209 protein-coding genes, 7 tRNA genes, 2 other RNA genes and 5 pseudogenes (2 of these 223 only partly in view) are annotated in these 230686 nt (G+C 55.0%); 130 read left to right on the forward strand and 93 right to left on the reverse strand.

All coding sequences use genetic code 11. The features are described 5' to 3' along the window. From O3S68_RS00495 to O3S68_RS00535, 9 genes are all read right to left on the reverse strand, one after another. Nucleotides 1-1040, reverse strand: the 5' portion of a protein-coding gene (locus O3S68_RS00495; protein ID WP_097407693.1) for a hydrogenase large subunit. The gene continues 670 nt to the left of window position 1, outside the view; 1040 of the gene's 1710 nt are visible here — the first part of the coding sequence; the start codon lies at nt 1038-1040; the stop codon falls past the left edge of the window. A gap of 20 nt (nt 1041-1060) precedes the next feature. Further along, on the reverse strand, nt 1061-2644 hold the full coding sequence (gene hyfF / locus O3S68_RS00500) for a hydrogenase 4 subunit F (protein ID WP_269230582.1): 1584 nt from the start codon (nt 2642-2644) through the stop codon (nt 1061-1063). 4 nt (nt 2645-2648) lie between these two features. Then, complete coding sequence (hyfE, locus tag O3S68_RS00505) at nt 2649-3299, reverse strand: hydrogenase 4 membrane subunit (RefSeq protein WP_017458953.1); 651 nt, start codon at nt 3297-3299, stop codon at nt 2649-2651. An 11-nt stretch (nt 3300-3310) separates the two neighbouring features. Beyond that, nucleotides 3311-4750: a hydrogenase 4 subunit D gene (locus O3S68_RS00510; protein WP_269230583.1), complete on the reverse strand. Its 1440-nt coding sequence runs from the start codon at nt 4748-4750 to the stop codon at nt 3311-3313. A gap of 16 nt (nt 4751-4766) precedes the next feature. Beyond that, nucleotides 4767-5714 (reverse strand): respiratory chain complex I subunit 1 family protein, encoded by a 948-nt coding sequence (locus tag O3S68_RS00515; RefSeq protein WP_044489443.1) that lies wholly within the window; start codon nt 5712-5714, stop codon nt 4767-4769. Between the two features lie 13 nt (nt 5715-5727). Next, a complete protein-coding gene (gene hyfB / locus O3S68_RS00520) occupies nt 5728-7749 on the reverse strand; it encodes a hydrogenase 4 subunit B (RefSeq protein ID WP_269230584.1) in 2022 nt (673 codons plus the stop codon). Continuing rightward, nucleotides 7749-8369, reverse strand: coding sequence for a 4Fe-4S dicluster domain-containing protein (locus O3S68_RS00525; RefSeq protein ID WP_269230585.1), 621 nt, complete (start codon nt 8367-8369; stop codon nt 7749-7751). Before O3S68_RS00525 ends, hyfB begins: the two co-directional genes overlap by 1 nt. A 268-nt stretch (nt 8370-8637) precedes the next feature. Beyond that, nucleotides 8638-9108: a thioredoxin-dependent thiol peroxidase gene (gene bcp, locus O3S68_RS00530; protein ID WP_020454679.1), complete on the reverse strand. Its 471-nt coding sequence runs from the start codon at nt 9106-9108 to the stop codon at nt 8638-8640. Next, nucleotides 9108-9680: a glycine cleavage system transcriptional repressor gene (locus O3S68_RS00535; RefSeq protein WP_017458947.1), complete on the reverse strand. Its 573-nt coding sequence runs from the start codon at nt 9678-9680 to the stop codon at nt 9108-9110. The genes bcp and O3S68_RS00535 overlap by 1 nt, the downstream gene beginning before the upstream one ends. Before the next feature lie 145 nt (nt 9681-9825). Here O3S68_RS00535 and dapA point away from each other — a divergent pair, with 145 nt between their 5' ends. The 6 genes from dapA (at nt 9826) to ypfH (ending at nt 16385) form a co-directional block, all read left to right on the forward strand. After that, entirely contained in the window at nt 9826-10704 is an 879-nt protein-coding gene (dapA, locus tag O3S68_RS00540) for a 4-hydroxy-tetrahydrodipicolinate synthase (protein WP_045510336.1), read from the forward strand. Nucleotides 10705-10720: 16 nt separating this feature from the next. Continuing rightward, nucleotides 10721-11755, forward strand: coding sequence for an outer membrane protein assembly factor BamC (gene bamC / locus O3S68_RS00545; protein ID WP_020454676.1), 1035 nt, complete (start codon nt 10721-10723; stop codon nt 11753-11755). Nucleotides 11756-11861: 106 nt separating this feature from the next. Then, complete coding sequence (purC, locus tag O3S68_RS00550) at nt 11862-12575, forward strand: phosphoribosylaminoimidazolesuccinocarboxamide synthase (RefSeq protein WP_017458944.1); 714 nt, start codon at nt 11862-11864, stop codon at nt 12573-12575. Nucleotides 12576-12707: 132 nt separating this feature from the next. Beyond that, nucleotides 12708-13574 (forward strand): KPN_02809 family neutral zinc metallopeptidase, encoded by an 867-nt coding sequence (gene ypfJ, locus O3S68_RS00555; protein ID WP_269230586.1) that lies wholly within the window; start codon nt 12708-12710, stop codon nt 13572-13574. Nucleotides 13575-13584: 10 nt separating this feature from the next. Beyond that, nucleotides 13585-15609: a tRNA(Met) cytidine acetyltransferase TmcA gene (locus tag O3S68_RS00560; protein ID WP_269231643.1), complete on the forward strand. Its 2025-nt coding sequence runs from the start codon at nt 13585-13587 to the stop codon at nt 15607-15609. A 77-nt stretch (nt 15610-15686) separates the two neighbouring features. After that, on the forward strand, nt 15687-16385 hold the full coding sequence (ypfH, locus tag O3S68_RS00565; protein ID WP_269230587.1) for an esterase: 699 nt from the start codon (nt 15687-15689) through the stop codon (nt 16383-16385). Nucleotides 16386-16427: 42 nt separating this feature from the next. Here the strand turns inward: ypfH and O3S68_RS00570 are convergent, their stop codons facing one another. The 4 genes from O3S68_RS00570 to O3S68_RS00585 form a co-directional block, all read right to left on the reverse strand. Then, nucleotides 16428-16628 carry a YpfN family protein gene (locus O3S68_RS00570; protein WP_017458940.1) on the reverse strand — a complete coding sequence of 67 codons (201 nt, stop codon included), beginning with the start codon at nt 16626-16628 and terminating at the stop codon, nt 16428-16430. 16 nt (nt 16629-16644) lie between these two features. Further along, on the reverse strand, nt 16645-17772 hold the full coding sequence (gene dapE / locus O3S68_RS00575; protein WP_017458939.1) for a succinyl-diaminopimelate desuccinylase: 1128 nt from the start codon (nt 17770-17772) through the stop codon (nt 16645-16647). Nucleotides 17773-17775: 3 nt separating this feature from the next. Further along, the gene (locus O3S68_RS00580; RefSeq protein WP_269230588.1) at nt 17776-18132 is read right to left on the reverse strand and encodes an ArsC family reductase; all 357 of its coding nucleotides are present in this window, start codon (nt 18130-18132) and stop codon (nt 17776-17778) included. A gap of 91 nt (nt 18133-18223) precedes the next feature. After that, nucleotides 18224-18661, reverse strand: a complete 438-nt coding sequence (locus O3S68_RS00585) for a GNAT family N-acetyltransferase (protein WP_269230589.1) — start codon at nt 18659-18661, stop codon at nt 18224-18226. A gap of 184 nt (nt 18662-18845) precedes the next feature. Here O3S68_RS00585 and ypfM point away from each other — a divergent pair, with 184 nt between their 5' ends. Then, on the forward strand, nt 18846-18905 hold the full coding sequence (ypfM, locus tag O3S68_RS00590) for a protein YpfM (RefSeq protein WP_100181659.1): 60 nt from the start codon (nt 18846-18848) through the stop codon (nt 18903-18905). Between the two features lie 100 nt (nt 18906-19005). Here ypfM and acrD read toward each other — a convergent pair whose 3' ends face one another. Together acrD and narQ are read right to left on the reverse strand one after the other, a co-directional pair. Then, nucleotides 19006-22119 (reverse strand): multidrug efflux RND transporter permease AcrD, encoded by a 3114-nt coding sequence (acrD, locus tag O3S68_RS00595; protein WP_269230590.1) that lies wholly within the window; start codon nt 22117-22119, stop codon nt 19006-19008. A 199-nt stretch (nt 22120-22318) separates the two neighbouring features. After that, nucleotides 22319-24013, reverse strand: a complete 1695-nt coding sequence (narQ, locus tag O3S68_RS00600) for a nitrate/nitrite two-component system sensor histidine kinase NarQ (protein WP_269230591.1) — start codon at nt 24011-24013, stop codon at nt 22319-22321. 223 nt (nt 24014-24236) lie between these two features. On the opposite strand from narQ, the gene aegA reads away from it, so the two are divergent. The 4 genes from aegA (at nt 24237) to O3S68_RS00620 (ending at nt 29028) form a co-directional block, all read left to right on the forward strand. After that, nucleotides 24237-26216 (forward strand): formate-dependent uric acid utilization protein AegA, encoded by a 1980-nt coding sequence (gene aegA / locus O3S68_RS00605; protein WP_269230592.1) that lies wholly within the window; start codon nt 24237-24239, stop codon nt 26214-26216. Nucleotides 26217-26298: 82 nt separating this feature from the next. After that, complete coding sequence (nudK, locus tag O3S68_RS00610) at nt 26299-26874, forward strand: GDP-mannose pyrophosphatase NudK (protein WP_097407651.1); 576 nt, start codon at nt 26299-26301, stop codon at nt 26872-26874. A gap of 122 nt (nt 26875-26996) precedes the next feature. Beyond that, nucleotides 26997-28040 carry a DUF1176 domain-containing protein gene (locus tag O3S68_RS00615; protein WP_269230593.1) on the forward strand — a complete coding sequence of 348 codons (1044 nt, stop codon included), beginning with the start codon at nt 26997-26999 and terminating at the stop codon, nt 28038-28040. A gap of 49 nt (nt 28041-28089) precedes the next feature. Next, nucleotides 28090-29028 (forward strand): hypothetical protein, encoded by a 939-nt coding sequence (locus O3S68_RS00620; RefSeq protein ID WP_269230594.1) that lies wholly within the window; start codon nt 28090-28092, stop codon nt 29026-29028. Nucleotides 29029-29066: 38 nt separating this feature from the next. Here the strand turns inward: O3S68_RS00620 and tkt are convergent, their stop codons facing one another. Both tkt and tal read right to left on the reverse strand, forming a co-directional pair. Further along, nucleotides 29067-31061, reverse strand: coding sequence for a transketolase (gene tkt / locus O3S68_RS00625; RefSeq protein ID WP_269230595.1), 1995 nt, complete (start codon nt 31059-31061; stop codon nt 29067-29069). Nucleotides 31062-31081: 20 nt separating this feature from the next. Further along, nucleotides 31082-32032, reverse strand: a complete 951-nt coding sequence (gene tal / locus O3S68_RS00630; RefSeq protein ID WP_045510301.1) for a transaldolase — start codon at nt 32030-32032, stop codon at nt 31082-31084. A 280-nt stretch (nt 32033-32312) separates the two neighbouring features. On the opposite strand from tal, the gene maeB reads away from it, so the two are divergent. Next, a complete protein-coding gene (maeB, locus tag O3S68_RS00635) occupies nt 32313-34592 on the forward strand; it encodes an NADP-dependent oxaloacetate-decarboxylating malate dehydrogenase (protein ID WP_045510298.1) in 2280 nt (759 codons plus the stop codon). 476 nt (nt 34593-35068) lie between these two features. On the opposite strand, the gene hemF is transcribed toward maeB, so the two are convergent. Together hemF and amiA are read right to left on the reverse strand one after the other, a co-directional pair. Continuing rightward, a complete protein-coding gene (gene hemF, locus O3S68_RS00640; RefSeq protein WP_269230596.1) occupies nt 35069-35971 on the reverse strand; it encodes an oxygen-dependent coproporphyrinogen oxidase in 903 nt (300 codons plus the stop codon). Further along, nucleotides 35968-36843, reverse strand: coding sequence for an N-acetylmuramoyl-L-alanine amidase AmiA (gene amiA, locus O3S68_RS00645; protein ID WP_097407664.1), 876 nt, complete (start codon nt 36841-36843; stop codon nt 35968-35970). The genes hemF and amiA overlap by 4 nt, the downstream gene beginning before the upstream one ends. A 213-nt stretch (nt 36844-37056) precedes the next feature. On the opposite strand from amiA, the gene O3S68_RS00650 reads away from it, so the two are divergent. From O3S68_RS00650 to pdxK, 10 genes are all read left to right on the forward strand, one after another. Beyond that, a complete protein-coding gene (locus O3S68_RS00650) occupies nt 37057-37482 on the forward strand; it encodes a GNAT family acetyltransferase (protein WP_017458925.1) in 426 nt (141 codons plus the stop codon). Then, nucleotides 37469-37918, forward strand: coding sequence for a DUF2919 domain-containing protein (locus O3S68_RS00655; RefSeq protein WP_020454659.1), 450 nt, complete (start codon nt 37469-37471; stop codon nt 37916-37918). Before O3S68_RS00650 ends, O3S68_RS00655 begins: the two co-directional genes overlap by 14 nt. A 60-nt stretch (nt 37919-37978) precedes the next feature. Continuing rightward, nucleotides 37979-38554: an RpoE-regulated lipoprotein gene (locus O3S68_RS00660; RefSeq protein ID WP_269230597.1), complete on the forward strand. Its 576-nt coding sequence runs from the start codon at nt 37979-37981 to the stop codon at nt 38552-38554. Between the two features lie 93 nt (nt 38555-38647). Next, the gene (locus O3S68_RS00665) at nt 38648-39547 is read left to right on the forward strand and encodes a Dyp-type peroxidase (protein ID WP_269230598.1); all 900 of its coding nucleotides are present in this window, start codon (nt 38648-38650) and stop codon (nt 39545-39547) included. Nucleotides 39548-39709: 162 nt separating this feature from the next. Then, nucleotides 39710-40726, forward strand: a complete 1017-nt coding sequence (locus O3S68_RS00670) for a sulfate ABC transporter substrate-binding protein (RefSeq protein ID WP_269230599.1) — start codon at nt 39710-39712, stop codon at nt 40724-40726. Next, on the forward strand, nt 40726-41556 hold the full coding sequence (gene cysT, locus O3S68_RS00675; RefSeq protein WP_017458920.1) for a sulfate/thiosulfate ABC transporter permease CysT: 831 nt from the start codon (nt 40726-40728) through the stop codon (nt 41554-41556). The genes O3S68_RS00670 and cysT overlap by 1 nt, the downstream gene beginning before the upstream one ends. Further along, complete coding sequence (gene cysW / locus O3S68_RS00680; RefSeq protein ID WP_269230600.1) at nt 41556-42431, forward strand: sulfate/thiosulfate ABC transporter permease CysW; 876 nt, start codon at nt 41556-41558, stop codon at nt 42429-42431. The genes cysT and cysW overlap by 1 nt, the downstream gene beginning before the upstream one ends. Continuing rightward, nucleotides 42421-43515, forward strand: a complete 1095-nt coding sequence (gene cysA, locus O3S68_RS00685; RefSeq protein ID WP_269230601.1) for a sulfate/thiosulfate ABC transporter ATP-binding protein CysA — start codon at nt 42421-42423, stop codon at nt 43513-43515. The genes cysW and cysA overlap by 11 nt, the downstream gene beginning before the upstream one ends. A gap of 101 nt (nt 43516-43616) precedes the next feature. Next, the gene (gene cysM, locus O3S68_RS00690; protein ID WP_045510281.1) at nt 43617-44528 is read left to right on the forward strand and encodes a cysteine synthase CysM; all 912 of its coding nucleotides are present in this window, start codon (nt 43617-43619) and stop codon (nt 44526-44528) included. Nucleotides 44529-44545: 17 nt separating this feature from the next. Then, complete coding sequence (gene pdxK / locus O3S68_RS00695; protein ID WP_269230602.1) at nt 44546-45385, forward strand: pyridoxine/pyridoxal/pyridoxamine kinase; 840 nt, start codon at nt 44546-44548, stop codon at nt 45383-45385. Between the two features lie 45 nt (nt 45386-45430). On the opposite strand, the gene crr is transcribed toward pdxK, so the two are convergent. The 5 genes from crr to cysZ form a co-directional block, all read right to left on the reverse strand. Then, nucleotides 45431-45940 carry a PTS glucose transporter subunit IIA gene (gene crr / locus O3S68_RS00700; RefSeq protein WP_020454651.1) on the reverse strand — a complete coding sequence of 170 codons (510 nt, stop codon included), beginning with the start codon at nt 45938-45940 and terminating at the stop codon, nt 45431-45433. 39 nt (nt 45941-45979) lie between these two features. Further along, entirely contained in the window at nt 45980-47707 is a 1728-nt protein-coding gene (gene ptsI, locus O3S68_RS00705; RefSeq protein WP_020454650.1) for a phosphoenolpyruvate-protein phosphotransferase PtsI, read from the reverse strand. Nucleotides 47708-47757: 50 nt separating this feature from the next. After that, nucleotides 47758-48015 (reverse strand): phosphocarrier protein Hpr, encoded by a 258-nt coding sequence (ptsH, locus tag O3S68_RS00710; RefSeq protein ID WP_007370907.1) that lies wholly within the window; start codon nt 48013-48015, stop codon nt 47758-47760. A 383-nt stretch (nt 48016-48398) separates the two neighbouring features. Further along, nucleotides 48399-49370 carry a cysteine synthase A gene (cysK, locus tag O3S68_RS00715; RefSeq protein WP_017458913.1) on the reverse strand — a complete coding sequence of 324 codons (972 nt, stop codon included), beginning with the start codon at nt 49368-49370 and terminating at the stop codon, nt 48399-48401. A 140-nt stretch (nt 49371-49510) separates the two neighbouring features. Beyond that, complete coding sequence (gene cysZ / locus O3S68_RS00720) at nt 49511-50272, reverse strand: sulfate transporter CysZ (RefSeq protein ID WP_045510272.1); 762 nt, start codon at nt 50270-50272, stop codon at nt 49511-49513. Between the two features lie 226 nt (nt 50273-50498). Here cysZ and zipA point away from each other — a divergent pair, with 226 nt between their 5' ends. The 3 genes from zipA (at nt 50499) to O3S68_RS00735 (ending at nt 53799) form a co-directional block, all read left to right on the forward strand. Next, entirely contained in the window at nt 50499-51494 is a 996-nt protein-coding gene (gene zipA / locus O3S68_RS00725) for a cell division protein ZipA (RefSeq protein ID WP_269230603.1), read from the forward strand. 70 nt (nt 51495-51564) lie between these two features. Further along, a complete protein-coding gene (gene ligA, locus O3S68_RS00730) occupies nt 51565-53583 on the forward strand; it encodes an NAD-dependent DNA ligase LigA (RefSeq protein ID WP_269230604.1) in 2019 nt (672 codons plus the stop codon). Continuing rightward, nucleotides 53584-53799, forward strand: coding sequence for a DUF3820 family protein (locus O3S68_RS00735; protein ID WP_045510265.1), 216 nt, complete (start codon nt 53584-53586; stop codon nt 53797-53799). On the opposite strand, the gene O3S68_RS00740 is transcribed toward O3S68_RS00735, so the two are convergent. Next, nucleotides 53796-54785, reverse strand: a complete 990-nt coding sequence (locus O3S68_RS00740) for a bile acid:sodium symporter family protein (protein WP_020454645.1) — start codon at nt 54783-54785, stop codon at nt 53796-53798. The genes O3S68_RS00735 and O3S68_RS00740 overlap by 4 nt on opposite strands. 89 nt (nt 54786-54874) lie before the next feature. On the opposite strand from O3S68_RS00740, the gene O3S68_RS00745 reads away from it, so the two are divergent. Further along, nucleotides 54875-55804 carry a LysR family transcriptional regulator gene (locus O3S68_RS00745; protein WP_045510263.1) on the forward strand — a complete coding sequence of 310 codons (930 nt, stop codon included), beginning with the start codon at nt 54875-54877 and terminating at the stop codon, nt 55802-55804. On the opposite strand, the gene O3S68_RS00750 is transcribed toward O3S68_RS00745, so the two are convergent. From O3S68_RS00750 to O3S68_RS00780, 7 genes are all read right to left on the reverse strand, one after another. Next, nucleotides 55795-56142, reverse strand: a complete 348-nt coding sequence (locus tag O3S68_RS00750) for a FlxA-like family protein (protein ID WP_020454643.1) — start codon at nt 56140-56142, stop codon at nt 55795-55797. The two genes, O3S68_RS00745 and O3S68_RS00750, sit on opposite strands and share 10 nt — an antisense overlap. Nucleotides 56143-56537: 395 nt before the next feature. Then, a non-coding RNA gene (locus tag O3S68_RS00755) (RtT sRNA) lies at nt 56538-56669 on the reverse strand. Between the two features lie 23 nt (nt 56670-56692). Continuing rightward, nucleotides 56693-56823, reverse strand: a non-coding RNA gene (locus tag O3S68_RS00760) — RtT sRNA. Nucleotides 56824-56847: 24 nt separating this feature from the next. Then, nucleotides 56848-56923 (reverse strand) — tRNA-Lys (locus tag O3S68_RS00765). 4 nt (nt 56924-56927) lie between these two features. Beyond that, a tRNA-Val gene (locus tag O3S68_RS00770) sits at nt 56928-57003 on the reverse strand. A gap of 41 nt (nt 57004-57044) precedes the next feature. Continuing rightward, a tRNA-Val gene (locus O3S68_RS00775) sits at nt 57045-57120 on the reverse strand. Nucleotides 57121-57160: 40 nt separating this feature from the next. Next, nucleotides 57161-57236, reverse strand: a tRNA-Val gene (locus O3S68_RS00780). Nucleotides 57237-57492: 256 nt separating this feature from the next. Between O3S68_RS00780 and gltX the strand changes: the two genes are divergently transcribed. Beyond that, nucleotides 57493-58908, forward strand: a complete 1416-nt coding sequence (gene gltX / locus O3S68_RS00785; protein WP_045513842.1) for a glutamate--tRNA ligase — start codon at nt 57493-57495, stop codon at nt 58906-58908. Between the two features lie 89 nt (nt 58909-58997). On the opposite strand, the gene O3S68_RS00790 is transcribed toward gltX, so the two are convergent. The 5 genes from O3S68_RS00790 to pdxR all read right to left on the reverse strand — a co-directional run bounded on the left by O3S68_RS00790 (nt 58998) and on the right by pdxR (nt 65033). Further along, complete coding sequence (locus O3S68_RS00790) at nt 58998-59597, reverse strand: nitroreductase family protein (RefSeq protein ID WP_020454640.1); 600 nt, start codon at nt 59595-59597, stop codon at nt 58998-59000. A 332-nt stretch (nt 59598-59929) separates the two neighbouring features. Then, complete coding sequence (locus tag O3S68_RS00795) at nt 59930-60172, reverse strand: DUF1158 family protein (protein ID WP_017458712.1); 243 nt, start codon at nt 60170-60172, stop codon at nt 59930-59932. A 73-nt stretch (nt 60173-60245) separates the two neighbouring features. Then, a complete protein-coding gene (locus O3S68_RS00800; RefSeq protein ID WP_045513846.1) occupies nt 60246-62153 on the reverse strand; it encodes a methyl-accepting chemotaxis protein in 1908 nt (635 codons plus the stop codon). A 212-nt stretch (nt 62154-62365) separates the two neighbouring features. Next, nucleotides 62366-63484 carry a YbdK family carboxylate-amine ligase gene (locus O3S68_RS00805; protein ID WP_045513850.1) on the reverse strand — a complete coding sequence of 373 codons (1119 nt, stop codon included), beginning with the start codon at nt 63482-63484 and terminating at the stop codon, nt 62366-62368. 85 nt (nt 63485-63569) lie between these two features. Further along, a complete protein-coding gene (gene pdxR, locus O3S68_RS00810; protein ID WP_269230605.1) occupies nt 63570-65033 on the reverse strand; it encodes a MocR-like pyridoxine biosynthesis transcription factor PdxR in 1464 nt (487 codons plus the stop codon). Between the two features lie 232 nt (nt 65034-65265). Here pdxR and O3S68_RS00815 point away from each other — a divergent pair, with 232 nt between their 5' ends. The 5 genes from O3S68_RS00815 to O3S68_RS00835 all read left to right on the forward strand — a co-directional run bounded on the left by O3S68_RS00815 (nt 65266) and on the right by O3S68_RS00835 (nt 69023). After that, nucleotides 65266-66114, forward strand: a complete 849-nt coding sequence (locus O3S68_RS00815; RefSeq protein WP_020454636.1) for a transporter substrate-binding domain-containing protein — start codon at nt 65266-65268, stop codon at nt 66112-66114. 45 nt (nt 66115-66159) lie between these two features. Further along, nucleotides 66160-66801, forward strand: coding sequence for an amino acid ABC transporter permease (locus O3S68_RS00820; protein ID WP_045513856.1), 642 nt, complete (start codon nt 66160-66162; stop codon nt 66799-66801). Nucleotides 66802-66815: 14 nt separating this feature from the next. After that, entirely contained in the window at nt 66816-67481 is a 666-nt protein-coding gene (locus tag O3S68_RS00825) for an amino acid ABC transporter permease (protein ID WP_045513859.1), read from the forward strand. After that, nucleotides 67474-68235 (forward strand): amino acid ABC transporter ATP-binding protein, encoded by a 762-nt coding sequence (locus O3S68_RS00830; RefSeq protein ID WP_020454633.1) that lies wholly within the window; start codon nt 67474-67476, stop codon nt 68233-68235. The genes O3S68_RS00825 and O3S68_RS00830 overlap by 8 nt, the downstream gene beginning before the upstream one ends. A gap of 281 nt (nt 68236-68516) precedes the next feature. Next, complete coding sequence (locus O3S68_RS00835) at nt 68517-69023, forward strand: DUF4760 domain-containing protein (RefSeq protein ID WP_045513866.1); 507 nt, start codon at nt 68517-68519, stop codon at nt 69021-69023. Between the two features lie 192 nt (nt 69024-69215). On the opposite strand, the gene O3S68_RS00840 is transcribed toward O3S68_RS00835, so the two are convergent. Genes O3S68_RS00840 through O3S68_RS00855 form a run of 4 tightly spaced genes read right to left on the reverse strand, consistent with a single transcriptional unit; the run spans nt 69216 to nt 72181 of the window. Continuing rightward, a complete protein-coding gene (locus O3S68_RS00840) occupies nt 69216-69983 on the reverse strand; it encodes a GGDEF domain-containing protein (protein ID WP_045513869.1) in 768 nt (255 codons plus the stop codon). After that, entirely contained in the window at nt 69977-70393 is a 417-nt protein-coding gene (locus tag O3S68_RS00845) for a DUF1987 domain-containing protein (protein WP_269230606.1), read from the reverse strand. Before O3S68_RS00845 ends, O3S68_RS00840 begins: the two co-directional genes overlap by 7 nt. Then, nucleotides 70386-70961, reverse strand: coding sequence for a SiaB family protein kinase (locus tag O3S68_RS00850; protein WP_331275948.1), 576 nt, complete (start codon nt 70959-70961; stop codon nt 70386-70388). The genes O3S68_RS00845 and O3S68_RS00850 overlap by 8 nt, the downstream gene beginning before the upstream one ends. An 11-nt stretch (nt 70962-70972) precedes the next feature. After that, nucleotides 70973-72181 carry a SpoIIE family protein phosphatase gene (locus tag O3S68_RS00855; RefSeq protein WP_269230607.1) on the reverse strand — a complete coding sequence of 403 codons (1209 nt, stop codon included), beginning with the start codon at nt 72179-72181 and terminating at the stop codon, nt 70973-70975. Between the two features lie 517 nt (nt 72182-72698). Here O3S68_RS00855 and O3S68_RS00860 point away from each other — a divergent pair. The 3 genes from O3S68_RS00860 (at nt 72699) to O3S68_RS00870 (ending at nt 76900) form a co-directional block, all read left to right on the forward strand. After that, the gene (locus O3S68_RS00860) at nt 72699-73085 is read left to right on the forward strand and encodes a hypothetical protein (protein WP_097407698.1); all 387 of its coding nucleotides are present in this window, start codon (nt 72699-72701) and stop codon (nt 73083-73085) included. A 465-nt stretch (nt 73086-73550) separates the two neighbouring features. Beyond that, entirely contained in the window at nt 73551-74636 is a 1086-nt protein-coding gene (locus O3S68_RS00865) for a YncE family protein (RefSeq protein ID WP_269230608.1), read from the forward strand. Nucleotides 74637-74686: 50 nt separating this feature from the next. Further along, nucleotides 74687-76900 carry a TonB-dependent receptor gene (locus O3S68_RS00870; protein WP_269230609.1) on the forward strand — a complete coding sequence of 738 codons (2214 nt, stop codon included), beginning with the start codon at nt 74687-74689 and terminating at the stop codon, nt 76898-76900. Nucleotides 76901-76908: 8 nt separating this feature from the next. Here O3S68_RS00870 and O3S68_RS00875 read toward each other — a convergent pair whose 3' ends face one another. Further along, nucleotides 76909-77805: a LysR family transcriptional regulator gene (locus O3S68_RS00875; protein ID WP_269230610.1), complete on the reverse strand. Its 897-nt coding sequence runs from the start codon at nt 77803-77805 to the stop codon at nt 76909-76911. Nucleotides 77806-77901: 96 nt separating this feature from the next. Between O3S68_RS00875 and O3S68_RS00880 the strand changes: the two genes are divergently transcribed. Then, nucleotides 77902-78426, forward strand: a complete 525-nt coding sequence (locus tag O3S68_RS00880) for a GNAT family N-acetyltransferase (protein ID WP_269230611.1) — start codon at nt 77902-77904, stop codon at nt 78424-78426. A 23-nt stretch (nt 78427-78449) separates the two neighbouring features. Here the strand turns inward: O3S68_RS00880 and O3S68_RS00885 are convergent. From O3S68_RS00885 to O3S68_RS00900, 4 genes and pseudogenes are all read right to left on the reverse strand, one after another. Next, nucleotides 78450-78737, reverse strand: a pseudogene (locus tag O3S68_RS00885) (type II toxin-antitoxin system RelE family toxin). Nucleotides 78738-78798: 61 nt separating this feature from the next. Further along, complete coding sequence (locus O3S68_RS00890; protein ID WP_269230612.1) at nt 78799-79038, reverse strand: type II toxin-antitoxin system RelB/DinJ family antitoxin; 240 nt, start codon at nt 79036-79038, stop codon at nt 78799-78801. A 76-nt stretch (nt 79039-79114) separates the two neighbouring features. Then, nucleotides 79115-80524, reverse strand: coding sequence for a glutamine synthetase family protein (locus O3S68_RS00895; RefSeq protein WP_269230613.1), 1410 nt, complete (start codon nt 80522-80524; stop codon nt 79115-79117). Nucleotides 80525-80648: 124 nt separating this feature from the next. Then, nucleotides 80649-81122 carry an NUDIX hydrolase gene (locus tag O3S68_RS00900; RefSeq protein WP_020454620.1) on the reverse strand — a complete coding sequence of 158 codons (474 nt, stop codon included), beginning with the start codon at nt 81120-81122 and terminating at the stop codon, nt 80649-80651. 158 nt (nt 81123-81280) lie between these two features. On the opposite strand from O3S68_RS00900, the gene O3S68_RS00905 reads away from it, so the two are divergent. Both O3S68_RS00905 and O3S68_RS00910 read left to right on the forward strand, forming a co-directional pair. Further along, nucleotides 81281-81541: a DUF2534 family protein gene (locus O3S68_RS00905; protein ID WP_269230614.1), complete on the forward strand. Its 261-nt coding sequence runs from the start codon at nt 81281-81283 to the stop codon at nt 81539-81541. A 294-nt stretch (nt 81542-81835) separates the two neighbouring features. Next, nucleotides 81836-83776: a methyl-accepting chemotaxis protein gene (locus tag O3S68_RS00910; RefSeq protein ID WP_045513896.1), complete on the forward strand. Its 1941-nt coding sequence runs from the start codon at nt 81836-81838 to the stop codon at nt 83774-83776. 38 nt (nt 83777-83814) lie between these two features. Here O3S68_RS00910 and O3S68_RS00915 read toward each other — a convergent pair whose 3' ends face one another. Further along, the gene (locus tag O3S68_RS00915; protein ID WP_269230615.1) at nt 83815-84201 is read right to left on the reverse strand and encodes a VOC family protein; all 387 of its coding nucleotides are present in this window, start codon (nt 84199-84201) and stop codon (nt 83815-83817) included. 97 nt (nt 84202-84298) lie between these two features. Here O3S68_RS00915 and O3S68_RS00920 point away from each other — a divergent pair, with 97 nt between their 5' ends. From O3S68_RS00920 to O3S68_RS00935, 4 genes are all read left to right on the forward strand, one after another. Beyond that, nucleotides 84299-85069, forward strand: a complete 771-nt coding sequence (locus O3S68_RS00920; protein ID WP_269230616.1) for a DeoR/GlpR family DNA-binding transcription regulator — start codon at nt 84299-84301, stop codon at nt 85067-85069. 107 nt (nt 85070-85176) lie between these two features. Continuing rightward, nucleotides 85177-86574 (forward strand): phenylalanine transporter, encoded by a 1398-nt coding sequence (gene pheP, locus O3S68_RS00925; protein ID WP_020454616.1) that lies wholly within the window; start codon nt 85177-85179, stop codon nt 86572-86574. 117 nt (nt 86575-86691) lie between these two features. Next, nucleotides 86692-87672 (forward strand): LacI family DNA-binding transcriptional regulator, encoded by a 981-nt coding sequence (locus O3S68_RS00930; protein ID WP_269230617.1) that lies wholly within the window; start codon nt 86692-86694, stop codon nt 87670-87672. Between the two features lie 74 nt (nt 87673-87746). Then, the gene (locus O3S68_RS00935) at nt 87747-88616 is read left to right on the forward strand and encodes a DMT family transporter (RefSeq protein ID WP_020454614.1); all 870 of its coding nucleotides are present in this window, start codon (nt 87747-87749) and stop codon (nt 88614-88616) included. Here O3S68_RS00935 and O3S68_RS00940 read toward each other — a convergent pair. Beyond that, nucleotides 88605-89402 (reverse strand): PhzF family phenazine biosynthesis protein, encoded by a 798-nt coding sequence (locus O3S68_RS00940; protein ID WP_269230618.1) that lies wholly within the window; start codon nt 89400-89402, stop codon nt 88605-88607. The genes O3S68_RS00935 and O3S68_RS00940 overlap by 12 nt on opposite strands. 66 nt (nt 89403-89468) lie before the next feature. Beyond that, on the reverse strand, nt 89469-90893 hold the full coding sequence (locus tag O3S68_RS00945; protein ID WP_269230619.1) for an MFS transporter: 1425 nt from the start codon (nt 90891-90893) through the stop codon (nt 89469-89471). A gap of 117 nt (nt 90894-91010) precedes the next feature. On the opposite strand from O3S68_RS00945, the gene O3S68_RS00950 reads away from it, so the two are divergent. Next, on the forward strand, nt 91011-91874 hold the full coding sequence (locus O3S68_RS00950; protein ID WP_370447818.1) for a helix-turn-helix transcriptional regulator: 864 nt from the start codon (nt 91011-91013) through the stop codon (nt 91872-91874). Here O3S68_RS00950 and O3S68_RS00955 read toward each other — a convergent pair. Together O3S68_RS00955 and O3S68_RS00960 are read right to left on the reverse strand one after the other, a co-directional pair. Next, nucleotides 91871-92236 (reverse strand): MmcQ/YjbR family DNA-binding protein, encoded by a 366-nt coding sequence (locus O3S68_RS00955; RefSeq protein WP_020454610.1) that lies wholly within the window; start codon nt 92234-92236, stop codon nt 91871-91873. The genes O3S68_RS00950 and O3S68_RS00955 overlap by 4 nt on opposite strands. After that, on the reverse strand, nt 92226-92816 hold the full coding sequence (locus O3S68_RS00960) for a TetR/AcrR family transcriptional regulator (protein ID WP_045513910.1): 591 nt from the start codon (nt 92814-92816) through the stop codon (nt 92226-92228). Before O3S68_RS00960 ends, O3S68_RS00955 begins: the two co-directional genes overlap by 11 nt. 176 nt (nt 92817-92992) lie before the next feature. On the opposite strand from O3S68_RS00960, the gene O3S68_RS00965 reads away from it, so the two are divergent. Then, nucleotides 92993-94108: an MBL fold metallo-hydrolase gene (locus tag O3S68_RS00965; RefSeq protein WP_170956388.1), complete on the forward strand. Its 1116-nt coding sequence runs from the start codon at nt 92993-92995 to the stop codon at nt 94106-94108. Nucleotides 94109-94146: 38 nt separating this feature from the next. Beyond that, the gene (locus tag O3S68_RS00970) at nt 94147-94488 is read left to right on the forward strand and encodes a RamA family antibiotic efflux transcriptional regulator (protein WP_045513916.1); all 342 of its coding nucleotides are present in this window, start codon (nt 94147-94149) and stop codon (nt 94486-94488) included. A gap of 43 nt (nt 94489-94531) precedes the next feature. On the opposite strand, the gene O3S68_RS00975 is transcribed toward O3S68_RS00970, so the two are convergent. Then, the gene (locus O3S68_RS00975) at nt 94532-94924 is read right to left on the reverse strand and encodes a YfeC-like transcriptional regulator (protein ID WP_020454606.1); all 393 of its coding nucleotides are present in this window, start codon (nt 94922-94924) and stop codon (nt 94532-94534) included. Nucleotide 94925: 1 nt separating this feature from the next. Further along, nucleotides 94926-95285, reverse strand: coding sequence for a YfeC-like transcriptional regulator (locus O3S68_RS00980; protein WP_044489437.1), 360 nt, complete (start codon nt 95283-95285; stop codon nt 94926-94928). A 220-nt stretch (nt 95286-95505) separates the two neighbouring features. Between O3S68_RS00980 and O3S68_RS00985 the strand changes: the two genes are divergently transcribed. The 3 genes and pseudogenes from O3S68_RS00985 to O3S68_RS00995 all read left to right on the forward strand — a co-directional run bounded on the left by O3S68_RS00985 (nt 95506) and on the right by O3S68_RS00995 (nt 98101). After that, nucleotides 95506-95581: transfer RNA gene (locus O3S68_RS00985), tRNA-Ala, on the forward strand. 40 nt (nt 95582-95621) lie between these two features. Then, nucleotides 95622-95697: transfer RNA gene (locus O3S68_RS00990), tRNA-Ala, on the forward strand. A 208-nt stretch (nt 95698-95905) separates the two neighbouring features. Then, nucleotides 95906-98101, forward strand: a pseudogene (locus O3S68_RS00995) (EAL domain-containing protein). Between the two features lie 39 nt (nt 98102-98140). Here O3S68_RS00995 and O3S68_RS01000 read toward each other — a convergent pair. Continuing rightward, nucleotides 98141-99328 (reverse strand): NupC/NupG family nucleoside CNT transporter, encoded by a 1188-nt coding sequence (locus tag O3S68_RS01000; RefSeq protein WP_020454603.1) that lies wholly within the window; start codon nt 99326-99328, stop codon nt 98141-98143. A 353-nt stretch (nt 99329-99681) separates the two neighbouring features. On the opposite strand from O3S68_RS01000, the gene O3S68_RS01005 reads away from it, so the two are divergent. Further along, nucleotides 99682-100920 carry an Nramp family divalent metal transporter gene (locus O3S68_RS01005; protein ID WP_044489435.1) on the forward strand — a complete coding sequence of 413 codons (1239 nt, stop codon included), beginning with the start codon at nt 99682-99684 and terminating at the stop codon, nt 100918-100920. Nucleotides 100921-100961: 41 nt separating this feature from the next. Here the strand turns inward: O3S68_RS01005 and ypeC are convergent, their stop codons facing one another. Both ypeC and mgrA read right to left on the reverse strand, forming a co-directional pair. Further along, nucleotides 100962-101282, reverse strand: a complete 321-nt coding sequence (gene ypeC, locus O3S68_RS01010) for a DUF2502 domain-containing protein YpeC (protein ID WP_017458671.1) — start codon at nt 101280-101282, stop codon at nt 100962-100964. Nucleotides 101283-101405: 123 nt separating this feature from the next. Next, nucleotides 101406-102404, reverse strand: a complete 999-nt coding sequence (gene mgrA, locus O3S68_RS01015) for an L-glyceraldehyde 3-phosphate reductase (RefSeq protein ID WP_020454601.1) — start codon at nt 102402-102404, stop codon at nt 101406-101408. A gap of 172 nt (nt 102405-102576) precedes the next feature. On the opposite strand from mgrA, the gene O3S68_RS01020 reads away from it, so the two are divergent. After that, on the forward strand, nt 102577-104235 hold the full coding sequence (locus tag O3S68_RS01020) for an alpha-keto acid decarboxylase family protein (RefSeq protein WP_269230620.1): 1659 nt from the start codon (nt 102577-102579) through the stop codon (nt 104233-104235). Here O3S68_RS01020 and O3S68_RS01025 read toward each other — a convergent pair whose 3' ends face one another. Then, a complete protein-coding gene (locus O3S68_RS01025) occupies nt 104236-105471 on the reverse strand; it encodes an ion channel protein (RefSeq protein WP_097407730.1) in 1236 nt (411 codons plus the stop codon). It lies immediately after the preceding gene. A gap of 179 nt (nt 105472-105650) precedes the next feature. On the opposite strand from O3S68_RS01025, the gene glk reads away from it, so the two are divergent. Then, nucleotides 105651-106616 (forward strand): glucokinase, encoded by a 966-nt coding sequence (gene glk, locus O3S68_RS01030; RefSeq protein WP_020454598.1) that lies wholly within the window; start codon nt 105651-105653, stop codon nt 106614-106616. Here the strand turns inward: glk and O3S68_RS01035 are convergent. Together O3S68_RS01035 and O3S68_RS01040 are read right to left on the reverse strand one after the other, a co-directional pair. Further along, nucleotides 106613-107341, reverse strand: a complete 729-nt coding sequence (locus O3S68_RS01035; RefSeq protein ID WP_020454597.1) for a LytR/AlgR family response regulator transcription factor — start codon at nt 107339-107341, stop codon at nt 106613-106615. The two genes, glk and O3S68_RS01035, sit on opposite strands and share 4 nt — an antisense overlap. Before the next feature lie 12 nt (nt 107342-107353). Further along, nucleotides 107354-109039 (reverse strand): sensor histidine kinase, encoded by a 1686-nt coding sequence (locus O3S68_RS01040; RefSeq protein ID WP_071925212.1) that lies wholly within the window; start codon nt 109037-109039, stop codon nt 107354-107356. A gap of 390 nt (nt 109040-109429) precedes the next feature. On the opposite strand from O3S68_RS01040, the gene alaC reads away from it, so the two are divergent. Further along, nucleotides 109430-110671: an alanine transaminase gene (gene alaC / locus O3S68_RS01045; RefSeq protein WP_045513945.1), complete on the forward strand. Its 1242-nt coding sequence runs from the start codon at nt 109430-109432 to the stop codon at nt 110669-110671. Nucleotides 110672-110745: 74 nt separating this feature from the next. Here the strand turns inward: alaC and ypdK are convergent, their stop codons facing one another. Together ypdK and O3S68_RS01055 are read right to left on the reverse strand one after the other, a co-directional pair. Next, the gene (gene ypdK, locus O3S68_RS01050; RefSeq protein ID WP_099458783.1) at nt 110746-110817 is read right to left on the reverse strand and encodes a membrane protein YpdK; all 72 of its coding nucleotides are present in this window, start codon (nt 110815-110817) and stop codon (nt 110746-110748) included. A 211-nt stretch (nt 110818-111028) separates the two neighbouring features. Then, on the reverse strand, nt 111029-111397 hold the full coding sequence (locus O3S68_RS01055; protein WP_269231692.1) for a hypothetical protein: 369 nt from the start codon (nt 111395-111397) through the stop codon (nt 111029-111031). Nucleotides 111398-111663: 266 nt separating this feature from the next. Here O3S68_RS01055 and O3S68_RS24190 point away from each other — a divergent pair. The 3 genes and pseudogenes from O3S68_RS24190 to hutH form a co-directional block, all read left to right on the forward strand. After that, a pseudogene (locus O3S68_RS24190) lies at nt 111664-111720 on the forward strand (hypothetical protein); the annotation flags it as partial. A gap of 45 nt (nt 111721-111765) precedes the next feature. Then, a pseudogene (locus O3S68_RS01065) lies at nt 111766-112130 on the forward strand (hypothetical protein); the annotation flags it as partial. Next, on the forward strand, nt 112127-113653 hold the full coding sequence (gene hutH / locus O3S68_RS01070; protein WP_020454592.1) for a histidine ammonia-lyase: 1527 nt from the start codon (nt 112127-112129) through the stop codon (nt 113651-113653). The pseudogene O3S68_RS01065 and the gene hutH, both read left to right, overlap by 4 nt. A 236-nt stretch (nt 113654-113889) precedes the next feature. Here hutH and hutG read toward each other — a convergent pair whose 3' ends face one another. The 3 genes from hutG to hutU are packed head-to-tail and all read right to left on the reverse strand — an operon-like array spanning nt 113890 to nt 117617. Continuing rightward, nucleotides 113890-114690 carry an N-formylglutamate deformylase gene (gene hutG, locus O3S68_RS01075; RefSeq protein WP_097407733.1) on the reverse strand — a complete coding sequence of 267 codons (801 nt, stop codon included), beginning with the start codon at nt 114688-114690 and terminating at the stop codon, nt 113890-113892. Continuing rightward, nucleotides 114683-115891, reverse strand: a complete 1209-nt coding sequence (hutI, locus tag O3S68_RS01080) for an imidazolonepropionase (protein ID WP_269230621.1) — start codon at nt 115889-115891, stop codon at nt 114683-114685. Before hutI ends, hutG begins: the two co-directional genes overlap by 8 nt. A gap of 49 nt (nt 115892-115940) precedes the next feature. Then, a complete protein-coding gene (hutU, locus tag O3S68_RS01085; RefSeq protein WP_269230622.1) occupies nt 115941-117617 on the reverse strand; it encodes a urocanate hydratase in 1677 nt (558 codons plus the stop codon). A 483-nt stretch (nt 117618-118100) separates the two neighbouring features. Here hutU and O3S68_RS01090 point away from each other — a divergent pair, with 483 nt between their 5' ends. The 5 genes from O3S68_RS01090 to O3S68_RS01110 are packed head-to-tail and all read left to right on the forward strand — an operon-like array spanning nt 118101 to nt 123012. Next, complete coding sequence (locus O3S68_RS01090) at nt 118101-119198, forward strand: ABC transporter ATP-binding protein (RefSeq protein ID WP_269230623.1); 1098 nt, start codon at nt 118101-118103, stop codon at nt 119196-119198. Next, nucleotides 119195-119839 carry an ABC transporter permease gene (locus O3S68_RS01095; protein WP_097407738.1) on the forward strand — a complete coding sequence of 215 codons (645 nt, stop codon included), beginning with the start codon at nt 119195-119197 and terminating at the stop codon, nt 119837-119839. Before O3S68_RS01090 ends, O3S68_RS01095 begins: the two co-directional genes overlap by 4 nt. A 3-nt stretch (nt 119840-119842) precedes the next feature. Next, the gene (locus tag O3S68_RS01100) at nt 119843-120523 is read left to right on the forward strand and encodes an ABC transporter permease (protein ID WP_020454586.1); all 681 of its coding nucleotides are present in this window, start codon (nt 119843-119845) and stop codon (nt 120521-120523) included. Nucleotides 120524-120556: 33 nt separating this feature from the next. Then, nucleotides 120557-121438, forward strand: a complete 882-nt coding sequence (locus O3S68_RS01105) for an ABC transporter substrate-binding protein (protein ID WP_045513091.1) — start codon at nt 120557-120559, stop codon at nt 121436-121438. A gap of 14 nt (nt 121439-121452) precedes the next feature. After that, the gene (locus tag O3S68_RS01110) at nt 121453-123012 is read left to right on the forward strand and encodes an HAL/PAL/TAL family ammonia-lyase (RefSeq protein WP_269230624.1); all 1560 of its coding nucleotides are present in this window, start codon (nt 121453-121455) and stop codon (nt 123010-123012) included. A 377-nt stretch (nt 123013-123389) separates the two neighbouring features. Here the strand turns inward: O3S68_RS01110 and O3S68_RS01115 are convergent, their stop codons facing one another. Both O3S68_RS01115 and hutC read right to left on the reverse strand, forming a co-directional pair. Beyond that, nucleotides 123390-123944 carry a HutD/Ves family protein gene (locus tag O3S68_RS01115; protein WP_269230625.1) on the reverse strand — a complete coding sequence of 185 codons (555 nt, stop codon included), beginning with the start codon at nt 123942-123944 and terminating at the stop codon, nt 123390-123392. After that, nucleotides 123941-124702 carry a histidine utilization repressor gene (hutC, locus tag O3S68_RS01120; protein WP_269230626.1) on the reverse strand — a complete coding sequence of 254 codons (762 nt, stop codon included), beginning with the start codon at nt 124700-124702 and terminating at the stop codon, nt 123941-123943. Before hutC ends, O3S68_RS01115 begins: the two co-directional genes overlap by 4 nt. A 110-nt stretch (nt 124703-124812) precedes the next feature. Here hutC and O3S68_RS01125 point away from each other — a divergent pair, with 110 nt between their 5' ends. Next, nucleotides 124813-126180 carry a formimidoylglutamate deiminase gene (locus tag O3S68_RS01125; protein WP_269230627.1) on the forward strand — a complete coding sequence of 456 codons (1368 nt, stop codon included), beginning with the start codon at nt 124813-124815 and terminating at the stop codon, nt 126178-126180. A 120-nt stretch (nt 126181-126300) separates the two neighbouring features. On the opposite strand, the gene O3S68_RS01130 is transcribed toward O3S68_RS01125, so the two are convergent. Both O3S68_RS01130 and O3S68_RS01135 read right to left on the reverse strand, forming a co-directional pair. After that, nucleotides 126301-126372 (reverse strand) — tRNA-Arg (locus O3S68_RS01130). Nucleotides 126373-126447: 75 nt separating this feature from the next. Continuing rightward, nucleotides 126448-127389 carry a formate/nitrite transporter family protein gene (locus tag O3S68_RS01135; RefSeq protein WP_269230628.1) on the reverse strand — a complete coding sequence of 314 codons (942 nt, stop codon included), beginning with the start codon at nt 127387-127389 and terminating at the stop codon, nt 126448-126450. 306 nt (nt 127390-127695) lie between these two features. Here O3S68_RS01135 and mlaA point away from each other — a divergent pair, with 306 nt between their 5' ends. Further along, nucleotides 127696-128451 carry a phospholipid-binding lipoprotein MlaA gene (gene mlaA, locus O3S68_RS01140; protein ID WP_017458648.1) on the forward strand — a complete coding sequence of 252 codons (756 nt, stop codon included), beginning with the start codon at nt 127696-127698 and terminating at the stop codon, nt 128449-128451. A 63-nt stretch (nt 128452-128514) separates the two neighbouring features. On the opposite strand, the gene fadL is transcribed toward mlaA, so the two are convergent. Beyond that, a complete protein-coding gene (fadL, locus tag O3S68_RS01145) occupies nt 128515-129876 on the reverse strand; it encodes a long-chain fatty acid transporter FadL (RefSeq protein WP_269230629.1) in 1362 nt (453 codons plus the stop codon). Nucleotides 129877-130254: 378 nt separating this feature from the next. On the opposite strand from fadL, the gene O3S68_RS01150 reads away from it, so the two are divergent. From O3S68_RS01150 to sixA, 4 genes are all read left to right on the forward strand, one after another. Next, nucleotides 130255-130539: a YfcZ/YiiS family protein gene (locus O3S68_RS01150; protein WP_020454578.1), complete on the forward strand. Its 285-nt coding sequence runs from the start codon at nt 130255-130257 to the stop codon at nt 130537-130539. A gap of 162 nt (nt 130540-130701) precedes the next feature. Continuing rightward, the gene (gene fadI, locus O3S68_RS01155; RefSeq protein ID WP_269230630.1) at nt 130702-132009 is read left to right on the forward strand and encodes an acetyl-CoA C-acyltransferase FadI; all 1308 of its coding nucleotides are present in this window, start codon (nt 130702-130704) and stop codon (nt 132007-132009) included. Further along, nucleotides 132009-134156, forward strand: coding sequence for a fatty acid oxidation complex subunit alpha FadJ (fadJ, locus tag O3S68_RS01160; protein ID WP_269230631.1), 2148 nt, complete (start codon nt 132009-132011; stop codon nt 134154-134156). The genes fadI and fadJ overlap by 1 nt, the downstream gene beginning before the upstream one ends. 209 nt (nt 134157-134365) lie before the next feature. Next, on the forward strand, nt 134366-134851 hold the full coding sequence (sixA, locus tag O3S68_RS01165; RefSeq protein ID WP_020454575.1) for a phosphohistidine phosphatase SixA: 486 nt from the start codon (nt 134366-134368) through the stop codon (nt 134849-134851). Between the two features lie 58 nt (nt 134852-134909). Here sixA and smrB read toward each other — a convergent pair whose 3' ends face one another. Then, on the reverse strand, nt 134910-135461 hold the full coding sequence (smrB, locus tag O3S68_RS01170) for an endonuclease SmrB (protein WP_045513070.1): 552 nt from the start codon (nt 135459-135461) through the stop codon (nt 134910-134912). Between the two features lie 166 nt (nt 135462-135627). Between smrB and prmB the strand changes: the two genes are divergently transcribed. From prmB to O3S68_RS01200, 6 genes are read left to right on the forward strand one after another with little or no spacing between them, the layout of a single operon-like run. Next, the gene (gene prmB / locus O3S68_RS01175) at nt 135628-136560 is read left to right on the forward strand and encodes a 50S ribosomal protein L3 N(5)-glutamine methyltransferase (protein ID WP_269231645.1); all 933 of its coding nucleotides are present in this window, start codon (nt 135628-135630) and stop codon (nt 136558-136560) included. 37 nt (nt 136561-136597) lie between these two features. After that, nucleotides 136598-137683 carry a chorismate synthase gene (gene aroC, locus O3S68_RS01180; protein ID WP_160269323.1) on the forward strand — a complete coding sequence of 362 codons (1086 nt, stop codon included), beginning with the start codon at nt 136598-136600 and terminating at the stop codon, nt 137681-137683. Between the two features lie 2 nt (nt 137684-137685). Then, nucleotides 137686-138510, forward strand: coding sequence for a penicillin-insensitive murein endopeptidase (gene mepA, locus O3S68_RS01185; RefSeq protein WP_045513066.1), 825 nt, complete (start codon nt 137686-137688; stop codon nt 138508-138510). Further along, on the forward strand, nt 138510-139322 hold the full coding sequence (locus tag O3S68_RS01190) for a sulfite exporter TauE/SafE family protein (RefSeq protein ID WP_020454570.1): 813 nt from the start codon (nt 138510-138512) through the stop codon (nt 139320-139322). The genes mepA and O3S68_RS01190 overlap by 1 nt, the downstream gene beginning before the upstream one ends. Then, entirely contained in the window at nt 139319-139858 is a 540-nt protein-coding gene (locus O3S68_RS01195; protein ID WP_020454569.1) for an elongation factor P hydroxylase, read from the forward strand. The genes O3S68_RS01190 and O3S68_RS01195 overlap by 4 nt, the downstream gene beginning before the upstream one ends. 27 nt (nt 139859-139885) lie before the next feature. Beyond that, nucleotides 139886-140164, forward strand: coding sequence for a YfcL family protein (locus tag O3S68_RS01200; RefSeq protein WP_020454568.1), 279 nt, complete (start codon nt 139886-139888; stop codon nt 140162-140164). A 43-nt stretch (nt 140165-140207) separates the two neighbouring features. Here O3S68_RS01200 and mnmC read toward each other — a convergent pair whose 3' ends face one another. Continuing rightward, nucleotides 140208-142208: a bifunctional tRNA (5-methylaminomethyl-2-thiouridine)(34)-methyltransferase MnmD/FAD-dependent 5-carboxymethylaminomethyl-2-thiouridine(34) oxidoreductase MnmC gene (gene mnmC / locus O3S68_RS01205; protein WP_269230632.1), complete on the reverse strand. Its 2001-nt coding sequence runs from the start codon at nt 142206-142208 to the stop codon at nt 140208-140210. Between the two features lie 156 nt (nt 142209-142364). On the opposite strand from mnmC, the gene fabB reads away from it, so the two are divergent. From fabB to O3S68_RS01220, 3 genes and pseudogenes are all read left to right on the forward strand, one after another. Further along, complete coding sequence (gene fabB, locus O3S68_RS01210; protein ID WP_020454566.1) at nt 142365-143579, forward strand: beta-ketoacyl-ACP synthase I; 1215 nt, start codon at nt 142365-142367, stop codon at nt 143577-143579. Between the two features lie 371 nt (nt 143580-143950). Continuing rightward, nucleotides 143951-145130: pseudogene (locus O3S68_RS01215) on the forward strand (MFS transporter). Nucleotides 145131-145250: 120 nt separating this feature from the next. After that, nucleotides 145251-146681, forward strand: a complete 1431-nt coding sequence (locus tag O3S68_RS01220; RefSeq protein ID WP_269230633.1) for a 6-phospho-beta-glucosidase — start codon at nt 145251-145253, stop codon at nt 146679-146681. A gap of 31 nt (nt 146682-146712) precedes the next feature. Here the strand turns inward: O3S68_RS01220 and flk are convergent, their stop codons facing one another. Continuing rightward, a complete protein-coding gene (gene flk, locus O3S68_RS01225) occupies nt 146713-147720 on the reverse strand; it encodes a flagella biosynthesis regulator Flk (RefSeq protein ID WP_072051661.1) in 1008 nt (335 codons plus the stop codon). 111 nt (nt 147721-147831) lie between these two features. Here flk and pdxB point away from each other — a divergent pair, with 111 nt between their 5' ends. The 15 genes from pdxB (at nt 147832) to hisP (ending at nt 162038) form a co-directional block, all read left to right on the forward strand. Next, entirely contained in the window at nt 147832-148968 is a 1137-nt protein-coding gene (gene pdxB, locus O3S68_RS01230) for a 4-phosphoerythronate dehydrogenase PdxB (RefSeq protein ID WP_269230634.1), read from the forward strand. Nucleotides 148969-149033: 65 nt separating this feature from the next. Beyond that, nucleotides 149034-150047, forward strand: coding sequence for an aspartate-semialdehyde dehydrogenase (locus O3S68_RS01235; RefSeq protein WP_020454561.1), 1014 nt, complete (start codon nt 149034-149036; stop codon nt 150045-150047). Further along, nucleotides 150047-150859, forward strand: a complete 813-nt coding sequence (truA, locus tag O3S68_RS01240; RefSeq protein WP_131406794.1) for a tRNA pseudouridine(38-40) synthase TruA — start codon at nt 150047-150049, stop codon at nt 150857-150859. Before O3S68_RS01235 ends, truA begins: the two co-directional genes overlap by 1 nt. A gap of 27 nt (nt 150860-150886) precedes the next feature. Continuing rightward, nucleotides 150887-151546, forward strand: a complete 660-nt coding sequence (locus tag O3S68_RS01245) for a DedA family protein (RefSeq protein ID WP_020454559.1) — start codon at nt 150887-150889, stop codon at nt 151544-151546. A 103-nt stretch (nt 151547-151649) separates the two neighbouring features. After that, nucleotides 151650-152564, forward strand: a complete 915-nt coding sequence (accD, locus tag O3S68_RS01250) for an acetyl-CoA carboxylase, carboxyltransferase subunit beta (protein WP_020454558.1) — start codon at nt 151650-151652, stop codon at nt 152562-152564. A gap of 70 nt (nt 152565-152634) precedes the next feature. Then, nucleotides 152635-153906, forward strand: a complete 1272-nt coding sequence (folC, locus tag O3S68_RS01255; RefSeq protein ID WP_160269337.1) for a bifunctional tetrahydrofolate synthase/dihydrofolate synthase — start codon at nt 152635-152637, stop codon at nt 153904-153906. Next, nucleotides 153896-154597 (forward strand): cell division protein DedD, encoded by a 702-nt coding sequence (dedD, locus tag O3S68_RS01260; protein WP_020454556.1) that lies wholly within the window; start codon nt 153896-153898, stop codon nt 154595-154597. The genes folC and dedD overlap by 11 nt, the downstream gene beginning before the upstream one ends. A 210-nt stretch (nt 154598-154807) precedes the next feature. After that, complete coding sequence (cvpA, locus tag O3S68_RS01265; protein ID WP_020454555.1) at nt 154808-155296, forward strand: colicin V production protein; 489 nt, start codon at nt 154808-154810, stop codon at nt 155294-155296. Between the two features lie 180 nt (nt 155297-155476). After that, the gene (gene purF / locus O3S68_RS01270; protein WP_017458622.1) at nt 155477-156994 is read left to right on the forward strand and encodes an amidophosphoribosyltransferase; all 1518 of its coding nucleotides are present in this window, start codon (nt 155477-155479) and stop codon (nt 156992-156994) included. Nucleotides 156995-157086: 92 nt separating this feature from the next. Beyond that, nucleotides 157087-157668 carry a UbiX family flavin prenyltransferase gene (locus O3S68_RS01275; protein ID WP_017458621.1) on the forward strand — a complete coding sequence of 194 codons (582 nt, stop codon included), beginning with the start codon at nt 157087-157089 and terminating at the stop codon, nt 157666-157668. Nucleotides 157669-157942: 274 nt separating this feature from the next. Continuing rightward, a complete protein-coding gene (argT, locus tag O3S68_RS01280) occupies nt 157943-158725 on the forward strand; it encodes a lysine/arginine/ornithine ABC transporter substrate-binding protein ArgT (protein ID WP_017458620.1) in 783 nt (260 codons plus the stop codon). 266 nt (nt 158726-158991) lie between these two features. Continuing rightward, on the forward strand, nt 158992-159774 hold the full coding sequence (gene hisJ / locus O3S68_RS01285; RefSeq protein ID WP_017458619.1) for a histidine ABC transporter substrate-binding protein HisJ: 783 nt from the start codon (nt 158992-158994) through the stop codon (nt 159772-159774). A gap of 83 nt (nt 159775-159857) precedes the next feature. Then, nucleotides 159858-160544 (forward strand): histidine ABC transporter permease HisQ, encoded by a 687-nt coding sequence (locus O3S68_RS01290; RefSeq protein WP_097400372.1) that lies wholly within the window; start codon nt 159858-159860, stop codon nt 160542-160544. Further along, nucleotides 160541-161257 carry an ABC transporter permease gene (locus tag O3S68_RS01295; RefSeq protein ID WP_020454550.1) on the forward strand — a complete coding sequence of 239 codons (717 nt, stop codon included), beginning with the start codon at nt 160541-160543 and terminating at the stop codon, nt 161255-161257. The genes O3S68_RS01290 and O3S68_RS01295 overlap by 4 nt, the downstream gene beginning before the upstream one ends. 7 nt (nt 161258-161264) lie before the next feature. Beyond that, nucleotides 161265-162038 carry a histidine ABC transporter ATP-binding protein HisP gene (gene hisP / locus O3S68_RS01300; protein ID WP_017458616.1) on the forward strand — a complete coding sequence of 258 codons (774 nt, stop codon included), beginning with the start codon at nt 161265-161267 and terminating at the stop codon, nt 162036-162038. Nucleotides 162039-162044: 6 nt separating this feature from the next. On the opposite strand, the gene O3S68_RS01305 is transcribed toward hisP, so the two are convergent. The 4 genes from O3S68_RS01305 to yfcG all read right to left on the reverse strand — a co-directional run bounded on the left by O3S68_RS01305 (nt 162045) and on the right by yfcG (nt 164869). Next, nucleotides 162045-162611: a hypothetical protein gene (locus O3S68_RS01305; RefSeq protein ID WP_020454549.1), complete on the reverse strand. Its 567-nt coding sequence runs from the start codon at nt 162609-162611 to the stop codon at nt 162045-162047. Nucleotides 162612-162662: 51 nt separating this feature from the next. Beyond that, complete coding sequence (locus O3S68_RS01310) at nt 162663-163154, reverse strand: GNAT family N-acetyltransferase (RefSeq protein ID WP_045513033.1); 492 nt, start codon at nt 163152-163154, stop codon at nt 162663-162665. Nucleotides 163155-163222: 68 nt separating this feature from the next. After that, the gene (locus tag O3S68_RS01315) at nt 163223-164119 is read right to left on the reverse strand and encodes a TIGR01777 family oxidoreductase (protein ID WP_269230635.1); all 897 of its coding nucleotides are present in this window, start codon (nt 164117-164119) and stop codon (nt 163223-163225) included. Nucleotides 164120-164239: 120 nt separating this feature from the next. Next, nucleotides 164240-164869, reverse strand: a complete 630-nt coding sequence (gene yfcG, locus O3S68_RS01320; RefSeq protein WP_097407092.1) for a GSH-dependent disulfide bond oxidoreductase — start codon at nt 164867-164869, stop codon at nt 164240-164242. Between the two features lie 139 nt (nt 164870-165008). On the opposite strand from yfcG, the gene yfcF reads away from it, so the two are divergent. The 3 genes from yfcF to yfcD are packed head-to-tail and all read left to right on the forward strand — an operon-like array spanning nt 165009 to nt 166860. Next, a complete protein-coding gene (yfcF, locus tag O3S68_RS01325) occupies nt 165009-165653 on the forward strand; it encodes a glutathione transferase (protein WP_097407093.1) in 645 nt (214 codons plus the stop codon). 55 nt (nt 165654-165708) lie between these two features. Continuing rightward, nucleotides 165709-166260 carry a phosphodiesterase gene (gene yfcE / locus O3S68_RS01330; protein WP_269230636.1) on the forward strand — a complete coding sequence of 184 codons (552 nt, stop codon included), beginning with the start codon at nt 165709-165711 and terminating at the stop codon, nt 166258-166260. A gap of 54 nt (nt 166261-166314) precedes the next feature. Next, nucleotides 166315-166860, forward strand: a complete 546-nt coding sequence (gene yfcD, locus O3S68_RS01335; protein ID WP_020454543.1) for an NUDIX hydrolase YfcD — start codon at nt 166315-166317, stop codon at nt 166858-166860. Here yfcD and O3S68_RS01340 read toward each other — a convergent pair whose 3' ends face one another. Beyond that, nucleotides 166861-167880, reverse strand: a complete 1020-nt coding sequence (locus tag O3S68_RS01340) for a LacI family DNA-binding transcriptional regulator (protein ID WP_020454542.1) — start codon at nt 167878-167880, stop codon at nt 166861-166863. Between the two features lie 233 nt (nt 167881-168113). On the opposite strand from O3S68_RS01340, the gene O3S68_RS01345 reads away from it, so the two are divergent. From O3S68_RS01345 to O3S68_RS01365, 5 genes are all read left to right on the forward strand, one after another. Continuing rightward, the gene (locus O3S68_RS01345; protein WP_269230637.1) at nt 168114-168557 is read left to right on the forward strand and encodes a PTS sugar transporter subunit IIA; all 444 of its coding nucleotides are present in this window, start codon (nt 168114-168116) and stop codon (nt 168555-168557) included. 81 nt (nt 168558-168638) lie between these two features. Further along, nucleotides 168639-168911, forward strand: a complete 273-nt coding sequence (locus O3S68_RS01350) for a PTS sugar transporter subunit IIB (protein WP_020454540.1) — start codon at nt 168639-168641, stop codon at nt 168909-168911. 52 nt (nt 168912-168963) lie between these two features. Then, nucleotides 168964-170355 carry a PTS ascorbate transporter subunit IIC gene (locus tag O3S68_RS01355; RefSeq protein ID WP_020454539.1) on the forward strand — a complete coding sequence of 464 codons (1392 nt, stop codon included), beginning with the start codon at nt 168964-168966 and terminating at the stop codon, nt 170353-170355. Beyond that, a complete protein-coding gene (locus O3S68_RS01360; protein WP_269230638.1) occupies nt 170352-171185 on the forward strand; it encodes a transketolase in 834 nt (277 codons plus the stop codon). Before O3S68_RS01355 ends, O3S68_RS01360 begins: the two co-directional genes overlap by 4 nt. After that, nucleotides 171178-172131 carry a transketolase family protein gene (locus O3S68_RS01365; RefSeq protein ID WP_269230639.1) on the forward strand — a complete coding sequence of 318 codons (954 nt, stop codon included), beginning with the start codon at nt 171178-171180 and terminating at the stop codon, nt 172129-172131. Before O3S68_RS01360 ends, O3S68_RS01365 begins: the two co-directional genes overlap by 8 nt. Before the next feature lie 63 nt (nt 172132-172194). Here the strand turns inward: O3S68_RS01365 and pta are convergent, their stop codons facing one another. Continuing rightward, nucleotides 172195-174333: a phosphate acetyltransferase gene (pta, locus tag O3S68_RS01370; protein WP_017458608.1), complete on the reverse strand. Its 2139-nt coding sequence runs from the start codon at nt 174331-174333 to the stop codon at nt 172195-172197. 78 nt (nt 174334-174411) lie between these two features. Beyond that, nucleotides 174412-175614 (reverse strand): acetate kinase, encoded by a 1203-nt coding sequence (gene ackA, locus O3S68_RS01375; RefSeq protein ID WP_020454536.1) that lies wholly within the window; start codon nt 175612-175614, stop codon nt 174412-174414. 336 nt (nt 175615-175950) lie between these two features. Between ackA and yfbV the strand changes: the two genes are divergently transcribed. The 4 genes from yfbV (at nt 175951) to O3S68_RS01395 (ending at nt 179651) form a co-directional block, all read left to right on the forward strand. After that, on the forward strand, nt 175951-176406 hold the full coding sequence (gene yfbV / locus O3S68_RS01380; RefSeq protein WP_044489434.1) for a terminus macrodomain insulation protein YfbV: 456 nt from the start codon (nt 175951-175953) through the stop codon (nt 176404-176406). Between the two features lie 172 nt (nt 176407-176578). Beyond that, nucleotides 176579-177073, forward strand: coding sequence for a YfbU family protein (locus O3S68_RS01385; RefSeq protein WP_020454534.1), 495 nt, complete (start codon nt 176579-176581; stop codon nt 177071-177073). Between the two features lie 10 nt (nt 177074-177083). Further along, nucleotides 177084-177743, forward strand: a complete 660-nt coding sequence (locus tag O3S68_RS01390) for a sugar phosphatase (RefSeq protein WP_160269354.1) — start codon at nt 177084-177086, stop codon at nt 177741-177743. A 75-nt stretch (nt 177744-177818) separates the two neighbouring features. Next, nucleotides 177819-179651: an SLC13 family permease gene (locus tag O3S68_RS01395; RefSeq protein ID WP_020454532.1), complete on the forward strand. Its 1833-nt coding sequence runs from the start codon at nt 177819-177821 to the stop codon at nt 179649-179651. 31 nt (nt 179652-179682) lie between these two features. Here O3S68_RS01395 and yfbR read toward each other — a convergent pair whose 3' ends face one another. After that, the gene (gene yfbR / locus O3S68_RS01400; RefSeq protein ID WP_020454531.1) at nt 179683-180282 is read right to left on the reverse strand and encodes a 5'-deoxynucleotidase; all 600 of its coding nucleotides are present in this window, start codon (nt 180280-180282) and stop codon (nt 179683-179685) included. Between the two features lie 79 nt (nt 180283-180361). Next, nucleotides 180362-181576 carry a pyridoxal phosphate-dependent aminotransferase gene (locus O3S68_RS01405; RefSeq protein ID WP_020454530.1) on the reverse strand — a complete coding sequence of 405 codons (1215 nt, stop codon included), beginning with the start codon at nt 181574-181576 and terminating at the stop codon, nt 180362-180364. A gap of 947 nt (nt 181577-182523) precedes the next feature. On the opposite strand from O3S68_RS01405, the gene lrhA reads away from it, so the two are divergent. The 14 genes from lrhA to nuoN all read left to right on the forward strand — a co-directional run bounded on the left by lrhA (nt 182524) and on the right by nuoN (nt 199228). After that, nucleotides 182524-183462, forward strand: a complete 939-nt coding sequence (gene lrhA, locus O3S68_RS01410) for a transcriptional regulator LrhA (protein ID WP_045512998.1) — start codon at nt 182524-182526, stop codon at nt 183460-183462. A 624-nt stretch (nt 183463-184086) separates the two neighbouring features. After that, on the forward strand, nt 184087-184530 hold the full coding sequence (gene nuoA, locus O3S68_RS01415; RefSeq protein WP_017458599.1) for an NADH-quinone oxidoreductase subunit NuoA: 444 nt from the start codon (nt 184087-184089) through the stop codon (nt 184528-184530). Nucleotides 184531-184545: 15 nt separating this feature from the next. After that, nucleotides 184546-185220: an NADH-quinone oxidoreductase subunit NuoB gene (gene nuoB, locus O3S68_RS01420; RefSeq protein WP_007371088.1), complete on the forward strand. Its 675-nt coding sequence runs from the start codon at nt 184546-184548 to the stop codon at nt 185218-185220. Between the two features lie 89 nt (nt 185221-185309). After that, nucleotides 185310-187112 (forward strand): NADH-quinone oxidoreductase subunit C/D, encoded by a 1803-nt coding sequence (nuoC, locus tag O3S68_RS01425; protein WP_269230640.1) that lies wholly within the window; start codon nt 185310-185312, stop codon nt 187110-187112. Between the two features lie 2 nt (nt 187113-187114). Beyond that, nucleotides 187115-187615, forward strand: a complete 501-nt coding sequence (gene nuoE, locus O3S68_RS01430; RefSeq protein ID WP_017458597.1) for an NADH-quinone oxidoreductase subunit NuoE — start codon at nt 187115-187117, stop codon at nt 187613-187615. Further along, nucleotides 187612-188949, forward strand: a complete 1338-nt coding sequence (nuoF, locus tag O3S68_RS01435) for an NADH-quinone oxidoreductase subunit NuoF (protein ID WP_269230641.1) — start codon at nt 187612-187614, stop codon at nt 188947-188949. The genes nuoE and nuoF overlap by 4 nt, the downstream gene beginning before the upstream one ends. 90 nt (nt 188950-189039) lie before the next feature. Continuing rightward, the gene (gene nuoG / locus O3S68_RS01440) at nt 189040-191766 is read left to right on the forward strand and encodes an NADH-quinone oxidoreductase subunit NuoG (RefSeq protein WP_020454524.1); all 2727 of its coding nucleotides are present in this window, start codon (nt 189040-189042) and stop codon (nt 191764-191766) included. Then, nucleotides 191763-192740, forward strand: coding sequence for an NADH-quinone oxidoreductase subunit NuoH (gene nuoH / locus O3S68_RS01445; protein WP_017458594.1), 978 nt, complete (start codon nt 191763-191765; stop codon nt 192738-192740). The genes nuoG and nuoH overlap by 4 nt, the downstream gene beginning before the upstream one ends. A gap of 14 nt (nt 192741-192754) precedes the next feature. Continuing rightward, complete coding sequence (nuoI, locus tag O3S68_RS01450; RefSeq protein WP_017458593.1) at nt 192755-193297, forward strand: NADH-quinone oxidoreductase subunit NuoI; 543 nt, start codon at nt 192755-192757, stop codon at nt 193295-193297. Nucleotides 193298-193308: 11 nt separating this feature from the next. Continuing rightward, the gene (nuoJ, locus tag O3S68_RS01455) at nt 193309-193863 is read left to right on the forward strand and encodes an NADH-quinone oxidoreductase subunit J (protein WP_017458592.1); all 555 of its coding nucleotides are present in this window, start codon (nt 193309-193311) and stop codon (nt 193861-193863) included. Next, the gene (nuoK, locus tag O3S68_RS01460; protein ID WP_002463445.1) at nt 193860-194162 is read left to right on the forward strand and encodes an NADH-quinone oxidoreductase subunit NuoK; all 303 of its coding nucleotides are present in this window, start codon (nt 193860-193862) and stop codon (nt 194160-194162) included. Before nuoJ ends, nuoK begins: the two co-directional genes overlap by 4 nt. Further along, nucleotides 194159-196000, forward strand: a complete 1842-nt coding sequence (gene nuoL / locus O3S68_RS01465) for an NADH-quinone oxidoreductase subunit L (protein WP_020454523.1) — start codon at nt 194159-194161, stop codon at nt 195998-196000. The genes nuoK and nuoL overlap by 4 nt, the downstream gene beginning before the upstream one ends. Before the next feature lie 234 nt (nt 196001-196234). After that, nucleotides 196235-197764 (forward strand): NADH-quinone oxidoreductase subunit M, encoded by a 1530-nt coding sequence (gene nuoM, locus O3S68_RS01470; protein ID WP_020454522.1) that lies wholly within the window; start codon nt 196235-196237, stop codon nt 197762-197764. A gap of 6 nt (nt 197765-197770) precedes the next feature. Then, nucleotides 197771-199228, forward strand: a complete 1458-nt coding sequence (nuoN, locus tag O3S68_RS01475; protein ID WP_020454521.1) for an NADH-quinone oxidoreductase subunit NuoN — start codon at nt 197771-197773, stop codon at nt 199226-199228. Between the two features lie 74 nt (nt 199229-199302). Here nuoN and O3S68_RS01480 read toward each other — a convergent pair whose 3' ends face one another. Both O3S68_RS01480 and rnz read right to left on the reverse strand, forming a co-directional pair. After that, entirely contained in the window at nt 199303-200328 is a 1026-nt protein-coding gene (locus O3S68_RS01480) for a chemotaxis protein (protein ID WP_044489694.1), read from the reverse strand. Between the two features lie 77 nt (nt 200329-200405). After that, a complete protein-coding gene (gene rnz / locus O3S68_RS01485) occupies nt 200406-201323 on the reverse strand; it encodes a ribonuclease Z (protein ID WP_269230642.1) in 918 nt (305 codons plus the stop codon). A 62-nt stretch (nt 201324-201385) separates the two neighbouring features. Here rnz and O3S68_RS01490 point away from each other — a divergent pair, with 62 nt between their 5' ends. The 8 genes from O3S68_RS01490 (at nt 201386) to menE (ending at nt 209281) form a co-directional block, all read left to right on the forward strand. Beyond that, nucleotides 201386-201847: a GNAT family N-acetyltransferase gene (locus O3S68_RS01490; RefSeq protein ID WP_269230643.1), complete on the forward strand. Its 462-nt coding sequence runs from the start codon at nt 201386-201388 to the stop codon at nt 201845-201847. A 53-nt stretch (nt 201848-201900) separates the two neighbouring features. Continuing rightward, nucleotides 201901-202206 carry a stress response protein ElaB gene (gene elaB, locus O3S68_RS01495; protein WP_020454517.1) on the forward strand — a complete coding sequence of 102 codons (306 nt, stop codon included), beginning with the start codon at nt 201901-201903 and terminating at the stop codon, nt 202204-202206. An 87-nt stretch (nt 202207-202293) separates the two neighbouring features. Continuing rightward, on the forward strand, nt 202294-203589 hold the full coding sequence (gene menF / locus O3S68_RS01500; RefSeq protein ID WP_045514213.1) for an isochorismate synthase MenF: 1296 nt from the start codon (nt 202294-202296) through the stop codon (nt 203587-203589). 71 nt (nt 203590-203660) lie between these two features. Continuing rightward, nucleotides 203661-205331 carry a 2-succinyl-5-enolpyruvyl-6-hydroxy-3-cyclohexene-1-carboxylic-acid synthase gene (gene menD / locus O3S68_RS01505; RefSeq protein ID WP_269230644.1) on the forward strand — a complete coding sequence of 557 codons (1671 nt, stop codon included), beginning with the start codon at nt 203661-203663 and terminating at the stop codon, nt 205329-205331. After that, the gene (gene menH / locus O3S68_RS01510) at nt 205328-206104 is read left to right on the forward strand and encodes a 2-succinyl-6-hydroxy-2,4-cyclohexadiene-1-carboxylate synthase (RefSeq protein WP_269230645.1); all 777 of its coding nucleotides are present in this window, start codon (nt 205328-205330) and stop codon (nt 206102-206104) included. The genes menD and menH overlap by 4 nt, the downstream gene beginning before the upstream one ends. Beyond that, nucleotides 206101-206958: a 1,4-dihydroxy-2-naphthoyl-CoA synthase gene (gene menB, locus O3S68_RS01515; RefSeq protein ID WP_269230646.1), complete on the forward strand. Its 858-nt coding sequence runs from the start codon at nt 206101-206103 to the stop codon at nt 206956-206958. Before menH ends, menB begins: the two co-directional genes overlap by 4 nt. After that, nucleotides 206958-207923, forward strand: coding sequence for an o-succinylbenzoate synthase (gene menC / locus O3S68_RS01520; RefSeq protein WP_160269372.1), 966 nt, complete (start codon nt 206958-206960; stop codon nt 207921-207923). The genes menB and menC overlap by 1 nt, the downstream gene beginning before the upstream one ends. Further along, complete coding sequence (gene menE, locus O3S68_RS01525) at nt 207920-209281, forward strand: o-succinylbenzoate--CoA ligase (protein ID WP_269230647.1); 1362 nt, start codon at nt 207920-207922, stop codon at nt 209279-209281. The genes menC and menE overlap by 4 nt, the downstream gene beginning before the upstream one ends. Here menE and nudI read toward each other — a convergent pair. Continuing rightward, nucleotides 209278-209703 (reverse strand): nucleoside triphosphatase NudI, encoded by a 426-nt coding sequence (nudI, locus tag O3S68_RS01530; protein WP_269230648.1) that lies wholly within the window; start codon nt 209701-209703, stop codon nt 209278-209280. The two genes, menE and nudI, sit on opposite strands and share 4 nt — an antisense overlap. Nucleotides 209704-209875: 172 nt before the next feature. Here nudI and O3S68_RS01535 point away from each other — a divergent pair, with 172 nt between their 5' ends. Continuing rightward, nucleotides 209876-210418 (forward strand): YfaZ family outer membrane protein, encoded by a 543-nt coding sequence (locus O3S68_RS01535; protein ID WP_097407112.1) that lies wholly within the window; start codon nt 209876-209878, stop codon nt 210416-210418. A 93-nt stretch (nt 210419-210511) separates the two neighbouring features. Further along, nucleotides 210512-211711, forward strand: a complete 1200-nt coding sequence (locus tag O3S68_RS01540; protein ID WP_020454508.1) for a nicotinamide mononucleotide deamidase-related protein YfaY — start codon at nt 210512-210514, stop codon at nt 211709-211711. A 23-nt stretch (nt 211712-211734) separates the two neighbouring features. Here the strand turns inward: O3S68_RS01540 and glpC are convergent, their stop codons facing one another. Genes glpC through glpA form a run of 3 tightly spaced genes read right to left on the reverse strand, consistent with a single transcriptional unit; the run spans nt 211735 to nt 215790 of the window. Next, entirely contained in the window at nt 211735-212925 is a 1191-nt protein-coding gene (gene glpC, locus O3S68_RS01545; protein ID WP_269230649.1) for an anaerobic glycerol-3-phosphate dehydrogenase subunit GlpC, read from the reverse strand. After that, complete coding sequence (gene glpB / locus O3S68_RS01550; protein ID WP_269230650.1) at nt 212922-214178, reverse strand: glycerol-3-phosphate dehydrogenase subunit GlpB; 1257 nt, start codon at nt 214176-214178, stop codon at nt 212922-212924. Before glpB ends, glpC begins: the two co-directional genes overlap by 4 nt. Further along, on the reverse strand, nt 214168-215790 hold the full coding sequence (gene glpA, locus O3S68_RS01555) for an anaerobic glycerol-3-phosphate dehydrogenase subunit A (RefSeq protein WP_020454505.1): 1623 nt from the start codon (nt 215788-215790) through the stop codon (nt 214168-214170). The genes glpB and glpA overlap by 11 nt, the downstream gene beginning before the upstream one ends. Before the next feature lie 273 nt (nt 215791-216063). Between glpA and glpT the strand changes: the two genes are divergently transcribed. Both glpT and glpQ read left to right on the forward strand, forming a co-directional pair. After that, on the forward strand, nt 216064-217416 hold the full coding sequence (gene glpT, locus O3S68_RS01560; RefSeq protein ID WP_269230651.1) for a glycerol-3-phosphate transporter: 1353 nt from the start codon (nt 216064-216066) through the stop codon (nt 217414-217416). A 12-nt stretch (nt 217417-217428) separates the two neighbouring features. Continuing rightward, nucleotides 217429-218493, forward strand: a complete 1065-nt coding sequence (glpQ, locus tag O3S68_RS01565; protein WP_097407115.1) for a glycerophosphodiester phosphodiesterase — start codon at nt 217429-217431, stop codon at nt 218491-218493. 27 nt (nt 218494-218520) lie between these two features. On the opposite strand, the gene yfaE is transcribed toward glpQ, so the two are convergent. From yfaE to ubiG, 4 genes are all read right to left on the reverse strand, one after another. Then, complete coding sequence (gene yfaE, locus O3S68_RS01570) at nt 218521-218775, reverse strand: class I ribonucleotide reductase maintenance protein YfaE (protein WP_017458569.1); 255 nt, start codon at nt 218773-218775, stop codon at nt 218521-218523. Then, a complete protein-coding gene (gene nrdB, locus O3S68_RS01575; RefSeq protein WP_017458568.1) occupies nt 218775-219905 on the reverse strand; it encodes a class Ia ribonucleoside-diphosphate reductase subunit beta in 1131 nt (376 codons plus the stop codon). The genes yfaE and nrdB overlap by 1 nt, the downstream gene beginning before the upstream one ends. 53 nt (nt 219906-219958) lie before the next feature. Next, nucleotides 219959-222244, reverse strand: a complete 2286-nt coding sequence (nrdA, locus tag O3S68_RS01580) for a class 1a ribonucleoside-diphosphate reductase subunit alpha (RefSeq protein ID WP_020454502.1) — start codon at nt 222242-222244, stop codon at nt 219959-219961. A 344-nt stretch (nt 222245-222588) separates the two neighbouring features. Then, nucleotides 222589-223317 (reverse strand): bifunctional 2-polyprenyl-6-hydroxyphenol methylase/3-demethylubiquinol 3-O-methyltransferase UbiG, encoded by a 729-nt coding sequence (gene ubiG, locus O3S68_RS01585; protein WP_269230652.1) that lies wholly within the window; start codon nt 223315-223317, stop codon nt 222589-222591. 158 nt (nt 223318-223475) lie between these two features. Here ubiG and gyrA point away from each other — a divergent pair, with 158 nt between their 5' ends. Further along, on the forward strand, nt 223476-226118 hold the full coding sequence (gyrA, locus tag O3S68_RS01590) for a DNA topoisomerase (ATP-hydrolyzing) subunit A (protein ID WP_020454500.1): 2643 nt from the start codon (nt 223476-223478) through the stop codon (nt 226116-226118). 113 nt (nt 226119-226231) lie between these two features. Then, nucleotides 226232-229078, forward strand: coding sequence for a two-component system sensor histidine kinase RcsC (gene rcsC, locus O3S68_RS01595; protein ID WP_097407117.1), 2847 nt, complete (start codon nt 226232-226234; stop codon nt 229076-229078). Between the two features lie 33 nt (nt 229079-229111). Here the strand turns inward: rcsC and rcsB are convergent, their stop codons facing one another. After that, nucleotides 229112-229762, reverse strand: coding sequence for a response regulator transcription factor RcsB (gene rcsB, locus O3S68_RS01600; protein ID WP_017458563.1), 651 nt, complete (start codon nt 229760-229762; stop codon nt 229112-229114). A 16-nt stretch (nt 229763-229778) separates the two neighbouring features. Further along, nucleotides 229779-230686: the end of a phosphotransferase RcsD gene (gene rcsD, locus O3S68_RS01605; protein WP_269230653.1), read on the reverse strand. Its footprint extends 1762 nt past the window's final position; the window shows 908 of its 2670 coding nt (coding positions 1763-2670); its start codon lies beyond the right edge, outside the window; it ends in the stop codon at nt 229779-229781.

A 230686-nucleotide genomic window follows, 5' to 3' on the forward strand; every position in this document is an offset into this window, starting at 1 on the left:
TGAATGGTTTTGACGCGTTGCTCTTTGAGAATGTCGCGGCGGATACCGCCAATCAGATTCAGACCATAGGTTTTGCGCGAACCGGTGAGCAACTCAGCCATGGTCATCGATTTTTCGCGGATGCGGAAAAACTGCATAAAACCGGTATCAAAACCGACAAAGTGGCTGGAAAGACCGATGTTGAGCAGATGGCTGTGCAGCCGTTCCACTTCCAGCAGCACTGAACGGATGGTGTGCGCCCGCTGCGGCACCACAATGCCGAGCGCGTTTTCCACCGAGGTGGTGTAAGCCACGCTGTGGGCAAAGCCGCAAATGCCGCAAACCCTGTCCGACAGGAATGTCACTTCGTTGTAGCCCATGCGGGTTTCCGCCAGCTTCTCCATGCCGCGATGGACATAAAACAAGCGGTAATCGGCATCGACAATCCGTTCACCATCGACAAACAAGCGGAAATGCCCCGGTTCATCCGAAGTGATATGCAGCGGGCCTATCGGCACAATGCGCGCCGAATTGCCGCCATCGTTGATAAAGGTGTAGTTTTCCGTGTCGCTGGTAGGTTCCGGGCGCAGACGGTAATCCATGGTGTCTTTGCGCAGCGGGTGCAGATCGTCCGGCCAGTCATCCGGTAGCACCAGGCGGCGCTGATCCGGCAAACCAACCGGGATCAGACCGTACATATCGCGGATCTCACGTTCGCCCCATACCGCGGCGGGTACGCGCGGCGTCACCGACGGGAACTCGCGCGTGTCGGCATCGACCAGCGCTTTCACCACAATCCAGCACTTTTCCGCACCTTCCATCGACAGCGCGTAGTAGACCGCGTAATGACCATTCAGGGTACGTTCATCGTTGCCGAACAGCACCGGTAACCAGCCGTCATGCTGGTAATAGAGGTAGTGCACGATGTCCGGCAACAGATTGATTTTGACCGTTATAGTGACTTGTTCGAAGGTCTGGCGCTCCTCGTCCAGCACCGCGCCGGGAAACTGCGCCTTCAATGCAGCAAGACAGGCGTTGCCGCGAGGTTGCTGGAGATTCACGCTTGCTAAGTAACTCACTTTCACTCTCCCTGACGATGCGACGGCGTTGCCGATGCGGCGGTGGTATCAAAATTGGCCCACAGCCAGCTAAGCTGGGTGGGATGATCATCATTGTTTTGCTGCACGATGGTGGCAGCGCTGGCCAGTAACCGGCTGACCGGCTGAGGAATATGCGTACCCATCACCAGCATCATCACCAGTAAAATCACCATCGGCGCGGTAGTGAGCCAGCCCAGCTCGCCGGTTGCCACCTGCTGCGGCGGCGTGGCGAACAGCACTTTCGCCACCATGCGCACCAGCCCGCCGAGCACCAGCGTCAGTAACACCAGCAGCAGGATGGTGACGGCGAGATGTTCCGCCGCCAGCCCGGCGGTGACGGTCATAAACTCACTGAGGAAAATATTGAATGGCGGCATACCGCCCAGCGCCAGCGCGCCGCCGCCGAGCAGCACGGCGGTAAACGGCATCACTTTCAGCATCCCGCACACCACATCCATATTGCGGGTGCCGTACTTCAGCAGCACATTGCCGGAGCCGCAGAACAGCAGCGTTTTCGCCAGACTATGATTGAGCGTGTGCAGCAGCGCCGCCAGAATACCAAGCGGGCCGCCGATGCCGAGCGCAACGGCCACCAGCCCCATGTTTTCCACGCTGGAATAAGCCAGCAGGCGTTTCATATCCTGCTGCACCAGAATGAAGAACGCGGCGACGCCCACCGACAGCAGACCAAAAATCAGCAGTAGCCGGTTGGGGAAACTGTCCCCGATGGCATGACAAATAATGATGTAGTAGCGGATCAGCACCAGCAGGGCGCAGTTGAGCAGCACCGCCGAGAGCAGGGCGCTCACCGGGCTCGGCGCTTCGCTGTGCGCGTCCGGCAGCCACGCGTGCATCGGGAACAGCCCGGTTTTAGTACCAAAACCAATCAGCACAAACACAAACGCCAGCACCATCAGCGTCGGGTCGAGCTGGTTGCTCTCTTTCAGCACTTCGGTCCAGAAAATGGCGTGATCAGGCTGCGCCATAAAACTGGCGGCATTGGCGTACACCAGCACCGTACCGAACAGGCCAAACGCCACGCCAACGGTACAGATGATGATGTATTTCCATGCCGCTTCCAGCGACGAGCGCTGCCCGTAAATACCGACCAGAAAAGCGGAACTGAGCGTAGTGGCTTCGATCGCCGCCCACATCACAATCAGGTTATTGCTGGTGACCACCAGCAGCATGGTGAACAGGAACAGGTGAAAAAAACCGTAGTAGTAACAGAGCGTCGGTACGCTGATTTCACCGTGATCAACTTCATGGCGCATATAGCCAATCGAGTAGAGGCCGGTGATAAAACCGATAACGCCCAGCAGCGACAGGAACAGCCCGCTCAGGCTGTCGATATGCAACCAGCGGCTGGCGGCGAAAATTTCCCCTTCGCGCACCGCTTCCGCGACCGTCCACAGGGCGATAACCAGCAGCAGCGCAATCCCCAGCGTATGCACCACCGTAACCAGCGTGCGCGCGGCATTGCCGCTCAGGCGGCAGGCGAAGCACAGCGCAGAAACCAGCAGCGGCGTCAGCAGTAACAACGTGAACATCAAGGTATGGCTCATGGTGTTACCCCTTCAGCGCCGTCAGCGTGTTGACATCCAGCGTGCCGTGGGTGCGCCAGATTTTCCGTGCCAGTAGCACCATCACAATCACCGCGAAAATGGCGTCGGTGGCGATGCCAATCTCCACCAGCTCCGGCGCGCGCCAGGCGAGCAGCGCCAGCACCAGGTGCGAGCCGTTCTCCATCAGGCAGTAGCCGAAGATCTGCCGCAAAATATTGCGCTGGCTGATAATGCACAGCAGCCCAAGCAGGAAGTGACCGAGCGCAACGGCGAGCGCCGGTTTGAGCTGGGCGATCATCGGTAATTGCACCGGGCGCACCACAAACCAGCACAGCAGCACAATTGCCGCCGCCATCAGCACCAGCGTGGCCGGGCCAAACAGCCGTTCTCCAACGCCGGATTGCGCCATCTTGCGAAAGGCGTAGCCCATGATCAGCGGCACCAGCAGCACTTTGGTGAAGAACGCGCTGAACGACCACATCAGCAACTGTTCGGCGTCCAGCAACTGCGACAGGGTAAAAAAGATAGAGACCAGCACCAGCGATTGCAGGGCATACAACCAGCAGGAGACGGAGTAGCGTCTGGCGCAGGTGACCAGCAGCGAGGTGAACATCATCAGCCCCGCCAGGTTGTTAACAAGCAGTGTTCCCGTCATTATCGACTCCCTTATCCAAGCCACGCCGCAGCGATCACGCTTGAGCACAGCGACATCACAATCAGAATCACCAGCACCAGTTTCATCGCGTACGGCAGCGGTGCGGCCTGCGCCACTTCTTCGCTCGGCTCACCTGGCACCACGCGCCCGAACCAGTAAATAAACCAGCCGAAGCTGGCAACGGACTCCACCAGCGCCAGAATCATCACCGCCAGTAAAATCGGGGCGTCATTCGACAGGGCAAACCCGGCGGCGAAGAGAGGGAATTTACTGAAGAAACCGTTAAACGGCGGCACGCCGGTGATCGCCAGCGCGGCAACGCAAAAGCCAATGCCCGCCAGCGGCAATGTCTTCATTACCCCGCGCAAGCGCGGCAACAGACGCGTACCGCAGCTGTAGCTGAGTGCGCCCGCCACGAGGAAAAACAGGCTTTTGGCAAAGGCGTGGTTGAAGATGTAAACAATCCCCGCTTTGAAGGCCAGCGGTGAACCGAAGGTCGACAGCGACAGGGCGAGGAAGATCCATGCCAGTTGCGAGATGGTCGACCAGGCCAGCAGCCGTTTCATATCTTTTTGCGGCAGGTACATCAAAAAGCCGTATACCAGCGTCAGCGTCGCCATGCCGACACCAATCCAGCTGATGGTGTGAGGAATGTGCCCGCCTTCGGCGATTGCGCGGGCAAAAATGTAGACACCCACTTTCACCATTGACGCAGCGTGCAAGTAAGCGCTCACCGGGGTTGGTGCTTCCATCGCATCCGGCAGCCAGGCTTGTAACGGCAACTGGGCGGATTTGCCCCACGCGGCAAACAGAATGCCGCCATACACCAGATAGGCCGCCGGGCCTTGTAGCTGACTGATGGCGCTCAGGGCAAAAGTGTGGGTATGCAAAAACAGCGTGGCCGCCGCCAGATAAAGGCCAAGCGAACCGACGTGCGTAATAAGCAGCGCTTTCATCGCCGCGCGCTGGGATTTTTCGCTCTGGTAATAACTAATCAGCGCCCAGGAACAGCCGCCGGTGATCTCGAAAAACAGCAGTTGCCCGAGCAGCGTGGAGGAGAGCACTAAACCGGACATCGCGCCGATAAACACCAGCAGGAACGCGTAATAACGGTTGCTGCCGTCGTGCGGATGCTCGCGGTTGCTGCGCGTCAGGTAACCGGTCGAATAGAGCGCCACCAGCAGGCCAAGAAACACCACCGCAAACAGGATCAGGGTGCTGATGCGGTCGACTAACAGACCAAACAGCACCACCTGACCCGCCGCCAGCAGCGGCATATCCGCGGTTTCACTGCCTGCCTGGTAAAAGCGCCAGGCCAGCAGCACGGTGGCAAGCGTTGCCAGAAGCGCGAAGAGCGTGGCAAGCTGCGGCGCGGTTTTCCGTGGGCAAAGCGAGACGACCAGCGCGCCGATAAAGGGCAGTAGCAGCGTCGTCAGAGCAAGAGTTTCCATTATTTTTCCGCGCTCCTTACAAACCGGTTAACCAGAGGACATAGGACAGCGCAGCCAGACTGAAGCCGAGCCAGGTCAGGCGGTGCGTCAGCAAAAAGCGCCCGCGCGCCAGCGAGTTTTCCACCACCGAGGCCAGCACAAACACCACCAGCAGTTTCAGCAGCGTGATCACCAGCGACAGCGCCATCGCGCCCACGCTGAGCGTGACGGCATTGCCGAAGGGGAAAAACAGCGCCAGCAACAGCGAGGCCATTACGACCTGTTTCAGACCGACGCCCCATTTCACCAGTGCCAGACCCGCGCCGGAGTATTCGGTCAGTGGACCTTCCTGCAACTCCTGCTCCGCTTCCGCGACGTCGAACGGGATTTTGCCCATCTCAATAAAGCAGGCGAACCCGCAAGCCAGCAGCGCTAAAAAGGTGGCGACCGGTGACATCCAGCCCGCCGCCAGCGTGTTGCTGATGGCGCTGATTTGGGTGGAACCCGCCAGTAACGCCAGCACCAGCAGCGAAAGGATCAGCATCGGCTCCACCAGGATTCCCAGCGTCAGCTCGCGGCTGGCGCCGAGGCCGGAGAAGGGGCTGCCGGTATCCAGCCCGGAAAGGGCAAAGAAGAAACGGAACAGGGCAAAGAGATAAATCAGGGTGATTAAGTCGCCCGCTCCGGCAAACGGCGCGGTACGGATAAACAGCGGCAGCGTCATCGCCACCAGCAGCATGCTGCTGAGCAACACCCACGGCATGGCGCGAAACATCAGGCCGGAGGAAGCCGGTGCGACAGCCTGGCGTTTCAGCAGCTTTTGTAAGTCGCGGTAATCCTGCCAGATCCCCGGCCCTTTTCGGGAGTGCATGCGGGCGCGGATTTGCCGGGAAACCCCGGTAAACAGCGGCGTCAGCGCCAGCAATAGGGCTGCCTGGCAGAGGGCAAATAGCCCGAGTGACCACGCAGATGTCTGTTCTAACATTGTTGTCTCCTCCTCACAGCGCGATCGTCAGCAGCAGGATCACCAGCGCGGCAATCACATACAGGCAGTAGAGCCGGAAATCGCCGCTTTGCAGGTACTGCACCACGCGGGCCACGCGCTGCGTTGCGCTGACCAGCGGGCGAATAATTTTCTCGTCCCAGAACGGCTCTGTGCGCGTTGCCGCCTGCGTAATACCGCCCAGGCTGCGCTGTAAGGGCTGAGCCGGATCGAGCTGTTTACGCAGCTGGTAAAGCGGGCCGAACATCACACGCAGCGGCTGGGTAAAGCTGCCTGCGGAAGGAGCCATGCCTTTTTCCCACGCGTAACCGCAGGCCCAGGCATCGCCGCTGCGGCGAAACGCGCCGCGCGTCTGGTGGTTGAGAAACCACAGCACGCCGGGCAGCAGGGGCAAAAGCAGTAACAGCAGGAACACGGTGGAAGGCGTCAGCATCGCTTGCTGCGCATCTCCGGGGATAAGCGTTGCGCCTTCGGCGGCGGCAAGCATTGCTGGTGGCGTTAAGCTCAGCGCGATATGCATTAATTGCGGGGCCACCCAGCTTGCGCCCACGCCGAGCACGACGCACAGCAGCGCCAGCACGGACATGGCGGCAACCATCGGCCACGGCACTTCGCGTGCCTGATCGGCTTTTTCACTGCGCGCATTGCCGCAAAAACTGACGCCGTAAACTTTCACAAAACACATTGCCGCCAGCGCACCGGTGATCGCCAGCATCACAATGGCAATGGGGCCGGCGAGGCGCGGGATGATGGCGTCAATGCGGGTCAGGGAGAACAACGACTGATAGGTATACCACTCGCTGATAAAGCCGTTCAGCGGCGGCATCGCGGAAATGGCGAGACAGCCCACCAGAAATGCGCCGGCTGTCCACGGCATCCGTTTACCGAGCGCCCCCATTTTTTCCATATCGCGGGTATGCAGACGAAAGATGATTGCGCCTGCGCCCAGAAACAGCAGGCCTTTAAACAGCGCGTGGTTAAGCAGGTGGAACAGCGCGCCGAGCAGGCCGACAGCGGCAATCACCGGTTGATGTAAAGCGATGCCCGCCATGCCGACGCCGACGCCCAGCAAAATGATGCCGATGTTCTCGACGGTGTGCCATGCCAGCAGGCGTTTGATGTCGTGCTCTGCCAGCGCGTAGAGCACGCCAAGCACCGACGACACCGCGCCAAAAGCCAGCACCACTACGCCCCACCATAACGGAATACCGCTGTGACCGAGCAGGTCGATACCGACTTTGATAATGCCGAAGATACCAATTTTCACCATCACGCCCGACATCAGCGCCGAGGCGTGCGATGGTGCAGCCGGGTGGGCGCGCGGCAGCCAACTGTGCAGCGGTAACATCCCGGCTTTGGCGCCAAAACCGAAAAAGGCCAGCAGGAAGACCGCTGACGCGGTGCCCGGTTCAAGTGTGAGCGTGCGGAAACTGGCGAAATCGAGGCTGCCGCTCTGCCGCCACATCAGGAAGAAGGCGATCATAATCAGTACCGACCCGGCGTGGGCGATAAAGAAGTAGAGCATCCCGGCGCGGATCGACTCTTCATCCTGGTCAGTGATAACCAAAAACCACGAGGCGAGGGACATCATTTCAAACAGCACGATGAACCAGAACGCGTTATCCATCACCACCAGACCGACCATTGAGGCGATAAACAGGTTCATAAAAAAGCCCATCGCCCCGGCACCCTTGCCGATGTATTCCCGCACATAGGCCAGTGAATAGAGCCCGCACAGCGTGACCAGTAGTGAGATAACGAGCACCATAAAGGCGCTCAGGTTATCCATGCGCACCACGAAATGGGCGAAATCAAACGGGCCAATGGCCTGAAAACTCAGCGGCACGCCGCCGTGCCATGCGCTCAGGGCGCTGGCGATCCCCAGCACGCCGCCAATCATGGCGGCGATCCCGGCGACGTTGATCGCCAGTTCCTGACTACGGGCAAGCAACAACGACAGGAAGCCTCCGGCGACGTACACCACGATTGACCACATCAATAATTGCAGGGCATCCATTAGCGTTGCTCCGGCGAAGAGGGAAGAGGAGGGAAGGTCACATCGGTTGAACTCAGCGCGGCCAGCTCCCGACGGGCCTTGAGCTGTTTATGCAGTGTGTTTTCCGTTTCCAGATGCAGCGCCTGCGTGGGGCAAGCCCGAACACAGGCAGGGCCTTCGGGCAGAAAGTCGCAGAGATCGCATTTCACTGCGATGGTTTGCACCCCCGCGTTCCAGCGTAAAAAGGGGTGATCGTTGGGTGCACTGCCGGGTACATCGCGCAGTTGTTCTTCGGCAATGTGATGCTCGTAACGGGCGGGAATATTAAGCGGGCGGCTGCCGGCGGGCGTGATCGCCCCGAACGGACACACCAGCCCACACAGTTTGCAGCCAATGCACAGCGTTTCGTTGAGATAAACGGCATCATCCCGAAACGAAATGGCATTAACCGGACACACCTGTTTGCATGGCGCGTCGTCACAGTGGCGGCACAGTATCGGCGCGCTTTTGGTGGGGGTGCGCACGAGTGTCAGCCGGGGATGGTGTTGCAGTCCCTGGCTTTTATGCACATCCGAGCAGGCGGCAAGGCAGGTATTGCATCCTATACACCACTCGGGATCGGCAATCACAAAGCGGTTCATTTCGGCTCCCTGGAATCGAGGTAAAAACATTGAGCCTGCTTTAGCATAACCTGTGCCAAAGTTATAAATGGTTAAATTTCAAGTGGTTGTGAATTTTTGAGGATCAAGGGGCGAACAAAAGTGATGGTCAGCGTAGAGCGAAAATTAACCTGTCGGCACAAGTGTCGACATCAGGGTGGGAAGTGTGATCGCGGTCAACTATTTGCAGGGGAGCGGCAAAGGAAAGGGCGTACCCGATAGGGCCGCCCTGAGAAAAGGTGCGTTGCTGTCAGGCGTTCTCTTTCAGCCAGTTAACCACGATGTCGTGGTGATTGCTGGTTTTGAAGTCATCAAACACATGTTCAACTTTACCGTCAGCATCCACGAGGAAGCTGATACGGTGGATGCCGTCGTAGGTTTTACCCATAAAGGTTTTTTCACCCCAGACGCCAAACTGCTCGCAGACCTGGTGGTCTTCATCAGAGAGCAGCGTAAAGTTGAGCAGCTCTTTTTCGGCAAAGCGGGAAAGTTTCTCTGGTTTGTCGGTGCTGATACCCAGCACTTCCACACCCGCTTTCTTTAACTCATCCATGTTATCGCGCAGGCCACAGGCCTGGACAGTACAGCCTGGTGTCATGGCTTTCGGGTAGAAATAGACCAGAACACGCTGTCCCTGGAAGTCGGCCAAATTTACTTGTTCACCGTCTTGATCGGGCAAGCTAAATTTCGGTGCGATATCACCGGCTTTCAGTGGATTCATTACTTAACTCCATCCTGTTCATCATGCTGGGAATAGTTGACGATGTTTATACTGCCTTGCGCGTTCAATTCTGTACATAGGGCTTTGAACGCCTGCTCAATATTTGACGCGTCCTGTGACGCGGGGCTATGAGCGGTTATCTGGATAAATAACGTTGGCGCAACGGTAAGATTACCGGGCTGTGTACGGGAGACTAACTCCGCAATATTCATTTCGTGTGCGTCGAAAAGCGCAGTGAAACGCTCAATCAGGTGGGGCGAATCGGGGACTTCAACCTGCACCCACACGGTGGCTGGCATATCAGGACGCGGACGGGCATCGGTACGTTTCATCACAATCAGCAAATCCAGCTCGGCGCCTTTCAGCGGCAACGTCGATTCGATAAGGGTGATGGCGTTCCACGAACCCGATAGCAGCATTATAAACGTGAACTCTTCCCCCAGCATCGCCAGACGGCTGTCTTCGATATTACAGCCGCAGCTGCTGACGTGGCGTGTGATCGTGTTCACAATGCCAGGCCGGTCGGCCCCCAGCGCAGTGATAACCAAAAAGTGTTGTGATGAGGTTGTCAAACCTGAGCTTCCTGTCAAACATGAGGTAATCATAAGGAAAGCATAAAAAAAACCGGCATACAACCGCCACAGAGCCTCAGGTCTCTTGCTTTTCTGACGGCACCGCACGTACCATTGAGAATCTTGTTCGCACAGAGGATGGCCCATGTTCACGGGAAGTATTGTCGCGCTTATCACGCCGATGGATTCGCAAGGTAAAGTCTGCCGGTCAAGCCTGAAAAAACTGATTGATTACCATGTCGCCAACGGAACCACGGCGATCGTTTCGGTAGGGACTACCGGTGAATCCGCCACGCTGAGCCATGATGAACATGCCGACGTGGTGAAGATGACGGTTGAACTGGCCGACGGGCGCATCCCTGTGATTGCCGGGACAGGCGCGAACGCTACCGCAGAAGCCATCAGCCTGACCCAGTGTTTCAACGACAGCGGTGTGGTGGGTTGCCTGACCGTTACGCCTTACTACAACCGCCCGACTCAGGAAGGGCTGTTCCAGCATTTTAAAGCCATCGCCGAACATACTGACCTGCCGCAAATTCTGTATAATGTGCCGTCGCGTACCGGCTGCGATATGCTGCCGGAAACCGTGGGTCGCCTGGCGAAAATTAAAAATATTATCGGTATTAAGGAAGCGACCGGGAACTTAAGTCGTGTTCACCAGATCAAAGAGCTGGTTTCAGACGACTTTATTCTGCTGAGCGGCGACGATGCCACCGCGCTGGACTTTATGCAGCTCGGCGGTGATGGTGTGATTTCCGTGACCAGCAACGTGGCGGCGCGTGATATGGCTGACATGTGCAAACTGGCGGCCGAGGGGAATTACGCCGAAGCACGCGTGATCAACCAGCGTTTGATGCCGTTACACAACAAACTATTTGTCGAACCCAATCCGATCCCAGTCAAATGGGCATGTATGGAGTTGGGGCTTGTAGCAACCGACACGCTGCGTCTGCCGATGACGCCCATCACCGACCACGGTCGTGACGTTGTCCGCACTGCGCTTAAGCATGCCGGTCTGCTGTAAAGTTTAGGGAGATTTGATGGCTTACTCAGTACAGAAGTCGCGCCTGGCGAAGGTAGCGGGTGTTTCACTTGTGATGTTGCTCGCCGCCTGTAGTTCCGATTCACGTTATAAGCGTCAGGTTAGCGGTGACGAATCCTATCTGGATGCGGCTCCGCTTGCTGAACTTCACGCGCCCGCAGGGATGATCCTCCCGGTGCAAAACGGTGATTACACCATTCCTGTTGCTAACGGCAGTGGCGCTGTAGGTAAAGCGCTGGACATTCGTCCGCCAGCTCAGCCGCTGGCGCTGGTGAGCGGTGCGCGCACCCAGTTTACCGGTGACACCGCGACGCTGATGGTCGAAAACGGCCGCAACAGCACGCTGTGGCCGCAGGTCGTCAGCATTCTTCAGGGGAAAAACTACAGCATCGACAAACGTGACGATGCTACGCAAACCCTGACCACCGGTTGGGTTGACTGGAACCGTCTGGATGAAGATCAGCAGTATCGTGGTCGTTATCAAATCTCGGTGAAACCGCAGGGTTACCAGCAGGCGGTTGTCGTCAAGCTGGTGAATCTGGAACAGGCGGGCAAACCGGTTGCGGACGCCGCGTCGCTGCAGCGTTACAGCACCGAAATGCTGAACGTTATCTCCTCCGGTCTGGATAAAACCGCAACTGACGCGCAGAACGCGGCGGAAAACCGCAGCGTCTCTACGCTGAATGTCCAGAGCGCTGCCGATGATACCGGTCTGCCGATGCTGGTGGTGCGTGGTCCGTTTAACGTGGTGTGGCAGCGTCTGCCGTCCGTGCTGGAAAAAGTGGGCATGAAAGTGACCGACAGCACCCGCTCAACGGGCAGCATTGCCGTGACCTACAAGCCGCTGTCTGACAGCAGCTGGCAGGAGCTGGGCGCGCGCGATCCGGGTCTGGCCTCCGGCGACTATAAACTGCAGGTCGGCGATCTGGATAACCGCAGCAGCCTCCAGTTCATCGATCCGAAAGGTCACACGCTGACACAATCGCAGAACGACGCGTTAGTCGCAGCCTTCCAGGCGGCGTTTAACCGATAATCCTCAGGGCCGGATCTTCCGGCCTTTTTTTATTATGGTGACGCAAACGTGTGCGTCAGCGTAAAATAGCCAAATTAGCCTTGTAATCACACCTGGAGTAATGAAGATGCAAAAGCAAGCTGAGTTGTATCGCGGCAAAGCGAAGACCGTGTACAGTACGGAAAACCCGGACCTGTTGGTGCTCGAATTCCGTAACGATACGTCAGCAGGGGATGGCGCGCGCATTGAACAGTTCGATCGTAAGGGCATGGTGAACAACAAGTTCAACCATTTCATTATGACCAAGCTGCAAGAAGCGGGTATCCCGACCCAGATGGAAGCGCTGCTTTCAGATACCGAATGTCTGGTGAAAAAACTGGATATGGTGCCGGTAGAGTGCGTGATTCGTAACCGTGCGGCAGGCTCGCTGGTGAAACGTCTGGGCATTGAAGAGGGCATTGAGCTGAATCCGCCGCTGTTCGATATGTTCCTCAAAAACGATGCGATGCACGATCCGATGGTGAACGAATCCTACTGCGAAACCTTCGGCTGGGTGAATAAAGAAAATCTGGCGCGCATGAAAGAGCTGACCTACAAAGCCAACGACGTGCTGAGCAAACTGTTTGATGATGCTGGTTTGATCCTCGTTGATTTCAAACTGGAATTTGGCCTGTTTAAAGGTGAAGTGGTACTCGGCGACGAGTTCTCCCCGGACGGCAGCCGCCTGTGGGACAAAGAGACGCTGGATAAAATGGACAAAGACCGTTTCCGTCAGAGCCTTGGCGGCCTGATTGAAGCCTATGAAGCCGTGGCGCACCGTCTTGGCGTGAAACTGGACTGATTTTCACCCCGTCTGACCTCCGGAGGGTGCCTGCATCCTCCGGATTTCCTCACTTTTTTCCTGTGCTAATCCTTCCCTCTGCGCCTACGATCATATATACACTGAGTCCATCATTGGGATAGTGAGGTAGTTATGCGCTGGCAAGGCCGTCGAGAGAGTGACAACGTAGAAGACCGACGTAATGAGTCGGGTGGGCCGTCGATGCGCGGGCCGGGGTTTCGTTTACCGGGTGGCAAGGGTGGGATAATCCTACTGTTTGTGGTGATCGTCGCGAGCTATTACGGTGTTGATCTCACCAGTTTACTGACCGGGCAACCGGTTAGCCCACCCACGCAACAACAGCGCGCCGCGAACCCGCACGAGGATGAGTCTGCGCATTTTACCCGCGTCATTTTCGCCACTACCGAAGAGACCTGGGGCCAGCTGTTTGAAAAAATGGGGCGACATTATCAGCAGCCGACGCTGGTGATGTACCGTGGCAGCACCCATACCGGTTGCGGTACCGGGCAATCCATCATGGGGCCGTTTTACTGCCCGGCAGACAGCAAAATTTATATCGATCTCTCTTTTTACGATGAGATGAAAAACAAGCTCGGCGCGGGCGGTGATTTCGCTCAGGGCTACGTGATTGCCCATGAAGTCGGTCATCACGTGCAAAAACTTCTGGGAACGGAAGCTAAAGTGCGCGGCCTGCAACAAAACGCCACGCAACAGCAGGCAAATGCCTTGTCGGTACGCATGGAGTTGCAGGCAGATTGCTATGCAGGCGTCTGGGGGCACAGCATGGAGCAGCAGGGCGTGCTGGAACCGGGCGATGTCGAAGAGGCGTTAAACGCTGCGCAAGCCATTGGTGATGACCGCTTACAGCAGCGCAGCCAGGGCGTCGTATTCCCGGATAGCTTTACGCATGGCACCTCGACACAGCGTTACACCTGGTTCAAACGCGGAATGGACAGCGGCGATCCGGCGCAGTGCAATACATTCAGCGGGCAGCTGTAATCACCTCGTGATGCAACAACTGATTGAACTGAGCGCCCGCATGGCGCAGGAAGGGATCCGTCGCTTGCTGGTCATTGCCGGTCAGCCTGTGTGGAGTGAAGCGCAGGCGAGCACACTGCGCGACTCCCTTCCCGGCGACTGGCTGTGGGTGGGTGAAAACAGCGGCTGGCCACAACACATTCAACCCCGTGCATTAACCACCCTGCTCGGACGGGAATTCCGTCATGCGGTGTTCGATGCGCGTGAAGGATTTGATGTCGCCGCGTTCGCCGCGCTTGGCGGGACGCTCACGACCGGTAGCTGGCTGGTGTTACTCACTCCGCCGTTCGCGCTGTGGCCGCAGCAGCCGGATGCAGACAGCCTGCGCTGGAGCGACACCGCCGAGCCGATCCCAACCCCGGTTTTTGTTGATCACTTTTGCCGTACGCTTCGTAATGATCCACAAACCGTGGTGTGGCAGCAAACATCCCCTTTTTCTCTTCCGGACTTTTTTCCCCTGGCTGCCCGGGCTGAATGGTACGCGGCAACCGGTGCACCCGAGCGCGAGCAGGCGCAGATCCTCGCGCAACTTCAGCACATGCCACCAGGTGTCGCGGTGGTAACGGCACCGCGCGGGCGAGGAAAATCAGCGCTGTCAGGGATGCATATTGCCCGCATATCTGAGCCTGTCACGGTTACCGCACCTGCGCGCGCCGCCACCGATGTGCTGGCGCACTACGCCGGGGAGCGGTTCAACTTTATCGCCCCGGATGCGTTACTCCAGCAAATAACGGCGCAGGGAGCGCAGCCCGGCTGGCTGGTGGTCGATGAAGCCGCCGCCATGCCTGGCCCGCTGCTGCATGCGCTGGTTTCTGCTTTCCCCCGTGTATTGCTCACCACCACTGTTCAGGGTTATGAAGGCACCGGGCAGGGTTTTTTGCTGAAGTTCTGCGCTGGGTTTCCGCAGTTACGCCATTACACGCTCTCCACGCCGCTGCGCTGGGCGCCGGGCTGCCCGCTGGAGCAGGTGATTAGCGCTCTGTTGTTGTTTGACGATGAATCTGTCGCGGAACCGCCGACAGGTGACATCACCATGCAACCGCTACCGGCGCAGGCCTGGCGAGAGGCACCGGCGATCCCGGCGGCGATTTATCGTCTGCTGGCGAGCGCCCATTACCGCACGTCACCGCTCGATCTGCGACGCATGATGGATGCGCCAGGGCAGCATTTCTGGCAGGCTTGCCGGGCAAAAACGACCGTTGCCGCGCTCTGGCTGGTGGAAGAGGGTGGGTTAAGTGCCGGGCTTAGCCAGGCGGTGTGGGCGGGTTTTCGTCGCCCGCGTGGTAACCTGGTCGCGCAATCGCTGGCCGCGCACGGTGGTAGCCCGCTGGCGGCAACCCTGCGCGGGCGGCGCATCAGCCGCATTGCTGTGCATCCTTTTTGCCAGCGGACAGGGATTGGCAGTGCGCTCATCGCCCATGCGCGGGCGCAAACAACGGCGTGTGATTACCTCTCCGTCAGTTTTGGCTATACGCCAGAGTTATGGCGCTTCTGGCAGCGCTGCGGTTTTTCACTGGTGCGCCTTGGCAGCCATCGCGAAGCGAGCAGCGGCTGTTTTACCGCCATGGCGATACTCCCGCTGACGGCGGCTGGCGAAGCCTTGCGGGTGCGGGAACAGACCCGACTGGCGCGCGATCTGCCCTGGCTTGCCGACTGGCGCGAGGAAACGTTATCTCTGCCTGTTGTCCAGTCGACTACGCTTAGTGAAGAGGACTGGCTGGAGCTGGCCGGTTTTGCTTTCGCACATCGACCATTTTCGGCGGCTTTTGGCGCGTTATGTCGTCTGCTGGCGCAAACGCATTTGCCTTTGTCGGCATTGCGAGGGCGGGTAAGCGATGGCGAAAGCGAACAGGCGTTATGTCAGCGTTTATCGCTGAGCGGGCGTAAAGCGCTGCTGTTATCTCAGCGCCAGGAGTGTGAACAGGCGCTCTTTAACCTGGATGCTGATCGCGCGCTCAATCTGAAAACACAGGTGCAGAAACTGCAATTTTTTTAACTAACTCATTCAGTTAAATGGCATGGTCATTATGGCTCCCGGGCGTAAACTGCACTCAATGATTTAAGGAGACAACCATGAAACATGACCATTTCGTTGTACAAAGTCCGCCATCCCCGGCAAAACAATTACTGCTGTTGTTTCATGGCGTTGGCGATAACCCGGTCTCCATGGGACAAATCGGCAGCTGGTTTGCACCGCACTTTCCCGATGCGCTGATCGTCAGTATTGGCGGTGTGGAAGCCTGCGGTGCACCACCGGCCCGCCAGTGGTTTTCCGTGGCAGGCGTGACGGAAGAAAATCGTCAGCAACGTATCGACGTTGTAATGCCGCAATTTATTGACATTGTGCGCTGCTGGCAGCAGCAAAGCGGTGTAAACGCATTAGCCACGGCGCTGATTGGCTTTTCGCAGGGGGCGATTATGGCGCTGGAAGGGCTGAAGGCGCAGCCGGATCTGGCCTCGCGTGTCATTGCTTTCAACGGGCGTTATGCCACGCTGCCGCAGGCGGTTTCCACGACACAAACCATTCACCTGATTCACGGCGGTGAAGACCGGGTTATCGATCTGGCCTGGGCGGTGAAGGCCCAGGAAGCGGTGCAAACGTTAGGCGGCGATATCACGCTGGATATTGTCGATGATTTGGGCCATGCCATTGATGATCGCAGTATTGAGCTGGCGCTCAAACATTTGCGCTACACCGTGCCGAAGCACTATTTCGATGAAGCGTTAAGCGGTGGCAAGCCGAATGACGACAATATTGTCGAATTTTTATGAGTAAAAAAATTCACCCCCGAAAGGGGGTGAATAATGTGAGGCTTACTTTTTCGGCTGATCCTGCTTCGGCCAGTCGTCGTCATCGTCCCACTTGTCGTTGAAATCACGATGCGGCGGCAGATCCGGTTTGTTAGCGAGGAATTTTTTGTGATCGACCCGGCTCAGGTCTTTGATCACATTAATCAGTACGCCAAGTAAAAACACCAGCACCAGAATCCACCAATATTTTGCCAGCCAGTCCATGTCATCCTCCAGGCCATCAGGCGATGAGTTGTTCCATAATGCGTTGATACATACGGGCAAGCAGTTGCAAATCCGCCGCGTTCACACATTCGTTGATCTTGTGAATGGTGGCGTTCACCGGCCCGAGTTCAACCACTTGCGCGCCCATACGCGCGATAAAACGGCCATCTGACGTGCCGCCAGTGGTTAACAACTGCGGTTTGATCTCATTATAGTGCTCAATAGCATTGACCACCGCATCCACCAGCTTGCCGCGCCCTGTCAGGAAAGGCTGCCCGGAAACCCACCACTCCACGCTGTAACGCAACTGATGTTTATCCAGCAGCGCCTGCACATGAGCTTTGATCATTTCGTCGGTCAGCTCGGTACTAAAGCGGAAGTTGAACTGCACAAACAGATCGCCAGGGATAACGTTGTTGCTACCGGTTCCGGCTTTGATATTGGCAATCTGCATGCTGGTCGGCGGGAAGTATTCGTTGCCGTGATCCCACTGGATCGCCACCAGCTCATTGAGCATTGGCGCGGCGCGGTGCACCGGGTTATCCGCCAGGTGCGGATAGGCAACGTGACCCTGAACACCGTGAATCGTCAGATTGCAGGTCATTGAACCACGGCGACCGTTTTTTACCACATCGCCCACCACTTCCGTACTGGAAGGCTCGCCGACCAGGCAGTAATCCAGCCGTTCGTTACGCGCCATCAGTGCGTCGACCACTTTGACAGTGCCGTTGGTGGCGCTGGCCTCTTCGTCAGAGGTGATGAGAAACGCCAGACGGCCTTTATGCTGCGGATGCTGCGCGACAAAACGCTCGGCGGCGACGACCATCGCCGCCAGCGAACCTTTCATGTCTGCCGCGCCGCGGCCAAACAGCATGCCGTCACGGATGGTCGGTTCAAAAGGCGGATTGATCCAGCGGTCCGCATCGCCAGCCGGCACCACATCCGTATGGCCAGCGAAGGCCAGCGTTTCGCCTTGCCCGCGCCATGCCCAGAAGTTTTGCGTGTCGCCAAAATCCATCGGCTCAATGGTAAAACCGATAGCGCGCAGACGTTCAATCATCAGCGCCTGGCATCCTGCGTCATTGGGGCTCAGAGAAGGGCGACGAATAAGCTGCTGTGTCAGCTCAATAACCGGGCACGACATAAACTACACCTCGTTGATAAACTTCTCATAACTGGATTCATTGAAACCCAGCAGCATAGGCTTACCCGGCGCGCAGAGCAATGGGCGTTTGATAATTGCAGGCATTTCAAGCATCAACGCGATGGCGGCATCATCACTGGTGATGGTTGCGCGCTGGGCTTCATCCAGCTTACGCCAGGTGGTGCCACGGGTGTTTAACAGCGCTTCCCGGCCGAGTTCATCAACAAATGTACGCAGTAAATCTGCATGAATACCGTCTGCGCGATAATCGTGGAAACGGTATTCCACCCGCTGCGCTTCGAGCCAGCGGCGCGCTTTTTTGATGGTGTCGCAGTTTTTGATGCCGTACATGGTGATCATGGTGAATCCTTTTGTCTCATTTTTGGTTATTTGTGCAAGAAATTAGAATAACGGATTTTAATTTGCCTGTGATTAGTCTGATAAGCAAATTTCAGCGGATATAACCCCTCTGTTCCAGTTTGAATAAACTTTCAGGTGTTGCGCATACCATGCCAGTGGTTAAAAAACGGAAACCATATTGTTGATAAAATCCGGTCTTTTCCGGTACGGAATAAATAAAGGTTTTACCGAACGGTAATAATGTTCTGACAATGTCAGACATTAGCTGTTTTCCATAACCGCGGCCCTGCATTTCTGGCGCGACCACAATATCCGCAACATAGCTGGCCCATGTCAGATCGCTGATAGCACGCGCCGTGGCGACCAGTTCCCCGTTATGGTAGCCGAACCAGCAGAAGGTGCTGTTGCGCCACGCTTGCTCGACCTGTAGCGGGTCGCGCTGATTAAGGCCGCCTGCGGCAATAAGCGCCGTTAACGCCAGCCAGTCCACCTCTTCAATTGCTGATTTATCGAACAATGTGATCGTCATTTCATTTGGCCCTAAAGTTTTTATGGAATATTGCCGTTATTCACAGTAAATGACATGACATCGGCTCATAGTTATCGCAAGCATTAAAAGTACCCCGCTAATAGCGATTGAAGCAATTGATTAACGTCTCTTCAATGTTGTTACGGGTTTGAGTAGAATTGCCAAAATAATAAGAGAGGTAGTTATGATTGAACATGAACTGGGGAACTGGAAAGACTTTATCGAAGGCATGCTTCGTAAATAATTTCCTGATCAACGATTAAGCAGTGACGGCTTAATAAATAACAATGTGCACCGACACATGAAAAAGGCGACCAGCAGGTCGCCTTTTTGTTATGCAGAAATTACTGCGTGCGCGCTTTCAGCGGGAAACGGCGGCGCACCAGCACGAAGAACAGCGGCACGAAGAAAATCGCCAGCACGGTGGCGGAAATCATCCCGCCCATCACACCGGTACCCACCGCATGCTGGCTGCCGGAGCCCGCACCGGTGCTGGTTGCCATTGGCAGCACACCGAAAACGAACGCCAGCGAGGTCATGAGGATCGGCCGCAAACGCTGACGGCAAGCATGCAGCGTGGAGACCAGCAGATCTTCGCCTTTCGCATTCATGTCGTTGGCAAATTCGACGATGAGTATCGCGTTTTTCGCCGACAGGCCTATGACCGTCAACAACCCGACCTGGAAGTAGACATCGTTTTCCAGCCCGCGCATCCAGGTTGCCAGCAACGCGCCAATCACGCCAAGCGGTACCACCAGCATCACCGAGAACGGCACAGACCAGCTCTCATACAGCGCCGCGAGGCACAGGAACACGACCAACAGGGAAACCGCATATAACGCTGGTGCCTGCGCGCCGGAGAGACGCTCCTGGTAAGACATCGCGGTCCATTCGAGGCCAAAACCGGTAGGCAACTGGCTAACCAGTTTCTCCATCACATCCATCGCCGTACCGGTGCTGACGCCGGGGGCGGATTCGCCAACAATCTCGACTGCGGCATAACCGTTGTAGCGCTCCAGGCGTGGCGAGCCGGTTTCCCAGCGCGAAGTGGCAAACGCGGAGAACGGTACCATTCCACCGCTGCTATTTCGCACATACCACAGGTTGATATCGTCCGGCAGCATGCGGTATTTCGCCGCAGCCTGTACGTAGACCTTTTTCACGCGGCCGCGATCCATAAAGTCATTCACGTAGCTGGAGCCCCAGGCGGTTTTCAGCGTGTTGTTAATATCATCAATCGACACGCCGAGCGCCTGCGCTTTGCGCTGATCGATATCGATTTGCAACTGTGCGCTGTCATCAAGACCGTTGTGGCGAACGCGGGTCAGCGCCGGATCTTTCGCCGCCATCTCAATCAGACGATCGCGGGCGGCCATCAGCGCGTCGTGGCCTGCACCGGCGTGATCCTGCAGCTCCATATCAAAACCGGCCGAACTCCCCATACCACTGATAGCGGGCGGGCTGCTGGCGAAAACGCGGGCTTCACTAATACGGCTAAACGCTTTGGTGGCACGTTCGATAATGGCAAACGCGCTACCGCTGTTCGGGTCGCGGGCTTCCCAGTCTTTCAGGCGGATAAACAAACGCGCCACGTTCTGCCCGTTACCACCGGGGCCAGAGCCGACGGTGGCAAACACCGATTCAACATTCGCTTTCTCGTGGGTGAAGAAATAGTCTTCGACTTTCTGCACCACTTTCAGCGTCTGCTGTTGCGTAGCCCCGCTCGGCAACTGCACGGATGTGGTAAACATGCCCCGGTCTTCCAGCGGCAGAAACGACGTTGGCAGACGCAGGAACAGCAGTACCATGCCGCCAATCAGCAACATATAGAGCAAAATCCAGCGCAGGCTGCGGTGCAGGATTTTACCGACGGCGGTTTCATAACGATCGGCATTACGGTTGAAAATGCGGTTAAAGGCGCCGAAAAAGCCTTTCTGCCCGTGCAGTTCCCCTTTATGCAGCGGCTTGAGCAACGTGGCGCATAACGCCGGTGTGAGGATCATCGCCACCAGCACAGAAAGCACCATCGCCGAAACAATGGTGATGGAAAACTGGCGATAAATCGCGCCGGTGGTGCCGCCAAAGAACGCCATCGGTACAAATACCGCCGACAGCACCATCGCAATCCCCACCAGCGCGCCCTGGATTTGCCCCATCGATTTGCGTGTCGCTTCCCTGGGCGACAGCCCTTCTTCGGTCATGATGCGCTCGACGTTTTCCACCACCACAATCGCATCATCCACCAGCAGACCGATGGCGAGCACCATGGCGAACATGGTCAGGGTGTTGATGCTGTAGCCGAATGCGTAGAGCACGGCGAATGTGCCAAGCAGCACGACCGGCACGGCGATAGTGGGGATCAGCGTGGCGCGGAAATTTTGCAGGAACAGGTACATCACCAGAAACACCAGCGCGATAGCTTCGAGCAGGGTTTTCACTACATCGATAATCGAGGCTTTAACAAACGAGGTGGTTTCGTAAGCGACTTTATATTCCAGACCGTGCGGGAAAAAGGAGGCCAGTTCGTTTAAACGGTTAATCACCCGCTCTGCCGTTGCCATTTCGTTAGCGCCGGAGGCCAGTTTCACCCCCAGCCCGGAAGCGGGGTTACCGTTAAAACGGCTCAGGTAGTCATATTTCTCTGCGCCCAGTTCCACCGTCGCCACGTCACCAAGACGCACTTCCGAGCCGTCCTGATTCACGCGCAGCGTAATATTGCGAAACTGCTCCGGCGTTTGTAAAAGCGACTGCGCGTTGATAGTGGCGTTTAACGCCTGGCGATCAACAGAAGGCGTTCCGCCAAGTTGCCCGACGGCAATTTGCGCGTTCTGCGACGAAATGGCGCTGGTGACGTCCGAGGCGGTGAGCTGGTAACTGTTGAGCTTCGCAGGATCGAGCCAGATACGCATTGAATATTGCGAACCGTAGGCGTCAATATCGCCAACGCCGTTTACGCGGCTAATCGGATCCTGAATATTACTCGCCACATAGTCGGAGATATCTTGCTTATCCATCGACCCGTCGGTGGAGACAAACGCGATGGTTAAGATGTTGGTATCACCGGTTTTACGCACCGTGACGCCCTGGTTTTGCACGGCTTGCGGAAGTTTACGCATCGCCGATTGCAGCTGGTTTTGTACCTGCTGTACGGCCTCATCAGGATCGGTACCGGCGCTGAAATTGAGGGTGACCGTCGCCTGCCCGGTGGCGCTGCTTTGCGAGGACATATACATTAAATTATCGAGGCCGGTCATATTCTGCTCGATAACCTGCGTAACGGTATTTTCCAGGGTTTGCGCCGATGCGCCAGGGTAGTTAGCGGTAATGCGGACGTTAGGCGGGGCTAAATCGGGATATTGTTCGACGGGTAAAGAAATAATGGCAAGTGTCCCCGTAAGACAGATCAGGATCGCCAGCACCCACGCGAAAATGGGGCGATCAATAAAAAAATTCGCCATCAGAAATAAAACCTCATATTGCTGCGCATCGTTATAGTGACATTGCTTGCATCAATGTAGCGGCAATGCAGAAACCAATCGTGGAGAAAAAAAGGAGAAAATGTAAATTATCATGCCCGATTAAGGCATAACTATGCATAACGAAACTTAAGCGAAATTTCCTCCTGTACAAAATCAATTTACTTTAAATTCTTTACAGTTATTGACGCTCCGCGCTGGCCGGTAACGGAAAACGAAACTGCACTTGCGTGCCGCTGCCCGGCGGTGAGACGATTTCCAGCACGCCGCCAAGGCGCTCAGCGCGCTCGCGCATGATCGTCAACCCGTAATGCCCGGCGGGCTCCTGCGTACTGTTCATACCGATGCCGTTATCACGAATGTAGACCGAGTGCAGCCCGTCAGGATCGGTCACACAACTGACGGTAATTTCGCTGGCCTGCGCGTGTTTAATCGCGTTGATGACCGCTTCGCGCACAATTTGTAAGACGTTCATTTGCTGTTGCGCATCCAGCGCCTGGGTGGGTAAACGGCAATCCAGATTTAGCTTCGCGCTGGTCTGGCTTTGCAAGACATCCAGCGCTTCACGCAGCGCGGCGGGTAGCGAGCTTTGCTGTAAAGAGAGGCGGAACGTGGTGAGCAGCTCACGTAACTGCTGCCAGGCGTTGTTCAGACCGCGCGAAAAGTCGTCGATAATCAAATGTGCCGGGGCGTTATCGTCCGGCACCGAGCGTTTAAGCAGCGCCAGTTGGATACGCAAATAGGAGAGCATCTGCGCCAGTGAATCGTGCAGCTCGCGGGCGATGGTGGCGCGTTCTTCCATCAGCATTAATTGCTGGTAATGTTTCTGCGCCTGGTTGATATAGAGCCCGCGTCCAAGAATGGTGGCGATATTGCACATCAGCGGCGCGGAGAGCGGCTGCTGGTGGCTTTGCCAGCGCAGCTCGCCCAGTACGTTCTCCTGCATATTTACCGGCAAGCTGTTCACCGGCAGTGCGGGGTCAAGCTCCCCTTGCTGGATCCGCCAGTTGTCATCGACAACCAGCTCCAGGAAGCAGGCGGCCTGATGATCGTAGACGATCTGCAACACGTGGTGCAGACAGAGGGCATCTATCTGGCTGGTATTGAGCGCCTGTGAGCACTGGTACATTACCTCCAGGCGGCTGTTAGCTTCATGCAGATCGCGGGTTTTTTCCGCCACCGACGTTTCCAGCGAGCGGTAGAGTTTAAACAGTTGCCCGGACATACTGTCGAACGTTGAAGCCAGTAACCCCAGTTCGTTATCCAGTTTGTTATCGAGGGGCAGCAAGGAAAATTGCCCCTGCTGGATATGCTGGCAGGTGGCGACCAGGTTATTAAGCGGTTTGACGACCCGCTGGCGAATACGGCGCAGCGTAAAAAACACCAGCGTGAAAATCCCTGCTGCGCCCAGCAGCGAAATAGCGACCACCAGCATCATCTTGCGTTCGGCATAGTGCTGGAGCGCCAACACGAACAAATCAATTTGCCCGACATAAGCCTGAATATTTTGCTCGTACCACTGCTGGTCGCCCTGAATCAGATGTTTTTCCATCTGGCGCCAGTTTTCGTGCAATTGCCCATAACGTTGCTGCACTTCCTGCGGAACGTACCAGTGGTTCAGGGTTTGTAATACGGGAGAGTTCAGCGTCTGCTGGTAAATCTGGCGGTGGGGTTGTAGCTCGGCGGTCTGTTTTTGCAGTTCGTAACCAAGACGGTAACTCTGCATGCGCAGTGACCCGGCAATATTAATGGCTTGCGCGTCATCAAGGCTGCTGGCAAGCGTGACGAGCGCCACCCCGGTGGAGAGCAGCGACAGTAAAACAAGAGAGAAAAAGGCTCTGGCCAGGCTTCCTGAAACAGGTTTTTTGACTATCACTGCAGCGCTTCCCAATCCTGATGTTACGTACAGGAAACATCGGCCTGAACGTCCATCGAATGAAATAATTTTTCAGGAATCCTGAAATAAATTGATCTGCTACAAGCTCGTGACAAATAGATAACCTTTCTGGGCAATTGAACATTGCCTGTGTCGTGCTGCCCCGGTAAATACAATGCTCATATAAAAAATAAGGTTTATTAAACCAGAAAAGAAGGGTGCCATGAATCGTTTTATTATGGCGAATAGCCAGCAATGTATAGGATGTCGTGCCTGCGAAGTCGCGTGTGTGATGGCGCACAATAATGAGCAACATGTGTTAAGCGCCGACCATTTTCACCCACGGATCACCGTGATTAAACATCAGCAGCACCGCAGCGCGGTGACCTGCCACCACTGTGAAGCTGCGCCCTGTGCCCGCAGTTGTCCGAATGGCGCAATCAGCCGCGTTGATGAGGCGATTCAGGTCAATCAACAAAAGTGCATTGGCTGTAAATCCTGCGTGGTGGCTTGCCCGTTTGGCACCATGCAGGTGCTTGTCACGCCAACTGGTGACGGGCTGGTAAAAGCCACCGCGCACAAATGCGATCTCTGCCAGGGCAGAGCGGAAGGGCCGGCCTGTGCGCAGAATTGCCCGGCCGATGCGCTGCAACTGGTGAACAGCGATGCGTTGGCGGGGCTTGCGAAATCACGCCGTCTGCGTACTGCCAGCCATGAGGCGCAGCCATGGCACTGTGTTGCGGCGCTGACTCCCGCCTTTAACGACCGCAAAGTGCGGCAGATGCGTAAAACGCCGCCGCGCGGTGAGCCAGATAAATTGTCACTGGCGGCGCGTAAAAGCGGTTTTGATGAAATCTATCTGCCGTTTCGCGCCGATCAGGCCAGTCGTGAAGCGGAGCGCTGCCTGAAGTGCGGCGACCACAGCATTTGCGAATGGACCTGCCCGCTGCATAACCATATTCCGCAGTGGATCGAGCGGGTAAAAGAGGGCGATATTGCGGCTGCGGTCGAACTTTCGCATCAAACCAACTGCTTACCGGAGATCACCGGTCGCGTCTGCCCGCAAGACCGGCTGTGCGAAGGGGCATGTACGGTACGCGATGAGTATGGCGCGGTCACGATCGGCAATATTGAGCGCTATATCTCCGATCAGGCGCTGGCGCAGGGCTGGAAACCTGATTTACAGCAGGTTGCGGTAGTGGATAAGCGCATCGCGATTATCGGTGCTGGTCCGGCGGGCCTCGCCTGTGCGGATGTGCTTGCTCGTCATGGCGTGAGCGCCACGGTGTTCGATCGCCACCCGGAAATCGGCGGCTTGCTTACCTTTGGCATTCCCGCTTTTAAACTGGATAAATCGCTGCTGGCGCGGCGTCGTGAAATTTTCAGCGCGATGGGCATCCGCTTTGAACTCAATTGCGAAATTGGCAAAGACATCGCGCTGGATACGTTACTCAGCGATTACGACGCGGTGTTTGTGGGTGTTGGCACCTACCGTTCCATGAAAGCCGGGTTGCCAAATGAGGACGCTCCGGGCGTTTATGATGCGCTGCCGTTCCTGATTGCCAACACCCGCCAGTTAATGGGGCTGCCGGATAGCGCCGACGAGCCGTTTATCAACACCAGGGGGCGCAATGTCGTGGTGCTTGGCGGCGGCGATACGGCAATGGACTGTGTCCGTACCGCACTGCGCCATGGCGCGAGCAAAGTGACCTGCGCCTACCGTCGCGACGAAGCCAACATGCCCGGCTCGAAGAAAGAGGTGAAAAATGCGCGGGATGAAGGGGCTGAGTTTGAGTTCAACGTCCAGCCGGTCAATCTTGAGCTGGATAAGAGCGGCAAAGTTTGCGGCATTCGCTTGCTGCGCACACAGCTCGGCGAGCCGGATGCCAAAGGCCGCCGCCGTCCGGTGCCGATTGAAGGCAGTGAGTTTGTTATGCCTGCCGATGCGGTGATCATGGCGTTTGGTTTCAACCCGCATTCAATGCCGTGGCTGGAGCGCCACGGTGTGCGCGTTGATGACTGGGGGCGCATTGCCGCCAGTGTCGAAAGCCAGTATCGCTACCAGACCAGTAATCCGAAAATTTTTGCCGGGGGCGATGCGGTACGCGGTGCCGATCTGGTGGTGACCGCGATGGCGGAAGGACGCCACGCCGCGCAGGGCATGATGGACTGGTTGGGCGTCAAAGCACCAGGGCAGCATTAAGGTGTTTGCCATAAAACAGGCTTCACGGCGTCACACTTCGCAGCGTAGTATTACGCAAAGTTGTTAGCGCTCTGGAGCCTGTATGTCGCTGAAAATTGAAGTTATCAAAGATAAAATCCTCTCTGAAAATTATTTTGTCCTGCGCAATATCACCTACGATTTGACCCGTCAGGACGGTGAAGTGGTGCGTCATAAACGTGAAGTTTATGACCGCGGCAATGGCGCCACTATCCTGCTGTATAACCGCGAAAAGCAGAGTGTGGTGCTGATCCGCCAGTTCCGGATTGCCACCTGGGTAAATGGCAACGTGGACGGTCGCCTGATTGAAGCCTGCGCCGGGTTACTGGATGACGATGAGCCGGAAGTGTGCATTCGTAAGGAAGCGATTGAGGAGACGGGGTACGAAGTTGGCGAAGTGCGCAAAGTCTTTGAGTTGTATATGTCACCGGGCGGGGTAACGGAAATTGTCCACTTCTTCATTGCGGAATATAACGATGCGCAGCGCGCTAATAACGGCGGGGGAGTGGAAGATGAAGATATCGAAGTGCTGGAGTTACCTTTCCGGCAGGCCTTAGCGATGGTCGCCAACGGTGAGATCCGTGATGGCAAAGCGGTGATTTTGCTGCAATATTTGCAAACATCTGGCCTAATGGACTGAAATTTATAAGGTTATCAGCTTCGCTTTCAGATGAAGCTATCCGACAAATCCGATTGAGCAAGCCTACCGGGAAATAGAATATACGCAGGTTCTGCGTCTATTCTTCCGGGGTTGTGCCAGCCATGCGTTACCGCAGCGTTTTGACTTTGCTCTTCGGCCTTCTGGCCGCACCGTGGCTGTGCGCTGCGCCCGCGCAACAAACCTTTTCCGACTGGCAGGTCACCTGTAATAACCAGAACTTTTGCGTGGCACGCAATATTGGCGAGCATCAGGGGCTGGTAATGACGCTGGAGCGCAGCGCCGGCGCGCGTGCCGATGCGACGCTGCGTATCGACTATGGCGGCATCGACGCGCCTGTTACCAAAGAACCGCCGATTGCCGGGCGCTTACTGTTTGACGGCCAGCCGCTGGTGCTGGCTGGCGAGCGCTGGCAAATCACGCCGTGGCATCTGGTGACGGATAACACTGATGCCATCACTTCGTTTCTAAAAAACATTCAGGAAGGCCAGGCGCTTACCCTGCGAGGCAGCAAGGGCGAGGTTTCTCTGGTCGGGCTGAAAGCGGCGCTGCTGTTTATTGATGCGCTGCAAAAACGTGTCGGCAGCGAAACGGCATGGATTAAAAAGGGCGATAGCCCGTCGTTAAGCGTCCCGCCCGCACCCGCGTTGAAAAAGGTAGCCACGGCCAACGTTGCGCCAGCTCCGCTGACGCACCAGGAACTGAACGATTTGCTGGATTACGGCACCTGGCGAATGAACAACAGCCAGTGTTCGCTGGATCCGATGCGCCGCCAGGTGCGTGTGAGCGCGTTAACCGATGATAAAGCGTTGCTGTTGATCGACTGTGAAGCGGGTGCGTATAACATGGTCGAACGCGCTTGGCTGGTATCACGGGAAAAACCATTTGCCGCGCGGCTGGTGCGCCTGATGCTGCCTTTCACGCCGGATAACGGTAACGATGAAATGGAGCTGATGAATGCGGCATTTGATGAGAAAACCCGCGAACTCACCACGCTCTCCAAAGGCCGCAGCCTGGCGGATTGCGGCGTGTCGAGCCGCTGGCGTTTTGACGGCCAGCGCTTTCGCCTGGTGCGTTACGCGCAGGAGCCCTCCTGCGATAGCTGGCACGGCCCCGATGCGTGGCCAACGCTGTGGGTGACGCGCTAACCCTTCGCTGACATAATCCCTTGCGGATATTTATATCGGGAAGGGAATAATGAAACGCTTTTACCCACAATGGCTTGCGGCCTGCGTGCTCTTTTTTGCCGTTCTGCCTGCACAGGCTGAACTGACCTCAGCGGATAAACAGAGCATCACCCAGCTTGTTGATGTCTGGAATAGCCATCTGAATGGCAATGCCCGGGCAACCGGCAGCGATCTCTATGCGGCTCAGGTCGAATGGTTTGGCCAGCATCTTGAGCGCGACGAGGTCCTGCGCCGCCAGCAAGCGTTCACCTCTCACTCACCACACTATGCGCAGCGCATTATCACCACGCTTGATATCGCCGAAGATGAGGCGGGCCAGGTTCAGGTCGGGTTTGTTAAACAAGCCGGGCTCGATGAAAAACAGGTAAAAAACTACCCGGCGCAGCTTACCTTCAGCAAACAGTCTGCGGGCTGGCGCATTAGCGGCGAAACCGATTTGCTCACCCGCTTCAATCAAAAAGAGGCATCGGTGCAGGGGCTGTTGACCAAAGGCAAGTTTGACGGCAACAGCAAAGATGTCGTGTGGGTGAACGCGCGCGACCCCAAAACCGGTGGCAGTTGCGATGAAGAGGGTGACTGTGAATGTAAGCTCTGGAGCAGCAACCCGGCTGTACAACCTGCGGTGGTGCCGCAGTGCATTGGTGGCGGGGTGGAAACGCTGTCGCAGCTCGATGATAGCGGGCGCGATCGGGTCGTTGTTTTCCCGCAATGGTGGACCAGCGCCTGGCGAGTGGTTTATGTCTTTGATATCCAGCAAGGGCAATGGACGAAAGCGCTGCCTTCATTTCCCATCAACATCAATGTTCAGGAAGACGATGACGCCACAACGCTGGTGAAACGCGATACGCAGCACAACGGCAATGTGCTGGTGAAAAAAGCGCTGTGGGATGAAAAGCAGGAAGATATCGTGACGCCGCAGGAGAGCGAGCCGTTGCTGGTGGTGAAATAAAAATGGCGCGCCAGCCATTTATGCTGGCGCGCTCACGCTTATTTTTTCAGTACCGCTTTGGCTTTCGCCACCACGTTTTCGACCGTGAAGCCGAAGTAGGGGAACAGCTTCTCGGCAGGTGCCGATTCCCCGTAACCGGTCATACCGACAATCGCCCCTTTCAGGCCGACATATTTGTACCAGTAATCGGCGATCCCGGCTTCAACCGCCACGCGTGCACTCACATCCGATGGCAGCACATATTCACGCCAGGCTTCATCCTGCGCGTCGAAAATATCGGTCGACGGCAGCGATACCACGCGCACTTTATGGCCTTCGTTAGTCAGTTGCTCCGCCGCGTTGACGGTGATCTCCATCTCCGAGCCGGTCGCAATCAGGATCACATCCGGCGTGCCGTCGCAATCTTTCAGGATATAACCGCCACGGCTGATGGCCTGCACCTGCTCCGGGGTTCGCTCCATTTGCGTGAGGTTCTGGCGCGAGAGGATCAACGCTGTCGGGCCATGATGTCGCTCGATCGCCAGCTTCCAGCCGACTGCCGCTTCTACCTGGTCGCACGGACGCCAGGTGCTGAAGTTCGGCGTTAAGCGCAGGCTGGCGAGTTGTTCAACCGCCTGGTGCGTTGGGCCGTCTTCCCCTAAGCCAATCGAATCGTGGGTGTAAACCATGATCTGCCGGGCTTTCATCAACGCCGCCATACGCGCCGCGTTGCGGGCATATTCAACGAACATCAAAAAGGTGGCGGTATAAGGCACAAAACCACCGTGGTGCGCGATGCCGTTGGCAATGGCCGTCATACCAAACTCACGCACGCCGTAGTGAATGTAATTCCCGGCGGGGTCCTCTTTCAGCGAGGTGGAACCGGACCAGATGGTGAGGTTGCTGGGCGCGAGGTCGGCGGAACCGCCAAGCAGTTCCGGCAGGATTGGCCCATAGCTGTTGAGCGTGTTCTGCGAGGCTTTACGGGTGGCGATTTTCGCCGGGTTGGCCTGCAGCTTATTGATCCAGTCGGTGGTGGTTTTTTCCCAGCTTTCCGGCAGTTCACCGCTCATACGGCGTTTAAATTCAGCTGCCAGATCCGGGTACTCTTTAGCCCAGGCCGCCAGTTTCTCATTCCATTCATGCTGATGTTTCGCCCCGCGTTCGCGGGCATCCCACGCCTGGTAAATCTCTTTCGGGATTTCAAAAGCCGGGTATTTCCAGCCGAGTTTTTGCCGGGTGAGCGCCACTTCTTCTTCACCAAGCGCCGCGCCGTGCGACTCCTCTTTCCCGGCTTTGTTCGGCGAGCCAAAACCAATCACCGTGCGGCAGATAATCAGTGACGGCTTATCTTTCACGCTTTGTGCTTCTTCAATCGCTTTTTTCACCGCCTCGGGTGAATGCCCGTCGATATCGCCAATCACATGCCAGTTATAGGCTTCGAAGCGTTTGGCGGTGTCATCGGTAAACCAGCCCTCAGTCTCGCCATCAATGGAGATGCCGTTGTGATCGTAAAAGCCGATCAGTTTGCCGAGTCCGAGCGTGCCCGCCAGCGAACAGACTTCATGGGAAATGCCTTCCATCAGGCAGCCATCGCCCATAAACACATAGGTGTAGTGGTCAACAATGTCATGCCCCGGCCGGTTGAATTGCGCGGCCAGCGTACGTTCGGCAATCGCCAGCCCGACGGCGTTCGCCAGCCCCTGCCCGAGCGGGCCGGTGGTGGTTTCCACGCCCGGCGTATAGCCGATCTCCGGGTGGCCCGGGGTTTTGGAGTGGAGCTGGCGGAAGTTTTTTAGCTCTTCAAGCGGCAGGTCATAACCGCTGAGGTGCAGCAGGCTGTACAGCAGCATTGAGGCATGACCGTTAGAGAGGATAAAGCGGTCGCGATCGTACCAGGTGGGGTCCGCCGGGTTGTGGCGCAGAAAATCATTCCACAGCACTTCGGCAATATCCGCCATCCCCATCGGGGCGCCAGGGTGGCCAGAATTGGCTTTTTGCACCGCGTCCATACTCAGGGCGCGAACGGCGTTTGCAAGCTCTCTACGGGACATAATTCACTCCATGGCAAAGGTTAAAGTTTAGCGGCGAGCAGATCTTCAAGGCTGCGCTGATCAACGGCGAACTGACGGATCCCGTCGGCCAGTTTATCGACGGCCATCGGATCCTGGTTATGCTCCCAACGGAATTCAGCTTCTGTTAACGGTTCCGGGCGATGGAAGGTTTGGCGCGATGGCACCAGTTTGCGCTCAACAATGCCTTCCTGTGCCTGTAGCTCTTTCAGCAGCGCCGGAGAGATAGTCAGGCGGTCACAGCCCGCCAGCGCGAGGATCTGCTCAGTGCGGCGGAAGCTTGCGCCCATCACGATGGTTTCATAGCGATGTTGTTTGTAGTAGTCGTAGATATTGCGCACCGACTTCACGCCGGGATCTTCATCCACCACATACGGGTCGAGCGGTTTGCGATCGTTATACCAGTCGTAAATACGGCCAACGAAAGGCGAAATCAAAAATACACCCGCTTCGGCACAGGCGCGCGCCTGGGCAAACGAGAACAGCAGCGTCAGGTTGCAGTTGATCCCCTCTTTTTCCAGCTCTTCTGCCGCGCGGATCCCCTCCCAGGTTGACGCCAGTTTGATCAAAATGCGTGACTTGTCGATGCCCTGATCTTTATACAGCGCCACCAGCTGGCGCGCTTTGGCGATGCTCTTCTCTTTGTCGTAAGAGAGGCGGGCGTCAACCTCGGTGGAGACGCGTCCCGGGATGCTTTTCAGAATTTCCGCACCAAAATTGACCGCCAGTTTGTCGCTGGCTTCTGCCACTTGCTGCTCCTGGGTTTTACCACGCGCTTTGCCGTAGGCAATGGCATCGTCAATCAGATGCGAGAAGTGCGCCAGCCCGGCCGCCTTCAGCAGCAGGGAAGGGTTGGTGGTGGCATCTTCCGGCTGATAGTGGCGAATGGATTCGATGTCGCCGCTGTCGGCCACCACGGTAGTGAATTGTTTGAGGCCGTCTAAGTGATTCATGAAAAATAACTCCTTTAAAAGCAATGGATTACTGGAGTGCTTTCTGTCGCACTTTTGTGAGGATGAGAGGTGCATAACAAAAAAGCATAGCAGACGCGCCCGGGCCCTGCGTTTTGCGGCACGTAACAAAGTTGCGATAAATTGATAACAATTTTGTTTATGTCATGGCGAGATTTTGGCTATGTTCAAAGTTTATGCGGGCGACAGAGGCCATACTATGCGGCGCATTGGGATAGACATCGCACGTTTCACTCTGAAAACAACGTGAAAGGAACCTCAAATGGACGACCAACTAAAACAAAGTGCCCTCGATTTTCACGAATTCCCCCGTCCGGGGAAGATTCAGGTCTCCCCGACAAAACCGCTGGCAACACAGCGCGATCTGGCACTGGCCTACTCTCCTGGCGTCGCCGCGCCTTGTCTTGAGATCGAAAAAGACCCGCTGGCAGCCTACAAATACACCGCGCGCGGCAATCTGGTCGCCGTGGTATCCAACGGTACTGCGGTACTCGGCCTTGGCAATATCGGCGCACTGGCCGGTAAACCCGTGATGGAAGGCAAAGGCGTACTGTTCAAAAAATTCGCCGGAATCGATGTGTTTGATATCGAAGTGGATGAACACGATCCGGACAAACTGATTGATGTTGTAGCCGCGCTGGAACCGACCTTTGGCGGCATTAACCTGGAAGACATCAAAGCGCCGGAGTGCTTCTACATTGAAGCGAAGCTGCGCGAACGCATGAATATTCCGGTATTCCACGACGATCAGCACGGTACGGCGATTATCAGCACCGCCGCTATTCTCAACGGCCTGCGCGTGGTCGAGAAGAACCTCTCCGATGTGCGCATGGTGGTTTCCGGCGCGGGCGCAGCGGCGATTGCCTGTATGAACCTGCTGGTGGCGCTTGGCATGCAGAAACACAACATTGTGGTCTGCGACTCAAAAGGCGTTATCTACAAAGGCCGCGAACCGAATATGGCGGAAACCAAAGCCGCTTATGCCGTTGACGATGACGGCAAACGCACGCTGGCGGATGTGGTTGCCGGTTCGGACATCTTCCTTGGCTGTTCCGGGCCGAAAGTGCTGACCCCGGAAATGGTGAAAGGTATGGCGCGCCAGCCGCTGATCCTCGCGCTGGCGAACCCGGAACCGGAAATTCTGCCGGATCTGGCGAAAGCGGTGCGCCCGGACGCCATTATCTGCACCGGCCGTTCTGATTACCCCAACCAGGTAAACAACGTTCTTTGCTTCCCGTTTATTTTCCGTGGCGCGCTGGATGTCGGCGCAACGGCAATTAACGAAGAGATGAAGCTGGCGGCAGTTAACGCTATCGCGGAACTGGCGCATGCTGAGCAGAGCGAAGTGGTGGCTTCAGCCTATGGCGACCAGGATCTCAGCTTTGGCCCGGATTACCTGATCCCGAAACCGTTTGATCCGCGCCTGATTGTCAAAATCGCGCCTGCGGTGGCAAAAGCCGCCATGGATTCCGGCGTGGCGACGCGACCTATCGCTGATTTCGATGCTTATGTCGATAAGCTCACTGAATTTGTCTACAAAACCAATCTGTTTATGAAGCCGATCTTCTCGCAGGCGCGTAACGCACCGAAACGCGTAGTGCTGGCAGAAGGTGAGGAGCCGCGCGTACTGCATGCCACGCAGGAACTGGTGACGTTAGGGCTGGCAAAACCGATTCTGATTGGCCGTCCGAGCGTCATTGAGATGCGTATTCAGAAACTCGGTTTGCAAATCCGCCCGGATGTGGATTTTGAAATCGTCAATAACGAGTCCGATCCGCGCTTTAAAGAGTACTGGATGGAGTACTTCAACATCATGAAACGTCGCGGCGTGACGCAGGAGCAGGCGCAGCGCGCGGTGATCGGTAACACCACCATTATTGGCGCGATCATGGTGCATCGTGGCGAAGCGGACGCGCTGATTTGTGGCACCATCGGTGATTATCACGAGCATTTCAGTGTGCTGCAGCCGATCTTCGGCTACCGCGAGAATGTCCATGTCGCAGGCGCGATGAACGCTTTATTGTTGCCAAGCGGCAACACCTTTATCGCCGATACTTACGTCAATGAGGATCCCAGCGCGGAAGAGCTGGCGGAGATCACCATTCTGGCGGCGGAAACGGTACGCCGTTTCGGCATTGAACCGCGCGTGGCGCTGCTTTCGCATTCGCAGTTTGGTTCATCGAACGCGCCTGCGGCGGTGAAAATGCGCGATACGTTAGCGCTGGTGCGTGAACGCGCGCCGGAGTTAATGATTGATGGCGAAATGCACGGTGACGCGGCGCTGGATGAGAGTATCCGCCATGAACGTATGCCGGATAGCCCGCTGAAAGGGGCGGCGAATATCCTGATTATGCCAAACGTAGAAGCGGCGCGAATCAGCTACAACCTGCTGCGCGTGTCCAGTTCGGAAGGGGTGACCGTAGGGCCGGTGCTGATGGGCGTGGCGAAACCGGTCCATGTGCTGACACCGATAGCCTCGGTGCGGCGTATCGTCAATATGGTTGCACTGGCGGTGGTGGAGGCGCAAACGCAGCCGCTGTAATGTTTGTGTCTGCGAACCGTCGATAATCGGATTGTCGCTTGTTGGGTTGTTTTTGAAGGAAGCCGCTCGCTCTTTCTGTCCGGGCGACATTCAATCGCGATGGGTTGCGTTCCGCTGAAATCGGCGAACCGAAGAGTGAGTGACAAGGTCTGGACGCCATGGATGGCGGCCTGAAGCGAATCGAGCCACGGACAAAATTGCCGGGGCCATGTTGAACAGCGCTTGCGCTGACTCCGAAGGGGCAAGTAATCGCGAGTCGAGCTGACCGCAGGCACGCACTCGGGAAGTGAGCGTAGTGCAAAGCACCGATTTATCGCGCAGACGCGGGCATTGAAAAGGGGAGCGCGGCAGCTCCCCTTTTCCCGTTCACATGTAGCGATGTTTCAGAAACTGTGGAACATCTGTGCACGGAACAATACCTCATCAGCGACATATCCGTTGAACAGCGCACCTCATCCGGCTTGAGATTAAAGAAATTACACCCAGTCTCTGACTTTTATAAACTCGCTGAGGGCGGCTTCCGGGCTGCCTTCGGCGGGCTGATAATTGTATTCCCAGCGCGCCAGCGGCGGCATCGACATCAGAATGGATTCAGTGCGCCCGCCGGTTTGTAAGCCAAACAGGGTGCCGCGATCCCACACCAGATTGAACTCCACATACCGGCCGCGACGGTAAAGCTGGAAGTCGCGCTCGCGCTCGCCATAAGGCGTGGCTTTGCGGCGTTCAACAATCGGCAAATAAGCATTGAGATAGCCATTACCCACCGCCTGCATAAAAGCGAAGCAGTGATCGAAATCCGGCGTGTTGAGATCGTCGAAAAACAACCCGCCAATGCCGCGCTGTTCATCACGGTGTTTAAGGTAGAAGTAATCGTCACACCACTTTTTATAGCGTGGATATACCTCTTCGCCGAACGGCAAACAGATATCGCGCGCTGTGCGGTGCCAGTGGCGAGCATCCTCTTCAAAACCGTAGTAGGGCGTTAAATCAAAGCCGCCGCCAAACCACCACACCGGTTCCGCACCGGGTTTTTCGGCGATAAAAAAGCGCACATTGGCATGGCTGGTGGGTACATACGGATTACGCGGATGAACCACCAGCGAAACGCCCATCGCTTCGAAACTGCGACCCGCCAGTTCCGGGCGATGCGCGGTGGCCGAAGCGGGCATTGCGTCGCCGTGAACGTGCGAAAAATTGACGCCCGCCTGTTCAAACACGCTGCCATCACGCAGCACACGGCTGCGCCCACCGCCACCTGCCGCACGCGTCCACGCATCTTCAATAAATGCGCCGCCATCAAGGGCGCTCAGCTGGTCACAGATCTTGTCCTGCAAATTTAGCAGGGCGTTTTTAACCGGGTGGATATCAGGCGTGGTCATCCGCGTCTCTTCGTGTGGGCTTTATGATTATCAAACCAGCTAAAATAGCTGAGTACACCGTCGGCAATGGCGCTGGCGATTTTCTGGCGAAACGCCGCCGTGCCGAGCAGCTTCTCTTCTGCCGGGTTGGTGATAAACGAGGTTTCCACCAGCACGGACGGTATCGAAGGCGATTTTAGCACCACAAATGCCGCCTGTTCTGTGTTGCGGCTATGCAGGCGGTGTACCGGTTTGATCTGCTTGAGAATATGCGAGCCGAGCGTCAGGCTGTTTTTAATGGTGTCAGTTTGCACCAAATCGAACAGCACTTGCTGGAGCAGGTGATCTTTGTCTCTGGCTTTTTTCCCGGCCAGATCGTCGGCGGCGTTTTCTTTGTCCGACAGGTATTTCGCCATCGCGCTACTGGCGCCGCGATTAGAAAGCGCAAACACCGACGCGCCCGCAGCGCTTGGGTTGGTGAAGCCGTCGGCGTGGATCGACATAAACAGATCGGCACCGTGCTGGTGGGCAATCTCTACGCGATCATAAAGCGGAATAAATTTATCGCCGGTGCGCGTCAGGCGCGCATCAATTCCCTGCGCACGCAACTGGGCGCGGACGTTTTTGGCGATCGCCAGCACCACGTGTTTTTCTTGCGAACCGTTATGACCAATCGCGCCGGTATCAATACCGCCGTGGCCCGGATCAAGCATCACAATGCGTTTCGCGCCGGCTTTCCTGGCTTTCGGTTTACTGTGCCCGGTCGTGGTTTTAAGTGGTGTCTCGTCCTTTGCGATAGCGCGAGACATGCCCGTTAATGTCAGGGCGGCCAGGCCTGCTTTCAGCACCTGACGACGCGAGGTAAGTGTTTTTAAAGGTTTAAAGGTGCTCATACGCCTGAATTGTCTTATTCGTGGTCCCTGGTGTTATATCGTATCGTGTTTACCGTTACGACTATCCGTGCGAACTAATGTTTTACTTTTCATTTCAATACGTGACAGAGTGACATTATGCCAAATTTCAGTGCTGAAGATGCCGGATATTGGCGACAGAGGCGCTTAGGGCCATAATCTACGTTTACACAGCTGAAAATGACGGGGAATACCATGGAGATACGCGTTTTTCGCCAGGAAGATTTCGAAGAAGTGATCACCTTGTGGGAGCGTTGTGAGCTGTTGCGACCATGGAACGATCCGGAAATGGATATTGAACGCAAAGTGAATCACGATGTGAGTCTGTTTCTGGTCGCCGAAGTCGGCGGGGAAGTGGTCGGCACGGTGATGGGCGGTTATGACGGTCATCGCGGATCGGCTTATTACCTTGGCGTTCATCCTGAGTTTCGCGGGCGCGGCATCGCTAACGCCTTGTTGAGCCGGCTGGAGAAAAAGCTGATTGCCCGCGGCTGCCCGAAAATCAACCTGATGGTGCGGGAAGATAACGAGATGGTTATCGGCATGTATGAGCGCCTCGGTTATGAACATATGGATTCGGCCAGTCTGGGCAAGCGTTTGATTGAAGATGAAGAGTACTGAGATTTATCCCGCCGATTACGACAGTCATGGCCGTCTGAAACTCCCTTTTCTGTTCTGGTGCGTGTTGCTGCTACAGGCACGCACCTGGGTGCTGTTTGTTATTGCGGGGGCATCGCGCGGGCAAGGCGACGCATTGCTCGCATTGTTTTACCCCGATCATGATGATTTCTGGCTGGGCTTGCTGCCAGGTATTCCTGCGGCATTGACCTTTTTACTGAGCGGCCGCCGCGATCATTTTCCCCGCCTGTGGCGCGCACTCTACCCGCTGGTATTGCTGGTGCAACTGGCGCTGCTGGTATGGCAACCCTGCCGCTGGTTTACCGGCGAGGCGCTCTCCGGGATTGGGCTGTTTCTGGTTATCGCCGATCTGTTTGCGCTGTGGTGGCTTGCGACAAACCGGCGTCTTCGGGCCTGTTTTTCCCTTGCTCAACATTAAGCGGCACTTTTTTCTCTTCCGGGACTCCAACAGGCGTTCAATGAATAAAAGGAATGAAGCATGAAATCCCTGCGTACACTTATTTGCGTTCTGCCGCTGGCGTTAACCGGCTGCTCGACGCTGGCTTCCGTCAACTGGTCGGCGGCCTATCCGTGGAACTGGTTTGGTTCATCTGTCGAGGTGAGCGACAACGGCGTTGGTAACATCACCGCCAGCACGCCACTAAACGAGCAGGCAATTCAGGACGCACTGGGTGGCGATTACCACCTGCGTAGCGGCATGAAGACGGAAAAAGGCAGTATCGTTCGTTATTTTGAGGCGCTAAAAGATGACAAACTGGCGCTGGTGGTGAACGGAGAAAACGGCGCGGTCAGCCGTATTGATGTGCTCGATAATAGTATCGCCACGGATAAAGGGGTAAAAATCGGCGCGCCGTTCAATTCGCTGTTTGATAAAGCTTTCGGTAACTGTGTGAAAGGTGCGGGCGATGACAGCGCGGGCGTAGAGTGTAAAGCGCCGGGTAGCCAGCATATCAGCTATGTGTTTACCGGCCAGTGGAGCGGCCCGGAAGGGTTGATGCCATCCGATGATGCGCTGAAAAACTGGAAAGTGAGCAAGTTCATCTGGCGCCGTTAATTTGATCTCAACTCGCTGCTGCTGGGGGAAAAACAGGTACAATACCGCGATTATCGCCACGGTTTCGTGGCCTGTTTTTTTCCAGGAGGAGTCATGTCCCAGGTTCAAAGCGGCATTTTGCCAGAACATTGCCGTGCGGCGATTTGGATTGAAGCCAACGTGAAAGGGGACACCGATGCCCTGCGCGTGGCGAGCCGCGTATTCGCCGATAAGCTGGCGACCTTTCAATTGCAATTCCCCGATGCGGCGCTGGGCGCGACTATTGCCTTTGGCAACAAGACCTGGCGCGCACTGAACGGTGCCGAAGGCGCAGACGAGCTAAAAGATTTTCCGGCGTATGGCAAAGGCCTGGCGCCCGCAACACAGCGAGACGTGTTGATCCATATTCTTTCTCTGCGCCACGATGTGAATTTCTCCGTCGCTCAGGCCGCGCTGACGGCGTTCGGCGAGGCGATTGACGTTAAAGAAGAGACGCACGGTTTCCGCTGGGTGGAAGAGCGCGATTTGAGCGGCTTTATCGATGGTACGGAAAACCCGGCAGGCGATGAGAAACGCCGCGAGGTTGCTATTATTCAGGATGGCGTGGACGCCGGTGGCAGCTACGTGATGGTGCAGCGTTGGGAGCATAACCTCAAGCAGCTTAATCGCATGAGCGTGGGCGATCAGGAGATGATGATCGGCCGCACCAAAGAGGCCAATGAAGAGATCGACGGTGATGCGCGCCCCGACACGTCACACCTGACGCGTGTTGATCTGAAAGAGAACGGCAAAGGGCTGAAAATCGTCCGCCAGAGCCTGCCTTATGGCACCGCCAGCGGCACGCATGGGCTCTATTTCTGCACCTATTGCGCCCGTTTGTACAACATTGAGCAGCAACTGCTGAGCATGTTTGGCGATACCGACGGTAAGCGCGACGCCATGCTGCGTTTTACCCGCCCGGTGACCGGCGGCTACTACTTCGCGCCGTCGCTGGATAAGCTGCTGGCGCTGTAAACCACGCACTTCTGCTGACCGGGGAAACCCGGTCACTACTCCCTTCTGCTTATATTCTTTTCTGATTCCAAATCACCAATTGGTATATAAAACCGTTACTGGTTTCACACCCGTTATAAATAAACTGAGTGACGAAATGTCATCAGCTTATAAGGGTGCGCAATGGCCGTTAACTTACTGAAAAAAGGATATCTGACGCTGGCAGCGCTGACGCTGTGGGCCGCTCAGGCACAAGCGACGGAACTGCTTAACAGCTCTTATGATGTATCACGCGAGCTCTTTGCGGCCCTTAACACGCCGTTCGAACAGCAATGGGCGAAAGATAACGGCGGTGACAAGATGACCATTAAGCAATCTCACGCTGGCTCCTCAAAGCAGGCGCTGGCGATTCTGCAAGGGTTGAAAGCGGACGTCGTGACCTATAACCAGGTCACCGACGTGCAGATCCTGCACGACAAAGGCAACCTGATCCCGGCGGACTGGCAGAGCCGTTTGCCGAATAACAGCTCGCCGTTCTACTCAACGATGGCGTTTCTGGTTCGCAAAGGTAACCCGAAGAACATTCACGACTGGAACGATCTGGTGCGCAGTGATGTAAAACTGATTTTCCCGAACCCGAAAACCTCCGGCAATGCGCGCTACACCTATCTGGCGGCCTGGGGCGCAGCGGATCAAGCGGATGGCGGCGACAAAGCCAAAACTCAGCAGTTTATGACCCAGTTCCTCAAAAACGTTGAAGTGTTCGACACCGGCGGTCGCGGCGCAACAACTACCTTTGTTGAGCGCGGGCTTGGCGATGTGCTGATCTCGTTTGAATCGGAAGTGAATAACATCCGTAAGCAGTATGAAGCGCAGGGTTTTGAAGTTGTCGTACCGAAAGTCAACATCCTGGCTGAATTCCCGGTTGCGTGGGTGGATAAAAACGTGAAGGCCAACGGCACAGAAAAAGCGGCCAAAGCTTATCTCACCTGGCTTTACAGCCCACAGGCGCAAACCATCATCACTGATTACTACTATCGCGTGAACAACCCGGAAGTGATGGCGAAACTAAGCGATAAATTCCCGCAGACGGCGCTGTTCCGCGTAGAGGACAAGTTTGGTTCCTGGCCTGAAGTGATGAAAACCCATTTCGCCAGCGGTGGTGAGCTGGACACGTTGCTGGCGGCGGGGCGTAAGTGATGTTTGCAGGATCAAAACGCGTGCTGCCTGGCTTTGGTTTAAGCCTTGGCAGCAGCCTGTTTTTTGTTTGTCTGATATTGCTGTTGCCACTGAGCGCACTGGTGATGCAGCTGGCGCAGATGAGCTGGGCGCAATACTGGGAGGTGGTCACTAATCCGCAGGTTGTGGCCGCTTATAAAGTCACGCTGATTGCAGCCTTTGTCGCCTCCGTTTTTAACGGCGTGTTTGGCTTGCTGATGGCATGGATCCTTACTCGTTACCGCTTTCCGGGCCGCACCCTGCTGGATGCGCTGATGGATCTACCTTTTGCGCTGCCAACGGCGGTGGCGGGTCTGACGCTGGCCTCGCTGTTTTCGGTGAATGGTTTTTACGGCGAATGGCTAGCGAAGTTTGATATCAAAGTGACCTATACCTGGCTTGGTATCGCGGTGGCGATGGCATTCACCAGCATTCCGTTTGTGGTGCGCACCATTCAGCCGGTACTGGAAGAGCTGGGGCCGGAATATGAAGAGGCGGCGGAAACCCTGGGCGCGACGCGCTGGCAAAGTTTTCGCAAAGTGGTGCTGCCGGAACTCTCTCCTGCATTGATGGCGGGCGTAGCCTTGTCGTTTACCCGCAGCCTTGGCGAGTTTGGCGCGGTGATCTTTATCGCCGGTAACATCGCTTGGAAGACCGAAGTGACCTCGTTGATGATTTTTGTACGCTTGCAGGAGTTTGATTACCCGGCGGCGAGCGCGATTGCCTCGGTGATCCTGGCGGCTTCTTTGCTGTTGCTGTTTTCCATTAACACCCTGCAAAGCCGCTTTGGTCAGCGTGTGGTAGGTCACTAATGGCGGAAATAACTGAATTGAAACGCTATGACAAGCCTCAGGTGAACTGGGGCAAATGGTTTTTGATTGGCACGGGAGTGATTGTCTCGGCGTTTATCCTCGTCGTGCCGATGGTTTACATTTTCGTGCAGGCGTTTAGCAAAGGCCTGATGCCAGTTCTGGAAAACCTCGCGGACGCCGACATGCTCCATGCCATCTGGCTGACGGTGCTGGTTGCGCTGATCTCGGTGCCGCTGAACCTGATATTCGGCACGTTGCTGGCCTGGCTGGTGACGCGCTTTAATTTCCCGGGCCGCCAGTTACTGTTGACGCTGCTGGATATTCCCTTTGCTGTGTCGCCGGTGGTCGCAGGTCTTATCTATCTGCTGTTTTATGGCTCAAACGGCCCACTTGGCGGCTGGCTGGATGCGCATAATCTGCAAATTATGTTCGCCTGGCCGGGCATGGTGCTGGTTACCGTGTTTGTGACTTGCCCGTTTGTCGTGCGTGAACTGGTGCCGGTGATGTTAAGCCAGGGCAGCCAGGAAGATGAAGCGGCGATTCTGCTTGGCGCGTCCGGCTGGCAGATGTTCAAGCGCGTGACGCTACCGAATATCCGCTGGGCGCTGTTGTACGGCGTAGTGCTCACTAACGCGCGGGCGATTGGCGAATTTGGCGCGGTGTCAGTGGTTTCCGGTTCTATCCGCGGTGAAACCCTGTCGCTGCCGCTGCAAATTGAATTACTGCAGCAGGATTACAACATCGTCGGTTCGTTTACCGCTGCGGCTCTGCTGACGTTGATGGCTATTTTGACGTTGTTTTTAAAGAGTGCGTTGCAGTGGCGTTTGAATAATCAGGAAAAACGCCAGCAACAGGAGGGAAATCATGAGCATTGAGATTGCCAATATTAAGAAGTCTTTTGGTCGCACCCAGGTGCTGAATGATATCTCTCTTGATATCCCATCCGGCCAGATGGTGGCGTTGCTGGGCCCGTCCGGTTCCGGTAAAACCACGTTGCTGCGTATTATTGCTGGTCTTGAGCATCAGACCAGCGGGCGCATTCGTTTTCATGGTACTGACGTCAGCCGTTTGCATGCGCGCGAGCGCCGCGTCGGTTTTGTGTTCCAGCATTATGCGCTGTTTCGTCATATGACGGTGTTCGACAATATCGCTTTCGGCCTGACGGTGCTGCCGCGCCGCGAACGGCCAAATGCGGCGGCGATCAAAGCGAAAGTGATGCAACTGCTGGAGATGGTGCAACTGGCACATCTGGCAGACCGTTTCCCGGCGCAGCTTTCCGGTGGGCAGAAACAGCGTGTGGCGCTGGCGCGTGCGCTGGCGGTGGAGCCGCAAATCCTGTTGCTGGATGAACCTTTCGGCGCGCTTGATGCGCAGGTACGTAAAGAGCTGCGTCGCTGGTTGCGCCAGTTGCATGAAGAGCTGAAATTCACCAGCGTATTCGTGACGCACGATCAGGAAGAGGCGACGGAAGTTGCCGATCGCGTCGTTGTGATGAGCCAGGGCAACATTGAACAGGCGGATGCGCCGGATCAGGTCTGGCGAGAGCCCGCCACCCGCTTTGTGCTGGAGTTTATGGGTGAGGTTAACCGCCTGAAAGGCACCGTGAGCGGTGGGCAATTCCATGTTGGTGCGCACCGCTGGCCGCTTGGTTATACGCCGGCTTACCAGGGGGATGTCGATCTGTTCCTGCGCCCGTGGGAAGTGGATGTCAGCCGTCGCACCAGTCTCGATTCTCCGCTGCCGGTACAGGTGCTGGAAGCCAGTCCGAAGGGTCATTACACCCAACTGGTTGTGCAGCCGCTGGGCTGGAACCCGGAGCCGTTGACCGTGGTGATGCGTGATGAACATCCCCCCCAGCGCGGTGAGCGTCTGTTCGTCGGCCTGCAACATGCCCGTTTATATAACGGTAATGAACGCATTGAGGCCCGCGCAGAACTTGCTCTGGCGGATTCTGCCTGATAGCTTAAACAGACGTGGTTTCTGCCGGATAGCGTACAGCTTTGCCCGGCCTACAAGCCCGGTATGCATCCTGCGACCGGGTTTTTTATTGGACAGCGATTGTGAACACATTAGAACAAACCATTGGCAATACGCCGCTGGTCAAATTGCAACGCCTGAGCCCGGACAACGGGAGTGAAATCTGGGTCAAACTGGAAGGCAACAATCCGGCGGGATCGGTAAAAGACAGAGCGGCACTGTCGATGATTGTGCAGGCGGAACAGCGTGGGGAGATTAAACCCGGCGACGTACTGATTGAAGCGACCAGCGGTAATACAGGTATCGCGCTGGCGATGATCGCCGCACTGAAAGGCTACCGCATGAAATTGCTGATGCCGGACAACATGAGCCAGGAGCGGCGCGCCGCGATGCGTGCCTACGGCGCGGAGTTGATTCTGGTCAGCAAAGAGCAGGGAATGGAAGGGGCGCGCGATCTGGCACTGGCGATGTCAGCGCGCGGTGAAGGCAAACTGCTCGATCAGTTTAACAACCCGGATAACCCCTACGCACATTACACCACCACCGGCCCGGAAATCTGGCGGCAGACCAGCGGGCGAATCACGCATTTTGTCTCCAGTATGGGCACGACTGGCACCATCACAGGCGTATCGCGTTTTCTGCGCGAGCAGGATAAAAAAGTGACGATTGTCGGTTTGCAGCCGGAAGAGGGCAGCAGTATTCCCGGCATTCGCCGCTGGCCTGCCGAGTATATGCCGGGGATTTTTAACGCGTCTCTGGTTGATGAGGTACTGGATATCCATCAGCGCGAAGCGGAAAATACCATGCGCGCGCTGGCGGTACAGGAAGGCATTTTCTGCGGTGTCAGTTCCGGCGGCGCAGTAGCCGGGGCAATGCGGGTGGCGAAAGCGAACCCGGGCGCGGTGATCGTCGCCATTATTTGCGATCGCGGCGATCGCTATCTTTCTACTGGCGTATTTGGTGAAGAGAGTTATTCGCAGGGCGCGGGGATTTAACCCGTTAAGGAGACCAAATGGAGATGATCCTGTTCAGGGATAAGACTCGGGCGCAGCAGGCCGATATCGTTGCCGTACAATCACAGGTTGTCTACGGTAGCGTGGGCAACAGTATAGCGGTGCCGAATATTCGCCAGCACCATTTGAATGTACTGGCCGTGCCGACGGTGCTGTTCAGTAACACGCCGCATTATGACACCTTTTACGGCGGCGTCATTCCCGACGAGTGGTTTAGCGGCTATTTGCAGGCGCTGGAAGAGCGTGATGTTCTGCGCAGCGTTAAAGCGGTCACGACGGGATATATGGGTAGCGCCAGTCAGATTAAGCTACTGGCGAAGTGGCTCACGGCGCTGCGGGAAAAACATCCACACCTGTTGATTCTGGTCGATCCGGTGATCGGCGATACCGATAGCGGCATTTACGTAAAACCAGAAATCCCGCAGGCATATCGTGAACATCTGCTGCCACTGGCGCAGGGCATTACGCCAAATGTGTTCGAGCTGGAAGTGCTGAGCGGTCAGCCATGCCGGGATTTGCAAAGTGCGATTGAGGCGGCTAAAGGCCTGCTATCGGCGTCGCTGCATTGGGTGGCGATCACCAGTGCGCCGGTTGAGCAGCAAGGTGAGCACATTCACGTGGTACTGGTTACCGCTGATGCGGTTCATATCAGCGGTTATCCGCGTGTGGCGACGGATCTCAAAGGTACTGGCGACCTGTTTTGTTCTGAACTGGTGAGCGGTATTGTTCAGGGCAAAGCGCTCGATGTGGCGATACAGGCTGCGGGCGATCGGGTCGTAGAAGTGATGGGATATACGCTGGAAAAAGGCTATGACGAGCTGATTTTACCGCTGCAGTAAAGCAAAAATGGCGCCTTTCGGCGCCATTCTTTTATGCATTACGCATTACTTTTTGATACGGATCACCGGGGTTTCACCCACGGTTACGCTACCAGAAAGTTTGATAAGCTCTTTGATTTCGTCCATGTTGGAGATTACCACCGGCGTCAGGGTTGACTTGGCTTTCTCTTCCAGCAGCGGCAGATCAAATTCGATTACCGGGTCGCCAACTTTTACGCGTTGGCCTTCTTCTGCGATGCGTTTGAAACCTTCACCTTTCAGCTCAACGGTGTCGATACCGAAGTGAACAAACAGTTCAATGCCACTATCGGATTCGATAGAGAAGGCATGGTTGGTTTCAAAGATTTTACCGATAGTACCATCAACCGGGGCTACCATTTTGTTACCGGTCGGTTTGATAGCAATGCCATCACCAACGATTTTCTCAGCGAACACAACATCCGGTACATCTTCAATGTTGACGATATCGCCAGAAAGCGGGGCAATAATCTCAATGGTTCCGGTGTCTTTTTTATCATCAGAAACCAAAGATTTCAGTTTATCGAAAAAACCCATGATCTTCTCCTAAGCAGTAATTTGGGCGCATCTCGCGGATTAGCAGATTGTTTTTTCTTCAATGAACTTGTTAACCAGCGTCATTAACTCGTCCGTTGTCGGTTGAGCAAGAGCCTGCTCTGCTAACACCTTCGCATCTTCGAAGTTTGTGTTACGAATAATCTTCTTAATGCGCGGGATAGAAATGGCGCTCATACTGAATTCATCCAGACCCATCCCCAGCAACAGAAGTGTAGCACGTTCGTCGCCAGCAAGCTCACCACACATGCCAGTCCATTTGCCTTCCGCATGAGAAGCATCAATAACTTGCTTGATCAGGGTGAGTACAGACGGTGACATCGGCTGGTAAAGATGTGAAATCATATCATTACCACGGTCAACCGCCAGGGTGTACTGCGTCAAATCATTGGTACCGATACTAAAGAAATCGACTTCTTTCGCCAGATGGCGGGCAATTGTCGCGGCAGCAGGGGTTTCTACCATCACGCCAATTTCAATGCTCTCGTCAAACGCCTTGCCTTCGTTACGCAATTCTTGTTTGTAGATCTCAATCTCTTTCTTCAGTGCGCGCACTTCTTCGACAGAGATGATCATCGGGAACATAATTCGCAGTTTACCGAAAGCGGAAGCGCGCAGAATAGCGCGTACCTGATCGCGCAGGATCTCTTTACGATCCATTGCAATACGTACGGCGCGCCAGCCCAGGAACGGGTTCTCTTCTTTCGGAAAATTCATGTACGGCAGCTCTTTGTCGCCGCCAATGTCCATGGTACGAACGATAACTGCCTGAGAACCGCAGGCTTCAGCCACCGCTTTGTAGGCGTCGAACTGCTCTTCTTCAGTCGGCAGGGCGTCGCGATCCATGAACAGGAATTCGGTACGGTACAGACCAACACCTTCAGCGCCATTGCGCTCAGCGCCCGCGATATCGCGAACGGTACCGATGTTGGCGCACACTTCCACCTGGTGACCATCAAGGGTGATCGCCGGCAGATCTTTCAGTTTCGCCAGTTCGGCTTTTTCTTCGGCAACCTGAGCCTGCGCCGCACGCAATGTCTCAATCTCTTCGTCGCTTGGGTTAACGTAAACTTTATTGTTAACCGCATCGAGGATCAGATAATCGCCATTTTTAACCTGAGTGGTGACGCTACCTGTGCCCACAATCGCTGGCAACTCAAGGGAGCGTGCCATAATAGACGTGTGGGAAGTACGACCACCGATATCAGTGATAAAACCAAGCACTTTTTTCAGGTTCAGCTGAGCAGTTTCTGACGGTGTCAGATCGGCCGCAACCAGAATTACTTCTTCCTGAATCGCGCTCAGATCGATAATCGGCATACCCAGGATGTTGCGCAGCAGACGCTTACCGATGTCACGTACGTCAGCGGCACGTTCTTTCAGGTATTCATCATCCAGCTCTTCCAGGGCTGTAGCCTGACCTTCGATAACTTCATGCGCTGCCGCATCGGCAGTCATGTTCTTATCTTTAATCAGGGCTATGATTTCCTGCTCCAGCTCCTCATCTTCCAGCAGCATAATATGCCCTTCGAAGATGGCTTCTTTTTCTTCACCGAAAGTTTCACCCGCTTTCGTTTTGATTGCTTCCAGCTGTGCCGATGCTTTGGCACGACCGCTCAGGAAACGCTCAACTTCCTGGTCAACCTTGTCGGCAGAAATTTTCTTCCGGTCGATGACGATCTCGTCTTCTTTCAGCAGCAGTGCTTTGCCGAAAGCGATACCCGGGGATGCTAAAATGCCTGAAATCATAACCCTACCTTTACTTGTGACTGATCTTGAAAAGAACTCGTAAGTAAAACTTACTCAAGTTCTGCCATCAGTTTAACCAGATGCTCAACCGCTTTTTGTTCGTCTTCGCCTTCAGCGGTCAACGTCACAACTGTACCTTGAGTCAGGCCCAAAGTTTGCAGTTTGAACAGGCTTTTCGCGCTAGCGCTTTTGCCGTTAGAAGTCACAGTGATTTCAGAAGAGAAGCCTTTTGCTTCTTTAACAAACTGAGCAGCAGGGCGGGTATGCAGACCGTTCGGAGCGGTAATGGTAACTTCTTGCTGGAACATTGTATTTCCCCAACTTATAGGTTTAGTGTTGTGGAACTAAAGTCTAGCCTGGCGGCATGACTTTAGCCTGTATTGTTAGCGCCGGCGCAACGGGACAAACTACAGAAGCCTGCCTGGCGCAACCAAACGCTGGCGCTTCTGGCTGCTGACGTTTCGCTCGTCATTAAACATTATGCAGCGAAAGGCAGAATTGAACCAAATCATAAAATCGATTCAGCTTGGTGAAATCTTGCCTTCGATTAATTTCGCGCATCAAAATAAATGTGATGGTTAAATACCAGACCGGAAGGTTTCAGGCAATGCCAGGTAGGACAAAAATTTGATATATGCCACAAAAAAGCACCGCGATGGGTGCTTTTTTGAGCTGATTTAACAATCTGGCATCACTGTTGCAGTTCTTTTTCAGTAAACAGATCGGCAAACAATGCTGTGCTCAAATAACGCTCACCAGAAGACGGCAGAATTACCACGATATTCTTATTGGTAAAGGTCTCGTCTTCTTGCAATTTCAGCGCCGCCGCAACGGCAGCACCTGAAGAGATACCCGCCAGAATACCTTCCTCTTCCATCAGACGACGCGCGGTGCTGATGGCTTCTTCGTTGGTGATTTTGACAACTTTGTCGATCAGTTTCAAATCCAGGTTGCCGGGAATAAAACCCGCGCCGATGCCCTGAATTTTGTGCGGTCCTGGTTTCAGCTCTTCGCCTGCCAGCGCCTGGGAAATAACCGGAGAGTCAGTTGGCTCGACCGCGACGGTGATCAGGTCAGTTTTGCCTTTGGTATTTTTGATATAACGCGTTACGCCAGTCAGCGTACCGCCAGTGCCAACGCCGGAGATAAATACATCAACCTGGCCATCGGTGTCTTCCCAGATTTCCGGGCCGGTGGTTTTTTCATGAATTTCCGGGTTAGCCGGGTTACTGAACTGCTGCAACAGCAGGAATTTCGCCGGATCGCTGGCGACAATTTCTTCCGCTTTCTGGATTGCGCCCTTCATGCCTTTGGCGCCTTCCGTCAGTACCAGGTTCGCGCCTAATGCCTTCAGCAGTTTACGGCGTTCGATACTCATGGTTTCCGGCATGGTCAGCGTCAGTTTGTAGCCGCGTGCAGCCGCTACATAGGCCAATGCGATCCCGGTGTTACCACTGGTCGGTTCAACCAGTTCTACACCCGGTTTCAGCACCCCGCGTTTTTCGGCATCCCAAATCATATTGGCACCGATACGGCATTTTACGCTGAAGCTTGGGTTACGTGATTCGACCTTCGCCAGAATGCGGCCGTTACCGATGCGGTTCAGTCGAACCAGCGGCGTATGACCAATCGTCAACGAGTTGTCTTCAAAAATCTTACTCATAGCCCGTCCTTAACTGTATGAAATTTGGGAACCACCTCAGCATACGCACTTACTGTTGATGGGGAAGTAAGGAAATCGCATATCTATATGCTGAGGTGAAATAATGCTAATCAGTATGGAATAAGAAACGGAATAAATCCTTATCGCCAAATTGCGTGTTTTTCCCGGTAGCAATCGACCCACATCGCCGTTGCGCCACATACCGCTACGGGCATCACGACCAGGTTCAACACCGGAATCATCGTAAACAGGCTGGTGAGCGCACCGAATTGCATATTAATAACCTTGCGTTCACGCAAGGAAACGCGCATCGCTTTAAACGGCACCTTATGGTTATCAAACGGGTAGTCGCAATACTGGATAGCGAGCATCCACGCACTGAACAGAAACCACAACACCGGGGCAATGGTTTGCCCAATACCGGGAATAAAATAAAGTACCAGCAGCAGCAGGGCGCGGGGCAGATACCAGGCCAGTTTTTGCCATTCGCGCTTCATGATACGCGGTACATCTTTTAGCAGCCCAAAAACGCCGACGTCGGGCGGTGTCGCACCGGTAAGGCGTGCTTCCAGTTGTTCTGCCAGCAAGCCATTAAACGGAGCGGCAATCCAGTTCGCAAGGGTTGAGAAGAAGTAGCCGAACACCAACAAAATTGAGATAACGGCAATTGGCCACAGTAAATAGCTAAGCCATTGTAGCCATTCCGGCACATGGCTCATCAGCGAAGGGATCCAACTATCGAGCCGGGTAAACAGCCACCAGAACGCACCGCCCATCAGCAAAATATTCACCATTAATGGCAAGATCACAAAGCGGCGAATGCCTGGCAGCGTGACCAGTTTCCAGCCCTGGGAAAAGTAAAACATGCCGCTGCGAGCAACAGACGGGGATGATGAAACCATAATCTGGCCATACTCCTTTCATGACGACCGAAAACTGCAGCTTATAATATTCATCACACTGGGGAAACCCGTTCGGAAATGTTCGAAAAAACAGCAAAAAACACAATTTCATTCATCTTTATGCTGTGAAAGACACGCGCGCACTTGCACTTGACGTAATGGGCAAATACTCTTAGTGAGTAAATGTTTGCCGTGGTGGCAAGGTGTTAGAACAACAGAGAATATAATGATGCAGGATTTGCGTCTGATATTAATCATTGTTGGCGCGATCGCCATAATTGCTTTGCTGGTTCATGGGTTTTGGACCAGTCGCAAAGAACGTTCGTCCATGTTCCGGGATCGCCCATTAAAACGCATGAAGTCGAGACGTGACGACGACGATTTGGATGACGAGGATGTCGAAGAAGACGAAGGCGTAGGTGAAGTGCGTGTTCATAAAGTGAACCACACGCCGGGAGCCAGTAACGAGCAGGACGCGCCGCGTCAGCACCAATATCAGCCGCCTTATGCGTCGGCACAGCCACGCCCGTCGGCACCGCCAGTTCAACCCGCAGAGCCACCGCACCACGCGCAGCAGCCTTATTCCCAGCAGCAGCCGGAGCGCCCTGCGCAGGCACCTGCCTTTGAAACGCAGCCGGTGCGCCACGCACCGCAACAGCCTGTTGCCCCACAGTCACAGCCGCAACCAATGGCACCTCAGCAGCCTGCGCCGCAGTATCAATCGCAACCTGAAATTGCGCAGCCCGCGCCTCAGCCGGAACCTGAGCCGGTTGTCGAAGCGCCGGTGGAAAAACCGCAGCGCAAAGAAACTGTGATTATCATGAATGTTGCTGCACACCATGGCAGCATGTTGAATGGCGAAGTGCTGCTGAACAGCATTTTGCAGGCCGGGTTCAAATTCGGCGATATGAGCATCTTCCATCGTCATCTTAGCCCGGACGGCAGTGGCCCGGCGCTCTTCAGCCTGGCGAATATGGTGAACCCCGGCACGTTTGATGTCGATACGATGAGTGAAATGGCAACGCCTGGCGTCACCATCTTTATGCAGGTGCCTTCCTATGGCGATGAACTGCAAAACTTTAAACTGATGCTGCAATCCGCACAGCATATTGCCGACGAAGTCGGCGGCGTAGTGCTGGACGATCAGCGTCGGATGATGACCCCGCAGAAATTACGTGAATACCAGGATCGTATTCGCGAGGTCAAAGACGCCAACGCGTAACGGAACCACGAACATTATTTCCTTCCAGAACCCCCGCCAGTCGGGGGTTTTTTATCATTGATGGTGCGATATGGACTCAATTGAACAACAACTGACAGAACTGCGAACCAGCCTTCGCCATCATGAATATCTGTACCACGTTATGGATGCGCCGGAGATCCCGGACGCCGAGTACGATCGTCTGATGCGGGAACTGCGTGAGCTTGAAGCGCAGCGCCCTGATTTAGTCACGCCGGATTCGCCAACGCAGCGTGTTGGCGCAGCGCCGCTTACCGCTTTTAGCCAGATACGCCATGAAGTGCCGATGCTGTCGCTGGACAACGTGTTTGACGAAGAGAGTTTCCTTGCTTTTAACAAGCGCGTGCAGGACAGGCTGAAAAGCACCGACGCGCTCACTTACTGCTGCGAGCTAAAGCTGGATGGCCTGGCGGTCAGTATTCTCTACGAAAACGGTGTGCTGATGCGTGCGGCAACGCGCGGTGATGGCACCACCGGAGAGGATATCACTACCAACGTGCGCACTATCCGCGCTATCCCGCTCAAGCTGCACGGCGACAATATCCCCGCCCGTCTTGAAGTGCGTGGTGAAGTGTTTTTGCCGCAATCGGGTTTTGAAAAAATCAACGAAGATGCGCGCCGTACCGGTGCGAAAGTCTTTGCCAACCCGCGCAATGCAGCCGCAGGTTCATTGCGCCAGCTTGATCCGCGTATCACCGCCAAACGTCCGCTGACCTTCTTCTGCTATGGCATCGGCATTCTCGAAGGCGGCGAGCTGCCGCGCAGCCATCTGGGGCGTTTGCAGCAATTCAAAACCTGGGGGCTGCCGGTAAGTGACCGCATACGCCTTTGCAACACGCCGGAAGAGGTGCTGGCTTTCTATCACCAGGTTGAAGCCGATCGCCCAACGCTCGGTTTTGATATTGACGGCGTGGTGATTAAGGTCGACTCGCTCGATTTACAGGAACAGTTGGGCTTTGTCGCCCGCGCGCCGCGCTGGGCAGTCGCTTTTAAATTCCCGGCGCAGGAGCAGATGACCTTTGTTCGCGATGTGGAATTCCAGGTCGGGCGAACCGGCGCAATTACGCCTGTCGCCAGGCTTGAGCCGGTACACGTTGCCGGGGTGCTGGTCAGCAATGCAACGCTGCACAACGCCGATGAAATTGACCGCCTTGGCTTGCGGATTGGCGACAAAGTAGTGATTCGCCGCGCCGGAGATGTTATCCCGCAGGTGGTCAATGTGGTGCTTTCCGAACGCCCGGAAGAGACGCGTGAAGTGGTTTTCCCGACGCACTGCCCGGTATGTGGTTCCGACGTTGAGCGTGTTGAAGGCGAAGCGGTGGCTCGCTGTACCGGTGGCTTAATTTGCGGTGCGCAGCGTAAAGAGTCACTGAAGCATTTTGTCTCCCGTCGCGCGATGGATGTGGATGGCATGGGCGACAAGATAATCGACCAACTGGTTGAAAAAGAGTACGTCCACACGCCGGCAGACCTGTTCCGCCTGACGGCCGGTAAGCTGACGGGGCTGGATCGTATGGGGCCTAAATCGGCGCAAAACGTGGTCAATGCGCTGGAGAAAGCCAAAGAGACGACCTTTGCCCGTTTCCTCTATGCGCTCGGTATTCGCGAGGTTGGCGAAGCCACGGCCGCCGGTCTGGCGGCTTACTTTGGTACGCTGGAAGCGCTGATGGCAGCAAGCGTTGATGAGCTGCAAAAAGTGCCTGATGTTGGGGTTGTGGTCGCGAAGCACGTGGACAACTTCTTCAATGAAGAGAGCAACCGCGAGGTTATCCGCCAGTTAGTTGAGGATGTTGGCATTCACTGGCCTGCGCCGGTTGTCGTCAAGGCTGAAGAGATCGACAGCCCGTTTGCCGGGAAAACCATCGTGCTGACCGGTAGCCTGAGCCAGCTTTCGCGCGATGACGCCAAAGCACGTTTAACCGCCTTAGGGGCAAAAGTGGCGGGCAGCGTGTCGAAGAAAACGGATCTGGTGATTGCCGGGGAAGCCGCAGGCTCTAAGCTTGCGAAAGCGCAGGAACTGGGTATAGAGGTTATCGACGAAGCTGAGATGATGCGCCTGCTGGGAGCGTAAATGGAAAAGGAACAGCTGGTCGAGATTGCAAATACGCTCATGCCGTTTGGTAAATATCAGGGGCGGCGGCTTATCGATCTGCCCGAAGAGTATCTGCTGTGGTTTGCCCGGAAGGAGTCGTTTCCCGCCGGGCGGCTGGGCGAGTTGATGCAGATAACGTTACTGATCAAAACGGAAGGGCTGAGCCACCTGGTACAGCCCCTGAAACGCAATTAAGCTTTCGCCGCTTCCTGCGCCTGCTGTTGCTCCGTTTGACGTTTATAACGGCGCGCCAGCACGGCGCAGACCATCAACTGGATCTGATGGAAGATCATCAGCGGCAGCACCATCATGCCAATCACCGACGTCGGGAACAGGATGTTGGCCATAGGAATACCGTTGGCGAGGCTCTTTTTCGAACCGCAGAAAACAATAGTGATTTCATCGGCTTTGTTAAAGCCACATTTCCGTGCCACCACTACGTTCACTACGATGACAATCGCCAGCAACACCAGGCTTGCCACCACGATAAACAGCAGCGAACCGATGCCCACTTTATGCCAGATGCCGTTCACCACCGCTTCGCTAAAGGCGGAGTAAACCACCAGCAGAATCGACGTCTGGTCGGTTTTTGAAATCCATTTCTTATGCTTTGCCACAAAAGCGCCGGTCCACGGGCGGGAAAGATGCCCCAGCACAAACGGCAGCAGCAGTTGCAGCATGATCTTGCCCACTTGCTCAAGACTGCCTTCTGCGCCGTGCAGATCCATCAGCAGGCCGACCAGCAGCGGTGACAGGAAGATGCCGAGTAAGCTGGAAGCCGATGCTGAGCAAACCGCCGCCGCGACATTACCGCCCGCCAGCGAGGTAAAGGCTATTGCCGATTGAACGGTCGCAGGCAGAATGCACAAATACAGAAAACCGGTATACAGCTCCTGGCTGACATTCACCGGCGACCACCAGACAAACAGCACCCCGAGCGCCGGGAAAAGCACAAACGTGCTGCACATTACCCAAAGATGTAAACGCCAGTGGCTACCGCCAGCGATGATCGCCTCGCGCGACAACTTCGCCCCATGCATAAAAAACAGCAGCGCAATGGCGGCGGTGGTCAGCCCCTCGAAAAACGGCACAAAACCGCCGCGCGCCGGGAAGAAAGAGGCCAGTAAAACGGTACATACCAGCGTGAGCGTAAAGGGATCAAGGATACGAAAAAGTTTCATGTGCACTCCTGAAAGTCGGTGTCGCTATTGTGCTTTTTCTACTTTGAGAAATAAAATTGATTTATTGCATCCATTCATGAATTTATAAGATGAATTATTCCTTACGTCAGTTACGTGTCTTCGTCACGGTGGCGCAAGCCAAAAGTTTTAGCCGGGCAGGGGAGATAATCGGCCTCAGCCAGTCGGCGGTAAGCCACAGCGTGAAAGAGCTGGAACTGCAAACCGGCGTGCGCTTACTCGACCGCACCACCCGCGAAGTGGTGCTGACCGAAGCCGGGCATCAACTGGCCGGACGCCTCGAACGACTGTTAGATGAGCTTAGCAGCACGCTGCGTGAAGCCGGGCGTGTCGGGCAGCAACTGACTGGCACGGTGCGCGTGGCGGCGAGCCAGACCATTTCGGCGCACCTGATCCCGCAATGCATCGCCAGCAGCAACCAGCGTTATCCGGAAATTGATTTTGTGTTGCACGACAGGCCGCAGCAATGGGTGCTGGAGAGCATTCGCCAGGGCGAGGTGGATTTTGGCATTGTTATCGATCCTGGCCCGGTGAACGATTTTGAAAGCGAAGAGATCCTTGAGGAGCCATTCTTTTTGCTGTGTCGTAACGATCATCCGTGGGCACAGCTTGCTGAGGTGCCGTGGTCGGCGCTGGATGAGGCGCAATTAGTGGTGCAGGATTACGCGTCTGGTAGCCGACCGCTTATCGATGCGGCGCTGCGCCATTTCGCCGTACGCGCAACAATCGTGCAGGAGATTGGCCACCCGGCAACCCTGTTTCCAATGGTCGAAGCGGGAATAGGCATTAGTATTCTGCCCGCACTCGCCTTGCCGCTGCCGCAGGGAAGCGAGCTGGCGGTAAAACGGCTGGTGCCGGATATGCAGCGCAAAATTATGCTGGTGCGGCGAAAAAACAGGTCGCTCTCAGGGGCGGCGCAGGCATTGTGGGAAGTTGTCAGAGAACAGGCCCGGTGTTTAAACCAGGCCCGTGAGGACGATCCGTTATTTACTCAGACGTAAATATCAATCTGATGATCGTCGGAAGGTTTGTTAACACCTTCCGCTTTCGTTTGCGGGTGCTGCTGGGCTTGTTTCTGCTCTGCTTCTTCAGCCTGTTTGCGCTGCAGTTGCGCCAGCTGCGCTTGCAGTTGCTGGATTTCAGTCTGAATCATCTCTTGCTGTTTCTTCTTGTCTTCCGTCGAACCGCTCCCGTTAGCGATTTCTTTCAGCTGCTGCGTCAGCTTGGTGATCTTCTGAGTAATGCGGCTGATTTGCGAAGCGGTATCGTTGCCGGTAGACGATGAACTACCTGCGCTACCCGTTTGAATTGACGCTGTTGTTGTCGAAATTGTGGTCATTGCACACTCCTTTTTGCCATAAAACATGGTTATCGGCCGACATCATCTATTTCTTGAATTGTGTTCATCGAATGGCCGTTCGGCGGGCATCATATCGGGATATTAAGGATAAATTATGGATAAACGTTACCGTGTTTACTTATTGAAAATACTGAAATTTTATTCGTTTTTACATTGTGGTCAGGGTGGTTTTTTTAGCTAACGTAACGTGGATTTAATTGTTTGTATGTCGCTTTAAGGTAAATTGTTCGGCGAGAAAAATTCATCAATTTACTGGTCACATAACTGGAATCGCGCGGGTTGGTAATCAATGGACTTCAACTGACGGCTGGAACAGGGCAGGAGAATGGTGAATAGCAGATAGCAAAAAAGCGCCGCCAGCGCCGTTTTTACATTGGTGGGGCGTGCAGGATGACTCGCTTTACTCGCCCTTCGGGCCGTCGCCGCAAGCGGCTCCGTTGTCTCACTACGTTCGACCCGAACCTACCGCAGGTCCGAATTTTGAACTTGGGCAGATAGCAAAAAAGCGCCACCAGCGCCGTTTTTACATTGGAGGGTGGTGCAGGATGACTCGCTTTACTCGCCTTCGGGCCGTCGCCGCAAGCGGCTCCGTTGTCTCACTACGTTCGACCCGAACCTGCCGCAGGTCCGAATTTTGAACTTGAGCAGATAGCAAAAAAGCGCCTTTAGGGCGCTTTTTTACATTGGTGGGTCGTGCAGGATTCGAACCTGCGACCAATTGATTAAAAGTCAACTGCTCTACCAACTGAGCTAACGACCCGAAGTGGTGGGTGATGACGGGATCGAACCGCCGACCCCCTCCTTGTAAGGGAGGTGCTCTCCCAGCTGAGCTAATCACCCACTTCGGTACTTCAACTGATAAGAATTCGCTGGCGAGAAAGTGGTGGGTGATGACGGGATCGAACCGCCGACCCCCTCCTTGTAAGGGAGGTGCTCTCCCAGCTGAGCTAATCACCCACTTCTCATTCTTATCTACACTGCGGAAGCCACAAAATCGTGGTGGGTGATGACGGGATCGAACCGCCGACCCCCTCCTTGTAAGGGAGGTGCTCTCCCAGCTGAGCTAATCACCCCCGCTGTGTGGAGTCGCATTATAGGGAGAGTTGAAAATGAGTCAACGCATTTTCAAAAGAAATTGTTCGTTCGTCGTAAAATTAGACAAACCGCTGCGTAAAGCGTCGCGAGAGCATGATTTCTAAACAAAATAGCCTGATAACCCCCTCATTGCGGCAACAACATTGAGGAATCAGCCCACAGTGATAGAATATCGCCCACTTTCATTTTAGCTATTGCCGACGGTCGGCATCTTTATAAACGTAAGGCCATTTCATGAAAATCAAAACTCGCTTCGCGCCAAGCCCCACCGGCTACCTGCACGTTGGCGGCGCGCGCACTGCTCTTTACTCCTGGCTATTTGCACGTAATCACGGCGGTGAGTTTGTGCTGCGTATTGAAGACACCGATCTCGAGCGCTCCACTCCGGAAGCAATTGAAGCCATCATGGATGGCATGAACTGGCTGAATCTGGAGTGGGACGAAGGCCCGTACTTCCAGACCAAACGCTTTGACCGCTACAACGCGGTTATCGATGAAATGCTGGAAGCGGGCACCGCCTACAAATGCTACTGCTCGAAAGAACGCCTTGAGCAGCTGCGCGAAACGCAGATGGCAAATAATGAAAAACCACGTTATGACGGCCGTTGCCGCCACGATCATTCGCACCATGCTGATGACGAGCCGTGTGTCGTGCGTTTTGCCAACCCGCAGGATGGTTCTGTTATTTTTGACGACCAGATTCGCGGCCCGATTGAATTCAGCAACCTCGAACTCGACGATCTGATCATCCGCCGTACTGATGGATCTCCAACCTATAACTTCTGCGTTGTGGTTGATGACTGGGATATGGAAATTACCCACGTTATTCGTGGTGAAGACCATATCAACAACACGCCGCGTCAGATCAACATTCTGAAAGCGTTGAACGCACCGGTTCCGGTATACGCGCATGTGTCGATGATTAACGGCGACGACGGTAAAAAACTCTCCAAACGCCATGGCGCGGTCAGCGTAATGCAGTATCGCGACGATGGTTACCTGCCGGAAGCGCTGCTTAACTACCTGGTACGTCTGGGCTGGTCGAGCGGCGATCAGGAGATCTTCTCCCGCGAAGAGATGATCAAGCTGTTCTCTCTTGGCGCGGTAAGCAAATCCGCGAGTGCGTTCAACACTGACAAGCTGCTGTGGCTGAACCATCACTACATCAATTCGCTGGATCCCGAGTATGTGGCGACGCACCTGCAGTGGCACATTGAGCAGGAAAATATCGACACCCATACCGGCCCACAGCTGTTTGAGCTGGTGAAACTGCTCGGCGAGCGTTGCAAAACGCTGAAAGAGATGGCGGCAAGCTGCCGTTATTTCTATGAAGAGTTTGACGAGTTCGATGCGGACGCGGCGAAAAAACATCTGCGTCCGGTTGCGCGTCAGCCGCTGGAAGTAGTGCGTGACAAGCTGGCTGCTATCACCGACTGGACGGCGGAAAACGTTCACCACGCGATTCAGGCGACCGCCGATGAGCTGGAAGTGGGCATGGGCAAAGTGGGTATGCCGTTGCGCGTTGCCGTGACCGGCGCGGGTCAGTCTCCGGCGCTGGATGTCACCGTTCACGCCATTGGCCAGGCGCGCAGCATCGCGCGTATCAACAAAGCGCTGGGTTTTATTGCTGAGCGTGAAAGCCAGCAGTAAGTTTTACCTGCTGTAAATAAAAAGCCGCCTTTATTAAGGCGGCTTTTTTATGGCTGTCAGCTTACTGCACGCAGCGTGAATTCCGTCGATTAACGGGCAACCACAAAGCGTTTGGCGTCATCCATAAAGGCTTTATCGCCAGCCGGGGCCACGATCGAACCGAAGTTCATATGGCCGCGCAGTTTCCAGTTCTCCGGAATACCCCAGGTGCGCTGCACATCGGCGTCAACCAGTGGGTTATAGTGTTGCAGGTTCGCGCCGATGCCTTTCTCGGTCAGCGCCAGCCACACGGCGTACTGTGCAATACCGGTGCTGTGTTCAGACCATACCGGGAAGTTATCGGCGTAAGCCGCAAACTGCTCCTGCAAGCCTTTCACCACATCCTGATCTTCAAAGAACAGCACGGAACCCGCCGCTGCGGCAAAGCCATCCAGCTTGTCGGAAGTGGCTTTAAAGCTCTCTTCCGGCACGATTTTTCTCAGCTGCTCGCGAGTCAGCTCCCAGAACTGCACATGTTCTTTACCTAACAGGATCAGCGCGCGGGAACTCTGTGAGTTAAACGCCGAAGGTGCCTGACGAATCGCTTCTTTGATGGTTTCAATGACCACATCTTCTGCCACCGGCAGATCTTTACCCAGGGCATAGATAGTGCGGCGTTGTTTTGCTAAAGCGAGAAAATTGTCTGACATAGTCACTCCTGAAGTTGGCTGCACATCCGCTACGTTGTTACCTGCGGACTGTGGAAACAAAGCGCTAAAAAGTTTCTGTAATGGGTTCATGGTTAATCTGGCCTGCAACGAAAGTTTTGATTAATTTTACGGCCAACCTGCGGGCCAGTTCCGTTTGTAATGGGCTGTTTTGCCCTGATGAAACGAATGATAGGCCGGTGACGGGGAAAGAAAAAGCTGAACTATTTGCGCGTAGTGTTCAAAAAATTAGAATGACTTTTGAATAGTTATCGAGGGTAAAAGGCGGGGAGATTCCCCACCTAACACGCGCAGGGAGGGGAAACAGCGCGTTTTCAGGCGGCGAGCCAGCGCTTCCAGATAAAGCGCACAACAAAAAACTCCACCGTGCCGAGCAACAAAAACCACAGGCAGTAAAGAATGATATAAAGCTGCGTCAAATCCAGCAGGTGGAAGCGCTGCACCAGGCTTTGCGCCAGTTGCAACCCAAGCGCAGGGGCAGGAAGCAGCAGCACAGAGAGAAAAGCCATCAGCAGAATACCTGCTAGCGTAAGCAGCGGTTCGAGCGAGTGTTTCATAAGCGTTAATCGAAGGTGAAAAGCCGCATTGTCGGGGAAAGCTGCGCGCTGTGCAACGTCCCCCGACAGGTCTTTACGCTACCACGAAGCGGTCAACCAGCGTCGCCATGGTTTCCGATTGTTGATCCAGCATCTGGCTGGCGGTCGCCGCGCTGGCGACCAGCCCGGCATTTTGCTGGGTTACCTGCTCCAGTTGGTTCAGGGCTTGATGCACCTGCGACACGCCCAGTGACTGCTCGCTCGCCGCACGCGCAATATCGCTGACAAACGCCAGCATCTGCCCGGTATGGGCTTTTGCCGATTGCAGCGCGCGGTCAGAAGCCTGCACCAGCGTGACGCCTTGCTGGATCTGCTCCATGTTTTTGCTCACCAGTTCGCGGATCTGGTGCGCGTCGTTGGCACACCGTTGCGAAAGGTTACGCACTTCGCTCGCTACCACGGCGAAACCTTTGCCCAGCTCACCGGCGCGTGCGGCTTCCACTGCCGCATTCAGTGCCAGCAGGTTGGTCTGAAACGAGATTTCGTCGATTGAACTAACGATATTCGAGATCTGCTCGCTGGAGCCGCGAATGGCAGTCATGCTCTGGCTGGCTTCACCCGCCACCCGGCTTGCTTCCTGCACCTGTTGCTCCATCTCTTGCGTCAGCCGTTTAGCCTCGTTCGCGTTATCCGCCGTCTGGTTCACCGCCGTGGCGATCTGCTCCATGCTGGCCGCGGTTTCTACCAGCGAGGCGGCTTGTTCATCTGTCCGTGAGGCCAGATCCTGGTTCCCGCTGGCAATCTCGGAACTGGCGCCGCGCAGCACGCCCGCGCCGTGTTTTATCTCGCTGACAATATGCTGAATATTCTCGATGGCCTGGTTGTAAGCGCGGTTCAGGAGCGACAGCTCATCACTGCCCGGCACATCCAGACGCTGGGTGAGATCGCCGTCCATTCCTTCAATGGTGGCCAGTGAATGGTGCAACTGGCGATGAATACTGCTGGCGACCAGCAGGGCGAAGAACAGCGCGATCAGCAGGGCTGCAATGCTTATCACCGCAAAAACAATCACATCACGCCAGGCGTTATCCGCCAGATCTTTTGCCGTTTGCAACAGGGTATTTGCCGCGGCATCTTCCACGGATTTCAGCGTATTGATGCGTGCCGTCTGGGCGTTAAACCAGTCGGTTGGGGCGACGCCAAAACCACCGGTCGCCACATGATCAATTGCCTGCTGGCGCATCTCAAGCGCGCGCGTCACCTCCGGGGTTTGCAGTTGCGCCGTCAGCCGTTCATTGACGGCGGCAGTACTGAACGCTCGCGTTGCCGCCAGCCAGGAAAGTTGCTTGCCAACCACTTCGTTCAGCTGACGGAACTGCCCGTCGGTAAACCGGTCGGCGGAAAACACGTTGGACATCAGCGCACGTTCCACGCCGGTTTGCTCTTTGGCATTCAGCACGCTGTAATATGCTGCCAGTTGATTCACAATTTCGCCGTTATCCGTCAGCTGACTAATTCCGCCCACTACATTGAGTAGATCGCTAATAATGGTGCTGTACCAGGTCAGCGAGTCTGTACCACTAACGCTGAGGGCATGAATTTGTTGGCGAAAATCCGTTATGCCTTGTTGATGCTGGCGGAATTGATCGAGCGCATGACGAATATCATTATTCGCCCGCTGGAGCGGGAATGCTTTTAACGCCTCGGCTAACTGGCTCAGGGCTTTATCAGAGAGAATATATTGCGCAGTTAACTCGGCATTAAATTGCTGTCCTTTGCTGCCGATATATCCTGCGCTCATGCCGCGCTCTTTTTGTAATTCATGAATAACGCCACCGGCATTTTTCGCCAGATCCGTTAAGGTAATGATGGTGCGCATCTGCTGGCCTGTTTCCACGCGTGCCAGGATGCCGCTGGTTGCTAACCATATGAGGGCAAACAATAAAGGCAGTAAAGCCAGTAATAATTTAAATTTCATTGATAAACGGTAAATCCATCTCATACAAATGCCTCATGTTCTCGTTTGCTTTAATTCGTTATCGGAGTAGGGGGCGGGGTCTTTATTTCTAACGCAGGGCTTGTTGATATTTATCAATTCTGTTGAATCCATCTACCACTTAGTGGTTATTATTTTGCGTAATAAGAAAAAAATAACCTGCTGATGCGCAGGTTATTTACGTTGTGGTTAAGAATAATAACTAAAAAATTAATGTGTTAGCCTGCCGCCCAAATCTCAGCGTGTTTTTGCATTAATCCAATTAGCGAGCCACCATCGGCAATAAATTCACGCATCATCTGTGCTTCGCTTTTTCCGCGTTTCACCACATTTGCCAGTTCATCCAGGGCGCTACCCGCATTCAGTTTATCTGCCGACGGCGCGAGCTTCTCCAGCAGACGAGTGAGATCGTCAGCAATGGTGTACCGCTCACCGGTGTGCACATCGGTAATCAGACCTTCCAGCCCGTAACGGCAGGCCTGAAAGCGGTTGAATTTATACAGTAAATAATCCTGCGGCTGATGTTTAAACGGTCGCTCGGCCAGCAGCCAGTGTGACAGCGCCTGGATAAACCCGGCCACATTAATGGCGTGCGACAGCGTCAGCGGCGTGTCCATGACCCGCACTTCAACGGTGCCAAAATGCGGGCTGGGGCGAATGTCCCAGTGCAAATCTTTGATGCTTTCAATCATTGAGGTGTAGCTCAGGCGGCGAAACAGCCCTTCAAACTCCTGCCAGTTCGCCACCCACGGCATCGGGCCATTATCCGGAAAGGAAGAGAAAATGTTCAGGCGCGACGACGCATAGCGGGTGTCGGTGCCCTGGATGTAGGGCGAGGCGGCGCTGAGCGCAATAAAGTGCGGCACAAAACGGGAAAGACCATGCAACAAATAGATCGCGTCGTCACCGTTGGTGCAGCCAACATGCACATGCTGGCCAAACACCGTCGCTTGTTGCATCAGATAACCAAACGTCTCCAGCGTGCGGCTATAACGCTCATCATTGCAGATCTCCTGGCGTTGCCACTTCTGAAAAGGGTGAGTACCGCCGCCGCATATCTGCACATGGTGCTCGGATGCGGCCTGTAAAATCACATGCTGCATGGCGGAAAACTGATGTGCCGCCTGGTTGATATCCCGGCACACGCCGGTGGCAATCTCCAGCATGCTTTCGGTGATGTCATGTTTGACCTCACCGGTACTTATCTGGTGTTTTACCGCTTCAATCAGCCGTGAAGAGTCCTGGCTCAAATCGTAACCCGGCGGGTTAACGACCTGTAACTCCAGTTCAATGCCGAGCGTAAACGGTTCAGAAACATGAAAATCCGGCAGTGGCATAGCGTTCTCGCGATAAATGGGTTTGCTTCATTATGGAAGCGATTACTCATTCCTTCCTGCGAGGCGGCGACAACCGCTCAAAATATCAACACAGCTGCGCCAGTTGGCCGCGCAACACTTCCACGCCAGGGGCAATTGCATCCGGATTGATAGCGTGAAACCCCATGCGAAAGAAGTTATCCGGCGGCGCGGCATCAAGAAAATGCCGCGCGCCGGGCTCAATCAACACGCCCGCGTGGGCGGCGCGCCAGGTCAGTTGCTGGGTGTTGATCTGTTCTGGTGTGCGCAGCCAGAAGGCGTTGGCATGTTCGCTACCCTGCATCAACTGGCACTCCGGCAGAAACGTGTGTAGCGCGTTGTGCAGACAATCCCAGCGGCGGGCGGAGTCTTCGTGGTAGCGGCGCAAATGGGTTTCGTAATGCCCCTGCGCCAGAAAATGCGCCATCTGGTATTGAATATTGGTTGGCGGATGACGGTACACCAGGCGGCGCAGCGCCCGCGCTTCATCAATGATTTCCGGCGCGGCAACCATATACCCCAGTCGTAACCCCGGCGACAGTGCTTTGGACAAGCTGCTGACATAAATCACGCGCCCGCTGCGATCGCTGGCTTTCAGCGCGGGCAGCGGGTTTTGCATAAAGTTACTTTCCGAGTCGTAATCGTCCTCAATCACCACTGCATCGTGGCGGGCAGCGTAATCGAGCAATTGCACGCGCCGCGCTTTGCTCATCGTCACGCCAGTCGGCACCTGGTGGCCCGGCGTCACATAGTAGTAGTCGCAAGGGGTGTCGTTGAGCACCAGCCCTTCACTGTCCACGTCGTGCGGCACGATTTGCGGCTCGCTTAATAAGAAGGTGTTAATGGCTTCGCGAAAACCCGGGTTCTCCACCGCCACGCGCGTCGCGGGCGACATCAGCAAACGCGTCAGCAGATAGAGCGCGTTTTGCGAGCCGAGCGTAATCAGGATCTCATCCGGTGCGGCAACGATGCCGCGTTTGGGCAACACGCGGGTGCGGATCTGCTCAATCAGCATCGGCACATCCTGGTCAATATGATCAATCACCCATGCCGGGTCGCGCACACCACCGTGCAGCCAGTTTGCCGCCGCGCGCCAGCTGGCAAGTGGGAACTGCTGCGTGTAGGGCTGCCCGTAGATAAACGGGTAGCGGTAGTGCATCCAGCCTGCTGGTTTAAGGATCGATTCCTGCTGGCTGGGGGTGATTTTCAGTCGGTTGCCCCAGTGTGGTGCAGCGCTCTCGCATTCAGGTGCAGGTGGCGTCGGGTTTTGCCCGCAGCGGTAGTAATCCGGGTGCAGGTAGTAACCGCTGCGCGGGCGGCTCACCAGGTAACCCTCGTTGACCAGGCCTTCAAACACCAGCGCGGTGGTATTGCGCGAAACGTTAAGCTGGCTGGCAAGCTGGCGGCAAGAGGGCAGTGCGGTATCCGCCGGGAAAATCCCGCTCAGAATGGCGTTGATCAAACATTCGCGGACTTGCTCCTGCAATCCACGCTGGCCGTCAAAATTCACATTCAACAGGTGACGAATCATGCTGCACTCCTTCGGATATATCGCGTAATGCGATGGAGCAAATTCCATACCAGCTTCCTGTTAACTGACACACTCATTCGCCAGAACTGGCTCTATTCACAAAAGCGCAAGCCTCCCTATTGTAAAAACGCAGTCACGAAAAACACACGATGTCGTATTTAGGCATATATCTTGCAACGCTTCCGGCACACCTGGGATATACCGGTCTGGCACATTAAATAAGGGTGGAGAGATGAAAAACGTATTCGGCAAATATTGTCTTGCAGCCATGATCTCTTTGGCGTTTTCCTTACACGCAGTCGCAGCGGATTTACCCGAAATAGAAAAATCTGGCACCATGAAAGTGGCGACCGAGGACGATTACGCGCCATTCAACTTTATGAATAATGGCCAGACGGATGGTTTTAACAAGGATATGCTTGAGGAATTACGCAAGTACGCAAAATTCAATATTAACCAAAGTATCTTACCGTGGACGGGATTACTCGCTGCGGTTTCCACCGGCCAATACGATATGGCACTCACCGGTGCGGTAATTACCGATGAACGCCTCAACGTCTTTAATTTCACCCCGCCGTGGGCTTCTGCGCAGCACTATTTTGTTAAACGCGCCGACGATAAAACCTTAAATACCATTGCCGATCTCAGCGGTAAAAAAGTGGGCGTCCAGGCGGGCAGTGCGCTGCTGGCGCGTTTGCCGGAGCTGAAAGCGATGCTGGAGAAAGTGGGCGGAAAACTCGGACCGGTGGTGGAGTATCAGTCCTATCCGGAAGCCTACGCCGATCTGGCAAACAAACGCGTTGATTACGTGATAAACGTGGTGATTTCCGTCAACGATCTGGTGAAAGCCAAACCGAAAGTCTTTGCCAAAGGTCTGGCGGTTTCCGGGCCAGGTTACATGGCGTGGCCGATCCCGAAAAACTCACCTGAGCTGCTGAAATTTATGACCGGTTTTATGAACCATATGACTGAAACCGGCAAGCTCACTGAGCTGCAGAAAAAGTGGTTTGGCGAAACCTATGAACTGCCGAAAGAGCCGATCACCAGCGCCGATCAGTTCCACAAGTTAGCCGGTTTGTAAGTAACCTGCGGCGGGCAACCGCCGCCCGTTTTCACAGGAGGGAACATGGACTTAATCTCATGGCAGTTATTGATTGAAGGCGCATGGACGACCCTCTGGATCTCAGGCGTGGCGATTGCGTTCGGGGTGGTTATCGGCCTGGTTATCGCCTTTATCCGCATGATGAAGATCCCGTTTATTGACCAGTTTCTGGTGGTTTACATCAGCCTGGCGCGTGCCACGCCGCTGGTAACGCTGGTGCTGTTTCTGTTTTTGTCCCTGCCGACGCTCGGTATTAACCTGGATAAAACGCTGGCGGCGATTGTCGCGCTGACGCTGAACACCTCGGCGTTTAACGCGGAAATCTGGCGCAACGCTTTCCGTAACTTCCCCCGTGAACAGCGGGAAGCGGCGGAGTCTGTGGGAATGCGGCGCTGGACCTATTTCCGCCACATCATGTTGCCGCAAATGTGGATCGAAAGCCTGCCGGCGCTGGTCAACGAGATGTCGTTTTTGATCAAAGGCAGCCCGGCGATTGCGGTGATTGGCGTGGTGGATTTAACGCGCGTGACCAACCGGATCTCCTCTGTGACCTATGAACCGCTGTCGCCGATCCTCGCTGCGGCGCTGTTATACGTGATTATTATCGGTCTGTTGCTGAAGTTGCAGGGCGTAGCAGAACGCAAAGCGAAGCGCCTGGCGCGATAAAAGGCGGAGGATTTATGAATCAGTGGGGAATTATTTGGGCCGCGCGTGAGAGTTTTTTCAACGGCCTGCTGGCAACGTTAGAGTTATTTATTATTGCCGCCGTGGTCGGGTTATTGATCGGTGTGCTGTTTTGCTACCTGATGGAATATCAGAACCGTGTTGTTCATCGCCTGATTATTGCTTTTGTCAGCCTGATGCGGGCAATACCGTTTTTGATTCTGGCGTATCTGCTTTATTACGGTTTACCGCAGTTAGGTATCAGCATGGACGCCTGGACCGCAGGGTTATTAGCCCTGGTAATTTATCATGGTGCCTATTTCTTCGAAATATTACGCAGCCAGCGCAGAATATTCTCCTCGGGCTATATTGAAGCTGCCGTATCGCAAGGTTTTTCTCGTTATAAGATCTTCCTGCGCATTATTTTGCCGAATATTGTCTCTTCCGCGCTGCCCTTAATGGGCAACCAGCTGATTATTTGCCTGAAGGACACGGCGTTTCTGTGCATTATTACCGTGCAGGAGATCACCGCCGCCGCGAACAGTGTGCAGTCCACGTACTTTATTCCGTTTAACGCCTTTATTGTCGCCATTGCGCTGTACTGGGGCATCAGCATTCTGCTGGAGTTGCTGATTAAGCGGTTGAGCCATTACGGAGCGAAAAGAGGAATGACCCATGCCTGAAGCAAACGCGGTAAGCATCAAAAACCTGTCCAAACAGTTTGATAACGTGGAAGTGCTGCGCGATATCAATCTGACCGTAAAGAAGGGCACGGTGGTCAGCATTCTGGGGTCGTCCGGTTCAGGGAAATCGACGCTGCTGCGCTGTATGAACTGGCTGGAACAGCCGGATCGCGGTGAAGTGCGCATCAGCGGGCAGCGCATCGGTGTGGATGAAAAAACCGGCAAAGCGATGTCGCATAAAGATCTCTCACACATCCGTGAACGGGTTGGCATGGTGTTCCAGAGCTTTAACCTGTGGCCGCATTTATCCGTGTTGCACAACGTCAGCGAAGCGCTGGTGCATGTGAAGGGGATGAAGCGTGAACAGGCGAATGAGATTGCCCACCGGCAACTGGAAAAGGTCGGCATGAACCATAAAGCCGATGTCTACCCGATAACGCTGTCCGGCGGGCAGAAGCAGCGCGTGGCGATTGCCCGTTCGCTGGCGATGTCGCCGGAGGTGATTTTATTTGATGAACCCACTTCAGCGCTGGATCCGGAACTGGTTAACGAAGTGCTGGGCGTGATGAAAGATCTCGCTGCAGAGGGTTACACCATGGTAGTGGTGACGCACGAGATGGATTTCGCCCGCCAGGTATCGGATGAAGTGGTGTTTCTGGAGAAGGGGTTGCTGATCGAGAAAGCACCGCCCGAGAAATTTTTCACTAACCCGGACTCGGACAGGGTGAGAAAGTTTTTGCAATCCAGTCGCTGAAGGCGGCAATTGAGAACCGAAAAAACAGACCGCTTATCGTTATTTTTCGAGCGGTGCCGCACTTTGAAATATCCAACAGGATTGCATTGGACTTGCCATTGCGAAGCGGCTACTGCAATTATAAAATCGCCACCTAAGTGAAATTTCACTCATTGTTAGGGTAACGCGTTCAGGGAGATTTATATGAAAAAATGTGATGAGTTCGACGGTTTCTGACAGACAACTTTTTTACAGGCGGAGCTCAGGCTCCGCTTTTTTTATCTAATGACAGGGAATTGTCTATGGAAATCAGTCCGACAGCGTGGCAAGTCATCAGCAATCTACTCGTTTTTGGCGGTATTTGTACCGCTGTCCTTACCATCCGATTTAACGTGAAGATGGCCCGTAAAACCCAAACGGCGACCTTTCTTTTTGAAAGCAGAAAAGACAGTGAATACATTGATGGTCTGCATACACTTCGGCGCGTTCGCGACTCCGGGAAATCCTTCCGTTCATATGTGTTCCCTGTTGCAGAAAATCTTTCAAAGGATGAGAACTACGAAGGACGAAAAATACAATACATTCTTAATTTCTATGAGCGTATGGCGGTAAGCATAAGAGCCGGTATTTATGAGGAAAATATGATTAAGCAGGCCTCATATACGACGGTAATAGACACCTACGAAACCGCTGAGCCGCTGATTAAGGCGTTACGGGAAAAACTGCGTACTTCTCTTACTTATCAGGAGTTCGAATGGTTGCATAAACGCTGGAAAAACAAGCCGCTTAAGAACAATAAAACAATCTGACAAGCCCCTGGCAAATTGACTCAGTTATCTTCATTTTTCTGCGATGCCCGCGCCTGGGTTGCTGTTTTCGCGAACGTTGGCCCGGTAAGCGTCGGTTACAACAGAGCAAGACAGGCTGAAAGCCTGCCGCAAAGCGTCATGTGTTGCTGCGGAACGTTGCACTCTGCCGAACGTAGTCGAACGCCCGCTCCCTCAATGCTGAACATTTTCCGATGAAAGCCCCATTTTCACCTGTGGGCGAAAAAAATCCTCATGCAGCGCCACCTGGTTACGCCCACGTTTTTTCGCGTGATACAGCGCGGTGTCGGCCGTGCTATACAGCGTCTCGAAATCGCTGTCTTTATGCCCCAGGCTGACACCAAAACTGGCGGTTACCAGTTGCTGGGGGAGCACTTCCAGTGGCGAGGCGTTCAGCGACGAGTGAATATAACTGGCCGTGATCATCGCCTCTTCAACACGCGCTTTGGGCAGAACAATGGTGAATTCCTCGCCACCAACGCGACCGATCGCCGCGCTTTGCGGCACGGCGCGGCGAATACGCGCCACCAGCGCGCAAATCACGCGGTCGCCCATCGGGTGACCGTACTCATCATTAATGCGTTTGAAATGATCGATATCGAGCAGGATCAGCGCCACATGGCCCGTGGTCAGACCCTGGTTAATGTGATTAATGATCGCGCTGCGGTTAAACACGGCGGTCAGCGGGTCGTGCGTCGCCTCATATTCAAGGCGCGCCGCCAGCTGTTGCAACTGCTCATTCATGCGATTCAGTTCGCGCTCAGCGCGATCACTGCGCGAAATCAGGCGATACGATTCACGGATCAGGCGCTGGTAGTTTTTCGCCACCGCCCACAATTTTTCACGGCAGGCATCCGCCGTCAGCCTGTCGTCGGCAGCGGCCAGACGAGCATCTTCGAGGACGGAATAGTCCTCCTTGAATAGCTCATTGATATCTAGCATGCGTTAATGTCCGGGATAAGAAAAACGGTCAGCGACGGGAAATCGATGCGTAGCTCCTGGCCAAACTCCTCGGAGATATCGTCTTCCGCGTCATAGTACCAGTGCAGCTCACACACCGCGTCGTCGCGGGCGTAATCATTCAGGCTTTCGAACAGCGTAAATAACAGCTTGGTGCTGGAGCTGTTGAAGTAGCTCAGCGCCACATGTAGCTGGAGTGGGGCGTCCGTCTGCTGGCCACTCTGCAACCAGCCTTCCAGCGCATCCATCAACGGGCGGAAAAACGCGGCGGCATTCTCCGGGTAGGCTTCGCCTTTCAGCATCAGGCGTTGGGCGGCAAAATCAAATTTCACCTCCGGCGTCGCGGCGGTGGCGGGCAATTCAATAGCCGGCGTCAGTATCATATCAGTCATGGCAGAACGTTGCCTTTAAGTGAAAGGCGGACAGCGAACCCGCCGCCAGAGGGTGAATGCGATATTCCAGCGGCAGGCTGGTATCCCGCGCCATGGTCAACAAACCGATGTTCGCGCCTTTACTGGTCGCCGGGGCTTCACTGCGCAGCCCCTGTTTCCAGGCATCGCGGATCTCCGCCTGCGACATACCGCGCAACACATCGAGATTTGTCTGCAATAACGTAGATGCTTCCGGCCCCACTAGGTTTGCGGTTTCGAGATAATAGTGAGTTTGATCCATATGAAAGCAGACCGAACCGAAGCGCAGCTCTTGCTGTTCAGTTGATAAATAGCGGTCGTCTGAGGAGTAACGCACAATGTTTTGCCCCATCTCGATAAAAGCCGAGAACAGCTTTCTGCGCGTTACCGCTGAGGGTTCGTGTTTATCCAGCCATGTGCGAATGACTTCACCCAGCGAAACAATATGCTGCTGGGAAAAATAGCCCGTATAAAAAAGCTCAACGGCGTTTTGCCGTTGCAGCGTAAAAAGGGGTAACAGAACGGCTTCTTTGACCTGCAGGTCGTTTATTTACATGTTGTTCACCAGCGAAAACCAAACCACGTCATGTCATCGCGCGAGGCTTGCTGCCCCTGCCAGGCTTTCAGCGCCGCGAGCAGGGCGTCGGAAAGTGCAGGCATTGGCAGCGTGCGGTTTTGCGCTAACAGTGACTGAATACGTTTTTTGCCAAACATGACATTGCGCGGGCCGCCTGGCTGGTCGGTCGTGCCATCAGAAACAATCAAGAACGTGTCGCCACGACGCAATGGAGCCTGGTAGCGCTGCCACTGGTAATCGACCGGCGTGTCGGTGTAACCCACACCTTTGCGGCAGCTTTCAAGCGTTGTTGCGCTGTCTTTTTCCGCGCTGAGTACGAAAGCGTGCATGCGCGCGCTCGCCCAACTGACCTGCTCATGTTGCGTGTCGACAAACAGAACAAGGGCGTCACAGCCATCGTTGGACTGGCTGCGATCGGCAGAAGGATGCACCTGGCTGAGCGTCTGTTTGATATGTTGATTAATCAGGCTGAGCAGTTGTTCCGGCGCGTTCGCAGGGGCGAGGCTGAGCGCTTTTTCCAGCGCCGAGGAGAAAATAAAAGTCATAAACGCGCCGGGAACGCCATGCCCGGTGCAATCCGCCAGCACCATCAACCAGCCATTTTCCACGCGCTGAAAAGCGTAGATATCGCCGCCAACACAGTCGCGCGGGTGCCAGTGCAGGCACCAGTCATCAAGCGTTTTTTCAATGGTGTTACGCGAGCGGCTCAGCATCGATTCCTGAATAATGCGGGCATATTCAAGGCTTTGCATAATTTGCAGATGCTGCTTGGCCTGTAAGTCCGAGACCGTGCGGATAAGATCTATGCCCAGGCCAATACCGATATATTGCCCCTGCTGGGTGAGGATAAACCCTTCGGTGACGGCTTTGTCGCCAGTTTCGATCACCCGCTCGGACAAATATTCGAGACCGCAATCGGCATCGACGATCAGCGGGTTTTTATCCATAAACGCGATGCAGCTTTTCTGGTCATACAGCTCATGGAAAAACGGACGGCTCATCTGCGACAGAAAAATATGCCGGTTAATCATGCCAATAGGACGGTTATTTTCCAGCACCGGCAGGCCAATTAACGATTTGTGTTCATTGAACAGCGACATGACCTGCACGTTATTGGCATCCGGGGTCACGTGCGGGACGGCAAGGCGCAAGATACCAGCATTAAGCTGTCGTGAAGCGAGCGGTATATCCATGATTCAAACAGCATCCCGATATAAGAATAATCTTAGGTTAAGGCGGATTTGTGACGGTTTGATTTCAATTAAGTAAGCCGATGAATAACGGGAGATTATTGCTCCCTAAGCAAAACCACAGTCATATCTGCGGCGGCGGGAGGAGAGGCGGTAAAAAAAAGCCCGCACTTGTCAGGCGGGCAAATAATACTGGAAGCAATGTGAGCAATGTCGTACCGAATACCTGAGTGATTTGCTCAACTATTCGGTAATGCGAAAGATAATCTTTATCATTTTTGCGGTCAACCCCAAATTTTGTGCGACTTCCCCGGCTTAATGCGCTGAGTTTAAAAAATTCGCGCCAGCTCACATCATCAACAAAATTACATTCCTTCTGGCGACGTGGATAAGCCCGGTATAAACGCCTTGTGCTGTCTCTTTTTTGCCAATCATGCCGGTCAAACAGTGATCCCTGTTAATGCTTTTGTCAGGTTTTGTCATTACTATCTCTGCGGCTAAAACAGACAACGAGTAAGTGATGACCCTCTTCTGGTGTGTAGTGCCAATATTGCTGCTGTTTTTCGGCAAAGCGTGGAGTTCGGCGAAAATTCGCGAGTATTACAGCCGTTCGCAGCGTGCGCTCGAGGCGACGGTTGCCGCTGAGATGGATAATCAGCAACCCTCCTGGATAAACGATGCCGATCAGCGTGCGCAATTTAGCGCCTCGCTGTGCGAACAGTGCCTGAAAAAAGAGGTGCCCGACTGGTTTCTGGAGAGCATTGCCGGTAACGAAGAGGGAATGGGGTTTCTTACCCGGCACGCCGCGCTGATGGAAACCTTTGGCGCGCCATTTTGCGATCAGGTGCAGGCTGCCGCTGAACTGATCGACAGCGCATGGCAACGTTCAAAATTGCGCGGCTACTAAGATACATCCGCCCTTATCAATAGCTGTTTTCGCCGTCGATGTCTTATGCAGTGCATCTGCCGCTTGTCCTTTGCTTAACGCCCGCGAAGGCGCAGCGTAAACGCTGCCGGCAGGCAGAATGATGATGCCGCAATTCCGGCACTGCCGGTCAGTTCCTGCTTTCACGCCGTATTCATACCCGCCGTTTTTCACTTTTTAACACGCCTCTTTTTACTCGACAGGGAAGTGAAACGATAGTACTTGCCTGAAAGTCAAGAATGCGTATAGTTCTCATTCTCTTTGGTGTTTGTGGGCGCAGCAAGGATCTTCCCCCGCAATAACAGTGAGCGTGAAGGCTGACAGGGAACACTGAAAAGCCGTGACGAGCTGCGCCGGGCCGCATCTGCCCTCATCAAACGATCGCGCACAGGATGCGTGGCGTGGGCGCTCGTCTGCCCTGATGACATTAACGGTAAAGGATCCCCCATGAAGATGAAAACGTCCGTGCTCGCTCTGCTGGCGGCGATGGCGCTTGCCGGTTGCAGCGCACATACCACCACCAGCGCACAGCCTGTGGCACCGGCAGCAAAACCTGCGGCGGCGCAGTTACCAGAGAGCGTGGTGAAACGCGAACTGGCGAGCGGTCTGTATGAAATGGCGCTCAGTCCGCAAGGCGATGCGCTGTATGTTTCCAGCGCGGAAGGCTTTAAAGATGTGCAGGGCGGAGTGGTATACAAGCTGGATCCGAAAACGCTACAAACCCTCGGCGCGACCCACACCGATCTGAAAAACTTTGGCATGGCTATCTCACCGGATGGCAAAACCGTGTATGTCACCAATTCGCTGGACGGCGGCGTGAGCGCCATCGACACCAGCACCGGCAAAGTGCTTTCCCGTACCCTGTTCCCGGAACGCAACGAGAAAGGCCAGCCGTACGGCGCGCGTGAAATAGTGCTGCATAACGGCAATTTATATATCGGTGCCGTTGCCGATCCGGCGCTGGTGTGGGTGGTTGACGCGAAGACCCTGAAGGTAAAAGCGCGTATCAAAAACGCGGGCAAATGGGTGACCGGTCTGCACTTCTCTGTGCAGACGCAACGTTTGTACGTGGCGAATGGCGGTGGCGAAATCCTGGTGGTGAATCCGCGCAATAATCGCATTGAGCAACGCTGGAAACCACTGGGCGACAAACCGGCGCTGCTGTTGAATATCGCTGAAGATGAGGCTACCGGCCGCTTGTTCGTCACCGACAATTCAAAAGCCAAAACCACGCTGGTGCTGGATATCCACAGCGGCAAAATTGTGAAACAGCTTGAGGGCGATGCGCTGGCGGTGAAATTCAACGCTAAACGTCATGAAATCTACATTACCCGGCGCGAGTCCGGCAAAGTGCTGAGCCTTGATGCAACCAGCTATGCGGTAAAACAGCGCTGGGATCTGCCGCCGCATCCAAACAGCCTGCTGCTTTCCGCCGATGGTCAGACGCTGTTTGTCACCGTCAAACAGGCATTCAACAAAGATCACTCCACCAGCGGCCCGGATAGTGTTGTCAGGATCGATCTGAACAAGTAATGATACTGGCCTGGAAACGGGCCATTTCTTTTTTATTTCAATAGATAACGATGATGAATAACCGCAAAAAACATTCAATACCTTTGCGCAAGACCGTGCTTGCACTGACCATTGGCGCGGCCGCGCATAGCGCACAGGCGGCGACGGCTGACGCCAGGGTTAAACCGACTCACGAAGAGACCATGGTCGTGCAGTCCGCCATCGGCAGTGATTTCAGGCCCGGCGGCAGTGAACTGGTGCCCGCGTTTCTGGACGGACAAGTGGCGCATGGCGGCCGCCTTGGCGTGCTGGGCGAGCAAAAAGCGATGGATGTGCCGTTTAACGTCATCGGTTACACCTCGAAGCTGGTGCTGGATCAACAAGCGAAAACCATCGCTGAGGTGGTCAGTAACGATGCGGGCGTGCAGGTTGGGCAGGGTTACGGCAACTTCGCCGAAACGTACCGTATTCGCGGCTTCCAGCTTGATGGTGACGATATGTTGATGGACGGTCTGGCGGGCATTGTGCCGCGCCAGATTGTCGATACCCAGATGCTGGAGCGCGTGGAGATTTTTAAAGGTTCGAATGCGCTGATGAACGGTTCTGCGGGTTCGGGTGTCGGCGGGATGATTAACCTCGAACCGAAACATGCCGACGACACACCGCTCACCCGCGTGGGCGTCGATTACACCACCCGCTCGCAAGTCGGCGGTTCGCTGGATGTGGGGCGTCGCTACGGTGATAACAACCAGTTCGGCGTGCGCATGAACTTGCTGCATCGTGAAGGGGATGCCGCGGTGAAAGATGATCATCGGCGCACGACGGCGGCATCGATTGGTCTCGATTACCGTGGCGAGCGCTTGCGCACGTCGCTGGATCTCGGTTACCAGAACAAAACGGTTCACGGCGGCGAAATGGGCGTCAATATCAGCGCTGTCGACTTTATTCCGACGCTGCCGGATACCCGCAAAAACTACAGCCAGCGCTGGGCGCACAGCGATATTGAGAACGAATTTGGCCTGGCTCGCGCCGAATACGATCTGACCGATGACTGGACAGCTTACGGCGCGTTCGGCGGCCAACATGCTCATGAAGACGGCACCTACGGCGCGCCTAAACTGTTCAATAAAAACGGTGACGCGACCTTCAGCCGCATGGATACGGTGCGGATTTCCGACTCCTGGAGCGGCATGGCCGGGTTGCGCGGTAACTTCGATACCGGTTTTGTTTCCCATAAAGTGAACGTCGGTTATTCGGCGAACATCAAGCGCGATCGCGTGGCCTGGACCCAGTCCGATCAAAAAAATCTGCCGGTGGTGAATATTTATGATCCTTCGGCGATCCCGCTGCCGGACAATTTGACCCATAGCGGCAACTACAGTGACCCGCTGACAACCGCGCGCTACCGCTCGCAGGGTTATACCCTGAGCGACACGCTCGGCGTATTCGACGACCGGCTGCTGTTTACCGTGGGCGCGCGTCACCAGAAATTGTGGGTGCGCAACTACAGCAATGCCACCGGTGCGGAAACCACCACAGCCCGTTATACCCAGGATCGCTGGATGCCGACGTACGGCGTGGTCTATAAGCCGTGGGATGTCGTCTCTTTCTACGCCAACCATACCGAAGCGTTGCAGCCAGGCGGCGTGGCACCAAAGACGGCAGAAAACCGCTATCAAAGCGTGGGGATTGCGCATTCCAGACAGAACGAAATCGGCGTGAAAACGGACTTTGGCCGCATCGGCGGTACGCTGGCGCTGTTTGAAATCAAAAAGCCGACCGGCATTCTTAATAGCACGACCAATGTTTACGGGCTGGATGGTGAGCAGCGTAACCGTGGCGTGGAGCTTAATCTGTTTGGGGAGCCGGTGTTCGGTCTGCGTCTGAATGGCAGTGCGACTTGGCTGGATGCGGAGCTGACGAAAACCAAAGATGGTATCAATCAGGGTAACCGGCCGATTGGTGTGGCAAATTTCTACGGCGTGATGGGGGCCGAGTATGACATTAAACCGGTCGAAGGCCTGACCGCCACGGCACGAGTGAACTATACCGGCTCGCAATATGTGAACACCGCCAATACCCGCAAACTCGACAGCTACACCACGCTGGATCTCGGCCTGCGCTACCGTATGCAGCTGAATGCGGAGAAAAACGAGATGGTCTGGCGCGTGGGCGTGGATAACGTCACCAACGAGAAATACTGGGCCAGCGTAGAAGACAACGGCACCTATATTTACCAGGGCGATCCGCGTACCGTAAAAGTCTCAATGAGTTACGACTTCTGATAGGTGTTTTATCCGGCGGGCGTGATGCCCGCCTGTTGCAGGCTTTTCAATACTTCCCGCATCCCACGGCTCACCACTTTATCCTGACGCATCACCAGCGCTAACTGGCGCTGGAGCGGCGGCTGCACCGGTTGTACGCGCAGGCCCTGGCGGTCCTCTTCCGCCTGAACCGCCACGCCGGGCACGATGCTGTAACCCAACCCGGCGCGCACCATGCGTTTTATCGCTTCAATACTGCCCAGCTCCATCACCGGCGCGAGGGTGACACCGCCTGCGCTAAACCACTGTTCTATGAGCAGGCGCGTGCTGCTGCCGGATTCGAAAACAATCAGCGGCAGGGGGGCAAGCGTTGCCGGTGTTGGCAATAAAACGCCGTCAGCGTCATGGGCTGCGATCGCCACAAATTCTTCGGTAAATAGCGGTGAAATCGCCAGATTGCGTCCGTTGGCGGGCAGCGTCACAAGGCCGATATCGATACGGTTTTCTTCTACCGCGCGCACGATATCGCTGGTGTTGCCGGTGCGTACCCCGACTGACAGTAACGGGAACTCGCGGTGCAACTTTTGCAGCAGCGGCGGCAACAGATGAATACAGGTCGTCGCGCCGGTGCCTATCGTCACGCAGCCGCTGACCGCGTGCTGATGCTGCGCCACCGACTGCACCGCGGCGCTGACGGCATTTTCGATCTCTGCACAATGCGCCAGAAAGGTTTCTCCGGCGGCGGTGGCGCGCAGACCACGCCCGGAACGTTCAATCAGGCGAACATGCAGGGCCTGTTCAAGCTGGCGGATTTGCAGGCTGACGGCGGGTTGCGAAATGCCTAACACCTCTGCGGCGGCGGTAAAACTGCCGCGGGCGAGCACCAGCTTAAACGTCGCTAACTGGTCAAAGCTGAAGTGGGGCATGGCAAAGTTTTCCTTATAACGGTGATAAGCGCAGCCTGGTGCCGTGCGGGCGGCGTTACCGGTAGCCTGTAGATATCATCAAACGGGGAACAGTTTATGGAAATTATTGACGCGCAAGAACACCATCTTAGCGCGATTGTGCAGATTTATGCTTATCACGTGATGCACGGTAACGCCACGTTCGAAACCGAAGCGCCGGACGTGGATGAAATGCGTACGCGGCTGGCGAAAACCCGCCACAATGGCTTGCCGTGGTATGTTGCCGTGCATGAAGGTCAGGTTCGGGGCTACTGCTATTTATCGCGTTACCGCGAGCGGCGGGCGTATCAGTACACGCTGGAAGATTCCATCTATGTTGATGACAACTTTCGCCAGCAAGGCGCAGGCAAAGCGCTACTCGCCCGCGCGGTTGTCTGGGCGGAGCAAAACGGTTACCGCCAACTCATCGCCAATGTTGGCAACAGCGAAAATGAAGGTTCATTACGGCTGCACAGCCGCGCCGGTTTTGTGATTATCGGCACGCTGAAAAGCGTCGGTATGAAGCACGGGCGCTGGCTCGATACGGTACTGATGCAGCGCCCGCTGGGGGAGGGGGATGTGACGCTTCCACGGCCCGGGTAAGCGAGCAGCCCGCGCAGCGCGGGTTATTTCAGGCGCTTTTCTGCGATGCCATACACGGTATTACGTTCGCGTTTTCCGACAGAGACAACGAACACCACAATCCGTCCATCGTTCACCTGGTAGACGAGGCGATAACCGGAAGCGCGCAGTTTGATTTGGTAGCAATCAGGTCAATGGCTGAGTCTGTTTGCTTCAATCCTCGGCGCTTTAAGCACCTGAGCAATTTTCTTTTTAAACTGCTCGCGAACATGGCTGCCTAACTTTCGCCACTCTTTTAATGCGCGTTCATCGAAATCCAGTTGATAAACCATACAACCTCCTTGTTTGCCAAAAGCGGCTTTTCCCTGGCCGCATTGATGTATCAGCGTTTCATCACAAATCGTCCAGCGTCACACGAACCGGTTTCGGATCGCGTAAACGCTCACGCACGATTTCGATCAATTGGCGATCCTCATCATTAAGCAGTGTGCGCTGAAACGGTAGCTTGCCGTTCTCGGCAACATATTCGAGCGTCTGTCGCAGGAGCTCGGAAGGTGTTACGCCAGGTTTTTCCAGAGCGGCAAAGGAACGCGCTTTTAAATCGTCATCGATACGAACATTCAAATTGCCCATGGATTTACCCCTGTCATTACGTTTGTAATGACGAAATGGCAAGGTTAAGACCTTGATGCAACCGCAGCCAGGCAGATCAGGACAATTCTTCTGCTGTCACAATGCGCTCAAACGCATTCAGTTCCGCCAGTTTGCCGTGATACCACTGATCGCAAAATGCGCTGCCTAAATGGTCTGCCAGGTAAGCGCACTGGCGAAACGCCTCCAGCGCAGGTTGCTGGAACAATGGCAGATCGGGCGAGGCGTGGGTGAAGTTGGCCAGCGCCTCATCATCAATACGCTCCAGGCCGTATAACATACCCGTCAGTAACGTCGCCATCACCAGATAAGGGTTGGCGTCCGCGCCCGCCAGGCGATATTCGATCCGCCGGTTGCGCGCATCAGAGCAGGGAATACGCAGTGCGGCGTTGCGTTTGTTGTAACCCCAGGAGTGAAAAAGCGGCTCGTCCAGATTCTTGCGCAACCGCCTGAACCCATTAACGCCCGGCGCCATGATCGCCAGCGACGCGGGCATCAGTTCCAGCATGCCGGCAAGGGAGAGCCGCACCATCTCATTGGGGGCCTCTGCCGGGCTGGCAAACACATTGTCGCCATTCGCGTCATTAAGGCTGACGTGAAAATGCAGGCCATTACCGGCCAGTTCTGAGAAGGGTTTCGCCATAAAATTGGCCTGATAGCCGAATTTCCCGGCCACAGTGCCGGTAAGTTTGCGCAGCGCCAGCACCTGCTCGCAACTATCCACCACGTTGTGCGAATGGCACATGTTCAGCTCAAACTGTCCGGCCTCGGCTTCGCTAACGATGCCGGATAAGGGAAGACGTTGCGCTGCCGCCATACTTTCCAGCTCTTCAATAAACGCAGAGTAGGCCGACGGCACGGCCAGATGAAAACAGCCCTGCGGGCGGTTTTGCTGTGCAGCGGGATCTACAAGGTAGAACTCCATTTCCGCTGCCACCACCGGGTAAAGACCATGCTGGTGAAACTGACGCAGCACATTTTGCAATATGACTCTTGGCTCCAGCGGCCAGGGCATATTATTGCTGTCGAGCATGGTTAATAATAATTGCGCGTTATGGCGCGGATCGTGCGCGCTCGGGCGTAGCGTGCCGGAAACGGGTAAACATACATTATCAGGCTCTTCGTTAATAAGTCTGTCTGGCGAAGAGGTGATTATTTTCCCTTCGCGATCCATGGCGTAAACAGATTGCGGAAAATAACAACCCGAGCTTAGCGAAAATAAGTTTTCGACGGCGACTCTTTTTCCGCGGAATGTGCCATGGGTATCGTTAAGATATATATCAACGTGTTTTGTTTGCGGGTGTTCGTTCAGATATACCTTGATTTCATGAGAAAAATTCTGCTGAAGTTGTCTGATCTCCTGATCCACCATCAACACAGATCGCGAATGCAAAGGTGTTGGAAATGTTGTGGTGGTAAAAAAAGTGCGGATATTTTTCAGCAGCGGAATAGTCATCAGCGAGTTCATATTTTTTCTTTCTATCAGGCCTTTTGGGCGGTGAACTCAGCATAAAAGAGCGCTTTTTATTTTGATATAAACGCCGCGTAAAAAGGAAATACGCGGCGATAAAAATAGTATAAAAATGGCGAGCTTAAAGTGTGGAAGGCATTTTTAGCAGCGGCGAGGGCGCGCTATCCGCGAAATGCGTTTTTACCCAGTCGAGTGTTTTGCGCTGGCCTGGAAAAGTGAGCAATTCGTGGGCATCGGCAAAGCTGACCCAACGGTATTCGCTGTGCTCGTGGTTAAGCGTTATCTCGCAGGCTTCATCGACGTACGCAACAAACACCGGCACGACGGTGATAGCGTCGCGGTGCGCTTCGTAAAACTGCTCGCAGCAGTCGGCGGAATAGAGTTCGCTAAGCTGCAAGCCTGTCTCTTCCTGAGCTTCACGCAGTGCGGTTTGCCAGGCCGTTTCCCCGTGTTCAATGCCGCCTGCAATCTGGCACCACAGGCCGTTAAGCATTTTACCGCTGCGTTTAAGCAGCAGAACGCGCCAGCCCGCTGCGGAGTTGCACAGCACAAACAGGGCTATCGAAAAGCAGCGTATCGGGATTTCCTTACTCATTGTTTTCTCCGTGTTAATGGCTAAAGCAGCAATATCAGGGGCTCGACAGGGCTTGTTATGGTTTCGCGCAAATGGCCTTTTTCCTGATTTTTCACAACAACCAGGCAGCAGATCGGTTACACTCGCGGCACAGAAAAGCCACATGACAGGAGGTTTGTATGCTGGAAAAATTACGTACCCGCGAGGGGAAAAAATTTATCATTGCGGTGGTGATTGTATTCCTGGTTGCCGTCAGCGTCATTTCGAAAGTGACCTTCGAGGGCGTTGAAGATCAGTACAATTTGCCGATGGAATCCTGGACGGTAACGATGTTTATCATGCAGGGCGCATGGGTTGCTATCTACAGCCTGATGTTCACCATCATTGGTTCGCTGCCGTTTGGTTTTTATTTCCTCGGCCCGAAAGACGAGCGCGGCTAATCCTTCCCGCCCTGGCGTGCTGTCGGGGCTGCCTCTCTTGCTCCTTAATCGAAATCGTGATCTCTCGCGTCCTCAGCGTAAAGCTCTGCAGTAAGCCTCAGTGGCCGATAGGTTAACTGCCACTACATTCATTGGCCCGTGCAGGCTGCTGTTTCTCGCTTTAAGAAGCGTTTTTACCGCGCAATAACACATTCGCCAACAATTAAAGATCAAAAAATAACCGCCGATAGAGATCTCACAGGGAGTTCGTGCTGAAAGGAAGATGACGTAAAGGCTGACTCCAGGAGAGCCGTAATGGCCAGAGAACGTGTGACCAAAAAAATGAGCACCCGCGCGCAAATGTTGCTGACGGGGGCCATCACCATCACCCTCGGTTTTGTCGTAACTATCGGGGTACTGAGCTGGCAGTCCAGCAGTGAACAAAAACACCTCGCCGAACAATATCTGCAAAAAATTGCGGAAAGCCAGGCGCTGACTATCCAGCAACAACTGAACTATGCCCGCGATGTGGCGCATAACCTCGGTCACAGCATGATTGCCTTGCCAGAAGCCGGGATCACTGACCGCCAGGCGGCAGATAAACTGCTGATCTCCGCCCTGCGCGATAATCCGGACTATCTCTCTATCTCGGTTATTTTTGAAGAAAACGCCTTTGACGGTCGCGATGCAGAGTTCGCCGACAAACCCGATCAGGCACCTAAAGGCCGCTATGCCTTTTTTGTCGACCACGATCAATCCGGGAATTTTAAGCTCCACCCGCTGATCTCGATCTTTACGCCAGGCCAGGGTGATTACTATCTGCTGCCGCAAAAAAGCCAGAAAGACACGTTAATTGAGCCTTACAGCTACGCCTATAACGGCGTGCCGACGCTGCTGACATCGGTGGCGGCACCGATTGTCAGCGGTGGCAAACTGCATGCGGTTGTGACGTCTGATATTTCGCTGGCCTCATTGCAGCAGAAAGTGAATCAGATCAAACCGTGGGAAGGGGGCGGCTATGCGGTACTGCTCTCTACCGCCGGAAAGGTGATTTCTTACCCGGATAAAAACCTGACCAGTAAGCCTTACCCGGGTAAAACAGAGGGCTTCACCAGTAAAGTCGTGGAACAAGATGATCCGATCCTCGGCGAAAAAGCGCTGATCACCTGGCAGCCAGTCTCTATTGGCAACAGTACCGATAACTGGTATCTCGGCGTCGTTGCGCCGGTGAGTTCGGTGATGGCGGCGGCCAACCGTCAATTGATGTACGCCATTGTTCTGGGGGTTATCAGCATCCTGTTGGTGTGCGCGCTGCTCGGCCTGATCTTCAGCCGTAAAGTGTTGAAGCCGATTGGTGGCGAACCGCTGGAAGGGGCGAATATCGCGCTGGCGGTCGCGGACGGCAAACTCGATAACGCCATCCCGGTGAAAGGTAACGATCGCAGCAGCCTGTTCTATGCCCTGCATACCATGCAGGCGCAGCTACGGCAGATTGTCGGGCAGATCAAAGAAGCCAGTGACTCGGTGCGTCAGGGAGCCGGGGAGATTGTCAGCGGCAACATTAACCTCTCTTCGCGTACTGAACAGCAGGCCGCGGCGCTGGAACAGACCGCCGCCAGTATGGAGCAGTTTAGCGCCACGGTGAAACATAACGCCGCCAACGCCCACCAGGCGACGGCGCTGACCGCCAATGCCACGCAGATTGCCAGCCGGGGTGAAACGCTGGTCGGTCAGGTGGTGGAAACGATGGCGAAAATTGATGACAGTGCGAAAAAAATCGGCGATATCACGGCGATCATCAACAGCATTGCTTTCCAGACCAATATCCTGGCATTGAACGCCGCGGTAGAGGCGGCGCGTGCCGGTGAGCAAGGGCGTGGTTTTGCGGTGGTGGCGTCTGAAGTGCGCAACCTGGCGCAGCGCAGCGCCGATGCGGTGAAAGATATCGGTGCGTTGATTGAGGAGTCCGGCAAACGCGTCGAAGCCGGGGTGCAACTGGTGAATGATGCCGGTCACACCATGCAGGAGATGACGCAGGCGGTGAATTCCGTGCAGACCATCATCAATGAGATTGTCAGCGCCTCGGATGAGCAGGCCAAAGGCATTAGCCAGGTGACAATTGCCGTCAATGAAATGGACGGTGTCACGCAACAAAACGCCTCGCTGGTGCAGCAAATGGCCGCGGCGGCAACGTCACTTGAAGATCAGGCGCAGCAACTGGCGCAGACGGTGCATCAGTTCCGCCTCGACGCGTAACCTGAACAGGGAGTCTGGCAACAGGCTCCCTGCCTTCCTTAGCCGGCAACCAGTTCGATACGGTTATTATCCGGATCCAGAATCACGGCTTCGTAAAAACCATCCCCCGTCCACCGCGCGGCGCTGGCTAACCGGCCCTGCTGACGGGCTTTTTCTGCCATCTTATCCACCGCCCCGACATCTCCGACATGAATAGCAATATGCGCCCAGCCGACAAACTCTGCGGCGTTTGGCGCATCGGCCAGCTCCGGCACGGTCATAAGTTCAATGGTTGGCCCGTTGTGCAGCGACATAAAATAGGATGCAAAACCGGGGCGGTTTTGACTGACATATTTCTCGTTACTGGTGGCGGAAAAAAAGTCGCGCCAGAATTCGCATTGTGCGTCGAGATGGCGTGTCCAGAGTGCGACATGGGCAATGTTCAAGGTGACCTCCAGGGCGTAGGGGATGTGAATTGACAGCGTAATTCAATTGCACGATTATGCTCATTGTTGCTTTATATGAATCTTATAAAGAGGCTTTATGCTCGATTATGCAGCTTTTCCCGATCAACGACAAGATTTGATCCGCCAGCGTCTGCAGACGCAGGGACGGGTAGTCTGTGCGGAGTTAGCCGTTGAATTGCAGGTTTCAGAGCACACTATTCGCCGGGATTTGCAGGAGCTGAGTAAAGCGGGGATCTGCAAAAAGGTGTATGGCGGCGCGGTGTTGCAGCTGGCAACCGCCGGGAGTTTTACGGAAAGGAAAGAGCAGGACCGGGCAAAAAAAAGCCTCCTCGCGCAGCGCTGCGTGCAGCTACTCAAACCCGGTACCTGCGTATTTATCGATACCGGCACTACCAATCTTGAGCTGGCGAAAGCATTGCCGCCAGCGCTAAACCTGACGGTAGTGACGAATTCACCGGAAATCGCCGTTGCCGCGAGTAAATATCCGCATTGCGACGTGATTATGCTGGGCGGACTGGTGCAGCGCAGCACCGGCGGTTGCGTGAGCGGCCCGGCCATCAGCCAGCTTAATGGGATCATTTTCGATCAGGCGTTTATCGGCGGCTGCGCGATGTCGCCGGAGATGGGGCTGACCGGGTTTGATTACGCCGACTGCGAATTTAAAAAGGCGGTGATCGCCCAAAGCAACCAGGTGGTGGTGGCCTTAACGGCAAATAAGATCCCGGGCGTGGCCCGCTACATTGTTGCCGCCAGCCAGCAGATTGATGTGCTGGTGGTCGAAACCGATCTCAGCAAAGCGTTGCATCAAGCCTTTCGCGCAGAGAATATTGAAATCCTGACAGTTTAAACGCAACCGGCCGTTTCGCGCTTTGCCGCTCAGGGTTCATTTCTTGCCAGCCCACAGCGGAGATGTTAAAAGGTGCCCCTTTAAATGAAACCACAAAGGGGAAGGACGTGAAAAACGCGTCACAGGCGGCGGGAAGCAGCACCGATGCCACGTCGGAAGCAGGGCCAACACTACAACGAGGTTTAAAAAACCGTCATATTCAGCTGATTGCGCTGGGCGGCGCGATCGGCACCGGGCTTTTTCTGGGTATTGGCCCCGCGATCCAGATGGCCGGGCCTGCCGTGTTACTGGGCTACGGCATTGCCGGGGTTATCGCTTTTCTGATTATGCGCCAGCTCGGTGAAATGGTGGTTGAAGAGCCGGTGTCCGGTTCATTTTCCCATTTCGCCTACAAATACTGGGGACCGTTCGCCGGTTTCCTCTCTGGCTGGAACTACTGGGCGATGTTTGTGCTGGTGGGAATGGCGGAACTGACCGCCGCCGGTATCTACATGCAGTACTGGTTCCCGGACGTGCCGACCTGGATTTGGGCCGCCGCTTTCTTTGTCATCATCAACGCCGTCAACCTCGTTAATGTGCGCTTGTACGGCGAAACCGAGTTCTGGTTTGCGCTGATTAAAGTGCTGGCGATTATCGGCATGATTGGTTTTGGCTTGTGGATGCTGTTTACCGGCCACGGCGGTGAGCGCGCCAGCTTCGATAACCTCTGGCGCTATAACGGCTTTTTCGCCACCGGCTGGCACGGGCTTATCCTCGCGCTGGCAGTGATTATGTTCTCTTTTGGCGGCCTGGAGCTGATCGGCATTACCGCCGCGGAAGCCAGCGAGCCGCACACCACCATTCCGAAAGCGGTTAACCAGGTGGTGTACCGCATTTTACTTTTCTATATCGGCTCACTGGTGGTGCTACTGGCGCTCTATCCATGGATTGACGTCAAAGCTAACAGCAGCCCGTTTGTGATGATTTTCCACGAACTGGACAGCAATCTGGTGGCATCGGCGCTCAATTTCGTCATTCTGGTGGCGTCTCTGTCGGTGTATAACAGCGGTGTCTATTCCAATAGCCGTATGCTGTTTGGTTTGTCGGTACAGGGCAACGCGCCGGCCTTTTTGACGCGCGTCAGCCGTCGTGGTGTGCCGGTGAATTCGCTGTTCCTCTCGGGGGCTATCACCTCGCTGGTGGTTTTGGTTAACTATCTGCTGCCGCAAAAAGCCTTCGCCATGCTGATGGCGCTGGTGGTGGCGACGCTGTTGCTAAACTGGATCATGATTTCACTGGCGCACCTGAAATTCCGCGCGGCGATGCGCCGCAAAGGGCGCGATCCGCAGTTTAAAGCGCTGCTCTTTCCGGCGGGTAACTATCTGTGCATTGGCTTCATGCTGATGATCCTCGTTTTGATGTGCACGATGGACGATATGCGCCTGTCAGCGGTGTTGCTGCCGGTATGGATTGTGTTCCTGTTTGTCGCTTTCAAACTGCTGCGTCGTACGCCGAAGCGCGGGTAATTCGCGCGACTCCCTACCAGATCCGGTGGGCTGCGGCCTGCCGGACGGGTGATGATGTCTATATCTCAACTGTGATAGCCTCGGATCTTATGGCCAATCGCAGAATATATTGTTGTTATGTCCATTCAGAAAATTGCCAGGATGGCGGGCGTTTCCGTTGCAACGGTTTCACGTGTGCTGAATAACAGCGAATCCGTGAAACCGAAAAATCGTGAACGCGTATTGCAGGCCATCAAGGCGTGCCAGTACCAACCCAACTTATTAGCCCGCCAGTTGCGCACCGCGCGCAGCTCAATGATTCTGGTGTTGGTCTCTAATATCGGTAACCCGTTTTGCGCCGAAGTGGTGAAGGGCATCGAAGAAGAGGCGGAAAAAAACGGTTACCGCATCCTGTTGTGTAACTCCGGTGCGGACATGGCGCGCTCGCGCTCAGCACTCAAATTGCTGTCGGGCAAGATTGTTGACGGCATCATCACCATGGATGCGTGTGCGAAATTGCCGGAGCTGTCCACCATGATTGGCGCCGCGCCCTGGGTGCAATGCGCCGAATACGCCGATAACGGCGACGTCTCCTGCGTCGGCATTAACGATGTCGACGCCGCCCACTGCGTGATTGACCGCTTAGTTGAGCGCGGCTGCCAGCGCATTGCCATTATTAACCACGATCTGAGCTATAAATATGCCCGGCTGCGTGAACGCGGCTACCGGAGCGGTTTACAGGCAAAACGCCTGCGCTATGAAAATGTGGCGTACGCCCGCGATTTGAGTTTCAGCGCCGGGAAAACCGCGATGCAGCAACTGCTTAATGCGCCGCAACGCCCGGACGCGGTGTTTGCCGTTTCCGATACGCTGGCCGCCGGGGCGCTGCTGGCGATCCATGAAGCCGGGCTGACAATGCCGCAGGATATCGCGGTGGTCGGTTTCGATGGCACTGAACTGGCAGAAATGGTTACGCCGCCGCTCAGCACCATTGAGCAACCTTCACAGGCGATGGGGCGCGAAGCCGTCCGGCTGTTGCTGAACCGCATTGATAACCCGGACAGCCCGCCAGAAAGCGTAATCATGGACTGGCGTTATATTTCCCGCGCCAGCGCCTGACATTTCAGGCATGATGTGTGTAAAGATTTCGCCAGCCGTCGCGCTGGCTTTTTTATTGCTCAGGGAGCCTTGCCATGACCCGGCAACGACAAGCTGATTTATTTCTGGTTCTGACCACACTGATCGCCGCCTGCGGGTGGATTTTCTCGCGCGAAGCCATTAGCGGAATGCCGGTTTTCGCCTTTCTTGGGCTGCGCTTTTTTGGCGCGGCGCTGGTGCTGCTGCCGTTTTGCCGTGGGCAACGCATTGCGCTGGAAAAAGTGCGTCAGGTGGTGATAAGCGGCGTATGGATGGCGCTCAACCTTTGCCTGTGGATCTGGTCGGTATCGACCACGCCATCGCTGGGCGAGGGGGCATTTATCATGAGCCTGTCGATGCTGTTTGTGCCGCTGGTGGCCTGGGTGATGCTAAAAAACCGTCCGGCGCGTGCTTACTGGGAGTGTTTGCCGGTCGCCATTATTGGGTTAGCGCTGCTGAGCCTGCACATGCCCATCACGTTTCATGCCAGTCAGGGCTGGTTTTTGCTGACGGCGTTCGTGCAGTCGATCTATTTTTGCTACACCAGCCGCTGTGCCAGAGAAGTGCCGCTGCTGCCGCTCACAGCGGTACAGCTTGCGATTACCGGTATTGCCGGGCTGGTGATTTCTGCGCTGTTTGAGTCCTGGACTCAACCCTTTACCAGCACCACGGCGATGTGGCTGGCGGCGAGCATTTTAATTGCCACAAGCCTCAGGTTTGGCCTGCAGCTGCAAGGGCAAAAATATGCTGCCGTCGCCAGCGCTGCCATCATTATGGTGCTGGAACCCTTACTGACGGTGATTGCCGCTTCGATTTGGTACGGTGAGCGCTTACCGCTGCAAAAAATCCTTGGCGGCGTGTTGATCCTGCTGGCGCAGATTTGGTTCCGCTGGCGGATGATTGCGCGTCTACCGTCAAAGCCGTAACGTGCCGGCCAGCACCGTATGCGCACCGCCACCGATCAGCACGCGTCCATTTTCCCTGAGCGCCAGCGCTAAAACGCCGCCGCGCGGTGAGGCCTGGAAGGCGGTAAGCGAGCGCTTACCCAGCCGCGCCGACCAGTAGGCCGCCAGCGCACAGTGCGCGGAGCCGGTCACCGGATCTTCATTCACCCCCACCCACGGGGCGAAGTAGCGCGAGACGCAATCATACTCATCCTGACCGGGCGCGGTGACTGCCACGCCGCGGCCTGGCAAGGCGCGAAGCGCCGCAAAATCAGGCGTGAGTGCGTAAATTAATTGCGCATCCTCGACCACCACCAGTTGCTTCGCGCCGAACAAACCGTAACCACTCACCTGTTCATGCGACAGTCCGAGTGCCTTGAGTAATTCCGCTGGCGCTTCGGGCTGCATGTGCGGCGTCAGTAGCGGGAAATCAAGCTCAATGCCCTGCGCTGCGGCGGTTGCCGTCAGCGGGCCGGAAAGGGAGTGAAAGGTGATGGCGTCGCCTTCGGCAAGCCGCCCGTTCTGGCGCAGAATATGCGCGGTTGCCAGCGTGCCGTGGCCGCATAAATCGACTTCGGCCTGCGGCGTAAACCAGCGCAGGTTATTGTCCGCAAGGTTTAAAAACGCGGTTTCGGATACCGCCATCTCTTCGGCTATCTGCTGCATTAATGCGGCTTCCAGCCCCTGCGGTGTCATGCATACCGCTGCCGGGTTACCGGAAAAAGGACGCGTACTGAACGCGTCCACCAGGTAAATATCAAGTTCCACTACGGCGCTCCCTTTGTTAACAAGGGGATAACATTATCCCCTTTTTACGCCTGCGGATAGCGCGAATCAGGAGTTAGCCGGGCAGCGCGGTGCCAGTTGATGGCGGGCGCTCACTGCCGCTGCGGCCAGTACCAGCATCATCACCACTTCTGTTGCCAGAAAACCACTCAGCGCCGTGCTGTAGTTGCCTTGCGACTGGCCGACAAGATGCAAAAACAACCCACCGAGCACCGCCGGACCCAGGCCGAGTGTCGCTTGTTGCAACGTGCTAAGCAGGGCGCTACCTGCGCCCGCATCCTGGGTGGTGATATCGCGCATGCCGATGCGGTAAAAGCTATTTACGATCAGCGCCTGGCCATAGCCAATCAGCGCGGTAGACGGCGCGAGCGCCAGCGCACCCACCGTCCGCCCGGAAAGCTGCAGGGTAGCAATTAATGCCAGCAGGCCACTGACCTGGATCATCAGCCCGGTGAGCAAAATGGTGCGCATGCTATAGCGACCAATCATTTTGGGCGCATACCAGGCAGAGACAAAATAGGCGACGCCCAGCGCTACAAAGCTGTTGCCCGACTGGTACGGCGTCATGCCCATTCCGGCTTGCAACGTGAGCGCCATACAGAACATAAAACCCGACCACGCGCTAAAGAACAGCAACGCAATCAGCAGCCCGAAACGGATGCTGTGCAGCTTGAGTAAGCGCGGCGGTAGCAGCGGGATTAAACCCGCTTGTTGCTGTTTCAGTGCGCTGGTGCGCATCCACCATGCCAGCGGAATCAGCGCCAGCAGCGCGGCTTTCGTTTCCCACGGCCAGTGCAGCTCCGGGCCAAGCGCCAGCGGGAACAGCAGGCAGCAGAGGATCATCGCAAGGGCGATCGTGCCTTGCCAGTCGATTCGCGTGCGCGTTTCGTTTTGCGTTTCCGGCACATAGCGGCGGCTGAGCGCCAGCACCAGAAGGCAAATGGGCACATTGATAAAAAAGGCGTTACGCCAGCCAAGACCGGCGATATCGGCTGAGACCAGCCAGCCGCCGCCCATCTGCCCGATGATAAACGCCACGCCGCCAATACCGCCGTAGAGACTGATGGCGCGTGCGTGGGCTGTGCCTTTTAGCGTGACATGCAACGTTGCGAGGATCTGCGGCACAATCAACGCCGCACCCATGCCTTGCAGTGTTCGCGCGCCTAGCAATGCGGAGACCGAATTTGCCAGCCCGCACAACAGCGAAGCGATACCAAACAGGGCAACGCCCCATAGAAACACACGCCGGCGACCGAGGTTATCCCCCAGTTTACTTCCCATCGCCAGACAGACGGCGAAAGCCACGCCGTACAGCGCGACAATCAGCGCCAGCTGTGTGGCGGTGGTGTGCAGCGACAGGGTGATGGAGTCGAGCGCGACATTGGTAATTGAGGTGTCAATCAATGGCAGCATCTGCCCGGTCAGCAGAAGGATCAGGCCTGCCCGGCCCGGAGAAACAGCAGACGTTTTCATGGGAACTCCATTGCGTCATTCATCGGATGGACGTAGCATCGCTTAACAGAAAAACGGGTACCAGTTCTTGCCTATACTGGTACTGGCACTACCATGCTGGAGATGGTTATGACGTCGATGGTCGAAAAGATCCCGGAACTGACGGTGCTCGATGAGAACCGCAAACAGCTTGGTGCGTTTTTACGTGCGCGGCGGGAAAGCCTCGATCCGCAGCGGCTGGGGCTGCCGCGCAGTACGCGTCGGCGCACGCCGGGGCTGCGGCGTGAAGAGGTGGCGCTGCTGGCGGATGTGGGGGTCACCTGGTATACCTGGCTCGAACAGGGCAGGGACGTCAATCCTTCCGCTACCGTGTTGCAGGCGATTGCCGCTGCTTTGCAGTGTTCGCCAACGGAAACCCGCCATCTGTTTTTGCTGGCCGGGCTAACGCCAACGGAAGCGCTGAATACGCCGCAATGTGAAGGTATCAGTGAAGGCACCCGGCGTTTGCTGGATAGCCTGCTGCCGCAACCGGCCAGTATTCAGAAAACCAACTTTGACATTGTGGCGTGGAATGCCGGTTTTGAGCGCCTGATGGGGGTTAATTTCAGCGAAATCCCCGACGATGATCGCAACTGTATTTATCTCTATCTCACCCACCCGCAATGGCGTACCCGGCTCGGCTATGATGAGAGCGTGTTACAGACCTTTGTTGCCTATTTCCGCGCGGCCATGGCCGAGCACCGGGGCGATGCGGTGTGGGAAGCGAAGCTGGCGCGGTTTTGTGCGGCGTCTGCGGAATTTGAAGCGTTGTGGCGCAAGCATCTGGACGTGCGCGGTGTGGAAAATAAGATAAAAATCTTTAACCATCCGCAGTTAGGCGAGTTTTCACTTCAGCAAATGTACTGGTACTCAGCACCGCGTAACGGCTCGCGGCTGCTGGTTTATCTGCCGGTGGATGAGGCCGGTGAAAAGGCGTTGAACTGGCTGGCGGAAAACGCTTAAGGGCGCAGACGTTTTTGATCTTTGCGCGGCAAGCCGTCGACCACGCGGTTCCATGATTCCTGAATCAGGAACGCGAGCAGCGATTCGTCGATGTCATCGCCAGCGAATACCGAAATCCAGTGTTTTTTGTTCATGTGATACCCCGGCTCAATGCTGGGGTAGATCTGCTGGTTGAGCAGCGATTTTTGCGGCTCGGCTTTCATCGTCACCATCGGCCTGCCGTGCGCGGTGGTGGTCATCATAAAAATCTTCCCGCACACTTTGAACACGTCATGTTCCGGCCCAAACGGCCAGCAATGTTCGGTGAAGGGCAGTTCGAGCGCAATACGGTGCGCGCTCGCTTGCAGGGTTTTACTGTCCATTATTTTCCTCAATGGCCAGCGCACGCCACATGGCTTCGAAGCCAAGGCGCTTAAACTCGGTGATGCGAGAAGCATCCCGGCTGGCGAAAGTGATCGTGGTGTCCGCCATCGACAGGAAAATCGCATCGCCAAAAGGGGAGTATTCATCGGTCAGAAACACCGGCCGTACCGAACGATGGCATAACTCATGCAGCTCCGGAAAAATTTCCGCGACTTGCTGGCGGGTTGCGTCGGTGAGTTTGTCGCTGACAGCAATCTGGCGTACGGCGCAGTGGCCATTCGGGTGGCGGATGCCCCAGTCGATATAGCTGTTCCAGATGCATTGCGTGTGGTGCCTGGAGTCGTTGATCGAGAGATCGATATTCGCCAGCATGGTGCCGCACAGATCGCTTTTCAGATGCAGGTAAAGTGCGTTGAGCAGATCGTCTTTGGTGGCGAAGTAGCGAAACAGCGTCCCTTCCGCGACACCCGCATTGCGGGCGATTAACGCGGTGGAGGCAGCGATTCCCGACTGTGCAATGGCTTCGGTAGCCGCTTCCAGTAACGCCAGTTTTTTATCTTCACTCTTTGGACGAGCCACTACACTTTTCCTCTCAGATTGTAAAAACCACGATTGAAACATGCCCTCTGTAACGCTGCAACGTCGAATGTCATAGAAAAAAATGATCTTGACGGTTGAGCGTTGCTTTCTATAATGAGTGCTTACTCACTCATAATCAAGTTTAACCAGCGTCGTATCTACGGAATGGATCGATTTTGTCGGGTCAGGATATGAAGCGTCTCATTTTCAGCGTGGTTCTTGTTATGCTCGTTGCCTCTGCCGCAAGTTTACCTTTTGTTCTGAATGCCGGATTTGGCCAACTCCCGCAGGGCGAACAGCTTACTGAAGTCGAAAAATCACCGCATTATCGTGACGGGAAGTTTCAAAACCAGTTGCCGACTCCCGGTTTTACCGGAAAGAAAAATATGCTGGCAGCATGGTGGGATTTCCTGGTCACTAAACGCGAGAACGCGCGTCCACAGCAACCGTTACCGACGGTGAACACCGATCTGGCCAGCCTGCCGCTTGAACAGGATACGCTGGTGTGGATGGGGCATTCGTCCTGGTATTTGCAACTGGCGGGCAAGCGCATTCTGATCGATCCGATCCTGAGTAATTACGCGGCGCCATTTTCATTTCTCAATAAGGCGTTTGCCGGTAACGATCTCTGGACGGCGCAAAATATGCCGGAGATCGATCTGCTGATTATTTCGCACGATCACTATGACCACCTGGATTACGCCACTATCAAGGCGCTGATGCCGAAAATCAAAAAAGTGGTGACGCCGCTCGGTGTGGGCTCGCACCTGCGTTACTGGGGAATGGATCCGGCAATCATTCAGGAAGCTGACTGGCAGCAGAAAGTGGTGGTGAGCGACGATTTGGCTGTGCACGTTTTACCCGCGCGCCACTTTTCCGGGCGCGGTCTGAAACGTAATCAGACATTATGGGCCAGCTTTATGTTCACTACTGCCACGCAAAACGTTTATTACAGTGGCGATAGCGGCTATGGCCCGCATTTCAAAGCGATTGGTGAACAGTTTGGCGTGGTTGACCTGGCGATTATGGAAAATGGTCAGTACGACGAAGACTGGAAGTACATTCATATGATGCCGGAAGAGACTGCGCTGGCAGCGCAGGAACTTAATGCTCGCGCGGTTCTGCCGGGCCATGCGGGGCGTTTTGTGTTGGCAAAACATACCTGGGACGATCCGTACAAACGGCTGGCGGCAGCAAGCCGGGACAAAAGCTATCGCTTACTGACACCGAGGCTGGGCGAACCGGTGCTTGCGGCTGACACTGCGCAAGTTTTCCGCGCCTGGTGGGAATAAACCCGTTTATTAATCGAAGAGCAGAGGGGGATCGCAGTATGACTATTTCCGCTCAGGTTATCGACACCATCGTCGAGTGGATCGACGACAATCTCCATCAACCATTACGTATTGATGATATTGCAGCGCATGCGGGCTATTCCAAATGGCATCTGCAACGGCTTTTCTTGCACTATAAAGGGGAGAGTCTGGGGCGCTATATTCGCACGCGCAAATTATCTCTCGCTGCGCGCGATTTACGTAATACCGATCAGAAGGTTTACGACATTTGCCTGAAGTACGGTTTTGATTCGCAGCAGACGTTTACGCGCATCTTTACCCGCACCTTTAATCTGCCGCCGGGTGCGTACCGGCGGGAGAATCATCAGCATACCCATTGATGGAAAACAGATAAAAAAAATCGGCCTGCATAAGGCCGTTTTTTTATTCTGCCAGCGTTTTCTCAATGCCTAAACGGCTTAAAAGCCCGCTAATACCTTCGCGCGCCAGCAGCGTTGAAAGCTGTTTTTGTTCCTCTGCGGTCATATTTTGCAGTACTTTGATAATTTCATGCAGCGCGCTATTTCCGCTGGCGTAAACAGGCGCGGGTTCGGCAATAGAATAGGAAGAATTATGATGGCGCATAGAGGGCGTTTTCATAATGAAACTGCGCACCTCTTTCGTAATGTGAATCAGCCTGGCTCGACCGCCTTTTACACCGGGTAACGGTTCTGTTGTCCAACCTTGCTGGCGGATCCAACGATTTACCGTTTGTCTGGCGACGCCGAGAAACTCCGCTAATTCTTCGGTGGTCATTTTGTTAGGTAATTTCATCATATTATTTTTGATCGCGGAGCCCCAGACGTTGCAACAAGCCGGTAATGCCGTCGCGTAATAAAAGCGAAGAGAGTTGTTTTTGCTCCGCGTCTGTCATCTCTTTTGCCAGCCGGATTAATAATGCCTCGAGTGAGGTATCGCTGGCGGTAAGTGTGGCTTTTGGTTGGTCTTCAGTGCGCTGTGCGCTGCGAATAAATGCGCGGACTTGTTCATTTACATGGACCAGACGGGCTTTACCTCCTTGTACGCCGGGTTTTGGTGATGTAACCCAGCCTTCTTTGCGCACCCATTTATTGATGGTTTGTCGGCTATATCCTGTAAGGCTTGCCAACTCTTCTGGCGTCATTCGTTCCTTGAGCATGTAATTTCCCGAATTGTTGTAAGGGTAATTAATGGTTTATGTTATAGCACCATTTTAGGGGAAAATGTGACATGTTTAACTACTGGCTGCGAGGGCGTTCGCAATGTCTTTCATTTGCATGCTTTTTCAGCGATTGAATAATGCGGCGCGATTTTGCCGTTGACACCTGACAAGGGAATTCATATTATGCCGCCCGTCAACACGACACGCTTTACGCGATGGGGCTATAGCTCAGCTGGGAGAGCGCTTGCATGGCATGCAAGAGGTCAGCGGTTCGATCCCGCTTAGCTCCACCAAATTCCGCACCCAACGGAATTGGCGCATAAGGCATATTGTGGGGCTATAGCTCAGCTGGGAGAGCGCTTGCATGGCATGCAAGAGGTCAGCGGTTCGATCCCGCTTAGCTCCACCAAAATTCAAACCCTCGCGTTTACGCGGGGGTTTTTCGTTTTATTCCGCGCTGTGTTAATTCTTTCTGCTATACATTAATAAGCAAACATCCGGTGAGGCGTCAGTAATGGCGGTTATTCGAGCCGCTGCTTACTTGATTCGCTTAATAAATAAACCTATTATCTCGGCTCTTCATTTTTTGACCAGCCCAGAGCATTTCATTAATACTGATGAAACATAATCTATACAGTGCGATAAGAAAATTCTTCCTCGCGTTAATTTTATGCCTGGTAGCTACCTCTCTTTCCCGTTTTATTTCTCCTGTTACTCTTGTTGACGCCAGTGAGGTTTATCTTGCGTGGTTGCCGTTAAGTGTAGCGCTGGCAATAATTTTTTTATTCGGACGGCACGGAATACTGCCTGTTATTATTGGTTTTGCTCTGGTAAATGAGGCTTTTTTTCATTTATCTTTTGCCGAGGCAGCAGTGCTTTTGTTTTGTCAGTTGTTTTTTGTGTTTCTGTTCTGCGGTGTGGTTCGCTGACAACTAGGCTCCCGCTGGCGGTATAGCCTAACAAACAGAGCTAAAGACATGGGCACTCGTATCCTGTGGTTAGGTGTTATTGCCCCCATAGGTATAAAAATTTCGATGTATACTGCTGGCGTTTGGTTTAACTATCCATTTAGTTTGTCTAATTATTTTGGCCCTGCATCAGTTATTTATTCTATCATCGATATTCAAAGCCTGATTTGCTCTGCGATTATTTTTACCACCTGTGCCTATTATTTTTTACGGATGATCCTCAATCCACGGTTTGCCCGTGCATTATGGTTAAGAAGCATTGAACCGTGTTTTTCAAAAAATAATCGTGTATTTACATTAGGTTGGATTTTTTCGCTGGTCGTTATTGTTACTATTTTATGTATTCCATATAAAAATGATTATATTGCAGGCTATTTAGTGCCCATTGTTTTTATTCTTTTCACCTTTGGCATCAGCAAGTTAAGTACAACGTTGTTGTTATTAAGCTGGGATATTGCGGCGTTTATGCTACTGGCATACAACGATAATTTCCTGCATGGCGTGCGTTCCGATTATTCCCTGGCATTTGTCATGTCCGTTTTTATCAGCTTTACCATCTGCATGCTTTATATGATGCGCGTTTTTAACCGTAGCGAGTGGTTGAAAGCGCGCTGGGAGGTGCAGGCGATGAGCGATCCCTTAACGGGTTTGCCCAATTTGCGCGCGCTTGAACAACAGATGGAACAGCAGCCAAACAGTGTGGTGTGCTGTCTGTATATGAAAAATCTGGAGTTCCTCAGCCGCCATTTTGGCCTGATGATGCGTGTTCATGTGAAACGCAGCATCACCCATGAACTTCAGCCTCTGTTACATAACGGTGAACGTTTTTTTCAGCTTCCGGGCAGCGAGTTATTGTTAATACTCAATGGGCCGGAAATATTATCGCGCTTACAACATATGCTGGATTACCTGAACAGTCGCCGTATTTACTGGAACAATACCGCCCTGGATATTGAGTTCGGCGCGTCCTGGGGGGAATTACAGGGCTCGGGCGAAGAACTGCACCACACGTTGGGCCAGTTAAGCTGGCTCTCAGAACAAGCTAGTGCGGATCATCAGGTTCTGGCTCTTACAAACAGCTTGCAAGAGGTTACCGACCAGACTACGGAGCGCGTGTTACAGCTAAACAAGGTGAAGTGTGCGCTGGATGAAAATGGCATTGTTCTCTATGGCCAGCCGATTGTGAATGCCGAAGGGCGCGGCTACCAGGAAGTCCTTACACGGTTGGTTGTTGATGGCGAATTTATTACGCCAGATGTTTTTATTCCCGTTATTGCCCAGTTCAACCTTGGTGCACGGTTTGATATGCAGGTTATAGAGTGCCTGCTCCAGTGGATGCAGGCGCATCCTGAGCCTGGCGATTCGGCACGTTATTCTGTGAATTTAATGCCGCTTACCCTGATGCAAAAAGAGTTTGCTACACAATTTCTGGCTCTTTTCGCGCGTTATGCCGTCTCTCCGCGGCAGGTAATTATTGAGATAACGGAAGAGCAGGCCTTCTCTAATTCAGAAGCGAGTATCCAAAATATGAAGCAGTTGCGAAAAGCAGGATTCAAAATCGCGATTGATGACTTTGGCACTGGCTATGCCAACTTTGAACGTTTAAAAGGGCTGCAGGCGGATATCCTCAAAATCGATGGCTGTTTTATCCGGGATATTTTACAGGACAAGCAGGATGCGATGATCGTCAAAGCGATATGCGAACTGGCGAAGGCCAAATCGCTGACTGTTGTTGCGGAGTATGTGGAGAATGAAGCGCAGCGCGAGTTATTGCTGAATGCTGGCGTCGATTATTTGCAGGGCTATTTGCTGGGTAAACCGCAGCCGCTGGCTAAAGCTGAATAAAAAACCGGGGAAATCCCCGGTTTTTTTAGCCTATGACAATCAGATAACCAGCGCGGCGATAGCCGCTGACAGTACGCTCACCAGCGTGGAGCCGTACACCAGTTTCAGACCGAAACGGGAAACCACGTTACCTTGTTCTTCATTCAGGCCTTTGATCGCACCGGCGATAATGCCGATAGACGAGAAGTTCGCGAAGGAAACGAGGAACACGGACAGGATGCCTTCTGAACGCGGAGAGAGGTTAGCTGCGATTTTCTGCAGATCCATCATCGCCACAAATTCATTCGAAACCAGTTTGGTGGCCATGATACTGGCAACCTGCAGCGCTTCGTGAGCCGGTACGCCCAGCACCCAGGCAATCGGATAGAAAATGTAGCCCAGAATTCCCTGGAAGGAGATGCCCAGCACGGCGGCGAACAGTGCGTTCAGGCCGGAAATCAGGGCGATAAAACCAATCAGCATTGCCGCAACAATAATGGCAACTTTGAAGCCCGCCAGAATGTATTCACCCAGCATTTCAAAGAAGCTCTGACCTTCGTGCAGCTTCGCCATTTGCAGGTTTTCTTCGCTCTCATCCACGCGGTACGGGTTGAGAATCGACAGCACAATAAAGGTACTGAACATGTTCAGCACCAGCGCCGCAACAACATATTTCGGCTGGAGCATGGTCATGTACGCACCGACGATGGACATCGAAACAGTCGACATGGCGGTCGCTGCCATGGTGTACATGCGGTTGCGGGACATTTTGCCGAGAATGTCTTTGTAAGCAATGAAGTTTTCAGACTGTCCCAGAATCAGGGAGCTAACAGCGTTAAACGATTCCAGTTTGCCCATACCGTTCACTTTGGACAGCACCGTACCGATGGCGCGGATAATGATCGGCAGCACACGAATATGTTGCAGAATGCCAATCAGAGCAGAAATGAAAACAATCGGGCACAGCACTTTCAGGAAGAAGAACGCCAGACCTTCATCATTCATTTTACCGAAGACGAAGTTAGTACCTTCGTTGGCGAAACCGAGCAGTTTTTCGAACATCTCGGAGAAGCCTTTAACGAAGCCGAGGCCAATATCAGAGTTCAGGAAGAACCAGGCCAGTAAAACTTCAATCACCAGCAGTTGAATAACAAAACGAATGCGGATCTTCTTGCGATCGCTGCTTACGAGCAGGGCAAGCAGCGCCACAACAGCAAGCGCCAGGACAAAGTGCAAAACGCGGGACATATTTGCTCCAAATATGAGACGGGTAGGAATTTCGTGCACATTCTATGTAACAAGACAAAAGAAAACGAGATCAAACACACACTATATTAATGACCTGTGACCAGACTCAAAATTAGTGATCCAACATACATTTCTGTTATGTTAAGTAAAAGCGTGAAAAGTTGCGTCATACTGCTAGACTCTTAACATAACGCTGCGGCAAATGCTGTTGTCGCCGTCACCATCCTTGACATTCAACCCTTCTATTGTTTCTGGCTATCAGAGAAATCAGGTAAACCCATTTAAATGAACTTGATAATCATTCTCATTTTGGTAGCATAAAACATAGCAAAGGCTATATTTAGGGGCAATAAATGAACAGTAGTCGCGTTGAGAATAGTAATGGGCGTGCAGCGCGCAAATTACGGTTTGCCTTAATGGGACCGGCGTTTATTGCTGCTATCGGTTATATCGACCCGGGCAACTTCGCTACCAATATTCAGGCGGGCGCCAGTTTTGGCTACCAACTGCTGTGGGTGGTGGTCTGGGCCAATATTATGGCGATGTTGATCCAGCTGCTTTCCGCCAAACTGGGGATTGCCACCGGGAAGAACCTCGCAGAGCAGATCCGCGATCACTATCCGCGCCCGCTAGTGTGGTTCTACTGGGTGCAGGCGGAAATTATCGCCATGGCAACCGATCTGGCGGAGTTTATCGGTGCCGCCATCGGGTTTAAGCTCATCCTCGGTGTTTCGTTACTGCAAGGTGCGGTGCTTACTGGCGTGGCGACATTCTTGATTTTGATGTTACAGCGGCGGGGGCAAAAACCGCTGGAGAAAGTGATAGGCGGCCTGCTGCTGTTTGTCGCTGCGGCTTATATTGTTGAGCTGGTTTTTTCTCAGCCGAAACTGGCTCAGCTGGCGCAAGGCATTGTGATCCCGAGTTTGCCGGGTAGTGAAGCCGTGTTCCTCGCAGCTGGCGTACTGGGCGCGACTATTATGCCGCATGTTATTTACCTGCACTCGTCTCTGACGCAGCATTTGCACCAGGGCACTCAGCGCGAGCGTTATTCCGCCACCAAATGGGATGTGGGTATCGCCATGACTATCGCCGGATTTGTAAATCTGGCGATGATGGCGACAGCGGCAGCGGCGTTCCATTTTAACGGTCACACCGGTGTTGCCGATCTCGACCAGGCGTACCTGACGCTTGAGCCGTTATTAAGCCATGCCGCAGCGACCATTTTTGGTCTTAGCCTGGTAGCGGCGGGGCTTTCTTCAACGGTCGTGGGGACGCTGGCCGGGCAGGTGGTGATGCAGGGGTTTGTGCGTTTTCATATACCTCTGTGGGTGCGGCGCACCATCACCATGATGCCGTCGTTTATTGTTATCTGGCTGGGGCTGGATCCGACGAGGATCCTTGTCATGAGCCAGGTGCTGCTGAGTTTCGGCATCGCGCTGGCGCTGGTGCCACTGCTGATTTTCACCAGTAACCACAAATTAATGGGCGAGTTAGTCAATACGCCAATGGTTAAACGGGTTGGCTGGGTGATTGTGGTGCTGGTGGTCAGTTTGAATGGCTGGCTGTTAATCGGCAGTGCGGCAGGTCTGTAAATAGCATGAGAAAAAGGAGCGCTCGCGCTCCTTTTTTTGAATTAGTGGTGATGTCCCCGGCCATGGCCACGATGATCGTCGCGGTCGCGCCAGCCTTCACGGTAACCGCGTTCATACGCGTTCTGTTTGTCCCAGCCGCGATGCCAGCCGCGATCATGTTTATACCAGCGGTTGCCGCGCCACTCATAGTTGCGGCCCCAGTAGTCACGGTCGCGCCAGCGGCCGCCGTCCCAGTAGTTACCGTAATTATCGCGATCGCCAATTTGTAATTTCACAGATGGCAACAGGGTGATTTCGCCAGCATTTGCGACCAGCGGCGCAGAAGCCATTAACACAGCTGCCAGAATCAGTGACCTGAACATACTCTTCTCCTTCACGATCGGGCCGAAACGGCCTGTTACAACAATATTACGGGGCGGCTAAACCCCGTATTATTGGCGGAACTCCTAAATCATGAATGGCAGCATTTTTTGCTAAATTTGCGGTTATTTTGCGCCACTGAGAATGGCGTCGATCTCATCGCTTTCAGTCGTGGTGAAGTGGCGGTTTGCCAGCATGCCGACCGCATCGTCAAGCTGGCTGGTTTTACTGGCACCAATCAGCACCGAAGTGACGCGATCGTTACGCAGCACCCAGGCCAGCGCCATCTGAGATAACTTCTGTCCGCGCCGTTCCGCCACTGCATTCAGCGCACGAACGGTCGCGAGCTTTTCATCGGTAATCTGCTCCGGGTTGAGAAAACGGCTGCCGCTGGCGGCGCGGGAATCGGGGGGAATGCCGTGCAGATAACGGTCGGTTAGTTGCCCGCCAGCCAGCGGTGAGAACGCAATACTGCCGACGCCTTTTTCCTGCAATACATCGAGCAATTCGGCTTCGACCCAGCGTTCAAACAGTGAGTATTTCGGCTGATGGATAAGACACGGTGTTCCGAGATCATTAAGGATATCGATAGCTTCGCGCGCCTGCGCTGCCGGGTAGTTGGAAAGCCCGACGTACAGGGCTTTACCCTGGCGCACAATATGATCCAGTGCGCGCATGGTTTCTTGCAGCGGCGTCTCGGGATCCGGGCGATGGTGGTAGAAGATATCAACATACTCCAGCCCCATGCGGCGCAGGCTCTGGTCAAGACTGGCAATCAGATACTTACGTGACCCCCAGTCGCCGTAAGGCCCGTCCCACATGGTATAACCGGCTTTACTTGAGATAATCAGTTCATCACGATAGGGCAGGAAATCCTCCTGCAAAATCCGGCCGAAATTGCGCTCTGCGGAGCCCGGCGGCGGCCCGTAGTTATTGGCCAGATCAAAATGGGTAATACCCAGATCAAAGGCATGCCGCAACAACTGGCGGCTATTTTCCAGCAAAGTGGTATCACCGAAGTTGTGCCACAACCCAAGCGAAATTGCCGGCAGCTTTAACCCGCTCTCGCCGCAGCGATGGTAGTGCATCTTTTCATAGCGTGCGGGATCGGCCAGATAAACCATGCAGTTACTCCTTTTTATCAGCGTAGCGTTAGTGTATGCGTTTACATTCACTGAGCTTACACCGCCAGGTGCCGTAAAGCTTGCTTTCCACTTTCTCTCTGACGCGTATCCTGGACTCTCATCACAGTTCTCCAATACTCAGGTAAGTGTCAGTATTTGGAGACGTAGCGCAATGCAAAACGATTATTCAGTTGCCGACTACCTACTGGACAGGCTTGCTGGCTGCGGTATTCATCATCTTTTCGGCGTACCGGGCGACTACAATCTGCAGTTTCTTGATCACGTTATCCAGCATCCGGCGGTGCATTGGGTGGGCTGTGCTAATGAACTGAATGCCGCTTATGCTGCTGATGGTTACGGGCGTTGTCAGGGAGCGGGCGTGCTGCTAACCACCTTTGGCGTGGGGGAGTTAAGTGCGATTAACGGTGTTGCGGGCAGCTTTGCGGAATATGTGCCGGTGTTGCAGATCGTGGGGGCACCCTGTCGCAGCGTACAGCAACGCGGTGAACTTTTGCACCACACGCTGGGTGACGGCGATTTCAGCCATTTCTGGCGCATGTATGAACCTATCAGCGCTGCGCAGGCGGTGTTAACGGCAGAAAACGCCTGCTATGAAATTGACCGTGTGATCCGCACGATGCTCAGTGAATCTCGCCCCGGTTACCTGATGTTGCCTGCCGATGTGGCAAAAAAGGCGGCAACGCCGCCTGTAAACGTTATCACTCCCGCATCGCTTCAGCCTAATGAAGGGCGTCTGGACAGCTTTCGCCGACGTGTACAGGCGATGCTCAGCGAAAGCCCGCGAGTTGCGCTGCTGGCGGATTTTCTCGCTCACCGCTTTGGTGTACAGAAAATGTTGCAGTGCTGGATGAAGGATGCACCCGTCCCGCACGCCACGTTGTTAATGGGCAAAGGTTTGTTTGATGAAACGCAGCCTGGGTTTGTCGGCACGTACAGCGGTGCCGCCAGCCCGCCGCAGGTGCGGGAGGCGATCGAAAGTGCCGATGCGGTAATGTGTGTCGGCGTGCGTTTTACGGACACCATCACCGCCGGGTTTACCCAGCAGTTACCTGTGGAGCGCACGATTGATATCCAGCCCTTTGCGGCGCGGGTAGGAGAAGAGTGGTTCAGCGGGATTACGATGCAGGAGGCGGTAAATATCCTGATTTCGGTTTGTCGCAATAACCCACGCTGCGTGCTTGAGCCTGTTCCCGCGCCCTCCGCCAATTCGCCGCATCACTCCGGCATTTTAAATCAGCATACATTCTGGCAAACACTGCAGGCTTTTATTCGCCCCGGTGATATTTTACTGGCCGATCAGGGAACCGCAGCTTTTGGCGCGGCGTCTCTGCGTCTGCCAGCCGGGGTTGAAATGCTGACGCAGCCGCTGTGGGGATCGATAGGTTATTGTCTACCCGCCGCGTTCGGCGCACAAACCGCCTGCCCGCAGCGGCGGGTCATTTTGCTTAGCGGCGACGGTGCAGCGCAGCTCACCATACAGGAGCTGGGGTCCATGCTGCGTGACGGGCAACGGCCGAACATTTTATTGCTCAATAATGATGGTTACACGGTGGAGCGGGCGATCCACGGTGCGCATCAGCGTTATAACGATATTGCACGCTGGAACTGGACACATATTCCGCATGCGCTCAGCCATGACTGCCAGGCCGAATGCTGGCGTGTTAGCGAAACGGTGCAACTGGCGGAAGCACTGGAAGCCGCTTCACATCACCACCGGCTTGCGCTGATTGAAGTGATGTTGCCGCAAGCCGATTTGCCGGATCTGCTGCGTGATGTCACCCATGCGCTGGAAACGCGTAACGGTGAGTAGTTACTTACTGCGCCGGGGGACAATCATCATCGGTTTTCCGGCCAGCACTAACCAGGCGGGCAGGATCACGATACACAGCAACGGTAGCAAGGTGGTATCCGGCACGACAACGGCCGCCAGGAACAGGCTCAGCCAGCCGTCGCGCGTTACAACCAATACCAGCCCTAATACGGCACAGGAAACGGTGACCGCAGCCGGAACGGCGTCGACATGTTCATGCAGCATTAAGCCTAATGCCACGCCGACAAACACCGCCGGAAAAATACGCCCACCGCGAAAACCGCAGGCGGCAGCGATCACCAGCGCGGCGAGCTTCACCAGGGCAAACAACAGGTAATCGGTAACGGTATAGGTATGGGCAAATGCAAGCTGCTGCATCTCATCCAGCCCCTTAAATAAGGTAACGTGGCCGCCAGCCATGCCCAGAAGGCCAATCAGGAAGCCGCCAATCCCCAACGTCATCACCGGGTTGTTCAGGCGATGCATTAAGTGATGCAGACGCGGTAAACACCAGACTGCCACCATTCCCAGCGCGATGGCGAACAGCGTCACGACCGCACCGCTAAAAATATCAACGATATGCATCTGCGTATAATGGGGAATGGGCAGCGTGAAATGCGGTGGCGAAAAGAGGCTGGTGGTTAGCGCGCCAGCTGCGGCAGCCATCAACGGGGCGAACAGGCGATCCCACAGCGGCACGTCTTCACTGGCTTTCAGGGTTTGCGAGAAGATAAGCGCCGCCGCCACAGGCGTGCCAAACAGTGCGCCGAGCGTGCCGGCGGAGGCAAGGATTGTCCAGTCCAGCGGCGCAACGCGCGGGAAAATGCGCGCGCCAAGTGCAACGGCAAGGGCGATATTCAGCACCATCACCGGTTGTTCCGGGCCAAGACTTACGCCGCCCGCCAGACCGAGGATCATTGCCAGCGTCAGCCCCGGCAGCGCGTTGACCGCAACCGGCGAACCAATCAGCGGCACCGTCGCCGGATCCGGCCCGCCATGACCGGTGCTGAAACGGATAACCAGGCCTACAGCAACGCCGGTGAGTGTCAAAACAATCAGTATCCACCAGGGGGAATCAGGTGAGATGCCGAGCCGCCACGGTATGCCGCTCCACAACACGGTTTGCAGCAGGGCGGCGATTTTCATCACCAGCGCTAATATCAGACCCGACGCGACACCAATAGTGAGCGCAGGCAGCGCCAGTAACAGCAGCGTTCTCGCACGCGGATGGAGCATCTTTTTATCCTTGCAACGAAGCCTGGTCACTCTGGATGCAACCGGGCTGAAACCTTTAAGGTAATCTGTGACGAAGATCGATAATCCTGGGGCACTCATGATATGGTCGTTGTTGTTACAGCGCCTTGAATTTACAGTGTGCCAAAGATTTATTCTGACTTTAGCGGAGCCGTAAAAGAATGACAAAGTATGCTTTAGTGGGAGACGTGGGTGGCACGAACGCGCGCTTAGCGTTGTGTGATGTCGATAGCGGTGACATCTCCCGGGCCAAAACCTACTCCGGCCTCGATTATCCAAGCCTGGAAGACGTGGTGCGTGTTTATCTGAAAGAGCACGACGTCACGGTGGAAGACGGCTGTATTGCCATCGCCTGCCCGATCACCGGTGACTGGGTGGCAATGACCAACCACACCTGGGCGTTTTCGATTGCCGAAATGAAGAAAAACCTCGGTTTCGCTCATCTGGAAATCATTAACGATTTCACCGCCGTATCAATGGCGATCCCGATGCTCAAAGCGGAACACTTGATTCAGTTTGGTGGTTCCGCGCCGGTTGAAGGAAAACCGATAGCTGTTTACGGCGCAGGCACCGGGCTTGGCGTTTCGCATCTGGTGCATGTGGATAAACGCTGGGTGAGTCTGCCGGGCGAAGGCGGCCATGTCGATTTCGCGCCAAACAGCGAAGAAGAGGGGATTATCCTCGAAGAGTTACGTGCGGAAATCGGTCACGTTTCCGCTGAACGCGTGCTCTCCGGTCCCGGTCTCGTTAACCTCTACCGCGCGATCGTCAAATCAGACGGTCGCTTGCCGGAAAATCTGCAACCGAAAGATGTGACTGAACGCGCGCTGGAAGACAGCTGCATTGACTGCCGTCGCGCGTTGTCACTGTTTTGCGTCATTATGGGGCGTTTTGGCGGCAACCTGGCGCTCAATCTCGGCACTTTCGGCGGCGTTTACATTGCCGGTGGTATTGTGCCGCGCTTCCTCGATTTCTTTACCGCTTCCGGTTTTCGCGGTGGTTTCGAGGACAAAGGGCGCTTTAAATCCTACGTCCAGGATATCCCGGTATTTCTGATCGTGCATGATAACCCGGGGCTGTTGGGCTCTGGCGCTCATCTGCGCCAGACGCTGGGTTACGTGCTTTAAAGATTCATTAACTGACGAAACTCTTTAACTTTGCTGCGGCTGACGGGCACCTGAAACTCCAGGTCCCGCAGCCGCAAAATATAGGTATTGTTAAACCAGGGTTCGATCTCACGGATTTTATCCAGGTTCACGCAGTAAGAGCGGTGGCAGCGAAAGAAGTGCGCCGCCGGCAGTTTGCTGCAAAACTCAGTGATGTTCATCGGCATCACGTAAGATTCCCGCTTCGTATAGACGAACGTCATCTTCTCATGTGCTTCCGCATAATAGATATCGTGAATACTGGTGACGATAATTCGCTCGTCTTTCACCAGATTAATGGTTGCGTTTTCCCGTGGCTGCGGGCTGGCAACCGGGCCAGATTGTTGCTGCCAGGCTGTTTCCAGTTTTTGCAGCATGCTGATGATGCGCGACTCCTGGTACGGTTTCAGAATGTAGTCGAACGCTTCCAGTTCAAAAGCCTCCACCGCATGCTCTTTCCAGGCAGTGATAAAGACGATAAACGGCTTATGGGCAAACTGACTGATATTCTGTGCCAGCAATACGCCATCCAGAGAGGGGATATTAATATCGAGAAAAATGGCGTCGACTTTGTTGTGCTGTAAATATTTCAGCACGTCGAGACCATCGTCGAAAGTGCCGACAATTTCCATCTGGCTATGCGCTTTTATAAGCCAGCTCAGCTCCTGTTGCGCCAGGATCTCATCTTCAACAATGATGACTTTCATACAGCTCTCCTGTTAAGGCAACAATGCAGCGGGAGACGGTTGGCGCTGCACAAAAAACGCGATCTCCGTGCCCGGCGTCAAACGGCGGATATGCAGCCCTTCGCCGTACAGCAGCTTCACGCGCTGATGCACGTTCAGCAGGCCAATTTTGTTGCCGGGCATCTCATCGGCTTCAACGCGGGCAATCATCTGCGGATCGATACCGTTGCCCGTATCGCGCACCGCGATACGCACGCGGTTGCCACACTCTTCCACACTGATGGTGACCACGCCTTTGCCTTTACACGGTTGAATGCCATGCACAATCGCATTTTCAACCAATGGCTGGATCAGCAGGCTCGGGATCACACAACTGACCTCTTCATCGATGTCATAAATCACCGTCAACTTGTCGCCAAAACGGGCCTGCTCAATGGCGATATAGTCTTTGATTTGATAGAGCTCTTTTTTGATATCAATGAGCTCATCATCTTTTAATTCAATGTTATAGCGCAGGTAACGCGACAAATTGAAAATGAGCTGCCGGGCGGTGTCCGGATTCAGGCGAATCGACGAGGAGATAGCATTCAAGGCATTAAACAGGAAATGCGGGTTGATCTTACTTTGCAAAGCGCGCAGCTCCGCTTTGTTCGCCATCTCCCGCAGCTGTTCGGCGCGGGAAACTTCCAGTTGTGTTGAGATAATCTGTGATAAGCCGACGGCCATATCCTGTAATGAGGAGGTGATCTGGTGCGCATGGCAATAATAGATCTTCAGCGTGCCGGTCACGATGCCCTGTTCACGCAGCGGGATCACCAGCATCGAGTGGATCTCCGGCGTGCGGTGGGCTTCATCATTGTTTTTAATGATAATTTCGCCGGTGTTCATCGCCTGGCGAGTGGTTGGGCTGATAATATCGTCGCTGTCGCGGTAATTATTTTCCCCCACGCCAACGTAAGCCAGCACGTGATCGGTATTGGTGATAGCCACCGCATCGGCTTTGATATCCCGGCGAATAATGTCACACACTTTGCGCAGGGACTCGCTATTCACATTGCGGAACAGCGGCAGTGTTTTATTGGCAATATCCAGCGCCAGCTTCGCCTGACGACCGGCAATCGCCTCTTTTTCCCCTTCCACGCTTTGCACCAGCAGCACAATAAAGCCGATGCAGACGCTGCCGAGGATCATCGGCACCCCAATTTTGGACACAATATCGAGGCCAAGCGCGGTAGTCGGTGCCCACAGCACCACCAGCGTCATGGTCAGGCTTTCGCAAATCATGCCGCCGATGATGCCCACGCGCCAGTGCTGCGCTTTGGGCACTTTGCGGTTAATCATCCCGGACATCACGCCGGCAATAATGCTGGTGATAAAGCAGGGGATCGCCGTCACGCCGCCAATATCAATCAGATAGCGGTGCACCCCGGCAATCACGCCGGTGATAATGCCGACCCACGGGCCGAACAAAATCCCGCCGGACATCACCGCGATAATACGCACGTTAACCAGCGAACCTTCCACCGGCACGCCGGACCAGGTACTGAACAGGGCAAACATCGAGAAGATGGCCGTCACGCCCAGCAGCTCTTTTGGCGAGTGCGCCGTTTTATGCAGCAGTTCGCGGAACAAGCGGATGCGGATCAAGAAAAACAGGCAGATCAGCATGAGCGCCGCTCGGTCAAAGACGGCCAGCAGCATGTCGAATATTTCGTGCACGGGGGACTCATATGAATAGCGTCAAAAAGCTATGATAAAAAACCGCGGCCCAGATGACCAGCCGCAGTATTCATTCGCTGAATGAGGAAAGACCACTTTTCCAAAAGGGGATTGAAAAGATCCGAAAGAAATGATGCGTAGGTGCGCTAACAGGTGAATTTTTAAGGTAATTTTATCTTTATTTTATTGTTAAAATATATGATGGATTTTTCTATAAGAGGATAATCTTGCTTTCCTTTTCCTAAATTAAACTTCCCCTTTTATGGCGTTGCGTTATTTTTGCGCTTACCTCTCGACAGCGAGATTTTTTTCGGGCTATGTTCTGAGTACGCCGCAAATGCGGCGACGTCGCTCGGACGGTCCGGGCGCTAACGTTACTCCGAGGAATCTATGGCTGACTTCAGTCCTGAACGCCGTTTTACGCGCATCGATCGTCTCCCCCCGTATGTTTTTAATATCACCGCTGAACTGAAAATGGCTGCGCGACGCCGCGGCGAAGACATTATTGATTTCAGTATGGGCAACCCGGATGGCGCGACGCCACCACATATCGTTGAGAAACTCTGTACTGTCGCGCAACGCCCGGATACGCACGGTTACTCCACGTCACGCGGCATTCCACGTCTGCGCCGGGCGATTTCCCGCTGGTATCAGGATCGTTATCAAGTGGATATCGATCCGGAAACCGAAGCGATTGTTACCATCGGCTCGAAAGAGGGGCTGGCGCATCTGATGCTGGCGACGCTGGATCACGGTGATACTGTGCTGGTGCCGAACCCGAGTTACCCGATTCATATTTACGGTGCGGTGATTGCGGGAGCGCAGGTACGTTCTGTTCCGCTGGTGGAAGGTGTCGACTTCTTCAATGAGCTGGAGCGCGCGATCCGCGAAAGTTACCCGAAGCCGAAAATGATGATTTTAGGCTTTCCGTCTAACCCGACGGCGCAGTGCGTTGAACTGGAGTTCTTTGAAAAAGTGGTCGCGCTGGCAAAACGCTACGATGTGCTGGTGGTTCACGATCTGGCCTATGCCGACATTGTGTACGATGGCTGGAAAGCGCCGTCAATCATGCAGGTGCCGGGCGCGCGCGATGTCGCCGTTGAGTTCTTCACGTTGTCGAAAAGTTACAATATGGCGGGCTGGCGTATCGGCTTTATGGTCGGTAATCCGGTGCTGGTCAACGCACTGGCGCGGATCAAAAGTTATCATGATTACGGCACCTTTACGCCGCTCCAGGTGGCTGCGATTGCTGCGCTGGAAGGGGATCAGCAGTGTGTGCGCGATATTGCCGCTCAGTATAAACGCCGCCGCGATGTACTGGTTAAAGGGTTGCATGAAGCGGGCTGGATGGTAGAAATGCCGAAAGCGTCAATGTACGTGTGGGCGAAAATTCCGGAACCGTATGCGGCGATGGGCTCGCTGGAGTTTGCCAAAAAGCTGCTGCAGGAGGCGAAAGTGTGTGTCTCTCCGGGTATCGGCTTTGGTGACTATGGCGATACGCATGTGCGTTTCGCGCTGATTGAGAACCGCGATCGTATCCGCCAGGCGGTACGCGGTATTAAGGCCATGTTCCGCGCCGACGGGCTGCTTCCGGCAGCGCAAAAAAGTGCGGCGGAAGATCTGGAACCGTAACTGTTCCTTGCCCGGCTGGCAAAACAAAAAAGGAGCCTTTTGGCTCCTTTTTTGTACAGCACGATATGCTCAGGTTAGATCATCAGGGCGAATGTGCCGGCCCACACAATAACCATCACCGAAATGCCCATAAAGAAATATTTCACGTTCATCGCTCCGCACACCTAAGTATGCATTCATGACCATTCAGGACTGAGTATAGAGAGGTGAAACTACGCCACATCGAAAATGAGAATTATCTCTATTTCGGCCACAGCTCCATCTCAGAATTTCGGGTGAATTCCTCACCAAACGGGGCTAATGTACGCTTAATTTTTAGGCCTTACAAGAGCCTTTTTTCTATTTAATTTTAGTAACTTACAATGTGTCGGGCTTTGGCGACACAATACTTTCACTGCTAAATAAATTGCTATTGAGCGACGATAAAAATGGCCTGCTGAAACGGTTCATTTCCGCTTGAATAATAAGGCTAATTTTTTGAAGCGGGTCACAGCATCTGCAATTCGATCGGAAAAATGCGCCACCGTGTTTCTGCGATGAGATGCATAAAAAAGTGAGTGAGAGGGGAAAAATAACCCTGCGGCGAAAAAAACGTTGAGGGAAGAGGGCGCTGGGGAAACTTGTGAAGAACCCTGGCATATTATCAAAGCCGAGAGCTTCCCGGCTGATGAGTGCCGCCTGTTGCACCGCAACGAGCACGATCCCTGCCTGCTTATTCGCGGTCATGGATGGTCAATCTTACATACTGTCCTCCCCGCCAGCCTGCTTTTCCTGGGCAGCCGTTACCGTTTACAGGGGCATTTCGGCTTCAGATCATTTGCGTCAGTAAAAGCGTGATTGCTGGCGCACTATAATAAAATTGTATCTTTTCTGTTAAATCCTGCCTTGCGCGTAATTGTATAGGCAAGTATATATGTTTACACATCAGGACATGTCCTCAGGAGAGAACACCGATGCCGCACACCCTCAATCGCCAGCAGACCTCTAAAGGCATGGAGCCGAATACGAAAAGCTGGCTCGCCGAAGCGCCATTGCGCAATAACCTTGATCCCGATACTGCCGAAAAACCGAACGTACTGGTGGGGTATGGCGGTATTGGTGGTAACAAACCTGATTCTGGCGCGGTGGCAAACCCGAACCGCGAAACCGAAGCGATGCGCGACGGTTCTGATGCCGTATCCAACTGGCCGATGTTTAACATTGCCAGCGGCGCGACCTGGCCTCGCTGCACCACTGCGGTGGTATGCGGATGGGATTTTCCAGGCATGCAGGGATGGTGATCGTTTGTGGTGACACAGATGAAGCGGCAGCACGCATTGCGCGCGTGCTGCCTCACGATCCGACAACTGGCGTGATGCGTCACGCTGAGGCTGAGTATGAGATTGCGATTGAGTGTGCCGCAGCGCAGGCGCTCAATCTTCCGATGATTGCTGTAATGCAGGGGCAGGGCAAAGCATGAAAAATTTCACCCTTATTCCGGGCCAACTCACTCTCGCGCAGCTGCGCGAAATATACAGCCAGCCGCTTCATCTGTCGCTGGATGATGGCGCGTTTGCGGCCATTAATGAGAGCGTTGCCTGCGTCAACACCATTATGGCGGAAGGCCGCACCGCCTATGGCATCAACACGGGCTTCGGTTTGCTGGCGCAGACGCGTATCGCGACGGAAGATCTGGAGAATTTGCAACGCTCGCTGGTGCTGTCTCACGCCGCAGGCGTTGGCGAACCGCTGGATGATGCGCTGGTTCGCTTAATTATGGTACTGAAGATCAACAGCCTGGCGCGCGGTTTTTCCGGTATTCGTCTGCAGGTGATCCAGATGCTGGTGGCGATGGTTAACGCGGAGGTTTATCCGTGGATCCCGGCGAAAGGCTCGGTGGGCGCGTCAGGGGATCTCGCACCGCTGGCGCATATGTCGCTGACGCTGCTCGGCGAAGGCAAAGCGCGCTGGCAGGGGGAATGGTTACCAGCGAGTGAAGCGCTGAAAAACGCCGGGCTGGAGCCAATTACGCTGGCGGCAAAAGAGGGGCTGGCGCTGCTGAACGGTACGCAAACCTCCACCGCCTTTGCTTTGCGCGGCCTGTTTGAAGCCGAAGATCTGTTCGCTTCTGCCGTGGTTTGCGGTGCGCTGACCACTGAGGCGGCGCTCGGTTCTCGTCGTCCCTTCGATGCGCGTATTCATGATGTTCGCGGCCAGCGCGGGCAGATTGACGCGGCGGCGTTATATCGCCATCTATTAACCGATGACAGCGCCATTTCCCAGTCTCACCACAACTGCAATAAAGTGCAGGATCCTTACTCCCTGCGCTGTCAGCCGCAGGTGATGGGCGCATGCCTGACGCAACTGCGTTTTGCCGCGGAAGTGCTGTTAACTGAAGCAAATGCGGTTTCTGATAACCCGCTGGTGTTCGCCGCCGAAAACGAAGTGATCTCCGGGGGGAATTTCCATGCGGAACCAGTCGCGATGGCCGCCGATAATATTGCGCTGGCGATTGCGGAGATAGGCTCGCTGGCGGAGCGCCGCATTGCCCTGCTGATGGACAGCCATATGTCGCAACTACCGCCGTTCCTCGTGAAAAATGGCGGTGTTAACTCCGGCTTTATGATTGCCCAGGTCACCGCAGCGGCGCTGGCAAGTGAAAACAAAGCGTTATCGCATCCGCACAGTGTGGACAGTTTGCCCACCTCGGCAAACCAGGAAGATCACGTTTCTATGGCACCGGCTGCCGGGCGTCGTCTGTGGGAAATGGCGGCGAACACGCGCGGCGTCATTGCTGTCGAGTGGCTTGCCGCCTGTCAGGGGCTGGATATGCGCGAAGGCTTAACCAGTAGCCCGCTGCTGGAACAGGCCCGCCATCTGCTGCGCGAACAGGTTGCGCATTATGAGAAAGATCGTTATTTCGCGCCGGATATCGAACGTGCGATTGCTCTGCTGGCGGAACGCCATCTGACGACATTGCTGCCAGCAATAGTGTCTTGCTGAAGAAGAGAGAGGCATTGCTGGTCATTCGGATGTGGCGGGCTTTGCCTGTGAAATTGAATACATTTTTGCTGTTATAAAAACGTAAGGAGCCCCTGTAAGCCAGCATAATGTTTTGGTGTCAGGGGCTGGCGTCACGCCAGGAATGGATTAAGTGTTAAGCGGTGGCGGGAAATAAAGGCTCAACGACACGGGAATGAATCCCCTCATGAAGGGATGCTTGCGCATCCCTTTTAATGTTAACGGGACAGTCGTTGCTTACCCCAGTCGAGCGCGGTGTTGATCAGGGAAGTCAGTAGCTGGCGGAACGCTTCACTCTTCTCTTCAGAGAAAGCAAAACTCGTCTCATCCATGTAGCAGCACTGCGCCACTTCCAGTTGTATCGCATGGATGTTCTGTTGCGGTGCGCCGTAATGGCGGGTGATATACCCGCCTTTGAAGCGACCGTTGAGCACTTTCGTGTAGCGCGGAAATGCCTCGCAGCACGCCAGTAATGCGGCGCTCAGTTCCGGCGCGCAGCTTGCGCCATCGGCAGTACCGAAGTTCAGATCCGGCAGTTTGCCGTCAAACAAACGCGGAACCACCGATTTGATGGAGTGTGCATCCCACAGGAGCGCGTAACCGAAAGTGTCGCGCAACCGCGCCAGTTCTTGCGCCAGCGCCTGGTGATAAGGCTGCCACACAGTATGCAAAATAGCGGCTTTCGTGGCGTCATCCGGCGCTTTACCCGCTTCGAACAGCGACTCGCCGTCAAAAAAGGTGTCCGGAAACAGGCCGGTGGTCGCGGTAGCGTATAACGGTTTATCATCTGCCGGGCGGTTTAAATCCACCACATAGCGGGAATAATTAGCGCTCAGCACGCTGGCGCCAAGCTCGCGAATCGGCTGATACAGCAGCGGAATATGCCAGTCCGTATCCTCCAGACGTCGTGCCCGCGCGGTGAGGCCGCTGGCAATTTCCGGTGTCAGTTGCGTGCCGGGATGGGGCATGCTGACCAGTAGCGGCAGCCGACCCTGATGTAATTCGAATCCGTTAGTCATGCCAGACTTCCTCCCCCTGATAAATAACCTGTTTTGACAGTGTTCCTCCCAGCCAGTAGCTGAGTTCTGCCGGATGAGCCACATCCCACGCGACAAAGCTGGCCTCTTTACCCGCCTGGAGCGTGCCACAGCGTTCACTGATACCTAATGCACGGGCGGCATGACAGGTCACTCCCGCCAGCGCTTCTTCAGGCGTCAGACGGAACAACGTGCAGGCCATGTTCATCATCAGGCGCAGCGACAGCACGGGCGACGTACCGGGGTTCAGATCGCTGGAAATGGCCATCGGCACCTGATGCTTACGTAATAGCGCCACCGGTGGCTGCTGGCTCTCGCGTAAAAAGTAAAACGCGCCCGGCAGCAGAACGGCAGTGGTGCCGTGCTGCGCCATCAGCACGATATCTTCTTCGCACAAATACTCGAGATGATCGGCGGAAAGCGCACTGTAGCGGGCGGCCAGCCCTGCGCCGTGCAGCAGTGAAAGCTGTTCGGCATGCAGTTTTACCGGTAAGCCAAGCTGCTGCGCTTTGCGGAAAACCCGCTCCACTTGCGGCGGTGAAAAGGCCAGATGTTCACAAAAAGCATCGACCGCATCGACCAGCCCTTGTGCGTGCCAGGCGGGTAGCCAGTGCTGGCAAATCCCGTCGATGTAGTCGTCAGCGCGCCCCTGATACTCGCCCGGCACTGCATGCGCTGCGAGACAGGTGCTGAAGATAGTGAGCGGCATTTCTGCGCCAAGCGCGCGGATCACCTGCAACATTTTGCTTTCATCGGCAAAGCTGAGGCCATAACCGGATTTGATCTCAAGCGCGGTAACGCCTTCTTTGCGCAGTGCGTCAATGCGCTTGCGGGCGCTTTCCAGCAGTTGTTGCTGGCTGGCGTTGCGGGTGGCATTCACGGTACTGATAATGCCGCCGCCTGCTGCGGCGATTTCCGCGTAGCTCGCGCCGTTGAGTCGCATCTCAAATTCCTGGCTGCGATCACCGCCAAACACGCTATGGCTATGGCAATCGATCAACCCAGGCGTAACCAACCGCCCCTGCAAATCCACTTCACGATCGACCACATCATCCGGCTGCGTTCCCTCTTCGCCCAGCCATGAAATCTGCGACCCGTTGGTGATCAGCGCGCCGCGAGAGATCAGGTTGTATTTGCCCGCTTCCATGGTGGCAATCTGGCAGTGACGCCATAAAATGCGCATCCGCGTTCTCCCGTCATGGTTCGGCGCGGCAATCGCCGCGCCGTCGGTTTTACTTTGCAATCATCGGTAAATTGAGGCCGTGCTCTTTGGCACAGGCGACCGCTGAATCATAGCCTGCGTCAGCATGACGCATCACGCCCGTCGCCGGATCGTTATGCAGTACGCGGGCAATACGTTCTGCCGCTTCATCCGTGCCATCACAGACGATAACCATCCCCGAATGTTGCGAGAAGCCCATGCCGACGCCTCCGCCGTGGTGCAGAGAAACCCAGGTTGCGCCGCTGGCGGTGTTGAGCAACGCGTTCAGCAAAGGCCAGTCGGAAACCGCATCGGAGCCATCTTTCATCGCTTCGGTTTCGCGGTTCGGGCTGGCAACGGAGCCGGAGTCCAGGTGATCGCGGCCAATGACAATTGGTGCGGAGACTTCGCCGCGACGCACCATTTCATTAAACGCCAGGCCCAGACGTGCGCGCTGCCCCAGACCAACCCAACAGATACGCGCAGGTAAGCCCTGGAAACTGATGCGCTCTTTCGCCATATCCAGCCAGCGGTGCAGATGCGCGTCATCCGCGATCAGCTCTTTTACCTTTTCATCGGTGCGATAGATATCTTCCGCATCGCCGGAGAGCGCGGCCCAGCGGAATGGCCCAATACCGCGGCAGAAGAGCGGGCGAATATAGGCGGGCACAAAACCCGGGAAATCGAAGGCGTTGCTGACGCCCATCTCTTTCGCCATCTGGCGAATATTGTTGCCATAGTCGAAGGTCGGAATGCCCTGCTGCTGGAAGGCGAGCATTGCTTTAACGTGCTCGGCCATTGAGGCTTTCGCCACCTGAGTCACCACTGCCGGTTCACTCTTCGCGCGTTCGCGATACGCTTCCCACTGCCAGCCAATCGGCAGATAGCCGTTCAGCGGATCGTGGGCGCTGGTTTGATCGGTCACGAGATCGGGGCGAACGCCGCGTTTAACCAGTTCCGGTAAAACTTCTGCCGCATTGCCGTGCAGCGCCACAGAGATGGCTTTACCTTCACGGGTGTAGCGTTCAATACGCGCCAGCGCATCGTCGAGATCTGTTGCCTGCTCATCCACATACCCGGTACGCAGGCGGAAATCGATGCGGGATTGCTGGCACTCAATGTTCAGCGAGCAGGCGCCCGCCAGCGTGGCGGCCAGCGGCTGCGCGCCGCCCATGCCGCCCAGACCTGCGGTCAGCACCCAGCGGCCAACCAGCGAACCGTTATAGTGCTGGCGACCCGCTTCGACGAAGGTTTCATACGTACCCTGAACGATCCCCTGGCTGCCAATATAGATCCAGGAGCCTGCGGTCATCTGGCCGTACATCGCCAGCCCTTTAGCGTCCAGCTCGTTAAAGTGCTCCCAGTTGGCCCAGTGGGGAACCAGGTTTGAGTTAGCGATCAGTACGCGCGGTGCATTGCTGTGGGTTTTAAACACGCCGACCGGTTTGCCGGATTGCACCAGCAGCGTTTCGTCATCATTGAGCTGTTTTAGCGCTTCAACCATTTTGTCAAAGCACTCCCAGTTACGCGCTGCCCGGCCAATCCCACCATACACCACCAGCTCTTTCGGGTTTTCCGCGACATCGGGATCAAGGTTATTCATCAGCATGCGCAGCGGCGCTTCGGTCAGCCAGCTTTTCGCATTCAATGTCGTGCCGCGCGGCGCTCTGATCTCAACATCACGATAACGGGATAATTCACTACTCATGCGGTTTACCTTCTCTGTTTGATAGCGGAATAGATGCTTACTGACGTTGCGATGCTGCTGTATACGTCTTGTATATACATGATAAGCACATAAGGTGCCAGTTTAATCAATTTATTTATTTCACATATAAAACAATGCGTTGTTATTGATGGCTTTTTTGATCGTAGTGAAAGAAGGGGTATTGGTGCATTTTTTTGCACTGCTATTGTGCTTTAAAGCGTTGAAATGATCATTTTTAGTGCATCTCTGCGCTGTTTTAAAGCGAGCGTGTGGGGAAATGAAGCTGAGGGAATTCGTTTTGTTGTGCTGGATTTATTAACAATGTTTTTATATATATTTGTTTTTAATTGGTTTTATTTAAATGATCAATGTTGCGATGACGTTATGGCACATGGCTTGCTAGTTGTACATACAAGGATATACAAAAGTTTTTTTGCATTGCCGTCACAACGGGACGGCAAACGATGACCATAAGGCGTAACGATGATTACTTTCAACAATGTGACCAAGCATTATCACGACGGTACCGTCGTGGTCGATGGCCTGAACCTTGTCGCGCCAGGAGGCAAAATTACTGTGCTGGTGGGGCCGTCTGGTTGCGGAAAAACCACCTCATTACGCATGATCAACCGGCTGGTGGAGCCCTCATCCGGGACGATTTTGCTCAATGGCGAATCCACCGCTCAGATGGATGTTGTGCAATTGCGCCGCCGTATTGGTTATGTGATCCAGAATGCCGGCTTGTTCCCGCATAAAACCATCATCGATAACATCGCCACTACCGCGATCCTTAATGGCGCGGCGAAAAGCAAAGCCAGGGCCAGAGCGGCAGAATTACTGGAAGTGGTCGGTCTGGCGCCGCAACTGACGAAACGCTACCCGTGGCAACTCTCCGGTGGCCAACAGCAGCGCGTCGGCGTGGCGCGTGCACTGGCTGCCGACCCGGAATTTATGCTGATGGACGAACCCTTCAGCGCCGTTGACCCTGTGGTGCGTGAACAGTTGCAGGAAGAGTTTCTGCGCATTCAGAAAGAGGTCAGCAAGACCATCATTATGGTCACGCACGATATTGATGAAGCAATGAAACTGGGTGATTGTGTTGCGGTGCTGAAACCTGGCGGCAAGCTGGCGCAACTGGCGACGCCGGGCGAACTGCTGAATGCGCCGCAGAGCGAATTTGTCGCCGATTTCATTGGCCGCGACCGCGGTTATCGCAAACTCAGTTTCCACACCTCCGCACCGCTGACGGCGTTGCAGGCGGAACCGGCTATCGAAATGGGCGCGTCACTTGCGCAGGCACGCAATATCAGCGCACAACGTTGGCTGCTGGTGACGCAGCAGGGCAGAGCCTGCGGCTGGTTTGACACGCATCAGCAGGTAACGGCGATAGCGCCGGAAAACGTGAACCTTGGCGCGACATTTTCTCCGCAGGGCGGCACGCTGCGCCAGTTGCTGGATTCGGCGCTCAGTTCTCCCTGCCATCGCGCCGTGGTGGTCGATGAACAGCTTGCCCCGCTGGGATCGCTGGCGCTGGACAATGTGCTGGATGCCTGCAAGTCGCTGACGCAGGAGGCGCTATGAGATTTGACTGGCTGTGGGGGCAAAGCGACAGGATCCTCAGCTTGCTGCTCTGGCACTGCTATTTGTCGATTACGCCGATCCTGATCGGCCTGCTGCTGGCAATACCTGTCGGCTGGGCCGTGAACAACCTGCCAAAAGTGAAAGGTCTCATCCTGAATCTGTTCGGCCTGCTGTACACCATTCCGTCGCTGGCGCTGTTTGTACTGCTGCCGCCGCTGCTGAATACGCAAATTCTCGACCCCATCAACGTGGTCGTGGCGCTGACTATCTACAGCTTTGCGCTGCTGGTCAGAACCGTGTGCGACGGGCTGGATTCCGTCGCCGAAGATACCCGGCAGTCTGCTTTTGCGCTGGGGTACAAACCGCTACAGCAATTTATGCAGATCGACCTGCCGCTTGCCGTGCCGGTGATCGGCTCCGGGCTGCGTGTGGCCGTGGTTTCGAATGTCAGCATCGTGTCGGTTGCCGCGCTGATTGGCGCGCCACAGTTAGGTTCGCTGTTTACCCAGGGGTTTCAGCTTCAGTTTCTCACCCCGATTATCGCCGGGATTGTGCTGTGCATCGCGCTGGCCTTCATTCTGGATTGCCTGGTGGTGGCGATAACCCGCTCTTTAAGCCGCTGGCAACCGCAAAGGGGATAACTGATGAGTGAATGGTTTTTCGATCTAAGCCACTGGTACGGCGACGACGGCATTGTGCCGCTGCTGTTGCAGCATATCGGTTACAGCGCGGCGGCGCTGGCGATTGCCGTCGCCATTGCGTTTCCGGTCGGCTGCTACACCGGCCATACCGGGAAAGGGGAGGCGCTGCTGATTGGCACCACCAACGCCCTGCGTTCGTTGCCCTCTTTTGGTCTGATTATTTTGCTGGTGATCCTGCTGGCGGGGTATTTCGAATCGGATTTGGCCTTTGTTTTACCCTGCATCATCGTGCTGGTGGTGCTGGCGCTGCCGCCAGTGGCGCTGGGCGTACATGCGGGTATCCGTTCTGTCGATCCCAGCGTGCATGACGCGGCAAAAGGGATTGGTCTGACGCCGCTTCAGGTGCTGTTGCAGGTTGAGTTGCCCTGCGCAATGCCGCTGATCCTCTCCGGGATCCGCAGTGCCGCGCTGCAAATTGTCTCCACTGCGACCATTGCGGCCTACGTTTCACTCGGCGGCCTGGGACGATTGATTATCGATGGGCGTGCCGCCAACGACTTTGCGCAGATGACCGCCGGGGCCATCCTCGTCGCGCTGCTGGCATTGATCATTGATCTCTTTTTTTCGCTTTCAGGGAAAGTCGTGGTTTCACCGGGCATCACCCGGAAAACCAAAAACCAGTGATGTTGAGTCCTTTAATTACAGAAGGTTAATAAGATGATTAAGAAACGCTATTTAACGTTGTTCAGTGCCGCACTGCTGTCTGTCGCTTCTTCTGTCTGGGCTGCGGATGCCGGCCAGAAAGTGATTATTGGTTCGGCGGATTTTCCGGAAAACCAGTTGCTGGCGACCATTTACGCCGGGGCGCTGGAAGCGCAAAACATTCCGGTCGAGAAAAAACTCAACATTGGTAGCCGTGAAGTCTATATCCCGGCTCTGCTCGACGGTTCCATCACCGTGATCCCTGAGTACAGCGGCGCGCTGTTAAGCTATCTGGATGCGAAAAACGACGCGCACAGTTCGGAAGATGTGGCGAAAGCGCTGGCCGCCAAACTGCCGGAAAAAGTGAAAATGCTGAACACGTCCACGGCGCAAAACAGCGATGTGCTGGCGGTAACGAAGAAAACCGCCGACAAGTACAAACTGAAAACCATCGACGATCTGAAACCTGTCGCCGGGCAGTTAGTGCTTGGCGGCCCGGCGGAGTGGAAAACCCGTCATGAAGGCGTTCCCGGCTTGCGTGAAGTTTATGGCCTGAATTTCAAAACCTTCAAAGTGCTGGATGTCGCTGGTCCGCTGACGCTGACGGCGCTGAAAAATAACCAGATTCAGGTGGCTGATCTGACCTCCACTACGCCGGAAATCAAAAAAGATCACCTGGTTGCGCTGGAAGATCCGAAACACCTGTTTGCCGCGCAGAACATTGTGCCCATTGTCGCCAGCAGCACACTGAACCCGACCATTGAAAGCACGCTGAACAAAATCTCCGCGCAGCTCACCACCGAAGATCTGATCGCCATGAACGAGCAGCTTGCAGAGTTCGCCAGCATTGATGATGTAGCGCATCAATGGCTGGTTAAACACCAGTTGAGCAAGTAAGGAACGGCTGCGAGATGACGACAACAATCCGTTCTTCCATGCCGCATATGGATGCGGTCACCTTAGGCAGGGATGTCACGACCATTGATGAGCTGGTGCGCATTGCCGATGGCGCTCAGGTTGTTCTGGCTGATGATGCGCTGGCGCAAATGGATAAGGTCAGCGGTTATATTCACAAGGCGATTGCTGACGGGAAGGTGATTTATGGTCTGACAACCGGCGTGGGAGACCTGGTGACCGAGCGTCTCTCTGCGGATCAAATTGCCAGCGTGCAACTCAATATGCTGCGTAGTCACGCCTGCGGGATGGGGCCGGATTTGTCGGTGCGGGAAGTGCGGGCGATGATGGCGGTGATGCTGAAATCGCTGTTGCAGGGCTACAGCGGCGTCAGTTCTGAACTGGCGCAGCGTATGTGCCTGATGCTGAACCGGCAGGTGACGCCGTGGTCGCCTGCCAGCGGTTCCGTGGGGTATCTGATTGCTACCGCGCATATCGGCTTATCGTTATTTGGCGAAGGGCAGTGCTGGTATCAGGGGGAGTTGTTGCCCTCCACCGACGCGCTGGCAAAAGCGGGCATTGCGCCGCGCATTCCCGGCCCGCGCGAAGGACACGCGCTGATCAGCGGCACCTACGAAATTACCGCACTGGCTTGTCTGGCGGTGCGGGATTTCGAGCAGTTGCTGCCGGTCGCGGATATGGCAGGCGGCATGTGTCTCGAAGCGCTGAAAGGCAACACCCGCGGCTATGACGCGCGTCTGCACGCTCTGCGTCCGCATGACGGGCAACAAGAAACAGCGCAGAATTTGCGCCGTTTACTGCACGGTAGCGAGATCCTTCAGCGTTACCGCGATCACCGGGTGCAGGATGCGCTCAGCTTACGCTGCATCCCGCAAATCCATGGCGCGGTGCGCGATCAACTGGCGCATTGTCGTCATATCGTTAATACCGAACTCAATTCGGTGACCGACAACCCGGTGTTTTTGATTGAAGACGATGCGCTGGTGATTTTGCCTGGCGGCAACGGTCACGGTGCGCCGCTGGCGCTGGCACTCGATGCGCTGGCGGTGGCTATTGCGCAACTGAGCACGGCGTCGCAGGCGCGTTCTGACCGTATTACCAACGTCCATCTCAGCGGCTTACCGGCATTTCTGGTCGGCAAAAGCGGAGCTAATTCCGGGATGATGATCCCGCCGTATGTCGCCGCCGCGCTCGCCGGGGATAATCGCAGCCTGGCGGCACCCGCCAGCGTACATACGGTTTCCACCTGTGCCGGGCAGGAAGACCATATCAGTATGGGCGTCTCCTCGGCGCGAAAAGCGATGCAGGCGGTGGCAAACGCGGTGGATATCGTGGCTATCGAGCTGCTGTGCGCTTGTCAGGCGATTGAATTTCATCGCCCGCTGCGCGCCTCGGTGGGGACAGAGCTGACGCTCTCGCAGGTACGCCAGCAGGTCGCGTTTCGTGAAACCGATACGCCGATGTACACGGATATGCATGCCGTCCGGGATCTGATTGCGGATGGCGAACTAAGCCGCCAGCTTGCTTTACTGATAAAGGAGGGGGCTGATGAGTAAAGCTAATCGCCTGCTCAAGAGAAAATGGAGACTGGAGCTGTCGCGTGTGTAGGCAGGCATAGGGTGCGCTTTGCGATTACCTGGCGCACGCCTCGTCTGTTGCGTGCGCCAGGGAAATCCCTGTCGATGCGGCTCGATGTATGAATGGTGAAGAGGTGCCCTGCAGGGCTGATTAGCCAGCGGGTGCAGCCTGATGAACGGGAAGCACAGGCTAAGCATTGCGTGATAAATCACCCAGACCGCGGAGCTGGCGGTGGTCAAGTTCGTAGCGGTGCTGGCCCGCGACGCGTGCGGGAGTGATTTATGAGCGGGTTAATTGCCGATAATCAAGAGGGCTGGCGGCGTTTCAGAAGGTCGACGCCGCAGTTTAGCCGGTGTTAACGGGATGTCAGCGTCACGCAGGCGAAAAGCGTGTCGCTGCCTGCGTTGACGGTAACCGTCGCCGGGTTATCAAGCAGCAGGCTGTCGTAATGTTGCAGCGTATGGCGTTCGTCCCCGACGATGACGTCAAGCAGATTTCCTGCATTGAACAGCAGCATTGTTCCCTGCTGATGTTGCCATGTGCCAGCGCGCTGCCAGCGCACCGTTGCCAGGGTGGTTTCACGGCGATAAATCACATTGAAATCAAGTAACGGCCCGCCGACAACCTCGCAGAACACCTCGCTGTCGCCGTTAAAATCCGTCGCCTGAAACGGAGGAATTAACGCGCTGCGCTGGTCATCAATCGTCAGAAACATGCCTTCGCCTTCCAGTACACTGATGTTTCGCAGGTAACCGGAGAAACGTGAGAACGCCCCGTCTTCGCGGATTGTCGCAACCGATATGCGCCAGTCATACTGGTCGCTGGCGGGAAAACGGCACACTTCGCGGGTGACACCCTGGCCATTTTTCCAGCGCATCTCAGCGTAGCCACTAGAAGGCAGCAGCCTCATTTGCGCATACTTCCTTCCAGACGGTAACGTGAACCCGGATAGACCAGGCGCACGCTGGTGACGATTTTCTTGTCCTGACGACCGGTCCAGGTGCGGCGGTTTACTTGCAGGCAGGGGGTGTGTTCATCAATTTCCAGGTAAACGCACTCGCTGCGGGGCACGTTCACCGCCTCGATAATATGCTCACCTTCGACAATCGGTGCGATGGAAGAGAGATAGGCATTCGGCGTGATACGGGTAAAATCCTGCTGCAGATAGTCTGGCACAATCAGCGCATTCACCAGCCTGTCTTCCAGCATCACCGGAACGCCGTCTTCATAATGGCAAATCAACGAATGGAACAGGCGGCTGCCTTTCGGCAGATTAAAAGCCAGCGCTTGCTGAGCATCTGCATGCTGCTGGGTCAGCTCCAGCACTCTGGCGTGATGGCGATGGCCGCGGCTGGCAATCTCATCAGCAATATTATTGATTTCCAGCAGCGCCGACTGCCCGCGGACTTCGGCGACAAAGGTGCCAATGCCCTGCATACGCACCAGCAGCCCTTCGGCGGTCAGTTCACGCAGCGCGCGGTTGATGGTCATCCGGCTGTAGCCAAACTGGCTGACCAGCTCGCTTTCGGACGGCACGCGGTAGTTCACCGGCCAGGCGCCGCTGTGGATATTGGTTTTAATCATGCTCTTCACCCTTTCATAGAAAGGGGCGGGCTGATCAAGACGTGTCTCGCTTGCGGCTGCTTTAAAAATATCGCTTTGCTCCATGAACCCTTTCCTCGGCCGGATAACCGTTGAAGTTTACTCTACACATATTTGGATGTATATATATAAGCATGTATATACATATCAAATAACGGCAGGCGGTGAGGGGATATATGACGGTATATTTCGCGGCAAAAGCATTGTTGTCGCAGGGCTGGGCGGAGAATGTTCGCATCACGGTTTCCCCGCAGGGCATCATCACCGCGCTCGAAAGCGGTAGTCAGCCAGACGACACGGCGATTCGCCTGGAGGGTTTTTTGGTGCCGGGCATGCCAAACCTGCATTCGCACGCTTTTCAGCGTGCAATGGCCGGGCTAACCGAAGTGGTGGGCGATCCGGCGGACAGCTTCTGGACATGGCGCGATTTGATGTACCGGCTGGTGGATAAAATTACCCCCGAACAGCTGGAAACCATTGCCAGCTATCTGTACATCGAAATGCTGAAGGCCGGTTATACTTCCGTTGCCGAATTTCACTATTTGCACCACGATCGTGGCGGAAAACCTTACGCACAGCCAGCCGAGCTGGCGATGCGTATTTCGCAGGCGGCGAAAACGGCGGGTATTGGCCTGACATTACTGCCGGTGCTTTACAGTTTCTCCGGTTTTGGTGGGCAGCCAGCGACCGCCGGGCAGAGCCGCTTTATTCACGATACGGAAGGCTACCTTGCACTGCATGCCACGCTGACGTCGCAGCTTGCTGCTGAGCCGATGCAGCGTACCGGGCTGTGCTTCCACTCGCTGCGAGCCGTTACGCCGGAACAGATGCAGAGCGTGCTTAAAGCCTGTCCACAACCACAACCGGTGCATATTCATATTGCCGAGCAGCAAAAAGAGGTTGATGACTGCGTGGCCTGGTCTGGATTGCGTCCGGTGGAGTGGCTTTATCAGCATATGCCGGTGGATGAACAGTGGTGTCTGATCCATGCCACGCATATTACACCGCAGGAAACCCAACAGATTGCCGCTTCCGGCGCAGTGGCGGGCCTGTGCCTGACCACTGAAGCCAATCTTGGCGATGGTATTTTCCCGGGGCCGGACTATCTTGCGCAGCAGGGGCGCTGGGGAATTGGCTCCGACAGCCATATCAGCGTCAGCGTCAGCGAGGATTTGCGCTGGTTTGAGTACGGGCAACGGTTAAACAAACGGCGGCGCAACTTACTGTCTTTGCCGGATGAGCCTTATATTGGCAATGTGCTGTATCAGGGGGCATTGCAGGGCGGACGCCGTGCGCTGGGGCAGGCGATTGGTCAACTGGCGGTCGGCGATCGCGCGGATATGCTGTTGCTCGACAGCCGCGATCCCTTCCTTGCAGCCGCAGGCGATCGTGAACGTCTGAACCGCTGGATTTTCGCCTGCTCAACAAACCCGATAAAAAGGGTAATGGCGGGAGGACGCTGGGTGATTGAAGAGGGGCGTCACGCACAGGAGGAGCAGGTGACCTCTGCATTTATTAAGGTGATGCAGCAACTGGTGGCGTAACACTAAGCAGCAGGACGTTGATAAGGACCAATGGCGGTTGGCAGACGTGAGAAGTGATTTAACTTACTGAATCTGTAGGGTAATGACGACTTTGATCGATGTTCGCAGGAAGGGGGATATTGTCCCCTGCAGGAATCGAACCTGCAACTAGCCCTTAGGAGGGGCTCGTTATATCCATTTAACTAAGGGGACAAAGCGGCGGGAGTATAACGTTATTTACGTCTCGCGTTAAGCTCACATGCCGCCAAGTGATTAAACTGTCGCCGTTTAAGCCTCTTTTTCTGCGCCGTCGCGTTGCTGTTTTTGCTCGTCGGCGCGGGCTTTGGCTTCGGCTTTACGCGCGTTGATCATATCGTTACGGATCTGCGCGTGGCTGAGCAGAGCAAAAATAAAGGTGCCGCCGCAAATATTCCCGGCGAGTGTCGGCAGGGCGAAAGGCCAGATAAATTCGCTCCAGTGCAGCGTACCGTTAAACACCAGATAGAAAATCTCCACCGCACCGACCACGATATGCGTGGTATCCGCCAGCGCGATAAGCCAGGTCATTAAAATGATCACCACAATTTTCGCCGCGCCCGCTGAAGGGAACATCCACACCATGGTCGCGATGATCCAGCCGGAGATAATGGCGTTGGAGAACATCTCCAGCGGCGTGTTCTTCATCACCTCCATGCCGATTTTGACAAAAGCATCGCGGGTGGCTTCATCGAATATGGGCATATACTCGAACGCCCAGGCGGCAATAGCCGTACCAACCAGGTTCCCGAGTAACACCACGCTCCATAAGCGCGTCATCAGGCCAAAGTTAACCCAACTGGGTTTTTGCATCACCGGTAATACGGCCGTGACGGTGTTTTCGGTAAACAACTGCTGGCGCGCCATAATGACAATAATAAAGCCAAAGGTGTAACCGAGGTTCTCCAGCAGAAAACCGCCGGGAATGCCGTCGAGCTGTACGTGAAAAATCCCCTTTGCCAGCAGCGACGCGCTCATCGATAAACCCGCCGCAATCGCTGACCAGAACAGCGCCATCGCGTCGCGTTCCAGCTCTTTTTCGCCGTCCTGGCGAATATGTTCATGAATCGCCATGGCGCGTGAGGGCAGGCGTTCTTCATCAAGTTCTATTTTCTTCCCACTCTTCTTCTCGTCGCTCTCCACTTGTATGTCATCGCTGTGTTTGTCGAGTTTCTCTTCTTTAATATTGTCCACGATGGCCTCGCTTGGTGATGGCGGCAAAATTTAAGCGTAGCGGTTTTCACGCTTATTCCGTGACGGCATCGTCCTAAATTGCGCGAAAAGCAATAATGGCAATACGATATTGACGAAGTTTGTATAGAATTGTTAACGAGCCGTAAAGGTGAGTTCGGTTAGGCTGAGTGAGCTTTGTTCGCTACGTGGACATCAGAATATGTGCTGATACAATGCGTTGCGCATTGTCTGCGCAAAACGGATTTCCGCGTTTGCGTTATTCAAAAATGGCATTCAGCGATGACCATTTTCTTCAGGGAGACACCTATGAAATTCCGCCTGTCGGCGCTTGCGCTGGCTACCACTGTGCTGGTCGGTTGTGCCAGTTCCGGTAAAGATTCGCAGGGACGTTCAGACCCGCTGGAAGGGTTCAACCGCACCATGTACAGCTTCAACTTCAATGTACTGGATCCGTATGTTGTCAGGCCCGTTGCCGTTGTCTGGCGTGATTATGTGCCGCAGCCAGCGCGTAATGGTCTGAGCAACTTTACCAGCAACCTTGAAGAACCGGCGGTGATGGTGAACTTCTTCTTACAAGGCGATCCATACCAGGGAATGGTTCATTTTACACGCTTCTTCCTGAACACCCTGCTGGGGATGGGCGGCTTGATGGATGTCGCGGGTGCCGCGAACCCGAAATTGCAGCGCGTTGAACCGCACCGTTTTGGTAGCACGCTGGGGCATTACGGCATGGGTTACGGCCCTTATATGCAACTGCCATTCTATGGCAGTTTCACGCTGCGTGAAGACGGTGGTGATATGGCCGATACGCTCTATCCGGTGCTGTCGTGGCTGACATGGCCGCTGTCGGTGGGCAAATGGACGGTTGAAGGCATTGAATCGCGCGCGCAACTGCTGGATTCAGACGGCCTGCTGCGCCAGTCTTCCGATCCGTACATTCTGGTGCGTGAAGCCTACTTCCAGCGCCACGACTTTATCGCCAACGGTGGTAAGCTGAAACCGCAGGAAAACCCGAACGCGCAGGCGATAGAGGGCGATTTGAAAGATATCGACTCGCAATAAACCCAGCCCAGCAAATAAAAAAGGTGAGCACGGCGCTCACCTTTTTTTATGCCTGATGGTTTATCAGAACGCGTAGTTGAAGTTCGCGCCGTACAGCCATGCACGACCTTCAGAGCTGAAGGTATACGGGCCTTCGGTGAATTTCACTTTCTGACCGTGCATATAAGAAACACCGACGTCGACGGACGCATCTTTATTAAATGCATAGGTCGCACCGGTGCTCAGCCAGAGGCGATCCTGATCCGGGATGGAGATGGAGCGTTTGTCTGCCGGAACCGGGCTGTCATCGAAGGCGATACCGGCGCGGAAGGTCCAGTTATCATCCATATAATAGGTAGTACCCAGCGCGATACGGTAGGCGTCTTTAAAGCTTTCATCTTTATAGAACAGCGTCTGGCCGTTGTCGCCGGTCGCTTTCAGCTCCTGGAACTGGCTCCAGCTGGTGTAAGTCAGGCTGTAGTGAATGGCCCACTGCGGGTCAACACGGTTATAACCCGACACTTCCCACATTTCCGGCAGGTGCAATGAGAGCGAACCGTTGGTGGTGGCACCACCGGTACCGTATGGCAAGCCCAGACCCAGCGCAGCATTGATTGGGTTTAGCGCTGCGGGCAGGCTGCTCTTATAATCGCCGTCGAAGTCGACTTTGACTTCAGAGCGATAGGTGAAAGCGTAGCGGTTGTTTTTATCCAGCTCGTAGAGAATACCGGCATTCCAGCCAAAGCCCCACTCATCCCCTTTCAGATGGGCGATTTGCGTATCGCGGCTAATACCGCCAGCCTGCGCGCCAATCGCGGCGGCTTGTTGCGCGGACAACTGACCGGATTGCACCAGCCCTGGCAGACCTGCGCCGATGATTTGCGGCAGATCGCCCGCGTAACGTTCAACTTTCGCTTTGGCGTAAACGGCGTCGAAACCGAGGCCGAAGCTCCAGTGGCTATCCAGACGATACGCACCGCTCAGGTTGAGGTTCAGCGTTTCGAGATCGGTTTTACCGCCCATTGAACCGGCTGCATAGCTGTTGTTGAACTCGGTGGCCAGCCCGTAGTTAGAGGTCACGGACGCGCCCCAGCCAAATTGATCGTTAATCGGTGCCACGAAGTGCAGGTTCGGGATCCACGCGGTCGGGGCGATGTTGTCCTGGCTAGCATTGTTACCAATGGCAGAACGGCCCTTTACGTTAACATCCGGATCGACAAACACCGCACCACCAGAGAAGGTTGGGCGATCGAACATGGTGATCAGCGCCGGGTTGCGGCTGACGCTGCCTGCGTCATCAGCAATAGCGCCTTCACCGGAATAAGCCCGGCCAAGGCCAGAGGATGAAAACTCGTTGAGTTGAAAGCCTGCGGACCAGGCCTGGGTAGAAACGATTGCCACTGCGACTGCCAACGCAGACTTGGTAAACCGGGTTTTCTGGCTCATGACCATAACCTCATTCGAAATCGATTTATTTTTATACAAACTTTGTTACGCGGGGTAACAGGAGCGCGAAGTGTAGGGTCTGAGGTACATCTGAGAAATCAGACCAGTGGCGAGAGTATAGGTCTGACCAGAGGAAATGTTGCAAGTATGTATATAAGATTTTTCAATTGTGATCTTCGAAACGGGATCTGCGCAGCAAAATTGCCCCCGGTGTTAATCAGTCGATTAGATGATTTTTGTTTTAGATCATTTTTAAGTGTGATTTCGGTCACTTATCACCGCTTGCGGAATTAACAACTGGAGCCACATTCCCTCGCGGCGTAAAATATGCGCAATGTTTATCTGGCACCTTGGGTGCGAATTCAGAGGAAATCTACCATGAGTAAATGCAGTGCTGATGAAACCCCGGTTTGCTGCTGTATGGATGTTGGCACCATTATGGACAACTCCGACTGCACCGCCTCTTACAGCCGCGTGTTCGCTAAACGCGCCGATGCGGAAGAAACCCTGGCTGCGCTGAGCGCCAGAGCCCGCAGCGTGGAATCCGATCCTTGCCAAATCACTTCCACGTTCACGGAAGTGGCAGACGGTGTGCGCCTGGATATCGATTTTGTCTTCGCTTGCGAAGCCGAAACGCTGATTTTCCAGCTCGGTCTGCGTTAATTATCCCACCAACGCTCCCGTCCAGCGGGGGCGTTTTGTTAAGTATCTCTGTGCCTTAGCTCCCATTTTTTTCTCCCTCCCATTGGCTAAATGTAAAAAATTGGTTAAGACTGTTATCAGGTCAGACCACTTAATGCATTACGCTGTTAACAGGGGAGTGTTATGAAGGCATTACCGCTTGTCACCCGCCAGGGCGACCGCATTGCCATTGTCAGTGGGTTACGTACCCCTTTTGCCCGCCAGGCGACCGTCTTCCACGGCGTGCCGGCCATCGATCTTGGCAAAATGGTGGTGGGAGAGATGCTGGCACGCAGCGAAATTCCCCCCGAAGTGATTGAACAACTGGTTTTTGGCCAGGTGGTTCAAATGCCCGAAGCGCCGAATATTGCGCGCGAAATTGTGCTTGGCACCGGCATGAGTGTGCATACCGACGCTTACAGTGTAAGCCGCGCCTGCGCGACCAGCTTTCAGGCGGTGGCGAATGTCACCGAAAGTCTGCTGGCGGGCACCATCCGTGCCGGTATCGCCGGTGGGGCCGATTCGTCTTCGGTGCTGCCGATTGGCGTCAGCAAAAAACTGGCGCGAACGCTGGTGGATGCCAACAAAGCGCGCAGCATGGGGCAAAAACTGAAACTCTTCTCGCGCCTGCGTCTGCGCGACCTGCTGCCGGTTCCTCCGGCGGTGGCGGAATATTCCACCGGCCTGCGCATGGGCGATACCGCTGAACAGATGGCGAAAACCTACGGTATCAGCCGTGAGCAGCAGGATGCGCTGGCGCACCGCTCACACCAACTTGCCGCCCAGGCCTGGGCAGAAGGCAAACTGGCAGAAGAGGTGATGACCGCTTACGCGCCGCCATTTCGTGACCCGGTCGAGAAAGATAACAACGTACGTACAAATTCGAGCCTGGCGGATTATGCAAAACTGCGCCCGGCGTTTGATCGCCAGCACGGTACGGTGACGGCGGCCAACAGTACGCCGCTTACCGATGGCGCCGCGGCGGTGATCCTGATGACGGAATCCCGCGCCAAAGAGCTTGGGCTGGCGCCGTTGGGATACCTGCGCAGCTATGCGTTTACCGCGATTGATGTGCGTGAAGATATGCTGCTTGGCCCGGCGTGGGCAACGCCGCTGGCGCTGGAGCGAGCCGGATTATCAATGACGGATTTAACCCTGCTTGATATGCATGAAGCCTTTGCCGCGCAAACGCTGAGCAATCTGAAGCTGATGGCCAGCGAGCGTTTTGCCCGCGAGGTACTGGGACGTTCACAGGCAACCGGCGAAGTGGATGACAGCAAATTTAACGTGCTTGGCGGCTCTATCGCTTATGGGCATCCGTTTGCCGCTACCGGCGCGCGTATGATCACTCAGACCCTGCATGAGCTGCGCCGTCGTGGCGGCGGTTTTGGTCTGGTGACAGCCTGTGCCGCGGGCGGTCTGGGTGCGGCAATGGTTCTGGAGGCAGAGTAATGACCACAACATCGGCATTTACCCTTAGTGTGCGTCCCGACAATGTGGCGGTAGTCGCTATTGATGTACCGAACGAGAAGATGAACACCCTGAAAGCGGAGTTCGCAACGGATGTTCGCGCCATTTTAAAACAGATCCGCGAAAACAAAGCGTTGCGCGGCGTGGTGTTTATCTCAGCAAAACCGGACAACTTTATTGCGGGCGCGGATATCAATATGATCGCCCGCTGCCAGACGGCGAAAGAGGCCGAAGAGCTCGCCCGTCAGGGGCAGCAACTGATGGCGGAAATCCACGCCCTGCCGATCCCGGTCATCGCCGCGATTAATGGCCCCTGCCTCGGCGGTGGGCTGGAACTGGCGCTGGCGTGCTATCGCCGGATTTGTACAAACGATGCCAAAACGGTGCTGGGATTACCGGAAGTGCAACTGGGGTTGCTTCCCGGCTCTGGCGGTACGCAACGTTTGCCGCGCCTGATCGGCGTGAGGACCACGCTGGAGATGATCCTCACCGGTAAGCAGTTACGCCCACGGCAGGCATTAAAAGTGGGTCTGGTTGACGATGTGGTTCCGCCTTCCATTTTACTGGACGCCGCCGTCGGACTGGTTTCGCAGGGGCGTCCTGCCAGCCGCCATTTACCGGTGCGCGAACGCATTCTTGCCGGGCCGCTTGGCCGCACTTTATTGTTCCGCATGGTCGCGAAGAAAACGGAACAGAAAACCCAGGGGAATTATCCTGCTGCATCACGCATTCTCTCGGTGGTTGAAACCGGTCTTGCCCAGGGGCGCAGCAGCGGTTATGACGCCGAAGCGCGCGCGTTTGGTCAACTGGCGATGACGCCGCAATCGCAGGCGCTGCGGCATCTCTTCTTTACCAGTACCGATATCAAAAAAGATCCTGGCAGCGTCGTCGAACCTGGCCCGCTTAACAGTGTGGGCGTGCTGGGCGGTGGGCTGATGGGCGGCGGTATCGCGTTTGTCACGGCCAGCAAAGGTGGGTTGCCGGTTCGCATTAAAGATATTAATGCGAAGGGCATTAACCATGCGCTGAAATACAGTTGGCAACAACTGGATAAAAAAGTGCGCCGTCGTTACATGAAACCCGCCGAGCGCGACAGCCAGATGGCGAAGATCTCCGGTTCGCTCGATTATCGTGGCTTTGCCCATCGCGATCTGGTGATTGAAGCGGTGTTTGAGGATCTTGCGTTGAAGCAGAAAATGGTCGCTGAAGTCGAAGCTAACTGCGCAGCGCATACCATTTTCGCCTCCAATACCTCGTCTTTACCGATCGGCGATATTGCTGCGCATGCGGCGCGTCCGGAAAAAGTTATCGGATTACATTTTTTCAGCCCGGTGGAAAAAATGCCGCTGGTCGAGGTGATCCCTCATGCCGGTACCGATGAGCAGACCATTGCCACGACGGTGAAGCTGGCGAAAAAACAGGGCAAAACGCCGATCGTGGTGGCAGATAAAGCGGGCTTTTACGTTAACCGCATCCTCGCGCCTTATATAAATGAAGCGATGCGCCTGCTAAGCGAAGGGCAACGCATTGAAACTATCGATCAGGCGCTGGTGAAATTCGGTTTTCCGGTGGGGCCCATCCAGTTGCTGGATGAAGTGGGGATCGATACCGGCACCAAAATTATCCCGGTGCTGGAAGCTGCCTATGGAGAACGTTTTAGCGCGCCTGCAAGTGTGGTTAACGCAATCTTGAATGACGATCGCAAAGGCAGAAAAAATGAGCGCGGTTTCTATCTTTACCCGACGAAAGGGCGTAAAAGCAAAAAGCAGCCAGACCCATCGATCTACCGCTTAATCGGTGTTTCAGATGGCACGCAGTTACCGCCTCAGCAGATAGCAGAACGGTGCGTGATGTTGATGCTGAACGAAGCGGCTCGCTGCTTTGATGAACAGGTGATTCGCAGCGCGCGCGATGGTGATATTGGTGCCGTGTTTGGCATCGGTTTCTCACCGTTTTTGGGCGGGCCGTTCCACTATATGGATGCGCTGGGCATAAGCGAAGTGGTGGCGACACTACAGCGGTTACAGGCGCAGTACGGCGAGCGTTTTGCTCCTTGCGAGCCGCTGTTACGCATGGCGGAACAAGGTGTAACTTTCTGGCCGACAAAAGAAACCGAACGTTTCAGTTAGTGTCTAAAAAAGTAATTCTGTTATACCTCATGGGCTTTACGGTTATTTAATAAACAGTGATTGACTATAGTTGCGCCATTGAGGTAAAAAACAGCGTTTCATTCAACGAATGGATCAGGCACAATGCCCGGCCATTAATATTTTCCGATGTCGTGAAATGATTTTGCGGTGAAAGTATTAATGATTCTGGTTAACAAAAGCGGTGCAATATGCAAGTTTTTATCATGCGTCACGGCGACGCTGCCCTCGATGCAGCCAGTGACTCGGTTCGTCCATTAACCCCTTGTGGCTGTGACGAAACCCGTCTGATGGCAACATGGTTGAAAGGCCAAAAAGTGGATATTGAACGTGTTCTGGTCAGCCCTTTTTTACGTGCTGAACAGACGCTGGATAAGGTAGGGGAGTGTATGAACCTGCCTGACAACGTGGATGTCCTGCCGGAACTGACGCCCTGCGGCGATATCGGCCTGGTTAGTGCCTATTTGCAGGCGCTGGCAAACGAAGGTACTTCCGCCGTGCTGGTGATTTCTCACCTGCCGCTGGTCGGATACCTGGTGTCCGAACTCTGCCCGGGTGAAGCGCCGCCGATGTTTACCACCTCCGCCATCGCCAGCGTTACGCTGGATGAAGACGGTAAAGGTGTCTTTAACTGGCAAATGAGTCCCTGCAACCTGAAGATGCCAAAAGCTATCTGATTCGCCGGACCATGAAAGATAAAGAGCCGCATTGCGCGGCTCTTGTCGTTTCTGCGCTTCAGGGCAACTCCGGCGGCTGCCACTCTTCCACTTCTATAAGCACCAGTATCGCCGCATCGCCGCCATACTCTTTCGGGGCCTGGTGAAACGCCATCACATGCGGGTGCTGCGCCAGCCACAGCGGTGTCTGCTGCTTGAGAATATGTTTACCGTGGCCGTGCATCACGCAGGCGCAAAACACATGTTCGCGACGACAGGCGGCAATCAACGCCCCCAGTTCCTGTTTCGCCTGAAGCTGGGTTAAACCGTGCAGATCAAGAAACAGCTCCGGGGCATAATCGCCACGGCGGATCTTTTTCAGCTCAAAATGGCTGACATCGTCGCGCACATATTTTACCGGGCCTTCGGTGTTTAACAGCGGCTGGAACTCATCAGAAAAATAGTGGCTGTTATCGGCCTGCTCCTGCAACAACCGTTTCTCCGGCACTTCAGTGATTTTTTTTCGTGCCGGGCGATGAACCACGGTGTCCTGCTTTATCTGGCGTGTACCGGTCATCAGTTGCCGGAACAGCGCCTGTTCCTCCTCGCTAAGCGATGGTTTCTTTTTCATCTGCGCATCTCATCTTTTCTTTTTTTCAGTGTACCCGACTCATTGCGCCAGCGGTGCAGCAAAATGCATTTTTACCCCGCGCAGGTGCGTGAGAATGCTGATTTATCGCCGTCTTCGTGGCAAACTAGCCGCCGAATTTAATGCGAGCATGCGCCTGGGGGATACCATGGATAAAATTTTCGTCGACGAAGCAGTGAACGAGCTGCACACCATTCAGGACATGTTGCGCTGGTCGGTAAGCCGATTTAGCGCCGCCAATATCTGGTACGGACACGGCACCGACAACCCGTGGGACGAAGCGGTGCAACTGGTGTTGCCAACACTCTACCTGCCGCTGGATATCCCGGAAGATATGCGCACCGCGCGCCTGACCTCCAGCGAGCGTCACCGCATTGTTGAGCGCGTGATCCGCCGTGTTAATGAGCGTATTCCGGTGGCTTATCTCACCAATAAAGCCTGGTTTTGCGGCCACGAATTTTATGTTGATGAGCGCGTACTAGTGCCGCGTTCGCCAATTGGCGAGCTGATTAACAACCACTTTGCGGGTCTTATCGATGAACCGCCGAAGCATATTCTTGATATGTGTACCGGTAGCGGCTGTATCGCGATTGCCTGTGCTTATGCCTTCCCGGAAGCGGAAGTGGACGCCGTCGATATCTCCACGGACGCGCTGGCGGTAACCGAACACAATATCGAAGAGCACGGGCTTATTCATCACGTGACGCCAATCCGCTCCGACGTTTTCCGCGACTTGCCGAAAGTGCAGTACGACCTGATTGTGACCAACCCGCCGTACGTTGACGAAGAAGATATGGCAGATCTGCCTTCCGAGTATCGCCACGAGCCAGTACTTGGCCTGGCCTCCGGCAGCGATGGCCTGAAACTGACGCGCCGCATCCTCGCCTGCGCACCGGATTACCTCTCTGACAACGGCATCCTGATTTGTGAAGTGGGTAACAGCATGGTACATCTGATGGAACAATATCCGGACGTACCGTTTACCTGGCTGGAGTTTGATAACGGCGGGGACGGCGTCTTTATGTTGACCAAAGCGCAGCTTATCGCCGCTCGCGAACACTTCAGCATCTATAAAGATTAAAACGACGCTCAACACAGACAACGACAACGGAGCCGTGATGGCAGGAAACACAATTGGACAACTCTTTCGCGTAACCACCTTCGGCGAATCGCATGGCCTGGCGCTCGGCTGTATTGTCGACGGCGTGCCGCCGGGCATTCCGCTGACCGAGGCGGATCTGCAACACGATCTGGACAGACGCCGCCCGGGGACATCTCGCTACACCACCCAGCGCCGCGAGCCGGATCAGGTGAAAATTCTCTCCGGTGTGTTTGAAGGCGTGACCACCGGCACCAGTATTGGTCTGCTGATTGAAAATACCGATCAGCGTTCGCAGGATTATGGCGCGATTAAAGATCTGTTCCGTCCGGGACATGCGGATTACACCTACGAGCAAAAATATGGCGTGCGCGACTATCGCGGCGGTGGCCGTTCTTCCGCCCGTGAAACGGCGATGCGCGTGGCGGCTGGCGCTATTGCTAAAAAATACCTGGCGCAGAAATTTGGCATTGTTATTCGTGGTTGCCTGACGCAGATGGGCGACATCCCGCTGGCGATTAAAGCGTGGGAGCAGGTGGAGCAGAACCCATTTTTCTGCCCGGACCCCGATAAAATTGACGCACTGGATGAGCTGATGCGCGGCCTGAAAAAAGAGGGCGATTCCATTGGCGCGAAAGTGACCGTTGTCGCTGATGGCGTACCGGCAGGTCTTGGCGAGCCGGTGTTTGACCGCCTTGATGCGGATATTGCCCATGCGCTGATGAGCATTAACGCGGTGAAAGGCGTTGAAATTGGCGATGGCTTTGAGGTGGTAAAACTGCGCGGCAGCGAAAACCGCGACGAAATCACCAAACAGGGTTTTCAGAGCAACCACGCGGGCGGCATTTTGGGCGGTATCAGCAGCGGCCAGCAAATTGTCGCCACTATTGCGCTGAAACCCACCTCAAGCATTACCGTGCCCGGTAAGACGATCAACCGCTTTGGCGATGAGGTCGAAATGATCACCAAAGGTCGTCACGATCCGTGTGTTGGCATTCGCGCCGTACCGATCGCTGAAGCGATGCTGGCAATTGTCTTGATGGATCACTTCCTGCGTCAGCGCGCGCAAAATGCTGATGTAATAACCGATATTCCACGCTGGTAACCATGAAAAAAACGGCAATCGCCCTGTTTGCCCTGCTGGTGAGCGCAACTGCCATGGCGGCGACGCCATGGCAAAAACTGACCCATCCCATCGCCGGTAGCCCCCAATCTATCGGCGCGTTTTCCAATGGTTGCATCGTTGGCGCGCATGAGCTGCCGCTGCAATCGGATCACTACCAGGTGATGCGCACCGATCAACGGCGCTATTTCGGCCATCCGGATCTGGTGTTATTCATTCAGCGCTTCAGCACTCAGGTGTACAACCTCGGGCTCGGTACGGTGCTGGTAGGCGATATGGGAATGCCAGCCGGTGGGCGCTTTAACGGCGGTCACGCCAGCCACCAGTCGGGGCTGGATGTTGATATCTTCCTGCAGCTTCCGAAAACGCGCTGGAGCGCGGCGCAATTGCTCAAACCGCAGGCGCTGGATCTGGTTTCCAGCGATGGCAAACAGGTGGTGCCCGCGCTGTGGAAGCCGGAAATCAGCAGCATGATTAAGCTGGCGGCAGAGGATAACGAGGTGACGCGTATCTTCGTTAACCCGGCTATCAAGCAGCAGCTTTGCCTGGATGCGGGTAGCGATCGTGACTGGCTGCGCAAAGTGCGCCCGTGGTTCCAGCATCGCGCGCATATGCATGTGCGCCTGCGCTGCCCGGCGGACAGCCTGGAGTGCCAGGATCAACCGCTGCCGCCGCCAGGCGATGGTTGCGGCGCGGAATTGCAAAGCTGGTTTGAACCGGCGAAGCCGGGTAGTTCAACGCCTGAGAAAAAGACGCCGCCGCCGTTGCCGCCGTCCTGTCAGGCTTTACTGGATGAACACGCACTCTGATGGAACTCTTTCAACAACTGTTTATGGTGTCACCGCTGCTGCTGGTGACGCTTTTTTTTGTCGCGCTGCTGGCCGGGTTTATTGACGCGCTGGCGGGCGGTGGTGGGCTGCTAACCGTTCCGGCGCTGATGGCGGCGGGCATGTCACCGGCGCAGGCGCTGGCGACCAACAAATTGCAGGCCTGCGGCGGTTCGCTTTCGGCATCGCTCTATTTTATTCGCCGCAAAGTGGTGAATCTCGCCGATCAGAAGCTCAATATTTTGATGACCTTTATCGGCTCCACCACCGGTGCGCTGCTGGTGCAACATGTGCAATCCGATGTGCTGCGCCAGATCCTGCCAATTTTAGTTATCTGTATTGGCCTCTATTTCCTGCTGATGCCAGGGCTGGGCGAAGAGGATCGTCAGCGCCGCTTGTACGGTCTGCCTTTCGCGCTGGTTTCTGGCGGCTGTGTTGGTTTCTATGACGGTTTCTTCGGCCCGGGCGCAGGCTCGTTTTACGCCCTGGCGTTTGTCACACTTGCGGGTTTTAACCTGGCAAAATCGACCGCTCATGCCAAAGTGCTGAATGCCACCTCCAACGTCGGCGGGCTGCTGCTATTTATTATTGGCGGCAAAGTGGTGTGGGGCACCGGTTTTGTTATGCTGGCCGGGCAATTTCTCGGCGCGCGCATGGGTTCGCGTCTGGTGCTCAGCAAAGGGCAAAAGCTCATTCGTCCGATGATTGTGATTGTCTCGGCGGTGATGAGCGCCAAACTTCTCTATGACAGTCACGGGCAGGAGATCCTCCAGTATCTGGGGGTGAATGTATGACGCATCACTATCAACAGTTAATTGATATTTTCGACGGCTGTTTTGCCGACGATTTTAATACCCGTCTGATTAAAGGCGACGACGAACCGATCTATCTTCCTGCTGATGCGGATGTTCCTTATAACCGCATTGTCTTTGCCCACGGCTTTTATGCCAGCGCGTTACATGAAATTTCGCACTGGTGCATTGCGGGAGCCGAGCGGCGCAAGCTGGTGGATTTTGGTTACTGGTACTGCCCGGACGGCCGCGATGCGGCGACGCAGGGGAAATTCGAAGATGTTGAAGTCAAACCGCAGGCGTTTGACTGGTTGTTCTGCGTGGCGGCAGGTTTCCCGTTTAACGTCAGTTGCGACAATCTGGAAGGCGATTTCGAACCCGATCGCATCGTGTTCCAGCGCCGTGTACATGCACAGGTGATGGCGTATCTGGAGCAGGGCATTCCTGCACGTCCGGCGCGTTTTATTAAAGCACTACAGGATTATTACCAGACGCCGCCCTTAGCGGCAGCACAGTTTCCGTGGCCGGAAGACCTGTAAGGCCATTTTTTAAAATGAGGAAGAGAGATGATCGCGGAGTTTGAATCACGCATTCTGGCGTTAATAGATAACATGGTGGACCACGCCAGTGATGATGAGCTGTTCGCGGGCGGTTATCTGCGCGGCCACCTGACATTGGCGGTGGCGGAGCTGGAGAGCGGCGATGACCATGCGCCCGAAACCCTGTATGGCAAAGTGACCACCAGTGTGCAAACCGCTATTCAGGCGGGGGAATTATCGCCGCGCGATCAGGCGCTGGTGCTCGGCATGTGGGAAAACCTGTATCAGCAGGCGAAAGCGCACTAAGCCGTTCTTTCCCTCTCCATTCAGGAGAGGGAAAACGTCCACTTCATTTCACCGCTTTACCCTTCAATAACTTTCTGACCCATAAACGATTCGGGTTCATTGCCGCCAGCGTTTCACCGTCCAGCGGGATCGGTTCATTGCTCATTTGTGATGCCAGGATTTCTGCCGCCAGCGGCGCGCTGCAAAGACCTCGTGAACCGAGCGCTCCCAGCATAAACAGGCCGTCATAGACGGGCGCGCTGACGGCTGTTTCGCTGTGTTCTGCGAGGCTCGCATAGGCGCTAAGCGTTGCGTCGTAATCCGCCACGTTGCCAACCATCGGCAGGTGATCGCGCGTGGCGCAGCGCACGCCGCAGCGCGCCTCGCCCGCGCTGACGTCCACCGTTTTGGCCCATGAAGCCTGCGGGAAGCAGTCGAGCAACCGCTGGCGGTTCTGCTGCTGATCGGCTTCGCTGTAGGCGGTTTCCTGCTGACCTCTATGATAACTGGCGCCAATGCAGTGCTGCTGATTGTGCGGGTTTTGCGGCGTCAGATAGCCGTCATAACACAGCACCTGGCGCAACGGGCTGAGCTGAGGCGTGGTGGGAATATGGCTGACCTGGCCTGCCACCGGATACACCGGCAGTTTTTCCGTTTGCGCAAAGTGGTGAATGCGGTGCCCGTTAGCCAGCACCACGGCGGCATGCTGGCGTAACTCGCCGCCTTTGATATGCAACTGCCAGTAATTATCGCCAGCCGTTAATTGCTCGACATCATACCCATAGTGCACCTGCAAACCCTGTTCACAAGCCAGCGCGATGGCGGCCGCCGTGAGCTGCGCCGGGCAAAGCCAGCCGCCTGCCGGGTAAGTGATACCACCGCAGCCGGTTTCCACGCCGCAGAGCGCATCGACCTCATTAGCCTCAACGCGCCTGGCGAGTTCCGGGGGCAGATCCAGCGTCAGCATCTGTTCGATTTTATGCTGGCTTTTATCATCCCAGCCGAGTTGTGTCACGCCGCACCACTGATGGTCGAATTCAACAGGAAGCGCGTCGTACACGCGGCGGGCAAAGGTAAAAGCCGCCGGGAAGAAACGCGCCAGCGCCGGATCGTGCGCGCTGAGCAAAGGATAGAGTGCGCCCTGGCGGTTGCCGGATGCGCCTTCGGCAGGAGCCTCATCGGCGCAATACAGCGTGACTTGCCAGCCGCGACGCAGCAACGCCAGCGACAACAGTGCGCTGGCTACCCCGCCGCCAATTAGCGCCACTTCGCGCTTCTCTGTGCTGCTGCGGGCAAACCACGGCGCACGAACCGCTGGCATTTGCGGGTTCTCCATCACCCCGGTGAGCATTTCGCGTTTGCGGCCAAAACCTTTGCTTTTGCGCATGGTAAAACCCGCCTCTTGCAGACCGCGCCGGACGAAACCCGCCGAGGTAAAAGTCGCCAGCGTACCGCCAGGCCTTGCAAGACGCGCCATCGCCTGAAACAGATTGGGTGTCCACATGTCCGGGTTTTTGGCGGGCGCAAACCCGTCAAGGAACCAGGCATCGACGCTCTGGTTGAGCGAATCATCCAGCGTATCGGTCAGTTCGTTGATATCACCGAACCACAAATCGAGCGTCACACGACCGCCATCCAGCAACAGGCGGTGGCAACCGGCAAAGGGCAGCGGCCACTGTGCTTGTAGCTGTTCTGCCCAGTTCGCCAGTTCCGGCCAGTGGGCGTGCGCTTTGCGCAGATCGTCGCGGGTGAGCGGAAATTTTTCAAAACTGATGAAATGTAATCTTTCCAGGGTAGCGTCGGGGTTAACTGCGCGAAAGGCCGCAAACGCCTGCCAGAGGGTAAGGAAGTTCAGACCGGTGCCGAAACCGCTCTCCGCCACCACAAACAGCGGGCGCGGGTGGTCAGGAAAACGCTGTTCAAGACGGTTGCCGCCGAGAAAAACATAACGAGTCTCTTCCAGCCCGTTATCATTAGAGAAGTAGACATCGTCAAAATCTCGGGAAACAGGTGTACCCTCAGCGTTGAATTCCAGGTTGGCGGATTGTATAGCGGTTTGTTTCACGTAAGTTACTCGTCCATCAAGCAGTGTCACGATCTTAACGAGGGACAAAGAAAGGCGCAAATTTCCTCAGAAATTGTCTGATCGGACTTGTTCGGCGTACAAGTGTACGCTATCTTGCGACACGAAACTTAATTAGTGCGACTTTAGGGGTATTGAATGAAACGTGCAGTGATTACTGGCCTGGGCATCGTTTCCAGCATTGGTAACAACCAGCAGGAAGTCCTGGCATCCCTGCGTGAAGGACGCTCAGGGATCACATTCTCTCAGGAATTCAAAGATTCCGGCATGCGCAGCCACGTATGGGGTAACGTTAAACTGGACACCACTGGTTTGATTGACCGTAAAGTGGTTCGTTTCATGAACGATGCCTCTATCTATTCCTATCTCTCCATGCAGCAGGCGATTGAAGATGCCGGCCTGAAAGACGAGGTTTACCAGAACAACCCGCGCGTGGGCCTGATTGCAGGTTCTGGCGGTTCGTCTAAATCTCAGGTTTTCGGTGCTGATGCAATGCGCAGCCCGCGTGGTCTGAAAGCGGTTGGCCCGTATGTGGTCACCAAAGCGATGGCGTCTGCGGTTTCAGCGTGCCTCGCAACACCGTTTAAAATTCACGGCGTGAACTACTCCATCAGCTCCGCATGTGCCACTTCCGCACACTGTATCGGTAACGCGGTAGAGCAGATCCAACTGGGCAAACAGGACATCGTTTTTGCCGGCGGCGGCGAAGAGCTGTGCTGGGAAATGGCCTGCGAGTTCGACGCAATGGGCGCGCTCTCTACCAAATACAATGAAACGCCGGAAAAAGCGTCCCGTACTTACGATAAAAACCGTGACGGTTTCGTTATCGCAGGCGGCGGCGGTATGGTGGTGGTTGAAGAGCTGGAGCACGCGCTGGCGCGCGGCGCGCACATTTATGCGGAGATCGTTGGCTACGGCGCGACCTCCGATGGCGCAGACATGGTAGCGCCGTCAGGCGAAGGCGCAGTGCGCTGCATGAAGATGGCGATGCACGGTGTTGATACGCCGATCGATTATCTGAACTCCCACGGGACTTCCACGCCGGTTGGCGATGTGAAAGAACTGGGCGCTATCCGCGAAGTGTTCGGCAACAACAGCCCGGCGATTTCCGCGACTAAAGCGATGACCGGTCACTCTCTGGGTGCGGCTGGCGTTCAGGAAGCGATCTACTCTCTGCTGATGCTGGAACACGGCTTTATCGCCCCGAGCATTAACGTGGAAGAGCTGGATGAGCAGGCTGAAGGCCTGAACATTGTCACTAAACCGATGGATGCCACGCTGACTACCGTGATGTCTAACAGCTTCGGTTTTGGCGGCACCAACGCCACTCTGGTGATGCGCAAACTGAAATAAGTTTGTCTTACCGCGAGAAGGGGAGCCTGAGGCTCCCTTTTTTATTGCCAGCGTTAAACCTTCTTCTGCGGGGCAGCAACGGGCTTTTGCTCTGTCTTGATTGTCGTTGAAGTGAGATCTTACCGATCTGGCAGAGGCTGTTTTTACGATTTCTGTCATGCGCTCTGGCGGCGAAAACAATTCCGCTTTTATTGCGGGGATTTTTATGCGTTGACAACCCGCTACGGTGACAGGCAAACTCCACCCGCAACATTATCCCCACGATAATGCGTAAGCGTTTAACGTTAACCAACGCGCCTTAATCCTGAAACTCAGGTAGAGGGGGCGTGGTACTTCCAAATCCCGCCTTACTCTGCGTTATGGAGTAATGCATGTCTGCAGAATCACAATCTGTTCATTCTTCTTCAGCGAATGTCTCGCTGTTTCGCATCGCTTTCGCGGTGTTTCTTACCTATATGACCGTTGGGCTGCCGCTACCGGTGATCCCGCTGTTTGTTCACCAGCAACTCGGCTACGGCAACACGATGGTCGGTATCGCGGTCGGAATTCAGTTTCTTGCTACCGTCTTAACGCGCGGCTACGCCGGGCGGCTGGCGGATCAGTTCGGCGCTAAACGCTCAGCGTTGCAGGGAATGTTTGCCTGCGCGCTGGCGGGTGTGGCGTGGCTTCTCGCGGCGTTATTGCCGGTTGAACCGCTGGCGAAATTCGCGTTGCTGGTGGTGGGGCGTTTAATTCTCGGCTTTGGCGAAAGCCAGTTACTTACCGGAACGCTGACCTGGGGTATGGGGCTGGTTGGCCCGGCGCGTTCCGGCAAAGTGATGTCGTGGAACGGGATGGCGATTTATGGCGCGCTGGCGGCAGGTGCGCCGCTGGGGTTATTGATTCACAGCCAGTTTGGTTTTGCGGCGCTTGCTGCGACCACTATCGCGTTACCGTTTGTTGCCTGGGCGTTTAACGGCAGCGTGCGCAAAGTCCCGGCACATTCGGGTGAGCGTCCCTCTTTGTGGAGTGTGGTTGGGCTTATCTGGCAGCCGGGCCTTGGTCTGGCATTGCAGGGCGTCGGCTTTGCGGTCATCGGTACCTTTGTTTCGCTCTATTTCGCCAGCAACGGCTGGGCAATGGCGGGCTTTACGTTGACCGCCTTTGGCGGTGCGTTTGTGCTGATGCGTATTCTGTTTGGCTGGATGCCGGACCGTTTTGGCGGCGTGCGGGTGGCGATAGCCTCGCTGATAGTTGAAACCGTGGGGCTGTTGCTGCTGTGGCAGGCGCACGACGCGTGGACGGCGCTGCTTGGCGCGGCGCTAACCGGCTGCGGTTGTTCACTGATTTTCCCGGCGCTCGGTGTGGAAGTGGTGAAACGCGTGCCGCCGCAGGTACGCGGTACGGCGCTTGGCGGTTATGCCGCGTTTCAGGACATCTCGTATGCCGTCCGGCCCGCTGACCGGCCTGCTGGCAACCTCGCTCGGCTATCCGTCGGTGTTCCTCGCCGGGGCTATCTCGGCAGTGACCGGCATTATCGTGACGTTAATCGCTTTCCGCTCCCGTAAATAGCGCAGAAAACCACAGCAATAAAACTCTTTGCAACCGGTTTCACAAAACAAGCCCGCGATGATGTCATGTCATCGCGGGCTTGTTTATCCTTTGTTCACCATTGAGCGAAAGGAGAGAGATATGTCCGGGTTTAAAGCGGATTTTTTATGGGGTGGTGCTGTTGCCGCGCATCAGCTGGAAGGCGGCTGGCAGGAAGGCGGTAAAGGCGTGAGTGTTGCCGATGTAATGACCGCTGGCGCGCACGGCGTACCGCGTGAGATTACCGACGGCGTGCTGCCCGGTAAAAATTATCCCAACCATGATGCCATCGATTTTTACCATCGCTACAAAGACGACATTAAGCTGTTTGCCGAGCTGGGTTTTAAATGTTTTCGCACCTCCATTGCCTGGACGCGTATTTTCCCGAAAGGCGACGAGCTGGAGCCAAACGAAGCCGGGCTGCAATTCTATGACAATCTGTTCGACGAATGCCTGAAGTACAATATTGAGCCGGTGATTACCCTGTCTCATTTCGAAATGCCTTATCACCTCGTCACCGAATATGGCGGCTGGCGTAACCGTAAACTCATCGACTTCTTTGTCCGCTTCGCTAATGCCGTTTTCACCCGCTACCGCAGCAAGGTGAAATACTGGATGACATTTAACGAAATCAATAACCAGGCCAACTACCACGAAGATTTCGCGCCCTTTACTAACTCCGGCGTGAAGTACCAGCCTGGTGAAGATCGGGAAGTGATTATGTATCAGGCGGCGCACTATGAGCTGGTGGCGAGTGCGCTGGCGGTAGAGGCCGGACATAAAATCAACCCGGATTTTAAAATTGGCTGCATGATCGCCATGTGTCCGATCTACCCGTTAACCTGTGCGCCGGACGACATGATGATGTCGGTGGTGGCGATGCATCGCCGCTACTGGTTTACCGATGTGCATGTGCGCGGTTATTACCCGCAGCATCTGCTCAACTACTTCGCTCGCCGTGGTTTCAAACTCGATATTACCGACGAGGATTTGCAAATCCTCACGCATGGCCGCGTCGACTATATTGGCTTCAGTTACTACATGTCTTTCGTGACCAAAGCGAAAGAAGATAACCCGCAGCTGGATTACGACGAAACCAAGAGCCTCGTGCCGAACCCGTATGTCAAAGCGTCAGACTGGGGCTGGCAAATCGACCCGGTTGGCCTGCGTTACTCCCTGAACTACTTCTACGACATGTATCAGTTGCCGCTGTTTGTGGTGGAAAACGGCTTTGGCGCGATTGATAAGCCTGAAAGCGACGGCGTGGTCAATGATCAGTACCGTATTGACTATATGCGTAACCACATCAGGGAAATGAAAAAAGCGGTGGTGGAGGATGGCGTTGATTTAATGGGCTACACGCCGTGGGGCTGTATCGATCTGGTCTCGGCGGGCACCGGCGAAATGAAAAAACGTTACGGCTTAATCTACGTCGATAAAGACAACGACGGCAACGGTACGCTGGCGCGCAGTCGCAAGAAATCGTTCTGGTGGTATCAGGACGTGATCAAACATAACGGTGACAATCTGTAAAAGCGAATCCCCTCCAGCGGAGGGGATTTTTTTAACTGAGCAGCCAGAAAAGAAACGCCACGATCAGCAGGGCGATAAAGAAGAAACCCGGACGGGTGGAGATCGCTTTTACCGTCTCTACAATCGGTGCCACGAAGGGGCTGTAAATCGGCTGAATATCACGCACCTCAATCATCCCCGACGCCCGTTCTGTGCGGCGCAAGAACACATGGTTCAGAATATCCTGTACCTGCGCGGTGGTTAACACCGTCTGCGGCGTCGCTTGCCATGTCTGCTGCGCGTACTCGGTGATACTGCGCATCTCGTTATTATCCAGCGGCTGCTTCAGCACCGTCTGGATAACATGCAGCGTTGGCGCGGGATGCGTGCTCAATGTCTGACGCGCCTGTAGCCAGGTCATCAGCGGCGTAAAATGTTTTGCCGGGATCAGTTCGCCGCTTTTCACGCCGGACAGCTCCAGCATCGATTGCCAGATAAGTTTGCCCGATTCACCGGTAGCTGCGGTCAGTTTGATAACCGCCTGGTTGAGCGAGTTATGCTCCGCGGGCAGCAGCGGGCGCTCGGTGGAAGGGCGCTGTTGCGGCTGCGGAATCGTGATCTGGTTGTTTTGCAGCATCGTCAGCACCGTTTTCAACTGCTGCGGTGTCAGCTGGCTTAGCGCCGTCTGCCCGAACTGCTGGCGAATAAAATCACTCACCGCCTGGCGATTATTCCCCTGGCTTAACAGCTCCGTCAGCTGTGAAACCATCTGGCGAGTTGTGTGGTTCTGCGTTGCCGTCTCTACGCGCTGGTTGAGGTTCTGTTCCGCCGCCGGAAAATGGCGGGAAAGCAGCGGCGTGTCGTTCTTCAGCCCTAAATCATGCTTAACGCCCGCCCAGACTTCCGCGCTCTGCTGTTGGGTCAGCGCAATCAGGCGAATAACCAGACGCTCGAGCACAGTGCGCTGCATCGTGGATAACGGTTGCTCGCCGATATTATTGGCGGCTGGAGCTGGCTCTTGCCCGGGAGGGCGCGCGGGGGCACCCTGAATGGGTTGAATCATGGTTTCCTCTTACTCTCGCGTGGCGGTGGCGGCATTGCGGGTATGCCCGGCCGCGAGATTATGGCACACTTGCGCGCTCAACTCCCGTTCTCAAACAGGTACTGAAGCGTGAAAATCCTTGTTGATGAAAATATGCCTTACGCCCGCGATCTTTTTAGTCGCCTTGGCGAGGTAAAAGCGGTTCCCGGTCGCCCGATTCCCGTGGCGGAACTGGCTGATGCGGACGCTTTAATGGTGCGCTCTGTCACGAAGGTGAATGACGGTTTATTACAGGGCACGGGGATCAAATTTGTCGGCACGGCGACGGCAGGCACTGACCATGTTGATGAGGCATTTTTGCAACAGGCGGGGATTGCCTTTTCCGCCGCGTCAGGCTGCAACGCGATTGCGGTCGTCGAATATGTTTTCTCCTCGTTGTTGATGCTGGCGGAGCGCGACGGCTTTGCGTTACAGGATCGCACCGTTGGTATCGTAGGTGTCGGCAATGTGGGCGGTCGCCTGCAGGCGCGACTGGAAGCGTTCGGTGTTCGTACATTGCTATGCGATCCGCCGCGCGCCGATCGTGGCGACGACGGGGATTTCCGCAGCCTGGACGAGCTGGTGCGCGAAGCCGATGTGCTGACATTCCATACGCCGCTGTTTAAAGAGGGGCCGTATAAAACGCTGCACCTGGCGGATGATGCGCTGCTTTCGCGCCTGCAGCCTGGCACTATTCTGATAAATGCCTGCCGCGGGCCGGTAGTGGATAACGCCGCGCTGTTACAACGTTTGCAGGCCGGGCAGGCGCTGAGCGTAGTGCTGGACGTGTGGGAGCCGGAGCCGGATCTGAATGTCGATTTGCTTAACCTTGTCGATATCGGGACGGCGCATATCGCCGGTTACACCCTTGAAGGCAAAGCGCGCGGCACCACGCAGGTGTTTGAAGCCTTTAGCGATTTTCTCGGCAAGCGCCAGCAAGTGGCGCTCGACACGCTGCTGCCCGCACCGGAATTTGGCCGCATTACGCTGCATGGCCCGCTTGATCAGTCAACGCTAAAAAGGCTGGTGCATTTGGTGTATGATGTGCGCCGCGACGATGCGCTGCTGCGAAAAGTAGCGGGCACGCCGGGTGAGTTTGACAAGCTGCGCAAAAATTACCTTGAGCGCCGTGAATGGTCATCGCTGTACGTGCAGTGCGATGACGCCAGCGCCGCCGCGCTGCTGCAACAGCTTGGTTTCAACGCCACGCATAACCCGGCACGTTAATGTCATCTTAATGCTCCCTGCCGAATAGTGCGGCGGGGACGCTTTTTTTCCTGGAGTAAATCACCATGTCTGAAGGCTGGAATATTGCCGTTCTCGGCGCCACGGGCGCTGTCGGAGAAGCCTTGCTCGAAACGTTAGCGGAGCGCCAGTTCCCGGTTGGCGAAGTGTATGCGCTGGCCAGAAGCGAAAGTGCGGGTGAAAACCTGCGTTTTGCCGGTAAAACCGTGCGTGTGGAAGATGCCGCCGGGTTTGACTGGACGCAGGCGCAACTGGCCTTTTTCGTCGCGGGAGCACAGGCTTCGGCGACCTATATTGAAGAGGCGACCAACGCGGGTTGTCTGGTGATCGACACCAGCGGTCTGTTTGCTCTGGAACCGGATGTGCCGCTGGTGATGCCGGATGTTAACCCGTTCGTACTGGCGGATTACCGTAATCGCAACATTATTGCCGTGCCGGATAGCCTCACCAGCCAGTTGCTGGCGGCGCTAAAACCGCTGATTGATGAAGGTGGTTTATCACGCGTGAGCGTAACGTGCTTGCTGTCCGTTTCCCGTAACGGCAAGCAGGCGGTGGACGCGCTGGCCGGGCAGAGCGCTAAGCTGCTGAACGGTATCCCGATTGATGAAGACGACTATTTTGGCCGCCAGTTAGCGTTCAACATGCTGCCGCTGCTGTCAGACAGCGAAGGTAGCGTGCGTGAAGAGCGGGTTATCATCGATCAGATGCGCAAAATTTTGCAGGACGAAGGGCTGATGATCTCCGCTAATTGCGTACAGTCGCCGGTCTTTTACGGCCATGCACAGATGGTGAGTTTTGAAGCGATTCGTCCGCTGGCGGCGGAAGAGGCGCGTGACGCGTTCAGCCGTTTTGAAGATATCGCGCTCTCTGACGCGGGAGATTTCCCGACCCAGGTCGGCGATGCCTCGGGCCAGGCGCACCTTTCTGTCGGTTGCGTGCGTAACGATTACGGTATGCCGGAGCAGGTGCAGTTCTGGTCGGTTGCCGATAACGTACGTTTTGGCGGTGCGCTGATGGCGGTGAAAATCGCGGAAAAATTGGTTCAGGAGTATCTGTACTGATGCAGGACGAGCTGAAAGCGCCGGTCTACAAAATTGCGCTTGGCATTGAGTATGACGGCAGCAAGTATTACGGCTGGCAGCGTCAGCAGGAAGTACGTAGCGTGCAGGAGAAGCTGGAGAAAGCGCTCTCGCAGGTGGCTAACGAGCCCATTAACGTGTTCTGCGCCGGGCGTACCGACGCAGGCGTACATGCGACCGGCCAGGTGGTGCATTTTGAAACCACGGCGCTGCGCAAAGACGCGGCCTGGACGCTGGGTGTAAATGCGAATTTGCCTGGTGACATCGCGGTACGTTGGGTCAAAGATGTGCCGGATGATTTTCATGCGCGTTTTAGCGCCACGGCTCGCCGTTACCGCTACGTCATCTACAATCATCGTTTGCGCCCGGCGGTGCTCGGTCACGGTGTGACGCACTATCACCAGCCGCTGGACGCGGAGCGCATGCACCGTGCGGCGCAGTGTCTGCTCGGTGAAAACGACTTTACCTCGTTTCGCGCGGTGCAGTGTCAGTCGCGCACACCGTGGCGCAACCTGATGCATATCAACGTCAGTCGTTACGGTGCTTATATTGTGGTCGATATCAAAGCCAATGCCTTTGTACATCATATGGTCAGGAATATTGTCGGCAGCCTGATGGAAGTAGGCGCCCACAACCAGCCGGAGAGCTGGATAGCAGAGTTGCTGGCGGTAAGGGACAGAACGCTGGCGGCAGCAACGGCGAAAGCGGAAGGGCTCTATCTGGTGTCGGTGGATTATCCCGCGCGCTTTGAGCTTCCCGCTGCGCCAATGGGCCCGCTGTTCCTGGCGGACTAGTCGCAATTTAAAAAGGCATAACCAGACATGGACTTAATACACTTCCTTATTGATTTCATCCTGCATATTGATGTGCATCTGGCGGAGCTGGTAGCGCAATACGGCGTCTGGGTTTACGCCATCCTGTTCCTGATCCTGTTTTGCGAAACCGGCCTGGTGGTGACCCCGTTTTTGCCGGGCGACTCGCTGCTGTTTGTCGCCGGTGCGCTGGCATCGCTTGGCACCAACGATCTGAATGTCCATATGATGGTGGTGCTGATGTTGGTCGCCGCGATTGCGGGCGATGCGGTGAACTACACCATTGGGCGTCTGTTCGGCGAGCGTTTATTCAGTAATCCGGATTCAAAGATTTTCCGTCGCAGCTATCTCGATAAAACGCATCAGTTTTATGAGAAGCACGGGGGTAAAACGATTATTCTGGCGCGTTTTGTACCGATCGTGCGCACTTTTGCGCCTTTTGTTGCGGGCATGGGGCATATGTCCTATCGCCACTTCGCGCTGTTCAACGTGGCCGGCGCGCTGCTGTGGGTGTTACTGTTCACCTACGCAGGCTATTTCTTTGGCACCATTCCGGCGATTCAGGAGAATCTTAAGCTGCTGATTGTGGGAATTATCGTGGTGTCTATACTTCCCGGAGTGTTTGAAGTTATTCGTCACCGTCGCGCCGCGTCGCGACAGGCAAAATAAGAAGTCAGTGGCGGTTCGACCACTTTTTTATCCCAAGTTGCGAACCGTTATGTTTTAATGTGCACCATTTATGGGCTACCAGGTTCATGTATAAAGGTTATCAATGAGCTGGATTGAAAGAATTAAGAGCAACATTACCCCCACCCGTAAGGCGAGCATTCCTGAAGGCGTGTGGACAAAATGCGACAGCTGCGGCCAGGTGCTGTATCGCGCCGAGCTGGAGCGTAACCTTGAGGTCTGCCCGAAATGTGACCACCACATGCGGATGTCAGCGCGTAATCGCCTGCATAGCCTGCTGGATGAAGGTTCACTGGTAGAACTGGGTAGCGAACTTGAGCCGAAAGATGTGCTGAAGTTCCGCGACTCCAAAAAATACAAAGACCGTCTGGCGACAGCGCAGAAGGAAACCGGCGAGAAAGACGCGCTGGTGGTGATGAAAGGCACGCTGCACGGCATGCCGGTTGTGGCCGCGGCGTTTGAGTTCGCCTTTATGGGCGGCTCCATGGGTTCGGTTGTCGGCGCGCGTTTTGTGCGTGCGGTCGAGCAGGCGCTGGAAGACAACTGCCCGCTTATCTGCTTCTCCGCTTCCGGCGGTGCGCGTATGCAGGAAGCGCTGATGTCCCTGATGCAGATGGCGAAAACCTCTGCCGCGCTGGCGAAAATGCAGGAGCGCGGTCTGCCGTATATTTCCGTGCTGACCGACCCGACCATGGGTGGCGTTTCTGCAAGCTTCGCGATGCTGGGCGATCTGAACATCGCTGAACCGAAGGCGTTGATTGGTTTTGCCGGTCCGCGTGTTATCGAGCAGACCGTGCGTGAAAAACTGCCGCCGGGCTTCCAGCGCAGCGAGTTCCTGATCGAAAAAGGCGCAATCGATATGATTATCCGCCGTCCGGAACTGCGCCTGAAGCTGGCGCGTATTCTGGCGAAGCTGATGAATCTGCCGTCGCCGGAACCGGAAGATACGCTGACGGGCACGGTGATGCCGTCACCGACCGATCAGGAAGGCGAAGCCTGATAATACCGAAGGGCAGAGCCAACAGGCTCTGCCCTTTTGCTTTTCAAACCGTACATTATTAACGGGCATCATGGACACAAAACGCATTCCGCAAGCCACGTCGCCCCTGGCCGCGTGGCTTTCTTATCTGGAAAACCTGCACAGTAAAACCATCGATTTGGGCCTTGAGCGCGTAAGCCAGGTGGCGGCGCGTCTTGATGTGCTCCGTCCCGCGCCGTTTGTCTTTACCGTTGCCGGAACCAATGGCAAAGGCACGACCTGCCGCACCCTGGAATCTATCCTGCTGGCTGCGGGTTATCGCGTCGGCGTTTACAGTTCGCCACATCTGGTGCGTTACACCGAACGCGTGCGCGTACAGGGCGATGAGCTGCCCGAGAGCGCACATACTCATTCTTTTGCCGAAATTGAAGCGGTGCGTGGCGATATTTCGCTGAGTTACTTTGAATACGGCACCCTGTCGGCGCTGTGGCTGTTTAAACAGGCGCAGCTCGATGTGGTGATCCTCGAAGTCGGCCTTGGTGGTCGCCTGGATGCGACCAATCTGGTCGATGCCGATGTCGCCGTTGTCACCAGCATTGCGCTTGATCATACCGACTGGCTGGGGCCGGATCGTGAAAGTATTGGCCGCGAAAAAGCGGGGATCTTCCGCGCCGGGAAACCGGCGGTGGTGGGCGAACCGGACATGCCGTACACCATTGCCGGGGTGGCGCAGGAAAAAGGCGCGCACCTGCTGCGTCGCGGCGTGGACTGGCAGTATGAGGTGGGCACTGATAGCTGGTGTTTTCGCGATGCGCAGGGCGAGCTGAACGGATTGCCGCTACCGCAGGTGCCTCAGCCGAATGCCGCAACGGCTGTAGCCGCGCTGCGTGCCAGCAAGCTGGCGGTGAACGAGCAGGCTATCCGCGACGGTATCGCCGGGGCGATTTTACCCGGACGCTTCCAGATTGTGAGCGAGTCGCCGCGTCTCATCCTCGATGTCGCGCATAATCCTCACGCGGCAGGCTATCTTGCCGGGCGTCTTTCCGCACTACCGAAAACCGGGCGCGTGCTGGCGGTGATTGGCATGCTGCATGATAAAGACATCGCTGGAACGCTTGCCTGTCTGGAGCCGGTGGTCGATAGCTGGTATTGTGCCCCTCTGGAAGGGCCGCGCGGTGCGACAGCGGAACAACTGCTGGAACATCTGCAAACCGGTCGTGCATGGCCGGATGTCGCGCAGGCCTGGCAGGCGGCAATGGCGGACGCCGACGCCTGCGATACGGTGCTGGTGTGTGGCTCGTTCCACACGGTGGCGCATGTCATGGAAGCGATGGAAAAAGCGGGGAGAACCGGTGGCAAGTAAGTTTCAGAACCGTTTGATGGGTACCATTGTGCTGGTCGCGCTCGGGGTGATTATTCTCCCCGGGCTGCTCGACGGGCAGAAAAAGCATTACCAGGATGAATTCGCGGCAATTCCGCTGGTGCCGAAACCCGGCGATCGCGATGAGCCCGATATGATGCCTGCGGCAACGCAAGCGTTACCGGCGCAGCCGCCGGAAGGGGCTGCGGAGGAGGTGCGCGCCGGGAACGCGGCAGCGCCATCGCTGGATCCGTCGCGCCTGGCGGTGAACGGCAGCCCGGACCCGGAAGTGAGCAGTACGCCGGCAGAACAGCCAAAGCCAAAACCGGTCGAGAAGCCGCAGCCAAAACCGCAACCGCAGCAGCAGGCGCAACCGCCAGCCGCGCGTGAGCAGCAGACGGCGGCCAGCGACGCGCCGGTGAAAGCGCAGGAAGATAAATCCGCGCCGACCGGTAAAGCGTATGTGGTGCAGCTGGGCGCGCTGAAAAACGCCGATAAAGTGAATGAAGTGGTGGGCAAATTACGTGGCGCGGGGTATCGCGTTTACACGTCGCCGACAACGCCGGTTCAGGGTAAAATCACCCGCATTCTGGTGGGACCGGATGCATCACGGGACAAGCTAAAAGATTCGCTTGGCGAGCTTAAACAGATCTCGGGTTTAAGCGGCGTCGTTATGAACTATAGCGCGAATTAATGACCCAACCTTGCCTCACTTGTTGAGGTAAGCGGGCGAGGGAAGCCAGTAATTACTACGCCCGAAGAGGCCAAAGTTCCGATGGCGTTGAATATTTTTTCAGCGCCATTTTTATTTCCGCGCGGGAAGGAAATCCCTACGCAAACGTTTTCTTTTTCTGTTAGAATGCGCCCCGAACTGGACGACAGGGCGTAAAATCGTGGGACACATATGGTCTGGATTGATTACGCCATCATTGCGGTGATTGGTTTTTCTTGTCTGGTAAGCCTGATCCGCGGCTTTGTTCGTGAAGCGTTATCGCTGGTGACATGGGGCTGTGCTTTCTTTGTCGCCAGTCATTACTACACTTACCTGTCTGTCTGGTTCACGGGCTTTGAAGACGAACTGGTGCGCAATGGCATCGCCATCGCGGTCCTGTTTATCGCGACGCTGATTGTTGGCGCTATCGTTAACTATGTGATCGGTGCGCTGGTGGAGAAAACCGGCCTGTCGGGTACTGACAGGGTGTTGGGGATCTGTTTTGGCGCGCTACGCGGCGTGCTGATCGTCGCCGCCATTCTGTTCTTTCTGGATACCTTTACAGGCCTGTCGAAAAGTGACGACTGGCAGAAGTCGCAGCTTATCCCGCAATTCAGCTTCATCATCAGATGGTTCTTTGACTATCTGCAAAGCTCGTCGAGTTTCTTGCCCAGGGCATAAGCCCTGAGATGTGGCTTAGAGTTTGGTGTATTAGGCTATTTTACTCGCCATTTTGAACCTGGGCAGTGCTCACAATCCTCGCGTACTACGTGTACGCTCCGGTTGTTGCGCGCTGTCCGTGTTCAAACTGTTTTCGACAATTACGCCTACTAAACCAAACTCTTAACGAGGAAAAGACGTATGTGCGGTATTGTCGGTATCGCCGGTTTTATGCCGGTAAACCAGTCGATTTATGACGCGTTGACGGTGCTTCAGCACCGTGGGCAGGATGCTGCGGGCATCATCACAATTGATGCCAATAACTGTTTCCGTCTGCGTAAAGCAAACGGCATGGTGAGTGATGTATTTGAAGCCCGCCATATGCAGCGTATGCAGGGCAATATGGGTATTGGTCACGTACGTTATCCCACGGCGGGCAGCTCCAGCGCTTCAGAAGCGCAGCCTTTTTACGTTAACTCCCCGTACGGCATTACGCTTGCGCACAACGGCAATCTGACCAACGCGCACGAGCTGCGTAAAAAGCTGTTCGAAGAGAAGCGTCGCCACATTAACACCACCTCTGATTCTGAAATCCTGCTCAATATCTTTGCCAGCGAGCTGGATAACTTCCGCCACTATCCGCTGGAAGCAGACAACATTTTTGCCGCTATTGCCGCTACTAACCGCCAGATCCGCGGTGCGTACGCTTGTGTGGCAATGATCATCGGCCACGGCATGGTTGCGTTTCGCGACCCGAATGGCATCCGTCCGCTGGTGCTGGGCAAACGCGAGATCGGCGATGGCCGCACCGAGTATATGGTCGCCTCTGAAAGCGTGGCGCTGGATACGCTGGGCTTCGAATTCCTGCGTGATATCGCGCCGGGCGAAGCGGTATATATCACTGAAAAAGGCCAGTTGTTCAGCCGTCAGTGCGCGGACAACCCGGTCAGCAACCCGTGCCTGTTCGAATACGTTTACTTTGCACGCCCGGACTCCTTCATCGACAAAATTTCCGTCTATAGCGCGCGTGTCAACATGGGCACCAAGCTTGGCGAAAAAATTGCCCGCGAGTGGGAAGATCTGGACATCGACGTGGTAATTCCGATTCCGGAAACCTCCTGCGATATCGCACTGGAAATCGCCCGTATTCTCGGCAAACCGTACCGCCAGGGGTTTGTGAAAAACCGCTATGTTGGCCGCACCTTTATCATGCCGGGCCAACAGTTGCGCCGTAAGTCTGTGCGCCGCAAACTGAACGCCAACCGTGCCGAATTCCGCGATAAAAACGTGCTGCTGGTGGATGACTCCATCGTGCGCGGCACCACTTCTGAGCAGATTATCGAGATGGCGCGTGAAGCGGGCGCGAAGAAGGTTTATCTCGCTTCTGCCGCCCCGGAAATCCGTTTCCCGAACGTCTACGGTATCGACATGCCAACGGCAAATGAGCTGATTGCACATGGTCGTGAAGTGGACGAAATTCGCCAGATCATCGGCGCTGACGGGCTGATTTTCCAGGATCTTAACGATTTGATTGACGCGGTGCGTGCCGAAAACCCGGATATTCAGCAATTTGAATGCTCGGTATTTAACGGCGTCTACGTCACTAAAGATGTCGATCAGCAATACCTCGATTATCTCGACTCCCTGCGTAATGACGATGCCAAAGCAGTACAGCTTCAGAACGAAGTGGAAAGTTTAGAGATGCATAACGAAGGTTGATCCTTCCGCGCCCCTCGCTCTGAGGGGCGCAATCTGTTGCAACGCCCTCTATAATCAGGCAAAGTTCGTGCGTGCAAAAAAGGGCAACAATCATGAAACGACTCATTGTGGGGATCTCTGGCGCCAGCGGTGCCATCTACGGCGTGCGCTTGCTGCAGGTGCTGCGTGACGTGGCGGAAGTGGAAACCCATCTGGTTATGAGTCAGGCCGCCCGACAGACCCTCTCTCTGGAAACCGACTACTCGCTGCGCGATGTGCAGTCGCTGGCGAACGTGGTGCATGACGCGCGCGATATTGCAGCCAGTATCTCTTCCGGCTCGTTTAAAACCGCAGGCATGGTGATTTTGCCGTGCTCGATCAAAACCCTTTCCGGCATTGTGCACAGTTATACCGACAGCCTGCTGACGCGTGCGGCAGATGTGGTGCTCAAAGAGCGCAGACCCCTGGTGCTGTGCGTGCGTGAAACACCGTTGCACCTTGGGCACCTGCGTTTGATGACGCAAGCGGCGGAACTGGGAGCGGTAATTATGCCGCCGGTTCCGGCGTTTTATCATCGCCCGCAAAGTTTGCAGGAGGTGGTTGATCAGACGGTTAACCGCGTGCTGGATCAGTTCGATATTGAATTACCCCACGACCTTTTTACCCGCTGGCAAGGGAGCGATGTCGCAAAATAGTGCGTCGCTTACCGGCATGCGCTTTTTTGGGGCAATTCTGCAAGCGCGATCATATCCTCAACATTTAATCCTCTTTTCGCTGTGTTAGCACTGCGGTTCGTTCAGCAGAGCTGCTATCTTTCATCATTAAGTAAGTTTGCAACGTTTTATTAACATATTTAACGCGGTGTTTTTTAGCTCCCGGGAAAGTGGCATAAGACGTGCAAGGTAACTGTCAGCAACACACACAACACAACGTAATACAAAATAAAAACAGAACACTTGAGGGTAATGTATGAAGAAGACGGTTCTCGCTCTGTCTTTACTGCTGGGCCTGTCGGCGACGGCCAGCGTTTATGCAGCGCTTCCCCAGACGGTACGCATCGGTACGGATGCGACCTACGCGCCGTTCTCATCGAAAGATGCGAAAGGGAACTTCGTGGGTTTTGATATCGATCTCGGCAATGAAATGTGCAAACGCATTCATGTGAAATGCACCTGGGTGGGCAGCGATTTCGACGCGCTGATCCCGTCGCTGAAAGCGAAGAAAATCGATGCCATTATCTCTTCTCTGTCGATTACCGAAAAACGTCAGCAGGAGATCGCCTTCTCTGACAAGCTCTACGCCGCAGATTCCCGCCTGATCGCCGCTAAAGGCTCGCCGATTCAACCGACGCTGGAGTCGCTGAAAGGCAAGCATGTTGGCGTGCTGCAAGGATCAACGCAGGAAGGTTACGCCAATGACAACTGGCGCAGCAAAGGCATTGATGTGGTGGCTTATCAGAACCAGGATCTGATTTATTCTGACCTCGCCGCAGGTCGTCTGGACGCTGCGTTCCAGGATGAAGTCGCCGCCAGCGAAGGCTTCCTGAAACAGCCCGCCGGGAAAGATTTTGCTTTTGCTGGCCCGTCAGTAAAAGACAAAAAATACTTTGGTGACGGCACCGGTATCGGCTTGCGTAAAGATGATACCGAGCTGAAAGCCGCTTTTGACAAAGCGTTTGCCGAACTGCGCAAAGACGGCACCTACGACAAACTCGCCAAGAAATACTTCGACTTTAACGTCTACGGCGATTAAGACTGGCCGACCCGTTATGCCGGGTCAAAAGGGAAAACTGTGCCATGCCGGGAAATCGGCATGGTGCAGAGATACGGTGAATGCTCCAGAACAGTGCGTCGAATGCTTCGTAATGGTGCATGAGTGCATAGTTAAGCATTCAGAATGCAAATAAAAGCCATTGGACAGCCATAATTTTTTGCCTTAACGGGGCATAAAGTGGCACGATAGCGGCACCGTATTGTGATGAGAATTCCCTTAGGGAAGACAGTCTGTTGAGGATAATGATGAAAAAACTGGTGTTATCTCTTTCTCTGGTGCTCGCTTTCTCCAGCGTTTCCAACGTGTTCGCCGCCATTCCGCAAAAATTACGTATCGGTACCGATCCGACCTATGCACCATTCGAATCGAAGAATGCGCAGGGGGAATTAGTGGGTTTTGATATCGATCTGGCAAAAGAGCTCTGTAAACGCATTAATACGCAATGTGTGTTTATCGAGAACCCACTCGACGCGCTGATCCCGTCTCTGAAAGCGAAAAAAATCGATGCCATTATGTCGTCGCTCTCCATTACGGAAAAACGCCAGCAGGAAATTGATTTTACCGACAAGCTCTACGCGGCAGATTCCCGCCTGGTGGTAGCGAAAGATTCTGATGTTCAGCCGGAGCTGGACAAACTGAAAGGCAAACGCATTGGCGTACTGCAAGGCACCACGCAGGAAACCTACGGCAACGTACATTGGGCACCGAAAGGCGTAGAAATTGTCTCCTATCAGGGGCAGGACAATATTTACTCCGACCTGACCGCAGGCCGTATCGACGCCGCGTTTCAGGATGAAGTGGCCGCCAGCGAAGGTTTCCTGAAAACCCCGCAGGGCAAAGCCTATAAGTTTGGTGGTCCTTCCATTAAAGACGAAAAACTGTTTGGCGTCGGTACCGGTATGGGCGTGCGTAAAGGCGACACCGAATTGCGCGACGCGCTGAATAAAGCCTTTGCAGAGATGCGCGCTGACGGGACTTACGAAAAGCTGGCGAAGAAATACTTTGATTTTGATGTTTACGGTGGTTAACACCACGCGTGATTAACGTGCGGCCCCTCCCGCTGCGGGAGGGGAAGAGACACGGCAACACCACACACGACAGGACTGGCTGCATGCTGTACGGGTTTTCTCAAGTTATTTTACAAGGCGCGCTGGTCACGCTGGAGCTGGCGCTCAGTTCCGTGGTGCTGGCGGTGCTGATTGGCCTTGCGGGCGCGGGCGCGAAGCTCTCGAAAAACCGGCTTCTCGCGCTGATCTTTGAAGGCTACACCACGCTTATTCGCGGTGTACCGGATCTGGTGCTGATGCTGCTTATTTTTTACGGCCTGCAAATTGCGCTCAATGGCATTACTGATGCGCTGGGTATGGAACAGCTGGATATTGATCCGATGGTGGCGGGTATCATCACGCTCGGCTTTATCTACGGCGCCTATTTCACTGAAACCTTCCGCGGTGCTTATATGGCGGTGCCGAAGGGGCACATTGAAGCCGCAACCGCCTTCGGTTTTACCGGTCGTCAGACTTTCCGCCGTATCCTGTTTCCGGCGATGATGCGTTACGCGCTGCCGGGCATTGGCAATAACTGGCAGGTGATCCTCAAAGCCACTGCGCTGGTCTCGTTGCTGGGGCTGGAAGATGTGGTTAAAGCTACTCAGCTCGCCGGGAAAAGCACCTGGGAGCCTTTCTATTTCGCCATTGTCTGCGGCGTCATTTATCTCATTTTTACAACGGCTTCCAATGGCGTACTGCTTCTGCTCGAACGTCGCTACTCGGTGGGTGTGAAGAGGGCTGACCTGTGATCGAGATTATTCAGGAGTACTGGAAATCCCTGCTGTGGAGCGATGGCTATCGCCTGACAGGTGTGGCGATCACGCTGTGGTTGCTGATCTCTTCGGTGGTGATGGGCGGCGTGATGGCGGTGTTTCTGGCTATCGGGCGCGTTTCCAGCAACAAATTTATCTGTTTCCCGATTTGGTTATTCACCTATGTGTTTCGCGGCACGCCGCTGTATGTGCAGTTGCTGGTGTTCTACTCCGGCATGTACACGCTGGAAGTGGTGAAGGGTACCGAACTGCTGAACGCCTTTTTCCGCAGTGGCCTTAACTGTACGGTGCTGGCGCTCACGCTCAACACCTGCGCCTATACAACCGAGATTTTCGCCGGGGCGATCCGCTCTGTGCCGCACGGTGAAATTGAAGCGGCGCGCGCCTACGGTTTCTCCTCGTTCAAAATGTATCGCAGCATTATCCTGCCCTCGGCGTTGCGCATCGCGCTGCCCGCTTACAGCAACGAGGTGATTTTGATGCTGCACTCCACCGCACTGGCATTTACTGCCACCGTGCCGGATCTGTTGAAAATTGCTCGCGATATTAACTCTGCGACCTACCAGCCGTTTACCGCGTTTGGTCTTGCCGCAGTGCTGTATCTGATTATCTCTTATGTGCTGATAAGCCTCTTTCGTAAAGCGGAAAAGCGCTGGCTTCAGCATATGAAACCTTCTTCGACGCACTGAGAACACGATGTCTGAGAATAAATTAAACGTTATCGATCTACACAAGCGCTACGGCGAGCATGAAGTGCTGAAAGGGGTGTCGTTGCAGGCGAACGCTGGTGATGTGATTAGCATCATTGGCTCCTCCGGCTCCGGTAAAAGTACGTTTCTGCGCTGCATTAACTTTCTCGAAAAACCGAGCGAAGGCTCGATTGTGGTTAACGGACAGAATATCAATCTGGTGCGCGACAAAGATGGCCAGTTAAAAGTCGCCGACAAAAACCAACTGCGTCTGCTGCGTACCCGTCTGACGATGGTGTTCCAGCACTTCAATTTGTGGAGCCATATGACGGTATTAGAAAACGTCATGGAAGCGCCCATTCAGGTGCTCGGTCTGAGCAAGCAGGAAGCCCGCGAACGTGCGGTGAAATACCTGGCGAAGGTCGGCATTGATACGATGCAGCAGCAAAAATACCCGGTGCATTTATCCGGTGGTCAGCAGCAGCGCGTCTCCATTGCCCGTGCGCTGGCGATGGAGCCGGAAGTGTTGCTGTTTGATGAGCCCACTTCGGCGCTGGATCCGGAACTGGTGGGCGAAGTGCTGCGCATCATGCAACAGCTGGCGGAAGAGGGGAAAACAATGGTGGTGGTGACCCATGAAATGGGGTTTGCCCGCCATGTTTCCACGCACGTTATCTTCCTGCATCAGGGCAAGATTGAAGAGGAAGGCACACCGGATGAATTATTCGGCAATCCGAAAAGCCCGCGTTTGCAGCAGTTCCTCAAAGGTTCGCTGAAATAAAGTGCCTTAACGGGAAGGTGGCGAGACAGGCCACCATCCCTGCGGGATGCCGTTCGCTGAGATAAAACGATAGTGGGTAAACACGGCGCCCCTGGCGCTGACACGTTTTTCCAGCTGCACCTTCTGTGCGCCGGGCACAACGATGGCATCGCGTGTACACAACTCAATCGGACGCTGAAGCCACTCGTCATAGAAACGTAACCCGGCTTCGCAGTGCTTACTCTTACTTACCGGTGGACCAGGGTGACCAATCGAGAAAGCCACTTCACTGTGCACCATCTCGTTTGCGCTATAGCGCACCCACGCTTCCGGCACATTCCACAACGTCATCTCTGCGAACAAAACAAGGCCCAAAAACGTCAGCAGCCGGGTTTTATTGTGGGTGACTTTTTTCCTGCTACACCATGTCGCTAATAATGCCACCAGCACGGCAATTGCCAGCATCACCCACGTGTCGGGCGCGCCCGCTTGCAGGTAGACTTTATGGCTAAGCCTGCTGGCAAACAGTATCCAGATAATCCATATCGTGAACAGTACCAGATAAAGCCAAAACCGCGTTTTGCCGGATTTCATCCCGTCCGTATCCCTCTCTTTTAACGTGCCTGTCAGCTCAGCGCGTAAGCCTTATTTTTCACGCCGGTAAACCCAGTCGTCATAATACTCGCCATGGAGCAGATACACTTTTTCCAGCACTTGTACGCGGGTAAAACCGCTCTTTTCCAGCACCCGTACGGAACCCTGATTGTCCGCCAGTACCCACGCATTCAGCGCATTCACTTTACCCTGTGAAAAGACGTAATCGCAGAGCGCTTGCAGCGCTTCGGAGGCGATGCCGCGCCCCTGGGCTGCTGGCGCAACCGAATAACCAACATCGGCTTCGTGTGGGTTATGCTGGCTGATACGCAGGCCGATATCGCCAACCGCGCTGTGTTGGTCACGAATGATAAAGGCGTTGCTGTCCCGCAGACGATCGTCAAACAGGGTGCGGATTTGTGCCCTTGAGGCGATTTCGGCCATATAGCGCATCACGCTGTCGTTTGAACGCAGCTGCAGAAAAAAAGGCCAGTCGGATTCCTGAAATGAAGAGAGCGTAAAGCGGGGCGTGTGCAACGTCATGAAATCGCCTTTGCGGTGGTAAGGCGTTTTAGCTTACCACCGCCAGCGACGTACGGATGCCACGAAAATTAGGAGGGAACCACATCCCCCAGCGCCTCTTCCAGATCGTACCAGCGGAAGGCAAAACCGGCGGCTTCGAGGCGTTTTGGCAGCGCGCGTTGGCCGCCAAGCACCAGCACCGCAGATTCACCCATCATCAGGCGCACGGCAAATGCCGGGGCGCGCATGATGGTTGGGCGGTGCAACACATGACCGAGCGTATGCGAGAACTGCTCATTACGAACCGGATAGGGTGAAACCATATTGAACGGCCCGCGCAGATCGTTATCCAGCAGCCAGAGTATGCCGTTAACCATGTCGTCTATATGGATCCACGCCAGATACTGGCGACCATCGCCAATCGGGCCGCCAAGGCCAAGACGAAACAGCGGCAGCAGCTTAGCGAGAATGCCGCCTTTCGGTGCGAGCACCACGCCTGTGCGCAGCAGGCAAACCCGGGTGCGATCGCTTTGCGCTTCACAGGCGATTTGCTCCCAGCGGGCGCACAGCTTATGAGTAAATTCGTTGTGGGGCGGCTCTTCCTCTGTGACCACCACTTCACCGAGATCGCCGTAGTAACCGGAAGCTGAACCGGAAATCAGCACCTGCGGCGGTGTGTCACTGGCGTTGATCAGATCGGCTATCCGCTGGGTTATCTGCCAGCGGCTGTTGCACAGACGCTGTTTTTGCTCCTCGCTCCAGCGCTTATCGGCAATGGGTTCACCGGCCAGATTGATCACCGCATCGACATCATTCAGGTTGCTCAGCTCGTTTAGCCCTTTTAACAGGCTGACGCGCGCATCAAGCAACTGTTGTGCTTTGGCGGGGTTGCGCGTTACCACCGTCACACTGTGTTTTAGCTCCAGCAGGCGGGGGATCAGATGACGACCAATCAGGCCAGTTCCGCCGGTAATCAGTATCTTCATGCTTCCCTCCAGGATGTGTGTGCTTTTCCTCAGCATATGTGACTCAGCAAAACCCGCATGCGATGGCGGGCACATTTTGCATCAAATTTTTCAGCAATGTGAAGAGGTTACCCGCAATGCTTATACTTGTTGCGCCTTCTGAAGCGCTCGCTCAGTCGCCGGGCGAGTACGAATGCGCTCAAACCAGTTAAATACCGCCGGGTAATCCTCCAGATCGACGCGCTGGCGTGCGTGGGCATTGATCCACGGCCAGGCGGCAATATCGGCAATGCTGTAATGCTCGCCTGCCAGCCACGGTACGCGCTCAAGACGCTTATTCAGCACCTGATATAAACGCTGGGTTTCTACCTGGTAGCGCTCAATAGCGTAGGGCACCGGCTGCGGCGCAAAGTGGTTAAAGTGGTGGTTCTGTCCGAGCATTGGCCCCAGCCCGCCAACCTGCCAGAACAGCCATTGCAGCGTAAGATGGCGCTCGCGGAGTTCACCGCTAAGTAATTTTCCCGTTTTTTCCGCCAGATAAAGCAGGATCGCCCCGGATTCGAATATGCTAAGCGGCGCACCGCCGTCGGCGGGCAGATGGTCGACAATGGCGGGAATTTTGTTGTTAGGTGAGATGGTCAGAAAATCGGGGCGAAACTGATCGCCTTTGCTGATATCCACACGGATCAGGCGATATTCCAGCTCCGCCTCTTCCAGAAAAAGCGTTATTTTATGACCGTTTGGTGTGGGCGCAAAATAGAGGTCTATCATCAAAGCTCCCGTTAAGCGGAAAAGAAACGTCTGAGTTTGAGTATAGGTGTTACCTCTGATGCGTGAACTTTCATCAAGTGACAGGGCGCACAGGACGTTATATTTTGAAGAAAAATCCCAACTACTGAACGAGGATGTTATGAGCGAACCGGCTATTACCTTATGGTCTGACGCAGAGTATTTTTCCCCGTATGTGCTGTCGGCCTATGTCGCACTACATGAAAAAGGACTGCCCTTTACCCTGAAAACCGTTGATCTCGATAGTGGTGCGCAACGTGCGCCAGACTGGCCGGGTTTCAGCCTGACGCAACGTGTGCCGGTGCTGGAGATTGAAGGGTTTGAGCTCAGTGAATCCACGGCGATTGATGAATATCTGGAGGAGCGCTTCGCCCCGCCGGAGTGGGAACGTATTTATCCGCTTGATCTGCAAAAACGTGCGCGCGCCCGGCAAATTCAGGCCTGGCTGCGCAGCGATTTGATGCCTATCCGCGAAGAGCGTTCGACAACGGTGGTGTTTGCCGGCGCCAAAAAAGCGCCGCTCAGTGCTGCCGGGCAGGCGAGCGCCGCCAAGCTGTTCGCGATTGCCGGTGAGCTGCTGGCGCACGATAAACCGAATCTGTTTGGCGAATGGTGTATCGCTGATGTTGACCTGGCGTTGATGCTGAATCGGCTTGTGTTGAACGGCGACAACGTCCCGGAGCGGCTGGCGGATTACGCTACCTTCCAGTGGCAACGCTCGTCGGTCCAGCGCTTTGTTGCACTTTCCGCTAAGCGCGCGGGCTGATAAGCCCGACAACTTCCGTTATTATGGGGCGTTTTCTTCCACATGAGGTGCAGTGATGAAACTGATGTTTGCATCGGATATTCATGGGTCGTTGCCCGCGACGGAACGCGTACTGGAACTGTTCGCGCAAAGTGATGCCCGCTGGCTGGTGATCCTTGGCGATGTGCTGAATCACGGCCCGCGCAATGCCTTACCAGAAGGCTATGCGCCAGCACAGGTGGCGGAACGTTTGAACGAACAGGCCAGCCGGATTGTTGCCGTGCGCGGCAACTGCGACAGTGAAGTGGATCAGATGCTACTGACGTTCCCGATTACGGCGCCCTGGCAGCAGGTTTTACTGCCTGAACGCCGCCTGTTTTTGACGTATGGTCATCTCTTTGGCCCGGATGACGAGCCGCCGCTGGCGGCGGGCGATGTGCTGGTCTATGGTCATACGCATATTCCGGTTGCTGAGAAGCGAGGTGATATTTTCCGCTTCAACCCCGGTTCGGTCAGTATCCCAAAAGGCGGGTTCGCGGCCAGCTACGGCATGCTGGAAGAGGACGTATTGCGCGTTATCACACTTAATGATCAGCGGGTTATTGCGCAGATCACGATTAATCCGTAAGTTACCTTTCAACCGAAACGCGCCAACAGAGCGCCCTAAAGAGAAGATTTCCCGATGGTGGAACAGAGTCATTTTGCAGGCATGGAGTGGGTGGATATTGTCAATGAAGACAATGAGGTGATAGCGCAGGCCAGCCGGCAGCAAATGCGGGCGCAATGTCTGCGTCACCGCGCAACCTACATTGTGGTGCATGATGGGATGGGCAAAGTGCTGGTACAGCGTCGCACAGAGATCAAAGATTTTATGCCCGGTATGCTGGATGCCACCGCCGGTGGTGTGGTGCAGGCAGGGGAAAACCTGCTGGATTCCGCGCGCCGCGAAGCGGAAGAGGAGTTAGGTATTGCGGGTGTGCCGTTTGCCGAGCATGGCCAGTTTTACTTTGAAGATGAACACTGTCGGGTCTGGGGCGGGCTGTTCAGTTGCGTTTCCCACGGTCCATTCGCGTTACAGGAAGAAGAGGTCAGCGAAGTATGCTGGATGACGCCGGAAGAGATCACCGCCCGCTGCGACGAGTTCACCCCTGATTCACTGAAAGCGCTGGCGCTGTGGATGACGCGCAATGCCAGCAATGATGTGGAAATAGCGCAGGAAACGGAATAACTAGCAGCTATCTCGCAAGCAAAACGTCGGTGCAATCGGCGTTTTGTTTTCCCAGGTTTCATCATTCAGTCGCGCCAGCAGCGCGCGTCCTGCTTCAATACCAATCTTGCGATGCGGCACGGAAATTGTCGTTAACGGTGGCACACATACCCGGCTGACATCGCTGTCGCCGAAGCCGACAATCGCTAAATCGTCCGGAACCTTAATTCTGCGCCGTTGGCACTCGTAAAGCGCGCCGCAGGCCAGCTCATCCGAGACACACACCAATGCGTCCAGTTCCGGCCACGCCAGCAGAAATTCCGGCAATTGTGCCGCTCCCGTAGAAAAGATGGGCGGTGCGGCGGCATTGATCACCCTGTTTGGTGAAAGATGGTGACGTAGCATCGCTTTATACCAACCCTGCAAATGTTGCTGAAAAATCCACTGCTCCTGGTTGGCACACAATAAGCCGATATTCTGATAACCGCGCTGCACCAGCATTTGCGTCAGTTCGAACATTGCCGCAACGTTATCAATACCGATATTCATATCAATGGGATCGGCGCGCACCGCACCGATTTCGATTACCGGAATAGAGGCGTTTTTCAGCCAGTGGCGTACGGTATCGCTATGTTCGACGCTAAGTAAAATGGCCGCGGCCAGATTGGAGGCGAGCAGCGTTTCCAGCAGCTTCTCCTCCTGCTCCAGCCGGTGCTGTGATTCGGCGAGCATGATTTGATAGCCCGCAGGTTGTAACACCTGCTGCAAACCGGCGAACATTTCCGAGCAGCCGGATTCGGCAAGACTCGGCACCACCATAGCAATCGTCCACGATGAGGCGGAAGCCAGCGCGCTGGCCGCGAGGTTAGGCATGTACCCCAGTTCCTGCACGGCAGCTTCTATTTTCTCGCGCAATTTATCTGAAACCTGCTCCGGGGTACGTAATGCCCTGGAGACGGTCATGGTGCCGACGCCCGCCAGTTGCGCCACATCGGCAAGGGTGACTTTTCCTGTGCTCCGACGTTTTCGGGTAATTGTCATTCCGTTTCCTGAAAGCCCTGATAGCTCAGGCGCTGAGTTATGAGTCATCTCAAGGGAGTATACGCCGGAAATGCCTGCTTTTTCTGCGAATTCCCCTGCGTTTTCATATCTGATAGCGCTATCACATTTTTCGATCATTCCTGTTGGTAGCGCTATCTTTGCGACTATCATCACGGATAAGCGCTGCAGAGTTGCATAAAGTTTGCCCATCTCATCCCGATAAGGAGTGCGAAGTGTTAAACCAATGGCTTAACGACAAAACTATTCAGGTGTTAGAAAGCGTGGAAAACTGGCCGCAAGCGCTGGAGATTTGCGCCAGACCGCTGCTCGCGTCCGGCACCATTACGCCGGAGTATGTGACGGCCATTGTCGCTCAACATCACAAACTGGGACCGTATTATGTGCTGGCACCAGGGCTGGCCATGCCGCATGCCAGGCCGGAGGAAGGGGCAAAAGGCTTAGGCCTGTCATTATTAAAATTGTCTCAAGGAGTGAATTTTGGAGCTGAAGAATCCGATCCGGTTGACACCATTATTATGTTGGCCGCACCGGATAAACACAGCCATATTGAAATGATCGCCGCGCTGGCAGAGTTATTTTCCAGCGATGAAGATATGGCGCAATTACATCGTGAAAACACTCTGGAGGAAATTAAAAACATTATTCATCGTTTCTGATTTTTATTTTATTTCACCAGTGATGAAACATTGCCTGCTATGGGCGATGCGGTTGTACTCTACTCAAAAAAGGTAAACACAATGAAAATAATGGCAATTTGCGGATCCGGCCTGGGCAGTAGTTTTATGGTCGAAATGAATATTAAAAAAGTGCTTAAAAAATTAAATATTGAAGCGGAAGTCGAACATTCCGACCTCTCTTCTGCCACACCAGGTGCCGCCGATGTGTTTGTAATGGCAAAAGATATTGCAGCCAGCGCCAGCGTGCCGGAAAACCAGTTGGTTGTACTTAATAACATTATTGATATCAATGAACTGGAAGCGAAAATCAGCGCTTTCTTCGCCAGCCGTTAACATCAACCGGATGCAGCGCACCACGGTGCGACATGCATAAAGCGAGGTGGATATGTTTATCCTTGAAACGCTAAACTTTGTTGTTGATATTTTGAAAGTCCCGTCAGTATTGGTAGGGTTAATTGCGCTGATTGGCCTGGTTGCGCAGAAAAAATCTTTTTCGGATGTCGTTAAAGGTACGGTGAAAACCATTCTTGGTTTTATCGTACTCGGCGGCGGTGCAACGGTATTAGTTGGGTCGTTAAATCCGTTGGGCGGTATGTTTGAGCACGCTTTTAATATTCAGGGGATTATTCCGAATAACGAAGCGATTGTTTCAATTGCGCTTGAAAAATATGGCGCTTCTACAGCGCTGATCATGGCGTTCGGTATGGTGGCGAATATTATTGTCGCGCGCTTTACGCGGCTGAAATACATTTTCCTTACCGGACATCACACCTTTTATATGGCCTGCATGATTGGGGTGATCCTCACCGTTGCCGGATTTGAAGGTATCGGTTTGGTGTTTACCGGTTCGCTGATTCTCGGCCTGGTGATGGCGTTTTTCCCGGCGATTGCACAGCGTTATATGAAGCGGATCACCGGCAACGACGATATCGCTTTTGGTCATTTTGGTACGCTGGGCTACGTGTTATCCGGCTGGATCGGCAGTAAATGCGGTAAAGGGTCACGTTCAACCGAAGAGATGAACCTGCCGAAAAACCTGAGCTTCCTGCGAGACAGTTCCATCTCTATCTCGCTGACAATGATCATTATTTATATGATCCTCGCCGTATGTGCCGGGCGTGAGTATGTTGAGGGACAACTGAGCGCCGGGCAGAACTTCCTCGTCTACGCGATTATTCAGGCTATTACCTTTGCCGCAGGTGTGTTCATTATCCTGCAAGGCGTTCGCTTGATCCTGGCGGAAATCGTGCCGGCCTTTACCGGTTTTTCTGAAAAACTGGTTCCCAATGCCCGTCCGGCGCTGGATTGCCCGGTGGTTTATCCCTATGCGCCAAACGCAGTGTTGGTTGGCTTCCTGTTCAGTTTTCTCGGCGGGCTGGTGGGGCTGTTCCTGCTCGGTCAGATGAAGCTGGTGCTGATTCTGCCTGGCGTGGTACCGCATTTCTTCACCGGTGCAACGGCGGGCGTGTTTGGTAACGCTACCGGCGGGCGACGGGGCGCGATGATCGGTGCCTTCGCCAACGGTTTACTGATCACCTTCCTGCCGGTGTTGCTGCTGCCTGTACTGGGCGCGCTCGGCTTTGCCAATACCACTTTCTCCGATGCCGACTTTGGCTTTATTGGCATTGTGCTGGGCAACCTGGCGCGTTATCTGTCACCGATGGCCATTACCGGTCTGGTGGTGGCGTTGTTCATTGCCTTAGTGATCTGGAATGTGATGTCAAAAGGCAAGTCGGCTGCTAGCGATGCAGATGAAAAGAACGGAGCGAAGTCATGAGCACAATTGCAGAAGTAACACAATTTGCGCGGGACATTCGTATCGCCACTCTCAAGGCCTTAACGCATCTTGGTTTTGGGCACTATGGCGGCAGCATGTCGGTGGTAGAAACCCTCGCGGTGCTGTATGGCGAGGTCATGCGGATTGACCCGGCCGACCCGGACTGGCCGGAACGCGACTACTTTGTGCTCTCGAAAGGTCACGCCGGCCCGGCGCTGTATAGCACGTTGGCATTGAAAGGCTATTTTCCTCAGGAAGCGCTGATGACGCTCAACGAAAATGGAACCCGTTTGCCAAGCCATCCGGATCGCTTAAAAACGAGGGGCGTAGATGCCACAACCGGATCGCTGGGGCAGGGCATTTCTATCGCGGGGGGAATAGCGCTAGGCCATAAGCTGGCGGGCAGGCCTAATCGCGTGTTTTGCATCGTTGGCGATGGTGAGTTAAATGAAGGGCAGTGCTGGGAAGCATTCCAGTTTATTGCCCATCATCGGCTCAACAATCTGACGGTGTTTGTTGACTGGAACAAGCAACAACTGGATGGCGAGCTGGATGAAATTATCTGCGCCTTCGATCTGCAAGGGAAATTCCGCGCCTTCGGTTTTGATGTCTGTACGGTGAAGGGGGACGACATTGCTGCCCTTCTGGAGGTGGTGAAGCCTGTTCTGCCAGCCGATGCAAGGCCGCGGTTGGTGATCCTCGATAGCATTAAAGGGCAGGGGGTGCCGTACCTCGAAAGTCTCAGTAATTCTCACCACTTACGCCTGACAGATGAGATGAAGCAGGCGCTAAACGACACCATTAAACAACTGGAGGCGGCGCATGATTAAGGTGGCTGAACCCGGCGGCAAAGACAGTATCGAGATGCGCAAAGTCTATGCCGGTTTTATCAGCGAGCAGATCGAGGCAGGCAGCGATATTATCGCCCTGGAAGCCGACTTGATGAGTTCGATGGCGATGGATGGTGTCCATAAAAAGTATCCGCAGCAGGTGATCAATTGCGGCATCATGGAAGCGAACGTGATCGGCACGGCGGCAGGGCTTTCACTGACTGGACGTAAACCGTTTGTGCACACGTTCACCGCTTTTGCCAGCCGACGCTGTTTCGACCAGTTGTTTATGGCGCTCGATTACCAGCGCAACAATGTCAAGGTTATCGCCTCCGATGCGGGTGTTACCGCGTGCCACAACGGCGGGACGCACATGTCATTTGAGGATATGGGGATTGTGCGCGGGCTGGCGCATTCGGTCGTGCTGGAAGTGACAGATGCGGTAATGTTCTCCGATATTTTGCATCAACTGGCGGAGCTGGAAGGTTTTTACTGGGTGCGCACCATTCGCAAACAGGCGCCGACCATCTACCAGCCGGGCTCACGCTTCACCATCGGTAAAGGTAATGTGCTGCGCGAGGGGACAGACATTACGTTAATTGCCAATGGCATTATGGTTGCCGAAGCCCTGACCGCCGCGCAGCAACTGGCGCAAGAAGGTATCAGCGTGGCGGTGATCGATATGTTTACTTTAAAACCTATCGACCGCGAGCTGGTGAGGAACTACGCAGAGAAGACCAGGCGGATTGTTACCTGTGAGAACCACAGCATTCATAACGGGCTGGGCTCAGCCGTGGCCGAAGTGTTAGTGGAAACCTGCCCGGTGCCGATGCGCCGTGTCGGCGTGAAGGAGCGTTATGGCCAGGTAGGGACACAGGATTTTCTGCAACAAGAGTATGGACTCACAGCGAATGACATCGTGGCGGCGGCACGCGAGCTGTTGTAAATAAGCAGGTGTAAATAAAAAAGGCGACCATCAGGTCGCCTTTTTGTTGCCGGTTACAGCAGATTACTGCTGTGAAGCCTGGATCGCGGTCAGTGCGATGGTGTAGACGATATCGTCAACCAGCGCGCCACGGGACAGGTCGTTAACCGGTTTGCGCATACCCTGCAGCATCGGCCCGATGGAGATCAGGTCGGCAGAACGCTGTACCGCTTTGTAGGTGGTGTTACCGGTGTTCAAATCCGGGAAGATGAACACGGTAGCGCGACCTGCAACCGGAGAGTTCGGCGCTTTGGATTTCGCAACGTCAGCCATAACGGCAGCGTCGTACTGCAACGGACCGTCGATCACCAGGTCAGGACGTTTTTCCTGTGCCAGACGCGTTGCTTCGCGCACTTTCTCTACATCGCTACCTGCGCCGGAGTTACCGGTGGAGTAGGAGAGCATTGCCACACGCGGTTCGATACCGAACGCGATAGCGGAATCCGCAGACTGAATCGCGATTTCTGCCAGCTGTTCAGCGGTCGGATCCGGGTTGATGGCGCAGTCACCGTACACATAAACCTGTTCCGGCAGCAGCATAAAGAACACGGAAGAAACCAGTGAGCTGCCCGGTGCGGTTTTGATCAACTGCAGCGGCGGACGGATGGTGTTCGCGGTGGTGTGCACAGCACCGGAAACCAGACCGTCAACTTCGTCCTGTTCCAGCATCAGCGTGCCGAGAACCACGTTGTCTTCCAGCTGTTCGCGGGCGACGGCTTCGGTCATGCCCTTGCTCTTACGCAGCTCAACCAGGCGAGCAACGTAGCTTTCACGTACCACGTCCGGATCGACGATTTCAATCCCGGTGCCCAGCTCAACGCCTTGCGCAGCGGCAACGCGATTGATCTCGTCCGGGTTACCCAGCAGGATACAGGTCGCGATACCACGTTCAGCACAGATAGCGGCAGCTTTCACGGTACGCGGTTCGTCGCCTTCCGGCAGAACAACGCGTTTGCCCGCTTTGCGCGCCAGCTCAGTCAACTGGTAACGGAATGCCGGCGGAGAGAGACGACGGCTGCGTTCGGAAGTTGCGGTCAGAGAATCGATCCACTGGGCATTGATGTAGCCAGCTACGTATTCCTGAACGTTTTCGATACGCTCGTTATCATCAACCGGAACTTCCAGGTTGAAGCTCTGCAGGCTCAGGGAGGTCTGCCAGGTGTTGGTATTCACCATAAATACCGGCAGGCCGGTGGCGAATGCACGTTCACACAGTTTGCGCACGCTGGCGTCCATTTCGTAACCGCCAGTCAGCAGCAGCGCCCCGATTTCCACGCCGTTCATCGCGGCAAGGCAAGCAGCAACCAGCACGTCCGGACGATCTGCGGAGGTCACCAGCAGTGAACCCGGGCGGAAGTGTTCCAGCATGTGCGGAATGCTGCGCGCACAGAAGGTCACGGATTTCACACGGCGGGTTTTGATATCGCCTTCGTTAACAATGGTCGCATTCAGGTGACGGGCCATGTCGATTGCGCGGGTAGCAATCAGATCGAAGCTCCACGGCACAGCGCCCAGCACCGGCAGCGGGCTGGCTTCTTGCAGTTTCGCCGGATCGATATGGATAACTTTTGCTTTGGACGAGTCATCAAAAATTTCTGACAGGTCAGGGCGGGTACGGCCTTGTTCATCAACCGGTGCGTTCAGTTTGTTAACGATAACGCCAGTGATGTTGGTGTTTTTCGTGCCGCCGAAGCTGTTGCGGGTCAGTTCGATACGCTCTTTCAACTGCTCTGGCGTGTCGGTGCCCTGAGACATGACAAACACGATTTCTGCGTTCAGCGTTTTCGCGATTTCAAAGTTCAGCGATTGCGCGAACTGATGTTTACGCGTCGGAACCAGACCTTCAACCAGCACCACTTCAGCGTCTTTGCTGCTTTCGTGGTAGCGGGCGATGATCTCTTCCATCAGCACGTCTTTCTGGTTGCTGGAGAGCAGCGACTCAACGTGGCTCATTTTCAGCGGTTCTGCTGCAGTCAGGCCAGAGTTGGCACGCACGATTGTGGTGGTCTGGTCTGGCGCATCGCCACCGGCGCGCGGCTGAGCGATCGGTTTAAAGACGCTCAGACGAACGCCTTTGCGTTCCATAGCACGGATAACGCCAAGGCTGACGCTGGTCAGGCCGACGCTGGTTCCGGTAGGGATCAGCATAATAATACGGGACACGGTTAATCCTCTTTCGTTACCGTCTTGCGAGACGGGTTACAAAACAGCACCGCCAGCGTGGGCTGGCGGTGTGTGGAATCAGGCAGTCAGACGGCTCGCGTCTTGCGCGATGACCAGCTCTTCGTTTGTCGGGATAACGACAGCCGGGCGGGTGCCTTCTTTGTTGATAAAGCCAGACTTACCAAAACGGGCAGCCAGGTTACGTTCGTGATCAACTTCAAAGCCGAGAACGCCCAGTTTGCCCAGAGACAGCTCACGTACCATGGCGGCGTTTTCACCGATACCACCGGTGAAGACAACCGCGTCCAGACGACCGTCCATCAGCGCAGTGTAAGAGCCGATGTACTTCGCCAGACGGTGACAGTAAACGTCCATTGCGCGTTTCGCGTCTTCTTTATCTTTGTAGTTGTCTTCTACATAACGGCAGTCGCTGGTGACTTCGGTCAGACCCAGCAGACCGGACTCTTTGGTCAGCATTTTGTTGATAGCTTCAACGCTCATGCCCAGAGTGTCATGCAGATGGAAAATAATAGCCGGATCGATATCACCAGAACGGGTACCCATTACCAGGCCTTCCAGCGGGGTCAGACCCATGGACGTGTCAACGCATTTGCCGTTACGGATAGCGGAAACAGAACCACCGTTGCCCAGGTGGCAGGTGATGATGTTCAGTTCTTCAACCGGTTTGTTCAGGACTTTGGCTGCTTCCTGAGTCACATAGAAGTGGCTGGTGCCGTGTGCGCCGTAGCGACGAACGCCGTGCTCTTTGTACAGTTTGTACGGCAGCGCATACAGGTAGGATTCTTCCGGCATGGTGGTATGGAACGCCGTGTCGAAGACAGCCACGTTTTTGTCTTTCAGGTTCGGGAAGGATTTCAGCGCTTCGGCGATACCGATCAGATGAGCCGGGTTGTGCAGCGGTGCGAACGAGGCTGCATCTTTGATGCCCTGAATAACGGATTCGTCGATAACCACAGAGCTGGTGTATTTTTCGCCACCGTGCACGATGCGGTGACCGATTGCGGTCAGCTGTGCAGACAGTTCTGGTTTTTGTGCCAGAATAGTGTTAACGATAAAGTTCAGCGCTTCGCTGTGAGCGGCACCTGCACCTAAAGCCGCTTCTTGTTTACCGCCATCAATTTTCCACTTGATGCGCGCTTCAGGAAGGTGGAAACATTCGGCTAAACCAGAAAGGTACTCGTCACCATTAACTGCATCGATGATTGCGAATTTCAGTGAGGAGCTACCGCAGTTCAGAACCAGTACTAACTTACTCGACATGGAAGTACCTATTTATGATACGTGGCTAAAAAAGGTCAGTGAGTCGCACAGCGTAGCGCAGGTGGACACTGACAATTATGATTAACATCATGCCGGGTTTACTTTCTGGCATGATGAGAAGAATACATAAAATTTTAAGCTATTTTGCGCAAATTTCAGGCAGTGGCATAATGAGCTTAAATTTGACGACTTAAAGATATTCGTCTAATGAACCGGTCAAGGCCGCCACAGGATACCTGATACCAGGTGGGATTGACAAAAAATTTTAACGATGTCATTCACAGTTGTTGTTTTGCACAATTTTTTTAATTTTTATATGTGAAGTTGAGGTAAACCATGTCCACTTCAGAGAATCGACCCGTCACTTTTTTTAGTTTGTTTCGTCGGGGTCAGCACTATGCGAAGACCTGGCCTATGGAAAAACGCCTCGCTCCGATGTTCGTTGAAAACCGCGTGATCCGCGCAATGCGCTATGCCACGCGCTTTATGCCGCCAGTGGCAGTGTTTACTCTCTGCTGGCAAATTGCGCTCGGTGGCCAGCTTGGCCCGGCGGTGGCTACCGCGTTGTTTGCGCTGAGCCTGCCAATGCAGGGGCTTTGGTGGCTGGGTAAGCGTTCCGTAACGCCGCTACCGCCGTCGATTCTGCACTGGTTTTATGAAGTGCGCGGCAAGCTGCAAGAAGCGGGTCAGGCGCTGGCACCTGTAGAGGGTAAGCCTGATTACCAGGCGCTGGCCGACACGCTTAAACGTGCTTTTAAGCAGCTCGATAAAACATTTCTTGATGATTTGTGAGTTTGAGCAAATTTCGTAATCTCTATAAAAGAAGGCATTTTTGCGATGTCTTCTTTTTTATTTTTCATCGTGTTCTACCCAAAACCCCCGGCAAATCAAAAAAGCCGTCTTTTTCAGCAGGTAAACTCAAGACATCTTTTTTAATGCGCCGATGTGCCACAGGAGTCGAAAGATGGAAATGACTAATGCCCAACGTCTGATCTTATCCAACCAGTACAAAATGATGACCATGATGGACCCGGCAAATGCGGAGCGCTATCGCCGTTTGCAAACCATTATTGAGCGTGGATATGGCCTGCAAATGCGTGAGTTGGATCGTGAATTCGGCGAGTTGAAAGAAGAGACCTGTCGCACGGTTATCGACATCATGGAGATGTACCACGCACTGCATGTCTCCTGGACCAACCTGAAAGACACCAGCGCCATTGATGAGCGCCGCGTGACTTTCCTTGGCTTTGACGCCGCAACGGAAGCGCGTTATCTCGGCTATGTGCGTTTTATGGTCAACATCGAAGGCCGTTATACCCATTTCGACGCGGGAACCCATGGCTTTAACGCGCAAACCCCAATGTGGGAAAAATATCAGCGCATGCTGAGCGTGTGGCACTCCTGCCCGCGTCAGTACCACCTGAGCAGTAACGAAATTAATCAGATTATTAACGCCTGAGGAGGTGAGTGTGCAGTGTAAAGGATTTCTGTTTGACCTGGATGGCACCCTGGTGAATTCGCTGCCTGCCGTGGAGCGGGCATGGTGTAACTGGGCTGATCGATTTGGTATCGCGCATGATGAAGTACTGAATTTTATCCATGGCAAACAGGCGATTACCTCGCTGCGGCATTTCTTACCGGGCAAGTCTGAAGCAGAGATTGCGGCTGAGTTTACCTGGCTTGAACAAATTGAAGCGGCAGATACCGATGGCATTACCGCGCTGCCTGGCGCGATTGCGCTGCTTCAGCACTTAGATGAGTCAGCGATTCCGTGGGCTATCGTCACTTCCGGGTCGGTGCCTGTCGCGCACGCGCGACATCGTGCGACCGGGTTGCCGACGCCGAAAGTGTTCGTCACCGCTGAGCAGGTCACTCGCGGCAAACCTGAGCCTGATGCTTATCTCCTCGGCGCTCAGCTGCTGGGGCTGGTACCGCAAGAGTGCGTGGTGGTGGAAGATGCGCCGGCGGGTGTCCTTTCCGGCCTTGCCGCAGGTTGCCATGTGATTGCGGTAAATGTTCCGGCAGATGCGCCCCGGCTTGATGAAGTAGATTTCCGGCTCACCACACTCGACGCGCTCGATGTCGCAAAACGGCCGGACGGCCTGGTGGATGTCACGCTAAAGGCCTGATTCCATGATTTAACCCCACTTTTGTGGGGTTTTTTATGGCACTATTTCTCCACTATCAACTGACAAGGATTCGTTGTGAACGGTGAACTTATCTGGGTACTGTGTCTGCTGGGCATCGCGGTGGTGCTTTTTGCGACGGGCAAAGTGCGTATGGATGCTGTTGCGCTGTTTGTCATTGTTGCCTTCGTTCTCAGTGGAACGCTGACGCTTTCCGAAGCGTTTTCCGGTTTTAGCGACCCGAACGTCGTATTAATTGCCGCACTGTTTATCATCGGCGATGGCCTGGTGCGCACCGGTGTGGCGACGAATATGGGGACGTGGCTGGTCAACATGGCGGGCAGCAGCGAAATCAAAATGCTGGTGCTGTTGATGGTTACCGTTGCCGGGCTTGGCGCGTTTATGAGTTCGACCGGCGTGGTGGCGATCTTCATCCCGGTAGTGCTCAGTGTGTCAATGCGCATGCAGATTTCGCCGTCACGGCTGATGATGCCGCTCAGCTTCGCCGGCCTTATTAGCGGCATGATGACGCTGGTAGCGACGCCGCCAAATCTTGTCGTTAACAGTGAATTGCTACGCGAAGGCTTTAGCGGGTTCAGCTTTTTTAGCGTGACGCCTTTAGGGCTGGTGATCTTGCTGCTTGGCATTATTTATATGCTGTTGATGCGTTTCACGTTGAAAGGGGAGAGTGACGATACCGCGCGTGAAAGCTGGAAACGCCGTAGTTTTCGCGATCTTATTAAGGAGTATCGTCTTGCCGGGCGGGCGCGCCGCCTGGCGATTCGCCCCGGTTCGCCAATGATTGGGCAGCGCCTGGATGATTTACAACTGCGTGAACGCTATGGTGCCAACATTATCGGTGTTGAGCGCTGGCGACATTTCCGGCGTGTCATTGTTAACGTTAATGGGGTGTCCGAATTTCGAGCCCGCGATGTGCTGCTGATTGATATGTCTGCCGCCGAAGTCGATTTGCGCCAGTTTTGCGCTGAACAATTGCTTGAGCCGATGATCCTGCGCGGTGAGTATTTTTCCGACCAGGCGCTGGATGTTGGAATGGCGGAGGTGTCGTTGATCCCCGATTCGGAACTGATTGGTAAAACCGTGCGCGAAATCGGTTTTCGCACCCGCTACGGTCTTAATGTTGTTGGTCTGAAACGCAACGGCGAGGCGCTGGAAGGCGCAGTGACGGATGAAACGTTGCAACTGGGCGATGTTTTTCTGGTGGTCGGCAACTGGAAACTTATCAGCCAGCTTGGTTCGCACGGGCGCGACTTTGTGGTGCTCAACTTACCGGTGGAAGAGAGCGCCGCTTCCCCGGCGCACAGCCAGGCGGCACACGCTATTTTTTGTCTGGTATTGATGATTGCATTGATGCTGACTGATGAAATTCCCAATCCGGTGGCTGCGATCATAGCTTGTATGCTGATGGGCAAATTTCGCTGTATTGATGCAGAAAGTGCGTATAAAGCGATCCACTGGCCGAGCATTATTTTGATTGTCGGCATGATGCCGTTCGCGCTGGCGCTGCAAAAAACCGGCGGTGTGGATTTGGTGGTGAAAGGGTTGATGGATTTGGGCGGCGGCTACGGCCCACATCTGATGCTGATATGTCTGTTCGTGATGTGCGCCACGATTGGGTTATTTATCTCTAACACCGCCACTGCGGTATTGATGGCGCCGATTGCGCTGGCGGCGGCGAAATCGATGGGCGTGTCACCTTATCCGTTTGCCATGGTCGTGGCGATGGCGGCCTCGGCGGCGTTTATGACGCCTGTTTCCTCACCGGTGAATACGCTGGTTTTAGGGCCGGGTAACTATCAGTTCAGTGATTTCGTAAAAATTGGCGTGCCGTTCACGTTACTGGTGATGGTGGTCTGCGCATTATTAATCCCGGTGCTGTTTCCGTTCTGACCTGGCCGGGCTGTTAGCCCGGCATGTTCAGTTACAGCGGCGAATCCTGGCTGATCTCATCCAGCGACAGATGGAAGCTCGGTACAAACACCTGCATAAAGTAATCCATTTCCGGGCTGCGGCGCGCATCGAGCGTTTTTTCCAGCCGTGATTTGGCCAGCAAGAATTCGTTGTTGCCAGCGGAGAGCTCTTCCAGACATTTCAGATAAGCGCACAGGGCATCTGCCTGTTTCACGATCGATTTTTCTTCTGCGGTGTAGTGATGCTCATCGATCAGCGGCGCAAAAATATCACGCAGTTCTTCCGGCACCATCTCGACCAGCTTCTGCTGGGCGATCTTCTCAATGGCTTTATATTCCTGGGCGATTTGCGAGTTGAAATATTTTACCGGCGTTGGCAAATCGCCTGTCAGCACTTCCGATGCATCGTGGTACATCGCCAGCAGCGCGATGCGCTCGGCATTGAGCTGGCCTGCGAATTTACGGTTTTTAATGGCCGCCAGCGCGTGGGCGACCATCGCGACTTGCAGGCTATGTTCGGAGACATTCTCTGTGCGCACATTGCGCATCAGTGGCCAGCGATTGATAAGTTTAAGGCGGGAAAGGTGGGCGAAAAAGTGGCTCTGACTCATGGTTTACCTTGTCTGTGACTGCGACCTGAGCCATTGTGCGCAGAGAGTGGGGGAAGATGCAAATCCTCCCCCGGTATCCTTACTGATGGTAACCCGAGAGGAAACGACCAAAACGGGTAATCGCCATTTCCAGATCGTCTTCACGCGGTAACGTCACAATTCGCACGTGATCCGGCCATGGCCAGTTAAACGCAGAGCCTTGTACCAGCAGCACTTTTTCCTGCAACAGGAAGTCGAGAACCATTTTCTGGTCGTCGTGAATATTGAAGCGTTTGGCGTCGATTTTCGGAAACATATACAACGCGCCGCTTGGTTTCACGCAGGAAACGCCCGGGATCTCGTTGATCAGCTCCCACGCGCGGTTACGCTGTTCATACAGGCGACCGCCGGGCACAATAAATTCACTAATGCTCTGGTAGCCTCCGAGCGCGGTTTGGATCGCATGTTGAGCCGGAACGTTGGCGCACAGGCGCATCGACGCCAGCATCTCCAGCCCTTCAATGTAGCCTTTCGCGTGCTTTTTAGGCCCGCTCAACACCATCCAGCCCTGGCGGAATCCCGCGACGCGATAGGTTTTCGACAACCCGTTAAAAGTGATGGTGAACAGATCCGGCGCGAGTGCGGCAATGGAGTGATGCTGCGCTTCGTCGTAAAGAATTTTGTCGTAGATTTCATCTGCAAAGATGATGAGGTTGTGCTGACGCGCGATCTCAACGATTTCCAGCAGCAGCTCTTTTGAGTAGACCGCGCCGGTTGGGTTGTTCGGGTTGATAATGACAATCCCACGTGTACGCGGCGTAATTTTGGCGCGGATATCGTCGAGATCGGGGAACCAGCCTGCCGATTCATCGCATAAATAGTGCACCGCTTTGCCGCCAGAGAGTGAGACTGCAGCGGTCCACAGCGGGTAATCCGGTGCGGGCACCAGCATTTCGTCACCGCTGTTCAGCAACGCCTGCATCGACTGCACAATCAACTCGGAAACACCGTTGCCAATATAGATGTCTTCCACAGTGATTTCGCGCATGCCGCGCGCCTGGTAGTGCTGCATGATGGCTTTGCGCGCGGAATAGAGCCCTTTTGAATCGCAGTAACCTTGCGCGCTGGGCAGGTTGCGGATCACATCAACCAGAATTTCATCCGGTGCCTCGAAGCCGAAAGGGGCTGGGTTGCCGATGTTGAGTTTGAGGACCTTGTTGCCTTCTTCTTCAAGACGTTTTGCTTCTTTCAGAACCGGGCCACGGATGTCGTAACAGACGTTATCTAATTTGCTGGATTTTTCGATGGAGGACATGAACCTTTGACCTTTTAGCTGGAATAGTCACTGCCTGCCGTGGAAGTGAGCACGGAACAATGTACTCCCCCCTCGGTCCGTTTTGAAGGGTTAGCAGGAGAAGATTTTGTCTTAATGTCTCTGATGGTTAACGATTTTTTAACTATTTATTGGGCTTTATGTTTTTTATTTTTTCTGTGTTTGTTTTATGTTTTGGTTTTTAATGCTGATTTTGTGTTTTTAAGTGAGATTTTTTACCGCCTAAAAGCGTTCGTTTAGTCTCGGTTTGAGGCCGTTGTGCTACGGTAGAATTCGCTTTCTGCTTAAAACCAGCGCGATAGATTACCTCCTCATTTGGCCAGGCGAAGAGGTGAGTTGGCTGTGAACGCAATGTTAAGCATTATTAATAGTTAGTTCTTCACTTAATTAATAGCTATTTAATATTGAGAATGGGAACGATGACTATCACTAATATTAATAAGTAGATGGTGTGGTGGAAGCCATTTGTTTGCTTAAGATAATTCGTAATAATGCTTATAAATATAAAGGTTTTAGGTTAAACTCGTGGGGCAAGAAATGGAACTGATACCAAAAGCCTTGCTTTAGTTAAGGTTTATTTCTTAATTGTAGTTGATTGTTATTACTCGCTTTTAATTCTGACCAGTTATATAGGCTGGTTCTATATGGCGCAGTGCTATGTATAGCCTATGAACGTTGCACAAACATGTTTTTCTTAAAAGGAATAACGCGCTTTGGCATCTTTTATATATCTAAAAGGAATGGCAGAAGGCGAAATAAAGCCATCGAGTTCAGCTTGCGTTAGACAGCGAACTATAAACACCTGAACGACTGCCAGCTTTACCTGGTTATAAACCTGCTGGATGCACTTTTTAAATGGAATTACTTAATCTTACGAGCACAGCATAAACCCGGGTCACTCCGCGCGAACGACCCGTAAGTGAAAAATTATGATAAATGCAAATCGTCCGATATTGAATCTCGACCTCGATCTGCTGAGAACTTTCGTTGCGGTCGCCGATCTAAACACTTTTGCTGCGGCCGCTGCTGCAGTTTGTCGCACACAATCCGCCGTAAGTCAGCAAATGCAGCGGCTTGAACAATTAGTGGGAAAAGAATTATTTGCCCGTCATGGCCGCAATAAACTGTTAACTGAACATGGTATTCAGTTACTGGGATATGCGCGAAAGATCTTACGTTTCAATGACGAAGCATGCACGTCGTTAATGTTTAGCAACCTTCAGGGCGTCTTAACTATTGGTGCTTCTGATGAGTCCGCGGACACCATTTTACCGTTTTTGCTTAATCGTATTAGCTCGGTATATCCGAAGCTAGCTCTTGATGTGCGCGTGAAACGCAACCCCTTTTCTGACGAACGCGAACAAGAGCATGATGTTGATCTCGTGGTGACGACTCACCGTTCCGCGCAATTCGATTGCCTGACGTTACGCACATCGCCCACGCACTGGTACTGCTCGGCTGAGTACGTGTTACAGAAAAGTGAGGCGATACCACTAGTTCTGTTGGATGAGCCCAGCCCATTTCGCGATATGGTCATCAATTCGCTGAATGATGCGGATATTCCCTGGCGTATGGCTTATGTTGCTTCGTCGTTGTCGGCGGTCAAAGCTGCGGTAAAAGCCGGATTAGGTGTAACCGCGCGGCCGGTGGAAATGATGAGCCCTGATTTGCGCGTGCTGGGCAGAGCCGAAGGGCTGCCGCTGTTGCCGGATACGGAATATTTGCTCTGTTATAACCCGCAAAGCCGCAATGAGCTGGCACAGGTAATTTTCCAGGCCATGGAACATTATCAAAACCCCTGGCATTACAGCGGCGGTACTCCTGAAGGAGGAGGCGATCCGCTGGTTATCGAAGGGGATTTTAGCTAACATCCCCTGCCAAATCTGGTAACAAAATGTAAGTGCAAAAATGAACCGCTGGCGGCAAAAAAGCGGTTATCGGTTCATTTTGCGCACAGATGATGAATCACAGAAACCCCATTCCTGAAAATTATTCTTTCTTTCAATAATTTAATATCACTCACAGCAAGATCTCCTTTTTTCAACTATAGTCTTTCATGCCTGCTGGTCATGTTAAAAATCAAGGCGGATTGTTGCTGTTTCACTGAATGAATTAACAAAAGCGTGTCTCAGATCAAGAAAATACTCCCGTTGAGGGGGAGGAATCCGGACAAAATCCTGTCAAAATAAGCGGGTAATTAGTGTAAAACCTCGCTACGGACACGATTCAACACCTGGATATTTCTTGTGAATGTTTGAAGCCGTTCAAGAAAACGGCACTAAATGTTAATGAATTGCTGCCGATGTAAACTAATGTGAGGAAACCTTTGTTAAAGTTGACAAAAGGTTATAGAAAGGAGTAAAAACCACATCGTTTAGCTGTTTTCGCCTTTTACACAGTTAATGTGTGGTTTTTTATTCCTCCCCGTGAATCGATGTGGCGTCATCTGCCAGCAAGAGCAGAGGTAATAACGCTACCTTTTGAGTTAAGCAATGCGTATGTCAACATCCACTGAAATCATCGCTCATCACTGGGCATTCGCTATCTTTCTTATTGTCGCCATTGGCCTGTGTTGCCTGATGCTGATCGGCGGTCGGTTTTTGGGCGGTCGCGCACGCGCGAGGCACAAAAACGTTCCTTTCGAATCGGGTATCGACTCCGTCGGTTCCGCTCGCTTACGTCTATCCGCCAAGTTCTACCTGGTGGCCATGTTCTTCGTCATCTTCGATGTGGAAGCGCTCTATTTATACGCATGGTCAACCTCCATTCGCGAGAGTGGTTGGGTCGGGTTTGTCGAAGCCGCAATTTTTATATTAGTGCTGCTGGCTGGTCTGGTTTATCTGGTGCGTATTGGCGCGCTGGATTGGACGCCCGTGCGTTCGCGCCGTGAGCAAATCAACCCAGAGACTAACAGCTACACTGACAGTCAACGCTAACCGCGAGGCAATAAGATGGATTATACGCTCACCCGCATAGATCCTAACGGTGAGAACGACCGTTACCCCCTGCAGAAACAGGAGATCGTAACCGACCCCCTGGAACAAGAAATTAACCGTAGCGTTTACATGGGCAAACTCGAGAATGCCCTGCACGATATGGTGAACTGGGGACGTAAAAACTCAATTTGGCCATATAACTTTGGCCTGTCGTGCTGTTACGTAGAGATGGTGACATCCTTTACGGCGGTGCACGACGTTGCGCGTTTTGGTGCGGAAGTGCTGCGTGCATCTCCTCGTCAGGCAGACCTGATGGTGGTAGCGGGCACATGCTTTACCAAAATGGCGCCGGTCATTCAGCGCCTTTACGACCAGATGCTGGAACCTAAATGGGTTATCTCCATGGGCGCCTGTGCCAACTCTGGCGGTATGTACGACATCTACTCAGTCGTACAAGGCGTCGACAAATTTATCCCGGTGGATGTTTACATCCCTGGTTGCCCGCCGCGTCCTGAAGCCTATATGCAGGCGCTGATGCTGCTGCAGGAGTCGATTGGCAAGGAGCGTCGTCCGCTCTCATGGGTGGTTGGCGATCAGGGCGTTTATCGCGCCAATATGCAGTCGGAACGCGACCGTAAGCGTGGCGAGCGTATCGCCGTGACCAATCTGCGTACGCCGGACGAGATTTAATTTGCGCCTGTGGGTAATGGAAGAAACTTCGCATTTCAATAATCCAATAACGCGAAGCCATACCCAACAGTCACCACGGACCCTTTGCAATGGTGAACAATATGACCGATTTAACTGCGCAAGAAGCCGCATGGCAGACCCGGGATCATCTGGATGATCCGGTCATTGGCGAATTGCGCAACCGTTTTGGGCCGGATGCCTTTACCGTTCAGGCGACCCGCACCGGGGTACCCGTAGTCTGGGTTAAGCGTGAGCAGTTGCTGGAAGTGGTCGATTTCTTAAAGAAATTACCGAAACCGTACGTCATGCTGTTCGATTTGCACGGCATGGATGAACGTCTACGCACACACCGCGCCGGTTTGCCCGCCGCGGATTTTTCCGTTTTCTACCACTTCATTTCCATCGATCGCAACCGCGACATCATGCTGAAAGTGGCGCTGGCCGAAAACGATCTGAATGTGCCGACGATGACCAAACTTTTCCCGAACGCCAACTGGTATGAGCGTGAAACCTGGGAGATGTTTGGCGTTACCTTTAATGGTCACCCGTACCTGACGCGCATCATGATGCCGCAAACCTGGACGGGTCACCCGCTGCGTAAAGATTACCCGGCGCGCGCAACCGAATTCGATCCGTTTGAGCTGACCAAAGCCAAACAGGATCTGGAAATGGAAGCGTTGACCTTCAAGCCGGAAGACTGGGGCATGAAACGCGGCACCGAAAACGAGGACTTTATGTTCCTCAACCTCGGTCCGAACCACCCCTCTGCGCACGGTGCGTTCCGTATCATCCTGCAACTGGACGGCGAAGAGATCGTCGACTGTGTGCCGGATATCGGTTACCACCATCGTGGCGCGGAGAAAATGGGTGAGCGCCAGTCCTGGCACAGCTACATTCCTTACACCGACCGTATCGAATATCTCGGCGGTTGCGTAAACGAAATGCCTTACGTGCTGGCGGTAGAAAAACTGGCCGGTATCACCGTGCCGGATCGCGTCAACGTGATCCGCGTGATGCTGTCTGAACTGTTCCGCATCAACAGCCACCTGCTCTATATCTCAACCTTCATCCAGGACGTAGGCGCAATGACGCCGGTGTTCTTCGCCTTTACCGATCGTCAGAAAATCTACGATCTGGTGGAAGCGATCACCGGTTTCCGTATGCACCCGGCCTGGTTCCGTATTGGCGGCGTGGCGCACGATCTGCCGCGTGGCTGGGATCGTCTGCTGCGTGAATTCCTCGACTGGATGCCAAAACGTCTGGCCTCTTACGAGAAAGCGGCACTGCGTAACACCATTCTGAAAGGCCGCTCACAGGGCGTTGCCGCTTACAACGCAAAAGAAGCGCTGGAGTGGGGCACGACCGGTGCTGGCCTGCGTGCGACCGGCATCAATTTTGACGTGCGTAAAGCGCGCCCGTACTCCGGTTACGAAAATTTCGACTTTGAAATCCCGGTTGGCGGTGGCGTGAGCGACTGTTACACCCGCGTGATGCTGAAAGTTGAAGAGTTGCGCCAGAGCCTGCGCATTCTTGAGCAGTGCCTCAACAACATGCCGGAAGGCCCGTTCAAAGCGGATCACCCGCTGACTACGCCGCCGCCGAAAGAGCGCACGCTGCAACATATCGAAACCCTGATTACTCACTTCCTGCAAGTGTCGTGGGGCCCGGTAATGCCGGCCAACGAATCCTTCCAGATGATTGAAGCAACCAAGGGTATTAACAGTTACTACCTGACCAGCGACGGCAGCACCATGAGCTACCGCACCCGCGTTCGTACCCCGAGTTTTGCGCACCTGCAGCAAATCCCGTCGGCCATCCGCGGCAGCCTGGTATCAGACTTGATTGTCTATCTGGGTAGTATCGATTTTGTTATGTCAGATGTGGATCGCTAATTATGCACGAGAATCAACAACCACAAACCGAGGCTTTTGAGCTGAGTGCGGCAGAGCGTGAGGCAATTGAGCACGAGAAGCACCACTACGAAGACCCGCGTGCGGCGTCCATTGAAGCGCTGAAGATTGTTCAGAAACAGCGTGGTTGGGTGCCGGACGGCGCAATTTACGCCATCGCTGATGTGCTGGGTATTCCGGCGAGCGATGTCGAAGGCGTGGCAACCTTCTACAGCCAGATCTTCCGCCAGCCGGTTGGCCGCCATGTTATTCGCTATTGCGACAGCGTGGTTTGCCACATCACCGGCTATCAGGGCATTCAATCAGCGATTGAAAGCCACCTGAAGATCAAACCGGGCCAGACAACGTTCGATGGTCGCTTTACGCTGCTGCCGACCTGCTGTCTGGGTAACTGCGATAAAGGCCCGAACATGATGATTGATGAGGATACTCACAGCCATCTGACGCCGGACGCGATCCCTGACTTGCTGGAGCGGTATAAATGAAAACAGTTATCCGTACTCCTGAAACGCATCCGCTGACCTGGCGTCTGCGCGATGACAAACAGCCGGTCTGGCTCGAAGAGTACCAGAGCAAAAACGGTTACGCCGGTGCGCGCAAAGCGCTGACCGGCATGGCGCCGGATGAGATTGTCAATGCGGTTAAAGATTCTGGTCTGAAAGGTCGCGGTGGCGCAGGCTTCTCCACGGGTCTGAAGTGGAGTCTGATGCCGAAAGACGAATCCATGAACATCCGTTACCTGCTGTGTAACGCCGATGAAATGGAGCCGGGCACCTATAAAGACCGCCTGCTGATGGAGCAACTGCCGCACCTGCTGGTGGAAGGGATGCTGATTTCGGCATTCGCGCTGAAAGCCTACCGTGGCTACATCTTCCTGCGCGGTGAATATATTCAAGCGGCGGTGCATCTGCGCCGCGCGATTGCGGAAGCAACCGAAGCCGGTTTGCTCGGCAAGAACATTCTTGGCAGCGGTTTCGACTTCGAACTGTTCGTGCATACCGGTGCGGGACGTTATATCTGCGGCGAAGAAACGGCGCTGATTAACTCGCTGGAAGGCCGCCGCGCTAACCCACGCTCCAAACCACCGTTCCCGGCCAGTTCCGGCGTGTGGGGTAAACCGACATGTGTTAACAACGTCGAAACCCTGTGCAACGTCCCGGCGATTCTGGCGAACGGCGTTGAGTGGTATCAGAACATTTCGACCAGCAAAGATGCGGGCACCAAGCTGATGGGTTTTTCTGGCCGCGTGAAAAATCCGGGTCTGTGGGAGCTGCCGTTTGGCACCACCGCGCGTGAAATCCTTGAGGATTACGCGGGCGGTATGCGCGATGGCCTGAAATTTAAAGCCTGGCAGCCGGGCGGGGCAGGTACTGACTTCCTGACCGAAGCGCACCTCGACTTGCCGATGGAGTTTGAAAGCATCGGTAAAGCGGGCAGCCGTCTCGGTACGGCGCTGGCGATGGCCGTTGACCATGAAATTGGCATGGTGTCGCTGGTACGCAACCTGGAAGAGTTCTTCGCTCGTGAGTCCTGCGGCTGGTGTACGCCGTGCCGCGATGGTCTGCCGTGGAGCGTGAAAATCCTGCGTGCGCTGGAGCGCGGCGAAGGCCAGCCTGGAGATATCGAGACACTTGAGCAACTGTGTCGACAACTCGGGCCGGGTAAAACCTTCTGCGCGCATGCGCCAGGTGCGGTTGAACCGTTACAGAGCGCGATTAAATATTTCCGCGAAGAGTTCGAAGCGGGCATTAAACAGCAATTCAGCAATACCCATGCAATTGGCGGTATCCAGCCAAACTTGCTGAAAGCGCGCTGGTAATGGTTCTCCCCTCATCAGGCAGATGAGGGGAACGCGAACAGAATTTTGATTAACTCTTAGTCGCTGACTGAGACAACTGGAAGCATGCTAATGGCTACTATTCATGTAGACGGCAAAGAATACGAGGTAAACGGAGCAGACAACCTTCTTGAGGCGTGTCTCTCTTTAGGCCTTGATATTCCTTATTTTTGCTGGCATCCGGCGCTGGGGAGCGTGGGTGCGTGCCGCCAGTGTGCGGTGAAGCAATATCAAAACGCGGAAGACACGCGTGGCCGCCTGGTGATGTCCTGTATGACACCGGCATCCGACGGTACTTTTATCTCTATTGATGACGACGAAGCGAAGCAGTTCCGTGAAAGCGTGGTCGAGTGGCTGATGACCAACCACCCGCACGACTGCCCGGTTTGCGAAGAAGGGGGCAACTGCCACCTGCAGGATATGACCGTAATGACCGGTCACAGCTTCCGTCGCTATCGTTTCACCAAACGTACACACCGTAATCAGGATCTCGGCCCGTTCATCTCTCACGAAATGAACCGCTGTATCGCCTGTTACCGCTGTGTTCGTTACTACAAAGACTATGCGGACGGCACGGATCTTGGCGTGTATGGTGCCCATGACAACGTCTACTTCGGTCGCCCGGAAGACGGCGTGCTTGAGAGCGAATTCTCCGGCAACCTGGTGGAAATCTGCCCGACCGGCGTATTCACCGATAAAACCCACTCCGAGCGTTATAACCGTAAGTGGGATATGCAGTTCGCGCCGAGCATCTGCCAGCAGTGTTCACTGGGTTGTAACACCAGCCCTGGCGAACGTTATGGCGAACTGCGCCGCATCGAAAACCGTTACAACGGTACTGTTAACCACTACTTCCTTTGCGACCGTGGTCGTTTTGGCTATGGCTACGTCAACCTGAAAGACAGACCGCGCCAGCCGGTTCAGCGCCGTGGCGACGATCTGATCACCCTCAACGCCGAACAGGCGATGCAGGGTGCGGCGGATATTCTGCGTCAGTCGAAGAAAGTGATCGGTATCGGTTCTCCGCGCGCAAGCGTAGAGAGCAACTTCGCGCTGCGTGAACTGGTTGGTGCGGAAAACTTCTACACCGGCATTGCCAAAGGTGAGCAGGAACGTCTTGAGCTGGCGCTGAAAGTGCTGCGCGAAGGCGGCATCCGTACACCGGCACTGCGTGAAATTGAATCCTATGATGCGGTTCTGGTTCTTGGGGAAGATATCACCCAGACCGGCGCGCGCGTCGCGCTGGCGGTTCGTCAGGCGGTGAAAGGCAAAGCACGCGAAATGGCGGCGGCGCAAAAAGTGGCCGACTGGCAGATCGCGGCGATTATGAACATTGGTCAGCGTGCTAAACATCCGCTGTTTGTTACCAACGTCGACAGTACCCGTCTGGACGATATCGCAGCGTGGACCTACTGCGCACCGGTAGAAGATCAGGCTCGCTTAGGCTTCGCCATCGCGCATGCGCTGGACGACGCGTCTCCTGCGGTTGACGGTCTGAGCAACGACCTGAAAAGCAAAGTGGATGTGATTGTTCAGGCATTAGCCGGGGCGAAAAAACCACTGATTATCTCTGGAACTAACGCTGGTAGCACGGCGGTGATTCAGGCAGCGGCAAACGTAGCTAAAGCGCTGAAAGGCCGTGGTTCTGATGTCGGCATCACCATGATTGCCCGTTCGGTAAACAGCATGGGGCTGGGGCTTATCGGTGGCGGTAGCCTCGATGACGCGCTGGCTGAGCTGGAAAGCGGCAGTGCTGACGCCGTTGTCGTGCTGGAAAACGATCTGCACCGTCACGCTTCTGCTGCCCGCGTTGACGCGGCGCTGGCGAAAGCGCCGCTGGTGCTGGTGGTTGATCATCAGCGCACCGCCATTATGGACAGCGCCCATCTGGTGCTCTCCGCGGCTAGCTTCGCTGAAAGCGACGGTACGGTCATCAACAACGAAGGCCGCGCGCAGCGCTTCTTCCAGGTGTATGACCCGACCTATTACGACAGCAAAACGCTGATGCTGGAAAGCTGGCGCTGGCTGCACTCGCTGCACAGCACCGTGCAAAACCGCGAAGTGGACTGGACGCAGCTTGATCATGTGATCGACGCGGCTATTGAAGCGCTGCCGCAGCTGGCCGGTATTAAAGACGCCGCGCCGGATGCCAGCTTCCGCATTCGTGGTCAGAAACTGGCGCGTGAACCGCACCGCTACAGTGGACGCACCGCGATGCGCGCCAATATCAGCGTGCACGAACCGCGTCAGCCGCAGGACAAAGACACCATGTTCGCTTTCTCAATGGAAGGGAACAACCAGCCGTCCGCGCCGCGTTCGCAAATTCCGTTTGCATGGGCGCCGGGCTGGAACTCCCCGCAGGCCTGGAACAAATTCCAGGACGAAGTGGGTGGTCACCTGCGTCACGGCGATCCGGGCGTACGCCTGATCGAAGCGTCTGAAAGCGGTCTTGATTATTTCACTACCGTACCAGGCGCGTTCGAAGCGCAGGATGGCAAGTGGCGTATCGCGCCTTACTATCACCTGTTTGGCAGTGATGAATTGTCGCAGCGCTCTCCGGTGTTCCAGAGCCGCATGCCGCAGCCGTACATCAAGCTGAACCCGGCAGACGCCGCGAAGCTTGGCGTGAACGCGGGCGCGCATATCTCCTTCACTTACGAAGGGCAGACGATCAGCCTGCCGTTGCAGGTTTCGGAAGGTCTGGTGGCAGGGCAGGTTGGTCTGCCAATGGGGATGCCGGGTATCGCGCCGGTACTGGCCGGAGCACGTCTTGAAAATCTGCAGGAGGCGCAAGCATGAGCTGGTTAACACCGGATGTTATCGACATTCTGTTAAGCATTCTGAAAGCGGTCGTCATTCTGCTGGTGGTGGTCACCTGCGGTGCGTTCATGAGCTTTGGTGAACGTCGTCTGCTCGGTCTGTTCCAGAACCGTTACGGGCCGAACCGCGTAGGCTGGGGTGGTTCACTCCAGCTGGTGGCGGACATGATCAAGATGTTCTTTAAAGAGGACTGGATCCCGCGCTTTTCGGACCGCGTGATTTTTACTCTTGCGCCAATGATTGCCTTTACCTCGTTGCTGTTAGCGTTCGCCATTGTGCCGGTCAGCCCCACCTGGGTGGTGGCCGACCTCAATATCGGGATCCTGTTCTTCCTGATGATGGCGGGTCTGGCAGTTTACGCGGTGCTGTTCGCTGGCTGGTCGAGTAACAACAAATACTCGTTGCTCGGTGCGATGCGTGCCTCCGCGCAGACTCTGAGCTATGAAGTGTTCCTCGGGCTTTCCCTGATGGGTGTGGTTGCGCAGGCCGGTTCATTCAACATGACCGACATTGTTAACAACCAGGCCGGTTTGTGGAACGTTATCCCGCAGTTCTTTGGCTTTGTGACTTTCGCGATCGCGGGCGTTGCGGTGTGTCACCGTCACCCGTTTGACCAGCCGGAAGCGGAGCAGGAGCTGGCGGATGGTTACCACATCGAATATTCCGGTATGAAGTTCGGCCTGTTCTTTGTCGGGGAATACATCGGTATCGTCACCATTTCCGCGCTGATGGTCACGCTGTTCTTCGGTGGCTGGCAAGGACCGTTGTTACCGCCATTCATCTGGTTCGCGCTGAAAACCGCGTTCTTTATGATGATGTTCATTTTGATCCGCGCCGCGCTGCCGCGTCCGCGTTATGACCAGGTGATGTCCTTCGGCTGGAAAGTCTGCCTGCCATTGACGCTGATTAACTTGCTGGGAACGGCGGCTGTCATTCTCTGGCAAGCGCAATAAGGGGTGAAAAGACCATGACTTTAAAAGAATTACTCGTGGGCTTCGGCACCCAGGTTCGTAGTATCTGGATGATTGGCCTGCATGCGTTCGCCAAACGCGAAACGCGTATGTACCCGGAAGAGCCGGTCTATCTGCCACCGCGCTACCGTGGCCGTATCGTGCTGACGCGCGACCCGGACGGTTCCGAGCGCTGCGTTGCCTGTAACCTGTGTGCGGTAGCCTGCCCTGTCGGCTGTATCTCGCTGCAAAAAGCGGAGATGCAGGACGGCCGCTGGTATCCGGAATTTTTCCGTATCAACTTCTCGCGCTGCATTTTTTGCGGTCTGTGCGAAGAAGCGTGCCCGACAACGGCGATTCAGCTCACCCCGGATTTCGAGATGGGCGAATACAAACGTCAGGATCTGGTGTACGAAAAAGAGGATCTGCTGATCTCCGGTCCGGGCAAATACCCGGAATATAACTTCTACCGGATGGCAGGTATGGCAATCGACGGCAAAGATAAAGGCGAAGCGGAAAATGAAGCCAAGCCTATCGACGTCAAGGGCCTGTTACCGTAAGGAGAGGGGCAATGGAGTTCGCTTTTTATATCTGTGGCCTGGTCGCCATCCTGACGACGGTACGCGTGATTACGCATACCAACCCGGTACACGCGTTGCTGTATCTGATTGTGTCTCTGCTGGCGATTGCCGGGGTCTTCTTTTCACTCGGCGCATACTTCGCCGGGGCGCTGGAGATCATCGTCTACGCCGGGGCCATCATGGTGCTGTTTGTGTTTGTGGTGATGATGCTGAACCTCGGCAATACCGTGGTCGAGCAGGAGCGCAACTGGCTGTCGCCGCAAATCTGGATTGGCCCGGCGCTGCTCTCCGCAGTGCTGCTGGTGGTAATGATTTACGCCATCCTCGGCGTTAACGATCAGGGTATCGAGGGGACGGCGATTGGCGCGAAAGCGGTTGGTATTACGCTGTTTGGTCCTTACGTACTGGCGGTAGAACTGGCTTCGATGCTACTGCTGGCGGGGCTGGTTGTTGCTTTCCATCTGGGACGCGAAGACCGCCCGGGCGAAGTGCTGAGCAATCGCACGGAAGACCGCGCGAAAAGAAAAACGGAGGAGCACGCATGATCCCGTTGCAACATGGATTGATCCTCGCTGCGATTTTGTTTGTTTTGGGGCTGACCGGTCTGGTTATCCGCCGCAACCTGCTGTTTATGCTGATTGGGCTGGAAATCATGATTAACGCCGCTGCGCTGGCCTTTGTGGTCGCAGGCAGCTATTGGGGTCAGACCGACGGACAGGTGATGTACATTCTCGCCATTAGCCTCGCGGCTGCCGAAGCGAGCATTGGCCTGGCGTTGCTGCTGCAACTCCATCGTCGCCGCCAGAATCTGAATATCGATTCAGTAAGTGAGATGCGTGGATGAACATGCTCGCCTTAACCATTATTTTTCCTTTTATTGGCTTTGTGCTGCTGGCGTTTTCCCGTGGCCGCTGGTCGGAAAATGTTTCCGCAACTGTAGGTGTCGGGTCGATTGGTCTGGCTGCGCTGGTTACCGCGTATGCGGGCGTTGATTTCTTCAATCACGGCCAGCAACCTTTCGCAAAACCGCTGTGGACGTGGATGGCGGTCGGTGATTTCAACATCGGCTTCAATCTGGTGCTGGATGGCCTCTCCCTGACCATGCTTTCCGTGGTCACTGGTGTTGGCTTCCTGATCCACATGTTCGCCTCCTGGTATATGCGTGGTGAAGAGGGTTACTCCCGCTTCTTCGCCTACACCAACCTGTTTATCGCCAGCATGGTCGTTCTGGTGCTGGGTGATAACCTGCTGCTGATGTATCTTGGCTGGGAAGGCGTGGGTCTGTGCTCCTATCTGCTGATTGGTTTCTACTACACCGATCCGAAGAATGGCGCCGCGGCAATGAAAGCGTTCGTCGTTACCCGCGTGGGTGACGTGTTCCTCGCTTTCGCACTGTTCATTCTTTACAACGAACTGGGCACGCTGAACTTCCGCGAAATGGTTGAACTGGCACCGCAGCACTTTGCCAACGGCAATAACATGCTGATGTGGGCGACGCTGATGCTGCTGGGTGGTGCGGTGGGTAAATCCGCGCAGCTGCCGTTGCAGACCTGGCTTGCGGATGCGATGGCTGGCCCGACCCCGGTTTCTGCGCTGATCCACGCGGCGACGATGGTTACCGCCGGTGTCTACCTGATTGCACGTACGCACGGCTTGTTCCTGTTGACGCCGGAAGTGCTGCATCTGGTGGGTATTGTGGGTGCCGTAACGCTGCTGATGGCGGGTTTCGCCGCGCTGGTGCAGACCGATATCAAACGTGTGCTCGCTTACTCCACCATGAGCCAGATTGGTTACATGTTCCTGGCGCTGGGCGTACAGGCATGGGATGCGGCGATTTTCCACCTGATGACGCACGCGTTCTTTAAAGCGCTGTTGTTCCTCTCCTCCGGTTCGGTGATCCTCGCGTGTCATCACGAGCAGAACATCTTCAAAATGGGTGGCCTGCGTAAGTCGATTCCGCTGGTGTATGTTTGCTTCCTGGTCGGTGGTGCGGCGCTGTCAGCGTTGCCGATGATCACCGCAGGCTTCTTCAGTAAGGACGAAATCCTTGCCGGTGCGGTAGCAAATGGTCATATCAATCTGATGATTGCAGGCCTGGTCGGTGCCTTTATGACATCGCTCTACACCTTCCGTCTGATTTTCATTGTTTTCCACGGAAAAGAACAAATCCACGCGCATGCAGGGAAGGGGATTACCCATCATCTGCCGCTGATCGTGTTGCTGGTGCTGTCTACCTTTGTTGGCGCGATGATCGTGCCGCCGCTGAAAGGCGTGTTGCCGGAAACCACCGAGCTTGCGCACAGCAGTGTCGTGATGCTGGAAGTGGCATCCGGTGCGGTAGCGATTATCGGTATCCTGCTGGCAGCCTGGCTGTGGCTGGGTAACCGCACACTGGTGCATTCGATTGCCAACAGCGCAACGGGGCGTTTCTTCGGTACCTGGTGGTTCAATGCCTGGGGCTTCGACTGGCTTTACGATCGCGTCTTTGTGAAGCCATACCTCGGTATCGCATGGTTGCTGAAGAGCGATCCGCTCAATGCGCTGATGAACATCCCGGCGATCCTTTCCCGCTTCGCAGGCAAAGGTCTGCTGTTTAGCGAGAACGGCTACCTGCGCTGGTATGTGGCATCCATGAGCATTGGCGCGGTTGTCGTGCTGGCGCTGTTGATGGTATTGCGCTGAGTTTGTTGGCCGGTTGAGTTCGCTTAGCCGGCCTGCAAACGGAAAGAGAATTTTTAGAAATTCGTTGAAAATCTGGTCCGAATGGACAGGCGTTATCGGTGAAGTCAGAGTGGACACCGCCTGCGCAGAGCAACCGGAGCGTACAGATGTACGTGAGGATTGCGAGCACAGCCGGGGTTCGCTATGACGAGCAAGATAGCCTGAGACGGACTTAAACAAGGAACAAAAATCGCCATGTTACTACCCTGGCTAATTCTGATTCCCTTTATCGGCGGCTTCCTCTGCTGGCAGACCGAGCGCTTCGGCGTGAAGGTGCCGCGCTGGATCGCGCTGATCACCATGGGACTGACGCTGGCGCTTTCTCTGCAACTCTGGTTGCAGGGCGGCTATTCTCTGACGCAAGTCACCGGCCTTCCGCAGTGGCAGGAAACGTTCAAGCATGACTGGATCCCGCGCTTTGGCATTAGCATTCATCTGGCGATGGATGGTTTGTCGCTGCTGATGGTGGTGCTGACCGGCTTCCTCGGCGTGCTGGCGGTGCTCTGCTCCTGGCGTGAAATCGAGAAATATCAGGGCTTCTTCCACCTGAACCTGATGTGGATCCTCGGCGGCGTTATCGGCGTGTTCCTTGCCATCGACATGTTCCTGTTCTTCTTCTTCTGGGAAATGATGCTGGTGCCGATGTACTTCCTGATCGCGCTGTGGGGCCATAAAGCCTCCGACGGGAAGACGCGTATTACCGCGGCGACCAAGTTCTTCATTTATACCCAGGCGAGCGGCCTGGTCATGCTGATTGCCATCCTGGCGCTGGTGCTGGTGCACTACAACGCGACCGGCGTATGGACTTTCGCTTACGAAGATCTGCTGAAGACGCCGATGTCCGGCAATGTCGAATATCTGCTGATGCTTGGTTTCTTTATCGCCTTTGCGGTAAAAATGCCGGTGGTGCCGCTGCACGGCTGGCTGCCAGACGCGCACTCGCAGGCACCGACCGCCGGTTCCGTTGACCTCGCGGGGATCTTGCTGAAAACCGCCGCTTACGGTCTGCTGCGCTTCTCGCTGCCGCTGTTCCCGAACGCGTCGGCAGAGTTTGCGCCTATCGCCATGTGGCTTGGCGTGATCGGTATCTTCTACGGCGCGTGGATGGCCTTCACCCAGACCGATATCAAACGTCTGATCGCGTACACCTCTGTGTCTCACATGGGCTTTGTACTGATTGCTATCTACACCGGCAGCCAGCTTGCTTACCAGGGCGCGGTGATTCAGATGATTGCCCACGGTCTTTCCGCTGCGGGTCTGTTTATTCTGTGCGGCCAGCTGTACGAACGTCTGCATACGCGCGATATGCGTATGATGGGCGGCTTGTGGAGCAAAATTAAGTGGCTGCCGGCGCTGTCAATGTTCTTTGCCGTCGCAACGCTTGGGATGCCGGGTACCGGTAACTTCGTGGGTGAATTCATGATCCTGTTCGGCAGCTATCAGGTTGTGCCGACGATCACGGTGATTTCCACCTTCGGCCTGGTGTTCGCGTCGGTGTACTCGCTGGCGATGCTGCATCGTGCTTACTTCGGCAAGGCGAAAAGCGAACTCGCCAGCCAGGAACTGCGGGGTCTGTCGCTGCGCGAGCTGTTTATGATTCTGATCCTGGTTGTGCTTCTGGTACTGCTTGGCTTCTATCCGCAGCCGATTCTGGATACATCGCATGCCGCGATGGGCAATATCCAGCAGTGGTTTGTTAATTCTGTTACTACTACAAGGCCGTAAATCGCCATGACGATAACTCCACAACACCTGATTGCGCTGCTGCCGCTGCTAATCGTCGGATTGACGGTGGTGGTTGTGATGCTCTCCATTGCGTGGCGACGCAACCATTTTCTCAATGCCACGCTGTCGGTCATTGGCCTGAACGTCGCGCTGCTCTCTTTGTGGTTCGTCGGCCAGGCGGGGGCGATGGATGTCACCCCGCTGATGCGCGTCGATGGCTACGCCATGCTTTACACCGGGCTGGTGCTGCTGGCGAGCCTCGCCACTTGCACCTTTGCCTATCCATGGCTGGAAGGGTATAGCGATAACAAAGAAGAGTTTTATCTGCTGGTACTGATTGCCGCGCTCGGCGGTATTCTGCTGGCGAACGCGAATCACATGGCGGCGCTGTTCCTCGGTATTGAGCTGATCTCTCTGCCGCTGTTCGGGTTGGTAGGCTACGCCTTCCGCCAGAAACGCTCGCTGGAAGCCAGTATCAAATACACCATTTTGTCCGCTGCCGCCTCCTCGTTCCTGCTGTTCGGTATCGCGCTGGTTTATGCGCAAACTGGCAATCTGTCGTTTGTCGCGATCGGCAAAAGCCTGGGCGAAGGGATGCTGCATGAACCGCTGCTGCTGGCGGGCCTGGGCATGATGATTGTCGGACTTGGCTTTAAACTCTCGCTGGTGCCGTTCCATCTGTGGACGCCAGATGTTTACCAGGGCGCGCCTGCGCCGGTGTCCACCTTCCTGGCCACCGCCAGCAAAATCGCCATTTTTGGCGTGGTGATGCGTCTGTTCCTCTACGCACCGGTGGGTGAAAGCGAAGCGGTTCGCGTGGTTCTGGGGATCATCGCTTTCGTCTCCATCATCTTCGGTAACCTGATGGCGCTGAGCCAGACCAACATTAAACGTCTGCTGGGCTTCTCCTCTATTTCGCACCTGGGTTATCTGCTGGTGGCGCTGATTGCGCTGCAAGGCGGCCAGATGTCGATGGAAACCGTTGGTGTTTACCTGGCCGGTTATCTGTTCAGCAGCCTTGGCGCGTTCGGTGTGGTCAGCCTGATGTCCAGCCCGTATCGCGGCCCGGATGCAGAGTCACTTTACTCCTACCGTGGCCTGTTCTGGCACCGCCCGATCCTGTCTGCGGTAATGACGGTGATGATGCTGTCGCTGGCGGGTATTCCGATGACGCTGGGCTTTATCGGTAAGTTCTACATTCTGGCGGTCGGTGTTGAAGCGCATCTGTGGTGGCTGACTGCCGCGGTGGTGCTTGGCTCGGCGATTGGTTTGTATTACTACCTGCGCGTGGCGGTGAGCCTCTACCTGAACGCACCGCAGCAGTTGAACCGCGATGCACCGTCTAACTGGGCTTACAGCGCAGGCGGGATTGTGGTACTTATCTCCGCGTTGCTGGTGCTGCTGTTAGGTATCTATCCGCAGCCGCTGATCAGCATCGTTCAACTGGCGATGCCGATGATGTAAGCCTGGAAACAGGTAAAGAAAAACCGCCGATATCGGCGGTTTTTTTATGGGCTAACCAGATAAACGCTAAATGATTACTTCGCCAGCAGCGGGGTAGACGTTACCTGGTGGTGGCTAATCAGCGGGCCGCGAATATTATTCGCAGCGCGATCCAGCACTTCCTGAATCACGGACGAGAGTTCGTTAATCTCAAACTTCGCCACGTAACCGTCTGCCTGCACTTTACGCACGTGATCTTCGTTAGCACTACCGGAGAGCGATGAGTGGATCACCACCGGGATGTTTTTCAGACGCGGATCGGTTTTGATAAGACGCGTTAAGGTAAACCCATCCATCTCCGGCATCTCGAGGTCGGTCAGGACCATGGAGATCTTATCGCTAACTGCAACACCTTCCGCATCGGCCTGCTGCGCCAGCAACTGGATTTTCTCCCACGCGTCTTTACCGGTGATATGCATCGCACTCGGGATCTGCATCGCGTTGAGGCCTTTTTCCAGCATGGCGCGCGCCACTTTGGAATCTTCGGCCACAATGGCAACAGAACCCGGTTTCAGGTTGAATTTCTTGTCCGGCACATGATCGCCATGTACGTCATGATCCGCAGGCACGATGTCATACAGGATCTGCTCAACGTCCAGCACCATCGCCAGGTTGTTGGTATCCTTATCGTCATCCAGGCAGGCAATACTGGTGATATAGCGACCATTGATCGCTTTTTCGGCCGTGTGCACCTGTTTCCAGTCCAGGCGAATAATATTTTCCACGGACTCAACGGCAAATGCCTGCACGCTACGGGCATATTCCGTAATCAGTAAGATGTTCAGGCCGCTTGCAGGTTTACAACCCGCTACGGCGGCAAGGTCAATCACCGGGATCACCTGATCGCGAATGTTGACCATCCCCATCAGTGGAGCTTTCATCCCTGCGGGACGGGTAAAGGTGGGCATCGGTACGATTTCGCGTAGCTTAAATACGTTGATGCCAAATAACTCGGATTTGGTGGCATCTAACGATGTGCCAAGGCGAAACAGCAACAGCTCAAACCGGTTCGACAGAGTAAGATTCGCCCTGTCATCGATGTCTTTCTGGAAATTGTCCATCATGCCCTCAAATAGGAAATGCCTGCGTATATCTATTATCGGCATGGTGGAGAAAAAATAGAGTGCCTAAATTAAAATCAAATGTGAACTACCGCAAAATCTTCAGCCAATGTCGTTTGCGAAAAGTACGTTTTACACTCGGCGAGCATCGCCAGGCTGCCTTGTTCGTCATAACGTGAACTGAGATGGGTAATCACCAACTTTTTTGCACCGGCATCGGCAGCGAGTTGCGCCGCCTGGCGGGTTGAGCTGTGTCCCCGGCTGTTCGCTTTTTCCTCCATAGCCTGCTCAAGAGTGGCTTCATGTACCAGTAAATCCACGCCTTGCGCCAGTTCCAGCGCGGCCGGGCAGGGTGCAGTGTCGCCAAAAATCGCCAGTTTTTTTCCGCTTTCTGCCGGGGCGAGATAATCCGCGCCATTGATGATGCGCCCGTCAGGCAGTGTGACGGTTTTCCCCTCTTTTAATTGCTGGAACAGCGGCCCTGCCGGGATGCCTTGCGCTTTTAACGCCGCCGCATTCAGCGCGCCGGGTTTATCATGCTCTTCAATCCGGTAGCCGTAGCACTCCACCGGGTGCGACAGCGGGTAAGCGGTCACTGTGCGCAAACCATCATCAACCACCAGCCCAGGCGTCACTTCTTCAATCGTCAGCGGGTAATCGGTCCATGAACCGCTAAGTCGCAGCGTGGTTTCCACAAACTCATGAATCCCTTTCGGACCGTAAATCTGTAGCGGCTGAACATTGCCAGCCATTGAGCGACTGCATAACAACCCAGGCAGACCGAAAAGATGATCGCCATGCAGGTGAGTAATAAAAATTTTATCGAGTTTGCCAGGGTGAAAGGCGGTGCGCAGCATCTGGTGCTGGGTTCCTTCGCCGCAATCAAATAGCCAAAGCCCGGCGCGGGTTGGGTGTTGTAAATTGAGCAGCATCGCCGTGACATTACGCGCCCGTGTAGGTATGCCCGCAGAGGTGCCTAAGAAAATCAGTTCCACAATCTTTGCCCGAATGAAAAAGAATCTAGTATAACGAGGTCACTATAAATGAGGAGAACAACATGATCCGCTGGCAGGATGTGCACCATTCCGAACTGACCGTTCCTGAGCTGTACGCGTTACTGAAATTGCGCTGCGAAGTGTTTGTGGTTGAGCAGGCCTGCGCTTATCTGGATGTGGATGGTGATGACCTGGTGGGCGAGAACCGCCATATTCTCGGCTGGAAAGGCGACGAACTGGTGGCGTATGCGAGGATTCTGAAAAGTGATGATGATCTCTCGCCGGTGGCTATCGGTCGGGTGATTGTCAGTGCGCAGGTTCGCGGCGAAAAACTGGGCTATCAGTTAATGGAGCGCGCGGTGCTTTCCTGTGAGCAATACTGGCCGCAGCACGCGCTATATCTGGGTGCGCAGGCACATCTCCAATCTTTCTATGCCCATTTTGGTTTCCAGGCGGTGACGGATGTGTATGACGAAGATGGTATCGCGCATATCGGGATGGCGCGCGAGATCCGCCAGGCGTAACCGGCAGCCTTTGTCTATAGTTAGCGGACAGGTGCATAACATGGAGACAACAGATGGCATATCATTCTTATGAATCACATATTGATGACGACCTGACCCTGCTGAGCGAAACGCTGGAAGAAATTCTCCGCTCATCGGGCGATCCTGCCGATCAAAAGTACATTGAGTTGAAAGCCCGTGCCGAACAGGCGCTGCATGACGTGAAAAACCGCGTCAGCAGCGCATCGGATACGTACTACTACCGTGCGAAAAAAGCCGTCTATCGCGCAGACGACTACGTGCATGAAAAACCGTGGCAGGGCATTGGTGCCGGTGCCGCAGTGGGTCTGGTGCTCGGTCTGCTGTTAGCCCGCCGCTAACGTTTCACTTCCCCTCCCTGGAAGGGGGTACTGTTATTACGCTAAGTACCCCGTATACTATGTGGTTTTTAACAGGGAGGGGCTCGCGTGTACTCCATTTCCTCGGCGCTTTCACACTTACACCGCTGCCTGACCGGCGCCATTCCCCGGTCGTCAGGATTGTGCTTTTTTGATGCACCTTTCCCGTTAAACGACGCTTTTGATCCCCTGACGTGGCTTGCCAGCCAGCACGTGTGGCCGCAATTTTACTGGCAGCAACGTAGCGGCGATGACGAAGCCGCCGCGCTTGGCGCATTGCGCCGTTTCTCTTCTTTATCCCTGGCGCAAGATTTTATGCAGCAATGCGCTGAAGATGTCCGCATCTGGGGGCTTAACGCCTTTGATCCCACGCAGGGCGAACTGTTTTTACCGCGTCTGGAGTGGCGTCGGGAAGGCGGTCACGCCTTTCTGCGCGTGTACATTTTCAGCGAGACTTCCCTCTGTGATGACGCACAGCGCGCAATCGCATTTCTTTCGGCGCTGGTGGAATCGACACCGCTGCAAAACGTGCAGCAAACGTGCCTTGAGCAGCATCACATCCCCGAGCGCGATGGCTGGCGAACGCTGATTGCGCAGGCGTTGCAAACGCTGGAAAGCGGCGAACTGGATAAAGTCGTGCTCGCCCGCGCAACGGATTACCATTTTGCCAGCGCGGTGGATGCCGCCGCGTTGATGGCCGCCAGCCGTCGCCTCAATCATCACTGCTTTCATTTCATGATGGCGTTCGACGCGCAAACGGCGTTTTTAGGCTCCTCGCCCGAGCGGCTCTGGCGGCGTCGCGGCACGGCTTTGCGCACCGAAGCGCTGGCCGGAACGGTGGCCAATCATGAAGATGACCAGCAGGCGCAACAGCTTGCCGACTGGCTAATGGCCGATGATAAAAACCAGCGTGAAAATATGCTGGTGGTGGAGGATATCTGCCAGCGTTTACAACAGCAGACCGGTGCGCTGGAGGTGCTGCCGCCGAAGGTGGTCCGGCTGCGTAAAGTACAGCATCTTCGCCGCTGTATCTGGACCGATCTGCAAACGCCGGATGACGCGCTCTGCCTGCAAATGCTCCAGCCGACAGCAGCAGTTGCGGGATTACCCCGCCGTGAAGCGCGGGCATTTATTGCGCGTCATGAGCCTTTTCAGCGCGCGTGGTATGCCGGTTCGGCGGGCTATCTTTCGCGGCAACAGAGTGAGTTCTGCGTTGCCCTGCGTTCGGCAAAAATTGACGGCAATACCGTGCGTCTTTACGCCGGTGCGGGCATTGTTTCCGGTTCAGACCCGGAGCAAGAGTGGCAGGAAATTGAGAACAAAGCGGCGGGATTACGATCATTATTACAACTTAGTCACGCATAACCGACTCATATCAAAAATACATAGTTCCTGATTATTTATACTAAGCCGTAATATTGATACCGGACAAATTCATGTCGATAAGCTCATTTAACCGACGCTGGGCGGCGGTGATCCTCGAAGCTCTTACCCGTCACGGCGTCAGGCATGTATGCATTGCCCCGGGATCCCGTTCCACCCCATTAACGCTCGCCGCAGCGGAAAATCACGCCTTTATTCACCATACCCATTTTGATGAGCGTGGCTTAGGCCATCTTGCGCTGGGGCTGGCAAAGGCCAGCAATGAGCCGGTGGCGGTGATCGTGACATCCGGCACGGCGGTGGCAAACCTTTATCCCGCGCTGATTGAAGCAGGGCTGACCGGTGAAAAACTGGTGCTGCTGACGGCAGATCGACCGCCGGAGTTGATTGATTGCGGTGCCAACCAGGCAATTCGCCAGCCGGGCATGTTTGCCACGCATCCCGCTGAATCTTTCGCGCTGCCGCGACCCTCACAGGACATTCCTGCGCGCTGGCTGGTTTCCACCCTTGATAACCTGCTGGGTTCGTTACAGGGCGGCGCGGTACACATTAACTGTCCGTTTGCCGAGCCGCTGTACGGTGAAATGGATGATACCGGCCTTGCCTGGCAGCAGGCGCTGGGTGACTGGTGGCAGTCAGACACGCCATGGCTGCGCGCACCGAACAGGGTGAACAGCGAAACGCAGCGCGACTGGTTTTTCTGGCGACAAAAACGCGGCGTGATCGTAGCTGGTCGCATGAGCGCGGCTGAAGGCCGTTTGCTTGCTGAATGGGCGAAAACGCTCGGCTGGCCGCTGATTGGCGATGCGCTTTCGCAGACCGGGCAACCGCTGCCATGTGCCGATCTCTGGCTCGGCAATGGCCAGGCAGTGGCGGAGCTGAATCAGGCGCAGATTGTGTTGCAGTTTGGCAGCAGTCTGACCGGCAAACGTCTGTTGCAGTGGCAGGCGACCTGCGAACCGGAAGAGTACTGGCTGATTGATCGCCTGCAAGGGCGGCTCGATCCGGCCCACCATCGCGGGCGTCGGCTGGTTTCCAGCGTTGCTGACTGGCTGGAGCAGCATCCGGCTGAACCGCGCGCCCCCTGGTGCGAGGCGATCCCACGCCTTTCGGCGCAGGCCTGGGAAACTGTTTGTGCGAAGCGTGATATTTTTGGCGAGGCACAGCTGGCGCACCGCATCGCGGATTATTTGCCAGCCCAGGGCCAGCTTTTTCTTGGCAACAGCCTGGTCGTGCGGCTGGTCGATGCGCTGGCGCAACTCCCGGCGGGATATCCTGTTTACAGCAATCGCGGCGCCAGTGGTATTGACGGCCTGCTTTCAACGGCTGCCGGCGTTCAGCGCGCTACCGCGCGGCCTACGCTGGCGATTGTGGGCGATCTCTCCGCGCTTTACGACCTCAATGCGCTGGCGCTGCTGCGGCAGGCTTCTGCGCCATTCGTCCTGCTGGTGGTGAATAACAATGGTGGGCAAATTTTTTCGTTACTGCCCACGCCGCCCGCCGAGCGCGAGCAGTTTTATTTGATGCCGCAGAATGTCCATTTTGCGCATGCAGCAGCGATGTTTAGCCTTGCTTACCATCAACCGGAGAATTGGGCTGAGCTTGAGCAGGCGCTGGAAGGCGCCTGGTGCAAGCCAGGTGCGACGGTGATTGAACTGGTGGTGAATGCAACTGACGGCGCGCAGACGTTACAAACGCTGCTGGCGCAGGTAAGCCATCTGTGATCCTGCACGGCCAGGCCATTAGTGGACACCAGCCGCAACCGTGGCTGGTGTTTCTGCATGGTTTTTCCGGCGATAACCGCGAATGGCAGCACGTTGGCGACGCGCTGAGTGATTTCCCGCGCTTGTACCTTGATCTGCCCGGACATGGTGGTTCAGCCCATACTGGCGTTGCTTCCTTTGATGCGCTGGACGCGCTGCTGCGCACCACCCTTGAGCACTACAACATACGCAACTACTGGCTGGTGGGGTATTCGCTTGGTGGGCGTGTGGCGATGTACCACGCCTGCCAGCACCCTGTCGGGCTGTGTGGCCTGGTGGTTGAAGGTGGTCATCCGGGGCTGACATCTGCGGACGATCGCACACAGCGGCTGCGTAATGATCAGCAATGGGCTGCGCGTTTTCGCCAGCAGCCATTGAGTGAGGTATTTGACGCCTGGTACCGGCAGCCTGTTTTTGCCACGCTGAGCGAATCGCAACGGGCGGCGCTGGTGGCGACACGCTGCGAGAATAACGGTGCGACGCTGGCGGCGATGCTGGAGGCAACCTCGCTTGCCTGCCAGCCTGATTTGCGCGCCGTACTTCAGACACTTTCTGTGCCAGTACATTATTTATACGGTGAACATGACAGCAAATTTCAGGCGCTGGCGACGCAAGTCTCGCGCCACTGTCACGCCATTCCTGCCGCCGGGCACAACGCGCACCGGGAAAATCCCGCTGCCGTTATTGCCGCCCTGGCGCGTATTCTGCGTCTTGAGACAAAGGACACACTATGATCCACCCAGATGAAAACATGCTTTATGCGCCGGTTGAATGGCGTGACTGTTCTGAAGGTTACACCGACATCCGTTATCAGAAATCGGCTGATGGTATTGCCAAAATCACCATTAACCGCCCGCAGGTGCGCAATGCGTTCCGTCCGCTGACGGTCAAAGAGATGATTCAGGCCATGGCTGACGCGCGCTATGACGACAGCGTGGGCGTGATTATTCTGACCGGCGAAGGGGATAAAGCCTTCTGTTCCGGCGGCGATCAAAAAGTGCGCGGCGATTACGGCGGCTACCAGGATGACTCCGGTGTGCATCATCTCAACGTGCTGGATTTCCAGCGCCAGATCCGCACCTGCCCGAAACCGGTGGTGGCGATGGTGGCGGGTTACTCCATCGGCGGCGGCCACGTGCTGCACATGATGTGCGATCTGACCATCGCAGCGGACAACGCTATTTTCGGCCAGACTGGCCCGAAAGTCGGCTCCTTCGATGGCGGCTGGGGGGCGTCTTACATGGCGCGCATCGTGGGGCAGAAAAAAGCCCGCGAAATCTGGTTCCTCTGCCGTCAGTACAATGCTCAGGAAGCGTTGGATATGGGCCTGGTCAACACCGTCGTGCCGATTGCCGACCTTGAAAAAGAGACCGTGCGCTGGTGTCGCGAAATGCTGCAAAACAGCCCGATGGCGCTGCGTTGCCTGAAAGCCGCGCTGAACGCCGACTGCGATGGTCAGGCGGGGCTGCAGGAGCTGGCGGGTAACGCCACCATGCTGTTCTACATGACCGAAGAAGGGCAGGAAGGCCGCAATGCGTTTAACGAAAAACGCCAGCCTGATTTCAGCAAATTCAAACGGAATCCATAATGCGACAGGCGCAGGTTTATCGCTGGCAAATCCCGCTTGATGCGGGTGTGGTGCTGCGTGAGCGGCGCCTGAAAACACGTGACGGATTGTTCGTTCATCTCACCGAAGGCGAGCGCGAAGGCTGGGGGGAGATTTCCCCTCTGCCGGGGTTTAGCCTGGAAACGCTGGATGACGTTCAACCGGTTGTGATGGCGTGGGCGCGTAGCTGGTGCGATGGCGAACAGCCACCGCTGCCGGACGTGCCTTCTGCGGCATTTGGTTTGAGTTGCGCGCTGGCAGAACTTGGCGATGCGCTGCCGCAGGCGGCGGATTACCGCGCCGCGATGCTGTGTAGCGGTGATCCGGACGAGTTGTTCGCCGCGCTTGCTGCTTTGCCGGGTGAAAAGCTGGCGAAAGTGAAAGTGGGGCTGTATGAAGCGGTGCGTGACGGCATGGTGGTCAACTTGCTGCTGGAATCCATTCCCGATCTCCAGTTGCGGCTGGATGCTAACCGTGCCTGGACGCCGCTGAAAGCGCAACAGTTTGCGAAGTATGTCAACCCGGCTTACCGCTCGCGCATTGCCTTTCTCGAAGAGCCCTGCAAGACGCGCGAGGAGTCACTGGCGTTTGCCCGCGAGACCGGCATTACTCTCGCCTGGGATGAGAGCCTGCGTGACGCAGACTTTCGTTTTGAGCAGCAGCCAGGCGTCGGCGCCGTGGTGATTAAACCGATGTTGACCGGCAGCTTGCAGAAAGTCCAACAGCAGGTTGCAGCGGCGAAAGCGCTGGGATTGACGACCGTTATCAGTTCGTCAATCGAATCGAGCCTAGGTCTGACGCAACTGGCGCGTATCGCCGCCTGGCTGACGCCGGGAACGGTGCCGGGTCTGGATACGCTGCAATTAATGCAAACGCAGTTGATCCGCCGCTGGCCTGAGAGTGATTTACCCTGCTTGCAGGTTGATGCGCTGGAACCATTGCTATGATTTTTCCCGACTGGCCCTGGCGTCACTGGCGCACGCTGCAAGGCGAGCAGGCAGCGATTCGCCTTGAGCAGCAAAGCCTTAGCTGGCATGAGCTCTGTGCGCGTATTGACAGGCTGGCCAGCGGGCTTGCCCGCCAGGGCGTGCAGTCGGGCGACGGCGTTATGCTGCGCGCGCGCAATCAGCCGGAAACGCTGCTGGCGTGGCTGGCGCTGTTGCAATGCGGCGCGCGGGTTTTGCCGCTGAACCCGCAGTTACCCGCCACGCAACTGGAGGCGCTGTTAGGGCAGTTGACGCTGCGTTTCGCGCTCGATCTGGAGTCGCATGCGGCGTATGCCGGTTTAACATCGCTGGCGTTAAGCGAGGCTGACGGCGATTATGCCGTTGACTGGCAGCCTCAACGGCTGGCCTCAATGACTCTGACTTCCGGCTCTACCGGCCTGCCGAAAGCCGCCGTGCATACCTGCGCGGCGCATCTTGCCAGTGCGCAGGGCGTACTGGCGCTGATCCCGTTTACCGCGCAAGACGACTGGTTTCTCTCGCTGCCGCTGTTTCATGTTTCCGGGCAGGGGATTTTGTGGCGCTGGCTGCTGGCCGGGGCGCGGATCACCGTGCGGCAAAAAGCGCCGCTGGAGCAGGCGCTGGCCGGGTGCAGCCACGCCTCGCTGGTCCCAACGCAGCTGTGGCGCTTGTTAAATGACAACGTTCCGGTCTCGCTGAAAGCGGTATTACTGGGCGGTGCCGCGATCCCTGTTGAACTCACGCAGCAGGCACGCGAGCGCGGCGTCCGCAGCTGGTGCGGCTACGGCTTAACCGAATTTGCTTCGACGGTGTGTGCGAAAGAGGCCGATGGCAAGCCTGATGTCGGCTACGCGCTGCCAGGGCGTGAAGTGAAAATTGTCGGCGAGGAAGTCTGGCTGCGTGCGGCCAGCATGGCGTCGGGTTACTGGTGCAACGGAGAACTCCTCCCGCTGGTAAACAGTGAAGGCTGGTTTGCCACGCGCGATCGCGGCGAGCTGAGCGATGGTCGCCTGACCATTCACGGGCGTCTGGATAATCTTTTTTTCAGCGGCGGGGAAGGCATTCAGCCAGAAGAAGTTGAACGCGTTATTGCCCGCCACCCGCAGGTGCAGCAGGTGCTGGTGGTGCCTGTCGATGACGCCGAATTTGGTCAACGCCCGGTGGCGGTGGTGGAGTGCGCAGGCGATGTTGATGCCGATGCGCTGAGCCAGTGGGTCGCCGATAAACTGGCCCGTTTCCAGCAGCCGGTACGCTGGCTAATGATGCCCGCAGCGCTTAAAAATGGCGGCATTAAAATCTCCCGTAGTGCAGTGGCACAATGGGTCGCCAGCCACTCTTAGAGTAAGCCTTTCATCTTTAACGTAGTGCGGGTCGCGTCGTTCAGATCGTAGCGGTGCAGATCCGCAGGTTTTACCCATGCGTAATCCTGGAATTCGTCATTAAGACTGACGTCGCGATTGGCGCTGATGCAGTCAAAAATTAAGTAAATCATGTAGATCTGCTCTTTTATGCCGTCAGCATAGGTTTTCACCCGAATATCGTCGCGAAATGTCCACGGGGTGATTTCTCTCAGCTCCAGCTTGTCGCCCAGTTCTTCACGGATCTCCCGGCGCAGCGCCTCTTCAATCCGCTCGCCAGGTTCCATACCGCCGCCGGATAATGCCCATTGACCGGGGAAAACACCGCGATTGTCGGCCATCTTACACAGCAAATAGGCGCCGTCGTTTTGAATCAATGGGCACACAATCGTCCGTTGTCGCATGGTTAACTCCTTTAGCATGGTGAACATAACGCGCCATGTTAACGCAAGCGCTGGTGTAGAAAAATTGACCCCGTCTATAGTTACTGGCCTTTTTATTCATTCTGCTGACAGAAAAATAGGCGTACAATCAGAGGCTTTTGGGCATCAGGCCCGTTATGTGCGGAAATCAAAAATGAAGAAGGTTGCTTTATTAGGTTTAGCCAGCGTGTTGCTGGTCTCTGCTGGGGCGCAGGCCGTGAGTCTGAACGGCCAGATTGGGAAAGATTACACTAACTTTGGTTTCGGTTTGGGAACTGAAACCAGCGGGATCGCCGTGAGCGGTAACTGGGCACACAGTGAAGATGACGGCGATATCGCCGGTCTGGGGCTCGGTTACAACATCCCGCTTGGTCCGTTCCTTGCGACCGTCGGCGGTAAAGGTATTTATCTCAATCCGGATGTGGGCAGCGAAGGTTATGCCGTTGCTGTCGGTGGCGGGTTGCAGTGGAAAATTGCCAGCAGCTTCAGTATTTTCGGTGAATACTACTACTCGCCGGATTCACTCTCCAGCGGCGTGAAAGAGTATCAGGAAGCGAACGCCGGGGCGCGTTATACCATTATGCGCCCGCTGACGGTTGAGGCTGGTTACCGCTACATCGACATGACCGGTAAAGAAGGGCGTCGCGACAACGCGGTTGCCGATGGCCCGTATGTTGGCGTTAGCGCCAGTTTCTAATCCCCTGGCGCGGCATCTGTCCGCGCCCGTTTGTCTCCGTTTTTCCTCTGCGCATGCGCTATAGTGTTTCAACCTCGATTGCAGGAGCTAACGATGTTAAATGTGGAGATGTTATCGACCGGCGATGAAGTGCTGCATGGCCAGATTGTGGATACCAATGCGGCCTGGCTGGCTGACTTTTTCTTTAACCAGGGGTTGCCTCTCACGCGGCGTAACACCGTGGGCGATAACCTTGATGATTTGGTCGCTATCCTGCGTGAACGTAGTGAGCACGCGGATGTGCTGATTGTGAATGGCGGCCTGGGGCCGACCAGTGACGATCTCAGCGCGCTGGCGGCGGCGACCGCCAAAGGCGAAGCACTGGTGTTACACGAAGCGTGGCTGGCACAAATGGAACGCTTCTTTACCGAACGTGGCCGCGTGATGGCACCGAGTAACCGCAAACAGGCCGAGATCCCGGCCAGCGCCGAACTGGTGGATAACCCGGTCGGTACCGCCTGTGGTTTTGCTCTGCAGCTCAACCGTTGCCTGATGTTCTTCACGCCGGGCGTACCATCGGAATTTAAGGTGATGGTGGAACAAGAAATTCTGCCGCGCCTGCGCGCACGCTTTACCTTGCCGGAGCCGCCGGTTTGCCTGCGTTTAACCACTTTCGGTCGCTCAGAGAGCGATCTGGCGCAGAGCCTGCAACACCTTCAACTGCCGCCAGGCGTAGTGATGGGCTACCGCTCTTCGATGCCGATTATCGAATTAAAACTGACCGGCCCGGCAGAGCATCGCGCCGCGATGGAAGCGCTGTGGCCGGAAGTAAAACGCGTCGCCGGGGAAAGTTTGATTTTTGAAGGCACCGAGGGTTTACCGGCAGCACTTGCCGCAACCCTGCGGGAACGTCAGCTCAGCCTGACACTGAGCGAACAGTTCACCGGCGGTCTGGTGGCCTTACAGCTTTCCCGCGCCGGTGCGCCGCTGCTGGCCAGCGAAGTGTTACCGTCGCAGGCGGAAGCGCTGGCGCAGAGTGCCCGCTGGACCACCGAGCTGCGCAATCGCCATCTCGCCGGACTGGCGCTGACGGTGACTGGTCTTGAAGAGGATCATCTCAACTTCGCGCTGGCGACGCCGGAAGGCACCCGCGCGCTGCGGGTGAAATTCAACACCAACCGCCACGGGCTGGTGGTGCGCCAGGAAGTGTGCGCCATGATGGCGCTGAACATCCTGCGCCGCTGGCTGGCGGGCAAAGACATTGCCAGCGATCACGGCTGGATCAATGTGGTGGAAACGCTGTCGGTAGAGTGATCGCTGAGGGTAACGGCATGCCGTTACCCCAATGCATTTGCCAGTAGCGTAATGGGATGTTCACAGCGTTTGCTGGTGGACATCTCAATTTGCCATTTGCAGGTTTCACAATCCGTCACCACCAGATCCGCGCCGCTGGCTTCAATCTGCTCGAACAACGGCGCGCCAATCGCCTGCGATGTCGGGTAGTTTTCGCTTTTAAAGCCGTAGGTGCCGGCAATTCCGCAGCAGCGCGAATCCAGCACCGTCAATTCAAGCCCGGGGATGCGCCGCAGCAGCTCCAGCGTGTAGTGCGTCCAGCCCATTTTTTCCATATGACACGGTGTGTGGTAGACCACTTTCAGCGGCGTTTCTTTCAACGGCAACGCGCGACCTTCGTCGAGCATGCGCCAGATCCAGCGCGTGGCTAAATCGATATGCGAGCGCAAATGGCTGTTATCCACATCCAGCAGGTGAGGATATTCATCGCGCAGGGTGAAAGCGCAGGTGGACGAGGTGGCGATAACCGGCAGTCCCTCGGTCCCGATAGCCTGCTCCAGCGAGCGCACATTAAACTGCGCCTGTTTTTTCGCTTTATCGAAAAAACCATTCGCAATCAGTGGTACGCCACAGCACTTTTCCCGCTGCAATAACTGTACGCCGATGCCCATATGGTTCAGCACACGGATCAGATCTTTACCCAACTGCGGATGGTTGTAATTCACGTAGCAACCGTGGAAAAACGCCACCTGCTGCGCAAATGCGTGTTGCTGCGCGGCAATGCTGCGATACCAGCGGCGAAATGTACCGCTGGAATATTTTGGCAGCGTGCGGTGGTGATCGATTTTTAATGCGGTATCCAGCAACTGGCGCACGGGTTTTAGTGATGTTGCCGCATTCACCAGCGGCGCCATCGGTGTTGATAGCGTCCCCATCAGGTCGGTGTGGCTGAGAATGGCATTACGTATGGAGAGCTTTTTCGGCGCGTACTGGGCGCGGGCGCGCTGAATAATATCGCCAATTTTCACCCCGGACGGGCAGACAGTTTCGCAGCGTTTACAGTTGGTGCAGTACTTCAGCGCATCATCATACAGCGCGGCGTCTTTTAACCGCAGACGCTCGCCATCAGGGCCTGCCTGTTTCGGGCCAGGGTAAGCCGGATTGACGCGGCTGACGGGGCAGGCGGTGGTGCAAACGGTGCATTTAATGCAGCTTTCAAATTGCGTATTGTTCATTGTTCGCCTCCCTGTGCGCTAATTTGCTGTGCGGCATGCAGCGCGGTAACGACGCAAACGCCGCCGCCGCACCCCTGGGCGATGGCATCAAAACCGCCCAGCACCGAACCAACCACATAAAGATTGTTCACGGCGTCGCCCTCGCGCAGGCCGTGTAGTTGCGCGTCGGTCTGCACGCCAAACTGCTGCCACGGTTGGCTGTCAAACACATCATCGCGATACCACTCCTGACGCTGCGCGCTTTGCAGCACGTCGAGATCAAACACCGTTTCCCGCACGCGATCGCGCCCGGCAACCAGCCCGTTACTGAAAAAACTGCCGCTGGCGAGCACCACATTGCGCGCACGCAGCGGGATATCTTCATGTTTACGCGTCCACACTTGCGTTACGCGCTGATCGGCGATATCGGCACGCAGCACCTCGTCACCGGGCATCCAGTTACCGCCGCTGTGTATAAAAGCCTGTTGCAGGAGTTGTTGCATGCGCATACCCGGTACAGATGGCGGCAGCGTAGGCAGCAGGCGCAGCGGGCAGGCCAGTTGCTGGTTAAGGCGCGTAAAGACGCTGTTGTCCGTCAGACCAAAGCAGGCGGGCAGATAGAGCATCGCGTAGTGCTGGCTTAGCGGCAGCAACGCTTCGTACAGAGCGTTGTAGTGCTCGGGTGCGTCCAGCAGGCGGGCGATATTCACCGCGCGAAATTCGCTGGGGTTATCACGCAGCCGATCCAGTAGCGGCAGATCTATCTCTTCTGCCTGCGCGTCAATACCGCGTTTACGCAGGGCACCAGCGGCAAGCTGCGGCTGGAAATCAAGAAAACCACTGATACCAACGACGCCAGTGTGCTGGTGGGTTTCTGTTTTTACCGGCACTTCCAGCGGGCTAAGCCAGGCGGTGCGGAATGTGCCAAGCGGTGTTACGCGCTGGTGCGGCGTATCAACATCGCCCTGTAATGCCAGCCCGCAATCTGCCAGCAGCGTTTGCGCCTGGTGTGCATAGTGGCGAACCTGGTCTGCGCCGAGTCGGGCATAAGGGTGACTGGCATGGTGCTGTTGGAGGTGCGCGATGGCGCTATCAAGCGTATCGATGGGCTGGCCGTCGGGTAAGTGTGAAAGCAAATCCAGCGAGCCGGAAGAGAAGCTCAGAGCACTCTGTCCGCGGCTGACAATGGCGCAGCGCTGGCCGCTCTGCGCAAGACGGATCCCGCAGACTAAACCGGCCAGCCCGCCCCCGATAATGACCGTATCAAATCTCATCTTCCGCCTCCTTTTCCAGACCGCACAACCCCTGATAAACCCAGCGTGTGAATTCGCTTTCACGCAGCGCATCGCCCCAGGCAACGGGTTTAACGCCTTTCCAGCGTTCATTAAGAAAACCGGCCAGTTGATGCAGAGATTCACTTTCGGTCGTGACATGCATGCGGTTAAGCAACCCGGCAGCGCGACAGGCGCATAGCTCGCCTTGGCAGGTGCCCATCCCGACGCGTGTGCGGCGGCGCAAATCCAGCAGCGAGTGGACATTGAGGTTTTCGACGGCGTACTGCACTTCCCCGGCAGTGACGGCTTCACATTCGCAAACCAGACTGCGGTTATGTCTGTCACTACCAAGCCAGGCTGGCGTGCGATCGCCATGGCGATAGACCGCCGAACCGCGTAGCGGCGTCGGCAGAGAAATGATTTTTTTGAGCGCCTGTTCTGTCGGCTCACGTGAGCCAGGCAGCGGCGCGGTGGCGGTGGTGCAAGGGGCATGATGATTGAGCTTGCGACACACGGCATCCGTTGCCCATTCGGCCATCAGCCGGTAAGTCATCAGTTTGCCGCCGGTAATAGTGATAAACCCTTCCAGTCCGTCGCGCTGCGCGTGGTCCAGCAACACAATTCCCCGGCTGACATTGCGTCCGCTCGGATCATCATCGCTGGCGACTAGCGGTCGCACACCGGCATAAGCACGCAGAATGCGCGTTTTCGCCATCACCGGTGCCAGTTTTTCCCCTTCACGCAGCAGAATATCCACTTCGTCAGGCGTGACGCGCAGGTTATCGATATCGGCGTAATCAATATGCGTCGAGGTGGTGCCAATCAGTGAAATCGTGTCGCCAGGCACCAGAATATCGGCGTCGGCGGGTTTGCGGCAGCGGTTGATGACGTGCTGGTTAATACGGTGATCGAGGATCAGCAGCGCGCCTTTCGCCGGAAACATGCGGATGCTCAGATCGGCATACTCAGCGATACGCTGGCCCCAAATCCCGGCGGCGTTGACCACCACAGGCGCATGTAACTCCTGTGTTTCGCCGCTGGCGGGATGATAAAGCCGCACACCGCTCACCGTGTCGCCATGGCGGATCAGGCCACACACTTCATGTCCGGTGAGGATTTTGGCGCCGTGCTCGCGCGCGTCCAGCATATTGCTGGCGGTGAGACGGAAAGGGTCCACCGTGCCGTCCGGTACGCGCACCGCGCCGATCAGCGCCGGGTTGACGCTTGGCTCCATGCGCAGCGCTTCCTGCGGTGAGATGGCCTGCGCCGGGATCCCCGCTTGCAGACAGGCGTCAATAAACTGGCTTTGATAGACCAGATCATCTTCCGGCAGGGTGATAAACAGGCCGTCTGTCGGTTCGATACAGTGGCGGGCGATGCGTTTGAGGATCTGATTTTCGGCAATACATTCACGCGCTGATTCGTTATCGGTCACCGCGTAACGCGCACCGCTGTGCAGTAAGCCATGGTTACGGCCGGTCGCGCCGGTGGCGATATCGTGGCGTTCAAGCAGCACCACGCGCAAGCCGCGCAGGGCGCAGTCGCGGGCGATGCCTGCACCGGTCGCGCCGCCGCCGATAATAATCACATCGTAGTCACTGGAGTTGCGCATGTTCGCGTCCTTCTGGTCGACGTTCCTTAGCAACCATTTAGCCATACTATGATTGTGGTTTGTTTGATATCGCGCATATTCGAGCAAAAAACGAAAGTGAAACGCGCTTTCTTGCGTGAAGTTAGATGTTTGTCATATTTCTGTAACAATATCTGCGACAACTCATTCTCTCTGGTTAAAACTTTCACTACAATCCGCCGCGAATAACTCTGGTTATGTTCGTTTTCACTCATTAATGAAAGATATGAGTCTTACCGCGCCACGGAGGCCGCTATGTTGAGTATTTTTAGACCTGCCCCCCATCAATCGCGTCTGCCCGATGCGCAAGTCGACCCGCTGTACCGGCGGTTGCGCTGGCAGATTTTCCTCGGGATCTTCTTCGGTTATGCCGCCTACTATCTGGTACGTAAGAACTTTGCGCTGGCGATGCCGTATTTAGTCGAACAGGGCTTTTCCCGTGGCGATCTGGGGTTTGCGCTGTCCGGGATCTCCATTGCCTACGGTTTTTCGAAATTTATTATGGGTTCGGTGTCGGATCGCTCGAATCCGCGCGTTTTCCTGCCCGCCGGCTTAATTCTGGCGGCGGCGGTGATGCTGGTTATGGGCTTCGTGCCGTGGGCCACATCCAGCATCATGGTCATGTTTGTGTTGCTGTTCCTGTGCGGCTGGTTCCAGGGGATGGGCTGGCCGCCGTGTGGGCGCACTATGGTGCACTGGTGGTCGCAAAAAGAGCGCGGCGGCATTGTGTCGGTGTGGAACTGTGCGCATAACGTCGGTGGTGGCATTCCTCCGCTGCTGTTCCTGCTGGGGATGGCATGGTTTAACGACTGGCACGCGGCGTTATATATGCCCGCGTTTGGCGCGATTCTGGTGGCGATTCTCGCCTTCGCACTGATGCGCGATACGCCACAATCCTGCGGCTTACCGCCGATTGAAGAGTACAAAAACGACTACCCGGATGATTACAGCGACAAGCACGAAGAAGAGTTGTCCGCCAAACAGATTTTCATGCAGTACATCCTGCCGAACAAACTGTTGTGGTATATCGCGGTCGCGAACGTTTTTGTTTACCTGCTGCGCTACGGCATTCTCGACTGGTCGCCGACTTACCTGAAAGAGGTGAAACACTTCGCGCTGGATAAATCCTCGTGGGCCTATTTCTTCTATGAATATGCGGGTATTCCCGGCACGCTGCTCTGTGGCTGGATGTCGGATAAAGTCTTCCGCGGTAATCGCGGTGCAACGGGCGTGTTCTTTATGACGCTGGTGACCATTGCGACTATCGTTTACTGGTTGAACCCGGCGGGTAACCCGACCGTGGATATGGCTTGTATGATCATCATCGGCTTCCTGATTTATGGCCCGGTGATGTTGATTGGTCTGCATGCGCTGGAGCTGGCACCGAAAAAAGCGGCGGGTACGGCGGCGGGCTTTACCGGTTTGTTTGGCTATCTTGGCGGTTCTGTCGCCGCCAGCGCCATTGTTGGCTATACCGTTGATTTCTTCGGCTGGGATGGCGGCTTTATGGTGATGATTGGCGGCAGCATTCTGGCGGTTTTACTGCTGGTTATCGTGATGATTGGCGAGAAACGTCACCATGCCGACGTGCTGGCGCGTCGTAGCTAACAGGGAGCACTGATGAAAACCACTTTCACCCGTATGACGTCAAGCCTGCTGCTGGCAGGCGCGTTAACCAGCCAGGCGCTGGCCGCCGATAAAATCGTTATCGCCCATCGTGGCGCCAGCGGTTATCTGCCGGAACATACCTTACCGGCGAAAGCGATGGCCTATGCGCAGGGCGCGGATTTCCTGGAACAGGATCTGGTGATGACCAAAGACGACCAGTTGGTCGTTCTGCATGATCACTATCTCGACCGCGTGACGGATGTCGCGGAGCGCTTCCCACAGCGCGCGCGTAAAGACGGGCGCTACTACGCCATCGACTTTACGCTCGACGAGATCCGCTCGCTGAAGTTTACCGAAGGGTTCGAGCTGGAAAAGGGCAAAAAAGTGCAGGTCTATCCGGGGCGTTTCCCGATGGGCAAATCCGATTTCCGCATTCACACGTTTGAAGAGGAGATCGAGTTTGTGCAGGGGTTAAACCACTCCACTGGCAAAAACATCGGTATTTATCCGGAGATCAAAGCGCCCTGGTTCCACCATCAGGAGGGGAAAGATATTGCCGCAAAAACGCTGGAAGTGCTGAAAAAGTACGGTTACACCAGCAAGCAGGACAACGTGTACCTGCAATGTTTTGACGTCAATGAGCTCAAGCGCATTAAGAATGAGCTGGAACCGAAGATGGGGATGGATCTTAAACTGGTACAGCTGATTGCGTATACCAAATGGAATGAAACGCAGGAGCAGCAGCCGGATGGCAAATGGGTGAATTACAGTTACGACTGGATGTTCGAACCCGGCGCGATGAAGCAGATCGCCCGGTATGCCGACGGTATCGGTCCGGACTACCACATGCTGGTGGCGGACGGTTCAAAACCGGGTAACGTCAAGCTTACGGCAATGGTGAAAGAGGCGCATGCCAGCCATTTGCAGGTCCATCCGTTTACCGTACGCGCGGATCAGCTTCCGCCGTACGCCAGCGATGTGAATCAGCTCTATAAGGTGTTGTATCAGCAGGCGGGTGTCGATGGTTTGTTCACCGATTTCCCGGATAAAGCGGTGCAGTTTTTAAAGCACAAGTAAAACAAAAGGGCCTGTGAAGGCCCTTTTTTACATCTCGATTTCGATATCGCCTTTCGCCCGGCAGCAGCAGGGCAAAATTTCCCCTTCGTTGATAAAGGCCAGCGGCTCGGCAATCCAGTCCACCTGGCCTGCCACCAGGCGGCAGCGGCAGGAGCCGCAGTAGCCTTCGCGGCACTGGTACTCAACTTCCACCTGGTGCGATTCGAGCGCCACCAGCAGGGAAGGGTGCTCATCCTGGCACTGGACGTGCGTGCCGGAAAGGCTAAGCGTAACACGGCTCATCAGAGCTGGAAGCTACTCAGATCGTCGGTGTCGACTTCAGAGTCGATCTGGCCGACCAGATAGGAACTCACTTCCACTTCCTGCGGTGCCACCTGGACGTTATCGGAAACCAGCCAGGTGTTGATCCACGGAATCGGGTTCGAACGGGTCTGGAACGGTAAGTCGAGACCGACTGCCTGCATACGGATGTTGGTGATGTACTCAACATACTGGCAGAGAATGTCTTTGTTCAGACCGATCATCGAGCCGCCCTGGAACAGGTATTCCGCCCACTCTTTTTCCTGCAATGCTGCCTGTACGAACAGGTCATAGCACTCCTGTTTGCACTCTTCGGCGATCTCGGCCATTTCCGGGTCATCCGCGCCGGAACGCAGCAGGTTCAGCATATGCTGGGTGCCGGTCAGGTGCAGGGCTTCGTCGCGGGCAATCAGGCGAATGATTTTGGCGTTGCCTTCCATCAGCTCACGCTCGGCGAAAGCGAAGGAGCAGGCGAAGCTGACGTAGAAGCGAATCGCTTCCAGCGCGTTCACGCTCATCAGGCACAGGTAGAGTTTTTTCTTCAACTCGCGCAGGCTGACGGTCACGGTTTTGCCGTTGACGTTATGCGTGCCTTCCCCCAGCAGATGCCAGTAGCTGGTCATTTCGATCAGCTCGTCGTAGAAGTGCGAGATGCCTTCCGCGCGCTTGAGGATCTGCTCGTTGGTGACGATATCGTCAAACACCACCGCCGGATCGTTAACGATGTTGCGGATGATGTGGGTGTAAGAGCGTGAATGGATCGTTTCTGAAAACGCCCAGGTTTCTACCCAGGTTTCCAGTTCCGGGATAGAGATCAGCGGCAGCAGCGCAACGTTCGGGCTACGACCCTGAATGGAATCCAGCAGCGTCTGGTATTTCAGGTTGCTGATAAAAATGTGCTTTTCGTGTTCCGGTAGCGCCTGGAAATCAATACGGTCGCGGGAAACGTCAACTTCTTCCGGACGCCAGAAGAAGGAGAGTTGTTTCTCAATCAGCTTTTCGAAAATGTCATATTTTTGCTGATCGTAGCGCGCCACGTTAACCGGCTGGCCGAAGAACATCGGCTCCAGCAACTGATCGTTTTTCGTCTGTGAAAAAGTGGTGTATGCCATGGAATGTGAGTCCTGTCTTGCGAAAAAAAAGGGCGGGTTTCCCCGCCCCTTAGTTAGATCTTACATGCGCCGCTTTCGCAGCCATCGTCCTGGATGGAAGGTGCCAGGTCATCCTGCGCATCTTCCGCGCCATCGCGGGTGTTTTGATAGTACAGCGTTTTCACACCAAATTTGTAGGCGGTCAGCAAGTCTTTCAACAATTGTTGCATCGGCACTTTGCCCGACGGGAAGCGTGACGGGTCGTAGTTGGTGTTCGCCGAAATCGACTGATCGATAAATTTCTGCATGATGCCGACCAGTTGCAGGTAGCCGTCGTTATTCGGCATTTCCCACAGCAGCTCGTAGGCATTACTCAGTTTTTCATAATCCGGCACTACCTGACGCAGGATGCCATCTTTCGACGCTTTGATGCTCACATGACCGCGCGGCGGTTCAATGCCGTTGGTGGCGTTGGAGATCTGCGACGACGTTTCAGACGGCATCAGCGCGGAGAGCGTGGAGTTACGCAGGCCGTGCGTTTTGATCGATTCACGCAACGCTTCCCAGTCGTAATGCAGCGGCTCGTTGGTAATACCGTCGAGATCTTTCTTGTAGGTATCGATCGGTAAAATACCCTTCGAGTAGGTGGTTTCGTTGAACCACGGGCACGCGCCTTGCTCTTTCGCCAGCTCGTTAGAGGCTTTCAGCAGCCAGTACTGAATGGCTTCGAAAGTCTGATGCGTCAGGTTGTTCGCGCTGCCGTCCGAGTAACGTTTGCCGTTCTTCGCCAGCCAGTAAGCAAAGTTGATGACACCGATACCCAGCGTACGGCGGCCCATCGCGCCACGTTTAGCGGCCGGAATCGGGTAATCCTGATAATCCAGCAGGGCATCAAGCGCACGCACCGCAAGCGTGGCCAGCTCTTCCAGCTCGTCGAGGTTTTTAATCGCGCCGAGGTTAAACGCAGAGAGCGTACAGAGCGCGATTTCACCGTTTTCGTCGTTCACATCATCCAGCGGCTTGGTCGGCAGGGCGATTTCCAGGCACAGGTTGGACTGGCGTACCGGCGCAACCACCGGGTCAAACGGGCTGTGGGTGTTGCAGTGATCGACGTTCTGAATGTAGATACGGCCCGTAGACGCGCGTTCCTGCATCATCAGAGAGAACAGCTCCACCGCTTTGATGCGCTGTTTGCGGATGCTGTCGTCTTTTTCATATTTGGTGTACAGGCGTTCGAACTCGTCCTGATCGGCGAAGAACGCATCGTACAGACCCGGCACGTCGGACGGGCTGAACAGGGTGATCTCTTCACCTTTCAGCAGACGGGTGTACATCAGTTTGTTGATCTGTACGCCGTAGTCCATGTGACGCACGCGGTTACCTTCCACGCCACGGTTGTTTTTCAGTACCAGCAGGCTTTCGACTTCCAGATGCCACATCGGGTAGAACAGGGTTGCCGCGCCGCCGCGTACACCGCCCTGCGAGCAGGATTTCACTGCCGTCTGGAAGTGTTTGTAGAACGGGATACAACCGGTGTGGAACGCTTCACCACCGCGGATCGGGCTACCCAGCGCACGAATGCGGCCGGCGTTGATACCGATACCGGCGCGCTGGGAAACGTATTTCACAATCGCGCTGGAAGTGGCGTTGATGGAGTCCAGGCTGTCACCGCACTCGATCAGTACGCAGGAGCTGAACTGACGGGTCGGCGTACGCACGCCGGACATGATCGGCGTCGGCAGCGAAATTTTGAACGTGGAAACGGCATCGTAGAAGCGCTTCACGTAGTCCAGACGGGTTTCACGCGGATAGTTGGAGAACAGGCACGCGGCAACCAGGATATACAGGAACTGCGCGCTCTCGTAGATCTCGCCGGTCACGCGGTTCTGCACCAGGTATTTACCTTCCAGCTGCTTCACCGCCGCGTAGGAGAAGTTCATATCGCGCCAGTGGTCGATAAAACCGTCCATCTGCTTGAACTCTTCTTCCGTGTAGTCTTCCAGCAGATGATGATCGTATTTGCCAAGCTCGATCATTTTCTTCACGTGGTCAAACAGCGCAGGCGGCTCGAACTGGCCGTAGGCTTTTTTACGCAGGTGGAAAATGGCCAGGCGTGCGGCCAGGTACTGGTAGTCCGGCGCATCGCGGGAAATCAGATCCGCGGCGGCCTTAATGATGGTCTCGTGGATATCGGACGTTTTGATACCGTCGTAGAACTGAATGTGTGAGCGCAGTTCAACCTGAGAGATAGATACGTTACTTAGCCCCTCTGCCGCCCAATCCAGTACTCGATGAATTTTGTCGAGATTGATGCGCTCAGTGCCACCATCACGCTTTGTCACCAGCAGACTCTGATTCATGTGATTACCTGTCCGTGAAATAGAAAATATCCCCCATTTATCCACAATTCGTTGCTGTGATTAACTCTGTGGATAAATACTACATATAGGGGGTTTGCGATAAGAGAAACGCTATATGGTGAGTATTCTAGTAAGGATTCTTTTCAGTACAAGAGTTGATTTTGAGGTTAAATTGAGGTTGCGAAAGGGTGATAATCGCTAAGTCCTCGTATCGTAAGGCCTGGCGGCGATGTCAATATTTCGCAAAAAAAAATGAATTTTTGATCGAGTGCTGATTTCTTCATCGGGAAAGGCAATTGCGCAACTTGATGCTGCGCAATCTTCTATCACTTTATCTGATGACCTTAGTCATTTTTTGCCGTTGTATGTAACATATAGTTCACATCCACACCCGGCCCTAACGTAAACTGGTTTAACAAAGGGTTGTAATGTAACCCGGTAATGTGACGTTCCTGTAACACGGTGCCGTCAATCCAATGTAAGAGCTCCGCTGGCTTAATAAATTTCTTCACGTCGTGCGTGCCTTTCGGCACCATGCGCAGCACATATTCCGCGCCGACTACCGCCATCAACCAGGCTTTGCCGTTGCGGTTAATAGTAGAGAAGAAGACATGGCCGCCGGGTTTGACCAGTTGCGCACAAGCTTTCACCACCGATTGTGGATCCGGAACATGCTCCAGCATCTCCATGCAGGTGACGACGTCATACTGCTGCGTATGCTTTGCCGCATGTTCTTCTACGGTTTCCTGCACATAATTGACCTGAATGCCAGATTCCAGCGCATGCAAACGCGCCACCTGGAGCGGTTCAAAGCCCATATCTAGCCCGGTGACATCCGCGCCTTCCTGCGCCATGCTTTCCGCCAGAATCCCGCCGCCGCAGCCGACATCGAGCACTTTCTTACCGAATAGACCGGCAGCGTGTTCGCTGATATAACCCAGACGCAGCGGGTTGATGCGGTGCAGGGGTTTAAACTCACCTTCTTTATCCCACCAGCGCGAGGCGACAGCCTCAAATTTGGCGATTTCAGCATGATCAACGTTTTGAGCGACCGGCGTTTTTTCGGCATTCATGGGCGCAATAACTCCTCTATCAATAAGACCCGTGAGTATATCAGGCCAACGGGATGAATAAACCTTTGCACGGGTGTTATAGGTTTACCTGTATCAAAGCGGTTGTGTTATAATTTGCGACCTTTGAATCCGGGATACAGTAGAGGGATAGCGGTTAGATGAGCGACCTTGCGAGAGAAATTACACCGGTTAACATCGAGGAAGAGCTGAAGAGCTCCTATCTGGACTATGCGATGTCGGTCATTGTTGGCCGTGCGCTTCCGGATGTCCGAGATGGCCTGAAACCGGTTCACCGTCGCGTACTTTACGCCATGAACGTATTGGGCAATGACTGGAATAAAGCCTACAAAAAATCTGCCCGTGTCGTTGGTGACGTAATCGGTAAGTACCATCCCCATGGTGATTCCGCAGTGTACGACACCATTGTCCGTATGGCGCAGCCGTTCTCGCTGCGTTACATGCTGGTCGATGGTCAGGGGAACTTCGGTTCCATCGATGGCGACTCCGCGGCGGCGATGCGTTATACGGAAATCCGCCTGGCGAAGATTGCCCATGAATTGATGGCCGATCTGGAAAAAGAGACGGTTGATTACGTCGATAACTACGACGGCACCGAAAAAATTCCTGATGTGATGCCTACCAAGATCCCGAACCTGCTGGTGAACGGTTCTTCGGGTATTGCCGTCGGTATGGCAACCAACATTCCGCCACATAACCTGACGGAAGTGATCAATGGTTGCCTGGCTTATATTGATAACGAAGACATCAGCATTGAAGAGCTGATGGTGCATATTCCGGGGCCGGATTTCCCGACCGCGGCAATCATTAACGGTCGCCGTGGCATCGAAGAAGCCTATCGTACCGGTCGCGGAAAAATCTACATTCGCGCGCGCGCGGAAGTGGAAACCGACGCGAAAAGCGGCCGCGAAACCATCATCGTGCATGAAATTCCGTATCAGGTGAACAAAGCGCGCCTGATCGAGAAAATTGCCGAGCTGGTGAAAGATAAACGCGTTGAAGGTATCAGCGCGCTGCGTGACGAGTCCGATAAAGACGGTATGCGCATCGTTATCGAAATCAAACGTGACGCCGTGGGTGAAGTGGTGCTGAACAACCTCTACTCCCAGACGCAATTGCAGGTTTCCTTCGGTATCAACATGGTGGCGTTGCACCATGGTCAACCGAAGATCATGGCGCTGAAAGAAATTCTGGCCGCGTTTGTGCGCCACCGCCGTGAAGTCGTTACGCGTCGTACCATTTTCGAACTGCGTAAAGCCCGTGACCGTGCGCATATCCTTGAAGCGCTGGCCGTGGCGCTGGCGAACATCGATCCGATCATTGAACTGATCCGCCGCGCGCCGACGCCTGCTGAAGCAAAAGCGGGCCTGATCGCGCAGCCGTGGGATCTGGGCAATGTCTCTGCCATGCTGGAACGTGCGGGCGATGACGCGGCGCGTCCGGAGTGGCTGGAGCCGGAGTTCGGTATTCGCGATGGTAAATACTATCTGACCGAACAGCAGGCACAGGCGATTCTGGATCTGCGTTTGCAGAAACTGACCGGCCTTGAGCATGAAAAACTGCTCGACGAATATAAAGAGCTGCTGGAACAGATTGCCGAGCTGCTGCATATCCTTGGCAGCGCTGAACGTCTGATGGAAGTGATCCGCGAAGAGCTTGAGCTGGTTCGCGAACAGTTTGGCGACGAGCGTCGCACCGAAATTACCGCTAACACTGCTGATATCAACATCGAAGACCTGATCAATCAGGAAGATGTTGTGGTCACGTTGTCGCACCAGGGCTATGTGAAGTATCAGCCGCTGACCGACTACGAAGCCCAGCGTCGTGGTGGTAAAGGTAAATCGGCTGCACGTATTAAAGAAGAAGACTTTATTGACCGCCTGCTGGTGGCCAACACCCATGACACCATCCTCTGCTTCTCCAGCCGTGGACGTCTGTACTGGATGAAGGTCTATCAGTTGCCGGAAGCGAGCCGTGGCGCGCGTGGTCGCCCGATCGTCAACCTGCTGCCGCTGGAGCCGAACGAGCGTATTACCGCCATCCTGCCGGTGCGTGAATACGAAGAGGGCGTGAACGTCTTTATGGCGACCGCCAGCGGTACCGTGAAGAAAACCGCGCTTACCGAATTCAGCCGTCCGCGTTCTGCCGGTATCATTGCCGTCAATCTGAACGAAGGCGATGAGCTGATTGGCGTTGATCTGACGTCAGGTAGCGACGAAGTGATGCTCTTCTCTGCGGCGGGCAAAGTGGTGCGCTTTAAAGAAGGTGCTGTGCGTGCAATGGGTCGTACTGCGACCGGTGTTCGTGGCATCAAACTTGCGGAAAAAGACAGCGTTGTCTCGCTGATCGTACCGCGTGGCGAAGGCGCAATCCTGACGGTAACGCAGAACGGTTACGGTAAACGTACGGCGGAAACCGAGTACCCGACCAAATCGCGCGGTACCCAGGGCGTTATCTCAATCAAAGTCACCGAGCGTAACGGCGCAGTGGTCGGCGCGGTGCAGGTTGATGATTGCGACCAGATCATGATGATCACCGATGCCGGTACGCTGGTGCGTACACGCGTCTCGGAAATCAGCGTGGTAGGGCGTAACACCCAGGGCGTTATTCTGATCCGCACCGCGGAAGATGAAAACGTAGTCGGTCTGCAGCGTGTTGCTGAGCCGGTAGATGATGAAGAGTTAGACTCCATCGACGGTAGCGTAGCGGAAGGCGATGATGATATCGCGCCGGAAGTTGACACCGATACCGACGATGACGCGGCGGACGACGACGCCGAGTAATGCGTTATAAGGGCCGGTTTCCGGCCCTTTTTCATTGCCGTTGCGGCCTTTGCGATTTATCGCTACCTTAATCACACTCTTTTTTAACTTCCTTGTGGCGGAGTTTCCCCAGGTTGAAATACCTCGTCTCGTTTCGCAGTACCCTGAAAGTCTCCCGCTATCTGTTCAGGGCGCTGGCGCTATTGCTTTGGCTGTTGATTGCCTTTTTTTCTGTCTTTTATATTGTTAACGCCTTGCATGACAAAGAGTCGGAAATTCGCCAGGAATTTAACCTCAGTTCCGATCAGGCGCAGCGTTACATCCAGCGCACGTCTGACGTGATGAAAGAGCTGAAGTACATCGCTGAAAACCGTCTGACGGCAGAAAACGGTATTCTGACCTCGCGCAACCGCGACGACAAAACCGAAGTCCCGACATTTTTACCGCTGTTCCCGGATTCTGACTGCTCCGCCATGGGCAGCTCCTGGCGCGGCTCGCTGGAGTCGCTGGCGTGGTTTATGCGCTACTGGCGCGACAATTTCTCCGCCGCTTACGATCTCAACCGTGTGTTTTTGATCGGCAGCGACAATCTCTGTATGGCCGACTTCGGCCTGCGCGATCTCCCCGTTGAACGCGACGACACGCTGAAAAGCCTGCATGAGCGCATCGTTAAATACCGTAACGCCCCGCAGGATGAGCGCAGCAACAACGTCTACTGGATGAGCCAGGGGCCGCGTCCGGGGATCGGTTACTTCTATGCGCTGACGCCGGTGTACCTCGGCAACCGCCTGCAAGCGCTGCTGGGGACGGAACAGTCCATTCGCATGGAAAACTTTTTCACGCCGGGTAGCCTGCCGATGGGCGTGACCATTCTGGATGACAACGGCCATGCGCTGATTTCCCTTACCGGCCAGGATAGCGGCATTGTTGTCGATCCGCGCTGGATGCAGGAACGTTCATGGTTTGGTTATACCTCGGGTTTTCGCGAACTGATCCTGAAAAAGAGCCTGCCACCGTCATCGCTGAGCGTGGTTTACTCCGTACCGGTCGATATGGTGCTGGAGCGCATTCGCATGCTGATCCTCAACGCCGTATTGCTGAATGTGCTGGTCGGTGTGGCGCTGTTTACGCTTGCGCGCATGTATGAGCGGCGGATTTTTATTCCGGCGGAAAATGATGCCCAGCGGCTGGAAGAGCATGAGCAGTTCAACCGCAAAATCGTCGCCTCCGCGCCGGTGGGGATCTGCATTTTACGTACTCAGGACGGGACGAACATCCTGAGTAACGAGCTGGCGCACAACTATCTGAACATGCTGACGCATGAAGACAGGCAGCGGCTTACGCAAATTATCTGTGGTCAGCAGGTCAATTTCGTTGATGTGCTGACCAGCAATAATACCAATCTGCAAATTAGCTTTGTTCATTCACGTTATCGCAATGAAAACGTGGCGATTTGCGTGCTGGTGGATGTTTCCGCCCGCGTGAAAATGGAAGAGTCGTTGCAGGAGATGGCGCAAGCGGCGGAGCAGGCGAGCCAGTCGAAATCGATGTTCCTTGCGACAGTCAGCCATGAGTTGCGCACGCCGCTGTACGGTATTATCGGTAACCTCGATCTGCTGCAAACGAAAGAGCTGCCGAAAGGGGTCGACAGGCTGGTCACCGCGATGAACAACTCATCGAGTCTGTTGCTGAAAATTATCAGCGATATTCTCGATTTCTCGAAAATTGAATCGGAACAGTTGAAAATCGAGCCGCGCGAGTTTTCCCCGCGCGAAGTGATGAGCCATATCACCGCCAACTATTTACCGCTGGTAGTGCGCAAACAGCTGGGGCTGTACTGCTTTATTGAACCGGATGTGCCGATGGTGCTGAATGGCGATCCGATGCGTTTACAGCAGGTGATTTCCAACCTGCTCAGCAACGCGATTAAGTTTACTGATATCGGTTGTATCGTGTTGCATGTGCATCGCGATGCGGATTATCTCAGCATTCGCGTACGTGATACCGGCGTGGGAATTCCGGGTAAAGAAGTGGTGCGTCTGTTCGATCCCTTCTTCCAGGTGGGAACCGGCGTACAGCGTAACTTCCAGGGCACCGGGCTTGGGCTGGCGATTTGTGAAAAATTGATCAGCATGATGGATGGCGATATTTCCGTTGATACCGAGCCAGGCATGGGGAGTCAGTTCACCATCCGTATCCCGCTTTACAGTGCGGTGGCACCGGTTCGCGCCGATGTCGATGGCCTGGCGGATACGTGCTGCTGGCTGGCGGTGCGTAATGCCTGGCTGTCGGGTTATCTGCAGACATTACTGCAATGGAACGGTATTCAGGTTAAGCAGTACGACGGACGCGCGCTGGGCAACCAGGATACGTTAATCACCGATGATGAACTCTCCTCGTCGTGGACCGGACGCGCGGCCATTATTTTCTGCCGTCGCCATATCGGTATTCCCGTTGAGCGTGCTCCGGGCGAATGGTTGCACAGCGTGGCGTCGCCACACGACCTGCTGACGCTGCTTGGGCGCATTTACCGCGTGCAGGTTATTGAGCCGCAGGCGAGCAACGCGCTTCCTGCCGAGACCCGGGAAGCGGTGCGTAACGATGACATGATGATCCTGGTAGTAGATGATCATCCGATTAACCGACGCCTGCTGGCCGATCAGCTGGGATCGCTGGGATATCAGTGTAAAACGGCCAATGATGGCGTGGATGCGCTGAATGTTCTGAGCAAAAACCCTATCGATATTGTGCTCAGCGACGTCAACATGCCGAATATGGACGGTTACCGCCTGACACAGCGTATTCGTCAGTTAGGGCTGACGCTGCCGGTGATTGGTGTGACGGCTAACGCGCTGGCAGAAGAGAAGCAACGCTGTCTGGAATCGGGTATGGACAGCTGCCTGTCGAAGCCGGTAACGCTGGATATTCTCAAGCAAACGCTGGCGGCGTATGCCGCGCGGGTACGTAACAGCCGGGTATAAAAAAGAACCCCGGCGGATGCCGGGGTTGCAGGATTACTCTTTTTCTGTCTGCGTCAGGGTGACGGAGGAGAGATAGTTCAGCAGTGCGATATCGTTATCGACACCCAGTTTCATCATTGCTGATTTTTTCTGGCTACTGATGGTTTTGATACTGCGGTTCAGCTTCTTGGCGATTTCCGTTACCAGGAAACCTTCGGCAAACAGGCGCAGCACTTCGCTCTCTTTCGGTGACAGGCGTTTGTCGCCGTAACCGCCAGCGCTGATTTTTTCCAGCAGGCGCGAAACGCTTTCCGGCGTGAATTTCTTCCCTTTTTGCAGTGCCGCCAGCGCTTTTGGCAGGTCTGTCGGCGCGCCTTGTTTCAGCACGATACCTTCAATATCCAGATCCAGCACTGCGCTCAGGATGGCCGGGTTATTGTTCATGGTAAGCACAATAATCGACAGCGTCGGGAAGTGACGTTTAATGTATTTGATAAGCGTGATGCCATCGCCGTATTTATCGCCCGGCATTGACAGGTCGGTTATCAATACGTTTGCCTCAAGTTTCGGCAGGTTGTTAATCAGCGCTGTAGAGTCTTCAAATTCACCGACAACGTTTACCCATTCGATTTGTTCGAGTGACTTGCGAATACCGAACAGTACAATCGGATGGTCATCGGCAATAATTACGTTCATATTGTTCATGTATTAGGCTACCTTGCTACAGCAAGCTCTTGACGTAAGCGTCAATGTCGCTGATGTAATTTTCTATGCCTGGAACATCGCTCTCGCGAATTAATTGCTCCAGCGTTTCGCACAACTGCTTACCAGGTACCAGATTAAGCATGGCAAACACGCCTTTCAGGCGGTGTGCCGTCTGCGCCAGCGCCGCGAAATCGCGCAACGCCGACTCAGTATACAACCTCTTAACATCATCGGGTACTGTGTCAACAAACAGCGCGTAATAGCCGCTGGCGTGGAGCTCGGCGTTTTCGTCACCCCCCAAAGGCGACTCCGGTACATCCTCCTGCGCCAGTTGCTCTTCAATGAGTTGCAATATTGCTCCCTGCATTGCATTGCTCATATTAAAGTTCACGCGCAATTGGCCTGGGCCAATTTTCCGCACGCCTGCCTCATCATCGCTTAAAAGCAAGCCTGAGGCAGTAAGATTAGACGGATTATCTGTCAAAAAGAGATCATATTCTTGACTTGATAACCGCTCATCCGGGGAAATACAGCTTGCCCCCCAGTTTTCCAGCTGGCGAACCACAATATTACGGATTTCGTTAGAGGTAATATCAATCATCGCCACCACGTCATCGAGTAATTTTTCTTCGCTCTCAGCCTGTTGCGGACGAGCCGCCATCTTCACATGCAGTGAGTAGCGGGTGCCCAGATCCTCACGCGCTTTAATATTCAGATGCCCGCCAAGCTTACGCGCCAGCTGATCGCACAGCCAGAAGGTAAGGGCATTCGCTTTTCCGTACTGATCACCCTGCGTATCGTTAAGGAACGGGAAATGCAGATTATCGATTTCACTGGCGTTCACACCCACGCCGGTATCGAGAATCCGGAAGGTCAGGCGGTCTTCCGCCGATTCGTCCACATTCACTTCAAGCGTGATTTTGC

The sequence above is a fragment of the Kosakonia sp. SOY2 genome, assembly GCF_027109175.1.
GTDB lineage: Bacteria > Pseudomonadota > Gammaproteobacteria > Enterobacterales > Enterobacteriaceae > Kosakonia.

Coding starts and splice junctions, on each gene's coding strand:
- hyfF (WP_269230582.1), bottom strand. CDS start 2,644: ATGAGCCATACCTTGATGTTCACGTTGTTACTGCTGACGCCGCTGCTG.
- hyfE (WP_017458953.1), bottom strand. CDS start 3,299: ATGACGGGAACACTGCTTGTTAACAACCTGGCGGGGCTGATGATGTTC.
- O3S68_RS00510 (WP_269230583.1), bottom strand. CDS start 4,750: ATGGAAACTCTTGCTCTGACGACGCTGCTACTGCCCTTTATCGGCGCG.
- O3S68_RS00515 (WP_044489443.1), bottom strand. CDS start 5,714: ATGTTAGAACAGACATCTGCGTGGTCACTCGGGCTATTTGCCCTCTGC.
- hyfB (WP_269230584.1), bottom strand. CDS start 7,749: ATGGATGCCCTGCAATTATTGATGTGGTCAATCGTGGTGTACGTCGCC.
- O3S68_RS00525 (WP_269230585.1), bottom strand. CDS start 8,369: ATGAACCGCTTTGTGATTGCCGATCCCGAGTGGTGTATAGGATGCAAT.
- bcp (WP_020454679.1), bottom strand. CDS start 9,108: ATGAATCCACTGAAAGCCGGTGATATCGCACCGAAATTTAGCTTGCCC.
- dapA (WP_045510336.1), top strand. CDS start 9,826: ATGTTCACGGGAAGTATTGTCGCGCTTATCACGCCGATGGATTCGCAA.
- bamC (WP_020454676.1), top strand. CDS start 10,721: ATGGCTTACTCAGTACAGAAGTCGCGCCTGGCGAAGGTAGCGGGTGTT.
- purC (WP_017458944.1), top strand. CDS start 11,862: ATGCAAAAGCAAGCTGAGTTGTATCGCGGCAAAGCGAAGACCGTGTAC.
- ypfJ (WP_269230586.1), top strand. CDS start 12,708: ATGCGCTGGCAAGGCCGTCGAGAGAGTGACAACGTAGAAGACCGACGT.
- O3S68_RS00560 (WP_269231643.1), top strand. CDS start 13,585: ATGCAACAACTGATTGAACTGAGCGCCCGCATGGCGCAGGAAGGGATC.
- ypfH (WP_269230587.1), top strand. CDS start 15,687: ATGAAACATGACCATTTCGTTGTACAAAGTCCGCCATCCCCGGCAAAA.
- O3S68_RS00570 (WP_017458940.1), bottom strand. CDS start 16,628: ATGGACTGGCTGGCAAAATATTGGTGGATTCTGGTGCTGGTGTTTTTA.
- dapE (WP_017458939.1), bottom strand. CDS start 17,772: ATGTCGTGCCCGGTTATTGAGCTGACACAGCAGCTTATTCGTCGCCCT.
- O3S68_RS00580 (WP_269230588.1), bottom strand. CDS start 18,132: ATGATCACCATGTACGGCATCAAAAACTGCGACACCATCAAAAAAGCG.
- O3S68_RS00585 (WP_269230589.1), bottom strand. CDS start 18,661: ATGACGATCACATTGTTCGATAAATCAGCAATTGAAGAGGTGGACTGG.
- acrD (WP_269230590.1), bottom strand. CDS start 22,119: ATGGCGAATTTTTTTATTGATCGCCCCATTTTCGCGTGGGTGCTGGCG.
- aegA (WP_269230592.1), top strand. CDS start 24,237: ATGAATCGTTTTATTATGGCGAATAGCCAGCAATGTATAGGATGTCGT.
- nudK (WP_097407651.1), top strand. CDS start 26,299: ATGTCGCTGAAAATTGAAGTTATCAAAGATAAAATCCTCTCTGAAAAT.
- O3S68_RS00615 (WP_269230593.1), top strand. CDS start 26,997: ATGCGTTACCGCAGCGTTTTGACTTTGCTCTTCGGCCTTCTGGCCGCA.
- O3S68_RS00620 (WP_269230594.1), top strand. CDS start 28,090: ATGAAACGCTTTTACCCACAATGGCTTGCGGCCTGCGTGCTCTTTTTT.
- tkt (WP_269230595.1), bottom strand. CDS start 31,061: ATGTCCCGTAGAGAGCTTGCAAACGCCGTTCGCGCCCTGAGTATGGAC.
- tal (WP_045510301.1), bottom strand. CDS start 32,032: ATGAATCACTTAGACGGCCTCAAACAATTCACTACCGTGGTGGCCGAC.
- maeB (WP_045510298.1), top strand. CDS start 32,313: ATGGACGACCAACTAAAACAAAGTGCCCTCGATTTTCACGAATTCCCC.
- hemF (WP_269230596.1), bottom strand. CDS start 35,971: ATGACCACGCCTGATATCCACCCGGTTAAAAACGCCCTGCTAAATTTG.
- amiA (WP_097407664.1), bottom strand. CDS start 36,843: ATGAGCACCTTTAAACCTTTAAAAACACTTACCTCGCGTCGTCAGGTG.
- O3S68_RS00650 (WP_017458925.1), top strand. CDS start 37,057: ATGGAGATACGCGTTTTTCGCCAGGAAGATTTCGAAGAAGTGATCACC.
- O3S68_RS00655 (WP_020454659.1), top strand. CDS start 37,469: ATGAAGAGTACTGAGATTTATCCCGCCGATTACGACAGTCATGGCCGT.
- O3S68_RS00660 (WP_269230597.1), top strand. CDS start 37,979: ATGAAATCCCTGCGTACACTTATTTGCGTTCTGCCGCTGGCGTTAACC.
- O3S68_RS00665 (WP_269230598.1), top strand. CDS start 38,648: ATGTCCCAGGTTCAAAGCGGCATTTTGCCAGAACATTGCCGTGCGGCG.
- O3S68_RS00670 (WP_269230599.1), top strand. CDS start 39,710: ATGGCCGTTAACTTACTGAAAAAAGGATATCTGACGCTGGCAGCGCTG.
- cysT (WP_017458920.1), top strand. CDS start 40,726: ATGTTTGCAGGATCAAAACGCGTGCTGCCTGGCTTTGGTTTAAGCCTT.
- cysW (WP_269230600.1), top strand. CDS start 41,556: ATGGCGGAAATAACTGAATTGAAACGCTATGACAAGCCTCAGGTGAAC.
- cysA (WP_269230601.1), top strand. CDS start 42,421: ATGAGCATTGAGATTGCCAATATTAAGAAGTCTTTTGGTCGCACCCAG.
- pdxK (WP_269230602.1), top strand. CDS start 44,546: ATGGAGATGATCCTGTTCAGGGATAAGACTCGGGCGCAGCAGGCCGAT.
- crr (WP_020454651.1), bottom strand. CDS start 45,940: ATGGGTTTTTTCGATAAACTGAAATCTTTGGTTTCTGATGATAAAAAA.
- ptsI (WP_020454650.1), bottom strand. CDS start 47,707: ATGATTTCAGGCATTTTAGCATCCCCGGGTATCGCTTTCGGCAAAGCA.
- ptsH (WP_007370907.1), bottom strand. CDS start 48,015: ATGTTCCAGCAAGAAGTTACCATTACCGCTCCGAACGGTCTGCATACC.
- cysK (WP_017458913.1), bottom strand. CDS start 49,370: ATGAGTAAGATTTTTGAAGACAACTCGTTGACGATTGGTCATACGCCG.
- cysZ (WP_045510272.1), bottom strand. CDS start 50,272: ATGGTTTCATCATCCCCGTCTGTTGCTCGCAGCGGCATGTTTTACTTT.
- zipA (WP_269230603.1), top strand. CDS start 50,499: ATGATGCAGGATTTGCGTCTGATATTAATCATTGTTGGCGCGATCGCC.
- ligA (WP_269230604.1), top strand. CDS start 51,565: ATGGACTCAATTGAACAACAACTGACAGAACTGCGAACCAGCCTTCGC.
- O3S68_RS00735 (WP_045510265.1), top strand. CDS start 53,584: ATGGAAAAGGAACAGCTGGTCGAGATTGCAAATACGCTCATGCCGTTT.
- O3S68_RS00740 (WP_020454645.1), bottom strand. CDS start 54,785: ATGAAACTTTTTCGTATCCTTGATCCCTTTACGCTCACGCTGGTATGT.
- O3S68_RS00745 (WP_045510263.1), top strand. CDS start 54,875: ATGAATTATTCCTTACGTCAGTTACGTGTCTTCGTCACGGTGGCGCAA.
- O3S68_RS00750 (WP_020454643.1), bottom strand. CDS start 56,142: ATGACCACAATTTCGACAACAACAGCGTCAATTCAAACGGGTAGCGCA.
- gltX (WP_045513842.1), top strand. CDS start 57,493: ATGAAAATCAAAACTCGCTTCGCGCCAAGCCCCACCGGCTACCTGCAC.
- O3S68_RS00790 (WP_020454640.1), bottom strand. CDS start 59,597: ATGTCAGACAATTTTCTCGCTTTAGCAAAACAACGCCGCACTATCTAT.
- O3S68_RS00795 (WP_017458712.1), bottom strand. CDS start 60,172: ATGAAACACTCGCTCGAACCGCTGCTTACGCTAGCAGGTATTCTGCTG.
- O3S68_RS00800 (WP_045513846.1), bottom strand. CDS start 62,153: ATGAGATGGATTTACCGTTTATCAATGAAATTTAAATTATTACTGGCT.
- O3S68_RS00805 (WP_045513850.1), bottom strand. CDS start 63,484: ATGCCACTGCCGGATTTTCATGTTTCTGAACCGTTTACGCTCGGCATT.
- pdxR (WP_269230605.1), bottom strand. CDS start 65,033: ATGATTCGTCACCTGTTGAATGTGAATTTTGACGGCCAGCGTGGATTG.
- O3S68_RS00815 (WP_020454636.1), top strand. CDS start 65,266: ATGAAAAACGTATTCGGCAAATATTGTCTTGCAGCCATGATCTCTTTG.
- O3S68_RS00820 (WP_045513856.1), top strand. CDS start 66,160: ATGGACTTAATCTCATGGCAGTTATTGATTGAAGGCGCATGGACGACC.
- O3S68_RS00825 (WP_045513859.1), top strand. CDS start 66,816: ATGAATCAGTGGGGAATTATTTGGGCCGCGCGTGAGAGTTTTTTCAAC.
- O3S68_RS00830 (WP_020454633.1), top strand. CDS start 67,474: ATGCCTGAAGCAAACGCGGTAAGCATCAAAAACCTGTCCAAACAGTTT.
- O3S68_RS00835 (WP_045513866.1), top strand. CDS start 68,517: ATGGAAATCAGTCCGACAGCGTGGCAAGTCATCAGCAATCTACTCGTT.
- O3S68_RS00840 (WP_045513869.1), bottom strand. CDS start 69,983: ATGCTAGATATCAATGAGCTATTCAAGGAGGACTATTCCGTCCTCGAA.
- O3S68_RS00845 (WP_269230606.1), bottom strand. CDS start 70,393: ATGACTGATATGATACTGACGCCGGCTATTGAATTGCCCGCCACCGCC.
- O3S68_RS00855 (WP_269230607.1), bottom strand. CDS start 72,181: ATGGATATACCGCTCGCTTCACGACAGCTTAATGCTGGTATCTTGCGC.
- O3S68_RS00860 (WP_097407698.1), top strand. CDS start 72,699: ATGACCCTCTTCTGGTGTGTAGTGCCAATATTGCTGCTGTTTTTCGGC.
- O3S68_RS00865 (WP_269230608.1), top strand. CDS start 73,551: ATGAAGATGAAAACGTCCGTGCTCGCTCTGCTGGCGGCGATGGCGCTT.
- O3S68_RS00870 (WP_269230609.1), top strand. CDS start 74,687: ATGATGAATAACCGCAAAAAACATTCAATACCTTTGCGCAAGACCGTG.
- O3S68_RS00875 (WP_269230610.1), bottom strand. CDS start 77,805: ATGCCCCACTTCAGCTTTGACCAGTTAGCGACGTTTAAGCTGGTGCTC.
- O3S68_RS00880 (WP_269230611.1), top strand. CDS start 77,902: ATGGAAATTATTGACGCGCAAGAACACCATCTTAGCGCGATTGTGCAG.
- O3S68_RS00890 (WP_269230612.1), bottom strand. CDS start 79,038: ATGGGCAATTTGAATGTTCGTATCGATGACGATTTAAAAGCGCGTTCC.
- O3S68_RS00895 (WP_269230613.1), bottom strand. CDS start 80,524: ATGAACTCGCTGATGACTATTCCGCTGCTGAAAAATATCCGCACTTTT.
- O3S68_RS00900 (WP_020454620.1), bottom strand. CDS start 81,122: ATGAGTAAGGAAATCCCGATACGCTGCTTTTCGATAGCCCTGTTTGTG.
- O3S68_RS00905 (WP_269230614.1), top strand. CDS start 81,281: ATGCTGGAAAAATTACGTACCCGCGAGGGGAAAAAATTTATCATTGCG.
- O3S68_RS00910 (WP_045513896.1), top strand. CDS start 81,836: ATGGCCAGAGAACGTGTGACCAAAAAAATGAGCACCCGCGCGCAAATG.
- O3S68_RS00920 (WP_269230616.1), top strand. CDS start 84,299: ATGCTCGATTATGCAGCTTTTCCCGATCAACGACAAGATTTGATCCGC.
- O3S68_RS00930 (WP_269230617.1), top strand. CDS start 86,692: ATGTCCATTCAGAAAATTGCCAGGATGGCGGGCGTTTCCGTTGCAACG.
- O3S68_RS00935 (WP_020454614.1), top strand. CDS start 87,747: ATGACCCGGCAACGACAAGCTGATTTATTTCTGGTTCTGACCACACTG.
- O3S68_RS00945 (WP_269230619.1), bottom strand. CDS start 90,893: ATGAAAACGTCTGCTGTTTCTCCGGGCCGGGCAGGCCTGATCCTTCTG.
- O3S68_RS00950 (WP_370447818.1), top strand. CDS start 91,011: ATGGTCGAAAAGATCCCGGAACTGACGGTGCTCGATGAGAACCGCAAA.
- O3S68_RS00955 (WP_020454610.1), bottom strand. CDS start 92,236: ATGGACAGTAAAACCCTGCAAGCGAGCGCGCACCGTATTGCGCTCGAA.
- O3S68_RS00970 (WP_045513916.1), top strand. CDS start 94,147: ATGACTATTTCCGCTCAGGTTATCGACACCATCGTCGAGTGGATCGAC.
- O3S68_RS00975 (WP_020454606.1), bottom strand. CDS start 94,924: ATGATGAAATTACCTAACAAAATGACCACCGAAGAATTAGCGGAGTTT.
- O3S68_RS00980 (WP_044489437.1), bottom strand. CDS start 95,285: ATGCTCAAGGAACGAATGACGCCAGAAGAGTTGGCAAGCCTTACAGGA.
- O3S68_RS01000 (WP_020454603.1), bottom strand. CDS start 99,328: ATGTCCCGCGTTTTGCACTTTGTCCTGGCGCTTGCTGTTGTGGCGCTG.
- O3S68_RS01005 (WP_044489435.1), top strand. CDS start 99,682: ATGAACAGTAGTCGCGTTGAGAATAGTAATGGGCGTGCAGCGCGCAAA.
- ypeC (WP_017458671.1), bottom strand. CDS start 101,282: ATGTTCAGGTCACTGATTCTGGCAGCTGTGTTAATGGCTTCTGCGCCG.
- mgrA (WP_020454601.1), bottom strand. CDS start 102,404: ATGGTTTATCTGGCCGATCCCGCACGCTATGAAAAGATGCACTACCAT.
- O3S68_RS01020 (WP_269230620.1), top strand. CDS start 102,577: ATGCAAAACGATTATTCAGTTGCCGACTACCTACTGGACAGGCTTGCT.
- O3S68_RS01025 (WP_097407730.1), bottom strand. CDS start 105,471: ATGCTCCATCCGCGTGCGAGAACGCTGCTGTTACTGGCGCTGCCTGCG.
- glk (WP_020454598.1), top strand. CDS start 105,651: ATGACAAAGTATGCTTTAGTGGGAGACGTGGGTGGCACGAACGCGCGC.
- O3S68_RS01035 (WP_020454597.1), bottom strand. CDS start 107,341: ATGAAAGTCATCATTGTTGAAGATGAGATCCTGGCGCAACAGGAGCTG.
- alaC (WP_045513945.1), top strand. CDS start 109,430: ATGGCTGACTTCAGTCCTGAACGCCGTTTTACGCGCATCGATCGTCTC.
- O3S68_RS01055 (WP_269231692.1), bottom strand. CDS start 111,397: ATGACCGCGAATAAGCAGGCAGGGATCGTGCTCGTTGCGGTGCAACAG.
- hutH (WP_020454592.1), top strand. CDS start 112,127: ATGAAAAATTTCACCCTTATTCCGGGCCAACTCACTCTCGCGCAGCTG.
- hutG (WP_097407733.1), bottom strand. CDS start 114,690: ATGACTAACGGATTCGAATTACATCAGGGTCGGCTGCCGCTACTGGTC.
- hutI (WP_269230621.1), bottom strand. CDS start 115,891: ATGCGCATTTTATGGCGTCACTGCCAGATTGCCACCATGGAAGCGGGC.
- hutU (WP_269230622.1), bottom strand. CDS start 117,617: ATGAGTAGTGAATTATCCCGTTATCGTGATGTTGAGATCAGAGCGCCG.
- O3S68_RS01090 (WP_269230623.1), top strand. CDS start 118,101: ATGATTACTTTCAACAATGTGACCAAGCATTATCACGACGGTACCGTC.
- O3S68_RS01095 (WP_097407738.1), top strand. CDS start 119,195: ATGAGATTTGACTGGCTGTGGGGGCAAAGCGACAGGATCCTCAGCTTG.
- O3S68_RS01100 (WP_020454586.1), top strand. CDS start 119,843: ATGAGTGAATGGTTTTTCGATCTAAGCCACTGGTACGGCGACGACGGC.
- O3S68_RS01105 (WP_045513091.1), top strand. CDS start 120,557: ATGATTAAGAAACGCTATTTAACGTTGTTCAGTGCCGCACTGCTGTCT.
- O3S68_RS01110 (WP_269230624.1), top strand. CDS start 121,453: ATGACGACAACAATCCGTTCTTCCATGCCGCATATGGATGCGGTCACC.
- O3S68_RS01115 (WP_269230625.1), bottom strand. CDS start 123,944: ATGAGGCTGCTGCCTTCTAGTGGCTACGCTGAGATGCGCTGGAAAAAT.
- hutC (WP_269230626.1), bottom strand. CDS start 124,702: ATGGAGCAAAGCGATATTTTTAAAGCAGCCGCAAGCGAGACACGTCTT.
- O3S68_RS01125 (WP_269230627.1), top strand. CDS start 124,813: ATGACGGTATATTTCGCGGCAAAAGCATTGTTGTCGCAGGGCTGGGCG.
- mlaA (WP_017458648.1), top strand. CDS start 127,696: ATGAAATTCCGCCTGTCGGCGCTTGCGCTGGCTACCACTGTGCTGGTC.
- fadL (WP_269230629.1), bottom strand. CDS start 129,876: ATGAGCCAGAAAACCCGGTTTACCAAGTCTGCGTTGGCAGTCGCAGTG.
- O3S68_RS01150 (WP_020454578.1), top strand. CDS start 130,255: ATGAGTAAATGCAGTGCTGATGAAACCCCGGTTTGCTGCTGTATGGAT.
- fadI (WP_269230630.1), top strand. CDS start 130,702: ATGAAGGCATTACCGCTTGTCACCCGCCAGGGCGACCGCATTGCCATT.
- fadJ (WP_269230631.1), top strand. CDS start 132,009: ATGACCACAACATCGGCATTTACCCTTAGTGTGCGTCCCGACAATGTG.
- sixA (WP_020454575.1), top strand. CDS start 134,366: ATGCAAGTTTTTATCATGCGTCACGGCGACGCTGCCCTCGATGCAGCC.
- smrB (WP_045513070.1), bottom strand. CDS start 135,461: ATGAAAAAGAAACCATCGCTTAGCGAGGAGGAACAGGCGCTGTTCCGG.
- prmB (WP_269231645.1), top strand. CDS start 135,628: ATGGATAAAATTTTCGTCGACGAAGCAGTGAACGAGCTGCACACCATT.
- aroC (WP_160269323.1), top strand. CDS start 136,598: ATGGCAGGAAACACAATTGGACAACTCTTTCGCGTAACCACCTTCGGC.
- mepA (WP_045513066.1), top strand. CDS start 137,686: ATGAAAAAAACGGCAATCGCCCTGTTTGCCCTGCTGGTGAGCGCAACT.
- O3S68_RS01190 (WP_020454570.1), top strand. CDS start 138,510: ATGGAACTCTTTCAACAACTGTTTATGGTGTCACCGCTGCTGCTGGTG.
- O3S68_RS01195 (WP_020454569.1), top strand. CDS start 139,319: ATGACGCATCACTATCAACAGTTAATTGATATTTTCGACGGCTGTTTT.
- O3S68_RS01200 (WP_020454568.1), top strand. CDS start 139,886: ATGATCGCGGAGTTTGAATCACGCATTCTGGCGTTAATAGATAACATG.
- fabB (WP_020454566.1), top strand. CDS start 142,365: ATGAAACGTGCAGTGATTACTGGCCTGGGCATCGTTTCCAGCATTGGT.
- O3S68_RS01220 (WP_269230633.1), top strand. CDS start 145,251: ATGTCCGGGTTTAAAGCGGATTTTTTATGGGGTGGTGCTGTTGCCGCG.
- O3S68_RS01235 (WP_020454561.1), top strand. CDS start 149,034: ATGTCTGAAGGCTGGAATATTGCCGTTCTCGGCGCCACGGGCGCTGTC.
- truA (WP_131406794.1), top strand. CDS start 150,047: ATGCAGGACGAGCTGAAAGCGCCGGTCTACAAAATTGCGCTTGGCATT.
- O3S68_RS01245 (WP_020454559.1), top strand. CDS start 150,887: ATGGACTTAATACACTTCCTTATTGATTTCATCCTGCATATTGATGTG.
- accD (WP_020454558.1), top strand. CDS start 151,650: ATGAGCTGGATTGAAAGAATTAAGAGCAACATTACCCCCACCCGTAAG.
- folC (WP_160269337.1), top strand. CDS start 152,635: ATGGACACAAAACGCATTCCGCAAGCCACGTCGCCCCTGGCCGCGTGG.
- cvpA (WP_020454555.1), top strand. CDS start 154,808: ATGGTCTGGATTGATTACGCCATCATTGCGGTGATTGGTTTTTCTTGT.
- purF (WP_017458622.1), top strand. CDS start 155,477: ATGTGCGGTATTGTCGGTATCGCCGGTTTTATGCCGGTAAACCAGTCG.
- O3S68_RS01275 (WP_017458621.1), top strand. CDS start 157,087: ATGAAACGACTCATTGTGGGGATCTCTGGCGCCAGCGGTGCCATCTAC.
- argT (WP_017458620.1), top strand. CDS start 157,943: ATGAAGAAGACGGTTCTCGCTCTGTCTTTACTGCTGGGCCTGTCGGCG.
- hisJ (WP_017458619.1), top strand. CDS start 158,992: ATGAAAAAACTGGTGTTATCTCTTTCTCTGGTGCTCGCTTTCTCCAGC.
- O3S68_RS01290 (WP_097400372.1), top strand. CDS start 159,858: ATGCTGTACGGGTTTTCTCAAGTTATTTTACAAGGCGCGCTGGTCACG.
- hisP (WP_017458616.1), top strand. CDS start 161,265: ATGTCTGAGAATAAATTAAACGTTATCGATCTACACAAGCGCTACGGC.
- O3S68_RS01305 (WP_020454549.1), bottom strand. CDS start 162,611: ATGAAATCCGGCAAAACGCGGTTTTGGCTTTATCTGGTACTGTTCACG.
- O3S68_RS01310 (WP_045513033.1), bottom strand. CDS start 163,154: ATGACGTTGCACACGCCCCGCTTTACGCTCTCTTCATTTCAGGAATCC.
- O3S68_RS01315 (WP_269230635.1), bottom strand. CDS start 164,119: ATGAAGATACTGATTACCGGCGGAACTGGCCTGATTGGTCGTCATCTG.
- yfcG (WP_097407092.1), bottom strand. CDS start 164,869: ATGATAGACCTCTATTTTGCGCCCACACCAAACGGTCATAAAATAACG.
- yfcF (WP_097407093.1), top strand. CDS start 165,009: ATGAGCGAACCGGCTATTACCTTATGGTCTGACGCAGAGTATTTTTCC.
- yfcE (WP_269230636.1), top strand. CDS start 165,709: ATGAAACTGATGTTTGCATCGGATATTCATGGGTCGTTGCCCGCGACG.
- yfcD (WP_020454543.1), top strand. CDS start 166,315: ATGGTGGAACAGAGTCATTTTGCAGGCATGGAGTGGGTGGATATTGTC.
- O3S68_RS01340 (WP_020454542.1), bottom strand. CDS start 167,880: ATGACAATTACCCGAAAACGTCGGAGCACAGGAAAAGTCACCCTTGCC.
- O3S68_RS01350 (WP_020454540.1), top strand. CDS start 168,639: ATGAAAATAATGGCAATTTGCGGATCCGGCCTGGGCAGTAGTTTTATG.
- O3S68_RS01355 (WP_020454539.1), top strand. CDS start 168,964: ATGTTTATCCTTGAAACGCTAAACTTTGTTGTTGATATTTTGAAAGTC.
- O3S68_RS01360 (WP_269230638.1), top strand. CDS start 170,352: ATGAGCACAATTGCAGAAGTAACACAATTTGCGCGGGACATTCGTATC.
- O3S68_RS01365 (WP_269230639.1), top strand. CDS start 171,178: ATGATTAAGGTGGCTGAACCCGGCGGCAAAGACAGTATCGAGATGCGC.
- ackA (WP_020454536.1), bottom strand. CDS start 175,614: ATGTCGAGTAAGTTAGTACTGGTTCTGAACTGCGGTAGCTCCTCACTG.
- yfbV (WP_044489434.1), top strand. CDS start 175,951: ATGTCCACTTCAGAGAATCGACCCGTCACTTTTTTTAGTTTGTTTCGT.
- O3S68_RS01385 (WP_020454534.1), top strand. CDS start 176,579: ATGGAAATGACTAATGCCCAACGTCTGATCTTATCCAACCAGTACAAA.
- yfbR (WP_020454531.1), bottom strand. CDS start 180,282: ATGAGTCAGAGCCACTTTTTCGCCCACCTTTCCCGCCTTAAACTTATC.
- O3S68_RS01405 (WP_020454530.1), bottom strand. CDS start 181,576: ATGTCCTCCATCGAAAAATCCAGCAAATTAGATAACGTCTGTTACGAC.
- lrhA (WP_045512998.1), top strand. CDS start 182,524: ATGATAAATGCAAATCGTCCGATATTGAATCTCGACCTCGATCTGCTG.
- nuoA (WP_017458599.1), top strand. CDS start 184,087: ATGCGTATGTCAACATCCACTGAAATCATCGCTCATCACTGGGCATTC.
- nuoB (WP_007371088.1), top strand. CDS start 184,546: ATGGATTATACGCTCACCCGCATAGATCCTAACGGTGAGAACGACCGT.
- nuoC (WP_269230640.1), top strand. CDS start 185,310: ATGGTGAACAATATGACCGATTTAACTGCGCAAGAAGCCGCATGGCAG.
- nuoE (WP_017458597.1), top strand. CDS start 187,115: ATGCACGAGAATCAACAACCACAAACCGAGGCTTTTGAGCTGAGTGCG.
- nuoF (WP_269230641.1), top strand. CDS start 187,612: ATGAAAACAGTTATCCGTACTCCTGAAACGCATCCGCTGACCTGGCGT.
- nuoG (WP_020454524.1), top strand. CDS start 189,040: ATGGCTACTATTCATGTAGACGGCAAAGAATACGAGGTAAACGGAGCA.
- nuoH (WP_017458594.1), top strand. CDS start 191,763: ATGAGCTGGTTAACACCGGATGTTATCGACATTCTGTTAAGCATTCTG.
- nuoI (WP_017458593.1), top strand. CDS start 192,755: ATGACTTTAAAAGAATTACTCGTGGGCTTCGGCACCCAGGTTCGTAGT.
- nuoJ (WP_017458592.1), top strand. CDS start 193,309: ATGGAGTTCGCTTTTTATATCTGTGGCCTGGTCGCCATCCTGACGACG.
- nuoK (WP_002463445.1), top strand. CDS start 193,860: ATGATCCCGTTGCAACATGGATTGATCCTCGCTGCGATTTTGTTTGTT.
- nuoL (WP_020454523.1), top strand. CDS start 194,159: ATGAACATGCTCGCCTTAACCATTATTTTTCCTTTTATTGGCTTTGTG.
- nuoM (WP_020454522.1), top strand. CDS start 196,235: ATGTTACTACCCTGGCTAATTCTGATTCCCTTTATCGGCGGCTTCCTC.
- nuoN (WP_020454521.1), top strand. CDS start 197,771: ATGACGATAACTCCACAACACCTGATTGCGCTGCTGCCGCTGCTAATC.
- O3S68_RS01480 (WP_044489694.1), bottom strand. CDS start 200,328: ATGGACAATTTCCAGAAAGACATCGATGACAGGGCGAATCTTACTCTG.
- O3S68_RS01490 (WP_269230643.1), top strand. CDS start 201,386: ATGATCCGCTGGCAGGATGTGCACCATTCCGAACTGACCGTTCCTGAG.
- elaB (WP_020454517.1), top strand. CDS start 201,901: ATGGCATATCATTCTTATGAATCACATATTGATGACGACCTGACCCTG.
- menD (WP_269230644.1), top strand. CDS start 203,661: ATGTCGATAAGCTCATTTAACCGACGCTGGGCGGCGGTGATCCTCGAA.
- menB (WP_269230646.1), top strand. CDS start 206,101: ATGATCCACCCAGATGAAAACATGCTTTATGCGCCGGTTGAATGGCGT.
- menC (WP_160269372.1), top strand. CDS start 206,958: ATGCGACAGGCGCAGGTTTATCGCTGGCAAATCCCGCTTGATGCGGGT.
- menE (WP_269230647.1), top strand. CDS start 207,920: ATGATTTTTCCCGACTGGCCCTGGCGTCACTGGCGCACGCTGCAAGGC.
- nudI (WP_269230648.1), bottom strand. CDS start 209,703: ATGCGACAACGGACGATTGTGTGCCCATTGATTCAAAACGACGGCGCC.
- O3S68_RS01535 (WP_097407112.1), top strand. CDS start 209,876: ATGAAGAAGGTTGCTTTATTAGGTTTAGCCAGCGTGTTGCTGGTCTCT.
- O3S68_RS01540 (WP_020454508.1), top strand. CDS start 210,512: ATGTTAAATGTGGAGATGTTATCGACCGGCGATGAAGTGCTGCATGGC.
- glpC (WP_269230649.1), bottom strand. CDS start 212,925: ATGAACAATACGCAATTTGAAAGCTGCATTAAATGCACCGTTTGCACC.
- glpB (WP_269230650.1), bottom strand. CDS start 214,178: ATGAGATTTGATACGGTCATTATCGGGGGCGGGCTGGCCGGTTTAGTC.
- glpA (WP_020454505.1), bottom strand. CDS start 215,790: ATGCGCAACTCCAGTGACTACGATGTGATTATTATCGGCGGCGGCGCG.
- glpT (WP_269230651.1), top strand. CDS start 216,064: ATGTTGAGTATTTTTAGACCTGCCCCCCATCAATCGCGTCTGCCCGAT.
- glpQ (WP_097407115.1), top strand. CDS start 217,429: ATGAAAACCACTTTCACCCGTATGACGTCAAGCCTGCTGCTGGCAGGC.
- yfaE (WP_017458569.1), bottom strand. CDS start 218,775: ATGAGCCGTGTTACGCTTAGCCTTTCCGGCACGCACGTCCAGTGCCAG.
- nrdB (WP_017458568.1), bottom strand. CDS start 219,905: ATGGCATACACCACTTTTTCACAGACGAAAAACGATCAGTTGCTGGAG.
- nrdA (WP_020454502.1), bottom strand. CDS start 222,244: ATGAATCAGAGTCTGCTGGTGACAAAGCGTGATGGTGGCACTGAGCGC.
- ubiG (WP_269230652.1), bottom strand. CDS start 223,317: ATGAATGCCGAAAAAACGCCGGTCGCTCAAAACGTTGATCATGCTGAA.
- gyrA (WP_020454500.1), top strand. CDS start 223,476: ATGAGCGACCTTGCGAGAGAAATTACACCGGTTAACATCGAGGAAGAG.
- rcsB (WP_017458563.1), bottom strand. CDS start 229,762: ATGAACAATATGAACGTAATTATTGCCGATGACCATCCGATTGTACTG.